The sequence below is a fragment of the Phyllobacterium sophorae genome, from assembly GCF_003010965.1.
In the GTDB taxonomy this organism is placed as follows: domain Bacteria; phylum Pseudomonadota; class Alphaproteobacteria; order Rhizobiales; family Rhizobiaceae; genus Phyllobacterium; species Phyllobacterium sophorae.
Genome location: NZ_PGGM01000001.1, coordinates 282,253 through 512,938 on the forward strand (window position 1 = coordinate 282,253; position 230,686 = coordinate 512,938).

Below are 230,686 nucleotides of genomic sequence, written 5' to 3' on the forward strand. Positions count from 1 at the left end.
AGGACATCCCGCTTGCCGAAGCGTTCCACGACACGCGCAGGATCGAACTGCAGATCGGTCCCATCGACGCGCCGGTATTGCATTCGCCCTCAGTTGCCAGCATGGGCAATCCGCACGCCATCTTCTGGGTCGATCAGGACGTGTGGACCTACGAGCTGGAGCGCTTTGGCCCCTTGCTGGAAAACCACCCGATTTTCCCGGAACGCGCCAACATCTCCATCGCCCATGTTACCAGCCGCCACGCCATCACCCTGCGCACCTGGGAACGCGGTGCCGGACTGACCCGTGCCTGCGGCTCGGCCGCCTGTGCCGCCGCAGTTTCTGCCGTTCGCACGGGCCGTGCGGAACGCACCGTTACGGTCACCGTTCCAGGCGGTCCGCTGCTGATCGAATGGCTCGAAAACGATCACGTTGTGATGACCGGACCGGCCGAGTGGGAGTTTTCAGGCACATTCGACCCGCAGACCGGTGCATGGCAGCGAGACGATACGGCACCTTCACAGGGAGCTGCCTGATGGCCGTTGACGTCGTCACCTTTGGCTGCCGGCTCAACACCTACGAGTCCGAGGTGATGAAGCGTGAAGCCGATTCGGCCGGACTCGGCACGCTGGAAAACGGCGCGATCATCTTCAACACCTGCGCCGTCACCAGCGAAGCTGTGCGCCAGGCCAGGCAGGCGATCCGCAAGGCGCGCCGCGACAACCCGCAAGCGCGCATTATTGTCACCGGTTGCGCCGCGCAGACAGGCGCCGGTGAATTTGCCGCGATGGACGAAGTCGACCTTGTGCTTGGCAACGAGGAAAAGCTCAAATCCAATTCCTACCGCATGCTGCCGGATTTCGGGGTCAACCAGTTCGAGAAGGTGCGCGTGAACGATATCATGGAGGTGCGCGAGACCGCGTCACACATGGTCGACGCCATCGAGGGCCGCGCCCGCGCCTTTGTTCAGGTGCAGAATGGCTGCGATCATCGCTGCACCTTCTGCATCATTCCCTATGGCCGCGGCAACTCGCGCTCGGTTCCAATGGGCGGCGTGATTGAGCAGGTCAAGCGGCTCGTTGGCAACGGCTACAATGAAGTGGTGCTGACCGGCGTCGACATGACCAGTTATGGTCCTGACCTGCCGGGAAACCTTCGCTTGGGCAAGCTGGTCAAGACCATCCTCAAGGAAGTGCCGGATTTACCACGGCTGCGCCTCTCCTCCATCGACTCGATCGAAGCCGATGAAGATCTGATGGACGCTCTGGCGAATGAAAAACGGCTGATGCCGCATCTGCATCTGTCACTGCAGTCGGGCGACAACATGATCCTGAAGCGAATGAAACGCCGCCATTTGCGCGAGAACTCCATCGAATTTTGCGAGAACGTCCGCCGGATTCGTCCCGATATCGTTTTTGGCGCGGATATTATCGCGGGTTTTCCCACCGAAACGGACGAGATGTTCGAGAACTCAATCCGGATCGTCGAGGAATGCGGACTGACGCATCTCCACGTTTTCCCGTTCAGCCCGCGCGAAGGAACGCCTGCCGCACGCATGCCGTTGGTTAACCGCCGGATCGTCAAGGCACGCGCTGCAAGGTTGCGGGCCGCGGGCGATGCCGCCTATACCGGCCATTTGCACGGGCTCGTCGGCACTCGCCAAAAAATTCTCATCGAACGCGAGGGGCTTGGCCGTACGGAAGGTTTCACCCTCGTCGGTATTGACGGTGGGACGCCGGGCCAAATCATCGAGCGCATGATCAACGGCCATGACAGTGACAAGCTATTGGCCCCTGACCATGGCAATCATAGCAATCGGCGCGCAGCGTAAACTTAATCAGCAAAGCAGTTTTCATGGCTCTGGGTTTCATCAAGAAGATTTTCTCCTTCGGCAAAAAGGAGGTCGAAGAGGTTCCGGTCGAAGAAACTTCGACGGTACCGGATACATCTCCGACAGTCGAACAGATCTACGAGGATACTACGGCGCAGGAAGCACTACCGGATACGGTTGAAACTGTACCTGCTGCAGCTGAACCCGTCGAAAGCCAAGCGACTTACTCAGAGCCTGAATCTGTCCTCGTTGACCTGGCACAGGAACCAGAAATTCTGCCGGAAATCGAGCCGGTCATCGTTGAGCAGGTCGAAATCGAGATTGTTCCTGCCGAATCTCCTCGCGCGGAAGAGATCCCAACGGCACCCTTGCCGGAAGCAATCGCAGAGCCGGCTGAAGCGGACGTTGCAGTTCCTGAAACTGTTCCAGAAATAGAGGCAGCAGCGCAAGAACGATCCGAGGCGGCGCCGGAGGCTCTTGAATCGCCGATGGGCGAACGGGTAGCCGAACCGGTAGCAGCACCGACCCCGAAGGCTCCAGCCGCTGACGCTGCCGGCCAGGTTGAACCTGTTCTCGTGCCGGTAAAACCCGCGTCATCGAAGGTAACGGTCACAAGAACGGTCGAAGAGAAGCCAGCCGATGAACCATTGCCCGTCGCTCCAGAGAAGCGGCTCACATGGTTCGAGCGGCTGCGCAAGGGCCTGTTCCGTTCCTCGCAACAGCTCGGCGATTCCATCGGCAGCATATTCACCAAGCGCAAGCTCGATGAAGATACGCTGCAGGATCTCGAAGATGTCCTGATTCAGGCCGATCTTGGCATGGAGACCGCTATCCGCATCACCGACGCCTTGAGCGCAACACGCTACGGCAAGGATATCAGTACGGAGGAAGTCCGTACGATCATGGCGTCGGAAATCGAAAAGGTGCTTGGCCCGGTGGCAAAGCCGCTGGAACTCGACCTTTCACACAAGCCGCACGTAATCCTGGTTGTCGGGGTTAATGGCACCGGTAAGACCACGACAATCGGCAAGCTTGCGGCCAAGCTTACAGCGGGCGGCCTGAACGTCATGCTTGCGGCAGGCGACACGTTCCGTGCCGCAGCCATCGAGCAGTTGCATATCTGGGGCAAGCGCACAGGCGCTCCTGTTGTCTCGTCAAAAATTGGAGCCGATGCCGCGGGGCTCGCCTTTGATGCCTGGAAACAGGCCAAGGAAGCGGGTAGCGATGTTCTGATCATCGACACTGCCGGCCGCCTGCAGAACCGGGCAGAACTGATGGATGAACTGGCGAAGATTGTTCGCGTGCTCGGCAAGAACGACCCTGAGGCACCGCACACGGTACTGCAGACGCTCGACGCCACCACCGGCCAGAATGCGCTGAATCAGGTTGAAATCTTCAGGAACATTGCCGGCGTCAATGGTCTGGTCATGACGAAGCTTGACGGCACCGCACGGGGTGGCATTCTTGTCGCCATCTCGGCCAAGCACAAACTGCCTGTTTATTTCATTGGCGTGGGCGAACAGGTCGACGACCTTGAACCCTTTGCCGCGAGAGATTTTGCCAAAGCCATTGCGGGAGTTGCATGATGGAAGAATCCGTATTCGAACGCGATCCGTCCGATCCGGCACATAAGGAAGTCAATCCTCTGCTGAAACTGGCTCTGGAGCTGGGCCCGCTCATGGTCTTCTTCTTTGCCAATGCGCGCGGCGAATGGCTACTCGAGCGTTTTCCTGTTCTGGCCAGTATCGGCGAGCCGATATTCATTGCGACAGCACTGTTCATGGCCGCGACATTGATCGCGCTCAGCGTTTCCTGGATCCTGCTCCGCAGCCTGCCAATCATGCCGCTGATTTCAGGAATCGTCGTTCTGGTTTTTGGCGCCCTCACCCTTTGGCTGCACAATGAAACCTTTATCAAGATGAAGCCGACCATCGTTAATACCCTGTTCGGCATGATTCTTCTCGGCGGGCTTTACTTCGGAAAATCGCTGCTCGGTTATGTGTTCGACAGTGCTTTCAAATTGAATGCCGAGGGCTGGCGGAAGCTAACCATGCGCTGGGGTGTCTTCTTCCTCGTTCTCGCGGTGTTGAACGAAGTCGTGTGGCGCAGCTTCTCGACAGACTTCTGGGTGGCGTTCAAGGTTTGGGGAACCATGCCAATCACGCTGCTTTTTACCTTTGCGCAGATGCCACTGGTGATGAAATATTCCATTGAACAAGAGGCAGTCGAAAAAGCGGCAAGCAAAGACAAGTAATTCCGTCAAACGGCCATAATTTCCACCTCATCGCGACGAAATCCCGCCGCGATCTGCGCTCAAGAATCGCGGCAACAGCAACGAATCTTCAGAAAGCGCGCTCCATGAAAACGGCTCTCATCGTGATGACCTTGATGGGTTGCGACTGCGATGCGAAAATCTGCGAATATATCAAGACCGCGGATGCCGGCTGGACCAGCATCGAGCGCTGCCGTGCCGATCTCGAAAGCCAGATTCGTCAGAACACCAAAGTCGATTATCCGTTGATCACTGCAACTTGCACGGTAAAGGCTTCACGGGGGACAGTCGTCGCCAGCAGGTCCTTTGCCGTGCCAGCGCCCGCTGCCGAACGGCCAATCGAGACGCTGGCGCTCGGCACGCCTGTTGACGCGCCGGTTACGGTCGCAACGAAGACGACATTCGGCTATCGGATGATCACCGTCCCGCTCACCCACTCCTACGACACGACGGCCACCGCCGCGACCCGCGCTGCTGGTTGGGTGAGGCACTACGCCATGCTGGAAAACTGAGACAACGTTACTTCGCCCTGAGTGCCGCCTCGACAGCGGGGATCAGATCATCGCTGATCGAAGCTTCGGTGAAAGGCCCGACATGCTTGTAGGCTATGATGCCATCACGGCCGACCAGGAAGGTCTCGGGCACACCGTAAACACCCCATTCAATAGCCGCTCGGCCACTGGTGTCTGCACCGATCACCGCATAGGGATTACCGAGTTCGTCCAGAAAACGCAGGGCGTTCTCATTCTTGTCCTTGTAGTTCAATCCCGCCAGACGAATCCGCTTGTCCTGTGCCAACTGCATCAGCAGCGGATGCTCCACCCGGCACGGCACGCACCACGAACCAAAGACATTGACGAGCGTGACTTGACCTTTGAAACTCGCGGGGTCAAGCCCGGGAACCGGTTGTCCGTCCTTCAACAGACCACTCACGGCAGGAAGCGATAATGCCGGGGCAGGCTTGCCGATCAGTGCCGAGGGAATTACGGATTCGTCGCGGCCGGATGCGAGCTGAAAAGCGAATATGGCCGCCAATACCGCAAAGAGTACAAGAGGCAGGAACGCGAACAATGAACTGCGTTTTGCCGGTGATTTCTCCAATTGATCCTGTCCGGTCACGACGCGTCGTCCGCTTTGGTGTCGGATCTGCGCCTGACACCCCGTGTTTCGAGTTCCTGCAACGCCAGGCGCTGGGTACGCTGATCGATGAATATCCATCCAATCAACCCGGCAAGGATAAGGATAGACGCGCCATAGGAGGCGACGATGAATGCGGTGTGGCTCGTCACTGCACTGGCCTCCGCTCCGCGCTGCGCGCCGCGACACGGCGCATCGCAACAACCCGGCGGCGCCAGATTTCATTGCGCATGGCCATCATGTGCAGGGTGAAAAACAGCAGGGTAAAGCCAATAGCCATGACCAGCAGTGGCCAGAGCAGCGAGGGGTCGATGGTCGAGCCTCCGATGCGGATAACCGATGCGGGTTGATGCAATGTGTTCCACCAGTCGACAGAAAACTTGATGATTGGAATGTTGATGAAACCGACCAATGTCAGGATTGCCGTGGCTTTGGCCGACTTTGCGGGATCATCCATGGCACGCGTGAGAGCGATGATCCCGAGATACATCAGGAACAATACAAAAACCGAAGTAAGGCGCGCGTCCCAAACCCACCAGGTGCCCCACATCGGCTTGCCCCAGAGCGAACCGGTGATCAGGGCAAGCGCAGTGAACACTGCGCCGATCGGTGCAGCGGCCTTGGCAGACACATCCGCCAATGGATGACGCCAGACCAGCGTGCCGAGTGCGGCAACGGTCATGATCGTGTAGCACATCATCGACAGCCAGGCGAAAGGCACGTGGATGAACATGATCTTGACGGTTGCCCCCTGCTGATAATCGTCGGGTGCCTGCATCGACATCCAGAAGCCGGCGGCAAGCACGATCATCGTCATTCCGCTGAGCCAAGGTAGTACAGCGCCGGCAAGGCTCAGAAACCTTGTCGGGTTTGCCAGGTCGATCCATCGTCCGGTTTTGGAAACTGCATCACTCATGATGTTCTCTTAGCTTTCTGATGCCCTTTTCGCAATTCACCTCTCTGTCAGTCCGCCGAGGATTTGAGCGCTGCCGCAGCTGCCAATGGTCCCAGAACCGCAAAAAACAGCGTAATCGCAGCAAGAATAAGGAAGGGTGCCAGAAAAGGTGCCGGGTCTTCAACTGCGCCATAGGACGCAGACACTCCGAAAATCAGCACCGGTATCGTCAGCGGCAGGATGATGACCGAGACCAGGAGGCCGCCACGCGGGAGCGAAACCGCGACCGCCGCACCCACCGCACCAATCAGCGTGATTGCCGGCGTACCTACCAACAGTGTCAATGTCGTCGCACCGATTGCTGCCGGTTCCATGTTCATGAACAGACCGAGCAGCGGTGAGGCGACCACCAGCGGCAGCACACTCACCGTCCAGTGCGCCAGGCATTTCACCAGCACGGTGAGCGCCAGCAAATGCCGCCCCTGCGCCATGATCAGAAGGTCGAGCGAGCCATCGTCTCGGTCTGCCTGAAACAAACGGTCGAGACCAAGCAGCGTTGCTAGCAGGGCACCGATCCACAGCATCGCGGCGCCAATGCGGGCGAGCAGTTTCAGGTCAGGACCAACGCCGAAAGGAACAACGGCGATTACCGCGAGGAAGAACAGGATGCCGACCAGCGCGCCGCCACCGGCGCGCAACCCCAACCGGATATCCCGCAGGAACAAGGCTCCCATTATACAACCGCCCCCAACGATAATTCTCTTGCACCGTCGAGGCCGAGTGGCAGATGCGTGGCGGCAATGATGATCCCGCCCTCATTGAGATGGGATTGCATCAATCGGGCAAATTGCAATTCTGATGCCTTGTCCAAGCCCGCTGTCGGTTCATCGAGCAGCCACACCGGACGATCGCTGATCAGAAGGCGAGCGATACTGGCGCGTCGTTTTTGGCCGGTGGAAAGATAGCCGAACGGCAGATGGCCGATATCGCCGAGGCTCACAAATTCGAGTGCCTCTTCAATGGAATGCTGGCCTGTCCCGTTGAACTCCTGCCAGAAGCGCAGGTTTTCGTTGATGCTCAAAACCGGTTTCATGGCGTTGAGATGGCCGAGATAATGCGAGGCTGCAACGAGACCCTCGTATGCGTCGGGCGCGCCCTCAAGGCGAAGCGTGCCGTCGGCTTGTAGCAGCAGCCCGGCGATGATTCGCAGCAGGGTGGATTTGCCGGCGCCGTTGGGCCCGGTAACAAGCAAGGCTTCACCGGGGGAGACGGTGAAATCGAGCCCGGAAAACAATCGCTCTCCGCCCCGCTCCCCGCCCAAGTTTTCAGCGATTAACCGCATCAATAATCCGCTTTTTACGTGTCCCCAAATACCGCACGATCATTTCGACGCAGCATGCATTTTTGACCAATGTCGGTCTGGCACAGATCGACGAAAAACTCTATATAGCTGTCAACCATGCCAGCGGTCGGTGTGGAAACCATTTTTGGCCGATCTCGATACCGGTGCCGTTTTGGACACCTGTTGCGGGACGGACAGCGGAAATGACTGCACCCGCACCTTAGCGCGTCCTTGAAACGCGGCAAAGGCGTTCGTCCCGGGTTAGGCCTCAGCATAAGGACGAACGCAAAATGTCACAGATTGACAGTTTTAAGTGCCGTAAAACCCTCATCGTGGGGGACAAGGAATATGTCTATTACAGTCTGACCGAAGCCGAGAAGAACGGCTTGGAAGGCATCTCCAAGCTGCCCTTCTCGATGAAAATCCTTCTCGAAAACCTGCTTCGCTTTGAAGACAACCGCTCGGTTTTCAGGAAAGACATTGAAAGCGTCGCCAGATGGCTCGTTGACCGCGGCAGTGCCGGCGCAGAAATCGCCTATCGTCCCGCCCGCGTCCTGATGCAGGATTTTACCGGTGTTCCAGCAGTCGTGGACCTCGCAGCGATGCGCGACGCCATGGTCAATCTCGGCGGCGATCCCGAGAAGATCAACCCGCTCGTTCCGGTCGACCTCGTCATAGACCATTCCGTCATCGTCGATGAGTTTGGCAATCCACAGGCATTCAAGCGCAACGTCGACCTCGAATATGAGCGCAATGGCGAGCGCTACCGCTTTCTGAAGTGGGGCCAGCAGGCATTCAAGAACTTCCGCGTCGTCCCCCCCGGCACCGGTATCTGCCATCAGGTTAATCTTGAATATCTGGCCCAGGCCGTATGGACCAAAGAAGAAGACGGCGTCACCGTCGCCTATCCAGACACCTGTGTGGGCACAGACTCGCACACGACAATGGTCAATGGACTTGGTGTTCTTGGCTGGGGCGTTGGTGGTATCGAAGCTGAGGCTTCCATGCTTGGCCAGCCCGTTTCCATGCTTCTGCCGGAAGTTATCGGTTTCCGCCTGACCGGCAAGGTCAAGGAAGGCGTGACGGCGACTGATCTGGTTCTCACCGTGGTGCAGATGCTGCGCAAGAAGGGCGTCGTCGGCAAGTTCGTGGAGTTCTTCGGCCCCGGCCTCGAAAGCATGACGCTGGCCGATCGCGCCACCATCGGCAATATGGGTCCGGAATATGGCGCGACCTGCGGCTTCTTCCCAATCGACCGCGAAACCATCAACTACATGCACATGTCCGGTCGGGACGAAGACCGCCTGGCCCTCGTCGAGGCCTATTCGAAGGCGCAAGGCATGTGGCGTGAACCAAATTCGGCCGATCCGGTTTTCACGGACACGCTGGAACTGGACCTCGGCACTGTCGTTCCGTCCATGGCCGGACCGAAGCGTCCGGAGGGCCGTATTGCTCTTGAGGGCATTGCATCGGGCTTCCATGAATCGCTGCAGAAGGAATACAAGAAGACCACGCAGCTCGACGCCCGATATGCAGTCGAAGGCGAGAACTACGATCTCGGCCATGGCGATGTCGCTATCGCCGCCATCACCTCCTGCACCAACACCTCGAACCCAAGTGTGCTTATTGCGGCCGGTCTTCTTGCCCGCAATGCCGTCGCGAAGGGTTTGAAATCCAAGCCGTGGGTCAAGACATCGCTCGCGCCCGGCTCGCAGGTTGTTGCCGCCTACCTCGAGAATGCCGGCCTGCAGAAGGAACTCGACAAGCTCGGCTTCAATCTCGTCGGTTTCGGTTGCACCACCTGCATCGGCAATTCCGGTCCTTTGCCGGCGCCGATCTCCAAGACCATCAATGACAAGGGCCTGATCGCTGCCGCCGTGCTGTCGGGCAACCGCAACTTCGAAGGCCGCGTGTCGCCCGATGTGCAGGCGAACTACCTGGCTTCACCCCCGCTCGTGGTTGCCTACGCGCTGGCCGGTACCGTCACCAAGGATTTGACCACCGAGCCACTTGGTGAAGATCAGAACGGCAACGCGGTATTCCTCAAGGATATCTGGCCGTCTTCGCATGAGATCCAGGAATTCATCACCAAGAACGTAACCCGCAAGCTGTTTTCGGCCAAATATGCGGACGTGTTCAAGGGCGACGAGAACTGGCAGGCCGTCAAAGTGCCAGCTGGTCAGACTTATGCCTGGGACGACCAATCGACCTATGTGCAGAACCCGCCCTATTTCGTTGGTATGGGCAAGACGCCCGGCAAGGTCGACGACATCAAGGGAGCCCGCATCCTTGGTCTGTTCGGCGACAAGATCACCACCGACCACATCTCGCCGGCCGGTTCAATCAAGGCGGCCTCGCCGGCTGGCAAGTACCTCACCGACCACGGCGTTGCTCCACTCGACTTCAACCAGTACGGCACGCGTCGCGGCAATCATGAAGTAATGATGCGGGGCACATTCGCCAATATCCGCATACGCAACCACATGCTCGGCGAGAATGGGCGCGAAGGCGGCTATACGTTCCACTATCCTTCCAAGGAAGAGATGCCGATCTACGACGCGGCCATGCAATACCGCACCGAGAACGTGCCCCTGGTGATCTTTGCCGGTGTGGAATACGGCAATGGCTCGTCACGCGACTGGGCAGCCAAGGGCACCAACCTGCTGGGTGTTCGCGCGGTAATTGCCCAGTCCTTTGAGCGCATCCACCGTTCGAACCTGGTCGGCATGGGTATTGTGCCATTCGTTCTCGAAGACGGCACAAGTTGGCAATCGCTGGGTCTGAAAGGTGACGAAATCGTCTCCATCGAAGGTCTTGCCGCGATCCAGCCGCGTCAGAAGACATTTGCCACGGTGACCTATGCCGATGGCAGCGTCAAAAAGGTTCCGTTGATCTGTCGCATCGATACGATCGACGAACTCGAGTATCTGAAGAACGGCGGCATTTTGCAGTACGTGCTGCGCGATCTCGCTGCATAAACGGCAAACTTTGCGAATAATCGAAGGCCGCCGGACAACCCCGGCGGCCTTTTGATTGGGCTGGCAGTAGAAACGTGATCGAATTCACCTCAAAGTGACTTCCTCTTGAAACCACCGGCTCCTATCAATCATCTCGCAATCATTTTGTCCGACAACAACCCCGTTCAAACTGGGAAGAAAATAGAACCCGTGCCCTTGCCCACTTTGTCCAGACGTATCTTGATCGGTGCTCCGCTTTTGGCGGCTGCCGTATATGTGCTGCCCGTCTGTGCCGAGGACGTTGGCAAAAAACCGGATGGTGTCGTTGAACTCTATACCTCGCAGGGTTGTGGATCGTGTCCTCCAGCTGACGCGGTGCTGAAGGAACTTGCCACGGAAGGCAAGGTCGTAGCACTCGCGTTTCACGTTGATTATTGGGACTACCGTGGCTGGACCGACAACCTTGCTCTGCCAGAAAACACCGACCGCCAGAACGCCTACCGCACGGCTCTGGGTCTAAACGGGATCTATACTCCTCAGGTAATTCTGAATGGCCGCGAACACATGAACGGTCAGGATGGACGGAAGATTCGCAGACGCATCGCGGAAATGCGGGACACTCCAAGCGGCCTGATTGTCCCTGTCTCGATAGAGAAAGCAGCGCCTGATCGCTTGCTGATAGATATTGGCTCGGGTCCCAGCGCGACAAACCCCGTTCGGGTTTTGCTCGCCTACTTCAACCGGGAAAGCATCGTTGCAATTCCGGATGGCGAGAATGTCGGGCGCAAGGTCAGTTATGCCAACAGCGTGCGAGCGATGGAAACAGTTGGCATGTGGGACGGCAAGGCCCAAAAGATCGAAATTCCTTTGAGCGAACTCGCCAGCAAAAAGGCCACGGGGTGCGCCGTGCTTCTTCAGGAGATGCTTGGCGAAGGTAAACCAGGACCGATCATCGGCGCATCGATCATGGCTGCAAAGCCTTAGTTCCGATGTGTCCGTTCCAACAAAAACAGGCCGGATAAATCCGGCCTGAGATATTGGGGCATGTTGCCTTTCAGGGAGACTGATTGGTTCGGCCCAAACAACCCGTTGGGCGGGGGGCTTGGGGTATCGGACTGTCAAGACCGAACCGTCTCAGACAACATGTGAGGATGTTGGGTTTCGAATCGGGCGGCAATGCGAACAGAAAATGGCGAGAATGTGTCAGATCATCACCATTGGAAACAGGCCGTATTGCTTCGTGAGAACGCAGAGAAAGCAGTTCGTAACCGGCCGGAGATGACCACGAAATTGACTCCGGACTTGTAAATTTACGCAGATGAGGTCACCTTTACGTCATCCAGGTGTCACACGGCAATTTTCAGAGGCGGATGATTGATGGACAGCAATGCAGGTGGCGACGAATCGCAACATCAGGCAAAACTCGTTTCACTTGTCCGCACCAGCGAACTACCCGTCACCTTCAATCGGCGCGAGCTTGATCAAATCCTGCGAATATATGGGTTTATGGTTTCTGCGGGAGAATGGCGCGATTACGCCATCGACCATTTGATGGATCGTGCAGTGTTTTCGATTTTTCGCAGAACCAGCGAAGTTCCAATGTTTCGGGTAGAGAAGAACCCAAGGCTGGCACGCAAGCAAGGGCTCTACAGCGTCATAGCCGCTAGCGGCCTCATTCTCAAACGCGGACATGAACTCGACCGCGTTCTCAAAATATTCGACAAGAGTTTAAGCGTCGTACGCAGCTAAGTGCCCGCACTCCCTTTCAAAGGTGGTCTGCCGGGCAGCGTTTGCGAACCACCGTTCATGTCGAGCTGCATCAGGACTGTATCCAGCCAGCGTCCGTGCTTGAAGCCTGAACCTTTGATGGTTCCTGAGTGTTTGAATCCGGCTCTGGCGTGCAGTCGCACAGAGGCAGAATTGTCGTGGCCATCACCGATCACGGCAATGAACTGACGAAACCCAAGGGCGGTACAGTCGACGACCAGTTGCCTCAGCAGTGCCTTGCCGAGACCCTTTCCCTTGGCTTCGGGTGCGATATAGATCGAGTCCTCAACCGTCCACCAATAGGCTGGCCTGGTCCTGAAATAACTTGCATAGGCATAGCCGATCACCGTCCCATCAAGTTCCCCAACGATATAAGGAAATCCGCCGGTCGTGATCGCGTGAAACCGCCGGGTCATCTCCTCCTGGTCAGGTGGGTCGATTTCGTAAGTCGCTGTTCCGTGGAGGACGGCATCGCGATAGATTTCGGTGATGGGGCCAAGATCGGCTGGCTGCGCCGGACGAATATGAATCTGGGACATGGAGTTTCACAAGCAGAGGATAATCTTGCCAATGTCATGCACGTCTTCGCCGCGAATTTGAAGGGGTGCCGTATCGAAAATGCCATCACTATGGCTGGGCAATTTGCCGATCAAAAGAAAAGGGCAGCGTTTCCGCTGCCCGATTCCCAGTTCACGTCACAATCGAATTATTCGCGGTTGCCCAGGAACTGCAGCAGGAACATGAACATGTTGATGAAGTCGAGGTAGAGCCGCAGCGCGCCCATGATCGCCTTGCGGCCATAGGTGTCCGAGGCATCGCCTTCGTAGTACATCTCCTTGATGTTCTGCGTGTCATAAGCGGTAAGACCCGCAAAGACCAGAACACCGATCGCGGAGATGGCGAACTGCAACGCGCTCGACGCAAGAAAAATATTGACTACAGAAGCAAGAATGATGCCGATCAGGCCCATGAACAGGAACGAGCCCATTCCGGATAGATCACGCTTTGTAGTGTAGCCATATAGCGACAACGCGCCGAACGATGCAGCCGTGATGAAGAACGTCTGAACAATGCTTCCGGATGTATAAACGAGGAAGATCGACGACAGCGAAGCACCAACAAGGGCTGCATAAACCCAGAAGGTAGTTTGAGCTGCCGATACCGACATCTTTTCGATACGAAAACTCAGGAAGAACACTGCGGCAAGCGGTGCGAGCATCACGAGCCATTTCAACGGCGATGTGTAGAAGACAACGCCGAAGCTGGTCAGCATCTTGCCGTTCGGCAGTGTCGCTGCGGCCAGAGAAGGATCATTCGTGGTCGTGAGATAAACGAGTGCAAGAGCAGCAAGACCGGTCACTGCAAGACCGATCCCCATCAGATTGTAGACTTTGAGCATGTAGCTGCGCAGACCCTGATCGATCCCCGCGTCCACACGCACTCCGGCCGATGTACGGGCCTGGATGTTGCGATAGTCAGCCATGATTAACCTCATTTGCTTCGTCCCGTCGGGTGTCGGGTTTATTCCCCAGGCGCCGCTGGCGGGACCCCAGCATGCCTTGGGACAAATTATGGGGATTCAGTGGCCTCATAACAAGACCTTATTCACTCAAGAATACGTGTATCGCGGCCAAAAGGCGATGAATTGCTCAAAAATTACACTTTTTTAACGATTTCAGAGGTTTCGCAGGACCGGAGCGGCCTTCTGACCGAGGATTCGCCATGTACCCGCAAGTCCAAATCCGACGGTCAGAACCAGAGCCACAATCACTGTCATGACCGCGACTTCCGGCTGAAAATATGGCGGCAATGTCATAACCCGTACAATCACGTACCACGCCGCGACGCCACCCGCCATGAGCGCAAATATCGCCGTCGAAAGGCCAAGGAGCATGTATTCGAGCGTGAACGCTTTGATCAGCGTGCGTCTCGTCGCGCCCAGCGTTTTCAACACGACTGCGTCATGCACACGGGCCCGATTGCCCGCTGCTAGCGCACCGCCCAGTACAAGTATTGAGGCAATCAGCGCGACCGATGCAGCCGCACGGATCGCCACGGCCAATTGACCGACAAGTTCATTGGCGATGGTGATCGCGTCCTTGACGCGAACCGTCGTTACTGCAGGGAAGGTTCGGGTCACCTCGCGCATAACAGTTGCCTCCTCTTGTGGAGTCGAAGCACTATCTGTCAAAGTCGCCAGCCAGGCATGCGGTGCCCCTGCGAACGTATTGGGGGAAAATACCATGACGAAATTGATGGCCAGCGATTCCCATTGCAGTTGGCGCAAATTGGCGATGCGTGCGGTGACGTTTCGGCCAAGCACGTTCACCGTCACCGTATCGCCAATCTTGAGACCAAGATTACCAGCCTCTTCCGCCGAGAACGATACAAGCGGCTCGCCGGTATAGTTCGCCGGCCACCAACTGCCTTGCGTCAGCGCCGAATTTTCAGGAACGCTTTTGGCGTAGGTAATGCCCCGATCGCCACGCAGCACCCACGCGCCTTCGGGAGAAATGGTCATCTTGCTGATATCGGTGCCGTTGAACGCGACTATGCGGCCGCGCAGCATCGGCGCGCTGACGATTTTGCCGTTGGGCGCCGCCTTTTGCACAAGATCGGTAAACTGGTCCACCTGCTTGCTCTGGATGTCCACGAAGAAGAAGTTCGGGGCCCGTTCGGGCAGGTTGCCGGCCAGCTGCTGGCGCAGACTGCCATCAATAAGCCCAAGCGTAACGAGGAGCGTCAACCCCAACCCGAGCGACAGCACGACTGACGGCGTGAGTGCACCGGGTCGGTGGATATTGCCAATGGCGAGCCTCAGCGCGGTCGAGCGAACCCGTGGCGCACGCCGCGCCAACCACTGAACCAGGCTCGAAACTGCGCGCAAAACCAGAAATGAAAAAATCACCGCACCGATGAAGATTGTGGCGATCCTTCGGTCATAGGCGAAAAATACCGCAAGCAGGCAAAGAATGGCGATCAGCGCGACCGCAACAACGATGTAGAAGGTCTTTGGCCACCCCCTTTGTTCAAATCCCTGTTCGCGGAAGAGCGCCGTTGCCGGGACATCCCTGGCGCGCCCGAGTGGCAGGATTGCAAAGCTCAGTGTTGTCAAAAGTCCAAACAGGGCCGCCCACGATAATGCGCCAGGGTAGAATCCGCCCTTGGCCGCAATAGGCAGGACATTTTGCAACGCATAACCCGCCGCATAAGGAATGATGGCGGCGATCACGAGGCCGAGAAGTATCCCAATCAGGGCGATGATCAAGATCTGAATCAGATAGACAGCTATGACAAACCAGCCCGGTGCCCCGAGTGATTTGAAGGTTGCTATGACGCCGCGCTTGCCATCGAGATAGGCTCTGACGGCATTGGCAACACCGACACCGCCAACGATGAGTGCGGTAAGCCCCACCAGCGTGAGGAATTGGGAGAACCGCTCGATATTGGCGCTGAGCGATGGCGCTGCATTGGTCCGGCTGCGTATCGTCCAGCCAGCTTCGGGAAACATTTGCCGGGCTTCGTCGCGGATCGCCGTGATGGTGGCTTCGCTCGCCTGTACGGGCAGCGCGATCTTGTAGCTATGGTCGACCAGACTTCCCGGTTGAACCAGTCCTGCGGCAGCAAGGCCGTCCAGCGATACCATGAAACGTGGCGCAAAGCCGAAACCATCGGACAGTAGATCCGGCTCATTGGTGATGACGGAACGCAGCTCGAACGTCGCCGAGCCCATCAGAACGCGGTCACCGAGCTTGAGATTGAGACGGTCCAGAAAAATTTGCGCCACGGCCGCGCCGAAAACACCGTCTTTTTCAGCAAATAGCGTATTGTGATCAAATGCGGGTGTTGTTTCCAGCCTGCCATAGAGCGGATAGGCATTATCCACTGCCTTCACCTCTACCAGCGACTGGTCGGAGCCATCGGCAAGTCTTGCCATCGAACGCATGTTGGCACTCACGGCGACTTTACCCTTGCCGGCCAGGAATGCTCGCTCTCCGGGTGTGACTTCACGCTGGTTCAGTTGAAAGCGGATGTCTCCCCCAAGAATACTCTGTCCTTGTGCGGAAATGCCTGCAGTAACGGCATTGGCCACGGAATTGACGCCGCCGATGGCGGCGACACCCAGAGCGATGCACGCAAGAAATACATAGAAGCCGGACAACCCGCTGCGCATTTCGCGCAACGCAAAACGCAGAGCCAATTTAAGTGATGGTGACGTCCGGGTGGAAAGCAGCTCGCTCATGCGGTTTTCGCCAGCTCTCGGGCAGCTTCGTCTGTTTCGATCAAACCTGATCGCACACGAACTTCCCGGTCGCAACGTGCTGCAAGCGTAGCATCATGCGTAACCAGGACGAGGGTAAGTCCAAGTTCCTTTTGTTTTTCGAAGAGGAGGTCGGTGATTTGACGACCCGTCGCTGTGTCAAGGTTCCCGGTTGGCTCATCAGCAATGAGGATTTTTGGCGAAGGCGCTAGCGCTCGGGCAATTGCCACCCGCTGCTGTTCGCCCCCGGAGAGTTCGCCCGGATAATGGGTCACGCGGTCAGCAAGTCCGACTGCTGCGAGTACCCGTTCAGCAATGGCAAAAGCATCCGGATTGCCCGCAAGTTCCAGCGGAACGGCAACATTTTCGAGCGCAGTCATATTGGGAATGAGGTGAAAGGACTGAAAGACGATGCCTATATTCTTGCCGCGAAACGCGGCAGCAGCATCCTCATCCATAGTCTCGAGCCTCTCGCCGGCAATCTGTACGGATCCGGAATCCACGCGCTCCAGACCGGCAAGCACCATCAGCAACGTGGATTTGCCGGAGCCAGACGGCCCCACAATACCGACGGACTGTCCGGAGTTGATGTTGAGCGAGATACCTTTCAGCACGTGTACCGAGGAAGGCCCGCTGCCCAGTGTCAACTCAATGTGATCAAGTGCGATGACAGATTTAGTCACGAGATGACTTCCTTTGCGATATGGTCGACACCAATTATGGTTGCAGCTGGTCTGATATGGGTACCCGAGAATGAGATTCAAACCATTGATACAAATACTGGTTTCACTTGGTCTTGTTGCCTTGCCGTCGCTGGCTTTGGCCAATCAAAATGCCGTGTCCGGCCACCCGCTGGCAGTGGTGGGTTTCGGTGACAGCCTGATGTCAGGCTTCGAGCTGCCCGTTCAGGACTCCTTCACTGCGCAACTTGAAAAGGCTCTGAAAGACAAGGGTGTCAATGTCACGATCGCCAATGCCGGAGTGGCCGGCGAGACGACGACTGATGGTCTTTCCCGCCTCGAATGGTCGATTCCGGATGGAACAGACCTCGTCATTCTCGAATTCGGTGCCAATGATGCGTTGCGCGGCATCTCACCGCAAATTAGCGAGAAAAACCTCGCTGACATTATTGAAAAGCTGAAACAGCGCAACGTACAGGTTATTCTCGCAGGCATGCTCGCACCGCCAAACATGGGCGGTGACTACGAAAAAAAATTCAACGCGATTTTTCCGAGACTGGCTGCAAAATATAACGTGCCGCTTTATCCGTTCTTCATGGAAGGTGTCGCTACCGAAAAGTCACTGCAGCTTGAGGATGGGATGCATCCCAACGCCAAGGGCGTCGCTAAAATGGTCGAAGGATTTATGCCTGTCATCGAAAAAGCCATCGCCGAGTCCAGCATTGCGACTGGCGCAGCGCAGTAAGCAATCATCCCGGATTGCAGCCACGCGGCTGTCCAAATACAGCCGCTATGATGCTTACGCATTAAGCGTGTCTAATTTGTCGCGCCAGAAGATAATCTGAACTAATGCCTTGCTCCCAGACTCATTCAATGATTCTCTAGAGTTACAACTCGATTCGGGGAGGATGCCTTATGCCGCGTCTCTTTACTGCCCTCGAAATCCCGAGGGACGCCGCTCTCTCACTATCGCTTTTGCGCGGTGGTTTGCCCGGTGCCCGATGGATTGATGTCGAAAACTATCACATCACATTGCGCTTTATCGGCGACGTCGAAGGCCATGTCGCCGATGAGGTAGCCAATGCGCTCGATCGTATCCGGCGGCCAGAATTCACCCTCAAGCTTTCTGGCGTCAATGCATTCGGTTCGAAAAAGCCGCACAGCATCTTTGCCGGCATCTCGCCATCGCCGGATATTCAAGCGCTGCAGTCCGAGATCGAACGTATATGTCAGCGCCTGATGCTGCCCGCAGATCCGCGCAAATTCACACCACACGTGACGTTGGCCCGGTTGCGCAACGTTCGTAATGAAGAGGTCGCGCACTATCTGTCGTCGCGTGGCAACTTCTCAACGGCACCGTTTACGATTGGACGGTTTGTGCTGATGTCGTCGCGCGATTCAATCGGTGGCGGACCTTACATCGTCGAGGAAGCCTGGCCACTGGAGGCGCCGCGCTCTTCCTATCAGAACGCCTTCGAAAGACCCGTTGAAGCTGCCAGAATCATTCGGTAGACCCGCTCGAAATCGCCATTCGTGCCGTAATAGGGATCGGGGATATCGAGGGTTGCGCCGGACGCGATCCCGTAGAAGAGCCCTATTTGAGCGCGTGCATTCAGCGGCCGGCGCGCTTCGATTGCTGCAACGTTGGTGCGGTCCATGCCGGCGATCAAATCAAAGCGCGTATAGTCGTCTGCTGTTAGTTGGCGGCAGCGTTGACTCGAAATGTCAATTCCGTACTTGCCTGCGACCGCGATTGACCGCGGATCCGGAGGTTCGTCCGTGTGATAGCCATTCGTACCAGCGGAATCGATGAGAATGCCCTCGCCCTTGCCCTCCGCTACGAGAAATGCCCTGAACACGCCTTCGGCCAACGGCGAACGGCAGATATTGCCAAGACAAACGAAGAGAACAGAGCGAAACGGGTGGTTTTTCATGAGTACAGCTTGATTGGGGACGAGCAGCGCGGGTAACCACACCATCGTATGCAACGAAATCTTTGATGGGCAATGTCACAGCAATTTGATCGAAAGTCTTGCACCCCGTCAAAGTCCTTCCCATGTTGTCACGGAATAGGTTGAAGGAATGAGAATGGACGACGTGAAGATCGGTGAAATTCTTGAGCCAGGGAGCGATGATCAGCGCCGTTCCCGCGAGGAACGCGTTCGCGCGCGTTTTTGGAAAACCGTTCGCAAGGCCGCAAAGGCCGTGCCGTTTCTGGAAGAGGTCGTAGCCGGGTATTTTTGCGCTCTTGACCCGGCAACGCCAACGAAGGTGCGGGGGATTCTCTTGGCTTCCCTCGCCTATTTCGTGGTGCCGCTGGATTTTATTCCCGACATTATCCTCGGCCTTGGCTTTACCGACGACGTCGCCGTCTTGATGGCGGCACTGACAGCAATCCGCACTAATATTACGCCAGCACATCGGGCGGCCGCCAGGAAAGCGCTCGAGGATTTGGATCGGGGTGGTTCGCTTGGCGATTGATATCGGCACCATCACAAGCTTGTGATAGCGTCAAACGTCAAAGTCTCGCCGCTTTTGGCTGGCTGGAGTTTGCGAATGAAACTTCGAGCGGAATGTGCCCCCGTCATGGCTCTGAAAATCGCTTTTTTGACCCTGTCTTCACCGTTTGGTAACCCAGATTAAGTCAAATTAAGAGAAAGCGAACTGGACAGTGCGGCATCTGGATTTTCTCCGGGCCATTGCCGGTTCACGAGTTATGAAGTGAACGAAAGAAACTGGTAGGTAATATGTTTGGAAAATCAATTGTAGCGATGTCTGTGCTCATCCTTGGGCTGACAGGAACAGCTCTTGCCCAAACCCCAAGTCAAATCAGCCAGTTCAACGCTTGGGGTGCCTACAGCTATCAGCAGGGCAAGGGGAAAGTATGCTACGTCCTCTCGGTTCCGGTGGACAAGCAGCCGGCCAAGATTGACCATGGCGATAATTTTTTCATGGTAAGCCAGAAGCCGGGTCAAAATGTCAGCTTCGAGCCACAATTCAAAGCAGGGTACGACCTGCAGGAAAATTCGAAAGTAGTCGTGACCATCGATGATCGCACTTTCTCGATGTTCACCAATGGCAGCCATGGCTGGATGGAAAATGCCGCTGAAGAACCGCAGCTTGTTGCCGCTCTCCGCTCCGGTCAAAAAATGACGATCAATGCGGTTTCGAAGCGCGGGACGAAGACGAGTTATGGCTATTCACTGAAAGGTGTATCGGCTGCATTGAAAGCAATTGCGACCTGCAAGTAGTCACATTCTGCTCTCGTGTTTGAGAAGCCGGACAGGGTGTGTCCGGCTTTTGCGCTTGTGGAGGTGACGTGCGCGCCGGAACGTGATATGAGCCGCGCTTCCGATAAGAACGTTAGAAAACCCCATGTCCGTATCGCTTGACCTGACACCTCCTGTTGCCCGGGACCAATCCCGTGACGCATTCCTCGCTTCGATGAAGGAAGTGCCTTCACTGATTGGCTTGTCGCGCGCGGAAATGGGCGAGGCCCTCATCGCCATTGGTGTACCAGAGCGGCAAGTAAAGATGCGGGTCGCTCAGCTCTGGCACTGGCTCTATGTGCGAGGTGTATCTGATTTCGCCGACATGTTGAACATTTCGCGTGACATGCGCGAACTGCTTGCCCGTCATTTTAATGTGGCGCGCCCGGAAATCGTTGAAGAACAGATTTCCAATGACGGTACGCGCAAATGGCTTTTCCGCTTTCCGCCACGCGGAGCTGGAAGGCCGGTGGAGATCGAGACTGTATACATTCCCGAGGAAGGTCGCGGTACGCTGTGTATCTCCAGCCAAGTCGGTTGCACCCTCACATGCTCCTTTTGCCATACCGGAACCCAGAAGCTGGTTCGCAATTTGACTGCGGAAGAGATTCTGTCCCAATTGCTGATTGCGCGCGATCGTCTCGGCGATTTTCCCGATAGAAATACACCTGATGGCGCCATCGTTCCGGCCGAAGGCCGTAAGGTTTCCAATATTGTCATGATGGGCATGGGCGAGCCCCTCTACAATTTCGAGAATGTGAAAAAAGCGCTGCTGATCGCCTCCGACGGCGACGGGCTCTCACTATCCAAGCGGCGGATTACGCTTTCGACTTCCGGTGTCGTACCGGAGATTTATCGTACGGGTGAGGAGATCGGCGTCATGCTGGCAATCTCGTTGCATGCGGTAAACGACGACTTGCGCGATATGCTGGTACCGATCAATAAGAAGTATCCGCTGAAGGAACTGCTCGACGCATGCCGCGCCTATCCGAGCTTATCCAACTCGAAGCGCATTACTTTTGAGTATGTAATGCTCAAAGGCGTCAACGACTCGCTCGCGGATGCGAAGGAACTGGTGCGGCTTCTGAGGGGCATCCCGGCCAAAATAAACCTGATCCCGTTTAATCCGTGGCCCGGCGTCAACTACCAATGCTCCGATTGGGAGCAAATCGAGAAATTCGCAGACTACGTCAACAATGCCGGCTATGCCTCGCCAATCCGCACACCGCGCGGTCGCGATATCCTGGCGGCTTGCGGTCAGTTGAAGTCGGAATCGGAGCGCATGAAAAAGACGGAGCGTCTGGCATTCGAAGCCGCCATGATTGCCGGGCACGGCGAAGATTGAGCCAGCTCCTGCATTATCTATTCCGGTTTGCGCTGATCATTTTTGGATTTATTTGTGCCATTGTTGCGGCCTCGATATTCCTCAATATGCTGCTCATCGGCGGCTCTGAGTGGATTGGTGATGAGGGCCCATTCCTCTATATGACCGTTCCGGCATTTGCCGTGGTCATCGGGTACAGCGTTTTCATTCCTGCCGCTGTCCTGATCCTCTATGCCGAGCTCACGAGCTGGCGTGACTGGCTGTTTTACGCCCTTGGCGGCGCGGGTACGGCTGTATTCGTTATCGTCTGGAAATGGCGGCCGCAAACGGAAGACATCAGTACCTTCGCAGCTATTCTTGCCACCGGTGTTGTCGGCGGTTTCGTCTACTGGCTAATTTCGGGACGCAGCGCGGGTCTGATCGTGCAACGTCCCGACGACCGGGAAGGCTAGGATAGGCTACTTCGCCTGTGCCATCAGGATCTTTGCCGCAAACGCCGAGAACACCCCGGCGAACAGCCAGTCGGTGATACGCGTCACGGTTGGATTCTTCTTGAGCAATTTTGAGAATGTGTCAGCTGCGATAATCATTGGCGCAACCACAGGAAGCGCCAAGGGGATGAATAGCACACCAAGGAAGAACAGCTTGCCCGGAGCATGAGGATCACTCGCCGATACGAATTGCGGCAGAAACGTCATAAAGAACAGGATGATCTTCGGATTCAGAAGGTTTATCCCGAATCCGGTCAGCCAGTTCTGCAGCAGTGTGTGCGATTGCCCTGCTTGCTTTTCCGGTGAGAACGCTGATCCATTGCGAATGGCCTGATAGGCAAGCCAGACAAGATAAGCCGCCCCCACTATCTTCAGCGCAAAAAACGCACTCGGTGAAGCCACAATGAGCGCCGATAGGCCAACGGCAACCATCGTCGTGTGCACGACAATGCCGCTACTCGCGCCCGCAAGACACGCAAAACCCGCCGCCTTTCCTTCCGACAGAGCCCTGCCGACAAAAAGCGTCATATCGGGCCCCGGCGTAATAGACAATACGAAGGTCGCGATAGCGAACTGCAGTATAATCGGCCAATCTGGGATGAAGTTCATTGTGGGCTCCGTCTGAAACTGCCGAAACCTAACGCGAAAGCTCGAACTTGGCCATCCGGTTTCAGCAAGGACAGAACACCGCAGGCAAAATCTCGCGTCCCACAAGTCGTATTCCCGGGCATAACCTGGCAGAGCGAAGTTCTTACCAGCCGATTCTATCCGGCCTAAGACGGTCCGGCGCAATTTTCAGGCCCGCCTCCACTCAATCTTGTTACAATTGCATCTTTACGTTGGGGATAGCCATTGATACGGATATGAAGCCGAACGACAGGGACAGATGCCATAGATAACTGATGTTTCAGAATGATACCGCCACGATAGCGGCCGATCATCCGGGCCTTCGATACGATAGGATATCGAGAACCAAACTGGTTGTTTTTCTTGCCTTGGCGTTCATTGTCGGCCTCTTGCCGCTTTGCTCAAGCCTCGTTCTACATTTCCCCGACGAGCGCTACTACTCCAATGGCGCAGTGATAATGATCCAAAGCGGCGATTACCTCACCCCGCACACTGCTGAGGGTGATGTGCGGCTGAAAAAGCCGCCCTTCACCTACTGGATGAGCCTCGCTGGCATGAAGATTTTTGGCATCTCCGTGCTCGGCTCACGGTTCTTCTGGCTGATCGGTGGCGCCACAATCCTTTTCGCGACATTCCATTTCACCCACATGCTGTCCCGCAGTGACCAAACGGCATTGCTCGCTGCCGCGATGCTTGCCTGCAATTTTGTTTTCCTGCGCGCAAGCATCAACGCAATTCCAGATCTACCGCTGACATTGTTCATGCTTTTGAGCTTCATCGGGTTCACTTGCCTCCTCTTCCGCCAAGATCGCCAAACCTATTACGGCCTGCTTGCATATGGCGGTACCGGGTTGGCCGTTCTCACCAAGGGCCTGCTGCCGCTGGCCATGGTGACCTATGTCGTTGCTTTTAGCGTTGGCTTACCTTCAATGCGCCAGCGTGCGCGCCGGCTTTGGGTCCCCGTGGCAATATTGCCTTCGTTCATGCTGTCCGGTGCATGGTTTGTTTATCAATCTTTCACCGCATCACGGGAACTCGCCTCGGACTTTGTCGGTGACCAGATTTCCGAAAAAGTTACCTTCGGCATAAGCAACTTTCTGGACGGTATGGGTGACAATGTCGCCGGGCTGTTTCTACCTGTTGTTCTGTGGCTTATCATGCTCCTTGTCGGCAGCAGGACGAGCGGCAAGCGTCCAAATTTGAGTTCGGTTGAAGCCGCCCCATTCATCGCCGGCTGGATCACTAGCGTTGCCATCATATTTGCCCTCGCAGAATATACGTCTCACCGCTATGTCATGCCCGTCGTACCGCTGGTATGCGTACTTCTGGCATGCGCGCTGCAAAGCGTTATGGACCAAAGGTCCGACAATCTGCTGCGGGTAGTTTTGCGTTTGTGCATAATCCTGACTGCCTGCGTGCTGGCAGTAGTTCTAATAATTGGATTGCTCCTTCTCTCACCGGTCATCATTGTTGGTCTCACGATAGCAACGTTCATGGGACTGGCTGCTCTCTGGCTCTCGAGCAGCAACGCCAGGACTGACCAACTGGTGTTGTGTTTCGCGCTTCTACTGCTTGGAGGCGTATTTATCGCCACGCCGATCCTGAGCGGCCTCCTGTTGCCGGACATTGGTGAAGCTCTGGCTGCGAAGGCAACCTCTCTCCACCTGCCTGAAAATGAAGTTTTATTCATTGGCTCTCACCTTGATGCGGCAAAAGTCCGTCTGCATACAAATCGCGAAACGCCCTTCAAGCAGACGCGCCATTTTCCTGCGGCCGGGATAGCTCCGGAAATCAAGTTGGTGATGACCAACGAGAAATCGGTCGCAGACACGCTCGGCACACAAGGATTCTCCGTCGAAGAGGTTGTCGCCGGCTGGCGTCGTGTCCAATGGCAACCCTTCATTGCTGCGCTCAAATCTCGTCAACTGATCGAGGCGCGCAAGCGGTATGGTCAGCATGGCTGGATCGGAACTCGAAAATAGCCAAGCGCGCTATCGTTCGTTGCAAGGCAAAACTTGCCAACATCGCACCAACTGCTAAAAGACCCGCAACAGATGCCTATCGCGCCTCATGGCGGTCAATATTCAGGGAAATACAATGAACAAGTGGAAAGACGTCAAGAAAGTCGTGCTGGCCTACTCGGGCGGTCTCGATACATCGATCATCCTGAAATGGCTGCAGACGGAACTCGGCGCCGAAGTCGTGACTTTCACCGCCGACCTTGGCCAGGGCGAGGAACTCGAGCCGGCGCGCAAGAAAGCTGAGATGCTTGGCATCAAGGAAATTTATATCGAGGACGTGCGCGAAGAATTCGTGCGTGACTTTGTTTTCCCGATGTTCCGCGCCAATGCTGTCTACGAGGGTGTCTATCTGCTCGGCACTTCCATCGCCCGCCCGCTGATTTCCAAGCATCTCGTGGAGATTGCTGCCCGCACTGGCGCTGATGCCATCTCCCATGGTGCGACCGGCAAGGGCAACGATCAGGTGCGCTTCGAACTATCTGCCTACGCGCTCAATCCCGATATCAAGGTAATCGCCCCTTGGCGCGACTGGACCTTCAAATCCCGCACGGATCTGCTGGAATTTGCTCGCGAGCATCAGATCCCGATCGCCAAGGACAAGCTCGGTGAAGCGCCGTTCTCGGTCGATGCCAACCTTCTGCACTCGTCGTCCGAAGGCAAGGTTCTTGAGGATCCGTGGCAGGAAGCGCCGGAATATGTGCACCAGCGCACCATCTCACCGATGGATGCGCCCGACAAGGTGACGGAAATCGAGATCGCCTTTGAGAAGGGCGATGCAGTCGCCATCGACGGCAAGCCGCTTTCACCGGCAACGCTGCTAAAGACACTCAATGATCTGGGCCGTGACAATGGCATCGGACGTCTTGATCTGGTTGAGAACCGTTTCGTCGGCATGAAATCACGCGGTGTCTATGAAACACCGGGCGGCACGATTCTCTTGGCCGCGCACCGTGCCATGGAATCAGTCACTCTCGATCGCGGTGCGGCTCATTTGAAGGATGAATTCATGCCACGTTACGCTGAGCTCATCTATAACGGCTTCTGGTTCTCGCCGGAGCGCGAAATGCTTCAGGCGATGATCGACAAGAGCCAGGAAGATGTCGAAGGCACCGTTCGTTTGAAGCTCTACAAGGGCAATGTCATGGTGTCCGGCCGCAAATCGAAGAAGTCACTCTATTCCGATGCGCTTGTAACCTTCGAGGATGACCGCGGCGCCTACGACCAAAAGGATGCAGCCGGGTTTATTCGCCTCAACGCATTGCGCTTGCGCACACTTGCTGCCCGCAAGCGCAACAGCTGATAGTTCTCAACGCAATAGAGCGGGGCCCTGCCCCGCCTTTTGTTTCGCGCCGGAGACATACTTTATCGCCCCTCCCGCTTGTGGCCATCGCATCGCCGTCCTAGATGTTAGAACCAAGCTATTCTTGCCATATGACGGAGCGCCCCATGTCCTCGACAAAACCGGCCATCAATCCCGCACTGACCGAATGGACTGGCCCTCTGGGATTGCCAGATTTCACAGCTTTCAACGACGATGATTTCGCTGACGTCTTCGACGCGGCTCTCACGTCTGATCTGGCAGATATCGAAGCGATTGTGACTCATCACGAGGCCCCGACAATCGAGAATACGCTGAAGGCATTACAACTCTCAGGCAAGGCCCTTGACCGTGTTTCGGCAATTTTCTGGCTGAGGGCCGGAGCCCACACCAATGACAAGATCCAGGCGCTGGAACGGGTCATTGCCCCCAAGATGTCACGGCATTCTTCATCGATCATGATGAATCCGCTGCTCTTCGCCCGCATCGACTCTCTCTACCAACAGCGCGACCTGCTCGGTCTCGACCCTGAAACCGACCGCGTGCTGGAGAAAACGTGGAAAGGTTTTGTGCGCAGCGGTGCAAGGCTGGATGTCCAAGGCAAGGCGCGGCTTGCCGACATCAATGAGAGACTTGCAAGTCTTGGAGCGCAATTCGGTCAGAATGTCCTGAAGGATGAGGCCGACTGGGCGCTGTTCATTACGGATGAAACGGAATTGGCCGGCCTGCCAAACTTCGTGCGCGACGCGATGCGCGGCGCGGCCGAGGAGCGCGACCGTGCTGATGCATGGGCGGTTACGCTGTCGCGTTCGATCATCGAGCCCTTTCTGTCCTTTTCCCAAAACCGCGCCTTGCGCGAGAAGGCCTTCAGGGCGTGGGCAGCGCGCGGCGAGAATGGCGGTGAAACGGACAATACCCGCATCGTTGCCGAGATGGTGAAGTTGCGCGCCGAGAAGGCCGGGCTTTTGGGTTATCAGAGTTTTGCTGCCTATAAGCTCGACGATACGATGGCCAAAACACCAAAAGCAGTCATGGACCTGCTGGAACCAGTATGGGACAAAGCGCGATCACGCGCCGCCGAAGAAGAAATCGACCTGCAACGGCTCATTGCTGGTGAAGGCCACAACCACAAGGTTGAGCCATGGGACTGGCGGTACTACGCTGAAAAGCTGCGCAATGAGCGCTTTGCCTTCGATGAGACCGAGTTGAAGCCCTATCTGCAGTTGGAGATGATCATCGAGGCCTGCTTCGATGTCGCCACACGCCTGTTCGGTATCCGTTTCGAAGAGAAAACCGGCATCCCGACTTGGCATCCTGATGTGCGCGTCTGGGAAGTCCTTAATCCGGATGGCAGCAAGCGGGGTCTCTTCCTTGGCGACTATTTCAATCGTCAATCGAAACGCTCGGGCGCCTGGATGAGCGCCTTGCAATCGCAGCACAAGCTCGACGGCGAACACAAGCCAATCATTTATAACGTCATGAATTTCGCCAAGCCACCCAAGGGCGAACCCGCTTTGCTTTCGCTCGATGGCGCGCGAACACTGTTTCACGAATTCGGCCACGCGTTGCATGGGCTTTTGTCGGACGTCACCTGGCCCGCTATTTCCGGCACGTCGGTATCGCGCGACTTTGTCGAACTGCCATCGCAGCTTTACGAGCATTGGTTGACCGTACCGGCCATCCTGGAAAAGTATGCCATCCACTACCGCACGGGCGAAGCCATGCCGAAGGCGCTACTCGACAAGGTGCTTGCAGCGAACACGTTCAATGCAGGGTTCAATACGGTGGAGTTCACCTCTTCCGCATTGGTGGACATGGCGTTCCATGCTGACGGCACACCCCCAGCCGATCCGATCAAGTTCGAAGCGGAAACATTGAAACAGTTGGGGATGCCGGATGCGATCATCATGCGTCACCGCACGCCGCATTTCACGCATGTGTTCTCCGGCGATGGTTATTCGGCCGGCTACTATTCCTATATGTGGTCGGAAGTACTCGATGCGGATGCCTTCAAGGCATTTGAGGAAACCGGCGATGTTTTCAACGCCGATCTCGCGGCAAAGCTGAAGCAGTATATCTATTCGGCGGGAGGAAGCCGTGATCCGGAAGAGCTTTACAAGGCTTTCCGCGGCAAGATGCCCACGCCCGATGCAATGATCGAGAAACGTGGGCTTGCTTGAGCCAGATCAGGCTTTGGCGAAGGCCAGCAAATCTTCGTTGAGCTGGTCCTTGTGGGTCGTCGCAAGACCATGCGGAGCGCCCGGATAGACCTTCAGTGTGGCATTCTTGACAAGCTTGACCGCTTTGCGGGCGGCATCGTCAATCGGCACGATCTGGTCGTCATCGCCGTGGATGAACAATGTCGGCACGTCAATTTTCTTGAGGTCTTCAGTGAAGTCGGTTTCCGAGAACGCCTTGATGCAGAAATAGGAAGCTGGCATCCCTGCCATCATACCCTGCAGCCAGAAGGAATCCCTGACACCTTCAGAGGCTTTTGCACCGGGCCGATTGTAGCTATAGAACGGCAATGACAGATCCTTGAAGAACTGCGAGCGGTCCGCGATGACACCGTCGCGGATGCCATTGAAGACATCGATCGGCAGGCCTTCCGGATTGGCGTCGGTCTTCAGCATCAACGGCGGGACGGCGCCGACCAGCACCGCTTTGGCGACTCGTTTCGTGCCATGACGACCGATATAGCGCGCCACTTCGCCACCGCCCGTCGAATGACCAATCATGATTGCGTTCTTCAGATCGAGCTGTTCAAACAGCTCTGCCAGATCGTCGGCGTATTGGTCCATGTCATTGCCGTTCCACGGCTGACTCGAACGCCCATGGCCGCGGCGGTCATGGGCGATTGCCCGGTAGCCATGCGACGCCAGAAAGAACATCTGGTCTTCCCAGGCATCAGCAGTGAGCGGCCAGCCATGGCTGAAGACGACCGGCTGTCCCTTGCCCCAATCCTTGTAATAGATCTCGGTTCCGTCTTTTGTCGTGATCGTGGTCATCGCATTGTGTCCTTTCACTGGTTGGCTGGATTTTGATGTCTTGGGTGTCTGCGCCGCCATTGCACCGCTCGCTGGAAAGCTGGCGGCGGCAATAAGGCCCGCGCCCGGCGGTCAGGAAGGAACGGCGTGACGTCAAATGAGAATTGCTCATGATACTGGTCCAGTTGACCCTAGCTTGACAACCCAGGGTGTCAATTAATTGAAATACGTACGTTCAGATTGTTGCGGGTTGCTTCGGAATAGGGGCAGACCACGTGTGCGCCATCGACGATTTCGCGCGCTTGTTCCGCTTCCACACCTGGCAGAGTGACAGCCAGCGCGACATCGAGGCCAAAACCCTTGCCATCGTCGCGGGGACCAATGCCGACTGTGGCGGTGACTCCTGTGTCCTCCGGCAGTTTGACCTTCTTTTGCGAGGCCACATATTTGATTGCGCCGAGGAAGCAAGCGGAATAGCCGGCCGCAAAGAGCTGCTCGGGGTTGGTCCCCTCGGCACCATTGCCGCCAAGTTCCCTGGGGGTCGAAAGCGTGACGGCCAACCGGCCATCTTCGCTGGTGGCGCGGCCATCACGGCCGCCGGTTGCTGTCGCCTTTGTCGTATAGAGAATGCTCATTGGTTTGTTTCCCTGACTGGATTTGCCTGACACACATTAGATTGCACACAATTTAATTGTGTGCAATAGAAATTTTGTTATGAGTGGCGAAAAATTAAATGATGCGCAATCTAATGCGTTTGGCTATCTTGAGCAGACAGAACCGGTGGGAGTGACCAGGATGGAAAATGCGACAGGAAATGCGCAGGAGTCGCAGCTGAAGCTGTCGAACTTTCTGTGTTTCGCCATTTACTCCACCGCAAATGCGGTAACGCGCGCCTATCAGCCGCGTCTTGCTGCGCTTGGGCTGACCTATCCGCAATATCTGGTGATGGTGGTATTGTGGGAGCAGGAAAATCAGACCGTGAAGGCCATAGGCGACAAGCTCAGCCTTGATTCAGGCACACTGACACCCCTGTTGAAACGCCTTGAAACGGCAGGTCTGATTACAAGACGGCGCAACACCGTTGACGAGCGACAGGTCCTGATTGGATTGACAAATGAGGGCCGCAAGATGCGCGAGCGTGCCGAAGCTGTGCCTGTCGCCATGGGTCAGGCATTTGGCTGTAGCATGGACGAAGCGCAGTCACTGCGGTCCGAACTGATCACGATGCGAGATAATCTCGTCGCTAGCATCGGAGAGACAAAATAAAGGGCGCGATATCCCGCGCCCTTTCTGTGCCGATTGCGCTATGCGATCAGGCTGCAATCTTCTTCGGCTGAATCAGCCCGCGTGCAACCAGAAGCTCTGCAATCTGGATCGTATTGAGCGCAGCGCCCTTGCGCAGATTGTCCGATACAATCCAGATCGAAAGACCGTTTTCGACCGTGATATCCTCACGGATACGCGAAATATAGGTCGCATCCTCGCCTGCAGCTTCGTATGGCGTTATATAGCCGCCATCTTCATGGCGATCGATGACCAGGCAGCCTGGCGCATCGCTCAGGATTTCGCGGGCTTCTCCTGCACTCATCGGGCTTTCGAATTCGATGTTGACCGCTTCCGAATGACCAATGAAAACCGGAACGCGCACGCAGGTCGCCGTGAGCTTGATCTTGGGATCGAGCATCTTCTTGGTCTCGGCGACCATCTTCCACTCTTCCTTGGTGTAGCCATCTTCCATGAACACGTCGATGTGCGGAATCACATTGAAGGCGATGCGCTTGGTGAACTTCCTCGCTGTCACCGGATCGGCAACGAACACTGCGCGGGACTGTTCGAACAGCTCGTCCATGCCTTCCTTGCCGGCACCCGACACGGATTGATAGGTCGAGACAACGACACGCTTGATCCTTGCCTTGTCATGCAAAGGCTTCAGGGCAACGACAAGCTGTGCGGTCGAGCAATTCGGATTGGCAATGATGTTCTTCTTGGTGAAACCGGAAATCGCGTCGGGATTCACTTCCGGCACGATCAGCGGTACGTTGGAATCGTAGCGCCAGGCCGAGGAATTATCGATGACGACGCAGCCTTGCGCGCCGATCTTGGGTGACCATTCCTTGGAAATATTGCCGCCTGCCGACATGAGGCAGATATCCGTATCGGAAAAGTCAAAGGTATCCAGCGCCTTGACCTTAAGCGTTTTGTCACCAAAGGACACTTCGGTCCCCTGCGACCGGCGCGACGCGAGTGCAACGACTTCACTGACGGGGAAGCCGCGCTCCTCCAGTATTGTAAGCATTTCGCGGCCCACATTGCCTGTGGCGCCAACAACTGCAACCTTGAAACTCATCTGTGTATCTCCTGTCCCTCTCAGCTGTTCAGAAACCCGCTGGCCACTGCGGGTCTTTTCCCCCGGGCCGGACCGGGAGGGGGCGAGCAGGCCAAGGGAAATCAGACCGTTTTGGTGGTCGTTTTCGCAGTCTGTTTGGCCGAAATTTTGCGGAAAAGAGCAGGCGCGCCAGCGCATCCGGCAATCCTGCCGGTATCGTTCGTCGAAAACAGCGCTTTTGATTCGCTACCCACCTGGGTGTCTCCTTGTCCGATTGTGCTTGTACGCGGTTTCCGAAAAGAGTCAATTGTCTCATCAAAAGAGAAGAATATGTCGTGTTACGCACAATTTTAGACAATTGACGTAAGATGCGGGCTTTGCTTTCAGCAATATTTGTTGAACACTCCGCGCGTGCATCAGGTGCGTGACCTTTGGGGGGAGAAAATTCCGAGGGCCGTTCACCGGCGCGTGGTTTGCCGCAACAAGCAATCGCGGCAAACGGCCATGCGCAATGTCAATGGTTGAGAACATGATCGAGGGGTAAAACTGATCGCGTTCTCGGTTTAACTGCGGTTATCTGGGAGGAATAGTAATGGCAACCACGTCTGTGGCCGACAGTTCTAGTCGGGGAATGACGAGGGAAGAAAAGAAGGTTATCTTCGCTTCTTCGCTCGGGACTGTTTTCGAGTGGTACGATTTTTATCTTTATGGTTCTCTCGCCGCCTTTATCGGCGCTGCCTTTTTTAGTGAGTATCCGGAAGCAACCCGCAATATCTTTGCGCTGCTCGCCTTTGCGGCGGGTTTTCTTGTCCGGCCCTTCGGCGCGCTTGTCTTTGGCCGCATCGGCGATCTGGTCGGCCGCAAGTATACATTCCTTGTCACCATCCTCATCATGGGTTTGTCAACCTTCCTGGTTGGTGTACTCCCGGGATCAGCCAGCTGGGGCATTGCCGCACCGATCATCCTGATCGCCCTGCGCATGCTTCAAGGTCTTGCTCTGGGCGGTGAATATGGCGGTGCGGCAACCTACGTCGCCGAACACGCGCCGAGTAACAGACGCGGCTATTACACATCATGGATTCAGACTACGGCCACCCTTGGTTTGTTCCTCTCGCTTATCGTCATCCTGATCATCCAGAATTCGCTCAGCAAGGAAGCATTTGCTGCTTGGGGCTGGCGCATTCCGTTCTTGCTTTCATTTGTTCTTCTCGGAATTTCCGTGTGGATTCGACTGTCCTTGAGTGAATCACCTGCCTTCAAGAAGATGAAGGAAGAAGGCAAGGGCTCCAAGGCTCCGCTTTCCGAGGCTTTCGGCCAATGGAAGAATGCCAGGATTGCTTTGCTCGCGCTTTTCGGGCTCACTGCAGGTCAGGCTGTCGTCTGGTATTCTGGGCAGTTCTATGCGCTGTTCTTTTTGCAGAATGTGCTGAAGGTCGACGCGCAGTCGGTCAACATCATGATTGCAATAGCACTCTTGCTCGGCACCGGTTTCTTCGTATTCTTCGGCTGGCTGTCCGACAAGATCGGCCGTAAGCCAATCATCATGGCCGGACTTGCACTTGCCATCTTCACCTACTTCCCGTTGTTCAAGGCCTTGACCTGGGCTGCAAATCCGGCACTTGCCGCCGCGCAGCAGAATGTTCGCGCGACCGTCACCGCGGCACCCGGCGACTGCAAGTTCCAGTTCAACCCGACGGGCACGGCGAAGTTCACCACGTCCTGCGACATCGCGACATCGTTCCTGACCCGCAACTCGGTTCCCTATGACGTTGTTGCCACCGCAGCACCCGGCACGGCAGCCACAGTCAAGATCGGTAATGAAACGGTCGAATCCTACGACGCCGTTGCCGCTGGAGCCGATGCAAAGGCAAAGGAAACCGCTTTTGCAAAGGGCATCAACGTAGCGCTTCAGGACGGCGGCTATCCCCTCGTCCGCGATCCAGTCAAGGTGGCCGATTCGAAGCTTGATGCATTGATCGCTGCCAATCCGAAACTAGCGCTCGACCCGGCCGCGATCCGTGGAGGTGCAAAGACCATGGTTCCTGTCGATCAGGCGATCAAGGACAAGCTCCTGACCGCAGAAGAGGCGGCCGGCGCGACCGAGGTTCCGGTCTACACGGTTCCCGGCGCTGGCGCATTTAAGATGGTTGCCGATCCGGCTGCGGTGAGCTGGCCAAAGGTCATTGCGATCCTGTTTGTGCTCGTGATCTATGTGACCATGGTCTATGGGCCGATTGCGGCGATTCTGGTCGAAATGTTCCCGACCCGCATCCGCTACACGGGCATGTCCTTGCCATATCACATCGGTAACGGCTGGTTCGGTGGTCTGCTTCCGGCAACAGTCTTCGCGATGAGCGCGGCCAAGGGCGATATTTATTATGGCCTCTGGTATCCGATCGTCATCGCGGCGATGACCCTGGTTATCGGTCTCATCTTCGTACGGGATACGAAAGACACCGATCTCGACGCAATCAAGTAGTCGGCAAACACAACAAAAGCCCGGCGCGAGTGATCGCGCCGGGCTTTTTCATAGTTCAGATTTTCCGGATCAGGCGGCCAATGCCTTGAACTTGGCCAGAATGGCATCACCCATTTCGGTGGTGCCAACTCTGGTCTTGCCTTCCGACATGATGTCTGCGGTGCGAATCCCGTCATCGAGCACGCCGGCAATCGCAGCCTCCAGCCTGTCGGCCTCGACAACCATGTTGAAGGAATAACGCAGGCACATGGCGAAGGAAGCGATCATGGCGATCGGATTGGCCGCACCAGTACCGGCAATGTCCGGCGCTGACCCATGCACCGGCTCGTAAAGTGCCTTGCGGCTGCCAGTCCTGGCGTCGGGAGCGCCCAGTGATGCCGACGGAAGCATACCAAGTGATCCTGTGAGCATCGCAGCGATATCGGAAAGCATATCGCCGAACAGGTTATCCGTAACGATCACGTCGAACTGCTTGGGCCAGCGGACGAGTTGCATGCCACCCGCATCGGCCAGCATATGTTCGAGCGTGACGTCGGCATATTTCGCCTTGTGAGTCGCCGTAACGACTTCGTTCCACAGGACGCCCGACTTCATGACGTTGCGCTTTTCCATCGACGTCACCTTGTTGCCGCGCGTGCGCGCCAGTTCGAAGGCAACGCCGGAAATCCGCTCGATCTCGTACGTGTCATAGACCTGGGTATCGATGCCACGCTTCTGGCCATTGCCCAAATCGCGGATTTCCTTCGGCTCGCCGAAGTAAACGCCCCCGGTCAATTCGCGCACAATCAGAATATCCAGACCCTCCACGATTTCCTTCTTGAGGGACGATGAATCGGCCAAAGCCGGATAGCAGATTGCCGGGCGCAGATTTGCGAATAGTTCCATATCCTTGCGCAAGCGCAGGAGTCCTGCTTCCGGGCGCAGGTCATAAGGAACGCTGTCCCACTTCGGGCCACCAACGGCACCAAACAGGACGGCATCGGAGGCCAATGCTTTGGCCATATCGGCTTCCGAAATCGCCAGGCCATGGGCGTCATAGGCAGAGCCGCCAACCAGCCCCTCGTCCAGCTCGAAGCCGCTTTCCAGCTCGGCGTTCATATATGCGATGATCTTGCGGACTTCGGCCATTGCCTCGGGTCCAATGCCGTCGCCAGGGAGAAGAAGGAGCTTTTTCGATACCATGCTGGGAAACCTCGTTGATTGAAGAGCGCTCTAGTCGGGATGGCGCGTACTTAGCGCAAGTTCAGCAAAGATGGAAAGCTTTCCACGTAATTTTCTGAATTCCGACAGCGCGTCGATTGACCGATAGATACAAAAAGGCCCGGAAAACCCGGGCCATTTCATTTTTCGAGATAAAAGCTTACGCCCAGGGATGCTTTTCCGCGTTGGCGGTTTCGAAACTGTCTATCTTTGCCGCCTTTTCCATCGTCAGACCAATGTCGTCGAGACCGTTGAGCATGCAATAGCGACGGAATTCGTCGAGCTCGAAACTGATTGTCCCGCCGTCTGGTCCCTTGATCGTCAATTCTTCGAGATCAATGGAAAGTGTCGCATTGGCGCCGCGCTGTGCATCGTCCATCAGTTTGTCCAGATTTTCCTGGCTGACACGGATGGGCAAAATGCCGTTCTTGAAGCAGTTATTGTAGAAGATGTCAGCAAAGCTCGTCGAGATCACGCAACGAATGCCGAAATCCAGCAACGCCCACGGCGCGTGTTCACGGCTGGATCCGCAACCGAAATTATCGCCAGCGACAAGAATTTGAGCCTTGCGATACGCTGGTTTGTTCAGGACAAATTCCAGGTTCTCGCTGCCATCATCATTGTAACGCATCTCGGCAAACAGACCGGTGCCAAGACCAGTCCGCTTGATGGTCTTCAGGTAATCCTTGGGGATAATCATGTCCGTGTCGACATTGATGATCGGCAGCGGGGCGGCAACGCCGGTGAGCTTGGTGAATTTGTCCATGATATCTGCCTGTAGATCCTGGGTAATGATTTTACGTTTCGCTTTACACCAGCTTGGCCGCGAATCAAAGAGTTTCGCCTGTGGCACATTAGGCAGATAGACAATCACGCATGATTGCGCTTGTCTTGGTCGCGCGATCAAGGCAAAAAGTCCAGATGAGCAAACCGTTCCGCCCCCGCCGCTCCGTCCTTTATGTTCCAGCCTCGAATGCCAAGGCTCTAGCCAAAGTCGTTTCGCTGACCGCCGATGCAGTGATCTTCGACCTGGAGGATGCCGTCGCCCCCGACGCCAAGGAACAATCCCGTGAGGCATTGCGGGATTACTTTCTCGGACACCCAACGAGCAAGGCCGAGCGGATTGTCCGGATCAACGGTCTTTCCGGCGAATGGGGCGGAGAGGACCTGCTCGCCGCCAGGGCCTGCAAGCCGGACGCGATTCTCCTGCCAAAGGTCGAGACCCCATATGACATCACCGGCGTTGCCGAAATTCTCGAGGAGACCGATGCCTCTGAGAACATTCGCCTGTGGGCGATGATCGAAACGCCGCGAGGCGTTCTTAACGCTGATGAAATCGCTGAACTTGGTCTGCGTTCGACAGCTCGTCTTGACTGCTTTGTTGTCGGAACCAACGATATCGCCAGGGAAACCGGCGCAAAGTTGATCAGGGGCCGCGCACCTTTCATCCCTTGGCTTATGCAAATACTGTTGAGCGCCAGAGCCGGGAAGCTCGACGTAATTGACGGGGTATATAACGATTTTTCCGATCCGGACGGTTTTTCTGACGAATGCACCCAAGCGGTTCAAATGGGGTTCGACGGCAAGAGTCTTATCCATCCATCGCAGATTGAACCGGCGAACGCAGCGTTTCATCCTGACGAAAATGCCATTGGCGAGGCCCGGTCCATTGTGGACGCGTTTTCCCATGCCGCCAACAAGGATAAAGGCGTCATCGCACTGGGCGGCAGGATGGTGGAGCGCCTGCATCTCGAGGCGGCTCAAAAACTACTAGCAAAAATCGAGACAATAGGCAGAAATTAGAATCTGAACCGCGGTACAACAGCATAGGCCTATTTCGGCCAAAACTTGGGAAAGAAAACCATGAAACTATACCGGCTTCTGACAGGTCCCGACGATGCGAGCTTCTGTCATAAGGTGACGGCAGCGGTGAACAAGGGCTGGCATATTTACGGATCACCGACCTATGCGTTCAACTCGGCGACCGGAGTGATGCAGTGCGGTCAGGCCGTGGTAAAAGATATAGACGGCGTGGACTACGAGCCCGGCATCAAACTGAGCGACTATTGAAGCGTTCGGCCAAGCGACGTTTGAGCGCTGATATGTTGCTCGGATGTGTCGGCCATGGCCGCCTCCGCGCGCTTGGCCGGCCTGTCCTAAAAAGGGGATCGGCCGGCCGAACTGGCTCACCGTCAGATTCCCATTTGACGCCAGCGCGGGCGAAGCAAACCGCAGCCTGATTCAGGCAAGACAGCCTCTATTCGACCGTGGCTTCAATTCGTTCCATATCCTCGTCTGACAGACCGAAATGATGGCCGATTTCGTGAATGAGCACATGGGTGACGATATCGCCCAATGCTTCTTCATATTCCGCCCAGTAATCGAGTACGGCACGGCGGTAGATTGTGATGCGATTGGCCTGCTCTCCTGTCTGCAGGGAAAAACGTTCGCCAATACCGGTTCCTTCAAAAAGACCAAGAAGATCAAAGGGTGATTCCAACCCCATGTCTTCAATGATCTGTTCGTCAGGAAACTCAGAAACCTGAATGGTAATATCGCCGCACAGGCTGCGAAAGGTTTCCGGCAAGTGCGCATATGCATTGATCGCCAGCGATTCGATCTCACCGAGCGACGGTGACAAGCGATTGCCCCAATCTGCAGTTTGATTACTTCGGGCCATCAGAACTCCTGGAAGGCTGCTTCCCGCTCCATATAGTGCGTTTGAGCGGCAGATGCGAGAGCTATGAACCTCACGCTTTCAGCTTCGCGACCGGGCCACCATGAGCAACCGCTCCATCCGTCGAAAACTCTCGGCAAGTACCGTTGGATCTCTTAGGCCGTGTGCAAGCATGATACCGCCCTGCCACTCCGTCAGCGCATTGCGTGCGATGCTCAATGCGGTCGATGGGCGGATGCCGGACCGTCCGAGTTCTCTGCCGATGAAACCAATCAGAAGGCTGAACGCTTCTGCAGCACGATTGGCCGCCTCGGGCGACTCATGGCGAAAGTCGCGGATTCCAAGGGCAATGGGACAGCCATGTTCAACACGGCTTTTCAGCGATTGGGCCAGTTTTTCAATGAGAAGTTGCAACCGCGTTCGCGGGTTCTGGTCAGCTTCGGTGATCTCCACCAGCATGCCTTCGGTTTCTGTGATAAAAATATCCGCCACGCCACGCGCGAGCTCGGCCTTGCTCTTGAAGTAGTAGTAGATATTGCCGAGTGGAACACCGGAATGTGTCGCAATGTCAGCAAGACTCGTAACGGTATATCCCTGACGCCAGAACAGACCCGCCGCAGTAGCAATCAGAACATCGCGTTTCTCATTTTGTTTCGCCATCGTTGTATCCACAGTCAGTTATGCAACTGACTCCGATTATGGCGCACGATGCCCGCGAACGAAAGAACCTGACGTCAATCCGTGATGGTTCGCGCCTCGGATGGCAACATGATGGGAATACCGTCTCGCACCGGATAGGCCAGATGCGCCAATTTGGAGATCAGTTCCGATTTACCCTGATCGTACACAAGCGGTCCTTTGGTCAGCGGGCAGACCAGGAGATCGAGCAGTTTGCGGTCAATCGCTGTATCGCGTTTCTCGTCCGTCAAGGCGCATTCCTCCTGAAACTGATCACTGCAAACTTCCCTCGAAATCATCCTGATCCTTGGCCAGCGCAATTTCGGTGATTGCGATCAATGTTTCCGCCCTGGTTTTTAGATCGGCCGCTTCCAGCAGGGCCTGCTTTTCCGCAGCACCAAAGGGCGACATCATGGCGAGCGCATTCACGAGAGTCTCGTTACCAGCCCGCGAAATGCCATCCCAATCCGCTTCTAGGCTGTTCGCATCGAGATAGGCGCGAAACACACGCAATAGCGCGGATCTGTCGACTTCGGAATCATCGGCCTCGTCGAGATCAGCGCGAAGTGGTGCGATCTTGCATTGCCGGAAAGGGGTTCTGGTGGTGATTTCCTTGATGACACGGAAACGGCATATGCCCTGAAGTGTGATCAGTAACCGACCGTCACCAGTTTCGGCAAAAGACGTGATCCGCCCGAGACAGCCCACTTCGCACAAGTCGCCGTCTTCCTGATTGTCCTGATCGAAGCGTGGCTGGATCATGCCGATGATTCGTTTGCTGCTTAGCGCCGCATCGATCATGGCAAGGTAACGGAGCTCGAAAATATTCAACGGCAATTGGCCGCCCGGAAGCAACAGTGCGCCCGATAAGGGGAAAATCGGCACAGTTTCCGGAATATCGTCCAGCGTCCGGTAGCGTACATTTCCTGCTTGCATCACTCTCTCCGCGCCAGGACCCAAGAAGATCAAGTTCGCCGGCTATAGTGCCTGATTTTTGTCAGGAAAACAGCAAGGAAGACAATCTGCGGCGTGCGGCGACAGAAGCCTCATCCCCCGGACCCCACGCGTCAAAGAACTGCAACAGCTGCTTGCGGGCACCATCATCATTCCATGCACGATCGGCCTTCATAATGGCGAGAAGATGATCGGCCGCTTCATGGCGCTGGCCCTTGGCGTTCAGGATCATCGCAAGGTCAAAACGCGCCTGGTGATCGTTTGGGTTGGCTTGCAATCGTGCCTCGAGTGCCACGGGGTCTCCAAGCTTCGCTACCTGCTCGGCCAGCGCGATTTTGGCCTCCGCTGTTCGGACTCCGGCATCCTGCCGCTTGTCGCCAGGTACGAGGTCGAGCACACCCCTCGCCTGCTCGGCGTCGCCAAGGTCGATCAGACAGTTGGCGAGACCCGCGAGCGCGGCGATGTTGTCAGGCGTTTCTTCCAGGACGGCTCTATACAGCTGCCCCGCCTGCTCGACAGCACCGGCCTCGACGGCCTGCGCCGCCGCCTCGAGCGCCGACTGAACGGCCGCTTCACGGCCACCATCAGGAGACGCAATACGGTCAATGAATTCGTTCACTTTGGATTCGGGTAAGGCGCCCATGAAACCATCAACTGGTTTGCCATCGGCAAAGGCAATAACAGCGGGAATGGACTGAATGCCAAGTTGTCCCGCAATGGCAGGATGATCGTCGATATTCATCTTGACGAGCTTGACGCGTCCGCCGGCACCGCGAACAACTTTCTCGAGAACGGGTGTGAGCTGCTTGCAGGGACCGCACCAAGGTGCCCAGAAATCCACCAGCACCGGCTGATGCTTCGATTCAGCAATCACATCAGCAGAAAATGACGCTGTCGTCGTATCCTTGATCAGGCCGGCGGCGGCTTGAGCCGGTCCGTTTGGCGCCTCAGTTCCAAACGATACAGTCGTGGCGCCAGACGTCGCGCCATAGCCTCTGCCGAACGGGTTATCTGTGCTGCTCATGAAACTCTCCCGTCATCTGCCCAACCGGCATGCTCTGCTTAATTCCTGTCGATAGTATCAGCTATCAGTTTGGGGTCGATCCGTCTATTTTCAAGATCAATGGTTCATGGCCAGTAGCCTTCAGGAAGGTTACCAGGTCCTTGCGGCCAATCGATGTCGTAGCCTCATTGGTCAGCGGGTGCACATTGATGATGTCGTGCTTCATCAGGCTTTCATCCAGCACCACTCTGACCTGATGGTGTGTGTCATTGATTGCACCAAAAAGGCTCACTGCGCCGGGGGTCAAGCCGAGATATTCCATAAGCTTCTCCGGTTTGCCGAACGACACCCGGCTCACAGCGCCAATCCTTGTGTGGATTGTCTTGAGGTCAACCTCGGCTTCTTCATCCACCGTCACGAGAAAGAAATTGTCCTTCTTGTCTTTCAAAAACAGATTTTTGGTATGGGCACCGGCGACCTGTCCTCGCAGTTCCTGCGCTTCGGCAACGGTAAACACAGGAGCATGGCGAATCGTCGACACGTTTATTTCAAGTTTGCCGAGATATCGCATCAATTCTTCGAACGTCTTGGGCATGATGGCTTTCTTGAACTCGCTTTGGTGCTGATTTGCGCTATTTCGTAATCACTCGGTAACAGGGTCTCAAGCGAAAAACCAAACTACCGCAACATCTTTTGCCAATTTTTCGAGATATCGTTCAGAAGTCGAAAATTCCCTGTTGCAATTAGCCGGCGCTTGGGTCATATAAGCCCCGCTTCGCAAGACAGACTGGCACATGCGGGAGTAGCTCAGGGGTAGAGCACAACCTTGCCAAGGTTGGGGTCGTGGGTTCGAATCCCATTTCCCGCTCCAGTTTGCTTAAACATTTGAAGCACTTAAAAAGGGCGTCTTTCGGGACGCCTTTTTGCTTTGTCGTCAAGGCATGTACTAAGCCGCAGGCCTGAAATTCATTGCTCTGCGGTGGCGCGAAGCGCCGCACCATCGAGCCGGTAAAATACCTTTTCTGGTTTTGGCAAGGCGCCTAGTCTCTCATAGAAAGCTCTAAGCCCAGGATTGTTGCGGTCGGCAGTCCAATCAACGCGATTATGTCCACGTTCGATTGCAAGGCGTGCCATCGTTTTTATCAAACGTGTTCCCGCGCCGCTGCCACGGTGGGCTCCAGAAACGAAGAGCTCTTTGAGAAACATGCCGGATTGGAGACCTGGTCCCGGGTAAACGGATGAAAAAGCGGCGAAACCGATAATCTGGTCCGTTTCAGCAACCAGAATTTCCGTCCCGCGGGGGATATTCTGAAGGCCTTCCAGGATCCTATCACGCGCTGGACACGACACTTGATAATATGCCTGCATCTCTTCAAAAAGGACCGCGAGTGCTGCATGATCCGATGGATTTGAGAGGCTCACCTTGATCACTTCGATTCCCCTTCATTGCTAAAAGGGCGGCCCGGCACCATGCCAGAACCGCCCAATGTGATAATACTTTCAGGCAGGCCTAATTGCCCTGGTTGACAGTGACCGGCGCGAGTTTGTTGGCCTTCAGGCCATATTTGTCCAGGAGCGCATCATAGGTCCCATTGGCTTGCAGCCTCTCAAGCGCGATCTTGACAGCGTCACGAAGCTGCGTTTCCGTTTTCAGAACAGGAATTCCCGCCAGGGACTGGCTAAAGGGTTCCCCTAGTGCCACATAGGTGTCCGGCTCAAGCTTCTGATTGTACGGCAATGTTTCATTGCCTTGGGCAGCTGCCTGCAAGCGCTGGCTCTTGATTTGCGTACGCGCGTCAGCTGAGCCTTCCGTGCCCATCACCATGATGGCTGGTTTGCCTTTGGCAACGCAATTGGCATCACTCCATGCAGTGATCTGTGCGGGCCAATCGGTGGAACGGCTGGCGCCGACGGACTTTCCGCAAAGATCGTCGACAGTCTTGATTTCGCCAGCAAGTGCTTTGGACGTGTAGAACTGCGCGCCAGATGTAAGGTAATCGACAAAATCGGCGGTCTCCTGGCGCGCTTTCTTGTCGCTCATACCCGCCATGGCGAGGTCCACGCGGCCAGTCTGGAGGGAGGGGAGCATTTGCGCAAAGGCGATTTCCTGCCACTCGACCTTGATGCCCAGTTCCTTGCCAATGGCCTCACCGAGCTCGATATCAAAGCCCTGCAGTTCGTTCGTCGCAGGATCCTTGTAGGTAATCGGCGGATAATTCGGCATGGTCGCAATGATGATCTTCCCGGCGTCCTTTATCCGGGCAGGAAGCTCCTGCGCCACGACAGGAAAGCTGAAGGCAATTGCCGCGCTGATCGTGGCAAGTTTGGTAATGCGTTTCATGTTTTTGTTCCTCTCTGTTTGAATTTGTTTGGTCTCAGGCCAGAACAGCTGCGATAAAGTCCCGGGTGCGTTTTTCTTGCGGGTTGTTTAGAACCTGCTGCGGCGGTCCCGTTTCAATAATACGGCCCTGATCCATGAACACGACGCGGTGGGCTACCTCGCGGGCAAAACCCAACTCATGAGTGACGACGATCATGGTCATGCCGCTGTTGGCGAGATCGCGCATCACTGCAAGAACCTCGCTCACAAGCTCCGGATCAAGCGCCGACGTCGGTTCGTCAAACAGCATAAGCTTCGGTTTCATCGCGAGCGCGCGGGCAATGGCGATGCGTTGCTGTTGTCCGCCCGAGAGTTCACTCGGATAGGCATGTTGCTTGTCTTTGAGGCCAACCCGTTCCAGCAGCGCTAGCGCCTCGGGAATAACGGCGCTCTTCGCGCGCTTCTGGACGATTACCGGTCCCTCGATGATGTTTTCGAGCACTGTCATATGTGCAAAAAGGTTGAAGCGCTGGAAGACCATGCCGCTCGATAGGCGCTGCCGTGCGATTTCCGCATCGTTCAACTCATAGAGCTTGTCGCCCTCCTGCCTGAAGCCGACCAGTTCGTCATCGATCCAGACAGCGCCGGAGTCGATACGTTCCAGCTGGTTGATGCAGCGCAGAAGCGTGCTCTTGCCCGAGCCGGACGGACCGATGATGCAAAGCACCTCCCCGTGCTGAATCTCAAGCGAGACCTCATCGAGCGCATGGAAATTTCCGAAATATTTATGCAGACCGACAGCGACGACCATGGCTGGCATATTCATGCTCCTTCCGCTGCGGCTGGTGCGACGCGCTTGGCGTTTCGGCGTCCGAGGCTCTTTGAATAGTGCTTTTCAAGCAGGTGCTGTCCGATGGAAAGGATTGTCACGACTGCCAGGTACCAGATGGCCGACACAATGAGCAGTTCCATGACGCGGTTGTTGGCATAGTAGATCGTCTGGGCATTGCGCAGAATTTCTGCATACTGGATGACGCTCGCAACCGAAGTCAGCTTCACCATGCTGATCACCTCATTGCCGACCGGAGGAATGATGACGCGCATGGCTTGCGGCAAGATAATCCGGCGCAGCATCGTGAGGCGTGTCATGCCGATCACCTTTGCCGCCTCGATCTGCCCGTTGTCGACCGAAAGGATGCCTCCTCGCACTACCTCCGCCGTATAAGCTCCCTGATTGATGCCAAGGCCGAGCAGCGTTGCCATGAAAGGTGTCATGAAATCGACCGTGCGCATCTCGAAAAGTCCCGGAATTCCAAGCGTTGGAAAAATCAACGCAAGGTTGAACCAGAGCAACAGCTGCAACAGCAATGGCGTACCGCGGAAGAACCAGATGTAGAATACCGCCACGTATTTGAGTACCGGGTTCGGTGACATGATCATGATCGCGAAAATGACCCCGAGCGCGAGGCCCAACGCCATAGCACAGACTGTCATCAGGATCGTGCTCCACAGACCGGAGAGTATTGCTGGAGCAGTAAGGAACTGGCCAACCACGGGCCAAGCGATCTGTCCATGCGCAAAAGCATTGATGATGAGCGCGAGCGCCAAGACAATCAGGGTCGCCGCGAGCCAGCGGCCGTAATGCCGGCGCGGCTGGTGGTGTAAATGCGCTACGGAATATTTTATCGGTGGAATGGAAGCTGCACTTTGGGTGTTCGCCATTGTTCTCACCTTTCGGGGGTCGCGGTATGGGGGAAACTTGAGACTAACGCTCAGCTCTGGGACCTGCATAGGACGAAAGCCACTCTTTTTGGCCATCCAGAACGCTTTTTAGCCGGGCGATCTGTTCCCTCACACGATCAGGCGCCGTGCCACCGTAGGCCTTTCGCGCTTCGATTGCCGCCTGCGGTGACAGGCTCATCTTGATCGACGGCAATAGCCGCTCGTCGACAGCGGCAAGGTCGGCGTCACTCAAATCTTCCAGACCGATTGATTTATCCTCGCAATAGCGAACGAGAGCCCCGGTGATTTCATGGGCTTCGGAGAATGGAACACCACTTTTCGCCAGCCAGTCAGCGACTTCGGTCGCAAGGGTGAAGCCTTCAACGGACTGCCGCCGCATGATATCGGCATTGACACGCATGGTGCGGATCAATCCAGCCATTGCCGGCACGACCAGCGTCAGCGCATCAATCGTATCGAAGGCTGCATGTTTGTCTTCAGCCAAGTCACGATTATAGGCGAAAGCGAGGCCTTTGAGCGCCACCAGCATGGTAGTCAGACTGCCGATTAACCGCGAGGCGCGACCGCGCGTCAGTTCGGCGATATCGCAGTTTTTTTTCTGCGGCATAATCGACGAGCCGGTCGCATAGCCATCATCCATTTCGATCCAGCGGAACTGACGTGATGACCATAGGAACAATTCCTCGGCGAGCCGCGACAGGTGGACGCCGAACATTGCCATGACGAAGAGGAATTCCGCCACGTGGTCACGGCTGCCCACCGCATCTATCGAGTTTTCGCAAGGCGCGTCGTAGCCAAGCTCCCGCGCGGAGAGTTCTGGCTGCAGGGCAATTGCCGATCCCGCCAAGGCGGCGGCCCCCAAGGGCGAGCGTGCCGCGCGCTTATCCCAATCGCGAAGGCGGTCGAGATCGCGGGCAAATGTCTGGGCGTGGGCCAGAAGCTGGTGGGCAAAGCTTACTGGTTGCGCCGGCTGCAGGTGGGTAAAGCCTGTGGTCAGTGTCGTGATGTGGGCTTCTGCTTGCTCGACAAGCGCGTTTTGAAGGTTGAGAATATCTGAACCGATGTGACGGGCGACATCGCGAAGATAAAGTTTCAGGTCATTGGCGGCCTGATCATTGCGCGACCGGCCAGCGCGCAGCTTGCCACCGAGAATACCTACGCGCTCGCCAAGAATGCGCTCGAGGAACGTGTGGATGTCTTCATCGCTTGGCGATGGCTTGATCCTCCCCGCCTCGTAGTCCGCACCAATGGTTTCAAGCGTCGCGCAAACCTCGTCTGCCTCCGCCGCCGTCAGGATGCCTGCCCGGACCAGCTCCCTGGCATGGGCCATGGACGAGGTTAGATCATAGCGAACCAGCCGGAAGTAGCTGCTCTCCGAACGGGAGAGCGCGATTAATTCTGGCGATGGACTCGTCCTGAAACGAGCCCCCCACAGACGGACGGACTGTTCGGTCATTTCGTTCGGTTCCCTTGTTTTTTGTTGTTTGAAGCTTATGGCCGCCTTTTGGGGACGACAAACGAAATGAATTCGCATATCCATTCCGAAATGGAATACCCTATCCAATGATCCGGAACCAGGATTGAGGCAATGGTATCTGCTCGCATCTATCCCTCAACCCGCGCTCTGCAGGTGGTCGTAACCATTGCTGAGCATGGCAGTACGACCGCCTGTGCCAAAGCTCTGAACATGACGCAGAGCGCCGTCAGCAAACAGTTGCTGGCGCTGGAACAACTCGCGGGCTTGCCACTTTTCATTCGGACACCCTACGGACTTTCAACGACGGAGGCGGGCCGCATCTACGTGACCGAAGCCCGTGCAGCGCTTGGTGCCATGGAAAATGCTGTGCTGAGGGTCGCGGCACTCGGCTCATCGCCAAACGCCATCAAACTCCACATTCTTCCAATCATGGGCGATCGCTGGGTGATTCCGCGATTTGCCGGCTTTGCAGAAGCACATCCGGAAATCGACGTGGAGCTATCCACCTTCGCGAACAATGAATTGATCAACCAGGCAGATGCAGCGTTCCGGTTTGGCGAGGGCGACTGGCCGGGGCAAAGCAACCATTACCTTTTCGGCCAAAACGTTGCGCTTGTCGGCGCGCCGCATTTCATTGCCCGTCTTGGTGGTGTCGACAGACCCGACGACATTCAAAAGTTTCCGCTGCTGGATCACAAGCATACCCCGTTGCGCTGGGGCGAGTTTGCAGACGCCCATGCAATTTCCGACTTCACACCAGAGCGCATCACCCATTTTGGTTTCTATGCTTTGGTTATTCGTGCCGCCATCGCGGGACAGGGACTTGCGCTGGTTCCGCGTGGTCTCATTGCCGACGAACTCGAGAGCGGAAAACTGGCGAATCCCAAAGGGTTTGGCTTCGTCAGCCGCCATGCCTATTGGCTAACATGCCCCCTCGACAGACCGCAGCGGCCAGCCATGCGGGTCTTTCTTGATTGGCTCCTTCACGAAGTGAGTTTGATGCCTGCAGAATATCGTTAGCCAACTAATTCATACATTTATATGGCCGTTATCCTTCATGTTATTTGCAATCTCCGCACAAACCAGTAAACCCGACTCCCATGGCACAGAAGAAAGCACACGAAGTTGATTCATTCCTGAAACGGTTGGACCGTGCCTATCCCATCGTCTTGCTTTATGGCCCCGATAAGGGTTTGGTGAGCGAACGAGCCGGGCTGTTCATCAGACTGACCGGGCTCGCCCAGGATGATCCGTTTGCTGTGATTCGCCTTGATGCGGACGAAATTCAAGCCGAGCCCGGCCGGCTTTCCGATGAAGCCAACACTATATCCATGTTTGGCGGGGAGCGATTGATCTGGGTGCGCAATGCAGCGGGTCAAAAAGGACTGGTGGACGCCGTCGCCTACCTTGCGAAAAGCCCGCCCGCCAGCACATACATTTTGATCGAAGCAGGGGATTTAAAAAAGGGCGCCGGGTTACGTGGAACAGTCGAGCAAAGCGCCAGCGCCATGGCCCTGCCATGCTACAGCGATGATGCTCGCGGGATCGACGCCACAATCGACGACATGCTCGCCAGGAACCGGCTGCAGATAACACTTGATGCACGCAACCTGCTCAAGGAAAGCCTCGGCGGCGACCGCCTGGCGACCCGCGCCGAGCTCGACAAGATATGCCTTTATGCGCTTGGTCGGGAGCGCATCACCATCAATGACGTGCGCGATATCATTGGCGACGTCAGCGCCACATCTTACGAAACAATTATCGATGCCGTGATGATCGGCAACATGACGGATTTTACCCACGCCTTTGATCGCGTGATCGGAACCGGATCCTCCAGCTTTCTCATCCTGAGCGCAGCGATTCGTCAGTTCCAGTCGTTACAAACGTTACGTTACGGCATGGAGGGCGAGGGAAAGAACGCGGCGTCAGCCGTTGCTACGGCACGGCCACCGATATTCTTTGGAAGGAAAAAACTGGTTGAGACCGCCCTGCAGCGCTGGACCACACAATCCTGTTCCCAGGCTATCGAGCGCCTGCAACGCACCGTACTGGAAAGCCGGCGCAACGCTGCTCTGGCAATTCCGGTCATCCGGCAATCTTTGATCGCGCTTGCAGCGGAGGCCGCACGGGCGTCCCGGAATAATCGCTGAAGGACGAACTAGCTTTGCAGCCGGCGGCAAATCTCGTCGAGCTGCTCCAGCGTCGTATAATGGATGCGAACATCCCCACCCTTGGTCTGATGGTTCACCGTCACGCGCATACCGGTAACATCCGACAATAGTTTCTCCAAAGCGCGCGTATCAGCGTCCTTGTCGTCCGCGTCCGCTTTGACCTTCGCGACCGATGGTTTGGCGCCACCGCCTTGTGCAAGTGCCTCCGCCTGGCGTACCGAGAGGCCGTCCCGAACTATCCTGTCCGCGAGGGGACCAGGATTTTCGGCCGTGATCAGTGTCCGCGCGTGCCCAGCCGACAATGCGCCATTGGTGATCATGTCGCGGACCGGCTCAGGCAGTTTCAGCAGCCGAAGCGTATTGGCAACATGGCTACGGCTCTTGCCAATCACCTGTGCCAGATCTGCCTGAGTATACTCGTGGTCATCAATAAGCTGTTGATATCCCATGCCTTCTTCGATGGGATTTAGATCTGCACGCTGGACGTTTTCGATGATCGCCAGTTCCAGCGCGACGCGGTCATTGACCTCACGGATAATAACGGGAACGGTGGTAAGTCCAGCCCGCTGGGCGGCGCGCCAGCGACGCTCACCGGCAATCAGCTCATAGTGATCTGGCGAGTCTTTGACCGGACGGACCACGACGGGCTGCACGATGCCGTGCTCCCGGATGGATTGGGTCAGATCTTCAAGATCACCCTCTGTGAACAAGCGCCGCGGATTGCGCGGGTTACGCGTGACGAACTCGATAGGAACCTGACGATCGAGAGTGGCAACGGGGGCTGCATTTTCTTCCGGCAGACGGTCCATCTCGCCGATCAGTGCCGCAAGGCCGCGACCAAGGCGCTTTTTTGACAGATCTTCATTCATTGTCACAGGCTCTCATAAATGTTTCGTATTCGAATCGATCATGCGGCGCGTAAATGCCGCTCCCGCTGGATAACTTCAGACGCCAGTTGCAGATAGGCCTGGCTTCCAGCGCATTTCAGGTCATATAGGATGGCCGGGATACCATAAGACGGAGCTTCTGAAACCCGCACATTACGCGGAATGACAGTGCGATAGACCTTGTCGCCCATAAAAGACCGCACATCGTCGACCACCTGAGTCGCCAGATTGTTGCGCCCATCATACATGGTGAGCACAATACCCTGAATGGTGAGGTTAGGGTTGAGCGCAGTCCGCACTTGGTTTACGGTTTCAAGGAGCTGGCTCAGACCCTCGAGCGCAAAAAATTCGCACTGCAAAGGAACCAGAACCGAATCCGCAGCAGCCATGGCGTTCATCGTCAACAGATTGAGAGATGGCGGACAATCAATCAGTATGTATGTAAACGGCGAAGCAGCTGGATTACCGCGAAAAGCCTTGCGCAAACGCGTTGCGCGGTCTGGCGCATTAGCAATTTCCATTTCAACACCAAGAAGATCAAGCGTTGATGGGATCAATGACAAGCTGGGGACGGCAGTCGACACGGCGGCCGCTTCAACAGAGGCGGTCTGCATCAAGACGTCATAAGAAGATATCTCGCGATCCTTCCGATCAATGCCGAGGCCCGTGCTTGCGTTGCCCTGCGGATCGAGGTCGACGATGAGGACATTTTCCCCGATCGCCGCCAGCGCTGTAGCAAGGTTGATTGCCGTCGTGGTTTTTCCGACACCGCCCTTTTGATTGGCTATGGTAATGATACGAGTCTGGCTGTTCATCACTGTTTCCTGCGCAAAACACCGTTCCTGGCAATCGGATGGGTGCAGTCATAGTCAGTTCACGTTGGCGCGCCGCAAATTGCTGATCTGCAACACGACCGAATCTCGGTCGACCACACTTGCTCGTTCTACCAGATCAAACGTCCATGCGTCACGGCTTTCCACAATTTCCCTGCGGTAATCCCGTCCTTTTTGAAAAAGGGCCGTCGCACCGGCAGTCAGCCATGGCTCCGCAAGCACAAACAGGTCGCCTAATGGTGCGAGTGCGCGGGCGGTAATGACTTCCGGGCCTCGTATTTCGGCCCAAACGGCATCGATTCGCGCGGCATGAACAATTCCGGGCGCCGAAAATTGGCCAAGGGCTGTCCGCAAAAAAGCAGCTTTCTTTCCGTTGCTTTCCACCAGATCGATTCGGCCACCTAGGCGCTCTTTCAGCAAGATCGCCAGCACTACGCCGGGAAATCCTCCGCCCGAGCCCAAATCCAGCCAACGCGTTGCCGTTGGTGCCATTTCAAAAAGCTGGGCGCTATCGATAATATGGCGTTCCCAGAGGTGATCGAGTGTGGAGGGTGAGGCCAGATTGATGGCTCTCGACCATTTACGAAAGAGTTCTTCGAAAGCGCACAGGTTATCCACTGTTTCACGTGAAACATGGACTAATACTTCTTGCAGGCGTTTTTCCCGGTCAGAACTCACGCTACGTCCCGCGCGGTGGCTCGCCGTATCTGAGTGATGATCAAAGCCAAGGCTGCAGGCGTCATGCCGTCAATACGCTGGGCCTCGGCAATGGAGCGCGGCGCTCGCAGCTTGAGCTTCTGCTTCAACTCATTCGACAGGCCCGATGTTTCGGAAAAATCGATCGACTGTGGAATAAGCAGCGATTCTTCGCGCTCCATGGCCGCCACGTCCGCTCGCTGCCGTTCGAGATAGACCGCATACTGCGCTTCGATCTCCAGCGCGTCGGCTATGCGCTTATCGATGATGCCAAGCTCCGGCCAGATGCGCTTGATCCGATCAAGGTCAATGTCCGGAAAGGCCAGCAGATCGTAGGCTGACCGCCGGATTCCATCCTGATTGAGATGAAGATCATGCGCCGCCGCAGCACTTGGTGTAATCGTCAGTTCTTTCGCCAACGCACGCGCGCGCTCGAGATCATGTGTCCTAACGCGGAAGCGATCCCTGCGCGCGGTACCGAGAATGCCGAGCCGCTCTGCCATCGGCGTCAAACGCTCATCCGCATTGTCTGCTCGCAACGACAGCCGAAACTCGGCACGGGAAGTGAACATGCGGTACGGCTCACTTACGCCACGAGACGTCAGGTCATCAACCATGACGCCTATATATGCCTCCGTCCGCTGGATAATAACCGGTTCTGCACCACCAGCGCGCCGTGCAGCATTTAGACCGGCGAGCAACCCTTGTGCCGCAGCTTCTTCATAACCGGTAGTGCCATTGATCTGGCCAGCCAGGAACAGGCCGCCGATACGCCGCGTCTGCAAACTCCGATCGAGCTCGCGCGGATCAATGAAATCATACTCGATCGCATAGCCAGGCTGCAGCATCGTTGCGCGCTCCAAGCCCGGAATCGTCTTCAGCAGATCCAGTTGCACGTCTTCGGGCAGCGAAGTTGAAATGCCGTTGGGGTAGACAGTGTGATCATCAAGACCTTCCGGTTCAAGGAATATCTGGTGACCATCACGGTCCCCAAACTTCACGATCTTGTCTTCAACCGAAGGGCAGTATCGCGGTCCAATTCCTTCGATCGAACCCGAATACATGGCGGAACGATGGAGATTGGCGCGAATGATCGCATGAGTTTCCGGCGTCGTACGCGTAATTCCGCAATCTATCTGCGGGTTCTCGATTGAATCCGTCATCAACGAGAATGGCAATGGGTCTTCATCGGCTGATTGGACTTCCAAGCTCCGCCAATCAATCGTACGGCCATCGAGCCGCGGCGGTGTACCGGTCTTCAATCGGCCAAGAGCGAACGCGTGGCGGGCCAGCGTGTCAGACAGGCCAAGGGCAGGTGCCTCGCCCATTCGCCCCGCAGGGATCTTCTGCTCGCCGATGTGGATCAGGCCGCGCAAAAACGTTCCTGTCGTCAGGACGACTGCGCCACATGTCAGCACTCGGCCGTCCATCAATTGAACGCCAGCAACCTCGCCGTCGTTCACGACGAGGTCATTCGCGCCACCTTCGACGACAGTTAGATTGGCTTGCTCAGCTATCAATTGACCCATGGCAAGGCGATATAGCTTCCTGTCCGCTTGTGTGCGCGGTCCACGGACCGCCGGTCCTTTGCGGCGATTGAGCAACCGGAACTGGATACCTGCGGCATCAGCAACACGCGCCATCAGGCCGTCCAAGGCATCAATCTCACGAACGAGGTGCCCCTTGCCAAGGCCGCCGATCGCCGGATTGCAAGACATCACGCCGATCGTATCCGCACGATGGGTCACGAGCGCTGTCTTGGCGCCAAGGCGCGCGGAAGCAGCCGCTGCTTCACAGCCGGCATGACCACCACCAATGATGATGACATCAAAAACGTCTTCCACGGGCTAACACTTTCAGAGATTCGAATCTGAGCCTTGATGGGCAAAACCGCGTCGTGAGTCAAGTATGAGTCGCTAAACAGTGTTTCACGTGAAACATTCCACGCTCAACTCGGCTCGCGACGACCCCCCCGCCACGCCCTCATTCTCTGAGTCTGGCCATCGAGTGGTTGGGGAAGACGGGCGGTCGCCGAAGCGCGTCTTGGTAGTTAAGTAATGCGATCCGAAGGCCGTCCGTCCGGCGACTTTTCATCCCGTCCGTTCCGCTTGGGAGGCTTCGGCACCGGGGAAGGCCATTTGCGGCATTCCATGCGTCACCTGCGTGCCCCTTAGAGTGCTCGTCCAGCACGCGCCGGTCCTAGTACCGGCAGGGGAACCCTTGGACAGAACGTCCCCGGACAGCGGGTCCGTTCCCCGCCATCGGAGGCGCCGGTCCTTTCCCCGCTTCGAACGGCTCCGGAAGCAGTTCCCCGTGGAAAGGACCGGCTTTAGAATAAACGAGGTTTGGAGGACGTGGATAAGTTGGCGGCATTATTTTCGTGCAAGGCAGGAACAACTGCTCCACTCCACCCCGGACCCGCAATCCGACCCCCCCGTCCAGGGGCAGGGTCGAAGCAGGGATCGCCACCTCCGCGCTCGATGGAGCAGGTCGTGCCGCAGGTGCGGGTGGGATCGGGGCACTGTATTCTGTGGCGAAGAGTTATCCATGAAATCCATGTGTTTCACGTGAATCATTTGCCAATGCAAAACTGCGAGAAAACCACATCCAATATATCCTCGACGTCTACGTCGCCCGTGATGCGCCCCAACGAATGCGACGCCCGGCGCAGGAACTCGGCCCGGACTTCAAGAGGAGCTGTCTCCTCGCAGATAGCAGCGTCGATCTCCTTGCTCGTTTCAACGAGCAGCTCCAGGTGCCGGCGCCGGGTCGGTAATGGGTCCGAGAGATCGCCAGCGGCCAACTCCGCTCGATGGGCAAGAACTCTCAGGAGATCCTCAAGCCCTGTTCCGTTCCGCGTCGAAATCGTCAGATCATAGTCTGCTGCAACTGACGCAGGAGCCAAATCCGACTTCGTACCAACCCGGAGCATGGCACCGGTCTCTATAACGTTGAGAGCAGGCGCGATTGGATCGGACAGGTCGGTGAGCGCCAGGACCACATCGGCCGAGGATGCTCGTTCAAGCGCGCGGCCGATGCCAATCTTTTCAACCTTGCCTTGGGTTTCCCTCAAACCAGCTGTATCCGTCACCAGGACTGGGAGACCAGCGAGATCAAGTTTGATCTCTATCAGATCGCGTGTCGTCCCCGGCTCGTCCGATACGATGGCAACGTCGCTTCCAGCCAATGCATTGAGCAAACTCGACTTTCCGGCGTTGGGCGCGCCGACGATAACCACGCGGAAGCCATCGCGGACGATGGCGCCGCGCTTTCCATCCGCAATGTGTTTGCCAATCCGATCAGCAAGTTCGCGCATGGAGTGCCATACCTGATCGGACACTGAGCCGGGTACGTCGGATTCATCTGCGAAATCAAGCTCCGCTTCTATCAACGCGCGAGCGCGGATCAGCTCGTTTCGCCAGGTCGAGTATAGCTCCGCCTGTGCGCCCGACGAGATCTGCAGCGCGAGCCGGCGCTGGCTATCGGTTTCAGCGGCAATGAGATCGGCTAGTCCTTCGGCAGCCGTCAGATCGAATTTTCCATTAGCATAAGCCCGGCGCGTGAATTCTCCGGCCTCTGCCATCCGGCAACCCTCGAATGCATACAACGTCGATAGCATTGCATCGACGACCGCTTTGCCGCCGTGCAGATGAAACTCACAGCTATCCTCGCCGGTGAAGCTATGTGGAGCCGGGAAATAGAGGACCAGGCCCCTGTCGATTGCCCCGCCTTCGGCGTCCTTGAACACCCGCAAAGCGGCGTGGCGCGCCTCCGGAAGGTTGCCGCAGATTGTTTCGATGGCGAATCGAGTCTTTGGTCCCGAAATCCGGACCACTGCCACCCCCGACGGCAATCTGCCGCTGGAGAGGGCGAAAATCGTCTCGGCGAAAACATGGTTCTGTTTCATTTCAATCCGTCCAGGCTTACACTGATAGCGTTGTAGACCGCCGCGTTTCATACGAAAAGGCATGAAAAATCCTATGTCTCAGCAAGCCAATCTTCTTGGTCACGAATCCAGTCCATATCTGCGTCAGCATGCGGACAATCCGGTTCACTGGCGGCCATGGGGCAAGGCGGCGCTTGAAGAGTCACGTGAGACCGGAAAGCCCATACTTCTGTCGGTCGGCTACGCCGCCTGTCATTGGTGCCATGTCATGGCACATGAATGTTTCGAGGATGCGGAAGTAGCGGCTCTCATGAATGCGCTCTATGTCAACATCAAGGTAGACCGCGAAGAGCGTCCGGACATCGATCAGATCTACATGGCTGCACTGGCGGCCATGGGTGAGCAGGGTGGCTGGCCGCTTACGATGTTCCTGACGCCGGAAGCAAAGCCATTCTGGGGCGGAACTTATTTTCCCAAGCATTCGCGCTATGGCCGGCCGGGCTTTGTCGACGTCCTCCAATCGATTGCCCGAGTCTGGAATGAGGATCGCGGCCGCGTCGAGCAGAATGTCGACGCGTTGACAACGCATGTCACTGCTCGGCTTGATGCCAAGGCGGACGCCTCGCCGCTTGACAAGCACCTGTTTGATCAATTCTCCGAAAATATCCATGGGATGGTCGATCATGTCAGAGGCGGTCTCGCGGGAGCGCCAAAATTTCCAAACGCTCCTTTCATGGATACATTGTGGCTGTCCTGGCTGCGCACCGGTGAAAAGCGCCATAGAGATGCGTTTCTGCTTAGTCTCAGGACTATGCTGCAGGGTGGAATCTATGATCATCTTGGCGGGGGACTGTCCCGTTACGCTGTGGATGATTCATGGCTAGTGCCGCATTTCGAAAAAATGCTTTACGACAATGCACAATTTATTCGCCATGCGACATTCGGCTTCGCCGAAACCGGTGATGAATTGTTCCGCTTCCGAATCGAAGAGACGGTCGCCTGGCTGCAGCGGGAAATGCTGGTTGACGGACGCTTCGCCTCCAGCCTCGATGCAGACAGCGAAGGAGAGGAAGGTCGGTTCTATGTCTGGACGGCAGGCGAAATTCCGGGAAGTTCCGAGTTCGATGCGTTTCGCCGCGTTTATGATGTGAGCGATCAGGGCAATTGGGAAGGCAAATCGATCCTTAATCGCTTGCATTCACTCGACGCTCTTGATCTTGAAAGCGAGAAACAATTGAAGCAGGCGCGTCAGGCGCTCTTTGCCCTGCGCGAGAACCGTATTCGTCCTGGCCGGGACGACAAGGCATTGACGGACTGGAATGGCCTGATGATCCGCGCCCTTGCCGAAGCCGGACGTGCGTTCGAGCGAAAGGATTGGCTTGATTGCAGCCTTATTGCATACCGTTCCATCTCCGAATCGATGGTTGATGAACGGCTCCCCCATTCGGTATTGGGCGATTCGCGCCTGTTCCCCGGACTTTCTTCGGACTACGCGGCAATGATCAACGCCGCCCTGTCGCTTTACCAAGCGACGCAGGATGAAGCGTTTGTCACGGACGCACGCCACTGGCTTGCCGCGCTGGATGAATGGCATAGGACTGAGGACGGTAATTATGCCCTCAGCGCTTCGGACAGCGCGGACGTGATTGTTCGCGTGCGAGGGGATCAGGATGAGGCAATCCCAAGCGCGACCAGCCAGATTATCGAAGCCATCAGCCGTCTGGCGATTGTCACCAGTGACGAGACATTGCGGCAGCATGCGGAACGAATTGCCGAGAATGCGCTCGGCCGGGTCCTGCAGCAACGCTATGGCCAGGCTGGCGTTCTCAACAGCGCCAGCCTATTGCTCGAGCCGGTGAAGCTCGTACTGGTTACGCCAGACAAGGAGCATTCATTGATGCAGGTGGCTAACCGTCATCCGGATCCGCGGCGCGTGGACATCTGGATTCCCTTCGACAGGGAAAAGAAGATTGTACTCGTGCCCGGCGGGGGTGAGATAACGATAAAAAAACCCGCGGCTTATTTGTGCCGCGGGCTTGTCTGTCTTGCACCAGTGGAAACAGAAGGAGCACTCGAAGCGCTTCTTCGCCCAACTTCGTAGGGTTATGTATTCATCGAGTCGAAGAACTCGCCATTGGTCTTGGTTTGCTTGAGCTTGTCGATGAGGAACTCGATCGCGTCCGTCGTACCCATCGGCGCGAGAATGCGGCGAAGAACGAAGATCTTCTGCAGATCCTGACGCGGCACGAGGAGGTCTTCCTTGCGTGTACCGGACTTGAGGATGTCCATGGCCGGAAAGATGCGCTTGTCAGCGACCTTGCGGTCGAGCACGATTTCCGAGTTGCCGGTTCCCTTGAACTCTTCAAAGATGACTTCGTCCATGCGGCTACCGGTATCGATCAGTGCCGTCGCGATAATCGTGAGCGAACCGCCTTCCTCGATATTGCGTGCGGCACCGAAGAAGCGCTTCGGGCGCTGGAGGGCGTTGGCGTCGACGCCACCAGTCAGGACCTTGCCGGATGAAGGCACAACAGTGTTGTAGGCGCGGCCGAGACGGGTGATGGAATCGAGCAGAATGACCACGTCGCGGCCATGTTCGACAAGGCGCTTGGCCTTCTCGATGACCATTTCCGCAACCTGGACGTGGCGCGACGCCGGCTCATCGAAGGTCGATGATACAACTTCGCCCTTCACCGAGCGCTGCATATCGGTCACTTCTTCGGGGCGCTCGTCGATCAGAAGCACGATGAGGTAGCATTCCGGATGGTTGGCAGTGATTGAATGCGCGATATTCTGTAGCAGAACGGTCTTACCGGTCCGTGGCGGCGCGACGATCAGCCCACGCTGGCCTTTGCCGAGCGGCGCTACCAGATCGATCACCCGCGCGGAGAGATCCTTTGTCGTCGGATTTTCCAACTCCATCTTGAAACGCTCATTCGGATAGAGCGGCGTCAGATTGTCGAAGTGGATCTTGTGCCGGATTTTTTCCGGATCTTCGAAATTGATCGTGTTGACCTTCAGAAGGGCGAAATAGCGCTCACCTTCCTTGGGTCCCCGGATGGGGCCCTCCACCGTATCGCCGGTCTTCAGCGAGAAACGCCGGATTTGCGATGGTGAAATATAGATATCATCGGGACCCGGGAGATAATTGGCATTGGCGGATCGCATGAAGCCGAAGCCGTCCTGCAAAATCTCGACCACACCTTCGCCGATGATTTCGACTTCCTGCGAAGCCAGCTTCTTCAAAATGGCAAACATCAATTCCTGTTTGCGCATGACGCTAGCGTTCTCGACTTCAAGCGACTCTGCAAAGGCAAGGAGGTCGACCGCTGTCTTGTTCTTGAGTTCTTGTAGTTTCATTTCCTGCATGTGTGCGGAACTCTTAATTCTATGTTTGAAATGGGGAAGGGAAATGACGATGCCTGAATGCAGTGCCACTGAAAATGGCTGGATATTGCTGTGGCGGTATTTCCAGAGAGGAGGCCCCTATCTAGCCAATCATGTCAGCAAGGGCAAGAGGTTTCATGAGTGGATTTGATATGAGACTGCAGTTTTTATGATAGATCAAAATGGCTTTATAATGACCATAAGGACGATGATGATCATGAGCACAGCCGGCACTTCGTTCATCATGCGCCAGAAGCGTGCCGGTTTTTCATTCCGGTCTTGCGCAAACAGCCGCACTGCCTTGGAAAAATAGCCATGCGCACCCGACAAGATCAAGACTGCCAGGAATTTTACGTGAAACCACCCATCCATATAGGCTGCCGATTGCCACGTGAGCCACAAACCCGCGAGCCAGGTTATCCCCATGGCCGGATCGATAATTGCCTTGAGCAGCCGCTGTTCCATGACTTTGAATGTCTCTGACTGGACAGAGCCGGGTTCGGCAGCACAATGATAGACGAACAGCCGCGGCAAATAGAGCATCCCTGCCATCCATGAGATAACGGCGATGACATGGATCGCCTTCACCCAGAGGTAGGATTCGGCCGGATACAGGACGGCAAGCGTTATACCACCAATCGCCACAAGAGCCGCGATGGTCCGTGGCAACACCGGAATTTTTCTGACGCTGCCCTCATCCGGTTTTGTTGTCGTCATGCGAATTTCCTTCCGTGCTATTTTCGCGGCGCGGCCTGGCGAACACGGTGAACCATCTGTTCCACGTGCGACACAGGCGCATCCGGGGTAATCCCATGACCGAGATTGAAGATTAGCGGTCCATGACCCAGAGAATCGAGAATGGCATCGACCCCCTCATCAAGTGCACGGCCACCGGCAACGACCCGCAGTGGATCAAGATTTCCCTGAACCGCACCACCGCCTTGCAGCGAAGACGCCATGGACAGCGGTACTGACCAATCCAGCCCGAGCGCGGTAATGCCGGTTCGCTCGCGGTAGTTGACGTAGAGCGCGCCTGCACCCTTCGGAAAACCGATAACAGGTACGCCCGGATGAACTGCGCGAACTTTCTTGACGATGCGTGCCACCGGTGCCACGCAAAACTGCTCGAAGCAGGTTTCATCGAGAACGCCCGCCCAGGAATCGAAAATCTGCACCGCATCCGCGCCGGCATCGATCTGCCGGATCAGATATTCAGCAGAAACATCTGCTAGCACATCCAGCAATTTCTGGAACGCCTCAGCATTGCGATAGGCGAAAAGCCGGGCAGGGGCCTGATCAGGCGTTCCATGGCCGGCAATCATATAGGTCGCCACGGTCCAGGGAGCCCCACAGAAGCCTAGCAGTGTTGTTTCCGTAGGGAGTTGCTGCCGCAGAAGCCGCACCGTCTCATAGACCGGCTCCAGGCGATCAGCAGCGCCACCGGATTCCAGCCAGAATATTCCATCAACGTCGATTGGCGTCATCAAAGGGCCGCGCCCCTCCTCAAAGCGGAGATCCCGGCCGAGCGCATGGGGGACGACAAGAATATCGGAAAAGAGAATTGCTGCGTCGAAGCCAAAACGGCGGATGGGCTGCAGTGTCACTTCCACCGCAAGATCGGGCGAGTAACAGAGGTCGAGAAAACTGCCAGCCGTTTTCCTTACCTGCCTGTACTCGGGAAGATAACGTCCAGCTTGGCGCATCATCCAGACAGGAGGAGGAAAGACAGTCTCGCCTCCAAGGACTTTCAGCACTTTGCGAACCATTGTCAGTCTCTCCACCCTTACTCTTTAAAAAAGAAATTTAGATTTCTTTGGGTTTTCTGATTCTTAGAGTCTGTTTGTATCGGGAATTACCAATTTGCCAGCATTTTCCCACAGTCCGGAGTTTCTGCCATAAATCCGGAAAACCAAAGGTTGAAATCCGGGAAGAACGTGGAAAGCTCCATAAACATAATCATTACAATGGTTTAAGATAATGCTAATTGTGAATAAATATGTGGAAAGTCGGGGAATGAAAGACGAAGAGTCGCAACAATCCCCAGTTTTCCGGAAGCGCCGGAACAACGGCCCACAATCGGGTTCGCTGTGGATGACTTGCCAATAATTCACATGGCTGCCATCAGTTGTGGATGCTTTGGCTGATTGTCCCCAGCCATCAACAGGAGTGCAAAATTTCTGTGACGAAACCAGTAAATTACTTTCATCTTCACATGATTTCTGATGCGACCGGCGAGACTCTCATCGCGGCTGGACGCGCTGCTGCGGCGCAATATGCGCATGCACGAGCGATAGAGCATGTTTATCCATTGATCCGTACGGAAAAGCAGATGAAGCGGGTGCTGGATGGCATAGATGCCGAGCCTGGCATCGTCCTCTATACAATCATCGATCAGCGGCTTGCGGCGATGATTAATGATGGCTGTGCCGCGCTGGGAGTTCCCTGCGTATCGGTTCTCGAACCAGTCCTGACCATCTTTCAATCCTATCTGGGTGCGCCGGCGGGAAGGCGTGTCGGCGCCCAGCATGTTCTCAATGCCGAATATTTCCGGCGGATCGATGCGCTCAACTTCACCATGGAACACGATGACGGCCAATTGCCGCCAGACATCGAAGAGGCGGACGTGATTCTGATTGGTATATCACGCACATCCAAAACACCAACGAGTATTTATCTCGCCAATCGCGGCATCAAGACCGTGAATGTCCCCATCGTAATCGGTGTTCCTATTCCCGACGTTTTGATAAACTCCGAAAGGCCGCTGATTGTCGGGCTGGTAGCCTCGGCGGAACGAATATCGCAGGTGCGCCAGCATCGCGTGCTCGGTGCAACGCATGGGTTTGACGCCGACCAATACCTCGACCGGGCCAATATTATCGAGGAACTCACCTATGCACGGCAGATCTGCCACCGGCACAATTGGCCGATGATCGATGTTTCCCGCCGCTCAATCGAAGAAACTGCTGCTGCTGTTCTTGCCCTGCGCGCAGAGGGACGATAACGGAATTGGGGCAAAACGATTTCAGGCAACGAAGATATGACAATGAACATCATTCTAGCCTCCAAAAGCCCGTTCCGAGCAACGTTGCTGAAGAATGCTGGCGTCGCGTTCACGGCGAATTCAGCCGGTATCGATGAGCGGGCGGTAGAGGCGCCACTCTATGACAGTGGCGCGACGCCTGAAGATGTTGCACTGGTGCTCGCGGAAGCCAAGGCGATCGACGTCAGCGAGCGAAATCCTTCAGCACTGGTGATAGGCTCGGACCAGACCCTCTCCCTTGGTGACGAAGTTTTGCACAAGCCGGATAGTATGGAAGCCGCGCGGCGGCAGTTGCTGAAACTGTCGGGCCGGACGCATCATCTCAACAGTGCGGTGGTGCTCGCCAGGGATGGTCAAACATTGTGGCGTCACGTGTCTGTCGTCCGCATGACTTTGCGCGATCTCGACCCGGGTTTCATCGGCAGGCACCTGTCGCGTGTCGGAACGGCGGCCCTGCAGAGTGTGGGCGCTTACCAATATGAGGGGGAAGGGGTGCAGCTTTTCGAAAAGGTCGAAGGCGACTACTTCACGATTGTCGGCTTGCCGCTTTTGCCACTGCTTGAAGAATTGCGCCGCGAAGGTGCCATCGATGGCTAAGGCTTTTGTTACAGGTTTCCCCATTCGCCATTCGCGCTCACCGCTGATCCACGGCCATTGGTTGAATCAATACGGGTTGAGCGGTTCCTATCAGGCTATCGAAGTCGCGCCAGAAGGTTTTGCCGATTTCGTGCAGAGCCTTCAACGAAATGGCTATGCCGGCGGCAATGTGACGATTCCGCATAAGGAAAATGCATTTGCGCTGTGCGATCAGCATGACCCGGCTGCCGAAGAGATCGGTGCGGTCAACACATTGTGGTTCGACCACGGGAAACTCTGTGGTGGCAATACGGATGCCTATGGTTTCGTTGCCAATCTCGATGCACTCCGTCCTGGCTGGGACAGGAATAAATCAGCAATGGTATTGGGCGCGGGCGGTGCAAGCCGCGCCGTGGTCTATGCGCTAAAGCAGCGTGGTTTCAACGACATTCGCATCGTTAATCGCACGGTTGACCGGGCCAAGCAGCTGGAAGACCGTTTTGGCGCAGGGATCACTGCGCATGAATGGCGCGCAATTCCAGAACTGCTGAAAGGCGCCGCATTGATTGTCAATACGACTTCGCTCGGGATGGAAGGCAACGCCGATGCCGCCGTTGATCTGTCGCGAGCCGAGCCGGATGCGCTGGTAACCGACATCGTCTATGTGCCGCTTGATACGCCGCTGCTGAGGTCGGCAGGGGAACTTGGCCTGAAAACCGCCGACGGCCTCGGTATGCTGCTGCACCAGGCAGTACCAGGGTTCGAGCGTTGGTTCGGCGTCAGGCCGGAGGTGACGCCGGCGCTGCGTCAACTGATCCTGGCCGATATGAACCAACACAGCTTAAGCAGGCGATCCAAATGATCGTCCTTGGCCTCACCGGCTCGATTGGCATGGGAAAATCCACATCGGCGCAGATGTTTGTCGATGAAGGGATACCGGTTTACTCGGCTGACGAGGCCGTTCATTCGCTCTATACGGGTGCGGCGGTTCCGCTGATTGAAGCGGCATTTCCCGGAACCACCAAGAACGGCAAAGTCGATCGCACGAAGCTCTCGATGGTAGTCGTGGGTAAGCCAAAGGCGCTGGAAAAACTTGAGGCAATTATCCATCCGCTGGTACGCGCCGAGGAAAACAGGTTTCGCGATGACGCACAGTCGCGTGACGCAAGACTGATCGTTCTCGATATTCCACTGCTGTTTGAAACCGGTGCCGATCGTCGAGTGGACAAGATACTCGTCGTTACGGCACCCGAGGATGTCCAGCGAAAGCGCGTTCTTGAACGTCCCGGCATGACGCCAGAAAAATTCGATGCGATCCTTGCCCGCCAGACACCGGATGCGGAAAAGCGCGCGCGCGCGGATTTCATCATCGACACCCGCCATGATTTCGATGTGACCCGGGCCGAGGTCCGCAAGATTATCGGCCTCCTGTCAGGATAGGCGGGGGACAGAACCCATCTCCCCTTGCCCGAATTGGCCAATTCGTGGAATTTGGGCAAAAGGATGATTCCATGCGCGAAATTATATTCGATACGGAGACGACAGGGCTTGACCGGCTGGATGACCGGGTCATCGAAATTGGCGGCGTCGAACTGGTCAACCGCTTCCCCACAGGCCGTACATTTCACGTCTATATCAATCCCGAGGGCAAGGTTGTGCATCCGGACGCGCTCGCCGTGCACGGCATCAGCAACGACCAGCTTGCCGACAAGCCGCTTTTCGCCGGGATCCTCCATGATTTCCTCGATTTCATCGATGGCGCCAAGCTGATCGCGCACAATGCGATGTTCGATATGGGCTTCATCAATGCAGAACTAAATCGCCTTGGACATCCACCGATACACAATGATCGCGTGGTTGACACATTGGCGCTCGCGCGGCGAAAGCACCCGATGGGCCCGAATTCTCTCGATGCTTTGTGCCGTCGCTATGGCATCGACAACAGCCACCGGACCATGCACGGCGCGCTGCTGGACTCGCAGCTTCTCGCGGAAGTGTATATCGAGCTGATCGGCGGCAAGCAGGCGGCATTGGGCCTCACGATTGCGGAGCAATCCAACAACCAACAGACCAGCGATGCATCGGGACCGATCGTGATATCACGCCGGCCTGTACCGCTTGCGCCACGTCTGACCGAATCGGAGAAACTGGCCCATGCCAAACTGGTGGAAAAGATTGGTGAGAAAGCCATCTGGAACGAGCGCCGCGCCGCCGTTGAACTCCAATAAAAAACCCGGGCCTGGACCCGGGTTTTCACTGTCTCGAAACAGCTGGCTTTAGCTGACTTTCGCCTTGGCCTGTTCTTCGGCCATGCGCTGCTGGAACATCTGCGCGAAATCGATCGGGTCGATCATCAGCGGCGGGAAACCGCCATTGCGCGTTGCCTCGGCAATGATCTGACGGGCGAACGGGAACAGCAGGCGCGGGCATTCGATGAACAGCAGCGGCAGCAAATGCTCCTGCGGGAAACCGACAAGACGGAAAACGCCTCCATAGACGAGTTCCGCGTTGAACAGGACTTCCTTGCCTTCACCGGCTTTGGCCGACAGCGTCAGAACTACATCAAAGTCGTTCTCCGCAATTGGATTGGCATTGACGTTGACATTGATGCTGATGCCGGGAGCCTTGTCGCGCGGCCGCAAAGACAGCGGAGCGCCGGGGCTCTCGAACGACAGATCCTTCACATACTGTGCCAGTATATTCAACGACTGCTGCTGGCCAGTTCCCTCGCCATTGGTCACTTCATTGCCGTTCCCGGCCTTTTCATCAGGCTTTTGAGCCATTGTCTGGAAACCTTCTTCTGTTACGTCCGTTATGCACGGTATCGAATGAATGATGGCTCGCTAGCATGTGTGCCTTAGCGAGGCAAGGCACGCACTCTAATCCTATCGTTTCATTCCGGCTACGGCTTGGGGTTCCATGGGGAGTCCGGGTCGGGCTTACGGGAATAATCTTCGGGATCGAGTTCGATAACCCGGTCCTTTCGACGCGATGCTCCGGGTCCAGATGTTCCATGGTTGCCGGGCCGCACCACAATCACCCGGTCGCTGACGAAGCGCCAGCCAATGTCTCGCACCGCCGGTATGAACAGCAGGAGACCGATAATGTCGGTGATGAAGCCAGGAATGATCAACAGGAATGCGGCAAAGACCAGCATCACGCCGTGAACGAGCTCGCGTTTTGGCGTTCGGCCAGCGGCTGTTTCTTCGCGAATTTTCTGAATGAGCCCAAAGCCTTGAAAACGCAGCAGGAAGACGCCGAGAAAGATCGACAGGACGATAAGACCGAGCGTTGCCAGCACGCCGATCTCGCTGCCGACCACAATAAAACCGGCGATTTCCAGAAACGGCAGCGCCAGAAAGAGCAAAGGCACGAGAGACGATCGCAAACTAATTTACCTTTCGAATGAGATATCCGGTTATTATCCATACCCGGCGTCAATTTCATGCCTATATAGGCAAGCAAGATGAGCATTTGTATGATTGCCTCTGGCAATCTATATGATTTTGGTATTTCGGCAGAAGATCGAAGGCCGTAACGAACTTTGGGATGAATGGCAGGCGACATGGAATATTTGGACTTTGGAACGATTTTTTTCTTCGTGGCGGCAGTGGTGATCTTCCTCCAGCTGCGCAAGGTCCTTGGCCGGCGCACCGGCAACGAACGCCCTCCATTCAATCCTTATACGCGTACCGCCGAAGTCGATGACAAGACAAAGCCAGGCGACAATGTCGTTTCCCTGCCGCGGCGTGGTGAAGTGAAGGAGAGCAGCTTCGAAAAAGTTGATGCGATCGCGAAGCCCGGCACGCCGCTGAATGACGGTTTGCGTGCGATTCAGAACGTCGACCCTTCGTTCGAACCCTCAAAATTCCTTGAGGGCTCGAAGATGGCCTACGAAATGATCGTCATGTCATTTGCCGACGGCGATCGCAAGACACTCAAATCCTTGCTGTCCCGCGAAGTCTTCGACGGTTTCGTCGCTGCGATTGCTGACCGGGAATCGCGCGGTGAGAAAGTGCAGTCGTCGTTTGTCGGCATCAACAAGGCGGAGATCATTGGTGCGGAGATGAAGGGCACCGAGTCCCACGTCACCGTCCGAATTATCAGCGAGCTGATTTCGGCAACGCTCGACAAGGACGGCAACGTGATCGATGGCGACAAGGAATCCGTTGCCGAGGTCAAGGATGTCTGGACCTTCGCCCGTGACACACGTTCGAAAGATCCCAATTGGAAGCTGGTCGCGACCGAAGCCGAAGATTGATCAGCGATTGAGACGTAATGGCCATGCTGTCACCCCTGTTCAAGCCGGTGGATTTCAAAGACTGTCCCGGCTGGGATGACGACAGGCAATTGGAAGCCTTCGGTGCGTTCGTTCGATCGGCGGAGCGTGTCCGCGAAAAGCCCTACAAGTCCGGCGCACTCGGTATCAGTTTCGAGGCACTCGCTCCCATTTTTGCTGATTCACGTGAAACATTGGTCGAAACCGATCAGCAGGCACGGCATTTTTTCGAGAAATGGTTTCGTCCCGCTCTCGTAACAAGTACTGAACCAAACGACGGTTTCGTCACCGGTTTCTACGAACCGCAGGTCATTGCCTCTCCCGTTCGCACCGAGCGGTTTGCGGTTCCGTTTCTCCGCCGCCCTGACGATCTCGTTGATGTCGATGACAGCAATCGACCCGATGGGCTTGATCCCTATTTTGCCTTTGCCCGGCAAACGCCAGCAGGACTTGTCGAATATTTTGACCGTCCTGCAATTGAAAGCGGCGCTCTGAACGACCGGGGCCTGGAAATCGCGTTCGTCGAAAGTCCTGTGGACGCCTTCTTTGTGCATGTTCAGGGCGCGGCTCAGTTGAAGATGACCGATGGGACCCTGTGCCGCATCACCTATGCAGCGAAGACGGGGCATCGTTTTACCGGGATTGGCAAGATCCTGCTCGACAGCGGCGAGATTGCGCTTGAAAATATGTCCATGCGGTCGATTCGCAGCTGGCTTGCCGATCATCAGGAAAAAGCCCGCGCGCTCATGTGGAACAACCGGTCCTATATTTTCTTCCGCGAAGCCGACGTGGAGGACGAGTCGCTTGGCCCGATTGCTGCGGCAAAGGTGCCGCTGACCGCCGGCCGGTCGCTCGCCGTTGATCGGCTGCTGCATACGTTCGGGACGCCATTCTACATCCACGCCCCCGATCTGAAGGCTTTTGGTGGCGACTGCTTTGCCCGTCTGATGATTGCCCAGGATACCGGATCGGCCATTGTCGGTCCCGCACGCGGCGACCTATTCGCCGGTTCCGGTGATGCTGCAGGTGAGATCGCGGGTGGTATCCGCAACAAAGCCGATTTCTATGCTCTGGTTCCGCGTTCGCTTCTGGCTCAACAGCAATGAAGAAGAAGGTGGTTCAAGACGAGTTTGCTACACTGGAAGACCGGATCCTCTGGGAAACGGTAGCAAAGACCGCGCGTCCGCTGAAGGGCAAGGAAAAGCCGACCTTCCTGATCGCCATGCCAAAGCAACCGGCGCCACTTCATCCGTCGGCCCCTGGTACCGCCAGACCCGCAGCATCGCCCGCGCCAAAGCCTGGCCTTCAACCTGCCCATCGCCTGCACCCCATCGATCGGCCGACGCACCGGAAAATAGCAAAGGGCCGCGTCGATATTGAAGCCCGGATCGATTTGCATGGTCTCACCCAAAGCGAGGCCTATGGTTTGCTTCTTGGATTCCTGCAGCGCGCGCATCTGCGAAAGTTGCGCCATGTCCTGGTGATCACCGGCAAGGGATCGTCCATGGGCAGCGACGGGGTGCTGCGTCTGGCCGTGCCCCTATGGTTCGCAACGCACGCCTTCCGCATCCTGGTCAATGGCTATGAAGATGCAGCGCGTAATCATGGCGGAACCGGCGCAATCTATGTGCGTATGCGCCGGCCAATGGAGATGCCATGACCCCGTTCGGCGAGAAACTCCGAGACCTGCGTGCCGAACGTGGCATTTCGCAAAAGGACATGGCCAAGGCAATCGGTGTATCTGCGGCATATCTTTCGGCACTGGAACACGGAAAACGTGGTCAGCCAACATGGGACAAGCTGCAGCGCATTATCCAGTATTTCAATATTATCTGGGACGAAGCAGAAGAGCTGCAACGATTGGCGATGATATCGGACCCCCGCATCACGATCGATACGGGTGGTCTTTCACCCGTAGTGACGGAACTTGCCAATCTCCTGGCGGCGAAAATCCGCGAGATTGACACAGACATGGCCAAGAGCCTGATCCAGAAGTTGAAAACCTTGCCGGAAAAACGCAGACGCTAGGTCCTTCGATCAGAAAAGCGTCTGCAACTGATTGATCTTTTCGTTGACCAGCCAGCCATAATAGTTCTCTTCCGGCAGTTGGAGCGCCTCACCGTTAGCGAGCCGGGCCGCATTGGCATTGGCCAGCGCATGCGCGCGGCTGTCCGCGCCACCGGTATTGTAAAGGGTCGCGGTGATGCCCGGATTATTGGAGATGTCGAAATCAGCGATGCGGCGATAGACGTCGATCGAATGTTTCAGTGCTGCCGCCATGTAGGGCAGCGTCAGATCCGGGTCCATGATCGTCTTGTAGACATCGGCGGCATGGTCTGCATCGAGCTTTGGCAGGCCGGAATAACGGTTGACCATGTCGGTCATTTGCAGGGCAATCAAAGGGCTGAGCTGGCCAAGGCCAAAGCTCTGTCCCGCGTAAAACGGCTGGAAGAATACGGCACTGAATCGCTTGTCGGGGAAGCCCTTGCCGTCGACAGTCTTGCCACGGAAGTCCTGTTCCCAGACATCTTCGCGGCAGGTCCAGAGCCGCAGGCTATCCTTGAACTGCGCACAAGAGGCGAATTGCGGCCGCTTGACAAACGTACCAATGCTCTCGCCCTGGTAGTCGAAGCTTAAACCCTGCTGCACGTAGGAAATTGCCTTTACATAATAGGTTTGCAAGCGGTCATAGGCGTCAACATTATAGGTGTGTTCGCCAATAAGCGCGCCGACGATATGAACGGGATCGATGCCGTAGGTGCGGGCAACGCTGGCTATCTTCGACCGCAGTTTGGAATCGCTTTTCAATAGATTGTAAATCTTCTCATACTTCGCTTCGTAGGTCGTGTTCATCTCGCGCGTCCGCTTGGCGGATGCGGCGGGAACGCCGGGCTGGCTCGCGTTGCGGTTGCCTTCCGGCACGACAGTTACGGCTGCAGCCGGTTGCATGGCGGAGAGCAAAAAACAACTTGTCGCGAAAAGGATCAGGTGGCGTTTCATCATCGGTCCAAAGTTTCGGTCAGGCGCTCCGAATAACGTCTTGCTTCTCCGAAAGCCAGAAAAACCTCACCGCCAGCATTGCTGAATCGCAAGAATGCCCCCTCGCAGCTCAAGGGGGCATTGGTCACATGCGATGCGTCACCCTAGAGGATGAAGCGCGACAAATCCGCATTTTTGGCGAGATCTCCAACGGTCTCGCGGACATATTTGGCATCGATTGTATGCTCGGCACCGGATTTATCTGGTGCATTGAACGAAATGTCGTCGAGCACACGTTCCATCACCGTCTGCAGGCGCCGCGCACCGATATTCTCCACCGTCGAATTGAGGTCGACGGCGATATCCGCCAAAGCGTCGATCGCATCATCGGTAATGTTGAGCGTAACCTCTTCGGTCGCCATCAATGCAATATATTGCTTCAGCAGGCTGGCTTCCGGCTCGGTCAGGATACGCCGCATGTCATCGCGCGTCAGGGCGCTGAGTTCGACACGGATCGGGAGACGCCCCTGCAATTCCGGCAGAAGGTCCGACGGTTTGGAAACATGAAAAGCGCCTGACGCGATAAACAGGATATGGTCGGTCTTGATCGGACCGTATTTGGTCGCGACCGTTGTTCCTTCCACCAGCGGCAGCAAGTCGCGTTGGACACCTTCACGTGACACGCCGGCTCCGACGCCGCCATCACGAGCGGCGATCTTGTCGATCTCGTCAAGGAAGACGATGCCATCATCCTCGGCCGACCGCAACGCTTCCTGAGTAATCTGTTCCTGATCGAGCAGCTTGTCCGACTCGTCATTGATCAGCACGGAATAGGATTCCTTGACGGTGGTCTTGACGGTTTTGGTTCGTCCGCCCATGGCCTTGCCCAACATGTCGCTGAGATTGAGCACACCGATGTTGGCGCCCGGCATACCCGGAAGCTCGAAATTTGGCATACCCGAACCGGTATCCGCGACTTCGACCTCGATTTCCTTGTCGTCGATAAGTCCGTCGCGCAGCTTCTTGCGGAAGCTGTCGCGTGTCGCCGGGCTCGCGGTCTTGCCAACCAGTGCATCCAGCACACGCTCTTCCGCATTCATATGCGCCTTTGCCTTCACCTCTTCGCGTTTCCTTTCACGCACAAGGCCGATAGCGACTTCTACCAGATCGCGGATGATCTGCTCGACGTCCCGGCCGACATAACCGACTTCGGTGAACTTGGTCGCTTCCACCTTGATGAAGGGTGCTCCAGCCAGCTTGGCCAGGCGGCGGGAAATTTCCGTCTTGCCGACGCCCGTCGGTCCGATCATCAGGATGTTCTTTGGCATGACCTCTTCGCGCATCTGGCCTTCCAGCTGCTGGCGGCGCCAGCGATTGCGCAATGCGATGGCGACGGCACGTTTTGCGTCATTCTGACCGATAATGTAGCGGTCGAGTTCAGAGACGATTTCGCGGGGGGAAAATGTTGTCATTGTATTCTCGTTTCATCTGGCCATAGTTCAGGATTGTCTCGCGCCATTAACAGGGCGGGACCGTAAATTGATGTGCGGGTGTCGAAAGCAATGAAGCCCGCCTTCTTGTATGCCTTGATAGCCTGCTCGTTGGCGGGATCCGGATCGACGATCACGCGAGGCACGCCTTCTTCAAACAGCAGCGATACGAACTCGTCGAGCAGCCGGGCCCCATGGCCCTTGCCGATCAAATCGGGTTCACCGATGAACTGGTCGAGGCCGAGCGTACCGGTCGGCTGATCTTGGTACGGATGATCATCTTCCAGATGTGGGTCATAGGTCTGGAGATAACCGATGGCTTCGTCGCCAAGCATGATGATAAACGGCTCGACCGAGACGCTGTCCAAATGCTCCACAATCGATGCCATCTCATCCTCGGGATCTTCGCCCCACCATTTCGCCACATGCGGTTCTGCCAGCCAATCCGAGATCATGTTCAGGTGGCGTGGCTCAACCGGTATGAAGCGATAGTGGTAGTCGGACTCATTCGGCATCGATGGTCTCGAATGTGACGCTCGTGTTCGTGTAAATGCAGATGTCGGCAGCAATCTGCATGGCGCGGCGGGCAATCTCTTCAGCGCTCAAGTCCGTATCAGCGAGCGCCCGTGCAGCCGCCAGCGCATAATTGCCGCCGGAACCGATAGCCATGATACCATGCTCAGGCTCGAGCACATCGCCGGTGCCAGTAAGAGCCAGCGTCACCGACTTGTCCGCGACAAGCATCATCGCTTCGAGACGGCGCAGATATCGATCGGTCCGCCAATCCTTGGCAAGCTCGACGCAGGCGCGCATCAGCTGATCGGGATATTGTTCGAGTTTGCTTTCAAGCCGCTCAAGCAGGGTGAAGGCATCGGCGGTTGCGCCAGCAAAACCGGCTATGACGTTTCCTTTGCCGATGCGGCGTACCTTGCGGGCATTGCCTTTCATGACGGTGTTGCCGAGACTGACCTGTCCGTCACCGGCGATGACCACCTTACCGTTCTTGCGGACGGTGACAATCGTCGTGCCATACATCGTCGAGGGATTGTGTTCTTGCATATTCAGCTCCTTCAAGCGGATTCGATTATGCTCCAATTGGCTGCAGATCGAACCCCTTATGTGACACTTATGTATGAAGCAGCCACGGAATTGCAAATGGCCATTCGAAGCTGCGCCATCAAAGCATTTGGAGATTCGCCGTTCGTGTTTTAGAAGGCCTCAATCAAGCTTCCAGAACCCAAGGGGCGGGAAACAGCAATGACCAACGTCAGCACACGCAGTGCCAGGATCGAGCGTAGTACCAAGGAAACCAGTATTGCCGTTTCGGTCAATCTGGATGGGACAGGCAGATTCGACATTTCCACCGGCGTTGGCTTCTTTGATCATATGCTGGAGCAGCTCTCGCGTCATTCGCTGATCGACATGGACATCAAGGTGAAAGGCGATCTGCATATCGATGACCACCATACGGTCGAGGACACAGGCATCGCCATCGGACAGGCTATCGCCAAGGCGTTGGCTGACCGGCGTGGTATCAACCGCTATGCTTCCCTTGATCTCGCCATGGATGAAACGTTGACACGTGCCGCGCTCGACGTCTCGGGACGGCCTTTTCTCATATGGCAGGTGGAGTTCTCAAGCCCGAAGATCGGAACATTCGATACGGAGCTGGTGCGGGAATTTTTCCAGGCACTGGCGCAGAATGCCGGTATCACCTTGCATGTGTCGACCCTCTATGGTGCCAATAATCACCATATTGCCGAGACCTGTTTCAAGGCGGTTGCGCGCGCGCTGCGCAGCGCCATCGAAACCGATCCGCGCCAGAAGGATGCCATTCCTTCAACCAAGGGCACGCTGAACGGCTGACGAGAGGGCTGAGACATGGCCAGTTTCCTTGTATTGGCACCACGGCCCCAGAATGGCCAGCGTGACGACGACAGCACTGTTTTCATACGGGATGGTTTTGCCTTCCTGGCTTTCGTGCTGCCGGTCCCTTGGCTGCTGGTGCACCGGCTATGGTTCGAGGCGGCGCTCGTGATGGGATTGACGGTCGTGATTTCAGCTGTGGGCAATTTGACCGGTCACGACAATATGGCGGCCTTCGCCACGGCGCTGCTATCGCTTTTGGTGGGGTTCGAGGCGAATAACTGGCGGGCGTCGCGGCTTGAACGGCGCGGGTTTGAACAGATAGGAATTGTTGATTCAGACAGTGCGGCGGATGCCGAAACCGCATGGTTTCTCGGGCCGAAATTCGCCCCGGCAATGATGCGGCAGGAGGCGGCTGGTCCCAAAGTGGTTATGCCGCCGCTTCGAGGCGGACCAAATCCGGTACTCGGTAGCATGGTGGGGCTGGTCAGCCACCGGGGAGACAATTGAACATGCGTGTCGCCATAATCGATTATGGTTCCGGTAATCTTCGATCGGCCACCAAGGCTTTCGAACGGGCAGCGCGGGAAAGCGGCATCAATGCGACGATTGATCTGACCGACGATGCATCTCGGGTGCGCACCGCCGATCGTATTGTCCTGCCGGGCGTTGGCGCCTACGCCGATTGCCGCCGCGGGCTTCATGCTGTCGAGGGCATGGTCGATGCCATTCACGAGGTGGCGGTGGAAAAGGCACGGCCATTCCTTGGCATCTGCGTTGGCATGCAGTTGATGTCGTCGCGCGGTCTGGAGAAGACGATCTCCACCGGATTCGACTGGATCAAGGGTGATGTCCGCGAGATGGTGCCATCAGATCCAGCGCTGAAGATTCCACAGATTGGCTGGAACACCATACGTCTCACTCGTCCGCATCCGCTGTTCGATGGGATCAAGACGGGGCCGCAGGGCCTGCACGCCTATTTCGTCCATTCCTATTTTCTTGATGCCGAGATTGAAAATGACGTGGTTGCCGTCACTGACTATGGCGGGACAGTCACCGCTGCCGTAGCCAACGACAATATGGCCGGGACGCAGTTTCATCCGGAAAAGAGCCAGGCGCTGGGCCTCGCCCTCATTGCCAATTTTCTGAGGTGGAATCCGTGATCCTTTTTCCTGCAATCGATCTGAAAGACGGTCAGTGTGTGCGCCTCAAGCTTGGCGATATGGATCAGGCCACGGTCTACAATGCCGATCCAGCTGCACAGGCCAAAGCTTTTGAGACGCAAGGCTTTGAATGGTTGCATGTGGTCGATCTGAACGGTGCCTTTGCCGGTCAGTCGGTCAACGGTGCTGCGGTTGAGGCGATTCTCAAGGCCACGAAAAATCCTGTACAACTTGGCGGCGGTATCCGCACGCTCGATCATATCGAGGACTGGCTGGCAAAGGGGCTCTCCCGTGTCATTCTTGGGACGGTCGCCGTTCGCGATCCGGCGCTCGTTATCGAGGCCTGCAAGCATTTTCCCGGCAAGGTGGCGGTTGGCATCGACGCCAAGGGCGGCAAGGTTGCCGTTGAAGGCTGGGCGGAAGCCTCGACACTCGGCGTTGTCGAGCTGGCGAAGAAGTTCGAAGGCGCTGGCGTCGCTGCGATCATCTATACGGATATCGACCGCGACGGTGTTCTCGCCGGCATCAACTGGGAATCGACGCTGCAACTGGCAGAGACAGTCGCCATTCCGGTCATCGCGTCGGGCGGCCTTGCCTCGATCGCCGATATCGTCCGCATGACCATGCCGGATGCGAAGAAGCTTGAAGGCGCGATCTCTGGCCGCGCGCTCTATGATGGCCGGATTGACCCAGCGGAAGCGCTGCAGGTCCTTCGCGAAGCACGGGAGCGCGCCGCATGACCCTCAAAGCCCGTGTTATACCCTGTCTCGACGTGAAAGACGGACGTGTCGTCAAGGGCGTCAACTTTGTCGATCTCATTGACGCCGGTGATCCTGTCGAGGCGGCGAAGGCCTACGATGCAGCAGGGGCGGATGAGCTCTGCTTTCTCGACATCACCGCTTCGTCGGATAATCGCGAGACGATTTTCGATGTTGTCGCCCGCACGGCCGAGCAATGTTTCATGCCGCTGACGGTCGGTGGTGGGGTGCGTACTGTTGGCGACATTCGCAAGCTGCTGCTCGCAGGCGCCGACAAGGTTTCGATCAACACAGCGGCAGTGAACAATCCTGAGTTTATTGCCGAAGCGGCCGACAAGTTCGGCAATCAATGCATTGTCGTTGCCATCGACGCCAAGAAAGTGTCACACGCGGGCGAGACAGACCGCTGGGAGATCTTCACCCATGGCGGACGGCAGGCGACGGGTATCGATGCAGTGGAATTTGCCCGCAAGGTGGTCGATCTCGGCGCAGGCGAAATCCTACTGACCTCGATGGACCGGGATGGCTCGAAGATCGGGTATGATATCCCGGTGACGCGCGCCATTGCCGATGCGGTTCGTGTGCCAGTAATCGCATCGGGCGGCGTCGGCAATCTCGATCATATGGTCGAAGGCATTCTCGAGGGTCACGCTTCGGCCGTGCTGGCCGCATCGATTTTCCACTTTGGCACCTATACGATCAGCGAGGCGAAAGCCCATATGGCGGCAGCGGGTATTCCGATGCGCCTCGACCCCGTCCGCTGAATGGAGAAATGCTTTCATGACCGCATTCACCCTCGCTGATCTCGAACGCATTGTGGCGGAACGCGTCGCCTCAGCGGATGTCAAATCCTATACGGCCAGTCTCTACGCCAAGGGCATTGGCAAGGCCAGCCAGAAACTGGGAGAAGAGGCGGTTGAAACCGTCATTGCAGCGGTTTCCGGCGACAGGCAGGGTGTTGTTTCGGAAAGTGCAGATTTGCTCTATCATCTCATCGTCGTTCTCGGGATTTCCGGCATAAAGCTTGAGGAAATCTTCGAGGAACTCGACCGGCGGACGGCTCAGACCGGAATCGAAGAAAAAGCCGCGCGAGGACATGACTGATCATGTTCAAAGCACCGGCATTCGTACGGCAGACGGAAGGGGAAGTCGTGGATCAGTTGGCACCCAGCGAGTTTTCGCCCTACCGGTTCTTCAGCGCCGAGCGCTGGGCAGAATTTCGTGCCGACACGCCAATGACGTTGACCTATGACGAGGTCAAGCGTCTGCGTTCTTTGGGGGACCCGATCGATCTCGATGAGGTGAGCCGGATTTATCTTTCGCTGTCGCGGTTGCTTTCCGCACATGTGGAGGCAAGTCAGCTGCTGTTCTACCAGCGCCGGCAGTTTCTCAACACCGGCGACGCCTTCAAGACGCCGTTCATCATCGGCATTGCCGGTTCGGTGGCGGTCGGTAAATCCACCACCGCGCGTGTCCTGAAAGAATTGCTGGCCCGCTGGCCATCGAGCCCGAAGGTCGATCTGGTAACCACCGACGGGTTCCTCTATCCGAACGAGGTCCTTCGCGCCAAGGGCCTGATGGAGCGCAAGGGCTTTCCGGAGAGCTATGATGTCGGCATGGTCCTGCGCTTCCTGTCGCAGATCAAGGCCGGCCAGCGCAATGTCAACGCGCCGCTCTATTCACACCTGACCTACGACGTGCTGCCGGGTGAATTTCAAACAGTGGATGCACCCGATATACTGATCTTCGAGGGCATCAACGTACTTCAGGTTCGCGATCTGCCCGAAGACGGCAAGATGGTACCGTTCGTCTCGGATTTTTTCGATTTTTCCATCTATATCGATGCGGATGAAGAGCAGATCCACAAATGGTACATCAGCCGTTTCATGCGGCTACGGGAAACGGCGTTCAAGGATCCGAGCTCATTCTTCCATCGCTATTCGACTATTTCGGATGATTCTGCCCTCGCTATCGGCGAAAGCCTGTGGGCCAACATCAATCTGAAGAATTTGAGGGAAAACATCCTTCCGACCCGGCCGCGTGCTGATCTGATCCTGTGCAAGGGCGACAATCACCTCGTCGAGGAAGTCGCGCTCAGGAAGCTGTGACGCGGCGCAAAGTGAGATTTATCCGCCCTGGGCTCTTCAGCAGCGTCGACGTGCCCGGATAAATACGATCGACACCATGGAACGCCAGACGGCCCTCGCCACCGAGAACAATCACATCGCCGCTTGATAGCCGTATCGACTGTGTCTTGTCTTTGCGATTTGCACCGCCGAAGCGGAACAGGCAGGCGTCGCCGAGCGACACGGAAACGACCGGCGCCTGAAAGTTTTGCTCGTCACGATCCTGGTGCAGGCCCATCTTTGCCGTTTCCGAATAGAAATTCACCAGGCAGGCTTCCGGCGGCAGCGGAAAGTCACCGACCGCCTGCCACAGTGCCAGCAGGCGCGGCGGAATGGCCGGCCAAGGCTTCTGCGTCACCGGATGCCGCGCTTGATAGCGGTAGCCCGACTCCTTGTCGGTGACCCAGCCAAGCGGGCCGCAATTGGTCATGCGCACGCTCATTTCCTTGCCGGTTTTCGGCATGGCTGGGACATAGAGTGGTGCTTCAGTGACGACACCTCGGATGTCCTCCACCAGCACGGCCTGTTCGGCCGGATCGAAATGATCCGGATAGTAGCGAATGCCGGGTGCAAGCAGGAGCATCGGATTGGGCGCGGCTTTCGAAAGCAACGGCCCGGCTGCAAGCAGAGCCGGGCGATTGCGTAAGGGTTAGACTCAGTCGAGCGGCGGGATACGCAGTACCTGACCCGGATAGATCTTGTCGGGATGGCTCAGCATCGGCTTGTTGGCTTCGAAGATAACCGTGTTCTTCGCGCCTTTGCCTTTGCCATATTGGGACTCGGCGATCTTCCACAGATTGTCGCCTTTCTTCACCGTGTAGAACACGGCTGCCTTGGTGACGGAACCGGTGGTTGTCTCATCAACCTTCAATCCGTCAGTCTCTACCTTGGAGATACCGAGCGAGTTACCAACGGCAATGATGGCCTTTTCAAGAATTTCCTGGTTGGTGACATTGCCTTTCAGGACTGCCTTGTCGCCTTCAACAACGACCTGGACATTGTCCGTGCCAAGCTTGTGCGAATCCAGCTCTTTCTTCAGCGCCTCTGCGTCGGGCTCGTCATCGCCGATGCCGATTTTCTTTCCTACGGATTTAACGAAATCAAATAGTCCCATGTCTGGCTCCTTGTTGATTGTTCAAACCGACAGATGCTGTTGTGGCACTCCGCGAAGAGCTTGAAAAGCCGAGAATAACGGGCGCAGTTAATATTAGGGACGCGCGCTCAATCTCCTTTGACCCTGCCACGCATTTTTTTCACATCGGCACGGCCGGATTTTGCTTTGAGGCGGCGTTCGATGGAGCCCTTCGTTGGCCGCGTCTTCTTGCGGGGCGGCGGCGGTGGTTCAGCCGCCTTCGCAACCAGCGCAATCATGCGTTCGAGCGCATCCTGACGGTTGCGTTCCTGTGTCCGAAAGCGATTGGCTTCAATGAGCACATCGCCATCCTTGGTCGCTTTCTGGCCGGCAAGCTTTATCAGCCGTGCAAACACATCATCCGGCAGCCCCGCTCGCGCGGCCAGAAACCGCAATTGCACCGCTGTGGAGACCTTGTTGACGTTTTGTCCGCCAGGACCAGCCGAGCGAATGAAATTTTCCTCCAGATCGTCCTCGTCAATCCAGATTCGATTGGTGATTTTTATTCGGCTCCGGCTCTCTTCCATGACTGGATTGGTAAACCAAACTTTGATTCGAGCAAAGCATCAGAAAATTGCCGCATATGCAAAAGGCCCCGTTGTTTGCAACGGGGCCTTTTGGATTGTCAGGATTGCCGTGGAATTACTCCGCGGCGACCGGTGTGTGCGGGGCAGCGGCCTTGATATCGCTATCGACGTGACTTTCGAACTTGCCGAAATTGCGAATGAACATATCGACCAGCTTGTTTGCCTGAACATCGTAGCCGGCCTTGTCCACCCAGGTCGAACGCGGATCTAGAATGGCCTCATCGACGCCTGGCACGGAAACCGGGACAGCAAAGCCGAAATTCGGATCCGTGCGAAACTGGACATTCTTTAGCGAACCGTCCAGCGCCGCCGTCAGCAGTGCGCGGGTGGCCTTGATTGGCATGCGCTTGCCTGTCCCGTAAGCGCCGCCGGTCCAGCCCGTATTCACGAGCCAGCAATCGACGCCGTGATCGGCAATGAGCTGGCGCAGGAGATTGCCATATTCCGAGGGGTGACGCGGCATGAACGGGGCGCCGAAGCAGGTTGAGAACGTCGCCTCTGGCTCGGTCACGCCGCGTTCGGTGCCGGCGACCTTGGCGGTATAGCCGGACAGGAAGTGGTACATGGCCTGCGCCGGGGTAAGCTTAGCGATGGGCGGCATTACGCCAAAGGCATCAGCGGTCAGCATGATGATGTTCTTTGGGTGCCCGGCCTTGCCGGACTTCGATGCATTTGGAATGAAATCGAGTGGGTAGGCGCACCGCGTGTTTTCCGTCAACGAGCCGTCATTGAAATCCGGCTGGCGGTTTTCATCGAGAACGACGTTTTCAAGTACGGTGCCGAAACGCTGGGTCGTTGCAAAGATTTCCGGCTCGGCTTCGGCGGAAAGGCGAATCGTCTTGGCATAGCAGCCGCCCTCGAAATTGAAGACGCCGTGTTCGCCCCAGCCATGCTCGTCATCGCCGATCAATGTACGGCTCGGATCGGCCGAAAGTGTCGTCTTGCCCGTGCCCGACAGGCCGAAGAAGACAGCAGTGTCGCCATCCGGGCCTTCATTGGCCGAGCAATGCATGGGCATGACGCCCTTGGCCGGCAGAGTGTAGTTAAGTGCGGTGAACACCGATTTCTTCATCTCGCCCGCATAGGCCGAGCCACCGATGAGCACGATCAAACGCTTAAGATCGACGGCGATAACCGTTTCCGTCCGTGTGCCATGTCTTGCCGGGTCAGCACGAAATGACGGCAGGTCGATAATGGTCATCTGCGGCACGAAGCTTGTGAGCGATCCCCGCTCCGGACGGATCAGCAAGTTGCGAATGAACAGCGAATGCCAGGCGAATTCGGTGATCACACGAGTGTTCAGTTTGTAATCTTCATCGGCACCGCCGACCAGATCCTGGACGAACAGTTCTTTGCCTTTTGCCTGCTCCATGAAGTCCGCGTAGAGGAGCTCGAAAGCCTCAGGCGACATGGGTGAATTGTTTTCCCACCAGACGTGATCTTCGGTTGATCCGTCGCGGACAACAAACTTATCCTTTGGCGAACGGCCGGTATGCTGGCCGGTGCGGGCAACAAGTGCACCCTGTGCCGTCAGTTCTGCCTCACCCCGGCGCAATGTCTCCTCATAAAGCTCTGCCGCTCCGAGATTATAATAGACCGCCGAAAGCCCCTTCAAGCCTGAGGTGCCGAGCGCGATCGCCGCGTTGTGAATACCGGTCTCTCTAGTCATGTGTCCGCCGTTGTTAAGATGGTTCAAGGGTCAAGTTCGGATCATGCCGCACCTCGCATCTTCCAACGGGAATGCGGTCATACTTGGTCAAAAGCAGAAAAATTGAATACTATCAAATGTTTAATCGATTTAAAGAATTTAAATTTTTTTAAATCGGTTTAAATAAGAGAAATTTCCGCGATTCTTCCGTGTGCGTAAAAGTAACCAAATGTGGTGAAGATGACATCACTCGCGAACTGTGCCACATTTTGTACCTAATTTGTCCGGCACAAGCAGCCTCAATGTAATGGCACAAGGAAAGGCAGGGCATGAGGGAAGTACCCGCAATGCAGACAATCGCGCTCGTCGATGACGATCGCAACATTCTGACCTCCGTATCGATCGCGCTTGAATCCGAAGGCTACCGGGTCGAGACTTATACCGATGGCGCGTCCGCGCTCGATGGTTTGATGGCCCGTCCGCCAAATCTTGCCATATTCGATATCAAGATGCCGCGGATGGATGGGATGGAGCTCTTGCGCCGCCTGCGCCAGAAATCCGATCTGCCGGTGATCTTCCTCACATCAAAAGATGACGAGATCGACGAACTCTTCGGCCTTAAGATGGGCGCCGATGATTTCATCACCAAACCGTTCTCACAGCGGTTGCTGGTCGAGCGGGTCAAGGCAGTCCTGCGCCGTGTCGCGGCGAGGGATACCGTGGTGAAGCCCGGCAGTCCCCAGGCAAAATCACTTGAGCGAGGCCAACTCGTTATGGATCAGGAACGTCATACCTGTACCTGGATGGGCGAGCCCGTCACTCTCACCGTAACAGAGTTCTTGATCCTGCATTCCCTGGCCCAACGACCCGGTGTCGTCAAAAGCCGTGACGCTTTGATGGATGCGGCCTATGATGAACAGGTCTACGTGGATGATCGCACCATCGACAGCCACATCAAGCGACTGCGCAAGAAGTTCAAGGTCGTCGATGACGATTTCGATATGATCGAGACCCTCTATGGCGTGGGCTATCGTTTCCGCGAAACCTGATATTGTTTGCGGGCGAATATTGCTTAATGCATGACGCGGAACCAGCCTGAGCTTTCACAGGCACGTTATCCGCGCTAAACAAGGTTGTCTCAACGCGCCGTGAATGCGATGAGGCAACGCAATTTACAAGTTTCTGAGGCAGAAATGGTAGCCGGGCTTCAAAGCGGCAATATTACGCGCAAGAGCGCCGTTATGCGCCGGAAGCGTTCGCTTGCCTTGAGGCGCTTCTTCAAGCCGCTTAATCGCGTCTTCGGCAATTACCTGTTTTCAAGCCTTACCCGGCGAATTCTCTTTCTCAATCTCGCTGGCTTGGCAGTCCTTTTGTCCGGCATAATGTATCTCAATCAGTTTCGCGACGGACTGATCGATGCGCGCGTCGAAAGCCTGATGACACAGGGAGAGATCATCGCCGGCGCAATCGCCTCGTCGGCAACGGTCGACACCAACTCCATTGCGATCGATCCCGAAAAGCTCCTGGAACTACAGGCGGGTCAAAGCCTGACCCCGTCGCCGGACGTTCTGGACAATCTCGATTTTCCGATCAATCCGGAACGTGTGGCGCCGGTCCTGCGCCGGCTGATTTCGCCGACACGCACCCGGGCCCGCATTTACGATCGTGACTCGAACCTCCTGCTCGACTCCCGCCATCTTTATTCGCGCGGCCAGGTGCTGCGCTACGAGCTTCCGCCGATCGATGGCGAGGAGCCCAGTTTCTTTGAGCGTCTGACCAACCGGATGACGCGGCTTCTCCGCCGAAGCGACTTGCCGATTTATCAGGAACAGCCGGGCGGTAACGGCTCGTCCTATCCCGAAATCGTCAAGGCCCTGACCGGCTCACCGGCCACCGTTGTGCGCATGACGGAAAAAGGCGAGCAGATCGTCTCGGTCGCCGTGCCCATCCAGCGCTTCCGCGCGGTGCTTGGTGTGCTGCTGCTTTCGACAGAAGGCGGTGACATCGACAAGATCGTTCAGGGCGAACGCTTCGCGATCATCCGCGTGTTCACGGTTGCCGCGCTGGTCATGGCTATCCTGTCGCTGTTTCTGGCTTCGACCATCGCCAATCCGCTGCGCCGTCTTGCGGCAGCTGCCGATCGGGTCCGCCATGGCGTAAAGAACCGCGAAGAAATTCCCGACTTCTCCGAGCGTCAGGACGAAATCGGCCATCTTTCCACATCGATCCGCGACATGACCAATGCGCTATACGCCCGGATCGAATCAATCGAGAGTTTTGCGGCGGATGTCAGCCACGAGTTGAAAAACCCGCTAACTTCGCTGCGCAGCGCCGTCGAAACGCTGCCGCTCGCCAAGAACGACGAGTCGCGCAAGCGGCTCATGGACGTGATTCAGCACGATGTGCGCCGCCTCGACCGTCTGATCACAGATATCTCCGATGCATCACGGCTCGATGCCGAACTCGCGCGTGAGGATTCAGAACATGTCGATCTGAAATTTCTGCTCGGCAATCTCGTCACTGCGGCGCGCGAGGTCAGGCGCAACAAAAAGGACACGCGGATCGAATTCGTGGTTGGCAAGCTTCCGAACAACAAGAAGGGCTTCTACGTTGTCGGTCATGATTTGCGCCTGGGCCAGGTCGTCTCCAACCTGATCGAGAATGCACGCTCCTTTGTTCCGGAAGAAGATGGCGTCATTACAGTCACGCTTCAGCATATGGGCGACCGTATCCGCATTCTGGTCGATGACAATGGCCCGGGCATCCGCGTTGAACAGATCGACCGGATATTTGAGCGGTTCTATACGGACCGGCCTTCTGGCGAAGCCTTTGGCCAGAATTCCGGGCTCGGCCTGTCCATCAGCCGTCAGATCATCGAGGCCCATGGCGGCACGCTAAACGCCGAGAACATTATCGATCCCAAGGATCCGGACAATTATCTCGGCGCGCGATTTATCGCTATCCTCCCGGTCGAGGTCTGATGGAAAAGCAAAGTGGTGAACTTTTGCACGCGACCGCTGTTCTGGTCGGCGACCGCGGCGTTCTGATCAGTGGGCCCTCGGGGTCGGGCAAATCGTCGATTGCGCGCGCTCTGATGGACAGGGCGTCGACCAGGGGGCTGTTTGCAGCATTGATCAGTGATGATCAATGTCAGATTTGGCGAGCGTCGGGACGCCTGATGTGCACCGCCCCCGCCGCGTTGCAAGGCGGATTGGAGGTCCGCGGTTCAGGCCTTCATTCTGTGGATTTTGAGACGGCCGCGGTCATACATCTCGTTGTTGAATTGATCGAACGAGATCATGCGGTTCGATTTGCGGATGGCGCCACGGCACAACTACAGGGTGTCGCGATCCCACACCTTCTTCTACCAAAACGGGAAATCGAGGCTGCCTGCCGTGCTGTGGAAGCGAGACTTTTTTGCCCCCAGTGGAAAAAATAGCTTAACAATCCAAATAGTTGACCTATTAAGCTGCGAGAAAATGACCCTCTGTCTTGTTAACGCCATTTTTCCACTTGCCTTCACGATTCGTCCTGCCAGAATGCGACACCTGCCAAACGGGGCATTCAAGGCGCAGACAAAAGCCCAATCCCAAGGGGCTGGCGCGACAGGAGCAGTTTCAGAATGATCGGACTCGTGCTTGTGACGCACGGAAGACTGGCTGAAGAATTTCATCATGCCGTGGAGCATGTTGTCGGCCAGCAGGAATATCTGGAAACCGTATCAATCGGTGCAGATGATGATATGGAGCAGCGCCGGCGGGATATCGTCGATGCCGTGGCCCGGGCTGACAATGGCTCGGGCGTTATCATCCTGACAGATATGTTTGGCGGAACGCCTTCCAATCTGGCGATTTCCGTGATGGAGTCAGGGCGGATCGAAGTCATCGCCGGAGTTAATCTGCCGATGCTGATCAAGCTTTCCAGTGTCCGCGTTACCAATGACATGGCGGCGTCGTTGCGGGAAGGCCAGGATGCGGGACGGAAATATATCAACGTGGCCAGCCAGGTGCTGACAGCCAAATAGGGTTATGCCCCATAGAGGTAATAAATGCGCCTGACTGCTGAAACGACCGGCACATTTGATCCGGACAATGCCCTTGTGGAGTCATTCGAGATCATCAACCGGCGCGGGCTGCATGCGCGCGCCTCGGCAAAGTTCGTCCAGCTGGTTGATGGCTATGATGCCCACGTCCGTGTCGAAAAGGATGGCATGACGGTTGGCGGCACATCTATCATGGGTCTGATGATGCTTGCAGCCTCCCCGGGCTGCTGTATCAAGATCAGCGCTTCCGGACTTCAGGCGCCTGAAGTGATGAAGGCTCTCGGCGCTTTGATAGCTGATAAATTCGGCGAAGAAGCCTGACGTCGAACCATATCTCAAGGGCAATATCGCGGCTAAATCCATCGCCACCATATGCACGCATAAGGATTTCTTTATATCCCATTGTGCGTTGATCCCTAATCTGCTAGTCAACGGCATCTCCGGTCGCCTCTAAACGCGCGGCCAAATGGAACACACAAGACGGAGCTGACTTAGATGGCCGAGAAACAGGACTACATCGTCAAGGACCTTGAACTGGCTGCTTGGGGCCGCAAGGAAATCGAAATCGCCGAAACCGAAATGCCTGGCCTGATGGCCAGCCGCGAAGAATTTGGCACGTCGCAGCCGCTTAAGGGTGCCCGCATTACCGGGTCCCTGCACATGACGATCCAGACCGCCGTCCTGATCGAAACCCTGCAGGCACTCGGCGCCAAGGTCCGGTGGGCATCGTGCAACATCTTCTCGACCCAGGATCATGCCGCTGCAGCTATTGCTGCAACCGGCACGCCGGTCTTCGCCGTCAAGGGCGAGACTCTTGAAGAGTATTGGACCTACACCGATCAGATTTTTCAATGGCCGGATGGCCAGCCTTCCAATATGATTCTCGATGATGGCGGCGACGCCACCATGTACATCCTGATTGGCGCACGCGCGGAAGCCGGGGAAGACGTCCTGTCCAACCCGGGCAGCGAAGAAGAAGAAATCCTCTTCGCGCAGATCAAGAAGCGCATGAAGGAAACCCCGGGCTTCTTCACCAAGCAGCGCGATGCGATCAAGGGCGTGACTGAAGAAACCACGACCGGCGTCAATCGTTTGTATCAGCTGCAGAAGAAGGGCCTACTGCCTTTCCCGGCGATCAACGTCAACGACAGTGTCACCAAGTCGAAATTCGACAACAAGTACGGCTGCAAGGAATCGCTGGTTGACGGTATCCGCCGCGCCACCGACGTCATGATGGCTGGCAAGGTTGCTGTTGTTTGCGGCTACGGCGACGTCGGCAAGGGTTCGGCCGCGTCGTTGCTTGGGGCCGGCGCTCGCGTCAAGGTGACGGAAGTCGATCCCATTTGCGCACTGCAGGCCGCGATGGACGGTTTCGAAGTGGTAACCCTCGAAGATGCGGCTCCAACGGCCGACATCATCATCACCACAACCGGCAATAAAGATGTCATCACCATCGATACCATGCGCAAGATGAAGGACATGGTGATCGTCGGTAATATCGGCCACTTCGACAACGAGATCCAGGTCGCCGCATTGCGCAATCTGAAGTGGAGCAACATCAAGCCTCAGGTCGATATGATTTCGTTCCCGGACGGCAAGCGCTTGCTGCTCCTTTCCGAAGGAAGGCTGCTTAACCTTGGCAATGCAACAGGTCATCCAAGCTTTGTCATGTCAGCCTCGTTCACCAACCAGGTTTTGGCTCAGATCGAGCTATACAGCCGCGGTGAACAGTACAAGAATGAGGTTTACGTCCTGCCGAAGCACCTGGACGAAAAAGTCGCCCGTTTGCATCTCGACAAGCTCGGCGCGAAATTGTCGGTTCTTTCCGAAGAACAGGCTGCCTATATCGGTGTAACGCCGAGCGGCCCGTTCAAGTCGGACCACTACAGATATTGATCTGATCAGTATATACCCACAAGATATGGAAGCCGGAGAATTGACAAATTCTCCGGCTTTCTTTTTTGCACGCAGTTCTTCCCGTCGATTCGCTCAAGGTTTATTGTAGTGATTCGGGATGGCGTTGTTTCGGATGGGCCAAGTGGTTGAAAAATCGCGAGGATCGAAGCAACCACATTCGTCAGGATGGGGCTGATATGACGATTGGTGAAGGTGATGTTCGCAGTAAACATGCAGCATACGGACGACCTGTGCTGAGAAAGTTGCGGACACTGCTTGCCAGTGCGAGTTCGGCAATGCCCATTGTTTTGGCCGCTTCATCTGCCGCGCACGCCCAGGATGCGCTGGGTAAAATCAACACGCCATTCGGTGTGGAGGTGGGCACATTCGAAGTCGTGCAATTCGCGATGTTTCTCGGCGCCATGGGCGCGGCGCTGCTCTCGGCGGGTTGGCTGATCCGTGAGCGCAGCCGCATTGCCAATGAAAATCGCCAGCTACGCGACAAGGTCGCAGATCTCAATGTCACCGTTCAGCGCAATGAGGCCATGCTCAATCTCAAGGACCAGCGCATAATCGTCTGGGAAGGCGCTTCAAGCACACCAAATCTTGTCGGCACCCTGCCGCCCGAGATCGGTGTTCCGGAGGCGCGGGCACTATTCCTGGCTTTTGGCCGTTGGCTCCAGATCGACTCGGCGACATTGCTTGATCGCTCGATCTCGGCATTGCGCGAAAAGGCGCGGCCGTTTGATATTGCGATCGAGACTTCGAAGGGCGCACCGCTGGAAGTTCAAGGTCGCACCTCCGGCGGCTATGCTATCGTCCGCTTCATCAATCTCGGGGAGGCGCGGGCGGCACAGGCGTTGCTCAAGACCGAGAATTATCAACTCAGTGAAGCCGTCGGTACGCTGCGCGGGCTCCTGGAGGCGGTTGATATGCCGGCCTGGCACCGCGATGGCGATGGCCGTCTTACCTGGGTGAACATGGCTTACGCCAAGGCGGTGGACGTTCGCGACGCGCGCACTGCAGTCAGCGATGCGCGTGAACTGTTTGGTTCGCAAGCCCGCGAGCGCATTGAGCGGGACAAAGCAGCGAACCGTCGATTCCACGATCAGCTATCGACGGTCGTCGGCGGAGACCGTCACGTCTTCCGGGTGACAGACGTTGCCGGTAGCGCCGGCTCCGCAGGGCTCGCGGCCGATATCAGCGAAATCGAATTGATTCGCGAAGAGTTCAAGCGAACCGTGCTAAATCATTCGGACACGCTGGATCAGTTGAATTCTGCCGTCGCGATGTTCGACGCCAACCGCAAGCTGCAATTCTTCAATCAGGCCTTTGCCAAGCTATGGGGGTTGGAAACAGCTTTTCTTGAGAGCAGCCCCGACAATGCCATGCTGCTCGATCGCTTCCGCAGCGACGGCATACTGCCGGAGCAACCGGACTGGCGGCGTTGGAAAGACCAGGTTCTAGCGGCCTATCACTCTGTCGAGTCGCAGGAACATGTCTGGTATCTGACTGACGGCCGCACGCTGCGTGTCATCGTCAATCCGCAGCCGAAGGGCGGTGTCACATGGGTCTTCGAGAACCTGACGGAAAAGCTCGAACTGCAGAGCCGCTATAACACACTCATCAAGGTTCAGGGCCAGACACTGGATCACCTCGCTGAAGGCGTTGCCGTATTCGGCTCCGATGGCAAGATCCGCCTCTCCAATCCCGCTTTTGCATCGTTGTGGTCGTTGAAACGCGAACAGATCGCCGAAGGCTTGCATATTTCGGCGATCCGCCGGCTGTGCGAGCCTGTCTCGGACGCTGCTCACTGGGAAACCTTCGTCACGACGGTCACCGGTTTCGATGACGAACGTCAATCGCTCTCCGGCCATATCGAACTCAGCACCGGCAAGATCCTGTTTTACGCGACAGCGCCGTTGCCGAACGGCCAAACCATGCTCACTTTCGTCGACGTTACCGACTCAGTCCAAGTTGAGCGCGCATTGAAGGAAAAGAACGAGGCGCTGGAAAGAACGGATGAACTGAAGAACGATTTCGTGCAGCACGTATCCTACGAACTGCGCTCGCCTCTGACCAACATCATTGGCTTTACCGAACTTCTGCAGACGCCGATGACCGGACCGCTCAACGATCGCCAGCGCGATTACCTCGATCACATCGGCACCTCCTCTTCGGTATTGTTGACCATCGTCAATGATATTCTGGATCTTGCCACCGTCGACGCCGGCATTATGGAGCTCGACATAAGCGATGTCTCGGTCACAGATGCCGTGACGACGGCCTCCGAAAAGGTCGCCGAGCGGTTGAAGGAGCATAATATCCTGCTGGATATTCGCATCGAGCCTGGAACAGGCTCCTTTCGTGCCGATGCCAGCCGTGTCAAACAGGTCCTGTCAAATCTGCTGAGCAATGCCGCCAATTACGCTCCGGAAGGTAGTACGGTGACGCTCGCTTGCCGGCGGGAGCAGGCCGAAATGGTCTTCAGCGTACACGACAGTGGCCCTGGCATGCCTGATTATGTCCTCGACAGCATTTTCAAACGCTTCCAGCCCTATCCCAATGGCGGGCGCAAGCGCGGCGCCGGGTTGGGACTTTCAATTGTGAAGGGATTTGTCGAGCTGCATGGCGGCACGGTCGATATCAGCAGCGCCGCCGGGATGGGTACGCAGGTTACTTGTCGCTTCCCCCTGGAGGCGCGGACATTCAGCATCGCTGCCGAATAAGGCACCTATGACCTCAATCAGCATTCAGCTCGCAACGACAGAAGAAACCGAACGCCTTGGCCAGGACTTGGCGCTTGCGTTAAGAAAAGGCGATCTCGTCACGCTTTCCGGCGACCTCGGCGCGGGTAAGTCGACGCTGGCGCGCGGTTTGATCCGTGCGATTGCCGACGATACTGACTACGAGGTGCCAAGCCCGACCTTCACCATCGTTCAGTCGTATCCGGAACTGCGCGTCCCGGTCAGCCATGTCGATCTCTACCGCCTTTCCTCTGCCGATGAAATTGATGAGCTTGGCCTGGATGAAGCATTGGAAGACGGTGTTGTCCTGGTCGAGTGGCCGGAACGGGCAGGCCAAGTCCTGCCAACAGCAAGCCTTCACCTGTCCCTGATCAGCGATGGCGACGGGCGAAAAGCATTGGTTGATGGTGAACCCGCCGCCATAGCTCGGCTGCAGCGCTCATTGGAAATTCGAAATTTCCTGACGGAAGCCGGGTTGGGAACCGCCCGGCGGCGCTATCTGCTCGGCGACGCGTCAGCACGGGGCTATGAAACAGTTTCGACCGGAGACGAGCTTCCGCTCATCCTGATGAACTCGCCATATAATCCTGGCGGACCTGTTTTGCGCGACGGCAAGACTTACATGCAGATCGCTCATCTGTCCCAGTCGGTGACGGCATTTGTTGCCCTCGATAGATTGTTGCAATCGAAGAAATTCAAGGTGCCCGCGATCCTCGCCGAAGATCTCGAGAGGGGGTTTCTGCTCCTGGAAAACCTCGGTAGTGATGGAGTGCTGGATGCCACGGGTGCACCAATTCCTGAACGCTACGAGGCGGTAGTTCGTCTGCTGGCGAAAGTGCATCAGCAATCATGGCCGCGGGATATCGAGGCGGCCGAAGGTTATTCACATCATATCCACAACTTCGATCGCGACGCGATGATGATTGAAGTGGAGCTGCTTTCGGACTGGTATGTTCCCCGCATGCGCGGGTCGCCACTTGGATCTGCGAAAAAATCGGACTATGTCGCCGCCTGGGACGAAGTATTTAGCCAATTAATCAATGCCGAGCAAAGTCTGCTGCTGCGTGACGTGCATTCGCCCAATATTCTCTGGCGCAGCAGCGCGACAGCCACCGACCGCATTGGTTTGATCGATTTTCAGGACGCGATGATCGGCCCGTCGGCCTATGACGTGGCATCGCTGGTTTTCGATGCGCGGGTGACCATTCCACCGGAGCTTCAGGATCATTTGCTCGCCGCTTATCTCGACGAGCGTCGATCGGGCAGTGAGGATTTTGATGAAGAGGGTTTCCGCAGGGCCTTTGCTATAATGGCGGCGCAGCGCAATGCCAAGATTCTCGGTATCTTTGTCCGCCTTGACGAACGGGACGGCAAACCTTTCTATCTGCAGCACCTTCCTCGCATCAAGGCCTACCTCAATCGCGTCATTGGCCACCCTGCACTGGCGCCGGTCAAGGATTGGTGCGAAAAGGCAGGTATCGTAAATTCGGAGAGTTGATTTTAATGACGAAGCCCCGTACCGCAATGGTTCTGGCAGCCGGTCTCGGCAAGCGCATGGCTCCGATTACAGACACGATCCCCAAGCCCCTGGTAAAGGTAGCCGGCAAACCATTGATCGATTGGGGGCTGGACGCGCTCGCAAATAATGGTGTCGAGCGTGCAATCGTCAATACGCACTATCTCGCTGATCAATTGGATACGCATTTGGCGAAGAGGAGCGTTCCCGAGATTCTCGTTTCAGATGAACGTACAGAGCTGCTTGATTCTGCAGGTGGCATCGTCAATGCACTGCCGCAGATAGGGACCGAGCCGTTTTATGTCATCAATGCGGACACTTTCTGGATTGACGGGGCGATACCAAATCTTGTCCTCCTGGCGGAAGGATGGGATGATGCGCGCATGGACATTCTCCTGATGATCGCGACGAAGCACCAGGCGACCGGCTATGACGGCCGCGGGGATTTCAACATGAACGCGGAGGGTAAGTTGCGCCGGCTCGCAGCGGATGAGACATCGCCCTATATCTATGCCGGTGCAGCCATCATCCACCCGCGCATCTTTGCCGAAGCATCGGCAGGCAAGGCTTCGCTGAACCATTATTTTGACGCAGCAATTGCTGCGGACCGGCTTTACGGTGTGCCAATGGAGGGTATTTGGCTGACGGTCGGGACACCCGGCGCCATCGGTGATGCGGAAGCCGCTATCGCCCGCGCCGGTCAAGGGATCCATGGCTGACCACAAACATTCACGGGTATTTTCCATCGCGCCCGGCATACCGTTCCTGCCTGCTCTCGTAGATGCGCTGGGGTCGGGAACGCTCATACCTGGCTTCCCCGACAATCCCACAGATCCGATGGCGCTGGCGCGTGTGACGATCTACGTGCCGACGCGCCGCGCTGCGCGCACTTTGCGCTCACTGCTTGTTGAAAAAAGTCCAGTCAGATCCGCGATTCTTCCCGTCATTCGCCCACTAGGTGATGTGGACGAAGATGCAGCGATGTTTGATATGGGATCGGACGCCTTCTTCGATCTCTTGCCACCGATAAGCTCCACGGAACGGCTGCTGCTGCTCGCACGGCTGGTGAGGCCGTGGCGTGAGCGCTTGCCGGACCATGTCCGGGCTCTGTTCGGCAATGAGGAAATTGCCATCCCTGCTACGACCGCCGACGCGATCTGGCTGGCGCGTGACCTTGCCGCACTGATGGATCAAGTGGAAACCGAAGCCAGCGGCTGGGCGACTCTCTCGAACATCGTGTCGGAGGAACTGCCGAACTGGTGGCAGGTGACACTTGATTTTCTAGGCATAGTCACCAGTCTCTGGCCCGATATTCTGGCCGATGTTCATCGATCGAACCCCGCGGCCCATCGCAACCGGCTGATTGAACTGGAAGCTGAGCGTCTGATGCGCAACCCTCCGGACGGCCCCGTTATCGCTGCCGGTTCCACGGGTTCCATACCTGCCACAGCCAGGCTCCTTGCATCCATCGCGTCACTGCCGCATGGTGCCGTCATCCTGCCAGGCCTTGACCGCGATATGGATGCAGCGAGCTGGGACGTCTTGGCAAATATTGACGGCAATCCGTCGATTTTCGGTCATCCGCAATATGGCCTGAGAAAACTCTTGAGCGAACTCGGCGTGCTGCGCCACGATGTCGTCCGTTTGGGAAAAGTCACGCCGCAAAAGAGAGCTCGCGAGCATTTGCTCGCCGAGGCCATGCGCCCGGCGGATACGAGCGAGGCCTGGAGCACTATCGACCGCACCAGCGGCCAATTTTCTGAAGCCGTCGCGCCGGTGGCCCTGATCGAGGCGGCCAATGAGCGCGAAGAGGCGCTCGCCGTGGCCGTCGCATTGCGTGATGCCATCGATCAGCCGGGCAAGACTGCGGCCCTGATCACAGCTGACCGCGACCTGGCACGTCGTGTGTCGACCGAACTTGCACGCTTCAACATTGCTGCAGACGATTCCGGCGGCCATGCCCTGCGCGAAACGCAACCGGCGACACTGATGCGGCTGGCGATCGAAACTGCATTCAACCCAGGTGATCCGGTTGCGCTTCTCGCGCTGCTCAAACATCCCTTGACGCGGCTTGGGCTGCAACGCCCGGCGGTGCGGCAGGCCGCCGAAACCATTGAGCTCGTATCCTTGCGCGGCGGCACTGGCCGCGCTTCGCTTTCCGGTCTTGCCGCGTTCTTCGAGCAACGTCTGGCCGAGGGTAGTAATGCGCCGTTCGAACCGGTCTGGCTGCGGCAGATTTCCGTTGCTCAGATCGAAGCAGCCCGGATAGCCTGCGCTGCTCTCAGTCATAGTATGGAACCACTCACTGTCATTGTTGACAGGACCGAGCCGGTGCAGATGGCCGAGATCATTCACGCCAGCGTATCGAGCCTGGAAAATCTGGCGCGCGACGACAAGGGTGATATCGCCGCGCTCTATTCCGGTGCGGCCGGCGAGCAGTTTGCCGGCTTTCTGCGCAATCTGGTTTCGGCCAATACCGGACTGGATTTTCTGGCCCCGGAATGGCCGGGAATGGTCGAAGCGCTGATGTCAGGCGAGGTTGTGAAGCCGAAGGCCGGCGCCCACCCCCGCCTGTTCATATGGGGGGCGCTCGAGGCGCGGCTGCAGACGGTCGATACGGTAATCATCGGCGGTCTCAATGAAGGTTCGTGGCCGGGAAAGACGCGCAACGACCCATTCATGTCGCGCCCGATGAAATCCATCATCAATCTTGAACCGCCGGAGCGGCGCACCGGTCTGGCCGCCCACGATTTCCAGATGGCGATGGGCATGGATCGCGTCATCCTTACCAGGTCGCAGCGTTCCGCCAATGCGCCGACAGTCGCCTCGCGCTGGCTGCAGCGGCTCGAGACGGTGCTTGGCAAGACCGCTGCGGCGGAATTGCGGACGCGCGGCGCAAAGTATCTGAATTGGGCACGCGAGATCGATCATGCGGCGGACGAAGATTTCGTCAGGCGGCCAGAACCCAGGCCACCGCTCGAGGCGCGGCCAAAGCATTTTTCGGTGACGGAAATAGAAACATTGAGGCGCGATCCCTATGCAATATTCGCGCGGCGTATCCTGCGGCTGCGCCCGATCGATCCGCTGATCCGCGATCCGGATGTGGCAGAACGCGGCTCGCTGTTCCACAACATTCTGGCACATTTTACCGAAGAGGGTATCGACCCGGTCCGCCCCGACGCTCCGGCCCGGCTGCTGGACATAGGCAGACAATATTTCGACGATATCGCGCTGCCCGAGGAGATCGATGCGGTTTGGTGGCCGCGGTTCCAGTCCCTGGTACCCGAATTTCTCGACTGGGAACGCGTTCGTGCTCCATTGATTGCCGAACGCCATCCCGAAATTGCCTCGAAGAAAATTTCCGTGGGGACGACAGGCGTGACGCTTTCCGGACGGGCGGATCGCCTCGACCTCAGGCGGGACGGAACGGTGGACATTATCGATTACAAGACCGGTTCAACGCCGTCGAAACGGCAGGCCCATGTGCTTCTGTCGCCGCAGCTTGCGCTGGAGGCAGCGCTTCTTGCGCGCGGAGCGTTTCATGAAGTTGGCAACCGCTACGCCTCTGACCTCCTCTATGTTCGCCTCCGGCCGAATGGCAGGGTGGACCCGGAATCGATCCTGAAAATTGGCACCGCAGCGAATGGCAGCGAGAAATCGGCGCCGGAACTCGGGGAACTTTCCTGGCAACGGCTTAATGAATTGCTCAACGCCTATCGCGATTCGCAAAAAGGCTACCTGTCACGTGCCCTGCCGTTCAAGGAAACTGATCTGACCGGGGACTATGACCATCTCGCCCGGGTGCTGGAATGGTCAGCAGGCGGTGCAGATGATGGCAGCGAGGGTGAATGAAAAAGCCTCGTGTCATTCCTTTCGAAACGATAGCGAACCAAAACAAGGCGGCAGATCCAAATGATTCGGTCTGGGTTTCGGCCAATGCCGGGTCGGGCAAGACCCATGTTCTCACCGAGCGCGTGATCCGGCTGCTGCTTGACGGAACCGATCCATCGAAAATCCTCTGCCTCACTTATACGAAGGCAGCCGCCGCGGTGATGCAAAACCGCGTTTTTGCACGGCTTTCCGAATGGGCGACCACCGATGAAGCCACGTTGTCAGAAACGATACAGCAGATTGACGGCCGGGTTCCCGATCAAAACCGCCTTGCGCAGGCGCGCCGCCTGTTTGCGCGTGCCATGGAAACCCCGGGTGGTCTCAAGATCCAGACGATCCACGCCTTCTGCGAGGCCATTCTTCATCAGTTTCCGCTGGAGGCCAACATCGCCGGCCATTTCGAATTGATGGACGATCTGATGCAAGTTGCACTCGTTGGTGAAGCGCGCCGCCAGTTGCTGCAGTCTGCGCGCTTGGACAGCAACACGGAGCTTGCCGCTGCCTTCGCCGACGTGCTCGATGCTGCCGGAGAATTTGGCTTGCAGGCACTGCTCGACGAAGCCGTGAACAAGCGGCATGACCTGACACAATTCATCCGCGATATTGGCCATGATGAGTTGCGCCGCCAGACCTTCTACGCTCATTTCGGCTTCACCGGCATGGAGACAGAAGACAGCATCCTGTCAACGCTTTGGCCGGTACGCGAATTTGATGGCGGCATTCTTGGAGAAATCCTCGACATCCCAAGAAGCGCCACCCGGGCGCAGGAGTTCGCGCTGACCTTGCGTTTTGCCAAGGTCAATGACCAGATTGACCAGCGCGAAGAGGCCTTGAAGACGGCATTTCTGAAGGCGAGCGGAGAGCCCAAGAACGGCTCATTTATTTCGTCCAAGGCGGTGACGGACCGGGTACCGGATTTCATTGATCGCTATGATCGCGCGGCGCAGCGGGTGTTCGAAGGGCTCGACAGGCTTAAGCAATTGCGCCTTGTCCGGCTGACCCTCTCTGCACTCGCGCTGGTTGATGATCTGCTCAGTCGCTATCAGCAGATGAAAAGGGCGCACGGTCTTCTCGATTTCGATGATCTGATCGTGCGGACGATGATGCTCCTCGGGCGGCAGGATGCGGGGCCCTGGGTCCAGTACAAGCTCGATAAGGGCATTGACCACATACTGGTCGACGAGGCGCAGGATACGAGCCCCAACCAATGGCGCGTCATACGTCTGTTGAGCGAGGAATTTTTCGCAGGGAAGACGGCGCGTACCGTTCGCCGCACACTTTTTGCTGTCGGCGATGAGAAGCAATCGATCTATTCATTCCAGGGCGCGGTACCGGAGGACTTTGCCGAGCATGGCAAGGCAACCGAACGGAAGACCCGTCAATCCGAGCTAAGCTTCGCCCGGGTCAATCTCAACTTCTCCTTCCGGTCTGCTCCAGATGTGCTGTCTGCCGTGGACAAGGTCTTTGCCCGGCCGGAAGCCAATCGAGGTTTCGGCGCGGATCACGGCGCGACGGTGCACACGGCGATACGCGATCATGATCCGGGCGAAGTGCAGATATGGGACATGCTTGACCCGGTCACAACGCCAGAGGAGGACGACTGGCGTACGCCCGTTGACAGCCTGCCTGCGCCGCCGGTGCGTCTCGCCGAGCAGATCGCACGAACGATCGACTTCTGGCTCAAGAATGGCGAAATCCTCGACGGGCAAGGCCGCCGGCTCGAGGCACGCGACATCATGGTTCTGGTGCGCAAGCGTGATCAGTTCATGCCGGCCCTGTCGCGCGAACTGAAGAAGCGTCATGTTCCCGTTGCTGGCGCGGACCGGTTGAGGCTAACTGATCATATCGCTGTCAAGGATCTGATGGCGCTTGGCCGGTTCATGCTGTTGTCGTCCGATGATTTGTCGCTCGCGGCAGTCCTCAAGAGCCCATTGTTCAAATTGGGCGATGATCAGTTGTTTGCCCTCGCCCATGACCGGGCGGAAAATGTAACGCTTTATCAGCGCCTGCTTGCGCAGGCCGAGGACGACCTCACGCTCTATGGTATTGCACAACGGCTGCAGGATTGGCGAAATAGCGCTGACACAGTGCCGGTGTTCGAGTTCTACGCCGATATTCTTGGGCCCGGCGGAGCAAGGCGCGACCTTCTCGCACGGCTCGGCCAGGAGGCGGGCGATGTCATCGACGAGTTCCAGAACTATGCTGTTGCGACAGAGAAGACAGGATTGCCGGGCCTGCAGGCGTTCCTCGAAACGCTGGATGCGGCGGCTCCGGAAATCAAACGCGAACTCGATCAGAGCCGCAACGAAGTACGGATCATGACGGTACATGCCTCCAAGGGACTTGAGGCGGCCGTTGTATTCCTGGTCGATTCCGGCAGCGCTGCTTCCGCGGGCGGGCGTGCGCCAAATCTGCTTTCTTTCGATATGGCAGAGGAAGAGGGATGGCGTGGCAAGGGATTTTTGTTCGCTCCGTCCAAAACCCATGCGACGGCGTTCACGGCAAATATAATCGACAACCTGAAAGTCCGCGCCGAAGAAGAGTATCGCCGCCTGCTCTATGTCGGCATGACCCGGGCCGAAGACCGCCTGATCGTTTGCGGCTACCGCGGAACGCGGCGCGCGCCCGGAACCTGGCACGATCTGGTGGAAGCGGCGCTGGCCGAAGCGAGCGAGCCGTTCCAGCATGCGGTTGAGGGAGTGGTTGCCAAGCGCTACCGCGTCACGGAGCGCGTTCCTGCAGCCATTGTCGAGCCTGACATCGCAACTGAGATCAGTGCAGCCCCTTTTCCAGCGGCGTATCGAAGGCCGATGCCGCGCGAAGCTGGTCTACCAAGACCGCTTGCGCCATCGGGTGTCTCCGTTTTGATCGAGCCCGACGACGAAGCACCTTTGGTGACCGGTTCACCGGTGCTCGTGAGGGAGAGCGGCGATCCGTCTTTTGCCATCCGGCGCGGTACGGTTATTCACGCGCTATTGCAGACGCTGCCCAATCTCCCATCCGATCAACGCGTACCGGCCGCGCGGCGCTATCTTTCGCGTGCCGCTTTCGACTGGAAGCCAGAGGAGGTCGAAAACGCCCTGCAATCGGTACTCGCCGTCATGAATGATTCAGGTTTTGCTCCCGTCTTTGCATCAGGGTCGCTGGCCGAAGTAGCGGTCATGGGGACGCTGCATCTGCGCGGCAAGGATCACGCCGTTTCAGGCGTGATCGACCGGCTGGCGGTCAGCGAAAGCCGCGTACTCATCGTGGACTACAAGACCAACCGGCCTCCTCCCCATACATTGGCAGGGGTGCCCGATACTTACGTGGCGCAGTTAGCGCTTTATCGGCAATTGCTGGAACCGCTGTATCCCGGTAAAATCGTCGAGGCAGCACTGCTTTTTACTGAAGGTCCCTATCTGATCGATATTCCCGTGAACGCGATGCAGGATGCCCTTGCCCGTCTCACCGCATCGTGAGAAGACGAAACTTGACGAGGGCGAGCCGACTCACCACATGATGTGCAACACATTCACAAACCCACAAGGAAAAGCCTATGGCTACCGTCAAGATCGACACCAGCAACTTCCAGTCCGATGTAATCCAGTCAGGCCAGCCTGTCGTTGTTGATTTCTGGGCAGAATGGTGCGGACCGTGCAAGATGATCGCACCCGCCCTTGAAGAAATCGCTTCGGAGATGGAAGGCAAGGTTACGATTGCCAAAGTCAATATCGACGAGAATCCAGAACTTGCCGCTCAGTTCGGTGTGCGTTCGATCCCGACCTTGCTGATGTTCAAGGATGGCGAACTGGCGGCCAATCTGGTTGGAGCCGCTCCCAAGAGCAAGTTGACCGACTGGATCAAGAATTCGGCGGCCTGATTTTTGGGCCTCTGAAATTAAGAAGCCCGGCTCTTTGCCGGGCTTTTTTGTTGTCCAGAACAATTATTGTGGGAGTGTGCCATTGTCCGAGAGAACATCGCCGGCAAGATAAAGCGAACCGCCAATGAGTATGCGCGGCGCCGGCTCGGATTTGTCCCAGCTGTCGCGCAGTATTTTGAGCGCGTTCTCGACGGAGTGAACGGGTTCTGCCGAAAGCCCCGCTTCGTTGGCTGCCAGCGCCAGCTCGTCGTGCGGGATGCCCGCTCCACTGGAGCGGATGGGCACCGTATAGACATGCCGCGCCATGCCGGTGAAGGCTTGGAAATAGCCTACGGGGTCTTTGGTGTTGATCATCCCGGTTATCAGGAACAGCGGCCGCTGGGTGCGATCCTCGAGTGTAGCAATAGCCTCGGCAATCACCAGGCCTGCACCGGGATTATGTCCGCCATCAAGCCAGATCTCTGATCCCGGAACCGCCAGATCCACCAGCTTGCCTTTGATGAGCCGTTGCATGCGTGCAGGCCACTCCACCGTGGTCATTGCCGTCTCGACTGCGTATTCGGGAACGGTAAATCCCGCAGTTCTGACAGCTTGGATAGCAGCGGCAGCGTTGGCAAGTTGATGGCGGCCGAGCAAAGCGGGCAAGGGGAGGTCCATCAGTCCGGTATTGTCCTGGTAGATCATGCGGCCGCGCTCCTCAAAGCTGAGGAAATCCTGTCCATAGACCGCGTATTGGCAATCGCGCCGTTCGGCGGTCTCGATCAGCACCATCCGCACGGCTTCTTCTTCCTGCGCCCCAATGACCACGGAGCAGCGCGGTTTGATAATTCCAGCTTTTTCCGCCGCGATCAGTTCGACCCGATCGCCAAGATAGGGTTGATGGTCCAGTGAAATCGGCATGATAACGCTGACGGCAGGCTCAGGAATTACATTCGTCGCATCAAAGCGGCCGCCAAGACCGACTTCGAGGATGACGGCATCGGCAGGATGTTCAGAAAACAGGACGAACGTGACGGCGGTCAAAATCTCGAAAACGGTGATGGCCTGTCCGGCATTGGCATCGGCGACCCGCTTGACCGCCTCGGCGAGTACATCATCTTCGACTATCTTGCCACCGCCGGGAGCGCCAAGCCGATAGCGTTCGTGCCAGCGTACGAGATGCGGAGAGGTGTGGACATGAACCGTGTAGCCAGCGGCTTCGAGCAGCGCACGGGAGAAGGCGACAGCGGAACCCTTGCCATTGGTTCCCGCGACATGGATTACCGGTGGTATCCTCAGGTGCGGGTTGCCGAGTGTGTCGAGAAGGCGGGTAATGCGCCCCAGCGACAGATCAAAGCCCTTGGGGTGCAAGCCCAGCAGCCGTTCTATCTCTTGTTCAGCACGCGACGGCATTGCACACCCGATCCAGCAAATAGGATGGCATCAAGATTGGGCTTCGGCCGGTACCGGCATTGTGGCCGCCAGTCCGTTTGGCAATCCTTCAGGGATCTCAGTCGCCGGTTCGCCCAGCAACATTTTCAATAAGCGTGCGATGGTTGCCTTCAATTCCGTACGCGGCACAACCATGTCAACCATCCCGTGCGTCTTCAGATATTCGGCACGCTGGAACCCTTCCGGCAGCTTTTCGCGGACGGTCTGTTCGATGACACGCTGGCCGGCAAAACCGATCATCGCCCCCGGTTCAGCGATGTGAATATCGCCGAGCATCGCGTAGGAAGCAGTTACGCCGCCTGTCGTCGGATTGGTCAAAACCACGATATAGGGCAGACCGGCTTCCTTCAGCATCTCCACTGCAACTGTTGTACGCGGCAATTGCATCAGCGAGAGGATGCCCTCCTGCATGCGGGCGCCGCCTGACGCGGCAAAGAGTACCAGGGGTTTCTTCTGGGCAATTGCGGTTTCAAAACCCTTGATGATCGCTTCTCCTGCTGCCATGCCAAGCGAACCGCCGATGAAATTGAAATCATGGATGGTGACGACGATCGGCAGGCCTTCAATCGACCCAAGAGCATTGATGATCGTGTCGTCCTGGCCAGTCTTGGCGCGATGTTCCTTCAGACGATCGACATAGCGCTTTTCATCGCGGAATTTCAGCGGATCGGTCGCAACTTTCGGCTGCTCAAGTGTTTCGAACACGCCGTCATCGAAGAAGAACCTCAACCGGTCCCTGGCCGGAATACGCATGTGATGGCCGGAAGAGGGGACGACCCATTGGTTTTTCTCCAGATCCGTGTGAAAGACCATTTCGCCGGATTCCGGATCCTTGATCCAGAGATTTTCCGGCATTTCACGGCGGCCAAGCATCGAATTGATCTTCGGCCGGACGTAATTTGTGATCCAGTTCATGATCGGTCCTGTTCTTCTGTCGTTGTTCCGGTGATTTAGGGCTTCTACTCAGCCGCGGCAAGCCTTGACGCCCGCACACCGCTGGAAAGTCCCTGCACCATGGTTGCAACTGCTTCAGCCGGATCGGCAACCAGCGAGCCGTCGGGGTTGATCGTATTGGCCACGGCATTGACGATTGCAGTGCCCACAACCACGCCGTCCGCGGCAGAGCCGATCACCTTGGCCTGTTCAGCGGTCTTGACGCCGAAGCCGACGACCACCGGCAGATCCGTGTGCTTCTTGATGCGCTCGACGGCGGCGGCAACCCTGCTCGTATCCGGCAAGGCCGAACCCGTAATGCCGTTCATGGATACGTAGTAGACGAAGCCCGACGTGTTCTGCAGCACTTTCGGCAAGCGCTTGTCATCGGTCGTCGGTGTTGCCAGCCGAATAAAGTTAATGCCGGCCTTGATCGCAGGAATGCAGAGCTCTTCGTCCATTTCCGGCGGCAGATCGACGATGATCAGTCCGTCAATGCCCGAAATGACGGCATCCTTCAGGAAGCGTTCGACACCGTAAATATAGATCGGGTTGTAATAACCCATCAGGACGATCGGCGTGGTGTTGTCACTTGTCCGAAAACGTGCGGCGAGGTCCAGCGTCTTCGTCAGCGACATACCTTTTTTCAGCGCGCGCAAACCCGCTGCCTGGATGGCCGGGCCATCGGCCATCGGATCGGAAAAGGGAACGCCAAGTTCGATAATATCGGAACCGGAGCCTGGCAGGGCCTTCATGATCTTCAGTGAAGTGTCGAAATCAGGATCGCCGCCCATGAAATAGGTGACGAGGGCTGGGCGCCCCTCTGCCTTGAGGGCTGCGAATTTTCGGTCGATACGCGTCGTCATGATCAGATATCCATTCCAAGCAGTTGACCGACCGTGTGCACATCCTTGTCGCCGCGGCCTGAAAGATTGACGATCATGATCTTGTCCTGCGCCATCCGGGGAGCAATCTTCACCGCGTGGGCAATCGCGTGGGCCGATTCCAATGCCGGGATGATACCCTCGGCCCGAGTGGTCAGCTGGAAAGCATCCAGGGCTTCATTGTCGAGGATCGGCACATAGGATACGCGGCCCGTGTCGCGCAGCCAGGAATGTTCCGGGCCGACCCCCGGATAATCGAGGCCGGCCGATACTGAATGGCCATCGAGAATCTGCCCATCGGCATTCTGCAGCAGATAGGTACGGTTGCCATGCAACACACCGGGCCGGCCGGCGCTCATCGAGGCACAATGCTCCTCGCCATCAAGGCCGCGCCCACCTGCTTCGATACCGATGATTTCGACGCTCTTGTCATCGAGGAAGGGATGGAACAGGCCGATCGCATTGGATCCACCGCCAACGGCCGCGATGATGGTATCCGGCAGGCGGCCTTCCCGCTCAAGAATCTGCTCGCGGGCTTCCGTGCCGATGACCGACTGGAAATCGCGCACCAGTTCCGGGTAGGGATGCGGGCCGGCGGCCGTGCCGATCAGGTAATAAGTGTCTTCGACATTGGAGACCCAGTCGCGCAGGGCTTCGTTCATAGCATCCTTCAGCGTGCCGTGGCCCGAGGACACCGGCTTGACTTCGGCGCCGAGCAGTTTCATGCGGAAGACGTTCGGCTTTTGCCGCTCGACATCGGTCGCGCCCATATAGACAACGCAAGGCAGTCCAAAACGTGCGGAAACCGTAGCGGATGCAACGCCGTGCTGACCAGCACCAGTCTCGGCGATGATGCGTGTCTTGCCCATTCGCTTGGCCAGCAGGATCTGGCCGAGGCAATTGTTGATCTTGTGGCTTCCCGTATGGTTCAGGTCTTCGCGCTTGAAATAGATTTTGGCGCCGCCGTCGAGACCCTGTTCCCTGGCAAGCTGGCGCACGTGCCGCGTCAGACCTTCGGCATAATAGAGCTTGGAGGGGCGGCCGGCATAATGGGTCGACAACTCCTGGAGCTCCGCCTTGAACGACGGATCGTTCTTCGCGTCGTCATAGGCCTGCTGCAATTCAAGGATCAGCGGCATCAGGGTCTCTGCGACAAAACGGCCGCCGAAAATGCCGAACATGCCCTCTTCGTCTGGACCTGTCTTGAATGAATTGGGCTCAACCACCTTGTTCACTACTTCGCTCCGTTGTTGGCGGTCCGTATCGTTTTTTCCGAAACGCCCGCCCTGTTCTTAAGGGTCCCCGTCACTTTCTCGAAATGACTGCCTCTATGGTTCAGGCTGCGCCGGTGCTCCCGGCAGCGCGCACAGCCCGGAAGAATTCTCCGATCAGCCTGACATCCTTTACGCCTGGATCAGACTCGACGCCCGACGAAACATCGATGCCGCCTGGCAATCTCGCCGCCAGGGCTTCACGGACATTGCCAGCATTGAGACCACCGGAAAGCATGTAATCGATAGAGGCGTCAAGCTCGCTCAGCACCTGCCAGTCGAAAGATACGCCATTTCCGCCAGGAAGTTCGGATCCCCTCGGCGGTTTGGCATCAAAAAGGAAGCGGTCAGCAACACCGATAAAGGGCTTGATCTGGTCGAGGTCGCTGCGTTCACACAGTGAAAACGCCTTCATGACCGGCAATCCGAAGCGCGCCTTGACGTCTTTGACCCGCTGGACGCTCTCCTTGCCGTGCAGTTGCAGCATGTCCGGCCGCATCGCCGTGACGATTGTGTCGAGCGTCGCATCATCAGCATCGACCGTTACGGCAACGGCCTTGGCGCGGCCCTCGGCAGCGCGGCGCAGGCGGCCAGCCAAGGCGGGATCGATATTGCGGGGACTCTTCGGGAAGAAGATAAAGCCCACATGCGATGCACCGCCGTCCAGCGCTGCCGCAACTGCTTCGTCGGTTTTCAACCCGCAAATCTTGATATCAAGGCTCATAAGCCGCCACTCGCACGAAAATGCGTCAAAGTCGAGGATTTTGCGCATGGATCAACTATTAGAGATGGTGGTGATAGCCCTCTTTGACAAGGAAATCGAACGCATCCGCGACAGATGCAGGGACGGATTGCGCTATCTGGAAGCCTTTGGCCGGATAGTCGATCATCCGTTGCACGTCACCGACCATTTCATGGATGAACATATCGAGCGGATAGGCTGCAGTTGGCTGGTCCTCGAAACGGGTCGGCGGTGCGGTAATCATAGGTTCAATCCCGGGCCATTGGGCCCGTACGGTTGCAAAGGCGCGGCGCTGGGTCTGCGGCTTGGTCACGAGGATGACACGGCGAACGGTATCGTCCGCCATTGCCTTCGCAAACCTTATATTCTCGCCGATGTTGGTGGCTTGCGGCTCAATCAGAATGGCGTCGTCAGGAACACCCAAATCATTGGCACGCGCTGCAAATGCTTCCGCTTCGGTTCCGGGATAAAGTGCGCCTGTCCAGTTGCCGGATTTGCCGGTGAAGATGATCCGCTTGGCCAGACCCTGATGGAACAATTCTGCACAGCGGTCCGCGACACGCAGATCATAGCTGCCAAGCCCAATGATCACGTCGGCGCACGACAATTGGTCGTGGATGCGATGAAAGTCCCACAGGGTTCGGGCCGCCTGCAGGACGGCAGGAGAAATGGCCGCTCGCATCAGGTGAAATCGATGGCCTGTAGCGCGCCACCATTGCGCTTGAGCCAGGCCTTGCAACGTTCGGTATCCGGGCACAGCTCGCCGCACAGCTTCCAGAATTTCGGACCGTGGTTCATTTCTTTCAAGTGCGCAACTTCATGCGCGACAAGATAGTCGATTATCGGCGGGGGAGCCATCATGATGCGCCAGGAAAAGGACAGCGTGCCATCCGATGTGCAAGAACCCCAGCGGCTCTTCGTATCCTTGAGGCGAATGACCTTGGCGCGCCGCCCGACCGCTACTGTGTGACGCGCCACCAGCGTTTCGAGGTCACGCCGGGCCTCGCGCTTCAGGAAATCGCCCACCCGCCGCGCCAGATGCGGGCGGTCGCCATAGACAATCAGTCTTGGGCCCTCTGCTCCGTTCTCCTGCCGGACAGTTCCGCGCTTGGCCGGCTCGTGGACGATGAGGTGCGGTACGCCGCGTATGGGGATCTTCACCCCCGGGCGCACCTTCGGCTGGTCGGGCATCTTGGCAATACGTGTTTCGATCCAGCCTTCATGCCGCGTCAGAAACTTGTCGATCTCGCGGGCAGGCATGCCCGGAGGGACGGTCATGCGAAGGCCCTTGCCGCCTGCATCGATGCGCAAGGTCAGACGCGTCGCGCGCGGATTCTCCATCACGCGCAAGGGCAGGACACGGCCCGCAACCTCGTAGCTCCGCTCGGCTTTAAGCGTTGCGGATTTTTTCGGCGGACTCCGGAAGAGGGACAGGACCATGGGACCACATTAATTGATTCGAACAAAAGCGGTGAGACAAAACAGAAGCGGCGCCGGAAGGCGCCGCCATGGAACTACATTTCGCAATTAGGACTGGTGGAACTGACTGCAACCAGCCGCTATTCTCCGTCAGTATCGTTTACGCCGGGAACAGAACCGGAAGGCTTCTTTGGCGCAGCGTTCCGCTCGGCCATGAAGCGGTCGAATTCTTCGCGGTCCTTGGCGCGGCGCAGTTCACTCGCATACTCTTCAAACTCGCTACGCATTTCTTCAAGCTTGCGGCGCTCTTCGTCGAGGCGCTCCAGCTCTTTTTCACGCCATTCATCAAAGGCAACGTTACCGGTACCAAACGGACCTCTGCCGAAGTGATGATTGCGCCGGTGACGACGGAACGCACCGCAGACATTGTCGGTTGCGTTGCTCATTTCGTGCCTGAAGCCACCGAAACGGTTGCCCCAGACAATATAGGCGAGCATGGCTAAACCAAGTGGCCAGAACAGCATGAAACCGAGAATCATCAAAGCGATGGTCGCCGGGGTCCAGCCTGGCCGGATCAATGCAGCATTGTTCATCTAAAGCCCTTCCCTATCAAGAAAGTCCCGACCCTGATTGGTCGATTGATAACGACATGGGAAAGATATTTGGGCTTTTCAAGAAAGTGTGATCCCAAATGCGGCAAGGCCTTGGATTCAGAACCTTTTCTTTGCGTGATCGACGAAAACAACAGCCAGCCCGGCAACGAGTGCCCAGAATGCTGCGCCGATCCCGCCGATCGTGATGCCTGAAGCCGTAACCGCAAAAGTGACGATCGCTGCCAGGCGTTCAGGTTCGGTCTTGAGCGCGAGTGCCAGCGCATTGGTAAATGCCCCGATCAGCGCAAGTCCTGCCACAAGCGCGATCAGAGGCGGGGGCAAGACTGCGAACAAGGCAACGAGCGATGCACCGAAAATCGCAAATATCAAATAGGACAGCGCATAGAATGGGCCCGTCAACCAGCGCTTTCCGGGGTCGGGATGGGCGTCGGGTCCGGTGCAGATTGCAGCGGAGATTGCCGCCATGTTGCTGGTGTGGGCACCGAACGGCGCGCTTATCAACGAGACGAGACCTGTAACGAGAAGCGCAGCGGACGTCGGGGGCTCATAACCTGCCGCACGCAGGACTGCGAAGCCTGGCAGGTTCTGCGAGGCCATTGTGACGAGGTAAAGCGGCAGCGCGAGACCGATCATGGCGCGCACATCGAAGACCGGCATGATCACCGTCACAGTCGAAAGTTCGATGTGGGGTATGCTCGCAACGCGTCCGCTGAGAATGGCAAAGATGACACCGCCGAATAGCACGGCAAGCACGGCCATGGCCGGATTGAACAGGCGGATGATGAAGAACAGCGCGACGAGCGGCAATACGAAAAGCGGGTCTACGGGGATCGTCCGTGCGGCGCCGGTAAGGAAGGCAAAAAGGACGCCAGCCAGCATGCCCGAGGCAATGGATGCGGGGATCCTTGAAACAAACGCCGAAATTGGCTTGATCAGCCCGGTGATGATGATCGCGATGGCTGTCACGATGAAGGCACCAACCGCCTGCTGCATGCTGAAGCCGATTGATCCGCCTATCAGCGCCAGTCCGGGCGTCGACCATGCGCTGATGATCGGCATTTTGTAGCGCCAGCTCAGATAACCCGTGGCGGCGAACATTGCGAGACAGATCGCGGTTACCCAACTGGCAGTCTCCGCCTGCGTCGCACTAAGCGCCTGCGCCGCCGCGATGATGAGTGCAAGCGTCCCGCCAAATCCGACGACGGCAGCGACGACGGCTGAAGCAATCACGGAGAAGCGCATGCTGAAAACCTGATGTTGGGGATTTATTGGATGGAATAGCGGGTTCTGGTGCGATCCACCATTGAAGACACGGTTCGGGAAAGAAGTTCAAGATCTTGCTGGCGGGAAAGACGATGATCGCCATCGCGCACCAGCGTAATCGTCACATCATCGACGGGCAGATGATCCACCAGCCGCAACGCATGGGTATAGGGTACGTCCTCGTCTTCCATGCCCTGGAGAATATGAACTGGACAATCAGTCTGGATCACGCCCTTCAGAACCTGGTTCGCCTTGCCATCTTCGAGGAGCGCCTTCGTATAGATATAGGGCTCGGGCGAATAGTCAGACGGCTCTTCCATAAAGCCGCGCTCCGCTATCTGCCGGCGCTGGTCGTTTGTCAGTTGCGGCTCGACCAGTTCCGAGGTGAAGTCTGGCGCCGGGGCAATGAGTACGAGACCGGCGGCACGTTCACTTTCGCCTGACTTTTGCAGCTCCTGGATCAGGCGCAGTGCGATCCAGCCGCCCATGGATGAGCCCACGAGAATCTGCGGACCGGATGAGAATTGCCTGAAGACTGCCAGACTCTGTTCGAGCCACAGCGAAATTGTACCGTCACGGAATTCGCCGCTCGATTCGCCATGGCCGGAATAATCAAACCGGAGAAAAGCCACACCTTTCTCGGATGCGTATCGATCCAGCCAATCGGCCTTGGTGCCCAGCATGTCCGAGCGGTAGCCTCCGAGCCAGACAATACCAGGTTCACGCCCGGCACGGAGGCGCAGAGCAATATTCGTACCGTTAACGTCAAGAAACTGCGGTGGTGATGTAATCATAAGCCGAACTCCTAACCGGTGTACTGCCTTTTGCCACGGCCAATTGCACCGATAAAGTCTGCAACATTGCATAAAACTGAAATAATCCTATGTTGGATTGGAGTGATTTATCCTGAAAATAGTGATATTGGCTTGAGCCAGCGTATTCAAAGCATTGCGGCTACGGTCTGACGGTGCTATTTGCGTGACCGAAATAATTCAAGGAGACTACTGCCATTCGCCGACCCTTTAGAGCACAGGTGGTCCAGAAAGATGGACCTCGTTCCAACCGTGATATCCGGGTACCCCAGGTACAGCTCATTGATGCCGAAGGTGAAAACCACGGCATTGTCACCATACAAGCAGCACTGGCCATGGCTGATGAGGCTGGTCTCGATCTCGTCGAGATCGTGCCCAATGCCGAGCCGCCGGTGTGCAAGATCGTTGACCTTGGGAAATTGAAGTACCAGGGCCAAAAGAAGGCTGCCGAAGCGCGTAAGAAGCAGAAGACGGTCGAAATCAAAGAAATCAAGATGCGCCCGAACATCGATACGCATGACTACGATGTGAAGATGAAGGCCATCAAGCGTTTCTTCGACGAGGGTGACAAGGTCAAAGTGACATTGCGCTTCCGCGGCCGTGAAATGGCTCACCAGGAGCTCGGCATGCGGTTGCTGGATCGGGTCAAGGAGGACACGGTCGAGATTTCCAAGGTCGAAGCCGAACCAAGGCTCGAGGGGCGCCAGATGATGATGGTTCTGGCGCCGCGCTGAATTCAGCCGTTCGTGAAGACAAAGCCGCCTACGGGCGGCTTTTCTCTTGAGTGATACAGATGTGAGTCCGTAATGGCACTGAATTCTCCCACCGAAATGGCTCGGTATCAGCAGCGCAGACGCCTCGCGATTGCAGTCGTCATCGGATTGATTCTCGTTGCGTTGCTGACGATTCGCTCCGCATGGAGTAATGACTGGGTCCATGAATACATCGAGGACTTCGGAATAGGCGCAATTGTGCTCGCCATCCTCGGCCGGATGTGGTGCACGCTCTATATCGGCGGACGCAAGAGCGCGGAGATTGTTCGGCTCGGACCTTACTCCATGAGTCGCAATCCGCTTTACGTATTCAGCACTTTGGGTGCAGCCGGCATCGGCATGCTGACGGGCAGCCTGACCGTTGCATTGGTCCTTGCCATCCTTTGTTACGTAGCCTTCCGGTTCGTCATTGCCGCGGAAGAGGGCTATCTCGAGAACGTATTCGGTGAGCCCTACCGCGCATACAAGCGCGAGGTGCCGCGCTTCTTCCCGAAGATTTCACTGTACAGGGAAGCTGACGTGCTCAGCGTCAGGTCGTCGGTGCTCTACAAGACGCTATTTGATGGACTCGTGTTCTTCGTTTCATATCCGTTGCTTGAGTTCGTGGAGTATCTGCAAACGACGGGCGCTTTGCCGGTTCTGTTGCGGCTCTATTGAGCTTTTCGCCGGTCAAGGCGATTCAACAGTTGCGCTTTTCCTGACTTCTGCTAATAAGCACCCGTTCAAACCGCCCGGCAGGGCATGCCGTGGCGGTTTTGTATGCTTTCAGGCTTTGGTCGGCCTGAAATTAAAACAAAAGCCCCAAAACTCCAAAGAGCGAAGCGGGGCTCATAAGATTAGGAGTAGCAAAATGCCCAAGATGAAGACCAAATCTGCTGCCAAGAAACGGTTCAAGATCACCGGGACTGGCAAAGTCAAAGCCGCCGCCGCTGGCAAACGCCATGGCATGATCAAACGTTCGAACAAATTCATTCGTGACGCACGTGGCACAATGGTTCTCGCCGATGCCGATGCGAAAATCGTGAAGAAGTTCCTGCCCAACGGCCTCTGAGCCGGGCGCGTTATTTAGTCCTTAAGACAAGGAGATCATATCATGGCACGTGTAAAACGGGGCGTTACGTCTCACGCCAAGCATAAAAAAGTTCTGAAGCAGGCCGAGGGTTTCCGTGGCCGCCGCAAGAATACAATCAAGACCGCCAAGGCCGCTGTCGATCGCTCGAAGCAGTACGCTTACCGCGACCGCAAGAACAAGAAGCGCACGTTCCGCGCGCTTTGGACCCAGCGCATCAACGCCGCTGTGCGCGAGCATGGCCTGACCTACAGCCGTTTCATCGATGGCCTGTCGAAGTCGGGTATCGAGGTTGACCGCAAGGTTCTGTCGGATCTCGCGATCCACGAGCCGGAAGCATTCGGTGCACTCGTGGCTTCTGCCAAGAAGGCGCTCGAATACTTGAAGAACACCACTCCGAACGCTTTTGAAGGCGCTGTCCACTAAGCCAGCCGCCGCTCCCAAAGCATTTCGGAAATTAAGACTTGGGAAACCCGCGCTGGCTCGGCTAGCGCGGGTTTTTCAATTTTCTGCACTGTTACGATCAGTCGCAAACCGCGAAACGGGTGAAGAACCATGGACGATCTGGTACAATTGGAAAGCGTGCTTGCCGCGCAGATTGAGGCAGCGAATGATGAAGCGGCCATCGAAGCCGTCCGCGTCGCAGCTCTCGGCAAGAAGGGCTCGATTTCGGAAAAGCTGAAATTGCTGGGCTCGATGTCGCCGGAAGAGCGCCAGTTCCAGGGCCCCGCCATCAACGGGCTAAAGAATCGCATTGCCGAAGCGCTGACCGCGCGCAAGAATGCACTCAAGGATGTTGCAATCAGCTTGCGCCTTGAAAAGGAAAAGGTCGACGTTACGCTTCCCGTCCGCGCTGCTCCGGCCGAGCGCGGCCGCATCCATCCGATCAGCCAGGTCGTGGACGAAATTACCGCCATCTTCGCCGATATGGGATTTTCCATTGCCGAAGGTCCAGATGTCGAGACGGACTATTACAACTTCACAGCGTTGAATTTCCCCGAAGGACATCCGGCACGCGAGATGCACGACACGTTCTTCTTCAACCCGGACGAGAATGGCGAGCGGCGGGTATTGCGCACCCATACGAGCCCCGTGCAGATCCGTACCATGGAAAGCCAGAAACCGCCGATCCGCATCGTCATTCCGGGCAAGACCTATCGCATGGATAGCGACGCCACCCACTCGCCGATGTTTCATCAGGTTGAAGGCCTCGTCATCGACAAGACCGCCAACGTCGCCAATATGAAGTGGGTGCTGGAAGAGTTCTGCAAGGCGTTCTTCGAAGTGCCGTCGCTCAAGATGCGCTTTCGTCCGTCCTACTTTCCATTCACCGAGCCGTCGCTGGAAGTCGATATCCAATGCGACCGCTCCGGCAAGGAAGTGAAATTCGGCGAAGGTACGGACTGGATGGAGATCCTCGGCTGCGGCATGGTGCACCCGAATGTGCTGCGTGCCGGCGGGCTCGATCCGGATGAATATCAGGGCTTTGCCTGGGGCATGGGCATCGATCGCATCGCCATGCTGAAGTATGGCATGCCCGATCTGCGCGCCTTTTTCGATGCCGATGTCCGCTGGTTGCAGCACTACGGCTTCCGCCCGCTCGACATGCCCACGCTGTTCGGAGGCCTGAGCGCGTGAGCGGATTGCCTGATCCGTACCGGGATGCGGTGACGTTCGCGTTCGGCGATTCTCCCGCTCTTGCCGACGAATTGTTGGCGCTTGTGCTTGCCGGCAAGAAGACGGCGACCTGTTCGGCGCTGCGTGACTATGCTTCGGACAGCGCCGGCAAGCCTGTCGTGGGCCGGCGTGATGTGGTGCTCGACGGCGCGGGCAAGCCAGCGGCGGTCATCGAGACCGTCGAGGTCAGCTATCGCCGGTTCGACGAGGTCGATCCAGCCTTTGCCCGCGACGAGGGTGAAGGCGATGGCACGCTCGAACAGTGGCGGCACGGCCACGAGAGCTATTTTCGTCGCAATGGCGGTTTTTCGCCGGATATGGACCTTCTGTGTGAGCGGTTTCGCCTCGTCGAAATCCTCAAACGCTAAAATTGAGAAACGAGTGAAATCATGAAATTCACACTCTCCTGGCTGAAAGATCATCTTGAGACCGAGGCTTCGCTCGACAAGATCGTCGAGACCTTGACCATGATCGGTCTGGAGGTCGAGCAGCTTGACGACAAGGCCGCGTTGAAGCCCTTCGTTATTGCGAAGGTGCTGACCGCTTCCCGGCATCCGGATGCCGACAAGCTGCAGGTCCTCACCGTCGATACGGGCGACGGCAAGCCGCTGCAGGTTGTCTGCGGCGCGCCCAACGCACGTGCCGGACTCATTGGCGCCTTCGCTGCGCCAGGTGCCTATGTCCCGGGCATCGATCTGACCTTGTCAGTCGGCAAGATTCGCGGCGTCGAGAGCCATGGCATGATGTGCTCTGAGCGCGAATTGCAGATGTCGGACGAGCACAACGGCATCATCGACCTGCCGGCGGATGCACCGGTCGGCACCAGCTTTGCCGCTTATGCGGGTCTGGACGATCCTGTCATCGAGATCAACTTGACGCCGAACCGCCCGGACTGCACCAGTGTATACGGCATTGCCCGCGATCTTGCCGCGGCCGGTCTCGGCACGCTCAAGGGCCAGCCGGTCGAACCTGTAAAAGGTGCCGGCCCGGCGCAGGTCAATGTCTCGCTCGATCTTGGCGACGATAAGCATCTTTGCCCGGGTTTCGCCTGGCGCACGATCAGGGGCGTAAAGAATGGTCACAGCCCGAAATGGCTGCAGCAGCGGCTGATCGCCATTGGCCTGCGTCCGATCAATGCGTTGGTCGATATCACCAATTACCTGACCTTCGATCGCGGCCGTCCGCTGCACGTTTTCGATGCGGACAAGGTCGAGGGCGGTCTCACGGTGCGCCGCGCCAGGGCAGGGGAGCAAATTCTCGGTCTCAATGGCAAGGAATACACGCTGGGGCCGGACAATGTCGTCATCGCCGACGCTGATGGCGTTGAATCGATTGGCGGCATCATGGGCGGCGAACATTCCGGCTGCGACGAGAATACCACCAATGTCGTGGTTGAATCGGCGCTTTGGGATGCGATGAACATTGCCCGCACGGGCCGGACACTCGGTATTATCACCGATGCCCGTTACCGGTTCGAGCGCGGCGTCGATCCTGAGTTCATGGTCCCGGGGCTCGAACTTGCCACGCAATTGGTGCTGAAATTCTGCGGCGGAACGCCCTCCGGGACGCAGCTTGTTGGCTATACCGGCCATACGCCGAAAGCCGTGCAGTTCCCGGCATCGGAGGTCAAGCGCCTCACCGGCATCGACGTTACCGCCGAAACAAGCCTCGATATCCTGTCGCGTCTCGGCTTCGTGCCGCAGGGTACCGGCGAGGTGGTGGATGTCGTGGTGCCGTCATGGCGCCCGGACATCGATGGCAAAGCCGATCTGGTCGAGGAAGTGATGCGCATCCATGGCGTAGATCGCATCGATCCGCAGCCGCTGCTCAGCCACGCGGCAGTGAACGGCAAGATCCTGACCACCTTGCAAATCCGCACCCGCAATGCCCGCAGGGCGCTGGCCTCGCGTGGCATGATGGAGGCGGTCACCTGGTCGTTCATTTCCGAAGAGTCCGCCAGGGCTTTTGGCGGCGGCCAGAGCGAACTCAAGCTTGCCAACCCTATCGCGGCCGACATGTCCGACATGCGTCCGTCGCTGCTGCCAGGTTTGCTTGCCGCTGCCCAGCGCAATGCCGATCGCGGGTTCAACGATCTGGCGCTGTTCGAGGTTTCCGGCACCTATGAAGGCAACACGCCGGAAGCCCAGCGCCGCGTTGCTGCCGGCGTTCGCCGCGGCACGGCCAAACTTGAAGGCCCGGGCCGTCACTGGGCGGGCAATGCCGCTCCGGTTAGTGTTTTCGACGCAAAAGCGGATGCGCTGGCGGTGCTCGAAGCCTCCGGCGCACCGGTGGACAAGCTGCAGATCGAAAGCGGCGGACCGGCCTGGTATCATCCCGGTCGCTCTGGCACGATTAAGCTCGGACCCAAGGTCATTCTCGGAACCTTTGGCGAGTTTCATCCGAAGACACTGGAAACACTCGACGTGGCAGGCATTCTCTGCGGCTTCGAAGTCTTCATCGACGCCATCCCTGAGCCGAAGCAGAAGGCAACCCGTACCAAGCCGGCGCTCAACCTTTCGGATTTCCAGGCGGTGCGCCGCGATTTCGCGTTCATCGTCGACAAGTCCGTGGAAGCAGCCGCCATTGTCCGGGCGGCACTCGCCAGCGACAGGAAGCTGATCACCGGCGTTCAGGTCTTCGATCTGTTTGAAGGCGCATCGCTTGGCGACGGCAAGAAATCCGTGGCAATCGAAGTCGCGATCCAGCCGCAGGAACGCACGTTGAACGACGAGGACCTGGAAGCGCTGACCAGACGCGTTGTCGAGAGCGTCAGCAAGCAAACCGGCGGTGTGTTGCGGGGCTAACGCTGCCATCCGAAAATCTCAGATACAAAAAGGGGCGCGTTGCGCCCCTTTTCTCTTGATTTGCCCGGACCTATTTCTGGATGACTTTCCAGTTTTTGTAGAAAATCGAATTGCTGCCCTTCAAAATCACACCCATGAACGAGACGATGGCCGCGAACAACGCCGGCATATGGGACGGACGCAGGATATCCACGAACAGGCAGTAGCGCGTCTGGTCGGTCTGGTTGACCGACTGGTGCATCAGTGTGTCATCGAAGATGAAAAGCTTGTCGTCTTTCCAGTAGCTCGTTGTATCGCCGCACCAGATATAGGCGGTGCGGTCATTCATGTCGTTGATGTTGTAGAGCACGCGGATCGTCGCGCGTACCGGTCCGAAATGCTTCGATGTCGAATTCTTCTTGTTGAAGACCGACACGCCGATCGTCTTGACGAAATTATACTTCTCATAGAAGGACGGCACATTGGCGAAGCTAGGCTGGTCCTTGCCATACCACTTGAAGAAAAACATGCTCCGCGCTTGCTGCTCCGCACGCGCCTGCAGTTGGCCTACGATATTTTCCTTTTGCGTCGCCGTAATCAGCCGCTTCACTTCTGCCTGATAATCGGATGGCAGATCCTGCAACTTGTAAACGCCCTTGTTGACATAGGGCAGCGACAGGATGTCGAGAACGATGTTCAGCGGCGACAGAAGCCAGGTGAACATGCCGTTACCAAAGAAATATTGCTCGACCACATCACGGTTCAAATTCTTGTTGCGCGACAGATCATAGATGCCGCAGATCACGTAGAAAATCACCAGATACGGGACAAAATAGGCGATGACGCCCAAAAGAACCAATCCGACGGCCCAACGGCGAAGGGACTTTTTCGTTGCTTTTTCCATGGTATTCCAGGTTCAGCGCCAGCGATGCGAGACCGTTGGCGCGGCTTGTTGAGACAAATCGATCTTGCGCGATAAAGGGTCAGGACCTGTTGATCTGGTCGAAATGGTATGAGGCTTTTCGTTCGGATACGAGGAGCAAAGGCGATGGAAATGTCTATCCATTTTCGAGCCTTTGCGACAAAGTAGCCGGGCGAAAAGACCATATCCTGCGGGCGCCGAATCGTCTGCGAGCTGCAGTGTAGAACCGTTCGGCCGGGGGAAGGCCCCGCCCTTCACGTTTCTCCTCGCATCTTCTTGCCGTTTCAGGCGCCATTTCGATCATATTAACAGGTCCTGACCCTAGAGCCACCGGCGGGTTTTTTTAAAGTCGCCAATGGCGGTCAGGAATAGGCCTTACCGCAATTCGTCTGTCAAGAGCACGCGAAAGGAGGCCCGGGGGCCGCCCTTTAGCTTGCATGCGTCAGATCAAGCTGGTTCACTGGAACCAATTGCCTTCAGGCCTTGCCATTCGACAAGGGCAAAGCAGCCAACGGCAGCCGTTACGGCAAGACTGGCAATAACGCCAAGAGCTGTAAATGCCGATGGCATCAGCATCAGGATCGCCGGGACGCCAACGACCCAGAGCAGATCCGCGGCGAAGACAAAGCCGACGAGCAACGCGGATGCGGATTTCCACCGGGCGATGAGGCCGACATCCACTGCGAACAGAATGAGCGCAACGCCGAGCGTGGCAATGAGCCAGACCGGTGCCCCAGGCATCAAATAAATCGCTGAAAGTTCGGCAAATAGCACAAGACCGAGCCCGGTTATGCCTGTCAGGACCGCATTGATCATCAGGCCAGTTTTCAGATTGATATTGATCATGTTCATTCTCCTTTGTTCGTGTTGATGACCGCACATTGCGAGAAAGAGGTAGGCGAAACAATTACCTCTGAAGTAATGGATACACTGCAGGTTGAATGGCATCCTGTTCGAAAATGGGAAGCATCCATGGAATTTGGTGATCAACTGAAGCAATGGCGTTCGCACAGGCATCTAAGCCAGCTGGATCTGGCCCTCGATGCCGGCATTTCGGCTCGGCATTTGTCCTTTCTCGAAACCGGCCGCGCCCGTCCTTCCGAAGGCATGATCGTCCGCATCTGCGAGACGCTCGAATTGCCATTCAAGATTCGCAACGAGCTGTTCACTGCCGCCGGATTTGCGCCGCGTTATCTTTCCGCCGAGCGCGAGGGTATTGCTGGTCTGCCGCCGTTGCTACGCGATACGTTGCTTATGATTCTTGCGCGCCATGCGCCGTGGCCGGCGGTCGCCTTCGACGCAGATCACAACATCCTTGCTGCCAATGACGGTTTCACGGGACTTGCCGATGCGCTCGGCATTGGCATTGCGCCGGGCATCAACATGTTGGCGCTGGTGCTGGAAAATGGGCCAGTACGTTCAGCGATAGCCAACTGGCCTGAGGTCGCCGTTTTGTTTCTCAAGCGTGCACGCAACGAGGCGCGGCTTTACGGTCCGCGGAGCGAACTCGCCAGACGCATCGCCATCTATGAAAATGATGCGGAGTTTGCAGCGCTGTTGCGCAACGACGAGAGCGAACGCAACCCGCCTCCGGTGATTACGGTGCAACTGCGCCTGGGTGAAGCGGTCACCAACTGGATCACCACCCTCACGGCTTTTGGTTCGGCCCAAGAGGTTTTGACGGAAGGGATTTTCATCGAGCAATATTTTCCGGCGGATGACGCAACGCCGGCCATTGCAGACAGTGCGGGGTGCTGATTGCTCAGCGCCCCGCGTTTTGAAATCAGCCGTTGACAAGAGCGAGCGAGGCATCCGTGTAACGCTTGCCCGCGACGCGGGTCGGGGAAAGCGCGTCGCCGATCTTTGCAAGGTCGGCTGCGGAGAGGGAAATATCTGCCGCGGCCGCATTCTCTTCCAGATGCTTGATCTTGCGCGCACCGGGGATCGGCACGATGAAATCGCCCTGATGCAAGACCCAGGCGAGGGCAAGTTGTGCCGGCGTGACACCCTTGTCCGCCGCCAGGCCTTTCAGCGTGGCGATCAGTACGGCATTGGCGTCCATGTTTTCCGCCTGGAAGCGCGGCAGGGTCTTGCGCCAGTCATCGGCGCCGAGTTCATCGGGCTTGTTGATCGTGCCGGTTAGAAGACCGCGTCCTAGCGGGCTATAGGGCACGAAGCCGATGCCAAGTTCGCGGCAGACGGCGAGGACCTCGTCTTCCGGCTCGCGGCTCCACAGCGAGTATTCGCTTTGGACGGCGGCGATCGGATGGACTTTGTGGGCACGGCGGATCGTGGCGGCACTGGCTTCGGAAAGCCCAAGCGCCTTCACCTTCCCCTGCTTGACGAGGTCGGCCATGGCGCCAACCGTATCCTCGATTGGCACGTTCGGGTCGACGCGGTGCTGGTAGAACAGGTCGATCTGTTCGATGCCGAGCCGCCCAAGCGAAGACTCCGCGACAGCTTTCAGATGTTCCGGACGGCTGTCCACGCCGACCATGCGCGAGAGACCTTCGCCCTCGTCGGCAATCTTGAAGCCGAATTTGGTGGCGATTACAACCTTATCGCGGCGGCCTTTCATCGCCTTGCCGACGAGGATTTCATTGTCGAACGGCCCATAAACTTCGGCCGTATCGAAAAAGGTAACCCCAATATCCACCGCACGATGCAGCGTCCGGATCGCATCGGCTTCGTCCTGGCCGCCATAGGCGAACGTCATGCCCATGCATCCAAGTCCGATAGCCGGGACGCTGAGTTCCGTTCCGAGTTTGCGTTTTTCCATCACTGAGCTCCTTCTGGTGTGGTGAGGCGAAGGTAAGCGGGTAAACGTTGTTCGATAATTGCCTTAATATTTTACAGCTTGTTCTATATGATAGATCAATGGATCGATCCCGGCTTCCTCAACTGGCAATATTTGCCACCGTTGCTGCCTCCGGCGGCTTTCGTGGCGCGGCAAAGGAGCTGGGCATTGCGCCCTCTGCCGTCAGTCATGCCATCTCCAGTCTCGAGCAAAGTCTCGGCGTGCGGCTTCTGGCCCGCACCACGCGCAGCGTCGCCGTTACAGAGGAGGGCGCGCTGCTGCTCAAGCGGCTTCGCCCGGCCCTGGGGGAGATCGACCTGGCGCTCGATGCGGTAAAGGAAGCGAACAACCGCGTTGCCGGCAATCTGCGCCTGAGTGTTCCGCCCTTTGCCGCCCACTGGCTGCTTGCGCCGCGTCTGGCGGCCTTCAGCGAGGTCTACCCCGGGGTCACGCTGGAATTGCGGGTCGAAGAGCCCTTCAAGGACATCGTCGCGGCGGGCGTCGATGCCGGCATGCGGCTTGGTGAAAGCCTGGAGCCGGACATGATCGCCGTGCCGATGAGCCGTCCGATCCGGGCCAGCATTGTTGCGGCCCCTGCGTATTTCGAAAAGTATCGCGTGCCTTTGCATCCCCGCGACCTCGCGGAGCACCTGTGCATCCGCCGGCGTTTTTCCAGCGGCCAGATCTATCGCTGGGAATTCGAAAAGGATGGCGAGGAAATCGTCCTCGAAGTGAATGGCCCATTGATCCTCGGTGATGACCGGCTGGTTGTGGAGGCCGCGCTGGGCGGTGCCGGAATTGCGTTCCTTTTGCAATACATGGCGCCGGAAGCGATTGCAGAGGGCAGGCTGCGCCGCGTGCTCGAAGATTGGTGTGCGCCTTTTCCGGGTGTCTACCTTTATTATCCGAGTCGCCGGCAGATGCGACCGGCCCTTCGCGCCTTCATTGATTTCTTCAGGTTTACGACCTAGGTTGCCGCCGGCGAGAAGGAGAAAACATCATGTTCCGTTGGGGTGTATTATCGACAGCAAAAATCGGGGTAACGGCGGTCATTCCCGCTATTTGTGACGCGGAGAATTCCGTACTGTCCGGCATCGCCAGCCGCGATCTCATGAAAGCGCGTGCAGTTGCCGAACGTTTCGGAGCACCGCATGCTTTCGGCTCATATGAGGCCATGCTGGCATCGAAAGATATTGACGGCGTCTATATCCCGCTACCCACTTCGCAGCACGTCGAATGGTCGTTGAAGGCGGCTGAAGCGGGCAAACATGTCCTGTGTGAAAAGCCGATCTCCTTGCATGCCAGTGAAATTGCGGCCTTGCAGCGCGCCCGCGATACCAATGGCGTGCTGATCTCGGAAGCCTTCATGGTCACCTATCATCCGCAATGGCTGAAAGTGCGTGAACTTATCGCGCAGGGCGCGATCGGCAAACTGCGCCGGGTGCAGGCGGCCTTCACCTATTTCAACAAGGATGCCGGCAATATGCGCAACCAGCTTTCGCTGGGTGGCGGGGCCTTGCCCGATATCGGCGTCTACCCGACCGTCGTCACCCGCTTCGTCACCGGCAAGGAGCCGGTCCGGGTCACAGCCACGGTGGAACGCGATCCCGACTTCGGCACGGATCGCTATGCCAGCGTTCGCGCGGATTTTGACGGGTTCGAGCTGACCTTTTACGTTGCGACGCAGCTCGCCGCGCGTCAATCGATCGTGTTCCATGGTGATGAAGGCTATATTGACGTGCTCGCGCCATTCAACACCGGCAAATACGATCATGCAAAGATAACGCTCCACAACAGCAATCACAGCAGCGCCACCGAGTATAATTTCAGTGACGTCAATCACTACCGTCTGGAGGTTGAAGCCTTTGCCCGTGCGGCAAAAGGCGAGGATGTACCGGTCTTCACGCTGGAAAATTCAGTCCTCAACCAGAAGCTGATCGACGCCATCTACCGGGCCGACGAAACCGGCAACTGGGAAACGGTCTGACGGGGCCTTACCAATAAACGCCGCCGCGGGTGACATGCACGCGCGGCTTGCCGTTGGGGGCATAGAGGCTCTGGGCACAAGCCTCGCAATCCGCATCGGCATCCGGCACGACCGGATGGATTGCCTGGGTGTTGATCAGCGACAGGATTTCCAGATTGTTGGAATTCCAGCGCCCATACTGCTGGCCGATCTGCGGCACCGATCTTGGCCGCGTGCGGATGTGCTCCTGCGGCTTGAGCGAAAGGCGGACGAGAATATCGTCCGGCATCTTGTCGCCGCGCGCCACAACCGCACATGCCTCTTTCAATGCATTCAGCCGGGCGACACGTGCATCAGTCAGAGGATGTGTACGAAGAATTGAGGGATCGGGAATGCGCCCTCCCGGCAGGATGAGATTTTCCCAGACCTTTCCCTGCGCCTTTTCGAGCTTTACCAATGCATGGGAAAGCCCGTCCGGATCACCTGTCAGCATCGCCGCGCCGAGATCGGCGTCGAATTCGCGGGTACGTGACAGCGCCATTTGCAAAAGACCGCCAATTGTCGGCGCGAACAGCAGCACGATGACGCCAAGCCATGGAACCTGCGCAACGGAACCACTGGCAAGCCAGGTGATATTGAACAATAGCGAGACAATGCCGATCGTCGACATCAACGAAGTGAAGCGTGACACCGTATCGGCAAGCGCCATTACCTTGAGATCTTCGTTGCGGATATGGCTGATCTCATGCGCCAGCACCCCCGTGAGCTCGCGTGCCGTCAGAGCCCGAATCAGCTGGTCAGTGACCGCGACGACCGAATCGTCCTTCCGCCCGACGGCAAAGGCATTCATCATCCGCGAAGGGATCACATGCAACTTTGGCGCCTTGGGCAGCCCCGCACGCCGGGCAAGCTCTTCGACGATTGCCAATCCTTGCGGGAATTCGCCGCGCGTGACGGGCCTTGCCTTATACATCGTCAGCACCATTTGAGGACTGATGCGCCTTATCGCAAAAAGGCTTATTCCGCCAAAAACAAAGGCGTAGGCGATGCCGGCGGGACCTGCCAGTGTCCAGGCGCAGACGATGAGCAGGACAAGACTGCCTGTCAGGAGCAGCCAGGTATGCAATGTATTGATCAGCCGGCTTCGCCGGTGTCCGGGGGCGTGGAGGTGAAGGCTGCTATCGGTCATGGACGATATATGGGGCTAAAAAGGCCGTTTGCCGAGTCTTTTAAGGTGATTAAGCATGCAAATGCTGCAGCTTCTGACTTGCATGGTAATTTCCCCCTTCTTATATAGCCCCCAACACTGTAAGTACCGTTCGCCTCGGCGGTCCTGAATTGTTGAAACCCCCTAGGGGCTGCTGAATGGAATGCTCGGCAGAGGTCCCAGCAGCCTGCTGAATGGAGATAGAGTAATGGCTAAAGTTATCGGTATTGATTTGGGAACGACCAATTCCTGCGTCTCTGTCATGGATGGCAAGAACGCGAAGGTCATTGAAAATGCGGAAGGTGCACGGACGACGCCTTCGATCATCGCGTTTACGGATAGCGATGAGCGCCTTGCGGGCCAGCCGGCCAAGCGTCAGGCCGTCACCAATCCAGAAGGAACCGTCTTCGCGGTCAAGCGCCTTATCGGCCGCCGCTTTGACGACCCGACCGTCGAAAAGGACAAGAAGCTTGTTCCCTACCACATCGTCAAAGGCGATAATGGCGATGCTTGGGTAGAAGTACACGGCAAGAAGTATTCGCCTTCGCAGATTTCTGCAATGATCCTGCAGAAGATGAAGGAAACAGCGGAAGCCTATCTCGGTGAAAAGGTCGAAAAGGCTGTCATCACCGTTCCGGCTTACTTCAATGACGCCCAGCGTCAGGCAACCAAGGACGCCGGCAAGATCGCTGGCCTTGAAGTACTCCGCATCATCAACGAGCCGACCGCTGCGGCGCTTGCCTATGGCCTCGACAAGAAGGAAGGCAAGACAATCGCCGTATACGATCTGGGCGGTGGTACGTTCGACGTATCGATCCTCGAGATCGGCGACGGCGTTTTCGAAGTGAAGTCGACCAATGGCGATACGTTCCTTGGCGGCGAGGACTTCGACATGCGTCTGGTTGAATATTTTGCAGCCGAGTTCAAGAAGGAACAGGGCATCGATCTGAAGAACGACAAGCTCGCCCTGCAGCGCCTGAAGGAAGCTGCTGAAAAGGCAAAGATCGAACTGTCGTCGGCTCAACAGACCGAAATCAACCTGCCGTTTATCACTGCCGACGCTTCTGGTCCGAAGCATTTGACGATGAAGCTGTCGCGCGCCAAGTTCGAGAGCCTCGTTGATGACCTGGTTCAGCGTACCGTTGATCCTTGCAAGTCGGCGCTCAAGGATGCCGGCCTCAAGGCTGGCGAGATCGATGAAGTGGTTCTCGTCGGCGGTATGACCCGCATGCCGAAGATCCAGGAAATCGTGAAGGCCTTTTTCGGCAAGGAACCACACAAGGGTGTAAACCCGGACGAAGTGGTTGCCATGGGTGCCGCCATTCAGGCCGGCGTTCTGCAGGGCGACGTCAAGGATGTTCTTCTGCTCGACGTTACCCCGCTGTCACTCGGCATCGAAACACTGGGCGGTGTCTTCACGCGTCTGATCGAGCGTAACACCACGATCCCGACAAAGAAGTCGCAGACCTTCTCCACGGCCGAAGACAATCAGTCCGCCGTGACGATCCGCGTCTTCCAGGGCGAGCGCGAAATGGCCGCCGACAACAAGGCGCTTGGCCAGTTCGATCTCGTCGGCATTCCGCCTGCACCGCGCGGCGTTCCGCAGATTGAGGTCACGTTCGATATCGATGCCAACGGTATCGTCAATGTCTCGGCCAAGGACAAAGGTACGGGCAAGGAGCATCAGATCCGCATCCAGGCATCCGGTGGTCTGTCCGACGCCGATATCGAGAAGATGGTCAAGGACGCCGAGGCCAATGCCGAGAGCGACAAGAAGCGCCGTGAGGCTGTCGAGTCGAAAAATCAGGCTGAAGCTCTGATCCATTCGACCGAGAAATCGCTGAAGGATTATGGCGACAAGGTCTCGGCCGAAGACAAGCAGGCGATCGAAACTGCTCTTGCCGAGTTGAAGACAGCCGCGGAAGGCGACGACGCCGAGGTCATCAAGGCAAAGACGCAGACGCTGGCCGAAGTTTCGATGAAGCTTGGTCAGGCCATGTATGAAGCTTCTCAGGCGGCGGAAGCGGCCGAAGGCGGCGAGGCCGATGCGACTGCCAAGGCGGATGATGATGTCGTTGATGCCGATTTCGAAGAAATCGACGAAGACGGCAAGAAGAAGTCCGCCTGATCTCTGCCATATACCCAGCGAAAGCCCGGCCACAGTGCCGGGCTTTTTGTTTTTGCGCCTGGCTTTGGCTGCCAGCATCCCACGCGGGAACTCTATCCGCTTTCGATGGTTACTTTGTGGTTGCTGACAACCAACAGGGAGAGATCACATGGCAGATAAAACGCTCCAGACATTGTTTCATGAAACGCTAAAGGACATTTACTACGCCGAACGCAAAATTCTCAAAGCCTTGCCGAAGATGGCGAAGGGTGCAAACTCCTTGGAGCTGAAAGCAGCCTTCGAAAAGCATCGTGACCAGACGGAAGTGCATGTCGAACGTCTTCAGCAGGTGTTCGAACTATTCGGCAAGCGTGCGCAGGGCAAGACATGCGAAGCCATTGAGGGCCTCATAGCAGAGGGTGAAGAAATCCTGGAGGACTTCAAAGGCCAGCCGGCAATCGACGCAGGGCTTGCGTCGGCGGCTCAAGCGGTCGAGCACTACGAGATGGCCCGCTATGGAACTCTGGCCAGGTGGGCAGGGGAGCTTGGTATGAAGGACGCTCAAAAGTTGCTTGCGGCAACCTTGCAGGAAGAGACCGCAACTGACAAAGCGCTGACTGCGCTTGCGGAAGGTTCGCTCAACCAGACCGCGAAAGCCGCCTGAACGTCAGGGCGTGCCGTCGCAACACATGGCGGCGCGCCCCTGATCCAAAATCCATGACGGAGAATGAGCTGTGGCGACAGGCTTGCGGTTTGGCCACCTCGGCCCATGCACAAAGCACTTGTGCGTTGACATGCAAGGCATTTTTACCGGGAACAGCCCTTGGGCAATGCCTTGGTTCGATCGCGTTCTTCCAAATATCCATAAACTGGTTTCATTTTTGCCATCCGGCACAATCTTTACCCGATTTATCCCTGCAGATACGCCGGCATCGGCTGGCGGAAGTTGGAGTCGCTACTACAGAACCTGGTATGCCATGACGCTGGAGCATCTGGAACCGGGCCAGATTGATCTCGTCCCCGAACTCGCAAAATATGTTCCGCCTGCTGCAGTGGTCGACAAGCGGGTGTATTCACCTTGGTATTCCGGCGAACTGCAGGCGGTCTTGGCACGATCCAATACCGACACGCTGATTGTTTCAGGTGGAGAAACGGATGTGTGCGTTCTGGCTTCCGTGCTGGGTGCCATCGATGTGGGATACCGGGTAATAGTGGCGACAGATGCAGTATGCAGTTCGTCGGACGAGACACACGACGCTATACAGGTATTTTTTGGTCAGCGGCTATCGCAACAAGTGGAAACGGCCGAAACGGCGGAGATTGTCGAGGCGTGGCAAAGCCCACTATTGAGGACTGTCCGAAACGGATAAGGTGCGGCGTTCGACGGGAAATTCGCGTCGATGGGAGCGGTAGGGTTTGTTTCCGCGCACCCAAAATCGTGGAAGACTTGCCACATAATTGCAATAATGCGCAAATATGCGCCATTTGGGGCGAATCAATATAAGTTGGCTATGGCATTCATGGCGGTGAACACCTAAATACCGGCTTTAAAAGGCTTCTGAAGAAGCATCTGCGATTTTCTAGGAACGAGTGTCTGGATGAAGGCTGACTATTACGAAACCCTCGGCGTAGCGAGAAGCGCTGATGAGAAAGAGCTCAAGAGCGCTTTCCGTAAACTGGCAATGCAATTTCACCCTGACAAGAATCCGGGCGATGCCGATGCCGAGCACCGGTTCAAGGAAATTGGCGAAGCCTACGAAACGCTGAAGGACCCGCAGAAGCGTGCGGCCTATGACCGGTTCGGTCATGCTGCCTTCGAGAACGGCGGCATGAATGGCGGCGGTGGTGGATTTGGCGGTGCCGGCGGGTTTGCCGATATTTTCGAAGACATTTTTGGCGAGATGATGGGTGGCGGCCGCCAGCGGCGGTCGAGTGGTCGTGAACGTGGTGCAGACCTGCGCTACAATATGGAAATTACACTCGAAGAAGCCTATACCGGCAAGACGGCGCAGATCAGGGTTCCGACTTCGATCACCTGCGACGAATGTTCGGGTAGCGGGGCCAAACCCGGCACTCAGCCCGTCACATGCAGTATGTGTAGCGGCTCAGGGCGCGTTCGCGCAGCCCAGGGATTCTTTTCCATCGAGCGCACCTGCCCGACCTGTCACGGCCGCGGCCAGATCATCAAGGATCCCTGCCCGAAATGCAGCGGCCAGGGACGCATGACCGAGGAGCGCGCGCTTTCTGTCAATATTCCGGCAGGTATTGAAGACGGCACGCGCATTCGTCTGACCGGTGAAGGCGAGGCTGGCTTGCGTGGCGGCCCGTCCGGCGATCTTTATATTTTCCTGTCTTTGAAACCGCATGAATTCTTCCAGCGGGATGGCGCGGACCTCTATTGCAAGGTTCCCATCTCGATGACGACGGCGGCATTGGGCGGGCAGTTCGAGGTGGCGACGCTCGATGGCACGCAGACCCGGGTCAAGATCCCCGACGGCACGCAGAATGCCAAACAGTTCCGCCTGAAGGGCAAGGGCATGCCGGTCCTGCGCCAGCCTGCCATGGGCGACCTCTATATCCAGATCGCAATAGAGACCCCGCAGAACCTCAACAAGCGGCAGCGTGAGCTTCTGGAAGAGTTCGATCGGATCTCTTCGCAAGACAACAGCCCTCAATCTTCAGGTTTCTTTGCTCGCATGAAGGAGTTCTTTGAGGGCCTAAGCGAATAATTTTATTGCTACTTCTCGTTGGAGCGGCCTTGCTTCCGCCACGAGTTGCGTCATAAACTTTTCTGGCTGCGACGGAGGATGAGCATGTCACGACCTTTGGGTAAAAAACTGGCCGAGAAATTCGGCGAGGAAATCCGTTTCTTCAAGGGATGGATGCATGGCCCTAAGGCTGTCGGCTCGATCCTGCCGACGAGTTCCATCACGGCACGCCGCATGGCCAGTGTCGTCAATCCCCATTCAGGCCTCCCCGTACTTGAGCTTGGACCTGGAACCGGTGTCATCACCCGTGCGATTCTCAACCGCGGTGTTGAGCCTTCAAATCTCTATAGTGTCGAGTACTCGCCGGATTTTGCTGAACACCTGCGCGAAGATTTCCCCGGCGTGAACATCGTCGAGGGCGATGCTTTCAACCTGGATGTGACACTCGGCGACAAACGCGATCAAAAGTTTGATTCGGTGGTCTCTGCGGTGCCGCTTCTGAATTTTCCTGTCGGCGATCGGGTCAAGATAATCGAGGATCTGTTGCGCCGGATTCCGCATGGACGCCCCATTGTGCAGATCACCTATGGGCCCATGTCGCCTGTCCCTGCCGGACGCGGCAATTACAAGATCGAGCACCTCGATTTCATCATTCGCAATGTTCCGCCGGCCCGGCTTTGGGTCTACCGCCGGGTCGACTGAAAATCTATAGTCCCTTTTCCGACATATCGTACACAGTAGCGAGGGGCTTTGATGCTGCCTAAAATTCTGGTCTTTGCCGGCTCCAACCGTACGGGTGCCTATAGCAAACAGGTGGCCAATGTGGCCGCGAGAACCTTGGTGGAGCTCGGGGCCGAGGTGACGCGCATTGCGCTGATCGACTATCCGCTGCCCATCATGGACCAGGATCTGGAAAAGGAAAAAGGCATTCCGGAAAACGCGATGAAGCTTGGCCGGCTGTTTGCCGCGCATGACGGCATCCTCATCGCTTCACCCGAGTACAATTCCTCGATCCCGCCGCTCCTGAAGAACACGATCGATTGGGTAAGCCGGATTTCCAAGGATGGCGAAAAGCCTTTCAAACCCTATGCAGGCAAGATTGTAGGGCTCTGCTCCTCTTCCGAAGGAAATTTCGGCGGTGCCCGTGGCCTCTATCATTTGCGCTCCGTTCTGATGAATGTCGGTACGCAGATCATCACCGAACAGTGCTCAGTTATTCGGGCGCATCAGGCTTTCGCCGAAGATGGTTCCTTCCTTGATGACCATACTGCCAAGTCGATGCAGCGGGTCTGCCAATCGCTGATCGACCATACGAGATTCGCCGTTTCCCGCCGGTAACCGCGATTTCATTGCCGGTTATGCTCATGACGTATTTCCTCGAGGGCTCTTCTGTGCGATGGGGGAGCGATCAACAACATAAGGTGGTTTGTCATGACGGATGCGGCTTTGCGCGAGCGCCTGATCGTAGGCCTTGATGTGCCGACACTTAACGTAGCCGAGCAGATCGTCAGCGAACTCGGCGATGCGGTGTCGTTCTACAAGATCGGCTATCAGCTGGCATTTGCGGGCGGGCTTGGCTTTGCCAGCGAGCTTGCAGGCTCGGGCAAGAAAGTCTTTCTCGACATGAAGCTGCTCGACATCGACAATACTGTTGCCAAGGGTGTCGAGAACATTGTCAAGATGGGGGTCTCGATGCTGACGCTCCATGCCTATCCCAAAGCCATGAAGGCGGCGGTCGCGGCTGCCCGCGGATCGGACATCTGCCTCCTTGGGGTCACGGTCCTGACCTCGATGGACCAGCAGGATATAGTCGATGCAGGCTATGAGCATGATCCGCATACACTGGTCCTGATCCGGGCTGAACAGGCGCTTCGTGCAGGGATGGGCGGGGTAGTCTGTGCGGCGACGGAAGCTGCCGCGGTGCGCAAGATCGTCGGGCAGGACCTTGCTGTCGTCACGCCTGGCATCCGGCCAGTTGGCGCCGATGCCGGCGATCAGAAGCGCGTTATGACGCCCGCCGATGCGCTCCGTTCCGGTGCGAGCCATCTGGTCGTTGGACGGCCGATCGTCGGGGCGCCGGACCGCAAGGCGGCGGCTGAGGCGATCCTTGCGGAAATGTCGGATGCTTGAGGCAGCACCACTGGCGAGAATTGCATGAGGTTTGAGCAAGATCCGCTCAAGAATCATTGAATCTTGCCCAGGAATTGGCTGGAATGGCTTAAATTTCTCAACTCTACCGGGCAATCCGGTTGTGAAAGGATGAATAGAATGGCCAAGGGATACTGGATTGCGCGGGTCGACGTGAGGGATACGGAACGCTACAAGGACTATGTATCGACGGCAAAACCCGCCTTCGAAAAGTACGGCGCCAACTTTCTGGCGCGTGGCGGTGACTATCACGTGCTGGAAGGTCAGGCACGCGCCCGCAACGTGGTCATCGAGTTCCCGTCACTGCAGGCTGCAGTCGATTGCTACAATTCGCCGGAATATCAAGCCGCAAAGGCAATCCGCATCACCGTCGCCGACGCCGAAATGCTGGTTGTCGAAGGGGTCTGAAGGGACTGACGTTCCATTCAACCGCAATGCAACTGTAGATAGCGAACATTTTTCTGTTCCCTTATTCTTTTGTTGCATTGCAATATCGGTGGAACCCGGTAGGGTCACTGACCAATCAAGATTATTTTTACCTGTAAGGGTGACGTAGCCTGGATTGCCGTTGTGTCGATCGATCGGAAAATGGAATGTTCTACCAGCTTTATGAACTCAACCATGCCGCGCTCCAGCCCTACCGGGCTTTCGCCGATGCAACCAAGTTATTCTACGATAACCCATTGAATCCATTGTCTCAAACGGTGGTGGGGCGCTCCATAACCGCGATGTGCGAACTGTTCGAACGCACCACGCGTGCCTATGGCAAGCCTGTCTTCGACCTGCCGACGACCTTGATTGATGGAATCGAAACCGATGTGAAGGAAAAGATCGTTTGGTCAAAGCCCTTCTGCAACGTCATTCATTTCAGGCGCTCCCTCGCGGCCACGCGCCCTGGCGATCCGAAGATTCTCGTGGTCGCGCCCATGTCGGGACATTATGCAACGCTACTGCGGGGGACGGTTGAAGCACTGCTCCCGCATGCTGAAGTCTATATCACCGATTGGGTCGATGCGCGCACTGTTCCGCTTAGCGACGGCAATTTCGATCTCGATGACTACATCGATTATGTCATTGAAATGTTTCATGCATTGGGTGAAGATACCCATGTTGTGGCTGTCTGCCAGCCCTCGGTCCCGGTTCTCGCCGCCGTTTCCATCATGGAAGCAAATGACGATCGTTACTCACCCTCCAGTATGACATTGATGGGGGGCCCGATCGATACCCGCAAGAATCCGACGGCCGTCAACAAGCTGGCTGAGGAAAAAGGCATCAACTGGTTCCGCGACAATGTGATCATGTCGGTTCCTTGGCCGCATGCCGGATTCATGCGTGACGTTTATCCTGGCTTCCTGCAGCTGTCCGGCTTCATGAGCATGAACCTGGACCGCCATATTACAGCGCATAAGGAATTCTTCATGCATCTGGTCGAGGAAGACGGAGATTCCGCTGACAAGCATCGGGAATTCTACGATGAATACCTGGCGGTCATGGATCTGACGGCGGAATTTTACTTGCAGACGGTTGATACGGTGTTCGTGCGCCAAGCGTTGCCGAAAGGCGAAATGACCCATCGCGGAGTGCCGGTTGACCCCGCCGCCATTCGAACTGTCGCGCTTCTCACCGTTGAGGGTGAGAATGACGATATATCTGGTGTTGGTCAGACCAAGGCAGCGCAGACCCTTTGCGTCAATATTCCGAAAGAGATGCGGATGCATTATCTTCAACCGAAAGTTGGCCACTATGGTGTATTCAACGGGTCGCGTTTCCGTGCCGAAATTGCACCACGTATCGTCCAGTTTGTTAACGATCACGCACAGGTGAACCGCAATAGCAATGTGACGCCGATAGGAAAACGCGCACGAGCCTAACCCGTTTGATGTAGCCGGCATGAAACACGAACGAATTTCACACTTGGCAAGCCGCTAACCCCCGGTCCAGCCAGCAGTTTTTAAAAAAGAAATTAAAACAATGACATAGTAATGGGTTTGCGGCGCAATGGGTCGCCGAAATTTCGTGCACGACACTCGGTTCTAATTCTCAATAATATTCGGAACATGCAAAACCTCCAATTTTAACCATATATTAACAATGGCGGGACCGTGGCGCCATTGTGATTGACTCATGTCCCCTCCCGCCGTTAACGTTTTGTTAACGATGGCTGATCGGGTTTGGAGTGGGGCATGTTCGGAGCGGCAAGGGTTATGAAGTGCATGGGGATTGCAGTAGCACTCCTTATGGTGTCGCTTGGTGCAAACCCCGCTTCGGCATCCGAGGCATTCATGACCACAGGTGGTCTGACATCGCAACCAATCGGCCACTATGAATTCTGCAAGCGCACGCCGGACGAGTGCTCCATCCGCAGCCGCAATGTGATGCCCGAAAAGATGAACCATGATTTCTGGCAGCTGATCGTCAGCATCAACAGCAGTGACAACCAGAAGATAAAGCCATTGACTGACATGGAGATCTATGGCGTCGAGGAATATTGGGCCTATCCCGACAAGGTCGGCGATTGCGAAGACTACGTCCTGCTTAAGCGGCGTGATCTGATGCAGGCGGGGATATCTCCAGCCAATCTTCTGATTACCGTGGTTCGCAAGCCCGATGGCGAGGGCCATGCGGTTCTGACCGTGCGCACCGACAAGGGGGATTTCGTCCTTGATAATCTGGTCGATGGCGTGAAGAACTGGTCAGAGACCGAGTACACGTATCTCAAGCGGCAGGCGACCAATAATACTGGCCGCTGGGTCAGCATCGAAGCGCCTACCAACATTCTGGTCGGTTCGGTTCAGTAGAAAATCAATATTGGAGGGCGTGCCGGATCGAAAGGTCCGGCACTTTCGCTTGGTCATGCCGCTTGGTTAACGGTGTCGGCGGCGATACGGTAGGAAATTGCTTCGGCAAGGTGAATGCGTCCGACGGTCTCTTGGCCGTCGAGATCGGCCAATGTTCGCGCTACTTTCAACACGCGATGGTAGGCGCGGGCAGAAAATCGCATCTGCTCGCTGGCCTGCTGCAGCAGCGAAATGCCCTGACCATCGGGTTGTGCGACTTGTTCAATCAAGGCAGCCGAACATTGCGCGTTGGTTGTGATGGAGGGAACGCCTAATTCTTCGTAGCGCCGCTTCTGTATAACGCGCGCTCGTGCAACCCGCGCGGCGACAACGGCGCTGCTTTCTGAAGCGGAAGGGCGGATGAGATCGGTAGCGCTGACGGATGGAACGTCGACCCTTATATCGATGCGGTCCAGCAACGGACCGGAAATCCGCGCCTGATAATCCTGTCGGCAACGTGGTCCACGGGCGCATTGATGACCCGGCTCGCCTGCCATACCGCAGCGGCAGGGATTCATGGCGGCAACAAGCTGGATTTGCGCCGGATAGGAAATGCGGTGATTGGCCCGCGCGATCATGCACTCTCCCGTTTCCAGTGGTTGACGAAGCGAATCAAGCACCTGCGGTGTGAATTCGGGAAACTCATCCAGGAAAAGCACACCGCGATGGGCTAAGGAGACTTCACCCGGACGGGCCCGAATGCCGCCACCGACCATTGCCGCCATGGAAGCGGAATGATGTGGCGCGCGAAATGGCCGTCTGTCCGTCAGCTTTCCACCCATGAGCTCGCCCGCAATCGAGGCGATCATTGATACATCGAGCAGCTCCCTCGGCAGGAGGGGTGGCAAGATTGAGGGCAACCGCTGTGCCAGCATGGATTTGCCCGATCCTGGCGGCCCCATCATGAGCAAATTGTGACCTCCGGCTGCCGCGACCTCGAGCGCACGGCGTGCGCTTTCCTGTCCTCTTATTTCGGCAAGATCCGGCAAGCCGGTCGCACTGGCCTGCATGGCTGGCTCGGGTCGGGACAGAACCTGTGTGCCGCGAAAGTGGTTGGCAAGCCCGATCAAGCTCAGAGGCGCCAGAATATCTATATCGGAACCGGCCCAAGCTGCTTCCGGACCGCATGAAGCGGGGCAAATCAATCCCCTTTCCTGCCGGTTGGCGGCGATTGCGGCGGGCAGAACGCCAGCCACGTGGGTTATCGTCCCGTCGAGAGACAGTTCGCCGAGCACGACATAATTTTGCAGCGCATCGGCCGGCATGGCACCAAGCCCCGCCATAAGCCCCACGGCAATAGGAAGATCATAATGACTGCCTTCCTTCGGCAGGTCGGCAGGCGCGAGATTGACCGTGACCTTCTTCACTGGCATCGATAGCCCGGATGCATGCAGGGCTGCCTGGACCCGTTCGCGGCTTTCCGCCACTGCCTTGTCTGGAAGCCCGACGATGTGCATTCCCATTTTTCCGGGGGCGATCATCACCTGCACATCTACAGGCTTCGCTTCAATACCCTGAAAGGCGACCGTACGGACGCGGGTGACCATGAAATCTTCCTTGAAAATACAAACGCTTAAAACGAAATAGTGCCAATGACGCTACATCAGCACACTTCACGCTGCATGACAAGAACATTAAGAGAACAGATTGATTCGGTTCGCGTTACCTGCGTTTGGCTTCGACAGCGTCCCAGAACAACGCGGCAATATCCGCTCCGCCAAAACGCTTGACTTCCCGAATGCCCGTTGGTGACGTCACATTGATTTCGGTCATGTAGTCACCGATCACATCAATACCGACGAGAATAAAACCGCGCTCGCGCAAGGACGGTCCGATGCGCGTGCAAATTTCGCGCTCGCGCTCGGTGAGTTCAGTCTTCTCGGCGCGCCCGCCGACATGCATATTGGAACGGGCATCGGTTTCTGATGGCACGCGGTTGATGGCGCCGACCGGCTCGCCATCGATCAGGATGATCCGCTTGTCGCCAGCGCGCACATCCTTCAGATAACGTTGGGCGATGAAGGGTTCACGGAACATCTGCCCGAACATCTCCAGCAGCGATGTGAGATTGCGATCACCATCGGCCAGATGAAAGACACCCGCACCGCCATTGCCGTATAGCGGCTTTAGAATGATGTCGCCGAACTCCTTGCGAAAGGCCGCGATTTCCTGGCTGTCCTTGGTAATCAGCGTTTCCGGCATCAGATCCGGAAATTCGGTGACGAAGATCTTCTCCGGGCTGTTGCGCACCCATGCCGGATCGTTCACGACCAGCGTCTTCGGGTGGATCCGCTCCAGAATATGCGTTGTCGTAATGTAGTTCATGTCGAAGGGCGGATCCTGGCGCAGCAACACCACGTCCATCTCCGACAAATCGCGCGAGAGAGGTTCGCCCAGCGTGTAGTGATCGCCTTCGATGTCACGAACGGTAAGCTCTTCGACGCGCGCCGAAACCACGCCGTCGCGCATGCTCAGCCGGTCCGGCGTATAATGATAGAGACTGTGGCCGCGCTTCTGCGCTTCGAGGCAAAGCGCGAAGGTGGTGTCGCCACCAATGCGGATCGAATTGATGTGGTCCATCTGGACCGCGACTTTCAGTGCCATGGAACGCTCCCCGACAGGATTAGGAATGCTCACATGGCGATGTCACGTTCATCGGTCAAGGTCAATGCCATGACCTTCAAGATCGGGTCAGAGGCGGGCCATGCATATGTTGGTGTGACCGGCGCCAACAAAGCCGAGACGGTTGGCTGCGCCCTTCGAGAGGTCAATCACCCGGCCCTTGATGAATGGTCCGCGATCATTGATGCGCACGACGATTGACTTGCCGTTGCGCTGGTTGGTGACTTTGACCTTGGAGCCGAAGGGCAGGGTGCGATGTGCAGCGGTCAGAGCGGATGGGTTCATTCTCTCACCTGATGCCGTCTTCGAATGCAAAGCATACCACGAAGCACCGCCACAGGCTGATCCAGCATTAGCTGATGCTGCACCAAACATCACAATAAGAATGGATGCAGAAAGTACCGTACGGATACTTGCAAAAGAGACCATGTTGAAATTCGCACTTTTTATGGCCCGTGGCAGAACTGCCGGACTGAAGACACACGCGTGAAGATTGACCCCCGGGCAAGTAGATCGTAGCGTGAGCGAGTAGCTCCTTCTATTTTAGAGAAATGTGGCGTTGAGGTGTCTTGTGCTGGAAACACTGCCTAGATCAGCGAGCAAGATGAGCCAAGTTACTCAAAAAACTTGTCTTAATATGATTCAAAACGTGATCGGATTTGCTTCGAAAGGCGCGGGACATGCCGTGCCACGTTCTCGAACTATGGCGATAATGTGGTCAATATTGACAGAATTATTGGACGGTATAGGGCGCGGCCGCTAGATCGGCAGGATATAGTTAATATGAGTTAATACTTTTGGTGCAGAAAACCCCGGATCGCAGGGAACCGGGGTTCGTTATTTTGAAAATGTGATCGGGATTATGCCAGTGCGTTCGCATCCAGGGCATGGATGATGCCGCGCAGCTCCGCCAAGCCACGCAGACGGCCGATCGCAGGGTAGCCGGGCGTAACATCCTTGTTCAGATCATCGAGCATGCGTTGGCCATGATCTGAGCGGAACAGAATGCTGTTTGCCTTGTCACGCTTGCGATCTTCAGCAAGAAGCTCGCGCAGGACGGCGACCATATCAACATCGCCTTCCAGATGCGCTGCCTCGTGAAAGCTGCGGCCATCACCCTCGCGCGTCGTCGCGCGCAGGTGCGAAAAGTGGATCCGCGTAGCAAACCTCCGGGCAATCTTCGGCAGGTCGTTGTCGGCACGCACACCGAGGCTGCCCGTGCAGAAGCACATGCCATTGGCGGGCGATGGTACGGCCTCGAACAATACTGCGTAATCCGACTCGGTCGAGGCAATGCGTGGCAGTCCAAAAAGCGATCGCGGCGGATCGTCCGGGTGCAGGGTCAGCTTTACGCCAAGATCGTCGGCGACAGGGGTCACGGCCTCGAGGAATTCGATCAGATGCTGACGCAGCCGGTTTGCGTCGATGCCGGAATAGGCATCGAGCTTGTCGCGGAACGCTGGGATGGTCAGCGGTTCTGTCGTTGAGCCGGGCAGGGCGCTGGCGATGTTGCGGGTAAGATCGGCGATTTCCTGCGCACCCATAGCCTCATAAAGATCGCTGGCGATATCCCTGTCCGCTTCGGAATAGTCGTACTCGGCGCCCTTGCGTTGCAGAATGTGCAGATCGAACACAGCGAATGTATTGTGATCGAAGCGCATGGCTGTCGAGCCGGTTGGCGTGACATAGTCAAGGTCGGTGCGGCACCAGTCGACGACCGGCATGAAATTGTAGCAGATCACTTTTATGTCGTTGGCAGCGAGTGCTTCCATGCTGGCGATCCAGGCGGCAATCTCGTGTTTTGCTGCCCCTCCAAGGCGTTTGACTGCATCCGGTATCGGGATGCTCTCGACAACGGACCATGTCAGCGGCGTGCGGCCCGCAGGTGTCGTTTCGATCAGGGATTTGCGTTCCCGCACCTGTGCTTCGGTCCAGGCTGCTCCGATAGGCACCTCATGCAGGGCCGATACAATATCGGTAGCCCCCGCCTGTCGTACATTATCGAGTGACACACCGGCTTTCGGGCCAAACCATCGCCACGCCTGACGCATTCATTCCTCCGTCAATTCTTGAATTTCATCCCACATTCAGACAAATGACTTGGGATTGCTCTTTCTCAGTTCGTCAATATCGGGAATGACGGCATTCAGATGCTGTTTCATCGCTGCACAGGCGGCAGGAACGTCATGGGCTTCAATGGCATTGCGAATGATCTTGTGCTCGGACAGTACATGCTCCATTCGCCCGAGCGCCGGCAACGTCATGCGGCGGGCGCGGTCGATCTGCACCTTCACCGGTTTCAGATAATTCCAGATGCCGGGATGGCCGGAAATTCCTGCAATCGCTTCGTGGAACGCTTCATCGGCTTCGTGAAACGCACTCATATTCTGCCGGTCGGCCAAGAACTGTTGCCGGGCCAGGATTTCATCCAGAAGTTCGATGTCTTTCGCGGTGGCTTTTATTGCAGCACGCTCGACCGTTGCGCCCTCGAGTGCCTGGCGGATCACGACCGCTTCCGGAATGAGCGCGACTGGAATGCGGGCGACAAAGGTTCCCGATTGCGGAAAGACATCGACAAGGCCATCTTCGACCAATCGAATAAGTGCCTCGCGCACCGGGGTGCGACTGACGCCAAAGCGTTCGGTGAGGACTTTTTCATTAAGCGGAGTGCCGGGAGTCATTTCCATGGACACGATCGCCGCATGCAGTTCGCGGTAGATAGCCGTGGCGGTGGTCACGCGTACAACCGCAGCGCCACGGCTTCCGGATGCGCGTACGTCGCTGGCAACTACTGCCGGTCCCTCGGCGGCCACGCTTTTTTCTCCCCGGTTTTGTGCTGTCATTCCAGCGCTCCATTTCCTCATGTCGGATGTTAACATCCTGAATGATGGAATTCCGTTCAAATTCATAGTCCAAAGCCCGTGCTGTGCGATGATTTCAAACGCGACGGTGACTGTTGACATACTAATATATTATTATTTACTCTTCGCCAAGATCATCGATGCTCAATGTTCACATGCGGCGTAAACTGGATTGCCAGAAACTTCGCCACACACGCGGCCGAGCAGACAATCAATGACGCAGCAGGGACGCAGAATGATGCTTCATCCGGACCGACTTTTTCCAATCGAAGCCGACGCTCGCGGGATAGCCCGGCGCCTGTTCAGCACGGTCGAGCATCTGCCTATTGTTTCGCCGCATGGCCATACAGATCCACTTTGGTATGCCAATGACGAGGCTTTTCCCGATCCTGCCAGCCTGTTCGTGAAGCCTGACCATTATATTTTCCGCATGCTTTACTCGCAGGGTGTGAAGCTGGAAGATCTTGGCGTGCCGCGCCGGGATGGTGGACCGGTCGAGACGGATGGGCGCAAGATCTGGCGGCTTTTCGCCAAGCACTGGCATCTGTTTCGTGGCACGCCATCACGCCTGTGGTTCGAACATGCGCTCCAGACCGTGTTTGGCGTTGAGGAGCGGCTGAGCGAGAAGAATGCGGACGCTATCTACGACCGTATCGCGGAGAGCTTGACAAGTCCGTCGATGCGCCCGCGTGCTCTCTACAAGCAGTTTGGAATTGAAGTCGTTTCCACGACGGATGCGGCAACGGACGATCTCGCCGCGCATGACGCAATTCTGAAGTCCGGGTGGAGCGGACGCGTCGTGCCCGCCTATCGTCCGGATGCCGTGGTTGACGCCTCGCGTGCGGATTTCAGCACAAATATCGAACAGTTCGTGGCGCTCGCCGGAACCAAGCTCGATTATCAAGGCTATCTTGAAGCACATCGCGTGCGCCGGGCTTATTTCAAGGCGCGGGGCGCGACCTCCACCGATCACGGCCATCCCAATGCACGCACTGCCAATCTCTCCGCCGCGGAGGCATCGGCGCTGTTCGAGCGTATACTGAAAGGGGCTTCGGCTGGCGATGCAGACCTGTTTCGTGCACAGATGCTCACGGAAATGGCGCGCATGAGCATTGAAGATGGTCTGGTCATGCAGATTCATCCTGGTTCATTCCGCAATCATAATCCTGCGCTTCTCGACCGGTTCGGCACCGACAAGGGTGCCGATATTCCGCAGGCGACGAGCTATGTCGAAGAATTGAAGCCTTTGCTTGATGCTTTCGGCAACAATCCTCGTCTGACCCTTATTCTCTTCACACTTGACGAGACGAGCTATAGCCGCGAACTGGCGCCGCTAGCGGGGCACTACCCTGCCTTGCGTCTTGGTCCTGCATGGTGGTTCCATGACAGTCCGGAAGGTATGCGCCGGTTTCGTGAGCTCACCACGGAGACCGCCGGTTTCTATAATACAGTGGGCTTCAATGACGATACGCGTGCTTATCTTTCGATACCGGCGCGTCATGATATGGCCCGGCGCGTCGATTGCGCATTCCTGGCGCGGCTCGTCGCCGACTATAGGCTGGACGAGGACGAGGCGCACGAAATTGCGCATGATCTAGCTTACGGGCTGGCAAAAGAAGCCTACAAACTTTGATAACAATCGCAGGCGTAAAGAATGACACCGACCGAACACGACCGTCTATCAACCAGCACACTCCATCGTCTCGCAAAGGATGTGAATCGGCCGGAATACAGTAGGGGCCAGGTCCGGACCGGCATCGTCCATATGGGTATTGGCGCATTCCACCGCGCGCACCAGGCAGTCTATACGGACAGTGTTCTTGCCAGCGGCGACAATAAATGGGGCATTCTCGGCGTTTCATTGCGTAGCGGTGATACGCGCGATGCATTGGCGCCGCAGGACGGTCTCTACACTGTTGCGACGCGCGACGGCAGCGGCGACAGCTTCCGTGTGATCGGCAGCATCGAAAAGGTGCTGGTAGCACCGGAAAACCCGGAAGCGGTGCTTGCCGCGATGGTTGATCCCGAAATCAGGATCGTCTCGCTGACGGTAACCGAAAAGGGCTATTGTTATTCTCCTGCTTCCGCATCGCTGGACGAGAGACACGAAGATATCGTCCACGATCTGGCCGACCCCGCCACGCCGCGCTCGGCTATCGGCTTCATCGTCGAAGCCCTCGCCCGTCGCCGCGATAATGGCACGGAACCGTTCACACTGCTTTCCTGTGACAATCTTCCGGCCAATGGTGAAACCCTGAAAAGAGTTGTTATCCGTTTTGCCGAGCTGCGCGATTCCGGGTTAGGGAAATTCATTCGCGACAAGGTAGCCTTTCCCTCAACAATGGTCGACCGCATCGTCCCAGCGACAACCGATGTCGATCGTACGATTGTGGCCGAGGCGACTGGTCTTTCGGATGCGTGGCCGATCATGACTGAGCCCTTTACGCAATGGGTGGTGGAGGATCACTTTCCTACCGGCCGGCCGGCGTGGGATAAGTTCGGTGTGGCGTTCGTTGACAATGTCGATGCCTTCGAGCTGATGAAACTGCGGTTGCTTAACGGCAGTCACTCGACGTTGGCCTATCTTGGCTACCTTGCCGGCCATGAGACCGTTTCCGACGTAATGAAAGCCGAGGGCTTCAATGCGCTTATCGAAGCGATGATGGACGACGAAATATCGCCGACACTTCCGCCGCTCCCGGGCTTCGATCTCGATGCATACAAGGCCCAACTGCGTGCACGTTTTTGCAATCCGGCACTGCGCCATCGCACCTGGCAGATTGCCATGGATGGCTCACAAAAGCTGCCGCAGCGCCTGTTGAACACGATCCGCAAGCGGTTGGAGCAGAAACAACCCTTCGACCGTCTTGCTCTCGGTGTTGCCGGCTGGATGCGTTACGCAACGGGTTTCGATGAATCCGGAAAGGCAATTGATGTGCGCGATCCGCTCGCCAATGAATTCAAACAGCGCACCGCCGGAAAAACATCCAGTGCCGACCTTCTCGATGCCTATCTCGGTCTTGAGCAGATTTTCGGACAGGACCTTCCCGGGAACCTCGAATTCCGCCGGACCGTCGGCGATGCCCTGGCGAGGCTTTTACGGGAAGGTGCGGCACGAACCGTCGCGGGGAAAGCGCTCTAGGCGAAAGCCCTTGCTATCTCCATCTGATAGATTAATATATTAAATCTCGATAACGACCGGATATGGGAACCCGGTCATGCCTGAAAACGGGATATTGGGAATCAACAGGGAGGAAATCATGATCCGCATTACACGCAGACAAGCCATTGGCGGTCTGGCAGCTGTCGCAACGCTACCGGCGACGCGTCTTTTCGCTCAATCCAAGCTGGCGCTGCCAACGTCACCCGTCGCGCTGAATGTCGCCGACGTGGCTGGCAATCTCGCGCTCACCCAGACGGCTATCGAAAACTACGCCAAGGCGAAACCTGAGCTCGTGTCCAAGATCACCTTTACCAAGGCGCCGGCGCCGGAACTTCCGGGCAAATTGAAAGCCCAGCAGGCAGCGAACAGACTCGATATCGACCTTGTCCTCACCGGCACCGACGCACTATCCGCCGGCCTTGAGCAGGACCTTTGGGTCAAGCTGCTGCCCGATCATTCCGCATCATTACCAGATCTAGCTGCGATCTATCTTGAGCCTGCGCATCGCATGCTGGCGCTTGGCAAGGATCATGGCGTCATCGTCACCTATTACCCGTCCGGTCCGCTCCTCGAATACATGCCTGATCGTGTGAAAAAGGTCCCGGCCACGGCGGAAGAGCTTCTCGCCTGGGCCAAGGAAAATCCGAACAAGTTCCTCTATGCGCGCCCGGCCAATTCCGGCCCTGGACGTACCTTCCTGATGGGCCTGCCCTATCTTCTTGGTGACGCCGATCCGCATGACCCTGTGAAGGGCTGGGACAAGACTTGGGCCTATCTCAAGGAGTTGCACAAATATATCGAATACTATCCGACCGGTACCGGCGCATTGATGAAGGAACTCGGCGAGGGGACGCGCGACATGACCGTCTCCACGACTGGATGGGACATCAACCCGCGTGTACTCGGCGTGGTCCCGAAGGAAGCGGCTGTAGCAACGCTCAAAGGTTTCCATTGGGTGGCTGACGCACACTACATGTGCGTGCCGAAAGGCATTGCCGACGAGAAGCTTGCCGTGCTTCTCGACCTGATGAGCTTCCTGCTCACACCGGAACAGCAGGCCTTTACCTATGACAAGGGCTATTTCTATCCGGGTCCGGCGGTAAAGGACGTGCCGCTTTCCATGGCACCGCAGGAAAGCCAGGATGCGATTGCCGAGTTCGGCCGCAAGGAATATGCCGACTGGATCGCCAACAATCCGGTGGAAATTCCGCTCGATCCGTCTGCGATGGTCGTCGCGTTCCGGCGTTGGGACGAAGAAGTCGCGGGCAAGAAGTCCTGATTGATGCTTGATTTGGTGCTGTCCGGGGGTTGCCCCGGATGGCATCCAGCTATGAGGTTGCCGGATGCTGCTTGCGTCATCGCCATTCCATGAAATCCGCCTTGACCGCTTGAGCCGTGCTTTCGGCGCTCATAATGCGCTGAAGGACGTATCGCTCAATATTCGCAAGGGCGAGTTCATAGCTCTGCTCGGGCCGTCGGGGTGCGGCAAGTCCACGGCACTCAACTGCATTGCCGGACTGCTCTCGACAACGGGTGGTGGTATCTTCATCGATGACAAGCGCATCGACACGCTGAAGCCGGAGGACCGTGGCTTTGGCATGGTCTTTCAGAATTATGCGCTGTTCCCGCATATGACGGTGCGCCAGAACATCGGCTTTGGCCTGAAAATGCGCAAGGTCGCCAAGGCGGAGATCGAAAAACGCGTCGAAGAAGCTTTGAATCTTGTGCGACTCCAGGGGCAGGGTCACAAGCTGCCGGGTCAACTGTCAGGTGGCCAACAGCAACGCGTGGCCATCGCCCGTGCCATCGTGATCGAGCCGCCGCTGGTGCTCATGGATGAACCGCTTTCCAACCTGGATGCCAAGTTGCGTCTGGAAATGCGCGCCGAAATACGCCGTATCCATAACCAGCTCGGCGCAACCACTGTCTACGTTACCCATGATCAGGATGAGGCCTTGTCTCTGGCCGATCGCGTCGTCGTGCTGCGTGATGGCGAAATCCGTCAGGTAGGCAAGCCCAGCGATCTTTACGAACGCCCTGACCATTTGGACGTGGCTGAATTCATGGGCTATCGCAATCGCCTGACTGGCAAGGTTATTGCCAAAGATGGCGATCGAATGAGCGTTGCGGTCGGCAATGCGACATTGACTGGAACAGCACGTGCCTCACTGAAGGTCGGCGACACGGCCGTTATCGCTGCTCGCGCGGACGATGTCGTTGCCGGCACACGCTCTGATCAGGCAGTGGAAGCTGTCGTCGAAACCATTGAATATCGCGGCCGCGAATTTGTTGGAACCGCGCGCACGCCGCAGGGCCTCGAACTTGTGTTTCATGCCCCGCAAACCGCTGAGCTCGGCAGTGCGATCTGGCTCACCATCGATCCGGCGCGTGCGCTGGCTTTTGCAGCGTAATAGCAATGACGAGCGCATCCTCCAATTCCCTCGACCACCGGATTTCGCTGCGCCAGCGCCTGGCGCTGCGCGGCATCGACGGTGTCACGCTTTTGGTGCTGCCAGCGGTGCTCTTTCTGCTGGCCGTGTTCATCTATCCCTTCATCTACGGCTTGATCCTGTCCTTCAAGCCCAAGGAGGGCGGCACCTTTGCCAATTACCGGACGTTCTTCTCCGATCCGTTTTTGTACGACACGATTCTGACAACGCTCTGGTTGGCGGTCCCAGTAACGATCATCAGCATCGCCATAGCCCTGCCGGTCGCTTTCCGGGTGCGTCTGATGACGCATCAAAGACTGCTGACGACCATCCTTGTCCTGCCGGTAACACTGGGGACTGTGCTGGTTGCGGAAGGGCTGCTGAACTATCTCGGACCGCAGGGCTGGTTTAGCCGAACCCTCATGCTGCTCGGCATGATCGACCGGCCGGTCAAGCTGACCAATAACTATTGGGGTGTTTTTTCTTCACTGATCATCACGGGCTTCCCATTCACCTTCCTGCTGACCCTGTCTTACGTTTCAGGGGTTGACCCGGCACTTGAGCAGGCCGCCGCGACCCATGGCGCCGGAAGCTGGCAGCGCTTCCGCCATGTAATGCTGCCTCTGCTGGTTCCGGGCCTCGCCATCGCCTTCTGTTTGTCCTTCGTCCAAGCCTTTGCCGTATTCCCCTCGGCAGTTCTGCTCGGCGCGCCCGCGGGACCAACGCGTGTCATTTCGATTGCTGCCTATCAGGCGGCGTTCGAGCAGTATGACTACTCGATGGCGTCGGCAATTGCGATGATCATGGCGGTTGTTCAACTGCTTATCGTGGTAGCGGTGCTCGGCATACGCAACATGTTCTATCGCGGCTCGACCGCAGGCGGAAAGGGCTGACCATGATCCGCGATACCACTATTGGCGCAAAACTCTGGATCACTGCCGTATGGGTCGTGGTTGCCTTTTTTGTCATCAATCTCCTGGCCATGATCGCTACGGTGATCATGTCCTCTTTCGCCACGCGCTGGCTCGGCACATGGTTGCCGGCGGGCTGGACAACAAATTGGTATTTCACGGCCTGGTCGGAATTCCAGCTCAGCGACGTTCTCATCGTCACCTTCCAGATAGCTTTCACCGTGGTGGCGCTTTCCGGGCTTCTGGGCGTGACCGCCGCCTATGCTCTTGCGCGGCGTGACTTTCCCGGCAAGAAGCTGGTCATGCTGCTTTTCCTTCTGCCCCTGCTGGTACCGCCGATCACCTTCGGTATTCCGCTAGCGACAGTGCTGTATCAGGCGGGCGTCGGCGGTACGTTTTGGGGCGTCGTTCTTGCCAATCTGGTGCCAACGGTTCCCTTCGTGATCCTTGTCATGATTCCGTTCATCGAACAGATCGATCCCAAGATCGAAGCGGCGGCACGAGTGTTCGGTGCGGGCACATTCCAGCTGTTCGTGCATGTGCTGCTGCCCATGCTGTTACCGGGCATCCTCGCGGCCTTGCTGCTCGTTCTGGTGCGCACTGTCGCGATGTTCGAGCTGACCTTCCTGACCGCAGGGCCGACCAGCCAGACACTTGTCGTTGCGCTCTACTACTCGGTGTTCGCCGCTGGTGTCCGTGCCGTGCAATCGATCGACGCCATGGCGGTGGTCTACATGGTGACCACCCTCATATGGCTGCTGATAGCACTTCGCTTCGTCAATCCCACGCAGATCGTCGCGAGAGCCAAGCAACAGCAGACCACGGCTTGACGCTCGCCAAACGGCGAAAGCAAACGGGAGCCAATGGCTCCCGTTTTTTCAAGTGCAGCAGCTGACAATCTGACCTACATGGTTGCGCCGATCTGCCAAGGCACGAATTCTGCATCGCCATAGCCGAGCTCTTCCGATTTGCTGCGTTCGCCCGATGCGACTTTCAGGATGTGCTCGAAGATCTCGCGGCCCTTGTCTTCGATCGACACGCCATCGAGAACATCGCCGCAATTGATATCCATGTCCTCGATCATCTGATTATACATGGGCGTATTCGTCGCGAGCTTGATTGAAGGTGTCGGCTTGCAGCCATAGGCCGAGCCGCGCCCGGTGGTGAAGGCAAGAACGTTGGCTCCGCCGGCAACCTGCCCTGTCGCCGAAACCGGGTCGTAGCCAGGCGTATCCATGAAGACGAGACCATGCGCAGTGACCGGCTCCGCATAGCCATAGACTGCTTCCAGCGGGGTCGTGCCGGATTTGGCGACAGCGCCCAGCGACTTTTCCAGGATGGTGGTCAAGCCGCCGGCCTTGTTGCCCGGTGAGGGATTGTTGTTCATTTCCATCTTGTTGCGGGCAGTATAATCCTCCCACCAGCTGATGATCGATTGCAGACGGTGTACCGCCTCAGGATTGGACGCACGTTCAATAAGAAGGTGTTCTGCACCATAGATTTCCGGCGTTTCGGAGAGAATAGCCGTGCCACCCTGCTGCACGAGAAGATCAACGGCAGCGCCCAGCGCTGGATTGGCAGTAATGCCGGAATAGCCATCAGAACCGCCGCACTGCAATGCCAGCATCAATTCTGATGCGGGGATGGTCTCGCGCCTGACATTCGCCGCGGTCGGCAGCATGTCGCGCACAGCGGCGACGCCCGCTTCCATCGTCTTGCGCGTACCACCCACCTCCTGGATTGTCAGGCTGCGGAATGTGTCGCTCTCGACAATGTTGTACGCTTCTTTCCAACGTCCGATCTGGAACCCTTCGCAACCGAGACCGACCATCAGCACTGCGGCGATGTTCGGATTGGTCGCATAGCCCCACTGGGTACGCTTCAGTACTTCGTAGCCCTCGCCCTTCACGTCAAGCGCGCAGCCGCCGCCATGGACGAGCGGGATGATACCGTCGACCATAGGGTAGTCATCGAGCAAGCCCGATTTCTGCACGGCTTCCGCAATGAAGCGCGCAACGGAGGCAGAACAGTTCACCGAGGTCAGAACGCCGATATAGTTGCGGGTTCCGGCGCGGCCATTGGCCCGGCGGAACCCCTCAAAGGTCGCACGCTGCTCGGCTGGCACAATGCCGCTCGCGTTGACTGCGTGTGCCGCATCGGGCTCGCGAACGAAATCGCTGTAGTTAAGATTGTGCTCATGCACCCATTCGCCGGGTTCAATCCGTTTCGAGGCCGAACCGATGATCTGGCCAAACTTGCGGACGGGCTCGCCCGCGGCAATCAACCGGGATGCGAGCTTATGCCCGCGCGGCACGCGGTCTGTGACCGCCACCCCCTCAATGCTCTGGCCAATTTGAAATGTGTCGACTGCGACAACGACATTGTCGCTGGCGTGGAGGCGCAGATGCCTCGGTGCGTTAAGGGTGTCCATGATGTCTCCAATTCAATTAATATATTAGTTGACCGGAGCGAGGGTTGCAACGACGAACTACCACCTCGTCTGTGATAAGCGCTACGCAGAACGTCTTAAAACCAACTGACGAAACAGCCTTTTCTGGAAATAAATTCATGTGATTACAATCTAAAATTGCATAGTTGCAAATATTGCTGAAAATTATACAACTAAAGTTGCGGATTGACTACAACTTATAAGTTAATATATTCAAATTGATAGCGTTAGTTGCAGTTGTGCCAGTGCTCTCTTTTCGTTTTTCAATTTTGATCGCTTCATATTGTCCAAATAACTACCTGAAGTTGTAATTTCTCGATTTTCAATGATCAATTTTCAGATTGGGTATTTTCAAATTGAAGACACATTGCGCGCGACCTGAAAGCACAGGTATATCCCGTCTCCAGATTTTGTCCGCTTTGCTCCTTGTGCTGCTTCTGTCGATCTTGGATGTTGCGCCGGCGGCGGCTGGTCAGCTTGTTCTGGTGGATTTGCCGGATACCACAGAAACGACAACGGTTGGCACCGGACAGGGAAAACGTGCCATCTACAAGAATGCGGGCTCCGTAGATGGGGTTGGCATCGATCTCGTCGCCAAACTCGTGATCGCAAAACTGGACCATACGTTCGGTGTCAGAAACGGCAAACCCAGCGAATTCGCCGCCGATCAGGACACGGCCTGGATCGATTGGTATATTTACAAGGCCGGCACCTATAACATCAACTTGGATTCGGGCGGCGTTGCTGTCGTCGCCGATGTTCATGTTCTGTACAATGATCTCGACGGCCCAAACAATGAAAGCCTGTTTGTGCCCCTGTGCCAGGCGCCTGTTCTCTTCACCCGCGTCGCCCGTGCTGCGACACTGAAACGTGACTTTGGCACAGTCGCGGGCGTCTCCGAAGTCTTCAGCCTTATTGGTGACAAGAACTATGAGGACGAGTCGGTATCAGGCGGCGAGGTAGCATATTCCTCTACAAGCGTATTCCGTATGGGGCATACGGGAAACAAAGGGTACAAGGTCTCGGTAGACAATCCGTCCTATGTCGCTGCTGATTCCTTCGATATCAAATGCTCGGATTTTCGCGCGCCTGTGGCCACGCCTGATAATCACGAGGCGGAACTCGGTGCGCCGTCGACGATCCAGATTCTCGATAATGATGGGGTGAAGGATAAGGCTGGGGCCTTTTCCGCAGTGACGCCGCCAACGGATTTTGCCAAGGCATCGGTCAGTCTTGTGGCGCCACCTGGAGCAACAGGTATCAAGACGGACAAAAACGGCGATACGGTTGGCTTTACGGTTCCGGGCGAGGGCACTTGGACCTATGATGATCTGAACGGCAAGTTGACCTTTGTGCCGCTTGCAGGGTTCACAGGCTCGCCGGCACCCATTGAATATACCTTCAGGAATGCTGTTGGAACGCTCTCCAACAAGGCTATGGTAACCATTGGTTATCCGCGCCTGGAGATTGTGAAGACTGCCATTGCTCCGGCGAAATTCGTCGCTGGCGAGATCATCAATTACACCTTCAAGGTCTCCAATCCAGGTGCCATTGCCTTGACCGGAGTCACTGTCACGGACACCCTTCCCGGCATCGTCGTCAAAGGCGGACCGGTTTCCCTTGCAGCCGGTGTCATCGACACGACGACCTTCACGGCGGCCTACACGCTGACGCAGAAAGATATCGATGCGGGTCAAGTGGTCAACATTGCGACCGGAACAGGGGCCCAGCCGTCAGGTAAGCCGTTCACCAGCCCGCCTGCAGTAGTCACGACGACTATTCCCAAAATATCTGAACTGTCAGTTGTCAAGACGGCGGGTAAGCCGTCGGGCACCACGGTCGGTTCGACCATCGCCTATACGTTCACGCTGACCAATACCGGCAATGTGACGCTGACCGATGTGTCAGTGGCCGACACTTTGCCGGGCATCGTCCTGGAGGGCGGGCCGCTTGCCGCGCTGGCTCCGGGGGCTGTGGATACAACGACCTTCACCGCGCTCTATAGGCTGACGCAGAAGGATATCGATGCGGGCGAGGTGAAGAATTCGGCCACCGCCAGGGCGACGCCGCCCGGTCCCGCCGGCACCCCGCCGCTGACCAGTCCGCCGAGCGATGTGACGACGCCGGTCGAGAGCGCGCCGAAGCTGGAACTTGTCAAATCCTCCGACAAGGCAAGCATTGCCAAGGCCGGCGAAGTGCTGACCTATACGTTCAAGGTGAGTAATACCGGCAATGTCACGGTCAAGGATATCGCCGTAAAGGATGACAAGTTGGTTCCGGCGCAGATATGCACGGTGCCCGAGCTTGCGCCGGCAAAGGATGCAAGCTGCACGCGATCCTATGAGGTGACGCAGGCCGATATCGATGCGGGCGGCGTGCGCAACACGGCCGTAGTCAGCGGCAATCCCCCATCCGGACTGCCGTTGAATGTTAGCTCGAACCCGGTGGTCACGCCCACCGCCGCCGCGCCGAAACTGAACGTGATCAAGACGGCAGGCAAACCGTCAAGCAGCACGGTCGACGCTACAATCAACTATACCTTCACGGTTACCAATGAGGGGAATGTCACGCTCAGCAATATCGCTGTCTCCGACGCTCTTGCAGGCGTTGTGCTGAAGGGTGGGCCGATTGCCAGCCTCGCACCGGGTGAAAGGGATACCACGACCTTTACCGCGACCTATTCGCTTACGCAGGCCGATATCGATGCCGGCAAGGTCAACAATACGGCCACGGCCAAAGGGACATTCAAGCGGGGCATGGAAGGAACGCCGGTCATTGGCGGGCCAGTGGCGCCGCAGACCATCGAGGAAATCAAGAGTCCTGAAAGCCAAGCCCAGGCCCTGCTTGCCGCATCGCCCAAGCTCAGTCTTGTCAAGACCGCAGCCGAGCCATCGAAAAAGGCTCCCGGTGAGATCATCAAGTATAACTTCGCGGTGACAAATACCGGCAATGTGACGTTAACGAATGTGTACATCATTGACGTTCTCCCGGGAATTGTGCTGGAGGGCGGACCGGTCGCCAGCCTCGCACCTGGCGAGAGCGATACAACGACCTTCACCGCGACCTACACGCTGTCGCAGAAGGATATCGACGCCGGCAAGGTCAACAATGCCGCAACGGCAAAAGGGACCCCGCCTGGCGGCGGCCGGGAGATCAGCAGTGGGCTTTACAGTGTCATAGTCGATATTGCGCCCGCACCTGAAATGACGCTCATAAAGAAAGCTGACAAGCCGTCGGTCTCCAGCGTCGGCGAAACGGTCACCTATGACTTCACGGTTGCCAATACTGGCAATGTGACATTGAAGAACCTTGTCGTCACAGACAAGAACCTTGTCCCTGCCACGGTATGCACCGTTGCGGAACTGCTTCCGTCAAGCGTGGAGCAGTGCACCGGAACCTACAAGGTAACGCAGGCCGATCTCGATGCGGGCGGAGTGACGAACACCGCCAGCGTCACGGGCAATCCACCGACCGGTCCACCCGTCACGCGCGACTCAAACCCGGTCACAACCGGTGTCGATGCGACGCCAAAACTGACCGTGGTTAAAACCGCAAGCAAGCCATCCGCCAATCAGGCCGGTGCCACGATCGACTACACGTTCATGGTAAAAAACGAGGGCAATGTAACCCTCTCGGATATCAAGATATCCGATGCATTGCCTGGCATTGTCCTTAAGGGAGGGCCGATCGTCAGCCTTGTCCCCGGTGCAAGTGACGCGAAAACCTTCACCGCCACATATATCCTGACACAGAAAGACGTCGATGCCGGTAAAGTGTCGAATATCGCCACGGCAAGCGGCGTCTACAGGAAGATGGACCGTCTGGCCATAGGGTCGGTCGACCCGTCGAGTGACAAGCCGGTTACCAGTCCCGAAAGCGAGGCTGTAGCGGCTGTAGAAGCTGGGCCTGCCCTAAGCATCGTGAAAACCGCCGGTACACCATCCGGCAACGTACCCGGCGCGACCATCCCGTACTCCTTTGCCGTAACCAACACCGGCAATGTGACGCTGGCTAATGTGTCTGTCTCCGACACGCTGCCTGGGGTCAAGCTGATGGGCGGACCGATTGCCAGCCTTGCGCCGGGTGCAGTCGATACCACGACCTTCACGGCGCTCTATACGCTGACCCAAGCGGATGTCGATGCAGGGCAAGTGGTGAATACCGCGAGTGCGACAGGCACTCCTCCCGCCGGTCAGCCTGTGACAAGTCCGCCTCAAACGGTCAAGACGGTCATTGTCTCCGCGCCCAAGCTCGATCTCCTCAAGCAGATCGGCAAGCCGAACGGCAACAAGCCTGGCGCTGTCGTTCCTTATACGTTCAAGATAACGAACAATGGCAATGTGACGCTCGTCAACATCACGCTTACCGACATCCTGCCTGGCATAATCATAAAAGGCGGCCCGATTCCCCGTCTGGCACCGGGTCAGGTCGACACGACGACCTTTACCGCGACCTACGTGCTGACCCAGGCGGATTTCACTGCCGGCAAGGTCTTGAACAAAGCGCAAGCCCACGGCAACCTGTTACCCAAACCGACCATGTCGGCTTCGCTTGCGGGGATCGAGCCGAAAACTGAAAAATTGCTGATCGCAAAAAACGTGCCGGCCTCCGGTGACGTGCTGGCCGCCGCCGCTCCGCCCGCCGCAGCGCCTGGCGATGGGGGTGTGGACAGCGATGTGGACAGCGGCGAGAGTGCCGCACTGATTGAACTCGCTGCGGCAAGCCCGGAATTGGCTCTCGTCAAGACGGGCCATTTCAACGATGAGAACGGCAATACCTATGCCGATCCCGACGAAACGGTCACCTACACATTTGTGGTGACCAATGAGGGCGGCACTGTCCTTGAAGATGTACACGTGGCCGATGATGGCCCGGTATTCAACGGACGCCGTGGGACCGGCAAGCTATCGGCATTCAGCCCGGCACCGTCCCCGGTTGAACCCGGCGCGGCGCAGAAATTCACTGCAACCTACAAGCTCACCCAGGCCGATATCGATGCGGGGGCGGCCGTAAAAGGCGGAACCGTCAACAAGGCTCTGGCGCTGGGGTATAGCGGCGACGGCGTGACGAGCACACTGTTCGAATCCGCGGAAAGCCGTTCGGTGCTCGATCTCCCGGCGGCCTATGGCGACCACGAAGTGACGATCACCAAGCAGGCCGGACTGCGCCAGATCAGGCGTGGCGAAAAGGCACCTTTCACCATCAAGGTGACCAATAATAATACCGACAATGTCGGACGGATAGTCGTCACCGACATGCTGCCGTCAGGCTTCCGCTACGTCGACGGTTCGGCCACGATCAATGGCGTGGCGGCTATACCCGTTATCAATGGGCGCAACGCCCGGTTCCAGCCCGTCATGCTTGGGCCGAAAGCCGAAGTAACGATCCGCCTGCAATTGCTTGCATTGAGCACAGCCGAACCGGGCAAGCATATCAACCGGGCGAAGGCCGCCGAGGAAGACGGCGAAATTCTCGCGCCGGAAGCGACGGCGGCGATCGAGATCATGGTCGATCCGGTGTTCGATTGCGGCGATGTCGTCGGCAAGGTCTTCGACGATTCGAACGGCAACGGTTACCAGGACGATGGCGAACGGGGCCTGCCAGGTGTTCGTGTCGCGACGGTTAAGGGCTTTCTGGTCACGACGGACAAGCACGGCCGCTTCCACGTGGCTTGCGCCGAGCTTCCCGACAAGCGCATCGGTTCGAACTTCATCATGAAGCTCGACACGCGCACGCTGCCGGCGGGTTACAGCATGACAACGGAAAACCCGAAGGTGATCCGGCTGACGGCCGGCAAGATGTCGAAGCTCTCCTTCGGTGCCTCGATTGGCCATCTTGTGACGCTCGATTTGAACGACGCGGCTTTCGAGGATCGCAAGACGGTGCTGTTGAAGGAGTGGAGCGACGGACTCGGCAAGCTTATCGCGATCCTCAAAGAACAGCTTTCGACATTGCGCATCAACTACCGGGCCACAGCAGAAAAGCCCTTGGTCGACAAGCGAGCCGGCGCCATCGAAGAGGAGATACGGGAACGCTGGAAAGCGGGTGGAGATGCCTATGAGTTGAACATCGAGACACGTGTGGAGGCAGGCCAATGACCAGGAACCTCGTCCGTATTGCCCGCCGTTTTTCATGTCCACATGGCATTCTCGTTTCACGTGAATCGCTGCGGGCAGGATGCGCCTTTCTGGCAATGACCTGCCTTCCGGTGTCCGCTCAGGAGGTGGACCGGACAAAAACCGTTCCATTTGCCATCAGTGTTGACGGAGAGCCGGTCGTCAAGAGTAAGCAGGATGGCCCGACGCGCGCTGCAGCGAAGCAGTTGGGCCAGTCCCCTGAGCCTTCGACGCGTAAGACCGGCGCCGGATTGAATACCGTCGATGTTCAGGTGAAGTTCGACGGGCTCGATGCCAAAACCCTGTTGAATATCTCGACCATGCCGGTGCGCCGTGCCTATAAGGCCGGGGAATACGTGAATTTCCTCGCGACGTCCAATTATCCTGCCTTCATCAAGCGTGCCGAAGTGCGCATCCTCAACGCCGAGGATGAGGTCACGGAAAAGCCTTTCGATATCATTCCCGTTGCCATCAACCGGGAGGCCAGGTGGATCATGCCCGAAACCAGGGATGAGACGAAGCGCTTCAAATATATCCTTCGCGTCTATGATGACGAGGGCCGTTTTGACGAGACGCTGGCACGGACCCTGGCACGCTCCGACTGGGAATTACCGGCCGAAATCAATACAAGACATGTCGTTTCGGGCGAAGGCGAAGCGACAGCGCCGGGCATGGGCGAGGACAACACTGCCCGGCGCAATATTCCGGTCTATGGCGGCGCGGTGACCGTCTATGGCCGCAACGTGCCGGAAGGCTACCAGGTCAAGGCTCTGGGCGACACAATCCCGCTCGACCCTGACCATGCGTTTGTGATGCAGCGCATCTTGCCTCCTGGCGATCACGATATCGATGTCGCGGTGCTGGGATTGCTCAAGGACAGTGCGCTTGATTTTACGAGGCGCATCAACATTCCGAAAAATGACTGGTTCTATGTGGCGCTTGCCGATCTCACAGTCGGAAAACGCTTTGGTGACAATGACATAGAGGCGGTGCGTCCGGGTGAGTACGATGACATTTACAGCAAGGGGCGCCTCGCCTTCTATGTGAAAGGTAAAATCAAGGGAAAATATCTCCTGACTGCAGCGGCCGATACCAGCGAAGACGATCTCGATCATATCTTCCGCGGTCTTGATGCCAAGGATCCGCGGCAGCTGTTGCGCCGCCTCGATCCCAATGACTATTATCCCATCTATGGCGACGATTCGACCGCCATTGACGATGCGCCCACCGACGGCAAGTTCTATGTGCGGCTGGAGCGCGGCGACAGTCATGTCATGTGGGGACGGTACAAAGCCAGTATCACAGGCACGGAATTCATGCGCTCCGACCGCGCGCTCTATGGCGCGAGCGGCATCTACAAATCGGAAAAAACCACGAGTTTCGGTGAAAGGCAAACGGAAACAACGCTTTACGCGGCGCAACCCGATACGCTTCCGCAGCGCGACGAATTCCTCGGCACCGGCGGGTCGGCTTATTTCATGAAGCGTCAGGACATTTCCATAGGTTCCGAAACGATCGCGGTCGAAGTGCGTGATCAGATAACCGGGCAGGTTCTCGAAAGGCAAACGCTGCGCTACGGCGAGGATTACAGCTTCGACTATCTGCAGGGGATGCTGATACTCAAGCGCCCGCTCTCTTCATCGACGGGCACCGATGCACCGGTACGCGACGGGGCGCTTGGCGGCAACAGGGTCTACCTCATCGCGCAGTATGAGTTCACACCGGTCGCTGGCACGCTCGATGGCTACGTTTATGGCGGTAGGGCCCAGCATTGGTTCGCCGACAAGGTGCGCGTCGGAGTTACCGGCATGGATGAAAATACCGGCCTCGCCAATCAACAGGCCTATGGAGCCGATATCCAGCTGCGCCATTCGGAGAAGACCTTCATCGAGGCGGAAATTGCCCGCTCCAAGGGCCCGGGCTTTGGCACGTCTCGCTCCACCGATGGCGGGCTGACACTCAGCGATGTTGCCACAACCGGCACGCGCAATCGCGTCGCGACGTCATGGCGCACCAGAGCACAGCTCGACCTTGAAGACATCAGCAAGAGCGGCGTCAAAGGCATGCTTGGTGGCTACTATGAGGAGAAACAGGCGGGATTCTCGACGCTTTCCGAGCAGATATCCGTCGACGAGCGCATATGGGGTGCCTTTGCCGATATCGATCTGAACAAGGCTATAGGCCTCGAACTCAACTATGACGATTATCAGGAAGGCCGAGGGGAAAGCGTCTTCGATGGCCGCGACATTGGCGGCCGGTCGAAACGCAAGGGCGCGTCGGCGATCAGCTGGCAGATCGATGAGTACTGGAAAGCCTCGTTTGGACTTACCTACACCGAGCTGCAATCCCCCATTGCGCGCGCCTCGGGCAAGTCCGGTTATAATGGCTCGCGCCTCGACAGCGGGGCGCGGCTTGAATACGCGCCGGATGGCGATCATAGCTATTATGTCTTCGGCCAGGGCACACTCTCGCGCTCTGGTGACATCAAGGACAACAATCGTGTCGGCGCCGGGACGGAATATCAACTGACGGAAAAGATCAGTCTGGACGGCGAGATTTCCTATGGAAATCAAGGCTTTGGTGCATTGGCAGCCATAAATTACGAACCCACTGCAAAGGACAGCTATTATGTCGGTTACCGGCTCGATCCGGATCGCGCCTTCGATCTGGACCGCAGTTACGATCTCTCGGGTACGGATGGTGGTACCATCGTCATTGGCGCCAAACGCAAGATCGACGACGAAATCTCCGCCTACGCCGAGCACAATTACGATCTGTTCGGGACGCGCAATTCGCTGACGAAGACTTATGGCGTAGTCTATACACCCGACAGTTCCTGGACCGTGGATGGCGGCTTCGAAGCCGGTACGATCGAGGACGATACGATCGATCCTGATGACGGGTTCGAACGCTCCGATTTCGATCGCAAGGCGGTCTCGCTGGCCATCGGCTACAAGGACGAGGAACGCATCAGCGCCCGCATTCGCGGTGAGGCGCGCTACGAGGACAGCGATGACGACAGCCGTGACGCCAACACCTATCTGATCGCGACTGGCTTCAGCTGGAAGACGTCGGAAGACTGGCGCCTGCTCGCCAATGTGGATGCGGTGCTGTCGGATCAGGACAGCGAAGCTTCGTTTCGTGACGGAGATTATATAGAAATGTCAGTTGGTTACGCTTATCGGCCCGTTGAAAACGACCGGCTCAATGCGTTGGCCAAATACGCCTGGCTGCGCGACACACCGGGCGAAAATCAGGTCAGCGCCATTAGCGGCGACGAATTTGGACCGGCCCAGCGCAGCCATATTATCTCGGCTGATGTCAATTACGATGTCTTCCCATGGCTGGTGCTCGGCGCGAAATATGGCATGCGCTTTGGCGAGGTACGCCAGCGGCAAGGGGATGATCCCAATACGTTTTCCGCTTGGGAATCGTCTTCGGCGCATCTCGGAATCATCCGGGCGGATGTCAGTTTCATCAAGAGCTGGGACGCGCTTATCGAAGGCCGGGTTCTTGCCATGCCCCAAGCCGATACCACCGATTACGGTGCCCTGGTCGCTCTCTACCGCCATGTCGGCGACAATTTCAAGGTGGGCGTCGGTTACAATTTCGGCTGCTTCTCCGACGATCTGCGCGACCTTACCCTTAATGACGAGGGTGTGTTCCTCAACGTCATTGGAAAGTTTTGAAACGGAGCAGACAACCGCCTACGCCTGAATTTCACGTCCAAGTGGAGAATCTTCGGCCATTTTTGCCGATTCACGGGCGGAATTCGACGAAGCTCAGGTCATTTCCAGCCGTTTTGGGAAATGCACGGGCGCGGTGCCAATGGAGACGGGTGAAAATCATTCAAAGTTTGACCTCGCCCTGCCGGCGGCCCTCTTGCCGCTACGATACGTCGAGGGACTGGTTGCGATTGCGGCGTGCCACGTTCATCTCTGCCCGCTCTCGCGCCATATTGCTGACGGCCATGCGCAACGCCGGATGTCGCGACATGAAGACGTGGAAGTCCCGTCGTTCAAGCACGAGAAACTGGCAAAAATCCACGGCGATAACGTCGGCCGTGCGGCGCCCGCCACTGAGCAGGGCCATCTCCCCGAAAAACGCTCCGGCGTCGAGACGAACCGGGTCGCTTTCCAGTTGTACCTCGACGGCACCCGCCGAGATGAAGTACATGCCATCGCCCCGATCACCGATGCGGACGACGCGTTCGCCAGGCGAGGCGGATTTCGGCCGGAACAACAATAGCAGCTCCTCCTGGGAGTTTTCGTCAACCTCCGAGAACAGAGGGAAAGTCTCGATCAATTGCTGCATCTCCAATTGATGCTGTCTGTTCCGCTCTTCGTTCAGCGCCCTGATCTTGTCGAGGTCGCGGCAAAGCCTTTCATGTTTTGATTTGCCGTACTGTGCGGCCAATGAGGGCCATAGCGAGCGGATGCCCTTGTGCAATTCTTCGCCCGCCAGCAGAACGAGAGGGTTGAGGGTGATCGACAGGATGGCGCCTGCGAGGATGAGATCCTGACCTTCGCGCGGCAGCAGGCCAAGTGAAACGCCGAGGCCAGCCAGGATGAAGGAGAATTCCCCGATCTGGGCGAGACCGGTGGCCACACTGATGCCCATTGCGACGGGATAGCGCAGCAGCAGGACGATGCCGAATGCGATGAGCGACTTGCCGAAGATGATCAAGGCGAGAACGCCGATCACCGCCAAGGGTTCGCGGACCAGAATGGAGGGGTCGAAAAGCATGCCGACCGAAACGAAGAACAACACCGCAAAGGCATTTTGCAAGGGAAGGGAGTCGGCCGCCGCCCGGCGGCTCAAATGCGACTCGCTCATGACAACGCCGGCGAAGAAGGCGCCGAGCGCGAAGGAGACGCCGAAGATCGCGGCTGATCCGAAAGCAATACCCAGGGCAATGGCGAGAACGGAAAGGGTAAACAATTCCGGCGAGCCGGTGCGCGCCACCAGCGTGAGGATCCATGGAACGACTTTCGGCCCGAAGTATATGGCCATCACTGTGAAGGCCGCGACCTTGAGCAGCGTCACCGCAATCGTCAAAGTGATCGGAAGACTGTCGGCAGCCGGTGCAGCTTCAGCTGTCCCATGAGCACCGAGAATCTCGGCAAGTGTTGGCAGCAGCACCAGTGCCAGCACCATCGCGAGGTCCTCGACGATGAGCCAGCCGACGGCCACACGGCCATTTACCGAGTCGATCTGATTGCGTTCTTCGAGTGCCTTGAGCAGGACCACCGTGCTGGCAACAGAAAGGCTGAGGCCGAAGACCAGGCCGGCGCCCAAACTCCACCCCAGCAAAGAGCTGAGACCGACGCCGAGAAGCGTCGCGAGCACGATCCGCCCGAGCGCTCCAGGAACGGCGACGCCGCGGACAGCCAGCAGATCCGAGGCCGAGAAGTGCAGCCCCACGCCAAACATCAAAAGGATCACACCCATTTCGGCGAGCTGCCCGGCCAGAGCCCTGTCGGCAATGGTGTCCGGCAAATAGGAACCCATCAGGATACCCGCGACGAGATAACCCACCAGCGGCGGCAGGCGCAGCCGGTCGGCGAGATATCCGAAAATGGCAGCGAACACGAAGCCGACGGCAACCGTTGCTATCAATGCGACTTCCTGATGCACATTCGTCCCTTGATGTTATTGGTGTTCCTACCCTGCCGGTAAGCTGGCAACAATCGCCCGATCGCACCAAAGTAACCGCGCAAATCGAATGCTGCCATAGAAAATTTGAGGTTGACCAACCTTCGCCACGTCGCGGTTTCGTCCGGAACAGCATGATTTTTTTCAAATGATGGGATGCGAGTCGTGACGGCGATATCTCAGGGGAAAGCGATGAGCAGCAGGTATGCAATGAAAACGACGAGATGAACCAGTCCGGTCAGCACCGTTGTCCGCCCCGTTCCGAAGCTGTGAATGCTGATTGCCAATATCAGGGCCAGGAGCACCGAGTCGCCTGACGACAAGCCGAGCGTCAGCTCCCGGCCCGCCAGCAGGCTGGCTATTCCAACCGCAGGAATGGTCAGCCCGATGGTCGCGAGCGCCGATCCGAGGGCGATGTTGAGACTGCGTTGCAGTTCGTTGCGCCAAGCGGCCCGGATGGCGGAAAGCGCTTCCGGCAGAAGAACGAGCAGGGCAATGAAAGCGCCCACGATCTCGTCGCGTTGTCCTACATGGAGGGCCGCAAGGCCGTCTTCAACACCAATCGCCACCTGTTCTGCGAGGAGGACGACACCGACGAGACCGGTCAGGAGCAGGACCGCGTTTACCCAGGTGGCACGCCTGGGGGCATGGTCCAGCGTCGCATGGTGCCCCAGGCCATCGTCGAGAAAATCGTCACGATGCCGCCCGGTCTGTGCGAAAACGAAACTGCCATAGAGCAGGACAGAGCAGAAGCTGACGAAGATCAGTTGGACCGGTGCAAAACTTCCCGGTGTCGTCGCCATCGTCGTGAAGTTCGGAAGGACAAGGGTAATGATCGTCAGTGCGGTGAGGACGGAAAGGAACGCACTCGTCCCCTGCCGTTTCAATCCCTGCTGATGATGTTGCCACCCGCCAAGTGTGAGGCACAACCCGACAACTCCGGCGCAAGTGATCATGACGGTTGAAAACACGGATTGACGGGCCAGCGTCGGATTGTTCTCGCCATGCAGCATCATCGACACGATGATCGAAACTTCGACCGTCGTTACCGCAAATGTAAGAAGAAGTGTTCCATAGGGCTGGCCGAGGCGAACCGCGAGGATTTCTGCATGCTGGAGCACGACGAAAACGGTTGCGAGCAGCACGCCAATGGCGAGAGTCGAAGCCACCCAAGGATGGGCGCTGCCAAGTTGCCCGCCGGAATACCGGATGCCGATAGCAAGCGCCAACGACCCTATCGGCAATAGCCAGGACAGGATCGGCAGGTCGCGAATGGTCATGGGAACGCATCCAAGGCTAGAGCTCCAGGTCAGGATTTCTCAATATACACGGCCGTTGATGGCGAATGTAGGCCGTAAACGCATCAAATGGCGAGGACCATCTGTCCGCAGTGGCGATGCTATTGTTGCGCCTCCATTTCGACAAATCTCGCATTAGACTGCTCGCAATGCCCTCGCGTTTCCGGCGTTGATTTTTGGAATGCGTTGTTCCGTTGCGAAGAGGATAGGCAAATGCACGACTTTACCCTGGTTCTGGCGTTCGTTGCTGTCGTCCTGCTTGCCTATCAGGGCGAGATCGATGACCGGCCGGACGTACAGGACGATGAATGGCTTCATATCGACTCCGCCGATTAGCCAGCTAATTAGATCCCCATGGAGCCGGTGAGCGCGTTTGCTATTCGCCACTCTATTGAACTAATGCCCAATCTGTTGCAGTTTCCGGACGATTTTCGTCCTCGTGCAAACAGTCCGGAACAATGAACATTGAACGCCAAGTCTTCATAACGGGCGCCGGCGGTTTCGTCGGCCGCGCCACGGTCAAGCGGTTCCTCACAGAGGGCTGGCGGGTTCGCGCGGCGGTGCGGACTGTTCAGGGCTGCGGTCTCGATCACGGTGATCGCCTGTCGATAATACCGGCTGGGGACATCACCGCGATCACCGACTGGGTGCCGCTGCTGTCCGGCTGTGACGCCGTGGTCCATGTGGCCGCCCGTGCCCATATGACGGGCGAGGCACAGGATGCATCCGCGCAGTTGTTCCGGCGTGTCAATGTCGATGCAAGCGTGAACCTCGCGCGCGGCGCGGCTACGGCTGGTGTGAAGCGCTTCGTGTTCATCAGCTCTGCCGGAGTCATGGGCGATTACTCGGAGCGGCCCTTCACGGAGACCGACCAGCCGCGGCCCATGAGCGAATATGCGAAGAGCAAATGGCAAGCCGAACAGGCGGTGGCAAAAATCGCGCGGGAAGCCGGTCTGGAGCTGGTGATCCTTCGTCCGGTCCTGGTTTACGGACCGGGCAATCCGGGCAATCTCGAGCGGCTCTTACAACTCATCCGCACCGGCCTGCCGCTGCCGCTGGCTGCGGTCGGCAACAGGCGCAGTTTTCTGGACGTCGGCCATCTTGCGGCCATCATTTGCAGCGCTGCACAGCTTCCGGAGGCCGCCGGCAAGACCGTGCTGCTGGCGGATGGCAACGACCTCTCGACTCCGGAGCTTGTGCGCGCGCTGGCTGAGGGCATGGGCGTCCGGGTCAGGCTTTTTTCCGTACCGCCGCCGCTCTTGCGGCTTGGCGCACGATTGCTGGGCAGATCGCGAGACGCAGAGCGGCTGCTTGGATCCCTGCAGGTCGATGTTGCGCTGAAGACATCGCTCTTCGGACCCTATCCGCGTGCGCAAACCATTCGGGGACTGGGCGAGGCCGGCCAGCGCCGCACCACGTGATCACGCACGACTTGACATCCGGGTGCGGGGAATGGTGTCTGAGACGCTGACTCATCGCGATTTATCCTGGAGGGGGTTATGACACATCTGACAATTTTGGCATTTGCGCTCGTGGCATTCATCGGCATTGCCACGCCCGGGCCGACGGTGCTGCTGGCGCTCACCAATGGCTCGCGGTTTGGCATCAGGACCGCATCCTACGGCATGGCGGGTGCGGTGCTCTCCGACTTTGTCCTGATCGGCGCCGTGGCGCTTGGCCTTGGCGCGCTGCTGGCGGCGTCGGAATTCTGGTTCTCGGTCGTGAAGTGGATCGGTGTCGGCTATCTCACCTTTCTCGGTATCATGCTGCTGCGTTCGAAGGGGACGCTCGAGGTCCGTTCCGGATCCGGCACGGATACGCCTGCGTCTCCGCGTACTGTCTTCCTGAAGAGCTTTTTCGTCGCCATCACCAACCCCAAGGGATATCTGTTCTTCTCGGCTTTCCTTCCCCAGTTCATCGATCCGGCGTTGCCGCAATTCCCGCAATATGCAGCGCTGGCGATAACCTTCGCACTGATCGATTTCGGTGTGATGTTCGGCTACGCGATACTGGGCTCCCGTGCAGTGCGCCTCTTGAGGAAATCCGGCGCGCTATGGCTGGACCGGATCTGCGGCGGCGCCTTGCTCGCCCTTGCCGGGTCGCTGGCGTTTTATCGAAGGGCGAGCGCGTGACAAGGCACGTGCGCTCCTGGCAGAGTCATCGTCTTGTCTAGGAAGCCGCGTTGTGGTTTGCTCTGAGAAAGCGAAGCAAGAGAAAACCCATGCCTGATTTGACCATGTGGGGATTGTTCGTCGGGGCATCCGTCGTGCTGCTGCTGACACCTGGCCCGGCAGTGCTTTATATCGTTGCCCGCTCGGTCGAGCAGGGACGGGCAGCGGGGCTGGTCTCGGTACTTGGTATTCATCTGGGCACTATCGTGCATATCACGGCTGCGGCGGTCGGCCTGTCGGCACTGATTGTGTCGTCGGCACTCGCCTTCGCGATCGTCAAATATGTTGGCGCCGTCTATCTTGTCTGGATCGGCATACGGACCTTGATGGCCAGCGATTTCGATCCCCACGCACCGGAGGTACCGGCCGAGCCGCTGCGACGCGTCTTCCGCGACGGCTTCGTCGTTAACCTGTTCAATCCGAAGACGGCTATCTTCTTCCTCGCCTTCCTGCCGCAATTTGCCGACCCCGCCCGTGGCGCCCTCCATTGGCAGATCCTCATACTGGGGCTGACTTTTATGGGTCTCGGCATCATCAGCGACGGGATTTTCGCACTGGCAGCTGGCGCTGCAGGCGACTTCCTCCGCCGCAACAGGCGGTTCCTGCGCTTGCAGCGCTGGTTCGCGGGCACTTCGTTTATTGGGCTCGGGATCACCGCCGCGCTGGCGACGCGCAAATAGTCCGCCCCGGTCTGGACGAATTGTTGAACGCAACCGGGAATACGATTTCACGATCGGACGCCAGAAAACAAAAAAGCCCGGAAAACCGGGCTTCTTGTCTTGTTTCAAGACCGTCTTGGACGGTGTAAAACGGGAATTTGGTGCCCAGAAGAGGACTCGAACCTCCACGCCTTGCGGCACACGGACCTGAACCGTGCGCGTCTACCAATTCCGCCATCTGGGCAGCGGGGTTTCATGTAAGGGGCGCATCTGAGTCTGTCAATCCATTTGTCGGGGAATTGTCACACAACTGATTTGCCGCCCTTGCGGCCCGCTCTCAGCCCTCGAGCACTTCCTTCGAAGCCACGGTCGAGTCGGCATTGAGCTTGTAGACGATCGGAACACCCGTCGCGAGTTCCTGAGCGACGATCTCCTCGCCGGTCAGGCCATCGAGCGCCATGATCAGCGCGCGCAGGGAATTGCCATGCGCCGCCACCAGCACCGTTTCGCCGCGCAGCACATGCGGCTGCACCTCGTGCAGATAATACGGCCAGACGCGTGCGCCCGTGTCGCGCAGGCTCTCGCCGCCGGGCGGCGAAACATCGTAGGAACGGCGCCAGATATGCACCTGTTCCTCGCCCCATTTGGCCCGGGCATCGTCCTTGTTAAGGCCGGAAAGGTCACCATAGTCGCGCTCGTTCAGCGCCTGGTCGCGGATCGTCTCAAGGCTGGTCTGACCAATCTCTTCGAGAATATGCTGCAGCGTCGCCTCGGCGCGTGAGAGGACGGACGTATAGGCGATGTCGAATTTGAGACCCCTTGCCCTCAGCCGCTTCCCCGCATCGATGGCTTCCTTGTGACCGAGCTCCGTCAGTCCCGGATCGCGCCAGCCGGTGAAAAGGTTCTTCAAATTCCATTCGCTCTGGCCGTGGCGGACAAGGACGAGGGTTCCGGACATTGAGAATACTCCTGTTTGGATCAAGCTTATTGATTGAGGCCGAGCACGTCGAGCATGGAATAGAGGCCGGGTTTGCGGCCCTTGCCCCAGAGCGCGGCCCTGACTGCGCCGCGGGCGAAGATCGTACGGTCTTCCGCATGGTGGGAGAGGGTGATGCGCTCGCCCTGGCCCGCGAGAATGACCGAATGGTCGCCGACGACCGAACCGCCGCGCAGGGTGGCAAAGCCGATCGTGCCATCCTCGCGCGGCCCCGTATGGCCATCGCGCACGCGGACGCTGTGCTGTCCAAGTCCGATGTCGCGGCCGGCGGCCGCGGCCTCGCCGAGCAGCAGCGCAGTGCCCGAGGGCGCATCGACCTTGTGCTTGTGGTGCATTTCCAGAATCTCGATATCGAAATCGCCGAGCGCCCTGGCTGCCTGCTTGACCAGAACGCCAAGCAGATTGACGCCCAGGCTCATATTGCCGGATTTGATAACCACCGCATGGCGCGCCGCGGCGTGGATCTTTGCGTCATCCTCCGCCGAGCAGCCCGTGGTTCCGATGACATGGACGATACGCGCCTGCGCGGCGAGTTCGGAAAACTCCACCGTCGCGGCCGGAGCCGTGAAGTCGAGGACGCCTTCAACGCCTGTGAAGACCGAAAGCGCGTCACTGGTAATGGAAACGTCGAGGCGGCCGACACCGGCGAGTTCGCCTGCGTCACGGCCGATATGCGGCGAGCCAGGCCGTTCAATGGCCCCGGCCAGCACTGCGCCCGGCGTGTCGCGGATGACACGGATCAACGTCTGGCCCATGCGGCCCGCGGCACCGACGACGGCAAGTTTCATCGGCGTTGCTGGCTGTTCGGCACTCATACGGCTGGTCCTGTCACTGCTGTTGACTGTAATTCGGTGTCATCGATGATGGGCGACTCTTCCCTGCCTTGCAACTGGTAGAAGCGCGCATAGACGCCGTTGGGCCGGGCAAGCAGGGTATCGTGGACGCCTTCCTCCACCACCCGTCCGGCTTCCATGACGACGATATGTTCGGCGTTGACAATAGTCGACAGGCGGTGGGCGATGACGATGGTTGTCCGTCCCTGCATCACGCGTTCGAGCGCCTGCTGCACCCGCTTTTCCGATTCATTGTCGAGGGCGGAGGTCGCCTCGTCGAGCAACAGGATAGCGGCGTTGCGAACGATCGCGCGGGCAATGGAAAGGCGCTGGCGCTGCCCGCCGGACAGCGTGACGCCGTTCTCGCCGACCTCCGTGCCATAGCTCTGCGGCTGCTGGCGGATGAACTCGTCTGCATTGGCAAGCTTTGCCGCCTCGATGACCTCCTCGTCGGTGGCGTCGGGCCGGCCATAGCGGATATTGTCGGCGATGGTGCCTTCGAAGAGATAGGGCTGCTGCGAGACATAGGCGATCGACTGGCGCAGCGAGCGCTTGCTGACATAGGCGATGTCTTGCCCGTCGATAAGGATGCGCCCGGCGTCGATGTCGTAGAAGCGCTGGACGAGCCCGATCAGCGTCGATTTCCCCGCGCCGGAAGCACCGACAATGGCGGTGGTCTTCCCGGCCTTGGCGACGAAGCTGATGCCGTGCAGCACCGGCACACCGTTACCGTAGCTGAAGCGAACCTTGTCGAACTCGACTTCGCCGGTCGGCACAGTGATCGGCACCGAGCCGATGCTGTCGGCCTGGCGCGGCTCGACATCGAGGATCTCGAAGAACATGCGGGCATTGACGAGCGAGCGCTCCAGCCCAACCTGTACGCGCGCCAGCCGGCGCACGGGATCGTAGGCAAGCAGAACGGCGGTCATGAAGCCGAACATGGCGCCAGGCGGCTCCACATTGTAGACGGCACGATAGCCCGTATAGATGATCATCGATGCGATGGCGACGCCGGCAATCAATTCGGTGATCGGTGTCGTGCGCTCCGAAACCCTGGCGATCTTGTTGGCGCGTTCCTCGGCGCGGTGGATCAGCGCGCTGATCTTGGCGCGCAACTGATCTTCCATGGTGAAGGCCTTGACGATGGCGATGCCCTGCGTCGCTTCCTGCATCGCGCCGAGCAGGTGCGAGTTCAACGTGACGGATTCACGGTGGATACTGCGCAGGCGCCTCGCCAGATAGCGCACCGTCAGAATGACAGGTGGCCCGATGAGCAGGGCAAAAAGCGACAGGATGGGGTCGAGGAGGACCATCGTCACAATCAGAGCAACGAGCGTCGGAATATCCTTGCCGATGGTCGTGATGGTAATGTCCATGAGTTCGCGAACCCCGGCGACATTCTGGTTGATCCGCGCCGCGAGCTGCGCCGAACGCGTATCGGTGTAGAAATCGAGGCCGAGTTTCATCAGGTGATCGAAGATGCGATGCTGGTAGCGCGCAACGATATTGTTGCCGATCTTCGCCATCATCACAGATTGCACATAGGTGGCGACGCCGCGGATGACGAAAGCCGCAAGGATGCCCAGGCTGATTGGCACGATCAGATCTTCGCGGCGCTGGTAGTAGATCTTGTTGATCACATCCTTGAAGATATAGGCAACGAACGCGGTTGTGCAGGCAACGGCCAGCATGGCGGCAAGGGCGATGGCATAGGACGAGCGGTATTCGCGCAGGTTCTCGCCCATGACCCTGCCGATGACACGCCTTGCCTCCGTCGTATCGATCTTTTTCTTCCTGGGTACACCATTCATGACAGGCGGCAACTCGCTGGTACAAGAGCAACGGGGCAAGGAGTCATCCTTGCCACTCGAATTGTCCCTATAACCTTATTGATCCTGCTTGCCTATGGGTTTCAGCCACAGACCCTGCACGCAGTGCCTGACTGTTGCGCTGGTGCCCTAGTCCCGGCGCCAGCGGCGGCCTTCCGTCGAAACGCCGAAACGGGTCGGGGTGCGGGAGAAGGCCGAAAGGCCGCTCAGCGCCGCAAGCGGGTGGGTGATGATATAGACCGGCGTCTCACGCAGGATTTCACCGTGCGGCGCCTTGTCCTCGAATGCCTGGCGGAAGGAAGGGTCCTTCAGCGGAGCGACGATTTTCTGAACAATGCCACCAGCGAGATAAACGCCGCCGCGCGCCATGAAGGTCAGGGCAAAGTCGCCGGCCAGCCGGCCGAGATAAACGACGAAAAGCGCCAGAGTTTCCTTCGCCTCGGGAGACTCGCCGGAAAGTCCGGCTGCGGTGATGTCTGCAGGCGTCTGCAGGCTGGCTTCGGTGCCGTTCACCTTGCAGATTGCCCGGTAGATATTCTGCAGGCCCCGGCCGCAGAGCAGCTGTTCGCCGGAGATGCGGCCCTCGATATGTTCGAGATGCGGGAAGATTTCGAGATCACGGGCAGTGCGCGGCCCCATGTCGACATGGCCGCCTTCGCCGGGAACAGGCACCCAACTGTTGCGCGCACGCACCATTCCGGCGACCCCAAGCCCAGTACCGGGTCCAAGGACGGCGCGGCTGCCATGCGGATCCCCGGCGGCGCCGCCGAGCTTTTCCAGATGCTTCGGCTCGAGGGATACGACGGCGAGCGCCTGCGCCTCGAAATCGTTGAGCACGGTAATATCGGAAAGGCCAAGCGTTTCCATCATCTGGCGCGGCTTGACCACCCAGGCGCAGTTGGTCAGGTCAATCTCGTCGCCTTCGACCGGGCCGGCTATGGCCAGTACGGCCGAACGCGGCTGAATGGATGTATGGTCGAGAATGGCGTTCTGAATCGCCTCGTCGATGGTCGGAAAATCCGCCGTCTGGATAATGGGAAATTCCTTTGGCTCCGCATAGGCGTCGACCAGAATGGCGAAGCGCGCATTGGTGCCGCCGATATCACCGACCAGAATCGGAAATTTCATGATGTGGTCGGTATCTGCTTGTGTCACCATAGTCGCTTCCCCATTTTACCTGCTACTGCGTCCTTGCGCGTCCTAGCGGGCGCGCGGTGCAATAAGTGTACCTTCGACTGCGTCATCGCGCAGCAAACCTCGCTTTTGCACCAGAACCTCGGCGGTCGCGCGATTCAGTGCCATCGGAATATCGTAGACGCTTGCGAGCCGCGTCAGCGCCTTGACGTCCACATCATGCGGCATGGGCGACAGCGGGTCGACAAAGAAAATCAGCCCGTCGATCCTGCCTTCGGCAATCAGTGCACCAATCTGCTGGTCGCCGCCGAGCGGGCCGCTCTTGACGCGGGCGATCTTCAGCGAAGGACATGCCGCCTGGATAAGTCCGCCAGTCGTGCCTGTCGCGACGATCTCGCAGGGTGCCAGCAGGTTTTCATAATTGCGCGCAAATGCCACCATGTCGTCTTTTTTCTGGTCATGGGCGATCAACGCGAGGCGAAATGGCTGTGTCATAAAAACTCTGTTTCGGGGTTCGTCCCTAAATCGATTGAATCCCTATACTCAATTCATGACGGCATGAAAAGGCCGCAGGCAAAAAAGAGCCTGGCCGGCATCCTTTGAAACAAACCGGATAGAATTGCACCATGATTTCTTGCAACCGGGGTATAGCTACGGCTTCTGCCCGGGGATCGGAACATCCTCGGGAACATCGTCGTCTTCCGGAGCATAGGCCGCTGCCGGAACGCCGCTGGCGGCGGCTGGCTGTGCGACCTTCGTACCAGCGCCATACGTCACCTCATCGACCGATTTCGGTCCCGGTGCATTCAGAATCTGCGCACAGAGCTTCGGCAGATCGGAAAGCATCATGACCTTGGGCTTCACCGGCTTGGCGGGTTCCGGAGCCTTTTTCCACGGCTCGTCGGTAAACCACCAGGCCAGGGATTTGCCGCAACCGTCGCCGGTTCCAACAGATTCCTGCGGCTTGCAATTGGGCGAACCCGGCTGGCATTTGATCCGCACGTGGAAATGGTAAAAATGGCCCCAATAGGGACGAATTTTCGCCATCCAGCTGCGGTCGCCCTGGACGCTGTCGCACAATTTCTTCTTGATGCCGGGATGGACGAAGATGCGTTCCACCTCGGGGTAGCTGGCTGCGCGCTTCAACAGCGCCGTGCGTGCCGGCGACCATTTGTCGGGGTCGACATAGAGCGTATCGCCCTTGAGCATGGATGTGGCAGAAACATTCTCGCGTTCCTCATCGGTAAAGCGGCGTTTCGGCATGGGAGTCAGCCATATATCCGCATCGAGCCCTACCTGGTGCGAGGCGTGGCCCGTGAGCATCGGACCACCGCGCGGCTGCGAAATGTCGCCGACCAGCAAGCCGGGCCAGCCATCCTTGGTGGCTGCGTCCCGCGCCAGTCTTTCCAGAAGCGCGATCATGCGCGGGTGGCCCCAACGGCGGTTGCGCGAAAGCCGCATCACTTGCCATGCGGGTCCATCGACGGGGAGGGCAACGCCGCCCGCAAGGCAGCCTTTGGAATAAAACCCGGATGACTGCGGTGCGCTGACCGTCGGCAATGTCTGGGCGCCGAACAATTGCTTGGCCGGCCCATTTTCGGCAATGGCGTCAACGGCGCTCGTGAACGCAATTAGTGCGCCGAGCGCGACACGCAAAAGGATTTTCGCTTTCATGATCGCTGTCCCACAAGTGATCGCGGCAATTTGCAGCGCTGATCCGGGCTTTATGATGGCCAGATTCGCGGGAAAGTCGCAATATATGAAGAGATCGCATTGTTCTGATTCTAGGGGACCACGGCCATGAAAGCAGTTATCTTCGAGCAATTCGGCCAGCCGCCGCACGTTGCGGCCGTAGCCGATCCGACGCCCGCCGCGACCGGCGTGGTCATCAAGGTCGAGGCGACGGGGCTTTGCCGCAGCGACTGGCATGGCTGGATGGGGCATGATCCGGATATTATCCTGCCGCATGTTCCGGGCCATGAGCTGGCCGGAACCATCCTCGCCATCGGCAGGCAGGTCACGCAGTGGAAGATCGGCCAGCGCGTCACCGTGCCCTTCGTCGGCGGCTGCGGTAATTGTTTCGAGTGCAATTCCGGCAATCATCAAGTTTGCGAACATCAGTTCCAGCCGGGCTTCACCGCGTGGGGTTCCTTCGCGGAATATGTCGCGGTCGATTTCGCCGACACCAATCTCGTCGCCCTGCCGGATTCGCTGGATTTCGCCACGGCGGCAAGCCTTGGCTGCCGCTTCGTCACCTCGTTCCGGGCCATCGTCGATCAGGCGAAGGTCAAGCCCGGCGAATGGGTGGCGGTGCATGGCTGCGGCGGTGTCGGCCTGTCAGCGATCATGATCGCCACGGCGATGGGTGCCAATGTCATCGCCATCGACCTGACGCAGGAGAAGCTCGCCTTTGCCCGCGAACTTGGCGCGGTGGCGACAGTCAATGGCGGCCAGACCAGGGACATTGTCGGCGCGGTCCGGGAGATCACCAAAGGCGGCGCGCATGTCTCGATCGATGCGCTCGGCCATCCTTCGACCTGCTTCAATTCGATTGCCAACTTGCGCCGGCGCGGCCGCCATGTGCAGGTGGGGCTGATGCTGGGCGATCACGCCCACGCGCCTGTCCCGATGGACAAGGTTATCGCGCATGAGCTGGAGATCTATGGCAGCCACGGCATGCAGGCCTTCCGCTACAAGGCGCTGATGGACATGCTGGAAACCGGCAAGCTCAAGCCGCAACAGCTGGTCGGCAAGCAGATCTCGCTGGACGACGCACCTGCGGCTCTGATGGCGATGGACCGGTTCGAAGGGACGGGGATCAATGTGATTACGCGGTTTTAAAGGTTGGTCTTTTGAGAGCTTGTACAATGCTTTACATCCGCAGGTAGAACTGATGCTTTTTATGTGAACTTCTACCATCGCAAAGAATTTATCCGCTTGACTCTGTTATAAGTTTTTTGATTGCATCATCTGATGGTCCAATCTTTTGTCGCCTATATCGATGAATCCGGCGACGAAGGCTTCGGAAAGCTTCGTCAGGAAGGAAAAACTGGACAATCCCGCTGGCTTTCACTCGGATCGGCCATCGTTTCGGCAGAGAATGATCGGTTTGTTCCCTCTTGGCGGAATGAAATTATGGAACTCTTTCCCAAGAAGCAGAATCGCGACTTGCACTTCAGGTACTTGAACCATGATCAACGTGTTGCTGCATGTTCCGTATTGGCAGCCAAGCCAGTGGGTATCTGTGTCGTTGCATCAAACAAAGAGACGCTTATTGATAGTCCAAAATTCGAAATTTTTAAGAGAAAGCAACATCTGTATAACTATCTGGTTCGGTTCCTCTTGGAACGTATTACAGACGCATGTGCAAAGGCGGCTGCACGTGATGGAGACTCTGCGAAACTATCAATCGTATTCTCGCGACGCAGCGGCACGGATTACCAGTCAATGCGCGAGTATCTTTGTCTCATGCGTGATGGCAAGGAAGTATTGAGGCCAGTGCGTTCCATCAACTGGAATGTCTTGGATCCCGATAACATTCGAGTGGAAAATCATTCGATTCGGGCGGGTTTACAGATCGCCGACATTTTCACGAGCGCAACATCTAGTGCGCTAGACCCCAATGAGTTTGGGCATATTGAGCCAAGGTACGCGCTTACATTGCGAAATCGTTATATCCGCCGAAACAAGCGCATACTCGATTGCGGGCTGACCCTGATTCCCGCTATTGGCAGATGCCCTCTCAGTAATGAACAATTGGCATTTATCGAAGAGATCAATAAAAAATGACAGGCCCCCAGCCCCTGATGCACATCGCTTTGGATGCTGCTGCTGCGGGAGCAACTCGGGGTTTGCCTGGCGCTTGCCTGCCGTTCATAATATGACATCATTCCTATTTGGAATCAATACTATTTTAGAAAAATATCGTGGAATCAATTAGTTAATGCTGAAATTTGCTAACCCTTTGTTCTGAATCAGTATTTCTCTATTTGGCTTCACTCACATGCCTGCTGCTATTGGATAGCGACAACTTCTTGCATGCAACCACATTTTAGCGCCAGCTCCCATCGCGCCACATGGTTGCAAAAGCCGTTCCGTAGTCCGGGTAGCGGAACGAAAAGCCAAGCGCCTTTATGCGTTTGTTGGAAACGCGCTTGTTCTCGCCATAGAAGGAGCGCGCCATCGGTGTGAGCGGCGCCGTGTCAAAATCGGATTCCTCCGGGGGTTCCATCCCCATCAACTCTGCGGCATAGGCGACGACGTCCTGCGGCGGCGCGGGCTCATCGTCGGTAATGTTGAAAATACCGGCTTCGTTGCGGGTTGAAAGAAAGTGCAACGCGCCCGCAATATCATCGACATGGATACGGTTGAAGACTTGCCCGGCCTTGTTCAGCCGGCGGGCCGTGCCATTGGAGAGATTGACGAAGGCGTTGCGGCCCGGCCCATAGATGCCCGCGAGCCTGAGGATGGCGAGGGGAACGTCACGCTCATTCGCCAGTTTCTGCCAGCCCTGTTCTGCCTCGACGCGCTCTACCGAGCGAGCCGATACCGGATGGCATGGAGTCGTCTCATCCACCCAGGCGCCTGCATGATTGCCATAGACGCCGACGGTAGACAGGTAACCGATCCATTGCAGTTTCGGCATGGCGTGGCGGATGGTCTCGCCGAATTGCGCCAGCACCGGATCGCCGGACTGTCCGGGCGAGGTCGAGATGACCAGGTGGGTGACGCGGGCAAGTTCGTCGACGATCTCCTGCGAGGCATGCGTCCCATGGAAAAGGAACGGCGTGATTCCATCCTTCTTGAGGGCAGGAAACTTGGCGCTGTCGCGCGTCGTCCCGCCGATGAAGTCTGCTTGACCGGCGATGAGTTTGGCAAAGGCGCGTGCCGAATAGCCGGCACCGAAGAGAAAAACGTTCATGAATGATTCTTCACAGCAATGCGCCATTCGGTCAAGACATCAGCGTCACTCTCCTGTGCGGCACGGCGCATCTGCAGGACAGAGAACCGGTCTTGGTCCATTAATTCGCTCAGCGCCCAAACGGCAGCGCCGCGTACCAGCGGCGAAGGATCGGAGAGATGCGGCTCCACGGCTTCGACAAGGCCTGGCTCACCGGAATTGCCGCAGGCGATCAGCACATTGCGCATGAAGCGGTCGCGGCCGATGCGCTTGATCGGGGAACCCGAAAAGAGCGCGCGGAATGCGGCGTCGTCAAGGATCAGCAGTGATGCGAGGGATGGCGATCGAAGATCGTCGCGCGCCTGCAGTTTTGCCTCCCGCGCTGTTTCGGCAAACTTGTTCCACGGGCAGACGGCAAGGCAATCATCGCAGCCATAGATGCGATTGCCCATGGCCTTGCGGAATTCATGGGCGATCGGCTCCTTGTGCTCGATGGTCAGGTACGAGATGCAGCGCCGCGCATCGAGTTGATAGGGTGCAGGGAAGGCGCTGGTCGGGCAGATGTCGAGACAGGCGCGGCACGAGCCGCAGTGGTCCACCTCCGGGCTGTCGGCAGGCATTTCGGCCGTGGTGAAAATCGTGCCCAGAAACAGCCACGAGCCATGACTGCGGCTGACGAGATTGGTGTGCTTGCCCTGCCAGCCAAGCCCTGCGGCTTCCGCCAGCGGTTTCTCCATGACCGGCGCCGTATCGACGAAGACTTTCAGATCTTCGCCCGCGGCGCGGGCGGCGAAGCGGCTGGCAACGCCCTTCAGCTTGCCCTTGATGATGTCGTGATAGTCGCGGTTCTGCGCATAGACCGAAATTGCCGCCTTGTCTTTTTGCGCAAGGATATCCAGGGGATCGCTATCGGGTCCGTAGTTCATGGCGAGCACGATGATCGAGCGCACCTGTGGCCACAGTGCTTGCGGATTGGCGCGGCGCTGCTCCGTCTCCTGCATCCATTGCATGCTGGCGTGGCGCCCGAGCGCCAGATATTTGCGCAGCCGTGCTTCTGCCAGCGGAATGGCATCCGGCCTGGTGATCGCGACCAGATCGAAACCCGCAGCCCGCGATTCCTCAAGGATGAACTGCTTCAGCCGTTGTTGTTGTGACTGCTTGATGGACTGAGTTTTCGATTGTCCAGTCATCCGCATGAGCCTTATGCGTGGCGAGCCTGCCGAACCACGCACCCAAATCAAAAATCCAGATCGCCGTAATGCGATGATGGCGGCAGGCCGCGCACCCGGTCCGAGAGCAGCGGGCGGAACGAGGGGCGCGACTTCATCCGCGTGTACCAGTCGCGTGCGGCTTTATATTCGGCCCATTTGATCTCGCCGAGATAATCGAGGATCGAAATCGAAGCGGCCGCCGCCATGTCGGCATAACTCGGCGTTGGCCCGGCCAGCCAGTTGCGCGTTGCCGTCAGCCAGTCGATATATTTCATGTGCTGGGTGATATTGGCCCGCGCGGCGCGAATGGCGGTGGAATCCGGCGCGCCGCCGCCCTGTTCGGCGGTCATGTGCAACTTGAAGATGCGCTCGCGCGCCATATGCCGCGTCACTTCGTTTTCGAATTTGGCGAGAAACCAGTCGATCAGGCGGCGCACTTCGGCGCGGCTGAGCGAATCTTCCGGGAAGAGCCGGCGGCTGCGTTTCAGCGCGCCGCGTGTCTCGTCGATATATTCGGCAATCACCGTCGAACCCGAGATAGGCACATCGCCCTCGGCCAGAAGCACCGGGAGTGTTCCGGCAGGGTTGAGCGCCAGAAACTCCTTGCGCCGCGCCCAGCTGTTCTCCTCGATAAGCTCCACCTCGATATCGTATTCATTGAGGATGAGCCGCGCATAGCGCGAACCGGTGGACATGGGGTGGTGGAAGAGCGTCAACATGGCAGGTGTATCTAATTCTTTCAAACTGGCATTTTCCAGGGCGTCAGCGTATTGCTCGATAGCCTTTGAGTCTGCGCCAAACCTATAGGCGCAACCGCGGCATGAGACAAGAACCACACGTCATTGCCCGGTCCGGCATCACCATCGCGAGCTATAATCATGGAATTACAGACGATTGTCGAAGCCCTTTTTCTCGGATTGCTGGAAGGGTTAACAGAGTTTATACCGGTCTCGTCTACCGGCCATCTGCTGCTCGCCGGGCATTTTCTCGGTTTTGAATCCAACGGCAAAACCTTCGAGGTCCTGATCCAGCTCGGTGCGATCCTGGCCATCCTCACGGTGTATTTCGGCCGTCTCCTCAAGATTGCCCGTGACTTGCCAAATGACCCGAAGACACGCCGTTTCGTCATCGGAGTGCTCGTCGCTTTCCTGCCGGCCGTGGTCATCGGCGTACTCGCCCACAATGTGATCAAGACCGTACTGTTCGAATCGCCCATGCTGATCTGCGTGATGCTGATCATTGGCGGGCTGATCCTGCTCTGGGTCGACCGGCTGGAGCTGAAGCCGCGCTATACCAGCGTCATGGACTACCCGCTGTCGTTGTGCCTGAAGATCGGCCTGATCCAGTGTTTTGCCATGATACCCGGCACATCGCGCTCGGGCGCGACGATTGTCGGCGCGCTTTTGCTCGGTACGGACAAGCGTTCGGCCGCTGAGTTCTCGTTCTTCCTGGCGATGCCGACCATGGCCGGCGCCTTTGGCTATGACCTGATCAAGAATCGCCACATCCTGACCCTCAACGACGCGTCGCTGATTGCCGTCGGCTTCATCGCTGCCTTCATTGCCGGTGTTTTTGTCGTGCGCTATCTGCTCGACTACGTATCGCGCCACGGCTTCGGCCTCTTCGCCTGGTGGCGGCTGGTGGTGGGGACGCTGGGGCTGATCGCGCTGATACTGATGCGGTGATGATCATCACGCCACGACGGCCTGCAAATCGCGCTTTTCTGCACTTCCGGTGCTCATGAACCCAAAAGTTCATGGCGCTCCGTTCTCGAAAACCACTATTTTTGGCGCGTCCCAAGCTGAATCTCAACGCACCGTGGTCGAGACTCAAACAGGCGTCTGGCTGGAATATTGCCCGTGAACGCGGAAGCGCCAGAGATAGGATGGCAGGATCGTTTCGATCGTCTGCGGATGGATACCGAGACCCTCAAGTGTCCGATTTTCTGATTTGGCCGCTTCGGAAACCACATTGTCGCGCTGCAGGAGAATGACCTGATCCTTGGTCAGAAGCGGCTTTGGCAGGTAGCTGAGTATCGTGCCCTGGATTCTGGCGACCCAGAACGGGATTGGCATGAACAGGCGCTTGCGGCCGATAACACGCAGCATAGCTTCGAGGCATTGCTTGAAAGTGAGCACTTCGCCGCCGCCGAGCTCATAAATCTGGCCGCTCTTCAACGTACCGTCGACGGACCGCGCAAACACTTCGGCAACGTCGCCGACATAGACCGGCTGAAATTTGGTCGTGCCGCCGCCAATCAGCGGCAGAAACGGCGAAACGCGTGCCATTCCGGCGAATTTGTTGAAGAAATTGTCTTCCGGGCCGAAAACGATCGACGGCCGGATAATGACGGCATCGGGCAGGATGCTGCGCACAGCGGCCTCGGCGCGGCCCTTGGTGCTGGCATAGGCCGAACGGGAATGGGGATCAGCGCCGAGGGCCGACATGTGGGTTAAAGGCACACCGGCTGCGCGGGCTGCTTCGGCGACGGCGCGCGCACCGAAATCATGCACGGTGCCGAATTTCTGTTTGCCGCTCTCGAACAGCAGTCCGACGAGGTTGATGACGTGGTCGGAACCGGCGACAGCGCGATCCACCGAGTCGCGATAGCGAAGGTTTGCCTGAACGGCCTGGATCTGGCCGACACCGCCCAGCGGCTGCAGATGGAAGGCGAGATCCGGACGGCGCACGGCAACGCGAACGCGGTAACCGCGCTTGGTCAGCGCACGAACCACATGACGACCAATGAAACCGGAGCCTCCGAAAACGGTGACGAGTTTTGGCTTTGTGATTGTCATCGAGCTCTCCTGTGGCATCCATCCGGCATCCGCATGTTCCCATGCTGTTTAATGCCTTTTGCTGCTGGCGCAAAGGGTTGTCAAAGCCCAAATTTCGCGGCGCGTTGCCGCGCTGCCCGCCATCCGGTCAGGCAGACATGCGCAGCTTGATTTCGGCGTTCAGGAGAATGCGCGAATTCGCCGGCAGTTCGGTTTTCGAATCCTGGTTTTCGCCAAGTTTGTCGAACAGCAGCTCGATCGCCAGCCGCCCGATCTCGTTGTAGTTTTGTGCGACAGTCGTTAGCGGAGGGCACATGTAGCGTGACAGCGGCTGGTCATCATGGCCTGCAATCCGGATATCGCAACCCTCTCCCCTGCCGACCTTCAGCCCGGCCTGGTAAACGGCCGATAAAACGCCATAGGCGAGGCGGTCATTGGCGCAGAGCACGGTCCTGGTGGGGAAGCCGCCTTCCCGCAGTATCTGCACGGTTGCGTCGAAGGCGAATTTCTCGAATTCCCAGTTGGCATGAGCTTCGGGGACCAGGAAGCGCGGCTCCAGGTTGAGGTCCTCCATGGCCTCACTATAGGCTTCGCGGCGCTCGAGCGCGTTGCTGTTGACCGGTGTCATGCCAAAATAGCAGGGTTCGTCGCCGGACCGGGTCAGGTAATCGATAATGAGCTTGAAACTTTGCCGGTTGTTGGTGCCGACGAATGGCGATGTCGCATCAAGCGGTGAATCGACATAGATGACCGGGATCGCCTCGCCAAGCTTGGCGAGTTTTTCATGTAACGATTGTACGCCAAGCGGCGCGATGATGGCGCCGGCGATGTTCATGGACTTGAACGTCTCGAGTGCGCGTTCCTCAAGCTCGGGCTTGCCATCGGAACTGAGCACAAAAGCCAGATACCCGGCCTGTTCGGCAATGCCCTCAATGCGCCGTGTCAGTGCCATGTAGAACGGGTCGGTGGAATTCGGAACGATCAGTCCCAGGATATTGCTGCGGCGGCGATTGAGGTTGACGGCGAAGATATTCGGGCGGAAGCCAGACTGCTTGACGGCCGCCTCGATGATCTCACGCGTCGTCTTGCGCACCGAATTGGGATCGTTGAAATACTTCGATACTGTCGGGCGGGACAGTCCGACAAATACGGAGAAATCCTCCATTGTCTTGATCGGCTTTTTCACCGTTGCATTCCCTTTACGATCGATTTGCAGTTTTCATTTAACGCCGTGCGACCCCGAATATGCGGGCAAACCAAACTGTCATCATTGCTGAAAAATGTGACGGCGCAATACATCTCCTGATTGACATGTGTCGCCCCCTCTTGGTTGAAAATTTGCAGAGTCCCTCACATGCGTCAAGATTTTAGTTCGTCTGGACAAACTCTATAAGTCATTGGTCGTGGACGCGATTTATCCTGCGGAAATACCGTACGTCCTATTGATTAGCAAAATCGGCACGATAGTTCCGGGCCGCCCCATCCGGTCCCGCCAGAATCAACGGGCCGTCAATTCTACCCGTTAAGCCATTTCTACGTATTTTGACACAATTTTACACACGTAAACGTGTGCTGGCTTGTGAGGCACCGATGGATAAACATCGGCCTCGCCACACTCCGCGTGGATTGTTCCGCCATCCGGGAAACAGAACTGCTATCCAAACAAGAATGGCTCAAATAGCATGACCGCGTCCTGATTGCCGCCGCCCGGCAACAACGATGAGGAGTGCGCAATGGAAGGCGGTATTCCAAACCCCGAAGTTTTCACCCATGTCCGGGTGATCATCGGTATTATTCTGGGCCTGAGCGTTTCGCGCCTGCTCACCGGCATCGCCCGAATAATCCAGCATCCCCAGCGTAAGAATATCTATGCGGTGCATCTTGGCTGGGTGTTGTTCACGTTTCTCACGGTCGTGCATTTCTGGTGGTTCGAATTCTATCTTCACGAGCTGGTTCTGTGGAAATTCGAGGTCTATCTCTTCGTCATTTTCTTCGCCAGTCTGCACTTTCTCGCCTGCGGAATGCTGTTTCCGGACAGTATGGAAGGCTATTCCGGTTATGAAGACTATTTCATGTCGCGAAGAGCCTGGTTCTTCGGGATCATCATAACGATCTTCGTCATTGATTTCCTCGACACGGCAATGAAGGGCATGGAGCATTTCCGCTCTCTGGGGGCGGAGTATCCCTCGCGCAACCTGTTCCTGATCGCGCTTTGCGGGTTGGGCATCTATGTTCGCCGGCCAAGGACACAGCTTGTGCTCGTTGCCCTCGCGCTGGTCACACAGATTGCATTCATACTGATCCAGTTCGACACGATCTGAGCGACCCTCGATAGCTGCTGTAAATCGTCAAAAGTCCCTAAAGAAAAAACCCGCCGGTTTGCACCGGCGGGTTTCAGGTATTCGAAGGCCGGAAAGAACTTAGTTCTTTTCCTGCTTCTTCAGAGCGGCACCCAGGATGTCGCCGAGCGAAGCGCCGCTGTCGGTCGAACCGTACTGGGCAACAGCTTCCTTCTCTTCGGCGATTTCCAGCGCCTTGATCGAGACCTGCAGCTTGCGGGTCTTCTTGTCGAAGGCGATGACGCGGGCGTCCACCTTCTGACCGACCGTGAAGCGCTCCGGACGCTGTTCGTCGCGATCGCGTGACAGGTCAGCACGGCGGATGAAGGTGTCGAGGTCGTGATCGACCAGACGCACTTCGAGGCCGCCATCGGTGATTGCCGTGACTTCAACGGTCACAACGGCGTTCTTGCGCAGTTCACCAGAAGTTGCGGCTTCACCGACCTTGTCGCCGGTCAGCTGCTTGATGCCGAGCGAGATGCGTTCCTTCTCGACGTCAACATCGAGAACCTGCGCCTTCACGACGTCACCCTTGTTGTACTCTTCGATGACCTGTTCGCCTGGACGGTTCCAGTCGAGGTCGGAGAGGTGAACCATGCCGTCCACATCGCCATCGAGACCAATGAACAGGCCGAATTCGGTCTTGTTCTTGACTTCGCCTTCGACGATCGTGCCGACAGGGAACTTGTCTGCGAAGGTCGTCCATGGGTTGTCGAGCGTCTGCTTGAGACCGAGGGAGATACGGCGCTTGACCGGATCCACTTCGAGAACAACGACTTCGACTTCCTGCGTGGTCGAGAGCAGCTTGCCGGGATGCACGTTCTTCTTTGTCCAGGACATTTCGGAAACGTGGATCAGGCCTTCGATGCCTGGCTCGATCTCGACGAATGCACCATAGTCGGTGATGTTCGTGACGGTACCGCTGATCTTTTTGCCGATCGGGTACTTCGCACCGATACCATCCCACGGATCGCTTTCGAGCTGCTTCATGCCGAGCGAAATACGATGTGTTTCCTGGTTGATGCGGATGATCTGAACCTTGACCGTCTGGCCAATGGACAGGATTTCCGACGGATGGTTGACGCGGCGCCATGCCATGTCGGTCACGTGCAGAAGACCATCGATGCCGCCGAGATCAACGAACGCACCGTAATCGGTGATGTTCTTGACGACGCCTTCAACGACCTGACCCTCTTCGAGGTTCTGGACGATTTCAGAGCGCTGTTCAGCACGGCTCTCTTCAAGAACGGTACGGCGCGAGACAACGATGTTGCCGCGACGCTTGTCCATCTTGAGGATTTCGAAAGGCTGCGGGTTGTGCATCAGCGGGGTTACGTCGCGGATCGGACGGATGTCGACCTGCGAACGCGGCAGGAAGGCTACGGCGCCGTCGAGATCGACGGTGAAGCCACCCTTGACCTGATTGAAGATGACACCATCGACGCGTTCGCCGCGGTTGAACTTCTCTTCAAGACGGACCCAGCTCTCTTCGCGGCGCGCTTTTTCACGTGACAGAACGGCTTCGCCGAGGGCGTTTTCGATGCGCTCGACATAGACTTCAACGAGATCGCCCGGCTTGAGCGAACCGTCCTTGGCTTTCGCGCCGAATTCCTTCAGCGGAACGCGGCCTTCAACCTTGAGGCCGGCGTCGATGATCGCCATGTCTTTTTCGATGGCGACGATACGGCCCTTGACGACATAACCTTCAGCAAGGTCATTGGTGGCGAAGGACTCGGCGAGAAGAGCTTCAAAATCTTCGCGCGTTGGATTGGCTTGAGACATACATACTCCTGGCGTGTCCGGATAGGGCATCGGACACAGCACCGGTGGTTCGTGTTTCGGATCATCTGCATGCCAACCCGCCCTTTGAAGGGCAATCCGGTGCATGGGCTGGCGGCAAATGTTTATTGCTTGCTAGTCTAATGCGTGTTCTTGGCCAATGCCTGGTCAATCAGGGTTTTGGCATTAAGAAACGCGGTCTCTATATCCATTTCCGTCGTATCTAGCAAGTGCGCGTCGGCGGCGGGCTTCAGGGGCGAGTCCGTGCGGCCCATGTCGCGGGCGTCGCGACGGGTCAGATCCTGCAGAATCTCTTCATAATTGGCGCCGCCGCCATTGGACTTGATCTCTTCGTAGCGCCGCCTGGCGCGGGCCTCGGGCGAGGCAGTAATATAGAGCTTCACCGGCGCATCGGGACAGACGACGGTTCCGATGTCGCGGCCATCGAGTACGGCGCCGGGCGGGCGCGTGGCAAATCCCTGCTGCGCGGCGACCAGTGCGCGGCGCACCGCCGGCATGACTGCAACCCTCGAAGCCGCCTCACCGACATCATGGGCGGAAAGCACCGTCCGGTCGAGTTTGGACAGGTCGACGGACCGCGCCGCCTTCTCGGCGAGAAATTCATCGTCGAGCGGCATGTTCTGGTCCATCAGCGCCTTGGCGACAGCGCGGTAGGTCAGCCCGGTATCAAGATGATGATAACCGTAGGCTTCCGCAATGCGGCGGGCGAGTGTGCCCTTGCCGGAGGCCGCAGGACCATCGATGGCAATGGTAAAGTGGGTCTGCGGCGTCGGTTGATCCTTCTCGTCCCGGTCGAAGAGCCACTGTCCGAGCGCGAACAGAAGATAGGCAGCGGCCAGGACCAATGTGATGACCGGCGTGATGCCAATGCTGACGAAGGCGAAGCCGCCGAGTGTCGTGAGGATCGATTCCAGCCAGCCGGGCAGGACAGTGGCAAGGTTTTGCAGCAGAGAATCGATGGCAAAAATCAGCACGAACTGGAAGACGAACAGCCAGAACAGCAGTGCAAACAGACCGAAGCGGACTCTGAGCCCAAAACGTTCGATCGCATAGGGAACGGCAACGACGACAAACGATGTCAGCAGAAAAAACATCAGTCCCTAGCCCTCTCGCTCATGAACCCTGGCCCTCTTGCCCATGATAAAGCCTATGCCGTACCCGGCAATCGACCCGAACGCCGGCGGCAGCAGCAGAAACTGATAGGGCATCCATGCGCTGGTGCCCACCGCCTCTGCATTCAGTGCACCGGATTTTGCGCTTTCAGAGACGTTCCACGCATAGAGGAAGATCAGCAGCAAAGGAAGCAGCACCCGCATGATCGTGCTGGTTTTGCCCGGCCATGGCCGTGGTGCCTTGCTGGCGATGGTTCCCGTATAGGCGCTCCGTCCTGCCCAGACGATGAATGGCACGCTGGACATCGTATACAGGAAATACACGGTGAGAACCGGAACCAGCGCGCTCATGATATGCTATCAGCTTGCCGCGCCGTGTTCGGAAATCTCCGCGCCCATCCCCGCCATCATGTCCATGAACTCTGGAAAGCTGGTGGCGATCATGGTCGAATCGTCGACGCTGACAGGCTTTTCCGCCGCCAGGCCCATGACGAGAAAGCTCATGGCAATGCGATGGTCGAGATGGGTCTCGACAGTACCGCCGCCAATGCCCTTGCCATCCGGGCGGCCGCGAACGCTCAGGGTCTCCGGACCTTCCGTGCAATCGACGCCATTGGCCTTCAATCCATCGGCAACGGCGGACAGGCGGTCCGATTCCTTGACGCGCAGCTCTCCGAGCCCGTTCATCACCGTTTCGCCCGTGGCAAAGCTCGCGGCCACGGCCAAGACCGGATACTCGTCGATCATCGATGGCGCGCGATCTGCAGGCACATTGACGCCCTTGAGCTCCGACGCACGGACGCGCAGATCGGCCACATCCTCGCCGCCGGCAAGACGGGCATTGAGGATCCCGATACTGGCGCCCATTTCCTGCAATGTCAGGATCAGGCCGGTGCGCGTCGGGTTCATCAGCACATTGCGAATGGTGATATCGGAGCCAGGCACCAGCAATGCCGCCACCAGCGGGAATGCTGTGGAAGAGGGATCGCCCGGCACGTCGATCGTCTGGCCCGTGAGCCTGCCCTGTCCTTCGATGCGGATATGGCGGACATTATCCTTGTCCGTTTCGACGGAAAGATTGGCGCCAAAGCCCTGCAGCATCTTTTCGGTATGGTCGCGCGTCATTACCGGTTCGATGACCGTCGTGATGCCCGGCGCATTGAGGCCGGCGAGCAACACGGCGGACTTGACCTGCGCCGAGGCCATGGGCACACGGTAGGTAATGGGGGCGGCAACCTTCGGCCCGCGCAGTGTCAATGGCATGCGGTCACCCTCGGCGGCCGTAACCTGGACGCCCATTTCGCGCAAGGGATCGAGCACGCGGCCCATGGGCCGCTTCGACAGCGACGCATCGCCAACGAACGTGGTTTCCATGGCATAGGTCCCGACAAGGCCCATGGTCAGGCGTGCGCCGGTGCCGGCATTGCCGAAATCGAGCGGCGCCTCCGGCTGCAGCAGGCAGCCATTGCCGGTTCCCTGGATGATCCAGACATTGCCGTCCTTGCTGATTCTGGCGCCCATCGCCTGCATGGCGCGGCCGGTATTGATCACGTCCTCGCCCTCGAGCAGGCCCGTGATGCGCGTCTCGCCGGAAGCAAGGCCGCCAAACATGAAGGAGCGATGCGAAATCGATTTATCGCCGGGAATGCGGATATCGCCGGAGAGCGCCCTGGAACGGCGGGCGGTGGCGGGTTTTGGCAGCGCTGAGTGGGACATGGGCAGGGTCAATCGCATTAAAAGGTGGTCATCGGGATGCGGGGGCGTTGGTAACACAGCTTGCCGGTGCGGTCATCTTGCAATTGCAAGCTTTTTCGCTTTGACAAATGCGCTGAATTGCGTTTATGGGACCTCAAATCCATTTGATGAGTACTTGCATAAACGGCTGGTCGATGAGAGACCTGAATGTTAGCCGAATGCAGGCGCAGCCAAAAGACGAGGCAAAACGTGGCAAATCCAAAACTTGGCACCAAGCGAGTTGACCCGGAAACCGGGCAGAAATTCTACGATCTGAACCGCGATCCGATCGTTTCACCCTATACGGGCAAGAGCTATCCGCTCAGCTACTTCGATTCGACTGCCGGCTCGGCGCGCGAAGAAGAGGAAGAGGTCGAGACCGAAGAGCTGGACGTTGCTCTGGAGAAGCCCGAATTCGTCGCACTTGAGGATGCCGATGGCGACGTCGACAGCGACGTGCCGGATATTGGTGACGATGATGTCGAGGTCGATGACGCCGACGACGATGACACCTTCCTCGCCACTGACGAAGAAGACGAAGACGACGACGTCACCGACATTCTCGGCGGCGGTATCGGCGACGACGACGAGAATTGAGCCTGAACGGCGCGTGGTCCCCGGATCGTGCGCCGAATAATCCTGTTCGCTGAAAATAACCCGCGAACGGGACTTGATCTTCACGGCGGCGGGAGATATGTACCCGCCAACTTCGGATAAGCGGGGCAAGGTTCCAGACCTTGCCGCACAGTTTGCCGGTTTACCCGGTCCGGCCATTTCGGCCGATTGGAATGGGGCCATAGCTCAGCTGGGAGAGCGCTTGCATGGCATGCAAGAGGTCAGCGGTTCGATCCCGCTTGGCTCCACCAACCTACAAAAATCAATCGCCTGGAAAAGAAAAATCCGTGTCTCGGCCGGGTTCACACCTTATACCGTTCATGCCGCTCAAACCCCAAAGGCCGGGCAGTACCTGTTGCCTTGTATAGGCCATTCCCTTCATGGTCGCTTCCAATGAGCACCCGAAGCGATTTTCCGTCATCTATGCTGTCGATGACGTCATCGATCGCCAGTTTGATCGCTCTCAGCGTCTTTTTGACGTTGCGCCGAAAGTCGGGCTGGCTCCTGTCGCGCGCGTAGAGATCGATTGTGACGCTATCGTCTGACACGCCAATATCGCGGATGAGGACCACGGTTTCCAAAGTTGCGTCCGCGGCGAAGGCAGTCCAGGGGTTTTCATCGAGTTGCATGGCCGTTCCTCCTTCCTGAAAAGCTACTCCCGGGAAGAACGAGCCGCAACTGGGCTATGCGGCCGCCCTCGCGCAGGAACCCGGGATCGAAGTATCGCATCAAGCGGACGTGTGGACAGAACAGGACGTCTCCTACCTCAACAACGATCTCGCTGTCGGCGCCAACCGCGCAATGACCGGCGGGGCGACGAGATAGTGCGAAAGCTGCTCCTTGGCGGAGAGCCAAGCGGAATTGCCGGCGAGGGCGCTGGTGAAATCGGCATGGGCGGCGGCGTTGTCGAATCGCGAGAAGACAACAACGACATTCTCTCCGAGGCGAACAGGCAGGCGCGGGAAGGTGTTTTCACCATGCTCGGAGGCGAAGAGGCCGATGCGGTCCTCGCCCGCTGCCTGAAGAACCGGCCACAGCGTTTCGCCATAAAAGGCCAGGAAGCCCGCTTCGGCGGCCAACGCGAGCTTGTAGGTCACCGCCTGGAAGATCGCGGGCGACTGATGGTTGGCGTTGCGGCCCGGCCGTTCGGCCGGAAGCATGAAGCCGTCCGCCTCTTCCGCTGGATGCAGCAGCAGGACATCGTCCGAATCGATCATCGTGGCGTTGGCGGTATTTCGGTGCACGCCCCAGACTGGGCCGTCATAGAAGGCGGTCAGCGCGGCGCGGCGGGCATGCATGTCATCGAACCCGCGCAACCAGACAAAGGCGTCAGGATCGTCCATATCGCGGAACTGGCCGATGATCTTCATGCCGCAGGATTCCTGGCCTTCCAGAAAATACGCGTCGAACACCGCGATCAGACCGTCACGGCGCCCGGGGTGCAGCGTGTAACGGCGCAATTCCGCAATCGGGCTGTAGCGGCGGGTTTCGCTGGCTGGCGCAATGCCGGTCTGCGGGGCGGTTACATGCATCATATCCTCCATATGAAAAACAAACGGGTCGTCCTGTTTTAAATAAGACCGGTTGTCCTGTTTTGTCAATTTGATATTCTGTGGCGAGGCGAGGTGAACGATGACTGACGACAACCATCCGGTTAAGCCCAAACGCATCAACAATCCGCAGGCCATGCGCTCGCGGATTCTCGATGTGGCTGCGGATCTGTTCCAGCGGTATGGCTACAACGCGACGAGCGTGCACGACGTTGTGCGCGGCGCGGCGGCAACCGGGGGTGCATTGCATCACCACTTCGCCACCAAGAAAGCACTTGGCCTTGCCGTCATTGCCGAAAGAGTGGCGCCTGAAGTCGATGCGACGGCAATACGGCCCATAGCCACCGCTTCCTCGGCAGCGGCGGGTATTCGCAATGTATTCAACGGCGTGGCCGATACGCTGGAGCGCAATCGCGCTGTAACGGGCTGTCCTCTCAACAATCTTGCCCTGGAACTGTCGCTGGCGGATGCGGATTTTCGCGAAGCCGTGAATGGCGTCTTCGAGCGGTGGCGGCTGGCCCTTTCGCTTCGCTTGCACTCCGACAGGCCGGAGATGGATTTATCGCGGGCCCACGATCTCGCCACGCTGATCGTCGCAAGCTATTCCGGTGCCATGGCGATGGCCAAAGCCAGCCAGAGCGCCGAGCCGCTGCGGGCATGCGCTGTGCAGCTTGAAACACTGTTGGGCTAAGTTGCCACCCGCCCCTGAGCCTGCGCAAAAATCCCGGTGAGCCAATCGGCGAAAACGCGCACGCGGGATGAGAGCTGGCGGTTTTGCGGGTAGAGCACCGAGACACTCATCGGCGGAGGCGGGCAATCCGGCAATATGACGCGCAGCTTGCCTTCCGCCAGCTCGGCCGCGATGCGGTAGCGCGGCACCTGGATGAAGCCAAGGCCGGCGACCGCCGAGGCCGTATAGACATCGGCGCCTGTTATCGCGACGAGTCCCGGCAGCGTCACCAGTTTCAGGCCTTCACTGGTGTTGAATTCGAGCGGGTAGGGCCGGCCGGTCGTGCTCGACACATAGTTGACCGCGAGATGTCCGGAAAAATCTTTCCAGTGCTTCGGTTCGCCGTTTCGTGCGAGATATTCGGGACTGGCGCAGGTGACCTGCTCCATCTGCGCAACCCGGCGTCCGACCATGGATGAATCCTGCAGATCACCGGCGCGCAGCACGCAGTCTATGCCTTCACGCACGAGATCAACCAGACGGTCGCCCTCGCCAATGCTGAGTTCAAGTGCCGGATAGCGCGCAAGGAAGGCGGGAAGTGCAGGAATGACGAAATGCCGGGCAAGGGTGCCCTGCAGGTTGACGCGCAGCAGGCCCTTCGGCGCAACATCGCGAAACGAGCCCTCCGCCTCGTCCAGATCGGCAAGGAGCCGCAGACAGCGATTGTAATAGGCTTCGCCGTCAAGCGTCGGGTTAACCTGACGCGTCGTCCGGTCGAGTAGCCGCGCGCCCAGGCGCTCTTCCATACGCTGCATCGCATTGGTGACGGTGGCGCGGGGTATGCGCAGATCTCCGGCGGCTTTGGTGAAGCTGCGCCGCTCGACGATCCGCACAAAGATCTGCATCTCCTGAAAGCGATCCATCGGTCAAACCCGCCTGATCGATTGTTAGCAAAAATCGAATAGTCATGCCGGGAATTGGATAATTATCCGCAATTTTGTTTGGAGCATAGTGCGGTCATTGTCAACACGGACACGGAGTTCAGAACAATGACACAGGCTCAACAGCAAGTTGCCATCGTAACCGGCGCTGCTCGCGGCATAGGTGCCGCCATCGCACGGCGCCTTGCCTCAGACGGTTTTGCCGTCGTGATCAACTATGCCAGCAGCTCGGCGGAGGCCGACGTGCTGGCCGGAGAACTCGAGAGCGCCGGCCACAGGGCCATAGCAGTCAAGGCGGATGTATCGAGGCCGGACGATGTCCGCGCCATGATCGAAACCGCGGAAGCCACACTCGGCAAGATCGACGTTCTCGTCAACAATGCCGGCATCATGAAGGTCATGCCGCTGGCGGAGACGAGTGACGCGGTCTTCGCACAGACATTCGCAATCAACGTGCAGGGCACGTTCAACACATTGCGCGAAGCTGCAACGCGCATGAACAATGGCGGGCGGATCGTCAATTTCTCCACGTCGGTCGTTGGCACCAACCTGCCCGGCTATGCGATCTATGCCGGTACCAAGGCGGCGGTCGAGACCTTCACCCGCGTCTTCGCGAAGGAACTGCGCGGCCGCAATATCACCGTCAATGCGGTGGCTCCCGGCCCGATTGCCACGGAGCTTTTCCTCACTGGCAAGAGCGATGAGTTGATCCAGCAGTTCAGCAAGGCCGCGCCGCTCGAACGTCTCGGCCAGCCTGAAGACATCGCCAATGTCATCTCGTTCCTCGCCGGTCCGGACGGCGGCTGGGTCAACGGCCAGATCCTGCGGGCCAATGGCGGCCTCGTCTGAAAACCCTCCTCGAACCGCAAAAGTTCAAAGAAGGAACAGGATCATGAAATCAGTTGTTCTCGTTACCGGCGCCGGAACCGGCATTGGCAAGCTCACCGCCGAGGCCCTCGCTGAAGCCGGTCATGCCGTTTACGCCAGCATGCGAGACCTGGATGGCCGCAATGAGCAGCGTGCCGGCGAGATGCGCGCTTGGGCCAAGGCCAGGAATGCCGATCTCCGCCCGCTCGAACTCGACGTCCTGTCGCAAGAATCTGCGGACGCTGCAGTCGCAACCATCGTCAGCGAGCAGGGTCGTCTCGATGTCGTCATGCAGAATGCTGGCCATCTGGTCATCGGCCCGACCGAAGCCTTCACGCCGGAGGAAATCGCCAGGGTTTTCGATATCAATGTCCTTGGTGCACAGCGGGTCAACCGGGCAGCCCTGCCGCAGTTGCGGGCGCAGGAATCCGGCCTCATGCTTTGGATCAGCAGCACGACAACCAAGGGGGGCTTTCCTCCCTTCATGGGTCCCTATGCTGCAGCAAAGGCGGCGATGGATTCGCTCGCCATTACCTTGTCCTACGAACTTGCGCGCTTCGGCATCGAGACCTCGATAGTGGTTCCGGGTGCCTTCACCAGGGGAACATCGCATTTCCCGACAGCCGGCAAACCCGCCGACGAGGGGCGCGCCGCGGCCTATGATCGCTATGACGGGATCATGGACCAGGTGGGCGAACGGCTGAGCGCGCTGACACCTGACGACGCGGATCCGAAGGCTGTGGCGGATGAAATTGTGCGTATCGTCGGTCTGCCAGCGGGTTCGCGCCCGGCCCGCTCGATCGTCGACTTCGTCGGCGATGGCGCCAGCGAGGTCATTGAGCTTGCCGAAGAAGTGAGGATTGATTTTGCCCGCCGCATCGGTATCGCCGATCTGCTACAGGCGAAAGTGATGCGCAAGGCGTAGAGCAACAACAGAACCTGTCGTTGAAGAACAATACCGGCGGCTCCTGCCTGAGCCGCCGGTATCGCCATTGATTGGTTACATGCCGCTGGTGGGGTTGAACTTGGCGATCTGCATGAATGTGACGGCCTTGCCGCTGAATTTGTTGGCATTCGCCACCGGCAGCACCGGCTGGAATCCTGCCGTGTAGACAGTCGTCGGCGCCTTGCGCATCGAGCTGTTACGCAGGACCGCGGGTACCACAGCAGGCGCCGTCTCCGCGACCTGCTCGGAAGAAAGGGCCCGATCCGGAATTTCGGAGGCCGCCTGGATGACTTTGGGGCTCTGGCCCTGCACGACCTGACGGTGCGGCTTTGCTTTCTTCGCCGTCGTCATTACGCCGCTGTCGAGCATGGCAGCCGGATCGCCCTTGGCTTCGAGCATGGTCCGGCGCAAGGATGGCTGCGGCCCGGTCGAAGCTACCTGCACGTGCTGTTCGGGTTGTAGACGTCCTCCGGACGTTCCAGTCACGGTCGGCAGCGGTTCCGCGGCGGCGACAGCTTCGCCGTGCTCGGCATCCGACTGTGCGATGATCGCTTCCGGCGTCAGGCTCTCGTCTGGAACCGCAATGACGTCCCCGACCTCGGTTGCTGGGTCAGGTGCGGCAACGGGGCGTTGGCTGGGGACAACCGATGCAACCATCATGTCGTTGCGCTTGGGCTTGTCGAAGGGGACGGGCACGAGCGCATTGGCCATCTCAGGCTGTGACTGGGAAGGCGCGGTATTCGGATCGTCGACATTGGCGGCGATCAGATCGCGGATCGCACCGGCACTATCCTGCGGACGGGGAGCGGGCACGGCTACCGCCGCATCGTTCTGGGCCAGCGCATTGAGCGTGGGCGCATCAAGTGCGGATGGCGCATCCGGGGCCGGTGTCGGCGTGTAGTCAGGACGGCGCAGAGGTACGGGTATGGCGAAGGCGAGCGCTGCATTGTCTTCAGCGGTAAGCTCGACCGGGGCCTCAGGGCGTGGCGCGGTCAGGAGTTCAGGGGCATTACGCGCCGGAAGTTCGGGCGCGATCGTTTGCGGTTGCGCACGCGCTGTGGTTGGCGCTGGTGCTTGCACAGGAGCCGGTGCTGGCGCGGGCAACGCCGCTGCCGGGGCGGCCCCTTCGCCGGATTCCTCCGCTACCGGCGCAGGTCTCGCGGCAACACTGCGCGACGGCTTCGCGGCGGATGCTACAGCAACTGAGCTTTCGCTGGTATCTTCTTCTTCATCGGCGCCGCCACCAAAGAGAATACCGAAGAGTGTCTTGCCGCTGCGTCCCGAACGCGAGGACGAACTGGCGATCTGGATCGAGCCGCCACTGCGTTTGCGCGATTCGTATGCGGCGACCGCCTGCTCATAGCCAGGCAATGGCTTGCCGTCGGACGGAACGTGAATTGTCTTGCCGTCCGGGAACACGGTCAGCAATTCCCTGCGGCTCAAGCGCGGCCAGTGACGGACATTGCCGACATCGGTATGGATGAACGGCGAACCGGACCGTGGATAGTAGCCGACGCCGCCCGCCTCGAAGCGTAAAGCCGTGTTGCGAAGTGTCGCAAGTTTCACGCCCGGCAGATACCAGTCCATCGCCTTGCCGAGCATGTGCTGGCTTTTCCGGGCGACCCCGCGCGAACGCGAACGCAGCATGGAATTCGTGGCGGGGGAACGATAGGCGGAAACGACGTGAATATAATCCCGGCCGCCAGCCTTGGTATAGACTTGCCAGACCAGATCGAACAGGCGGGGATCCATCTTGGTTGGTTCATTGCGGCGCCAATCGCGCAGGAAGCGGTTAAGCTTGTTCAAACCGTCCTGCTGGTAGCGGCCATTCCTCTTGAAGGTGATTTCAGCACGTTCGTTGGTATGAACAAAATAGAGTCTCAGTGTCCGGGTTTCGGCGAAAGCGCCGGCGGAGGAAAACAACATCGATACAAAGATCATGAGGGGACCCAACCAGCGGGCACTTAGAAGGGAAATCCCTTTCAATCTGCCGCTCTGCGCATGACTCATGTTTGACAATGTCGTTCCAATCCTGACCGTTTTCCAACCCCCGAATAGCCGGACTATCCGATTTATTGGTTAATGACCACTTTATCGATGCGCAAAAGCATCAGGTTTGAATGTCAATGAATGCGTCCCCAACGACGGCAATCTACCTAAAAGGACAATTTCAAGTCGAGATTATGGCTGAAATTGCAGATAGTTGAGCAGGAAAAGCGATTTATGAACTGTTTTTGCTGTTCTTTGCATTTTTCGACTGGATCGGGACAAGAAAATACCTCAAAGCAAACCCAAAGCAGCCTGCTCCAGGAAACGCCCGATGACCGCCATTCCGGCAAGCATTTCGAATACCGCCGCAGCATCGGCGGCGCGTAACGGTGTGTTGCTGATGCTGCTCGGCATGCTGATGTTCGCGTTGAATGACGTGATGGGCAAATGGCTGGTGTCGACCTATTCGGTCGGACAGGTGGTTTTCATTCGCAGTGTCGCGGCATTGATCGTGCTGGCGCCCTTCATCTGGTTCAATGGGCCGGAAAAGATCGTGCAAGTGGACCGGCCCCAGCTGCAGGCGATCCGCGTCATCCTTTCCACAGCGGAAGTCTTCGCTTTCTATTTCGCGGTCGTCTATCTGCCGCTTGCCGATGTCATGACCTACTGGCTGGCCGCCCCGATCTATGTCGCTGCGATCTCGCCGTTCTTGTTGAAGGAACCGGTTGGCTGGCGGCGCTGGAGTGCGATCGTCGCCGGTTTTGCCGGCGTCGTCATCGCCCTGGAACCGTCTTCGCAGGCTCTGACGCCGCAAGCTGTCATTTCCATCCTCGGGAGCATGGCCTTTGCTTTCATGCTCGTGCTGGGCCGGACGCTGCGCGGCACGCCGGATACGACGCTGGTGTTCTGGCAGATCGTTGGCGCCGGACTTGCCGGTCTGGTTTGGGTGGGTTTCGAATGGACGCCAGTGAGCCCGCGCGATCTTATTCTGTTGGGCCTGCTCGGGGTTGTGGCGATGCTCGCGCATGTGCTGGTCAACAGGGCGTTGAAGCTGGCGGATGCCGCGACGGTGGCGCCGCTGCAATATACGCTGCTCTTCTGGGCAATCCTGTTCGGCTGGCTGGTCTTCGGCGACGTGCCGCGCCTGTCGATGCTGGCCGGCTCCGGCTTCATCGTCGCATCGGGTCTCTTCATCTTCTTCCGCGAACAGCAGCTGAAGCGTCAGGGCCGTATCAAAACGCCCGCAGAGACGGTCGTTGCGGGCTCAGGCGACAGCGTCTGAACCCCGCAGCGCATCTGCTCAGGCGTTGACCGGCGCGCCGGTCAGGGATGCACCCAGTGCGTCGAGCAGGTCTTCTGTCCCTCTCCTGCGCTGTGAGGGATCGTCGAATTCGTCGAGATAGGCGCCTTGCTCGGTGAGTTTGAACCTTGTGCCGCTGCCTTCCGGCGTCAGCTCGATCGTTGCCAGCGAAACGGAGATCCGCTTGTCGCCAATATGCATGTCGTAGCTGTAGACGATACGTTCGTTCTCGATAATGTCTTGATAGATCGCGTCAAACCGGTGGCTTGGGCCTTCGGCCGGCGCGACGCTGTTGGTCTCGCGTCCGCCGACGCGAAAATCCATCTCATGATGGTTGGTTCCCCATTCCGGAGGTCCAACGAACCATTTTTCCTTGGCCTGCTTGTCGCTCAACGCAAAGAAGACCCGCGCAGGTGCCGCCGGATAGCTGCGTTCGATGACGAACGTGTCGTGCACAACAGATCTTTTGGTCATTGGTCTACCCTTTTTTCTGTTCGGCGAGAAAGTCGCCCAGCCTGTCAAGGCGCAGCTCCCAATTCTTCCGCCGGTCCATGATCCAATCCTCGGCCGTTTGCAACGCTGCCCAATCGATATGGCAGGTACGCACACGTCCGACCTTCTCCGATCGCACAAGGCCGCTCGCTTCCAGAACCTGCAGATGCTGCACCACCGCCGGAAGGGACATGGTCAGCGGCTTGGCAAGTTCACTGACCGAAGCCGGTCCGCGACTCAACCTTTCCACCATGGTCCGCCGTGAAGGATCCGCGAGGGCCTGGAACATCAGATCAAGTGGAGTTTGTTGGTTAAGCATGTACTTAAGTATATTTATCCGAGGGAATTGTCAATCGCCTTGGCACCGTGTGCCACCAGCGCCTAAACCGCTTCGTGCCGGGTGTGTGCAAGCGCGGCCTCGAAGTGGCTGACAGCCTTCTCGAATTTATCGCGGCAGCCGGGATTGCAGAAGCCGACGACTGCGCCGTTGTAGAGGGTGAGGCTATCCTCCCTGATGGGGTCGCCTGACCACGGACACGTGGTGTTGACCGCATCGCTTAGCTTGAGTTCAGACATTTCGTTTCCTCCTTATCCGGTTGGTTCAAACCGCCTCCACCGTGATTTCAGTAAGAACGGAATTGGCGATGAAACACTGTTCATGCGCGTCATGGTGCATGTGTTCTTCGGTCATGCGATCGGGCGCAGCGCCGGCATAGGTCACTTGCGGTTTCAGGGTTACCCGGCTGACATAGAGTTTGCCGCTGTCATTCTTGGCCAGTTCGCCTTCGGCCGCGTCCCGGTATTCGTCGATCACAAAACCTTTCTTCGCCGCACCGGACAGAAAGAACAGCATATGGCAGCTTGAGATCGAAGCGACGTAGGCCTCTTCCGGATCGACATTCTCCGGGGTGGAAAATGGCACGCGGACAATATGCGGGGAAGAGGAGGCCGGTACTTCGGCACCGCCGTCGAACTGCCAGATATGCGCGCGGCTGTATTTGTTGTCGATGAAGGCTGTGCCTTCCGGCCGCGTCCACAGGACCGTCGCTCCGAATGTCGTCATGTTGCTCATTCCCGACTCTATTGTGCTGATTTGATCAACCGGAGCTTGTCAAAGCGTAGTGGAATTGTCGATAACAGAGCTCGACAAAAGAATCGGCGAGGACATCATGGATCTGGGTATCAAGGGTAAGCGGGCCATCGTCTGCGCGAGTTCAAAAGGGCTTGGCCGCGGTGTTGCGGAGAAACTGGCGGAAGCCGGCGTTGATCTCACGCTCAACGCACGCACCGAGGAGACGCTGCGCGAGACCGCGAGTGAGATTGCCGGCAAATACGGGGTCAGGGTGCAGATCGTCGCCGAAGATGTGACCACGGAAGCCGGACGCCAGGCACTTCTCATGGCAGAGCCCCAGCCGGACATCCTGATCAACAATGCAGGCGGTCCGCCTGCCGGTTTCTGGTCGGATTGGGGCGAGGAAGAATGGCTGAAAGCGATCAACAATAATATGCTGACACCGATCCTTTTGATGAACGCCATCTTGCCGGGCATGATCGAACGCAAATGGGGACGCGTGGTCAATATCACGTCGGGTTCGGTCAAATCACCGATCGCCCAGCTAGGGCTCTCCAATGCTGCTCGCAGCGGGCTGACCGGCTTTGTCGCCGGAACCGCGCGGCAGGTGGCGAAACACGGTGTGATCATCAACAATCTTTTGCCGGGATCGCACGATACGGATCGCACCAAGGGCTTCATCGAACGGACCGCGACAGCAAAGGGCATTTCGATCGCGGAGGCACGGGCCGACGCCCATGCGGAAAATCCGACCGGACGTTATGGGACGGCGGAAGAGTTCGGCGCGGCCGCGGCATTCCTGTGCAGTCAGTATTCGGGCTTTATTGTCGGCCAGAACCTGTTGCTCGACGGCGGGGCGTTCAACTCGACGCTGGGGTAGGCGGGTCGTTGACAACTTATACTTAGTTCTCAATTGACGTTACTCGACCAACCCGACAGTTTATTGGGATGGGTATCAGCGAGCATCCAATACAAGGCAGCATAGTGAGAGTCCATTACGGCGCTTTACCAGATGAGTTGTTCAAACTCGTTAGGCGATGTGCGCTTCGTGGTTTGGGGTTCTCAGCCTTGACAAGCATCTGTGAGGGCCCATTTTTGTGGAGTTTGCGGCTCTGCTCATGTCATCCGCGTCTAAGACCCTACCAAGGGCCACCGGTCAGCATAGACGAAACCAAGTCTGATGGTCGGTGCCGAGTTAAACAAGGCCCCGCTTCGGCGGGGTTTTTGTTTACGCAACACTCCTCACTCCGCGATAAAACGATAGCCGACGCCAGCTTCGGTGCGGATGAATTGCGGATTGTTCGCGTCGTCCTCGATCTTGGCGCGAAGCTGACCGACGAAGACCCGCAAATATTGCAGATCTTCCACATGCGCACCGCCCCAGACCGAGGCAAGAAGCTGGCGATGCGTCACGACCATGCCAGCGTGGAGGACGAGATGCACCAGTAACTGGTATTCCTTGCGGGTGAGGTGCACTTCCTCGCCGTTCCGCGTGACAATGCGCTTGGCCATGTCCACGACAAGTCCATTGGCTTCGAAGCGCGACGGCACGCTCGTACCGGCTGCCTTCTGGCGAAGCGCGCTGCGGACACGCGCCAGCAGCTCACCGATGCCGAATGGCTTCTCGACATAATCATTGGCGCCAAGATCGAGTGAGACAATCTTTTCCGTCTCGCGGTCCCGCGCCGACAGGACGATGATGGGCACTTCGGAAAATGCCCGCACAGTCTCGATGACGTCCTTGCCGTCCTTGTCGGGGAGGCCAAGGTCGAGAATGACCAGATCGGGCGCGCTGGTAGCGATCAAACGCTCCGCTTCGGCACCGGTGGATGCCAGGATGACCTCATAACCCGAGGCGGTGAGTGCCGGGTTGAGAAAGCGCTGGATCTGCGGTTCGTCATCGACGACGAGGATACGATGTTGGTTCATGCCGCCTCGCCCGTGGGGTTGGCACGCGGGAGCCGGACGATAAACCGGGTTCCGCGCTTGCGGATGGCAGGGCTTTCCGCCTTGATTGTCCCGCCCATGGACTCGACGAAACCACGGGCAATCGAGAGCCCCAGTCCCGTACCGGCCGCGCGGCCGTCACCTTTGACACGCCGGTAGAATTTGTCGAAAATCTTGTCGAGATCCTTGGGTGGAATACCCTTGCCCTGGTCGGTCACGCTGATCGCTACTTCCGTATCTTCCTGCCTTGCATAGATGGCAATTGGACCATCTCCAGCATATTTCGCGGCGTTGTCGAGCAGGTTGAACAGGACCTGGCCGAGCAGGGACGGATCGCCATTGACGGCCGGAAGATCGGGAGCGATGCTGATCTCGATGGCAATTTCCGGCTTCAGTTTCTTCATGCGCTCGATCGACGAGACGATGACCTCAGCGGCATCAATCGGAACGTTCTTGACCTTGAGTGTTCCGGCTTCGATGCGGGTCATATCGAAGAGATTGGCAACAAAACGGGTGAGGCGCCCTGCCTCTTCCTCTATGGAAAGCAGCAGATCGTCGCGGCCGTCCGGTTTGATGCGATCACCGAGCTGACGCAAGGTGGTGACGGCACCTGTAATCGATGCAAGCGGCGTCCTCAGATCGTGCGACAGGGAAGAGAACAGCGCCGTGTGGAGTTTCTCGCTTTCCTGCAGGGCTGTAGTCTTGGCATTTTCACGCACGAGCTGCGCGCGGTCGATGGCAATGGCTGTCTGATCAAGGATCGCGATAAGCATCCGATCTTCGTTCTCGGTCAGCGGCGGACGATCCTGCATGAACAGGCCCAGGACGCCTGCCACACCATGCGATGTGAGAATGGGCAGAAACTGCCAGTCGATCAGCGGCAATGTCGCCGTATCGTGGCCCGCGCGTTCATTCTTTTCGAACGCCCAGCGAACGGCCGTCATATCCGTGCCATCGAGTGTCAGGTCTGGCGGCCAGGCAGTCTGCGTCGACAGGTCTCCATCGCCGGGCAACAGGATGGTAACGCCCGTGCCAAAGGTCGAATGCAGCTGTGTAGCGGTCGAAAACAGGACGTCGTCGAGCCGGGCCGTACCGGAGAGCTTGCGCGAGAATTCATAAAGCGCCTGCGTATTCTTCGCCTGATTGCGCGAACGGGCAACCTGATCGCGCAAGCGGCCGGCAAGATCGCCGATCATCAGGGCAACAGCAAGAAATATCACCAGGGAGAACAGCTGATGTGGCTTGGCGATGCTTAAGTCGTGCAGCGGTTCGAGGAAAAAGAAATTGTAAAAAACAAAAGACAGGCCCGCGGCAATGACGGCAGAAAGCCGGCCGCTGATCATCGCCGAGAGGATCACGGCGACAAGGAACAGCATGGAAAGATTCTGGGTGTGAACGATATCGCTGACGCCGAGGCCGAGCAGTGTCGTCATACCAGTGGTTATGACGGGGATCGCAATTGCCGCCGCAAGCTCACGCCGCGACCGCTTGCGCATGGAAGGCGGCTTATAGGCGCCACCCTGTTCTTCACCCGTGACGATATGAACGCCGATATCGGTAAAGCGCTTGATGATCTCGTCGGGCAGGGAACGCCGGAAGGGATTGGCAAATCGCCGGGATTTGGGGCGCCCGACAACAATCTGGGTGACGTTCTCCCGCCGTGCGATACGGAAGATTTCCTCGACAAAGTCTTGCGCGATCACACGGCGCGTTTCCGCGCCGAGACGCTCGGCGAGATCAAGCAGTTCGTCGATGCGTTTGCTGGTCTCCGCACCGGCGTCACTGGTCTGCGTGAGCGAAACCACCAGCCAGCGGGCATTCAGCCCTGAAGCCAGGCGGCTTGCGGTGCGAACGACCTTGTCGGACAGACTGTCGGGACCAACGCAAACCAGCAGGCGCTCGCCCGTCGCCCAAGGCCCCTCTATCGCACTCTGCCGCAACAGATCGATCATCTGGTCATCGACACGATCGGCGGTGCGCCGCAACGCCAGTTCGCGCAGAGCAGTCAGATTGGCCGGCTTGAAGAAGCCTTCGGCCGCCCGCTCGGCGTTGCCGGGCAAATAGACCTTGCCCTCTTTCAACCGTTCAATGAGTTCCGCCGGCGGGAGATCGACAAGCAGGACCTCATCTGCCCGCTTGAGGACCGTGTCCGGCACGATCTCGCGCACGGTGACGCCGGTAATGCTGGTGACGAGATCGCTCAGGCTTTCCAGATGCTGGACGTTCATCGCGGTCCAGACGTCGATGCCCTGCCAAAGCAATTCCTCGATATCCTGATAGCGCTTGGGATGACGACTGCCGGGTACATTGGTGTGGGCGAGCTCGTCGACGACGAGCGTTTTCGGTTTGCGGGCTATTGCCGCATCGATATCGAATTCTTCCAGCGCCCGGTCACGGTAGGTGACCCGCCTGCGGGGCACCACTTCGAGCCCGTCGAGCAACTTCGCCGTCTCGGCGCGGCCATGGGTTTCCGCGATGCCGATGACGATATCCTCGCCATCCTCTTTCAGGCGGCGTGCGCGCAACAGCATCGCATAGGTCTTGCCGACGCCGGGCGCCGCACCCAGAAATACAGTCAGCTTGCCGCGCGTTTCACGGGCGGTAAGTTCGAGCAATTTATCGGGATCTGGTCGATTTCTTTGACCGTGATCGGCCATGGACGCCTCAAGTTGTTCATACCGCCGGCCGATATCCGGCCGGGCGAGAACGTTTAGCCCAGCTTGGCCGCAAATGCCAAGGGCGGATCGGTATCGTTGCCGAATTCACCGCTCGCATCAAGCTGCGACAGCGCATCTATTGACGGAAGGGGGCTTCCTATGAAAAGTCCAGCACGATTGTCGCGCCGCGCATCCTTCGGGACGCGCAAAGGGCGCCGTACACACTCTAATATGTGCCAAATCAGCAGGATGTCAGAACGTGATCCGTCATATTGTATTCTTCAGTGCCCGCAACAAGGAAGATGTCGAGGCGATCGCCTCTGGCCTGAAACGGCTTGGCGAAATTCCGCATTCGACAGTTTTCGAGGTCATGCAGAATACCAAGACCGATCCGATTTCCGGCGAAATCGACGTGGTCGTGTATGGTGAATTCAAGGATGCCGAGGCACTGGCCGCCTACAAGGCGCATCCCATCTACAGCGAGACGACCGCGGTGGTCCGCCCCTTGCGCGAGCTGCGTATTTCCGCCGACGTGGTTTCGACGCTGAGCTAGAGACACGAACAGCCCGGCAAATTGCCGGGCTGTTCAAGATCGTGCTCGGGAAGACGCGGTGCGGCGTCAGCCCGCTTGGCTTATCTCCGCCCCCGCGCTCAACTGACCTGCTTCCCAGCCGAGAATTGCCCGCTTGCGGGTCAAACCCCAGTGGTATCCGGTCAGCGCGCCGGACTTGCCGACTGCGCGATGACACGGCACGACAAAGGACACGGGATTGGCACCGACCGCGGCACCGACCGCGCGCGAAGCATTGGGCGAGCCGATATCCGCGGCAATATCCGAATAAGCGACGCATTTGCCCATGGGGATCTTGAGCAGGGCTTCCCAGACGCGCAGCTGGAAGTCCGTGCCGATTGTGACGACCTTCAGGGGCCGGTCCGCACGCCACTCTGCCGGGTTGAAAACGCGGGCCGCATAGGGGGCGGTTGCGGCGAGATCTTCCACATAGGTAGCGTTCGGCCAGCGCGACGTCATATCGGCAAGCGCTTCACGCTCTTTCCCGGCATCGGCAAAGGCAAGGCCAGCCAGCCCGCGGTCCGTCACCATGATCAGAGCCAATCCGAATGGCGAGATGAGGAAGCCATAGCGAATGGTAAGGCCCGCGCCGCGTGTCTTGTAGTCGCCTGGCGACATGCCCTCGTGGGTGACGAAAAGGTCGTGCAGGCGGCTTGGTCCGGAAAGGCCTGTCTCGTATGCGGTTTCGAGCAGCGGCATGCCCTCATCCAGCAGACGGCGCGCGTGGTCGATTGTCACCGCCTGGAGAAAACCTTTCGGTGAAAGACCCGCCCAGCGGGTGAAGAGCTTTTGCAGCGCCGTCGGCGACAGTCCGGTATCGCGGGCTAGCGTCTCGAGCGACGGCTGATCGCGATAATCCTTGCTGATGCGCTCGATGATATGGCTGACGATCGCATAGTCGTTGCCGGTCGGGGTTATGTCTTTCTGAAGTATGGCCTGTGGTTTCATGGGTTTTACCTCACTGTTGAGGGTATATGACCACTCCAGAGGTTCCTTCGCCACCCGATTCTTGCCGGTGCCGAAATTACCGGCCTTTGGCCGTTGCCAGCGCCACCTGAAAGGCCGAAGCGAAGCTTTCGCGGTCGTCGGGATTGAGAAAGGAGCCGATGGTTACGGCCTTGCCCTGTCCCTCGACGCGCATCGACGTGATGCCGATTTCCGCATGGCGGGCGACACTGAACCGAGTCCAGAACGGGTTGAATTCATGGAGTTTTGTCCGGCCGGACGCGCCCACCTGGCGGATTTGCAGGGCTATGCGCGACACGGTCACCTCTTCATGAATCTTTCCCGAAGCGTAGTTCAGGCGGAAGGCAATGTAGACGATCAGGACATCGAGGCCGAAAAAGCCGAAGACCGGCCAGGCGCCGATCGACAGAAAAAACAGGCCGGTGAAGAAGCTGCTGACGCCGAGCGCACCCATCAGAATGAGGAAACCCTTCTGGCCCAGCGACCGGTGTGGCACAAGAAGCGCGCGGAAGATTTCTTCCTCGTTTATGGCCGCCGGGTCGATCGGGTTCATTGTTTGGCTCATGGCGTTTGAGTATAGAGGGAGCATGGAAAATCCCAAGCCCAAAATTGATCAGGTCAAAGCAATTTCAGGAAAGGCGGAAGCTCGTTTTTCGTCCGGAATTGCGGAAACACAAGGTGTGGCCATTGCCAGGCCCGCGAAAGCGCGCAACGTTGGCGGTACACGCTATACGGCGGCAGAAATCCATGAAATTTTCCGTCGGTTTTCGGTTCAGCGTCCGGAACCGAAAGGGGAACTCGAGCATGTAAACCCTTTTACCTTGCTCGTTGCGGTCGTCCTTTCCGCCCAGGCAACCGACGCCGGTGTCAACAAGGCGACGCGGGCTTTGTTCAGGGTGGCCGACACGCCGGAAAAGATGCTGGCATTGGGCGAGGCCAAGGTCGGCGACTATATCCGCACGATAGGCCTCTGGCGCAACAAGGCGAAGAATGTCATCGCTCTGTCAGAGGCGCTGATCGATCGATATGACAGCGTCGTTCCGGATGATCGCGACGAGCTGGTCAAGCTGCCGGGAGTTGGCCGCAAGACGGCCAATGTGGTGCTCTCCATGGCGTTCGGCCAGTCGACCATGGCGGTCGACACCCATATTTTCCGTATCGGCAACCGGCTCGGGCTGGCACCGGGCAAGACGCCGGAAGAGGTGGAAGCGCGTCTGATGAAGGTCGTTCCATCCGAGTACCTTTACCACGCGCACCATTGGCTGATCCTGCACGGCCGCTATGTCTGCAAGGCGCGCAAGCCCGATTGCCCCGCCTGTGTCATTGCCGATATCTGCAAGGCCGCGGAGAAAACGTCGGAAATCCCCGCACCGCTCGTGCCGCTGCCGCCGCAGGTCATTGACCTAGGGTAGCGCTGCCGGGGGCTCTGACCGCGTCACGGCCTTGTGCAGGTGCACCATCATGGCGGCAGCGAACAAAGGCGTGAGCAGGTTGAGGAGCGGGATCGCCATGAAGGCGGCGATAATCAGCCCGGCCAGGAATACCATCGTCGAATGTTTGGAGCGGAGCGCCTTGGCCTCGAGTTCCGGGCGAAAGCGCATCGCGGCAAATTCGAAGAATTCCCGGCCGAGCAGATAGCCGTTGACGACAAAGAAGGCGATGATGTTTACGCCGGGAATGAGCAATAACAGCAATGCCACGATATTCCCGATGATGACGACGCCCATGAACTTGACTGAAAGAATGAAAGAGCGCACGGCGGGAAGGGGAGCGCCCTTCGGATCGAGGGGATAGTCCTCCTTTTCCACCAGTTCGGCCACATCGTCGAGAAACAATCCGGCGACGATCGCCGTAACCGGCGCAATCAGCAGTGCCAGGCCGAGGGCAAGGCCCAAACTGGCAAGAATACCGGCGATCAGGCCGAGCCACCCCGTCCAGGAAGGCAGGTCCGGCATCATCTGGTCGAAAAAGGGCAACGCCAAAATTTCGAACAGTTCGCGCAGACCGAACCAAACGCCGATCAGCAGCAGAATGGTCATTCCGAGTGATTTCCACAGAACCGCGCGGAACTCCGGACGGAACAGATGACTGGCCGCAGCGCGGGCACTTTCAATAACCATTTGTACGCTCGATCTCCAGGGCTACGAAGTACCGGACATAGGGGCGCTCGTCCCCAGGGACAAGCGGATGCACGAAAGAAGGGGTAGTCAATTGATCGCTTACGCGCTAGAGCAAAGGCAAAACAACCGCCAAAAGGTACGGCCAATTCAATCCCGGAGTTTTCATGTCCAGCTATGACGTGCTTTGCATCGGCAACGCCATTGTCGATATCATTGCCCGCACCGATGACGATTTCATCGTCAAGAACGGCATCATCAAAAATGCAATGAACCTGATCGATGCCGACCGGGCGGAATTTCTCTATGAACGCATGGGACCGGCGATCGAAGCCTCAGGCGGCAGTGCCGGCAACACCGCAGCGGGCGTCGCCAGCCTTGGTGGACGCGCTGCCTATTTTGGCAAGGTGGCGGACGATCAGCTGGGACATGTCTTCACCCACGATATTCGTTCGCAAGGTGTCGCCTTCGACACACGCGTACTCGCTTCGCCGCCGCCAACCGCTCGCTCGATGATCTTCGTGACGCCGGACGGCGAGCGTTCGATGAACACCTATCTCGGCGCCTGTGTCGAACTTGGACCGGAAGATGTGGAAAGTTCCAAGGTTTCCGAAGCCAAGGTGACTTATTTCGAAGGCTACCTCTGGGATCCGCCGCGCGCCAAGGAAGCAATCCGCCTATCGGCGAAAATCGCGCATGAGCACAAGCGCGAAGTCTCGATGACGCTGTCCGACCCGTTCTGCGTCGACCGCTATCGCGAAGAATTCCTCGACCTGATGCGCTCGGGCACTGTCGATATCGTCTTTGCCAATGAGGCTGAGCTGAAGTCGCTCTATCAGACGCACGATTTCGAAAAGGGACTCGATCTGATCCGCAAGGATTGCAAACTGGCTGCAATCACGCGTTCGGAAAAGGGCTCGGTCGTTGTATCGAAGGACGAGATGGTTGCCGTGCCGGCAATAGAGATTGCCGAACTGGTCGATACGACCGGCGCAGGCGACCTCTATGCCGCCGGATTCCTGTTCGGTTATACGAATGGCCGCACGTTGACCGATTGCGCCAGGATTGGTTCGTTGACGGCGGGTCTGGTTATCCAGCAGATCGGTCCGCGTCCGCAGCTCAATCTGAAGCTCGCGGCGGAACAGGCCGGATTGCTATAGCAAGGTTCACTTGATTTTGACCGCCATTGGATGGGCGACCAGCGCACGATCAATCGTGACAAGGCGCAAGTCTTCCACCTGACATTGCGCCAGCAAGAGGCGGTCAAAAGGATCCCGTGTTAACGGTTCGGGCTCAACTGCGATCAGGGTGTGGTGCTCGTTGATCGGAACAAGTTCTACTCCCATGTCCGTTAGCAGACCAGGCAACGTCTTGAGACCGGGAGTAAGCTGAAGCTTTCCCAAGCGCCATTTGATCGCGATTTCCCAAAGACTGGCCACGCTCGCATGGAACTCCCCTGCCGGGTCTGCGAGCAAGCTCCGAATGCCGGGCGTAAACTTCTCCAGCTGCTGCTCGAGAATGGCCAACAGAATATGAGTATCCAGCAACACTCTCATGCGTCTGGCGGCAGCGGGTAAAGGAGAAAATCTTCCGGTAATGGGTCGTCGAAGTCGTCCGCGATAAAGGGGACGATCGTCGTGATCCCGTGTATTTTCTTGAATTCGTCAATCGCCTCCAGCTGCAGCCCCTTTCCGGGCTTGTGCGGAACAAGATCAAAAGCCGGACGACCATTGCGTGTCACCACAATGGTTTCGCCTTTTTCCACCTGGCGGGCGAGTTCCGTGAGGCGGTTCTTTGCGTCTCGGATCGATACAGTTGTCATGTGAGAATAGTGGCCACATGCAGCCATTTTGTCAAGTTGCGATGCTTCACCCAAGCACAGATGGTGCCCGGCAAGTCTACTCCGACCGGATATAGCCCTCGCGCTTGAGTTCCTCGGGCGTGCGGCCGGGCCTGTGATAGGTGGGCAGCGCCCAGCCGAAATAAAGCGCGCCGCCACGCACCGCAAATGCGGTGAGTGCAGCGGCGAGTGCCGACAGTTCCAGTCCAAGAGACAGAGCGTGCAGAATAATGTAGACGACCGACCCGGCCAGGGCGGCCGTCACATAGATTTCGCGGCGCATCAGCACCGATGGCTCACCGGAAATGATATCCCGAAGGATGCCGCCGAAGGTAGCGGTCATGATGCCGGTGACGACGGCAATGCTTGAATCGAAGCCCAACGCCAGGCTTTTGGCTGCACCCATGACACTATAGGCGGCGAGGCCGACCGCATCGAGCCATAGCAGCACGCGGTAGCGTGACTCCAGCAGATTGGCGGAGAAATAGACGACGATTGCGGCCGCGGCACAGACCAGAAGGTTCCCCGGATCCTTGACCCAGAATATCGGAACTCCAAGGATCAGGTCGCGCAACGTACCGCCGCCGACGCCCGTCACCGCCGCAAGAAAGATGAACGCGATGATATCGAGCTGGCGGCGTGATGCCGCCAGGGCGCCTGTCGCGGCAAAGACGAATATCCCGGCATAGTTGAACAGCTGGATCGTGGTCATCGGCAATTCCCCCTGCGCCCGGATAATGGGCACGATAGAGCATCACCCGCCAAAATGAAAAGAGCCGCATTCCCGGTTAAGGAACGCGGCTCTCAAATTCGACTTGCAGGCCGGATCAGGCGTCTTTTTCCGCCTGCGGATTGATCGGGCCAGGTTCCGGCTGGCCTTCGCCTGCCCCTTGCTTGGGGCCACCCTTGGATACGCCGACCAGGGCCGGGCGCAACATGCGGTCGCCAATGACGAAGCCTGACTGTGCGACCTGCAACACGGTGTTGTGTGGTACGTCAGCATTTGGAATCTCGAACATCGCCTGATGGAAGTTTGGATCGAACTTCTGGCCCAGCGGCTCGATTTTCTTGACTCCGTGGCGTTCCATCGCAGTCATCAGCGAACGTTCGGTCATCTCAACGCCTTCGGCAAGCGATTTGAAACCAGCGTCGCCTTGAGCCAGCGCATCGGCAGGAATTGCTTCGAGCGCGCGCTTCAGATTGTCCGAAACGGAAAGAACGTCGCGGGCGAAATTGGCGACCGAATAGGCGCGCGCATCGTGAACGTCGCGTGCGGTCCGTTTGCGCAGGTTTTCCATGTCGGCGGCAAGCCGCAGCAGCTGGTCCTTCAGGTCGCCGTTTTCGGCGCGCAGCCTGTCGAGCTCGGCCCAATTGTTGGCCTGAGCTTCAATTTCGTCATCCTGGGCCATCGCGTATTCTTCAGCCTTGCGCGATTTGAGAAAATCATCGGCAGCGCGCTTCAGCGCATCTCGATCGCGCGGATTCTTCAGGTCGCGCTGGTCGAGATCGGGTGTGTCGTGATTTTTCTTGTCTTCAGCCATCTATCCTGTCCGTTCATTATTCGTAAGTTGCGCTGGATATCGAGCTTTAGGCCATAAAAATCAAGTGCAAATGACTATCGAAGCAGGCGCGACACAAGCTGGGCCGTATAATCCACCATCGGCACGATGCGCGCATAGTTGAGCCGCGTTGGACCGATGACACCCAGCGCGCCGATCACCCGCTGTTCCGAATCGCGGTATGGCGCGATGACCAGCGACGAACCGGAAAGCGAAAACAGTTTGTTCTCCGAACCGATGAAAATACGCACGCCCGGTCCGGCCTCCGCCAGATCAAGCAACTGCAGTGTACCTTCCTTGGTCTCGAGATCGTCGAACAGATGACGCAGGCGCTCGAGATCGGCCTCGGCATTGACCGATTCGAGCAGATTGCCGCGCCCGCGAACGATCAACCGTGCGGGCTGGCCGCCACCAGCCCCGCCCCAGATGGCAAGGCCCTGTTCAACCAGATGTTGCGACAATGCGTCCAGCGCCTGCTGTGTTTCCTCCTTGAGCCGGGCGACTTCCTGCCGCGCCTCGGTGATGGTGCGTCCCTGAATATGCGCGTTGAGAAAATTCGACGCCTCGATCAATTGCGATGGCGTGACGCCGAGCGGCAGATCGATGACGCGGTTTTCGATATCGCCGCTCTGGGTGACGAGTACTGCCAATGCCTTTGTCGGCTCGAGACGAACGAATTCGATATGCTTCAGCGCACCTTCCGCCTTGCTGGCGAGAACCAGCCCGGCACCCCGCGACATGCCGGAAAGGATCTGGCTTGCCTGGGTGAGCACGCTTTCCGCCGACTGGGATTCACCGGAAGCCCGCACCTGAGCCTCGATGGAATTACGCTCAGCGGAGGAGAGGTCGCCGACTTCCATGAAGGCGTCGACGAAAAAACGCAGTCCAAGCTGCGTCGGCAGCCGCCCGGCCGAGATATGCGGCGCATAGACGAGACCGAGATGTTCCAGATCGCTCATCACATTGCGGATTGTGGCGGGGGAAAGGGACACAGGCAGGATGCGCGACAGGTTGCGCGATCCAACCGGTTCGCCGTCGCCCAGATAGCTCTCGACAATCCGCCGGAAAATATCCCGCGACCGCTGATCAAGCGATTGCAATGTCTCCGGAACCACGGCGTTGTTCATCCTGCCTCATACTTCTGTTCGTTGCCGGCCTGATATAAGCATTATCGGGTCAATCATCAAAGCCTTTGCTTCATTCACCCATCGCGGTTAAAAGGCCGGGAAACAGATCAACAAGAGGTTAGCCCATGCGTCCTTCCAAACGAGCCCCCGACGAAATGCGCGCCATTTCCTTTGAGCGCGGCATTTCCAAACATGCCGAGGGCTCGTGCCTGGTCAAATTCGGCGATACCCACGTGCTGTGCACCGCTAGCCTGGAGGAAAAAGTGCCGGGCTGGATGCGCAACACCGGCAAGGGATGGGTCACGGCCGAATATGGCATGCTGCCGCGCTCGACCGGCGATCGCATGCGCCGCGAAGCCTCTTCCGGCAAGCAGGGTGGCCGTACCCTGGAAATCCAGCGGCTGATTGCGCGCTCGCTCCGTGCTGTGGTGGATTTGCAGGCACTCGGCGAAGTACAGATCACCGTCGACTGCGATGTCATCCAGGCCGACGGCGGCACCCGCACCGCAGCGATCACTGGCGGCTGGGTGGCCCTGCACGAATGTCTGAGCTGGATGGAAGCGCGGCAGATGCTCAAGGTCGAAAAAGTCCTGAAGGACCATGTCGCTGCCATTTCCTGCGGTATTTCCGATGGCACCCCGGTCATCGATCTCGACTATCAGGAAGATTCGACGGCCCAGACCGATGCCAATTTCGTCATGACCGGCAAGGGTGGTATTGTTGAAGTACAGGGAACCGCCGAGGGCGATCCTTTCTCCGAAGACGAATTGCTGGCACTGATGGGGCTTGCCCGCAACGGCATCAACCGTTTGGTTTCGCTGCAGAAAATGGCCGTCGGCTAGAAGACAGGAACCATGCAGCCATCAGGAATACTGGAAACAGCGCTTTATGTGACCGATGTCGAAGTGGCTGCGCGGTTCTATGCTGGTGTGCTCGGGATGGAAGTCATCCTGCGTGCCGGCAATGAATCGGTATTCTTCCGTTGCGGGCCCGGCGTGCTTATTCTTTTCAACGTTGAAAAGTTGAAGGAAAGGCCAAAAGGCGGTCTGCCGATACCGTCCCATGGCGCGGATGGGCCGGGTCATGTGTGTTTTCGCGCGACGCGGGATGAAATTGCGGAGTGGAAATCCCATCTGGAGGCCAACGGTATCGTCATCGAGAGCGAGTTCGATTGGCCGAACGGCGCGCACTCCCTGTATTTCCGCGATCCGTCGGGAAATTCGATTGAATTTGCCGAACCACAATTATGGAATCTGAAATGAGAACGCTTCAAAAAGGCAAGTTGCTCGTCGCCAGCCACAACCAGGGCAAGATCAGGGAAATGATCGACCTGCTCGGGCCGTTCGGCTTCGAAGTGGTGTCTGCCGCTGACATGGGCCTGCCTGAACCCGAGGAGACGGGCACGACCTTCGAGGAGAACGCCTACATCAAGGCCGCTGCTGCCGCCAAGGCGACGGGTCTTGTCGCGCTTTCCGACGATTCAGGCCTATGCGTTGATGCGCTGGGCGGCAATCCGGGTGTCTACACCGCCAATTGGGCCGAACTTCCGGACGGCAAGCGTGACTTCGCTCACGGCATGCGGAAGGTCGAGAAGGCATTGCAGGAAAAGGGTGCGAGCGCACCCGGGGATCGCAGCGGCCGGTTCGTTTCGGTTATCTGCCTTGCCTGGCCCGATGGCGAAGCCAATTACTATCGCGGCGAAGTGGAAGGCGAGATCGTCTGGCCGCCACGCGGCACCGCAGGATTCGGCTACGACCCCGTATTCAGGCCGGAAGGCTACAATACAACCTTCGGCGAAATGACTGCGGAACAGAAACACGGCTGGAAGCCGGGCGACACCGATGCGCTGTCGCATCGCGCTCGTGCCTTCCAGCGCTTTGCCAAAGATTGTCTGGATGCGCATGAACCATCCCGATAAAGGCGAGTCCGGCTTTGGCGTCTACGTTCATTGGCCCTTCTGCATGGCCAAATGCCCTTACTGCGATTTCAACTCGCATGTCCGGCATCAGCCGGTGGACCAGCCGCGCTTTGCCGCAGCCTTTGCCCGCGAAATGGCGACGATGCGCGAGCGTACGGGTCAGCGCACGGTTTCCAGCATCTTCCTTGGCGGCGGTACGCCGTCACTGATGCAACCGGAGACGGTGGCTTCCATCCTCGATGAAATCGCCCGCAACTGGCACGTGCCGGATGATATCGAGATCACGCTGGAAGCCAATCCGACCAGCGTCGAGGCAGATCGTTTTCGCGGTTATCGCGCCGCGGGCGTCAACCGGGTGTCGCTTGGCGTGCAGGCGCTCAATGATCCGGATCTGCGCCGGCTCGGCCGCATGCACAGCGTCGATGAGGCACTCATTGCGATCGGACTGGCGCGCGAGATTTTCCCGCGGCTTTCCTTCGACCTTATTTATGCGCGGCCGGACCAGACCATTGAAGGCTGGCGCGATGAACTTGCCCGCGCGATCTCCTATGCCGCCGATCATTTGTCGCTGTACCAGCTGACGATCGAGGAAGGCACGCCTTTCTACAATCTGTGGAAGGCGGGGAAACTGGTGACACCCGACGGTGATCACGCGGCAGCGCTTTATGCGGAAACGCAGGATGTAACGGCGAGCCATGGCCTGCCAGCCTATGAAATTTCCAATCATGCCGCACCCGGCGCGGAGTCGCAGCACAATCTCGTTTACTGGCGCTATGGCGAATATGTCGGTGTCGGTCCGGGCGCGCACGGACGCTTCATTGAAAATGGGACGCGCGCAGTAACCATCACCGAGCGTCATCCCGAATCCTGGTTGCGGCAAGTCGAAGCCGGCGGCCACGGGGTTGTCGAGGAAGAGTTCCTGAATAGAGAGCAGGAAGGCGACGAATTCCTGTTGATGGGATTGCGGCTGGCAGAGGGAATTGATCTCGCCCGCTACGAACGTCTGACTGGACACAGCGTCAAGGAAGGTAAAGTGATTTCCTTGGCGGAGCAGGGCCTTATCGAATATATCGGCAATAGCCGTATTCGCACGACGCCCGAGGGCGCCATCGTGCTCAATGCGGTCATCGCCGATCTGGCAGCATAAGGGAAAAGTTTTGTCCGAGGGAGAAGCCCCAAAAACTGCCGACAAGGAGCGGGACTATCAGATCGGCAGCGCTTCCTACCGCGCCCGCCCACTGGAGCCGGCCCTCTATATCGTGGCGACGCCGATCGGAAATCTCGGCGACATGACCCTACGCGGCATCGAAACGCTGGCAGCGGCAGACATTATCGCCTGCGAGGATACGCGTGTGAGCCGCGTTCTGCTCGACCGCTACGGCATTTCCCGCCGCCCCTACGCCTACCACGAACACAATGCCGAAATGGCCGGCCCCAAACTGATCGATGCGCTTTTGGCGGGCAAGAGCGTCGCACTGGTTTCAGATGCGGGTACGCCGCTGATTTCTGATCCGGGAGGCCGCCTGGTGCCTGAAGCCAAAGCCGCCGGCATAAGGGTCGTGCCCATCCCCGGCGCATCATCGGTGCTGGCCGCCCTTACAGCTTCAGGATTATTCAAGGATTCGTTTTATTTTGCCGGCTTCCTATCGTCGAAACAGGGCCAGCGCCGGGCGAAGCTCGAGCAATTGAAAACCCTTGATGCGGCGCTGGTATTCTTCGAATCGCCAAATCGCGCGGCGGCAACGCTGGCAGACATGGTCGAAATCTTCGGCCCTGAACGCCAGGCGTCGCTGTGCCGTGAACTGACGAAGACATATGAGACTGTCGTCACCCTGCCTCTGAAGGACCTGGCAGCGGAATTCGACGGCGAGGACCGTATCCGCGGCGAAGTGGTGCTCGTTGTTGGCCCACCGCAAGAACATGAGAATGTGCCGCGCTCCGACGACGACATCGATGCGCTGCTGCGCGCCCTCGTTCTCGAAATGGCACCGGCCAAGGCAGCGGGTGAGGCCTCGCGCATGACCGGCCGGCCCAAGGGAGAACTTTATCAACGGCTTCTGGCGTTGAAATAGGCGCGAGATGAGCGAATTGGGCAAGCGCCGCAAGGCTTACCGTCGCGGCCACTCCGCAGAACATCTCGCTGCCCTTGCCCTCATACTGAAAGGCTACCGCATCGTCGGCCGCCGCTATCGCACCAAACTCGGCGAGATCGACCTGATCGCACGGCGCGGCGACACCGTTCTCATCGTCGAGGTGAAGGCGCGGGCAACGCTTGAGCAGGCGATGGACTCGGTCAATGCACTGACCATGCGCCGGATCGAGGCAGCTGCGGATCATTGGCTTGCGCGTCAGAGTGACCATACCCGTCTCTCCCTGCGCTTTGATCTCGTCGCTATCCTGCCCTGGCGCTGGCCCGTGCATGTGCAGGCGGTTTTTACCGTCTAGACAAAACTTGCACTAGGATATGGTTGAGATCCGGTCGCATTCTACAAGCGGCTTCCTTGTGCAGCATTTTGACCTGACCCTGCGCGAAATGCGCGGCGCTCCTCGACGAGCAGCATGGCATAAATGTTCTCGTCAATGATCATGCAGGCAGTCTTGTCGTCGGAGAAACCCGGATTGAAGCTGAAACCGAGAGCGGTGAAGAAGCCTTTCGACGCTTGCAGATTCTTGACCGGAAGATCTACGAGATCATGCGCATCAGGTGTCTCCGCTCCTTGTGACGGAGCCGTCCATACCGGATCGAGCGTGTCTTCGCCACGGCCAGCAACAAAGGGGCTTGCATTTTCTTGTTAACCCGATAAAAGTAGTCGTGTATTGATTTGGCTGGATGGCCGGCCAGATGCGGATGATCGAGCATGTCTCGCTTTGCCTCAAGGGGTGATGGCAAGGCGTGTGTCTCTTTGTATACGATAGAAAGAGAATCCGCTTGTTTCGGCTTTTTCAGAAATTCCATGCTCTTGACCGGGATTCGGCGCACTTCTGTTCCTTATAAACAGCTGCCGGATCATGGATAATCCCCTGAACCATCGGGATTGTCTTATTCATGTCCATCCATGCCAACCAGCTATCTGTCTTTCCAGCCTTTTTCCGCGTGCGGAATGAAGTGCTTGTGGTTGTTGGCAATGGCGAGGAAGCGCTCAACAAGGCGCGGCTCCTGGCGCAGACGAACGCGACGATACGCGTTGTTGCTGAGGAGCCCGAACCGGAATTGGCCGATTTTCTCCGTGAAGGCGGTCACGAACATCTCGTAGAAAAATTTGCTCCCAAGCATCTGACCGGCGCAAAACTGGTCTTCGTCGCCACCGGCGATGAAGACCAGGACGGGGCGGTCGCGGCTGAGGCACGCCGTCAGGGAATTCCGGTCAATGTCGTTGACCGGCCCGACCTCTGCGATTTCTTCACGCCCGCTATCGTCAATCGTGCGCCACTCGCCATCGCCATTGGTTCGGAGGGTACAGGCCCTGTCCTTACCCAGATGATCCGCGCACGCATCGACGCGGCGTTTTCGCCGCGTCTCGGTGATCTGGCGCGTCTCGCCAATGCCTATCGGCCAGTGGTCGAGAAGCTGGTGAAAAAGGGTTTGCCGCGCCGCCTGTTCTGGCGCTCGTTTTTTTCCGGCGACGTCGCAAGCAATGTCTATAACAATGACTTGACTGGCGCCCATCAGGCTGCCGCCGGTCTGCTCGAAAGCCAGGACGAGCCAGAGGGCTATGTCTGGCTGGTTGGTGCCGGTCCCGGTGCCGAAGATCTTTTGACCCTGCGTGCCCACCGCGTGCTCATGGAAGCCGACGTCATCGTCTATGACGCGCTGGTCCCGGAGGCCGTCGTTGCCATGGGCCGCCGCGACGCGACCCGCCTTTCCGTCGGCAAGCGCAAGGGCTGCCATTCCAAGAGCCAGAGCGAGATCAACGATTTGCTCGTTGCTCTCGGCCGCGAGGGCAAGCGCGTTGTTCGCCTGAAGTCCGGCGATCCGCTGGTTTATGGCCGCGCCGGCGAGGAAATGGCCGCGCTGCGCAACGCCGGCATTGCCTTCGAGATCGTACCGGGCATCACCTCGGCCTTTGCCGCGGCTGCCGATATGCAATTGCCTCTGACTTTGCGCGGCGTGGCATCCTCCCTCGTGTTCACCACGGGTCATGACATGGCCGGTGAAGTACTGCCCGACTGGGCGCGCCTTGCCATTTCAGGCGCAACGATCGCCGTATATATGGGCCGCAGCGTTGCCGCTTCCGTCGCCGAGCGGCTGATGCAGGCCGGGCTTCATGCCGATACCGGCGTTGCGGTCATCGAAAACGCAGGCCGCCCCGAACGGCGCATGTTCCATGGCACGCTCAACGATTTGCCGGCGCTGGAGCAGCGCAACGATCTCGACGGTCCGGTCATGGTCGTCATCGGCGATGCTGTTGCAGGTGCCGCCATCGACAAGGCCGAGCCGCTTGCCGCACAGAACAAGAATCCCGTGGCGACCCGCCACCTTGAAACCAATGCTGCCTGAACGCGAAGGATCACGATCATGAGTGTCAAAGTTCTCACCGCAAACCGCCTGACCGATGGTGAAGCCGTATGGCTCGGCGCCAATGGCGAGTGGCTGGAACAGATCGACGGTGCGCTGATCGCCCGTCACGCCGAAGCGGTAAGCGCTCTTGAAGAGGCCGGGAAGGCAGCGATCAAGTCTAACCTCGTTATCGACGTCAATGTGATCGATGTTGAAGAGCGCGGCACAAACCTTTATCCGCTGCGCCTGCGCGAGCGCATCCGCCAGCTCGGCCCCACCATCCGTCTTGATCTCGGCAAGCAGGCTGAAAAGCCCAAAGCAACCGCCGCTTAACAGCTAAAGGCCCGCACAGAATGTATCGTTACGATGAGTTTGATCACGCGTTTGTTTCGGCCCGCGTTGAGCAGTTCAAGGATCAGGTTGAGCGCCGTCTTGCCGGCGAATTGACGGAAGACCAGTTCCGGCCGCTGCGGTTGATGAACGGCGTCTATCTACAGTTGCATGCCTATATGCTGCGCGTCGCCATCCCCTATGGCACGCTCTCCAGCCGCCAGATGCGCAAGCTCGCCCATATTGCCCGCCATTATGATCGCGGCTACGGGCATTTCACCACGCGCCAGAACCTGCAGTATAACTGGCCGGCGCTGAAGGACATGCCCAAGGTTCTTGATGAATTGGCGTCGGTCGAGATGCACGCGCTGCAGACCTCGGGCAATTGCATCCGCAATGTCACTGCCGATCACTTTGCCGGGGCTGCTGCCGACGAGGTCGCCGATCCGCGCCCCTATGCGGAAATCCTGCGTCAGTGGTCGTCGATGCATCCGGAATTTTCCTACCTGCCGCGCAAGTTCAAGATTGCCGTCACCGGCGCCGAGCGTGATCGTGCTGCGATCCAGGTGCACGATATCGGCCTGCATCTGAAGAAGAACGATGCGGGCGAACTCGGTTTCGCGGTGTATGTCGGTGGCGGTCAGGGCCGCACCCCCATGGTTGCCAAGAAGATCCGCGATTTCCTCCCCGTCGAGGATCTGCTTTCCTACACGACAGCGATCATGCGCGTTTACAATCTGAATGGCCGCCGCGACAACAAGTACAAGGCGCGTATCAAGATTCTCGTGCACGAAACCGGCACGGAAGAACTGACACGTCAGGTCGAAGCCGAATGGCAGGTGCTGAAGGAAACCGACCTGAAGCTGCCGCAGAAGGACGTCGATGCCATCGACAGCTATTTCGCGCCGCCAAGCCTGCCCGTACGTCCGGAAGGCTGGTCGGGCCTTGCGGCCGCGCGCAAGGCCGATCATTCATTCTCCACCTGGGTCGATCAGAATGTGACGCCGCACAAGAATCCAGACTACGGCGTCGTGACCATTTCTCTGAAGCCCATCGGCGGCATCCCCGGTGATGCAACCGACGCACAGATGGACCTGGTTGCCGATATCGCCGAGAAATTCTCGCAGGACGAGATCCGCGTCAGCCATGAGCAGAACCTGGTTCTGCCGCATGTGGCGATCGCCGATCTGCGAATCGTCTATGACCTTTTGCTGACCGATGGTCTTGCGACCGCCAATGCCGGGCTGATCACAGACATTATCGCTTGCCCTGGGCTCGACTATTGCGCCCTTGCCAATGCACGGTCGATTCCCGTCGCCCAGCGCATCTCGGAACGGTTCGGCAAGCCGGAGCGTCAGGCGGACATCGGCGAACTGAAGATCAAGATTTCCGGCTGCATCAATGCCTGCGGTCATCACCATGTCGGCCATATCGGCATTCTCGGTGTCGAGAAGAAGGGCGAGGAGCTGTACCAGATCTCGCTCGGCGGTTCCGGGGATGAAATCTGCACCATCGGTGACATCACAGGACGTGGTTTCTCCTCGGAAGAAATCGTCGATGCGGTTGAAACCATTGTTGACCGTTATCTCGATATCCGCACCGACAAGGAAGAGAACTTCCTTGCCACCTACCGGCGTGTGGGCGCTGCACCGTTCAAGGATGCGCTCTATAGCGAGGCTGCAAATGCTGCTTGAATTCAACGAGAAAACCGTAGCGGATGAAGCGCGCGCGCTTGAAGCCCGTTACGGCAATCTCGAACCGATGGATGTGATCGAGCTTGCCATCGATCATCTGTTCAACGAGGAAATCGCCGTGGTTTCCTCGTTCGGAGCGGAGTCGTCGGTGTTGCTGCACATGATCGCACAGATAGATCGGGCGACGCCGGTGCTTTTTCTTGAAACGGGCAAGCATTTTCCGGCAACCCTGCGCTATCGCGACCAGCTGGTCGGCGATCTCGGCCTGACGGATGTGCATGACATTCATCCGCTGAAACAGAGCCTGAAGGACGAGGACCCGTTTGGCGCCTTGTCGATGACCAACAAGGACCGCTGCTGCTACATCCGCAAGGTCGAGCCGATGGCGCGTGCCGTGGCCCCGTACCGGGCGTGGATGACCGGGCGCAAGCAGTTCCAGGCCTCGACCCGTACAGCGTTGCCGGTTTTCGAGTCGGTTGGCGAGCGTGTTCGCATCAATCCGCTGGCCCACTGGACGTCGGCCGATCTGAAGGCCTATATGACCGCGCACGAACTTCCGCCGCATCCGCTGGTTGCCGAAGGCTACCGTTCGATCGGCTGCATGCCCTGCACGCAGCCGATCAAGGATGGCGAGGACGATCGCGCCGGCCGCTGGGCTGGCACGGACAAGACCGAATGCGGTATTCATCTGACCGGTCTTACCGATCAATTGAGCAATATTTCTCTGACGGATTCTAATTTATGAGTGACATTTCCGAAAAGCCTGCAGGAGAGCTCTGGGGCCGCGAAGGCTTCCGCGAGGATCCCTATATTGCAGCTGCGACGCTGGACGAGGCTGGCGATGCGCCGGCGGTCATTCTGCCACTGGCCGTGTGGCTCGGCCTCGAAGACGACGTGCGCAACGCCACCAATCGCAAGATTGGCGTTTCGGTGGCCCCGGGTGAAAGCATTGATCCGCTTTTGCCATTGCTCGATACCATTCCGGTGATTGCGCTGCAGTTTCCGGCCTTCAATGACGGCCGGTCCTATTCGAAAGCGGAAATGCTGAAGAGCCAGCATCAGTTCAAGGGTGAGCTGCGCGCGGTGGGCGATGTGCTGATCGACCAGGTGGCCTATATGCTGCGCACTGGCTTCGACACGCTGAAGGTTACCCATGCGGTGACGCTGACGCGCCTCGCTGATCATAATCTGCACGATACGCCGGTCTACTACCAGCCGGGCAGGGGCTCCCACTCGGCGCCCGGAACCTATAGCTGGCGCCGCGTTCCCGGCGCCTGATCCTCGATTGAATTTCACGACATTTACTGGAAAGCACCATATGTCCGACATTATTGAAACAGATGTGGTTATTGTTGGCGCGGGCCCTGTCGGCCTCTTTGCCGTTTTTGAACTCGGCTTGCTCGATCTGCGCGCGCATGTGATCGATATTCTCGACCGTCCGGGTGGCCAGTGCGCCGAACTCTATCCGGAAAAGCCGATCTACGACATTCCGGGACTTCCAGAGGTCACAGGTCAGGCGTTGACGGACAACCTCCTGAAGCAGATTGCGCCATTCGAACCGCAGTTTCATTTCTCGACGATGGTCACCGCGCTGGAGAAGCTTGAAGATGGCCGTTTCCGCGTCGAGACCGACGCGGATGAAGCGTTCATCACCAAGGTTATTGTCATTGCGGCCGGTGGCGGTTCCTTCCAGCCGAAGCGTCCGCCAGTGCCGGAAATCGAACTCTATGAAGGCACCAGCGTTCACTACGCCGTGCGCAAGATCGAAGCGTTCCGCGGGCACGATGTGGTGATTGTCGGCGGCGGCGATTCCGCACTCGACTGGACGCTCAATCTGGAGCCCGTGGCAAAGTCCGTCACCCTCGTGCACCGCCGCCCGGAATTCCGTGCCGCACCCGATAGCGTCAACAAGATGTGGGCGCTTGAAAAGGAGGGCCGTGTCAAGTTTCGCATGGGCCAGGTTGGCAGTCTCGAAGGTGCCGGCGGGCAATTGTCCAAGGTCATCCTCAAGGGTGCCGAAGGCGAGGAGGTTCTTGAAGCCGGCCGGCTGCTGCCGTTCTTCGGCCTGACCATGAAGCTCGGACCGATCGCCGATTGGGGCCTCAATCTCGATCAGAACCTGATTGCCGTCGATACCGAAAAGTTCGAAACGTCGGAGCCCGGTATATTCGCCATCGGCGATATCAACACCTATCCGGGCAAGCTGAAGCTGATTCTTTCCGGCTTCCATGAGGCCGCGCTGATGTCCCAGGCCGCAAAACGCATCGTGGCCCCTGGCGAACGCATCATTTTCCAGTATACGACGTCCTCCACCTCCCTGCAGAAGAAGCTGAAGGCGGCATAGGTAAAACCTGATGAGCTCAGAATCCCTCTACATCCACGTCACCGATCAGCACGGCAAGCGCCATACGCTGGAAGCCCTCGAGGGTTTCCGCGTCATGGAGGTCATTCGCGATTGGGGTCTCGACATCAAGGCAGAATGCGGCGGCGCCTGCGCCTGCGGCACCTGCCATGTCTATGTCGATCAGGATTGGGCGGAAAAGCTCTACGAGCCGCAGGACGAGGAAATCGACCAGCTCGACGTGACCTTTCACGTCGAGGACAATTCCCGGCTCTCCTGCCAGCTGATCATGAGCGAGGAGCTGAACGGCCTGGAAATAACCCTGGCTCCCGACACGCAAAAGGAAAGCGTAGCGGCCTAGATCCCCACTGGCATCAGCAATGTGCGTGTCGAACCACGCACAGCAGCAATGCGGTAAAACTATTCAGCCGTCAGATCACCACGACACGTGCGCCGACCGGTACACGCGCGTACAAATCCATCACATGTTCGTTGACCATGCGGATACAGCCATTGGATACGGCGCGTCCGATAGTCCAGGGTTCGGTTGTTCCGTGGATGCGGTAATAGGTATCGCGGCCGTTCCGGTAGAGATAGAGCGCGCGGGCACCGAGAGGATTGTTTCGCCCGCCCGCTACGCCTCCGGCGTACCGCGCATATTTCTCCGGCTGGCGCCGGATCATGTTCTTGGTTGGCATCCAGCGCGGCCATTTTTCCTTGCGGCCAACTCTGGCAACGCCGTGGAAGGCGCGGCCAGCCCGCCCGACGCCTATACCGTAGCGGCGCGCGGTGAATTCGTCTTCAATCAGGTAAAGAAACCGGCCGCGCGGGTCGATTACCACTGTCCCCGGCCTATAGGATGAATCGAAGAAAACATATTGCGGCCGGTACTCCGGATCGAGGACGAAAATCTTCCGCTTGGGCCTTGCCAGCGCGGCCTTTGGTGCCAGAGCTGTTGCAAAAAGACCCATCAGAACACCGCGCCGTGTCAGCATAGCAAACCTCAAGTTTCCTGCTGTCCGCCTGCCGGACATTACTCGCCCGGGCGAATTTTGTCCGGAATTTGCTGACCGATGGTTTACGTGGGCTCAACTTTTCGTGACTTGCCCGAGCGGGTAGGTGATCCGGCGATGGCGGTTTCGGAGGGGTTCACCTCACGGCAGGCGCGATATCCGCTCGATCAGCAGATCGAAGAATTCCTCATCATTCACATCGCGAATGTAGAAGGCGTTGCTCGGACGGTCCGTCACGCCCCACCAGTCGACCACCGTCATGCCGAGCGTTAGTTCGTTGGTGGCATCGACCATTACATTGCAGCGCCTGCCGCCATAAAGCTCAGGCTTCAGCAGGTAAGCAATCACGTTCGGGTCGTGCAGCGGGCCGCCATCCCTGCCATATTTCTCCTCGTCGAACCGTTCGAAAAACTCGAGCAGAGCTACGCAGGCATCGCCCGACCTTGTTCCCATGGCGCGGAAACGGTCGACGCGCCGGGCGGTCGTCAATGCCTTGTGCGTCACGTCCAGCGGCAGGATAGCCACCGGAACACCGGACTGCAATACGATCTGTGCCGCCTGCGGATCGACATAGATATTGAACTCCGCCGTTGGCGTAATATTGCCGCCTTCGAAGAACCCGCCGCCCATCAGGACGATCTCGCGGATATGAGAGGCCAATTCCGGTGCGCGGATCAGCACATGGGCAATGTTCGTGAGAGGCCCGAGCGCGCAGAGAGTGACACTTCCTGCCTCCTCATTGCGCAGCGTCTCGATAATGAAATCGACGGCGTGCTGCGTCTGCAATGGCATTGCCGGTTCAGGCAAGTCAGGACCATCAAGCCCGGTCTTGCCATGCACATGTTCAGCCGTGATCAGGGGGCGCATCAGCGGGCGGTCCGCACCGGCAAAGACTTTGGCGTCAGAACGGCCGGCCAGCTCGCAGATTTTCCGCGCATTCAACTCGGTCAAGGCCAGCGGCACATTGCCCGCAACGGCGGTGATGCCGAGTACATCCAGTTCCGGACTGGCAAAGGCAAGAAGAATCGCCAGTGCATCATCCTGTCCCGGATCGGTATCGATTATGATTTTACGCGTCATTTCTTACTTTCTATCACCGGAAAACCGGCACTCTCTTGAACTCTGAGATTCTATCGACCATATCAAAGGACAGAAGTGAAATGCCATCAACGATCGGACAAGATCACGGGTTTTGCTTTTAGGTCGCTTCTCTCAAGGACTGCACAAATGACACGAATGACACCATTTTCAAGCCCCTTGCTGCTTGGTTTCGACTCGATGGAAAAGACGCTGGAGCGCATTGCCAAATCCGGCGACGGCTATCCGCCTTACAATATCGAGCGTATCCGCGGCAAGAATGACTGTGAACAGCTTCGAATTGTTCTCGCCGTTGCGGGTTTCTCGAACGACGATCTCGAAGTGACCACGGAAGACAATCAACTGGTCATTCGCGGCAGGCAGGCCGATGAAGGCGAGCGTGAATATTTGCATCGTGGCATAGCCGCACGTCAGTTCCAGCGCATTTTCGTTCTTGCTGATGGAATGCGTGTCAGCGCCGCCACTTTGAAGAATGGGCTTCTGTCGATCGATCTCGACCGTCCGGAACCCGAACGATTGGTCAAGCGCATCAACATCGCGGTACAGGACTGATCGTAGCTCTAACAGGACAGGGCTTGGAAAAAGACTGTCCGAACACGGAGGCTAATATGCAAAACTCTGTTCACAAGAATCTCCTGAGCGAACTCGAATTCGCGCGCCTTGGCGCCGGACAGGTCGCCTACATGCGCAAGGTCAAAACCGATGACCTCGCCCACAGTTTTCCGGCTCTTCCGCCAATGACCCCCGGTGTCGAGCTCTGGGCGCTCTTTGCCGCCAATGGCGACCCGATTGTGCTTTCGGATGAACGCGACAACGTTCTTGTCGGCGCGCAGGAACACGAACTGCGCACCGTTATGCTGCAGTAGTAAACGATCTAGACGCGGAAGATGGCAGGGCCGATGCATCCATATCGGCCTTGCCAAACCCCTTGACCTTGTCCGCGAATGCCCCGGCAGAACGGACCTATTCGGCCGGAAATTGCTTCTAGACCTTGACGGCCTGTTCCACGCGGTCCACCGCTCCAAACAACTCCAGATAACGTTTGATTTCCGCCGGATCGCCCGTGGCCTTTTTCGGATTGTCGGAAAGCTTGACAGCCGGACGGCCATTGGCCTCACTGACCTTGCAGACAAGTGAGATCGCATTCAGGCGGTCGTTGTAACGGGGCGCGCAATCTTCGAAATCATTGGTGAGATTGGTTCCCCAACCAAAACTCATGCGCACCTTGCCTCTGAAGTGATGATAGGTCTCCTCGATCGTATCGACGTCGAGCCCATCGGAAAACACCAGAAGCTTCTGGCGCGGGTCCTTGCCCCTCGCCCGCCACCAGGCAAGAATTTTCTCTCCGCCTTCGATCGGTGGTGCGCTGTCGGGTCGAAAACCGGTCCAGTCCGCCACCCAGTCCGGGGCATCGCGCAGAAATGCGGCTGTGCCGAACGCGTCCGGCAATACGATGAGCAAATTGCCGCCATAGTAACGATTCCAGTCCTGCAGCACCTTGTAGGGTGATTTCAGCAGTTCTGCCTTTGTGGTGCTCAAGGCAGCAAGCACCATCGGCAGTTCATGCGCATTGGTGCCGAGGGCTTCCAGGTCGTTGTCCATCGCCATCAGCACATTGCTCGTGCCGGTAAAGGCTTCGCCGATGCCTTCCTTCAACGCTTCGACGCACCAGCGCTGCCAGAGGAAGGAATGGCGGCGGCGCGTGCCGAAATCGGAAATCCGGATATCGGGGAGCGCGCGCAGGCGTTCCACCTTCGCCCACATCTTGGCCTTGGCACGGGCATAGAGAACATCAAGCTCGAAGCGTCCCATCTTTTTCATGGCGGCGCGCGAGCGCAATTCGTTGATAATGGTCAGCGCCGGAATCTCCCACATGGTGGTATACATCCACGGGCCGTAGAAATTCAGCTCATACTGGCCGTCACGCCGGGTGAGCTCATATTCCGGCAGCTGGAAATTCGACAGCCATTCGAGAAAATCCGGTTCGAAAATCTGCCGCTTGCCATAGAACGTGTTACCGCCGAGCCAGATCATCTCCTTCTTGGAAAACCGGACCGTCCGGGCATGATCGAGCTGCTCGCGCAACTCCTGTTCATCGATTTCATCGGAAAGACGCACCTTGGTCGTGCGGTTGATCAGCGTGAAAGTCGCATCCACCTTCGGATAGACGCCCCATATCATCTGCAGCATCAGCAATTTGTAGAAATCCGTGTCGAGCAGGCTACGGACGATCGGATCGAGTTTCCACGTGTGGTTGAACACACGCCGTGCAATATCGGTCTTCGTCGCCATCGACTGCTTTCCTTACGAATTCTTCATCCATCATCTTGCACGGCAGAAACGCACCATCAAGCAGAGACCAGCGAATCCGGCCAAATTTGGCGATCCGTTCACCTGCGCTCACTTCCATTAAATCTTTGTAACCTCACCGAATTGTCATTAACGGAGGCATCAAAGCTCTTTATCCTGCAACCAGCACGTGTTCGCGCTGTAGCGCGCGTTAGGGTATAATCAATGTCACGCTGGCTCTGCTTTTGTTGCGGGACCGGCGTTTTGGAGTGGTATATGAAGGTTTGGAAGCAATTGGCTTTGGCGTTGGTGATTCTGGTTGCCGCTGGAGCTGGCTGGCTGTTCCTGTTTCCCGGTGCGAATGACCTTTTGAAAAAGGCGGGTATAGATCGCAATGCAACGGCAGCGACAGAACCAGCCAAGGGCCGTCAGGGGCAAAGGCGCAGCGGACAGGCGCTACCGCTGGTTGTCGTGCGCACTGCAGCGGAGTCCAAGATCAACGACCGGCTGACGGCGATCGGTACCGGTAAGGCGAAGAGTTCGGTAGCAGTCACCCCGTTCACAGCCGGCCGCTTGACCGAGATTCTCGTGGCATCCGGGACCAAAGTGAAAGACGGCGATGTGATTGCCCGCCTTGATTCCGAAGCAGAAGCCATCCTCGTCGATAAGGCGCGGGTTGCCCTGAAAGACGCACAGACCAAGCTCAGCCGCGCGGAAAGCCTGCGCTTGAGTAACACAGTATCTGCCGTTCAGCTTTCGGAAGCTGAACTGGCCGTCGACAATGCCGCTCTCAACGTTCGCGAGGCCGAACTCGCGCTGGATCGCCGTGCCATCAAAGCCCCAATCGGCGGTATTGTCGGCATCCTGCCGATCAATGCGGGTAACTACATCACGACAACGACCACGGTCGCGATGATTGATGACCGATCCGACCTCCTGGTCGATTTCTGGGTTCCGGAACGTTTTGCGCCGGCCATCACCATCGATCTGCCGGTAACGGCGACATCGATCGCCCGTCCGGGTGAAACCTTCAAGGGCGCGATCAGCGCCATCGACAACCGTGTCGATCCGGCAAGCCGCACGCTGCACGTTCAGGCCAAGATCACCAATCCGAACGATGCCTTGCGCGAAGGCATGGCATTTCAGATATCGATCGGTTTTCCCGGCGACACCTATCCTACCGTTGATCCTCTGGCCATCCAGTGGGGCACCGACGGTGCCTATGTCTGGAAGATCACCGACAATAAGGCGGCGCGCGTGCCGGTGCGTGTCGTGCAGCGCAATACTGCCTCGGTGCTGGTCGATGCGGCCATCGAGCCCGGCGATCAGATCGTTGCCGAGGGTGTGCAGTCGGTCCGGCAGGGGGAGCTTGTCCAGATTCAGGGGCAGCCAGCTCCCAAGGACAGCAGCACGAACGAAGGACCGTTGGCTTCCGCCGGCGAGCAGGGGTGACTTCCCGTGAACACGTCCCAGAGCCAGGCTGACTTCACAGCGCTTTTTATTCGCCGTCCGGTCATGGCGCTGGTGCTCAACGCCCTGATCGTCGTTGCCGGCCTTGCCGCCTATTACGGTGTCGATGTGCGCGAGCTGCCCGATGTCGATCGTCCGGTCGTCACCGTTTCGACGGATTTCGAATCAGCTGCGGCCGAGACCGTGGATCGCGAGCTGACGTCGGCCATCGAAGGCGCGGTTTCGCGTGTCTCCGGGGTCAAATCCATCTCGTCCAGCTCCTCGTTCGGCAATAGCCGCGTCACCGTCGAATTCAACGATGATGTGGATCTCAATGTCGCTGCCGCCGACATGCGCGATGCGATCAGCCGTATCAGCAACACACTGCCGGACGACGCCGATCCTCCGCGCATCGTCAAGGCGGACGCGAACTCGGATGCTGTCATGCGTCTTGCTGTCACCTCCAACATCATGGCGGTGGAGGACATGACGGTTCTTGTCGAGGATCAGATCGAGGATGTGCTTGCTTCGGTACCGGGCGTCGCCGATGTCCAGATCAATGGCAATCGCAGCAAGATTTTTCGGATCGACATCAATCAGGGCAAAGTCGCCAGCCTTGGTATGAATATTGCAGACATTCGCAACGCTCTGAACACGATGGCCTTCGATACACCGGCGGGACAGCTCAACAGCAACGATCAAAGCATCGTGGTGCGGGCACAGGCGCCGGTGCAGACGCCGGAGGATTTCGAAAACATCATCATCAAGGGGCAGACCAAGATCCGCGATGTGGCAACGGTGACGATGGGTCCCGATATTGGCACCTCGACCTTGCGCGCCAATGGCAAGGCCGGCATCGGCCTTGGTATTATCCGCCAGGCGCAGTCGAATACGCTCGACATATCCACAGGGGTTCGCGCTGCCGTCGCGCAGCTCCAGAAGACCTTGCCCGAAGGCGTAGACATTCGCGTGACCAGCGACGATGCCGATTTCGTCAACGGCGCGGTACACGAGGTGGAGATCGCGCTCGGGGTGTCGGTCATCATCATCATCCTGATCATCTATCTGTTCCTGTGGGATATTCGCGCCACCCTGATCCCGGCTGTCGCCCTGCCGGTCGCGCTGATCGGCACGATCTCGGCCATTTATCTCGCCGGGTTTTCGATCAATATTCTGACATTGCTCGCGCTCGTTCTGGCCACGGGCCTTGTGGTCGACGATGCGATCGTCGTGCTTGAGAATATTGTGCGCCGGCGCAATCAGGGGATGGGCCCGCGCGCCGCAGCGGTCCTTGGCACGCAAGAGGTGTTCTTTGCGGTCGTGGCAACCACTGTGACGCTTGCAGCCGTCTTTGTGCCACTCTCCTTCCTGCCGGGGCAGACTGGCGGCCTCTTCCGCGAGTTCGGCTTCGTGCTTGCAATCTGCGTGCTTCTGTCCGCGGTGGTTGCGCTGACCCTTTGCCCCATGCTTGCCTCACGGCTGCTGAGCGTGAGCGAAGCCAAGCATGAGGACGTTACGCGCGCGCCGGGGCTGGTGGCCCGTATCGGCGGATGGCTGGGCGGACTCTATCGCCGCCTGCTGCATGCCTGCCTGGCGGGTCCATGGATTGTCGTCGTGATATCGCTGCTGTTTGCCGGCGGTGCATTTGGCGCCTTTTCCTTGCTCAAGCAGGAATTGACGCCGCCCGAAGACCGCGCGTCCGCCTTCCTGCGCATTACTGCTCCGCAGGGCGTCAGCCTTGAATATCTTGGTGACGAGATGCGGAAGATCGAGACCCTGATCCAGCCGTTGCGCGATTCCGGCGAGATCCAGAACACTTTCTCCATAGCCGGCCAGAACGGCAATACCAACCGCGGCTTCATGGTGCTCAGTCTCGCCACGTGGAAAGACCGGGCGAGAAGCCAGCAGGAAATCATCACCGACGTTTCGAGGCGCGTGCGTAACGTTCCCGGCATCCAGGTTTTCGCGGCTCAGCCGAATTCGCTTGGCATTCGCGGGGCGGGCAATGGGCTGCAATTTGCCGTTGTCGGTACCAGCTATTCTGAGCTGGGCACGACGGCTGCAAAGCTGGTGTCAGAGCTGGAAAAGGACAGCCGCTTCGATCGCCCGCGGCTTACCAACGAGCCGACGCAGCCACAATTGGCTGTGTCGATCGACCGCGAGCGTGCCTCCGATCTGGGGATTGATATCACGGGCCTTGCTCAGGCGTTGCAGTCGGTACTCGACGGCTACAAGATCGGCTCCGTCTACATTGAAGACCGCAGTTTCGACGTGAAGCTCGTCTCGACGACCAATCCGATCAACGATCCGACTGATCTGGAAAATGTCTTCCTGCGGACCGGAGACGGACGTTTTGTCCCGATGTCGACGATTGCAAAGCTCGCCGAAGTTGCCGTCCCCCCGGCGCTGACGCGTGAACAGCAGATGCGCTCCGTCGCCATAACGTCGGGTCTGCGCTCCGACTTCGCGCTCGGCGATGCCTACAGGGTCGCGCAGGAAGTCGCAGCCCCGTTGCTGCCACCCGGATACCGTCTCATCCCGCTCGCCGAAGCGGCGACGCTGGGTGAAAACTCTTCCAGCATGGCGATCACGTTCGGGTTCGCCCTCCTCATTATCCTCCTGGTTCTGGCTGCCCAGTTCGAGAGCTTCATCAGTGCCGTCATCGTCATGGCAACAGTGCCGCTCGGCCTTGCCTGCGCGGTGTACGCAATGCTGCTGACGGGCACGAGCATGAATGTCTACAGCCAGATCGGGCTGGTTCTGCTTGTCGGTATCATGGCCAAGAATGGCATTCTGATCGTTGAATTCGCCAATCATCTGCGCGATCAGGGCAGAAGTGTTCGGCAGGCGATCGAGGAGGCGTCGAATATTCGCCTGCGGCCCGTCGTGATGACCATGCTCTGCGCCATTCTTGGCGGTGTCCCGCTGGTGCTCGCCAGCGGCGCAGGTGCCGAAGCCCGTATTGCACTCGGCTGGGTCATCGTGGGCGGCCTTGGCATGGCAACCGCCTCGACATTGTTCCTGACCCCGGTCGCCTATCTGCTGCTGGCAGGGTTCTCCAAGCCCAAGGCCGAAGAGGAAGCGCGGCTCAACCGCGAGCTGCTCGAAGTCATCTCGCAGCCGCCGCTCGCTGCTGAGTAAGGGCCAGCCAAGACAACCCGAACCACGGAGACTGCGCCGTCATCGTCTTGGGTCAGACGGTCATATACCTTGGTCTCATTGACGCAAGGGCGCAAAAACAGCTATCAAATCGATTGAATTTTGCCTGGGAGACTAGAACCGTATTTTTATATACCGAGTGCTTTCACTCGATTTGCCCGGTGCGGTGACCCTATTTTATTGCCTGTCCTCGGGTGTTGAACCCCAGGGCACACATTTTCATAAGAACGATACTTTATTGATTTCGGGAGGAATTCATGCCGTTGAACAGGTTTGCGCTTGCCGCTTTGCTCGGCTGTATCATGCTTGCTGGTTGCAACGAATCAGACAATTCGGTGAAGCAAAACAACCCATCCGGCACGTTTGCCGCCTGTGAGCAGGGTACCTTCGTCGACGGCAAGTGCGTGGTGACGCCGGACGTCACCGTCAAGGAATGCCCTGCGGGGAGCGCCCTGGACGGCAGCCAGTGCATAGTGACGCCGGACGTGGTCACCAAGGCGTGCGTTCAAGGTACACTCGTGGATGGCAAGTGCGTGGTGACGCCAGAAGTCAAGTGTACGGCGGGTACACTGGTGGACGGAGAATGCGTAGCGACTTCTGCTCTACAGGTTGATCCGGTCAATCCGGACGATGGACAAGCAGGGGTCACCTTGGGGCAACAATCGGCAACTATAATGGCTGGCCCTGCGACAAGTGAGCAGCGCAGCTACCAGTTGACCAGTACTCAGGAACAGCGCAGCGGCAAGAGCAAGTCGCTTGCCATCACGGAACAAGCCGGCCGGCCGGTGATCCGCACTGGCAGCAAATTGTTCGACGGCCTGTTTGCCCTGGCGATCCAGGAAGCCGGGGACCTGACCGTGCGCAAGATCAGGGATGGCGCTTACAATGGCAACGAGCCTATCGACTGTGGCGGCACTGCGGGCTGTTTCCAGACCGGAGCGTCGTGGACCTATGTCTGGACGCGGGACACATCCTGTGCGATCGACCTCGGGCTTGCGCAGATCGATCCGCAAGTTGCCAAGAACAGCCTGCTTTTCAAAATATCGGCGCATCGCAATACGACAGGTCCCGGAGCCGGTACGACCGAAATTGTCCAGGACACCGGCAGTGGTGGAAGCTGGCCAATCAGTACCGACCGTGTCGTCTGGGCGCGCGCCGCCTTCGAACTGCTCAAATACCTGGATGGTGAGGACCGGATAGCATTCCTAAACACCGCCTATGCGGCAATTGCCAGCACCATCGAAAGCGACCGTCCCGCCGCTTATGACGGTCGCGACGGACTCTATCGCGGCGAGACCTCGTTCCTCGATTGGCGCGAACAAACCTATCCTTCGTGGACGAAAGACACCGTCGTGCATATTGCCATGTCGAAAGCGCTTTCGACCAATATGAACCACTGGAAAATCCTCGACGTCGCAGCGAGCATGGCCGCCGAACTGGGTATCGCCGAGGCAGCCCAAAAATATGCGGCGTGGGCCACTGAGCTAAAAGTGGCAATCAACAAGGAGCTCTGGCTCGAAGATGCCGGTCTCTACAGCATCATGAAACCCACCGAGCTCGATCAGGCGCCGGTACGCCGCTATGAGCTGCTGGGTGAAGCGCTGGCCATTGGCGACGGTATTGCCGATGATAAAAGGACAGCGAGCATCCTGCAAAATTACCGCATACGGCTGTTGGCGCTGCCGTCGTCTGGCCGCAAACAGCAGACGCCGGCGTCTATCATAACAGGGCGATCTGGCCGTTTGTTTCCAGCTATCTGATCAAGACCGCCGCCAAGGGGCGCAATGCCGATGTGGTCAACCGCAATTTCGCAACGCTGGTCAATGGCGCGGCGTTGAACCTGTCGAACATGGAGAACTTCCAGTTCGACAATCTGTCGCCTGTCACCCCCGCAATCAATTCGGACAAGCAACTATGGTCCGCCGGCGGCTATATCGGCGCGGTCTTGGATGTTGTGTTTGGGCGGGATACCGATCAGACCGGCATTCGTTTTGCGCCCTTTATCACCAAGCAGATGCACAAGGATGTTTTCAATGGCGCCAGGCAGTTGCAGCTCAGAAATCTCGACTACCGGGGGAAGAAAATCACGGTCAAGGTGAATTTGCCCGCACTGGGCGCGAGCCTGGATGGCGCCTACACAATCAAGACCATGAGCGTTGACGGCGAGCAGCAGTTCGATCTGACGAAACATACGCTCGCCGCGCAACTGAAGAGCGAGGGGCCGAACATCTTTGAGATCGGCCTGATCGACAACACCGAAAATGGCGGAACGGCAAAGGTAACCTTAGACTCCGACTATTACGGTCCGGCTATGGTCAGTCTCAACATGACGCCAGGCAATTGGGCGGCGACAAAAGGGGCCGACGGCTTGGTCAATCTGTCCTGGACCGACGGGACGCCGGAGGGAACCACCATCAGCGTCTATCGTAATGGTACGCGCGTTGCGACCGGCGTCACCGGCAGCAATTGGAGCGACCCGGACAGCAATGCCGCCAACCCCGGCACCAGCAATCAGGCATTGTGCTATTCGCTGGAACGGCAATATGACAGGGGGTTGAGGAACGTGTCGCAGCGGACCAATCCCGCGTGCTACTGGGGTGACAGCAGATTGACATTCCTCGGTGCCTTTAATGCGACCAACAACTCGGTTCCTGGTTCTGTCACGCGACGCGCAGACGATGAGCACGGTCGGAATTCCTGGGCCGATTGGGGAACGCCTGGCGAGGTGCTGACTTTCACATTCACGCCAACCATCAGCGGCACCTATGATATCTTGTTGCCCTACGGCAACAACTTCAACAACCCCACGACGGGCATAACAGCGGGGGTGAAGCAGATGGAGGTCGTCCAGGGTACCGATACGGTGGCCAAGTCCGTCCTCGTCATGCCACATCTGTTGAACTGGACGATCTGGGGCGAATCAACACCCCTTCAGGTCAAACTCGTCGAGGGTAGGAGCTATACGATCAGGGTCAGCGACTATTACAATATGTCATATCTCGCATCCAACGCGCTCTATGGTGGCAGCGGCGGCGCGGCGCCACTCAACCGCGTCAATATTGGCGGTATTACATTGCGGCGCAGATTTGACTGATGTCCCTCTGCATGTTCTGGCTCTGTTTTTACCGAGCCAATTTTTCTTGACCGTTTGATAAAAAATTTGACCTTTTATGAAAATCTGCCATTCTTCGCATGAGAGGTGCCGGACGAACCGGCCCATCATGAAAATGACTGCGATCCACAGGGAACCGGACGCAAGTCAATAGAGGAGATGCGATTTCATGGGATCGATCGATTCTGGAATCCGTGACGTCAGAGCCGGGCGACTCGCTTCCGACGCCTACGCAGACGTGTTTTCCGATCTTCACCCGCCACTCACCCGGCATGAAGCCTTTGTCGAATCGGACCGGTGCTATTTCTGCTATGACGCGCCATGCATGAATGCCTGCCCGACGGGCATCGACATTCCGCTGTTTATTCGCGAGATCAATGCGGACAATCCCACCGGATCGGCCAAGACCATTCTTTCGGAAAACATCCTTGGCGGCATGTGTGCCCGCGTCTGTCCGACGGAAACCCTGTGCGAACAGGCCTGTGTTCGCGAAGTCGCCGAAGGCAAGCCGGTAAAGATCGGCCTGTTGCAGCGCTATGCCACCGACCACCTGATGACAAATGGCCAGCATCCTTTCAAGCGCGCCGAATCGACAGGCAAGTCCGTTGCCATTGTCGGCGCCGGACCGGCAGGGCTGTCCGCCGCGCACCGCCTGGCGATGCATGGCCACGACGTGACGATTTTCGAGGCGCGGCCCAAGGCTGGCGGCCTCAATGAATATGGCATCGCCTCCTATAAGAGCGTCGACAATTTTGCCCAGAAGGAAGTCGACTTCATTCTCGAGATCGGCGGCATCACGATCCAGAACGACAAGGCCCTGGGCCGCGATATCAGCCTCGACGCATTGCGAGCGGGCTTTGATGCGGTGTTCCTCGGCATGGGCCTTCCCGGCGTCAATGAGCTCGGACTGGAAGGCGACGACGCTGCCGGTTGCATCGATGCGGTGGACTACATCTCGGTTCTGCGCCAGAGCGACGACCTTTCGCAAATCCCGGTTGGCCGTGATGTCGTTGTCATTGGCGGCGGCATGACCGCCATCGACGTTGCCGTCCAGACGAAACTGCTCGGCGCCGAAAATGTCATTATCGCCTATCGCCGCGGTCCGGAACACATGAATGCCAGCGCATATGAGCAGGAACTTGCACTGAAAAACGGCGTGATCATCCGCCATTGGCTGCAACCGCGCGCATTGACCCGCAACGCGCATGGCGAAGTCTGTGGCATTACGCTGGACTACACCGTCATGGCCGACGGCCGGCTCAGCACCTCGGGCGAGAGCATTACGCTGGCCAGCGACCAGATATTCAAGGCGATCGGCCAGACGCCGGCTCAAACCGTTCTGACGGAAGCAGGTATTGCACTGTCCAAGGGGCGTATCAGCGTTGATGACGAGGGTCGAACCTCGATCCCCGGTATCTGGGCGGGCGGCGATTGCATCGCCGGCGGCGAGGACCTGACAGTCGCGGCGGTGCAAGACGGCAAGCTTGCGGCCGAATCCATTCATCGCACCCTGATGCAGCAGCCGGACAAGGTCAGCGGTTTCGTCGAAGCCGTCATGGCCGGGAATTCCGAGGGAGCATCCACACCGGGGCAGAACCCCAATCATCCAAGCCACGTCACCGGCTAAAGGAAACGACCATGGCCGATCTTTCATCGAACTTTCTTGGCATCAAATCTCCAAACCCATTTTGGCTGGCTTCGGCACCGCCGACTGACAAGGCCTATAATGTCGAGCGCGCCTTCAAGGCCGGCTGGGGCGGCGTTGTCTGGAAGACCCTCGGCGAAGAGGGGCCGCCGGTCGTCAATGTCAACGGTCCGCGCTACGGCGCGATCCACGGTCCGGACCGGCGCTTGCTCGGCTTCAACAATATCGAACTCATCACCGACCGACCGCTCGAAGTAAACCTGCGGGAAATGACCGAGGTGAAGAAGAAGTGGCCGGATCGCGCCCTCATCGCCTCGATCATGGTGCCTTGCGAGGAGGAATCCTGGAAAGCCATCCTGCCGCTGGTCGAGGCCACCGGCTCCGACGGCATCGAGTTGAATTTCGGCTGCCCGCACGGCATGTCCGAGCGCGGCATGGGTGCCGCCGTCGGCCAAGTGCCGGAATATATCGAAATGGTCGTGCGCTGGTGCAAGCAATATACCCGCATGCCGGTTATCACCAAGCTGACCCCGAACATCACCGACATCCGCAAGCCGGCGCGCGCGGCAAAATCTGGCGGAACGGACGCAGTCTCGCTGATCAATACCATCAACTCGATCGTCTCCGTCGACCTCGACAATTTTGCTCCGGTGCCTTCCATTGACGGCCGCGGCTCCCATGGCGGCTATTGCGGCCCGGCCGTGAAGCCGATTGCGCTCAATATGGTGGCGGAAATTGCCCGTGATGCCGAAACGCGGGGCCTGCCAATCTCGGGCATTGGCGGCATTACTACCTGGCGCGATGCGGCGGAATTCATCGCGCTCGGCTGCGGCAATGTGCAGGTCTGCACCGCGGCAATGACCTATGGCTTCAAGATCGTTCAGGAGATGATTTCCGGCCTATCCGACTGGATGGATTCGCGCGGTTTCCGGACGATCGAGGATTTCCAGGGACTTGCCGTGCCGAATGTCTCGGATTGGCAGTATCTCAACCTCAATTACATTACCAAGGCGCAGATCGATCAGGACCTTTGCATCAAATGCGGCCGCTGCCACATTGCCTGTGAGGATACCTCTCACCAGGCGATCACTTCCATGGTCGACGGTGCGCGTCACTTCGAGGTGATCGACGAGGAGTGCGTCGGCTGCAATCTCTGCGTCAATGTCTGTCCGGTCGACAATTGCATCAGCATGGTGCCGATGACGTCCGGTGTCGATCCGCGCACCAAGCTGCCGATCCAGCCGGAATATGCCAACTGGACGACGCACCCGAACAATCCGATGGCAAAGGTGGCGGCGGAGTAGGATTTCTTGTTTAAACAGCGCGCGGGCGGATGCCGTTGAGAATAATGCTCAACACCGCTTGCGCCGTCTGTTCACGAAAACCGGGACGCCCAACCTGGTTGCCCATGATCGCGCGTACCTGCACGTCGAAATCCGCATAATGCTGGGTCGTTGCCCAGATCATGAAGATAAGATGGTAGGGATCGATCGGCGCGAGTTTGCCTTCGCCGACCCAGCGGCGAATGACGGTGGCCTTCTCGTCCACAAGCGGCTTCAGGTGTTTGGAGAGAAAATCGCTGATCGCCGGCGCGCCATGCAACACTTCGTTGGCGAAAAGGCGCGATGCTTCGGGATGGCTCTCCGACATGTTGATCTTCAGCGTGATGTATTTGCGCAATTGTTCGATCGGATCACCCTCCGGATCGATCTCGGCGAGCGGCGCCAGCCATTCCGCCAGAGTCTCCTCCAGCAGGGTCACGTAGATGTTTTGCTTGCGCGGAAAGTAATAGAGGAGGTTCGGTTTGGACATGCCGGCTTTCTCCGCGATCTGGTCGATCGTGGTGCCGCGAAACCCGTAAGTGGAGAAAACGTCCAGCGCAGCATCAAGAATAAGACGGCGATTGATCTCTTGTATGCGGGTCGTCTTTTCCGGGGTCTCGTTCGCCTTTTTCTTTGCGGCCCTCGCCATGCCTCTCATCCCTTTTTGATTCTGGCCCGACCGGCCCTTTCGTCGCATCCCGGAACTGCTCTAAAACCCCACAAAGCGCTTGACCGCTTTCTTATGCTCTTCTAGCC

At 57.7% G+C, this 230,686-nt stretch carries 223 protein-coding genes and 3 tRNA genes (1 of these 226 cut by a window edge); 120 read left to right on the forward strand and 106 right to left on the reverse strand.

The window, feature by feature from the left end:
- From dapF to CU103_RS01430, 5 genes are all read left to right on the forward strand, one after another.
- Positions 1-515: the 3' portion of a diaminopimelate epimerase gene (gene dapF / locus CU103_RS01410; protein WP_106662599.1), read on the forward strand. The gene continues 379 nt to the left of window position 1, outside the view; the window shows 515 of its 894 coding nt (coding positions 380-894); the start codon falls outside the window, past its left edge; the stop codon is at positions 513-515.
- Positions 515-1,810, forward strand: a complete 1,296-nt coding sequence (mtaB, locus tag CU103_RS01415; RefSeq protein ID WP_106662132.1) for a tRNA (N(6)-L-threonylcarbamoyladenosine(37)-C(2))-methylthiotransferase MtaB — start codon at positions 515-517, stop codon at positions 1,808-1,810. Before dapF ends, mtaB begins: the two co-directional genes overlap by 1 nt.
- Before the next feature lie 23 nt (positions 1,811-1,833).
- Positions 1,834-3,396, forward strand: coding sequence for a signal recognition particle-docking protein FtsY (gene ftsY / locus CU103_RS01420; RefSeq protein WP_106662133.1), 1,563 nt, complete (start codon positions 1,834-1,836; stop codon positions 3,394-3,396).
- Positions 3,396-4,064 carry a septation protein A gene (locus tag CU103_RS01425; protein ID WP_106662134.1) on the forward strand — a complete coding sequence of 223 codons (669 nt, stop codon included), beginning with the start codon at positions 3,396-3,398 and terminating at the stop codon, positions 4,062-4,064. The genes ftsY and CU103_RS01425 overlap by 1 nt, the downstream gene beginning before the upstream one ends.
- A 104-nt stretch (positions 4,065-4,168) precedes the next feature.
- The gene (locus CU103_RS01430) at positions 4,169-4,594 is read left to right on the forward strand and encodes a hypothetical protein (RefSeq protein WP_106662135.1); all 426 of its coding nucleotides are present in this window, start codon (positions 4,169-4,171) and stop codon (positions 4,592-4,594) included.
- 7 nt (positions 4,595-4,601) lie between these two features.
- On the opposite strand, the gene CU103_RS01435 is transcribed toward CU103_RS01430, so the two are convergent.
- Genes CU103_RS01435 through ccmA form a run of 5 tightly spaced genes read right to left on the reverse strand, consistent with a single transcriptional unit; the run spans position 4,602 to position 7,456 of the window.
- Positions 4,602-5,201, reverse strand: coding sequence for a DsbE family thiol:disulfide interchange protein (locus CU103_RS01435; RefSeq protein ID WP_170116975.1), 600 nt, complete (start codon positions 5,199-5,201; stop codon positions 4,602-4,604).
- Entirely contained in the window at positions 5,198-5,371 is a 174-nt protein-coding gene (gene ccmD, locus CU103_RS01440; protein ID WP_106662137.1) for a heme exporter protein CcmD, read from the reverse strand. The genes CU103_RS01435 and ccmD overlap by 4 nt, the downstream gene beginning before the upstream one ends.
- Positions 5,368-6,135 carry a heme ABC transporter permease gene (locus CU103_RS01445; RefSeq protein WP_106662138.1) on the reverse strand — a complete coding sequence of 256 codons (768 nt, stop codon included), beginning with the start codon at positions 6,133-6,135 and terminating at the stop codon, positions 5,368-5,370. The genes ccmD and CU103_RS01445 overlap by 4 nt, the downstream gene beginning before the upstream one ends.
- Positions 6,136-6,182: 47 nt before the next feature.
- The gene (gene ccmB / locus CU103_RS01450; protein ID WP_106662139.1) at positions 6,183-6,848 is read right to left on the reverse strand and encodes a heme exporter protein CcmB; all 666 of its coding nucleotides are present in this window, start codon (positions 6,846-6,848) and stop codon (positions 6,183-6,185) included.
- Positions 6,848-7,456 carry a heme ABC exporter ATP-binding protein CcmA gene (gene ccmA, locus CU103_RS01455; RefSeq protein ID WP_106662140.1) on the reverse strand — a complete coding sequence of 203 codons (609 nt, stop codon included), beginning with the start codon at positions 7,454-7,456 and terminating at the stop codon, positions 6,848-6,850. Before ccmA ends, ccmB begins: the two co-directional genes overlap by 1 nt.
- 290 nt (positions 7,457-7,746) lie before the next feature.
- Between ccmA and acnA the strand changes: the two genes are divergently transcribed.
- The 3 genes from acnA (at position 7,747) to CU103_RS01475 (ending at position 12,162) form a co-directional block, all read left to right on the forward strand.
- A complete protein-coding gene (acnA, locus tag CU103_RS01465; protein ID WP_106662141.1) occupies positions 7,747-10,434 on the forward strand; it encodes an aconitate hydratase AcnA in 2,688 nt (895 codons plus the stop codon).
- Between the two features lie 189 nt (positions 10,435-10,623).
- Complete coding sequence (locus CU103_RS01470; protein ID WP_245448534.1) at positions 10,624-11,397, forward strand: DUF1223 domain-containing protein; 774 nt, start codon at positions 10,624-10,626, stop codon at positions 11,395-11,397.
- Positions 11,398-11,790: 393 nt separating this feature from the next.
- Positions 11,791-12,162 (forward strand): DUF2794 domain-containing protein, encoded by a 372-nt coding sequence (locus CU103_RS01475; RefSeq protein WP_106662142.1) that lies wholly within the window; start codon positions 11,791-11,793, stop codon positions 12,160-12,162.
- Here the strand turns inward: CU103_RS01475 and CU103_RS01480 are convergent.
- From CU103_RS01480 to CU103_RS01500, 4 genes are all read right to left on the reverse strand, one after another.
- Positions 12,159-12,719, reverse strand: coding sequence for a GNAT family N-acetyltransferase (locus CU103_RS01480; protein ID WP_106662143.1), 561 nt, complete (start codon positions 12,717-12,719; stop codon positions 12,159-12,161). The two genes, CU103_RS01475 and CU103_RS01480, sit on opposite strands and share 4 nt — an antisense overlap.
- A 167-nt stretch (positions 12,720-12,886) precedes the next feature.
- Positions 12,887-13,663 (reverse strand): Bax inhibitor-1/YccA family protein, encoded by a 777-nt coding sequence (locus CU103_RS01485; RefSeq protein ID WP_106662144.1) that lies wholly within the window; start codon positions 13,661-13,663, stop codon positions 12,887-12,889.
- Positions 13,664-13,855: 192 nt separating this feature from the next.
- The gene (locus CU103_RS01495; protein WP_106662146.1) at positions 13,856-16,423 is read right to left on the reverse strand and encodes an ABC transporter permease; all 2,568 of its coding nucleotides are present in this window, start codon (positions 16,421-16,423) and stop codon (positions 13,856-13,858) included.
- On the reverse strand, positions 16,420-17,124 hold the full coding sequence (locus CU103_RS01500) for an ABC transporter ATP-binding protein (protein WP_106662147.1): 705 nt from the start codon (positions 17,122-17,124) through the stop codon (positions 16,420-16,422). The genes CU103_RS01495 and CU103_RS01500 overlap by 4 nt, the downstream gene beginning before the upstream one ends.
- Positions 17,125-17,194: 70 nt before the next feature.
- On the opposite strand from CU103_RS01500, the gene CU103_RS01505 reads away from it, so the two are divergent.
- On the forward strand, positions 17,195-17,866 hold the full coding sequence (locus CU103_RS01505; RefSeq protein ID WP_106662148.1) for an arylesterase: 672 nt from the start codon (positions 17,195-17,197) through the stop codon (positions 17,864-17,866).
- Between the two features lie 170 nt (positions 17,867-18,036).
- Complete coding sequence (thpR, locus tag CU103_RS01510; protein WP_106662149.1) at positions 18,037-18,633, forward strand: RNA 2',3'-cyclic phosphodiesterase; 597 nt, start codon at positions 18,037-18,039, stop codon at positions 18,631-18,633.
- Here the strand turns inward: thpR and CU103_RS01515 are convergent.
- On the reverse strand, positions 18,585-19,055 hold the full coding sequence (locus CU103_RS01515; protein ID WP_106662150.1) for a low molecular weight protein-tyrosine-phosphatase: 471 nt from the start codon (positions 19,053-19,055) through the stop codon (positions 18,585-18,587). The genes thpR and CU103_RS01515 overlap by 49 nt on opposite strands.
- A gap of 154 nt (positions 19,056-19,209) precedes the next feature.
- On the opposite strand from CU103_RS01515, the gene CU103_RS01520 reads away from it, so the two are divergent.
- The 4 genes from CU103_RS01520 to CU103_RS01535 all read left to right on the forward strand — a co-directional run bounded on the left by CU103_RS01520 (position 19,210) and on the right by CU103_RS01535 (position 22,166).
- Positions 19,210-19,602, forward strand: coding sequence for a YkvA family protein (locus CU103_RS01520; protein ID WP_106662151.1), 393 nt, complete (start codon positions 19,210-19,212; stop codon positions 19,600-19,602).
- Positions 19,603-19,868: 266 nt separating this feature from the next.
- Positions 19,869-20,372: an invasion associated locus B family protein gene (locus CU103_RS01525; protein ID WP_106662152.1), complete on the forward strand. Its 504-nt coding sequence runs from the start codon at positions 19,869-19,871 to the stop codon at positions 20,370-20,372.
- A gap of 124 nt (positions 20,373-20,496) precedes the next feature.
- Positions 20,497-21,735 carry a dual-specificity RNA methyltransferase RlmN gene (gene rlmN, locus CU103_RS01530; protein ID WP_106662153.1) on the forward strand — a complete coding sequence of 413 codons (1,239 nt, stop codon included), beginning with the start codon at positions 20,497-20,499 and terminating at the stop codon, positions 21,733-21,735.
- Positions 21,732-22,166, forward strand: a complete 435-nt coding sequence (locus CU103_RS01535; RefSeq protein ID WP_106662154.1) for a hypothetical protein — start codon at positions 21,732-21,734, stop codon at positions 22,164-22,166. The genes rlmN and CU103_RS01535 overlap by 4 nt, the downstream gene beginning before the upstream one ends.
- Positions 22,167-22,172: 6 nt before the next feature.
- On the opposite strand, the gene CU103_RS01540 is transcribed toward CU103_RS01535, so the two are convergent.
- Positions 22,173-22,814 (reverse strand): LysE family translocator, encoded by a 642-nt coding sequence (locus CU103_RS01540; RefSeq protein ID WP_106662155.1) that lies wholly within the window; start codon positions 22,812-22,814, stop codon positions 22,173-22,175.
- Between the two features lie 293 nt (positions 22,815-23,107).
- Between CU103_RS01540 and CU103_RS01545 the strand changes: the two genes are divergently transcribed.
- From CU103_RS01545 to CU103_RS01555, 3 genes are all read left to right on the forward strand, one after another.
- Positions 23,108-24,814, forward strand: coding sequence for an ArnT family glycosyltransferase (locus tag CU103_RS01545; protein WP_106662156.1), 1,707 nt, complete (start codon positions 23,108-23,110; stop codon positions 24,812-24,814).
- Between the two features lie 115 nt (positions 24,815-24,929).
- Positions 24,930-26,153 carry an argininosuccinate synthase gene (locus tag CU103_RS01550; RefSeq protein WP_106662157.1) on the forward strand — a complete coding sequence of 408 codons (1,224 nt, stop codon included), beginning with the start codon at positions 24,930-24,932 and terminating at the stop codon, positions 26,151-26,153.
- 146 nt (positions 26,154-26,299) lie between these two features.
- On the forward strand, positions 26,300-28,351 hold the full coding sequence (locus CU103_RS01555) for a M3 family metallopeptidase (protein WP_106662158.1): 2,052 nt from the start codon (positions 26,300-26,302) through the stop codon (positions 28,349-28,351).
- Positions 28,352-28,357: 6 nt separating this feature from the next.
- Here the strand turns inward: CU103_RS01555 and CU103_RS01560 are convergent, their stop codons facing one another.
- Both CU103_RS01560 and CU103_RS01565 read right to left on the reverse strand, forming a co-directional pair.
- Complete coding sequence (locus tag CU103_RS01560) at positions 28,358-29,179, reverse strand: alpha/beta fold hydrolase (protein WP_106662159.1); 822 nt, start codon at positions 29,177-29,179, stop codon at positions 28,358-28,360.
- Between the two features lie 191 nt (positions 29,180-29,370).
- On the reverse strand, positions 29,371-29,793 hold the full coding sequence (locus CU103_RS01565) for an organic hydroperoxide resistance protein (RefSeq protein ID WP_106662160.1): 423 nt from the start codon (positions 29,791-29,793) through the stop codon (positions 29,371-29,373).
- Positions 29,794-29,953: 160 nt separating this feature from the next.
- Between CU103_RS01565 and CU103_RS01570 the strand changes: the two genes are divergently transcribed.
- Positions 29,954-30,424, forward strand: a complete 471-nt coding sequence (locus CU103_RS01570) for a MarR family winged helix-turn-helix transcriptional regulator (RefSeq protein WP_106662601.1) — start codon at positions 29,954-29,956, stop codon at positions 30,422-30,424.
- A gap of 46 nt (positions 30,425-30,470) precedes the next feature.
- Here the strand turns inward: CU103_RS01570 and CU103_RS01575 are convergent, their stop codons facing one another.
- On the reverse strand, positions 30,471-31,505 hold the full coding sequence (locus tag CU103_RS01575) for an aspartate-semialdehyde dehydrogenase (RefSeq protein WP_106662161.1): 1,035 nt from the start codon (positions 31,503-31,505) through the stop codon (positions 30,471-30,473).
- A gap of 571 nt (positions 31,506-32,076) precedes the next feature.
- Here CU103_RS01575 and CU103_RS01580 point away from each other — a divergent pair.
- Entirely contained in the window at positions 32,077-33,963 is a 1,887-nt protein-coding gene (locus CU103_RS01580) for an MFS transporter (RefSeq protein WP_106662162.1), read from the forward strand.
- A 69-nt stretch (positions 33,964-34,032) separates the two neighbouring features.
- Here the strand turns inward: CU103_RS01580 and leuB are convergent, their stop codons facing one another.
- The gene (leuB, locus tag CU103_RS01585) at positions 34,033-35,145 is read right to left on the reverse strand and encodes a 3-isopropylmalate dehydrogenase (protein ID WP_106662163.1); all 1,113 of its coding nucleotides are present in this window, start codon (positions 35,143-35,145) and stop codon (positions 34,033-34,035) included.
- A 178-nt stretch (positions 35,146-35,323) separates the two neighbouring features.
- Complete coding sequence (gene leuD / locus CU103_RS01590; RefSeq protein WP_106662164.1) at positions 35,324-35,929, reverse strand: 3-isopropylmalate dehydratase small subunit; 606 nt, start codon at positions 35,927-35,929, stop codon at positions 35,324-35,326.
- Positions 35,930-36,084: 155 nt separating this feature from the next.
- Between leuD and CU103_RS01595 the strand changes: the two genes are divergently transcribed.
- Both CU103_RS01595 and CU103_RS01600 read left to right on the forward strand, forming a co-directional pair.
- On the forward strand, positions 36,085-36,966 hold the full coding sequence (locus tag CU103_RS01595; protein WP_106662602.1) for an HpcH/HpaI aldolase/citrate lyase family protein: 882 nt from the start codon (positions 36,085-36,087) through the stop codon (positions 36,964-36,966).
- 60 nt (positions 36,967-37,026) lie between these two features.
- Positions 37,027-37,233 (forward strand): DUF1737 domain-containing protein, encoded by a 207-nt coding sequence (locus CU103_RS01600; RefSeq protein ID WP_106662165.1) that lies wholly within the window; start codon positions 37,027-37,029, stop codon positions 37,231-37,233.
- Positions 37,234-37,420: 187 nt separating this feature from the next.
- Here CU103_RS01600 and CU103_RS01605 read toward each other — a convergent pair whose 3' ends face one another.
- The 6 genes from CU103_RS01605 to CU103_RS01630 form a co-directional block, all read right to left on the reverse strand.
- Positions 37,421-37,843 carry a metallopeptidase family protein gene (locus CU103_RS01605; RefSeq protein WP_106662166.1) on the reverse strand — a complete coding sequence of 141 codons (423 nt, stop codon included), beginning with the start codon at positions 37,841-37,843 and terminating at the stop codon, positions 37,421-37,423.
- 78 nt (positions 37,844-37,921) lie between these two features.
- A complete protein-coding gene (locus CU103_RS01610; RefSeq protein WP_106662167.1) occupies positions 37,922-38,500 on the reverse strand; it encodes a TetR/AcrR family transcriptional regulator in 579 nt (192 codons plus the stop codon).
- A gap of 74 nt (positions 38,501-38,574) precedes the next feature.
- Positions 38,575-38,769 (reverse strand): Trm112 family protein, encoded by a 195-nt coding sequence (locus CU103_RS01615; protein WP_245448536.1) that lies wholly within the window; start codon positions 38,767-38,769, stop codon positions 38,575-38,577.
- A 22-nt stretch (positions 38,770-38,791) separates the two neighbouring features.
- Positions 38,792-39,454, reverse strand: a complete 663-nt coding sequence (locus tag CU103_RS01620; protein WP_106662169.1) for an LON peptidase substrate-binding domain-containing protein — start codon at positions 39,452-39,454, stop codon at positions 38,792-38,794.
- 61 nt (positions 39,455-39,515) lie between these two features.
- Complete coding sequence (gene trxA / locus CU103_RS01625; RefSeq protein WP_106662170.1) at positions 39,516-40,496, reverse strand: thioredoxin; 981 nt, start codon at positions 40,494-40,496, stop codon at positions 39,516-39,518.
- A gap of 64 nt (positions 40,497-40,560) precedes the next feature.
- Positions 40,561-41,070, reverse strand: coding sequence for a prolyl-tRNA synthetase associated domain-containing protein (locus CU103_RS01630; RefSeq protein ID WP_106662171.1), 510 nt, complete (start codon positions 41,068-41,070; stop codon positions 40,561-40,563).
- A 201-nt stretch (positions 41,071-41,271) separates the two neighbouring features.
- Between CU103_RS01630 and CU103_RS01635 the strand changes: the two genes are divergently transcribed.
- Positions 41,272-41,346 (forward strand) — tRNA-Gly (locus tag CU103_RS01635).
- A gap of 95 nt (positions 41,347-41,441) precedes the next feature.
- Here CU103_RS01635 and CU103_RS01640 read toward each other — a convergent pair.
- From CU103_RS01640 to argH, 5 genes are all read right to left on the reverse strand, one after another.
- Positions 41,442-41,912 carry a GNAT family N-acetyltransferase gene (locus CU103_RS01640; RefSeq protein WP_410010359.1) on the reverse strand — a complete coding sequence of 157 codons (471 nt, stop codon included), beginning with the start codon at positions 41,910-41,912 and terminating at the stop codon, positions 41,442-41,444.
- Between the two features lie 73 nt (positions 41,913-41,985).
- Complete coding sequence (locus CU103_RS01645) at positions 41,986-42,816, reverse strand: ABC transporter substrate-binding protein (RefSeq protein ID WP_106662172.1); 831 nt, start codon at positions 42,814-42,816, stop codon at positions 41,986-41,988.
- Between the two features lie 34 nt (positions 42,817-42,850).
- A complete protein-coding gene (locus CU103_RS01650; RefSeq protein WP_280954573.1) occupies positions 42,851-43,621 on the reverse strand; it encodes an amino acid ABC transporter ATP-binding protein in 771 nt (256 codons plus the stop codon).
- Positions 43,618-44,517, reverse strand: a complete 900-nt coding sequence (locus CU103_RS01655) for an amino acid ABC transporter permease (protein ID WP_106662173.1) — start codon at positions 44,515-44,517, stop codon at positions 43,618-43,620. The genes CU103_RS01650 and CU103_RS01655 overlap by 4 nt, the downstream gene beginning before the upstream one ends.
- A 43-nt stretch (positions 44,518-44,560) precedes the next feature.
- Positions 44,561-45,994: an argininosuccinate lyase gene (gene argH, locus CU103_RS01660; protein ID WP_106662174.1), complete on the reverse strand. Its 1,434-nt coding sequence runs from the start codon at positions 45,992-45,994 to the stop codon at positions 44,561-44,563.
- Positions 45,995-46,126: 132 nt separating this feature from the next.
- On the opposite strand from argH, the gene CU103_RS01665 reads away from it, so the two are divergent.
- Positions 46,127-47,035, forward strand: a complete 909-nt coding sequence (locus tag CU103_RS01665) for a LysR substrate-binding domain-containing protein (protein ID WP_106662175.1) — start codon at positions 46,127-46,129, stop codon at positions 47,033-47,035.
- 80 nt (positions 47,036-47,115) lie between these two features.
- A complete protein-coding gene (gene holA / locus CU103_RS01670; RefSeq protein WP_106662176.1) occupies positions 47,116-48,165 on the forward strand; it encodes a DNA polymerase III subunit delta in 1,050 nt (349 codons plus the stop codon).
- 8 nt (positions 48,166-48,173) lie between these two features.
- Here the strand turns inward: holA and CU103_RS01675 are convergent, their stop codons facing one another.
- The 5 genes from CU103_RS01675 to mnmE form a co-directional block, all read right to left on the reverse strand.
- Complete coding sequence (locus tag CU103_RS01675) at positions 48,174-49,055, reverse strand: ParB/RepB/Spo0J family partition protein (protein ID WP_106662177.1); 882 nt, start codon at positions 49,053-49,055, stop codon at positions 48,174-48,176.
- Between the two features lie 38 nt (positions 49,056-49,093).
- Positions 49,094-49,888, reverse strand: a complete 795-nt coding sequence (locus tag CU103_RS01680) for a ParA family protein (RefSeq protein ID WP_210203695.1) — start codon at positions 49,886-49,888, stop codon at positions 49,094-49,096.
- Between the two features lie 54 nt (positions 49,889-49,942).
- The gene (rsmG, locus tag CU103_RS01685; RefSeq protein ID WP_106662179.1) at positions 49,943-50,584 is read right to left on the reverse strand and encodes a 16S rRNA (guanine(527)-N(7))-methyltransferase RsmG; all 642 of its coding nucleotides are present in this window, start codon (positions 50,582-50,584) and stop codon (positions 49,943-49,945) included.
- Positions 50,581-52,446: a tRNA uridine-5-carboxymethylaminomethyl(34) synthesis enzyme MnmG gene (mnmG, locus tag CU103_RS01690; RefSeq protein WP_106662180.1), complete on the reverse strand. Its 1,866-nt coding sequence runs from the start codon at positions 52,444-52,446 to the stop codon at positions 50,581-50,583. The genes rsmG and mnmG overlap by 4 nt, the downstream gene beginning before the upstream one ends.
- Before the next feature lie 728 nt (positions 52,447-53,174).
- Positions 53,175-54,509 carry a tRNA uridine-5-carboxymethylaminomethyl(34) synthesis GTPase MnmE gene (gene mnmE, locus CU103_RS01695; protein WP_106662181.1) on the reverse strand — a complete coding sequence of 445 codons (1,335 nt, stop codon included), beginning with the start codon at positions 54,507-54,509 and terminating at the stop codon, positions 53,175-53,177.
- 73 nt (positions 54,510-54,582) lie between these two features.
- Here mnmE and CU103_RS01700 point away from each other — a divergent pair, with 73 nt between their 5' ends.
- On the forward strand, positions 54,583-56,589 hold the full coding sequence (locus tag CU103_RS01700; protein ID WP_106662182.1) for a thioredoxin domain-containing protein: 2,007 nt from the start codon (positions 54,583-54,585) through the stop codon (positions 56,587-56,589).
- A gap of 2 nt (positions 56,590-56,591) precedes the next feature.
- Here the strand turns inward: CU103_RS01700 and rho are convergent, their stop codons facing one another.
- The 3 genes from rho to hemE form a co-directional block, all read right to left on the reverse strand.
- Positions 56,592-57,857, reverse strand: coding sequence for a transcription termination factor Rho (gene rho, locus CU103_RS01705; RefSeq protein WP_027230937.1), 1,266 nt, complete (start codon positions 57,855-57,857; stop codon positions 56,592-56,594).
- Between the two features lie 195 nt (positions 57,858-58,052).
- Positions 58,053-58,592 carry a protoporphyrinogen oxidase HemJ gene (gene hemJ, locus CU103_RS01710; RefSeq protein WP_106662183.1) on the reverse strand — a complete coding sequence of 180 codons (540 nt, stop codon included), beginning with the start codon at positions 58,590-58,592 and terminating at the stop codon, positions 58,053-58,055.
- Between the two features lie 17 nt (positions 58,593-58,609).
- Positions 58,610-59,641 (reverse strand): uroporphyrinogen decarboxylase, encoded by a 1,032-nt coding sequence (gene hemE / locus CU103_RS01715; RefSeq protein WP_106662184.1) that lies wholly within the window; start codon positions 59,639-59,641, stop codon positions 58,610-58,612.
- A 413-nt stretch (positions 59,642-60,054) separates the two neighbouring features.
- Between hemE and CU103_RS01720 the strand changes: the two genes are divergently transcribed.
- The 5 genes from CU103_RS01720 (at position 60,055) to dnaQ (ending at position 63,719) form a co-directional block, all read left to right on the forward strand.
- Complete coding sequence (locus CU103_RS01720; protein ID WP_106662605.1) at positions 60,055-60,876, forward strand: pyruvate, water dikinase regulatory protein; 822 nt, start codon at positions 60,055-60,057, stop codon at positions 60,874-60,876.
- Between the two features lie 36 nt (positions 60,877-60,912).
- The gene (locus tag CU103_RS01725; RefSeq protein ID WP_106662185.1) at positions 60,913-61,512 is read left to right on the forward strand and encodes a Maf-like protein; all 600 of its coding nucleotides are present in this window, start codon (positions 60,913-60,915) and stop codon (positions 61,510-61,512) included.
- A complete protein-coding gene (locus CU103_RS01730) occupies positions 61,505-62,353 on the forward strand; it encodes a shikimate dehydrogenase (RefSeq protein ID WP_106662186.1) in 849 nt (282 codons plus the stop codon). Before CU103_RS01725 ends, CU103_RS01730 begins: the two co-directional genes overlap by 8 nt.
- Positions 62,350-62,931, forward strand: coding sequence for a dephospho-CoA kinase (gene coaE, locus CU103_RS01735; RefSeq protein ID WP_106662187.1), 582 nt, complete (start codon positions 62,350-62,352; stop codon positions 62,929-62,931). Before CU103_RS01730 ends, coaE begins: the two co-directional genes overlap by 4 nt.
- Before the next feature lie 71 nt (positions 62,932-63,002).
- Positions 63,003-63,719: a DNA polymerase III subunit epsilon gene (dnaQ, locus tag CU103_RS01740; protein WP_106662188.1), complete on the forward strand. Its 717-nt coding sequence runs from the start codon at positions 63,003-63,005 to the stop codon at positions 63,717-63,719.
- 48 nt (positions 63,720-63,767) lie between these two features.
- On the opposite strand, the gene secB is transcribed toward dnaQ, so the two are convergent.
- On the reverse strand, positions 63,768-64,274 hold the full coding sequence (gene secB / locus CU103_RS01745; RefSeq protein ID WP_245448538.1) for a protein-export chaperone SecB: 507 nt from the start codon (positions 64,272-64,274) through the stop codon (positions 63,768-63,770).
- 119 nt (positions 64,275-64,393) lie between these two features.
- Positions 64,394-64,879, reverse strand: coding sequence for an FxsA family protein (locus CU103_RS01750; protein ID WP_106662189.1), 486 nt, complete (start codon positions 64,877-64,879; stop codon positions 64,394-64,396).
- A gap of 177 nt (positions 64,880-65,056) precedes the next feature.
- Here CU103_RS01750 and CU103_RS01755 point away from each other — a divergent pair, with 177 nt between their 5' ends.
- From CU103_RS01755 to CU103_RS01770, 4 genes are read left to right on the forward strand one after another with little or no spacing between them, the layout of a single operon-like run.
- Positions 65,057-65,752, forward strand: coding sequence for a Tim44/TimA family putative adaptor protein (locus CU103_RS01755; RefSeq protein ID WP_106662607.1), 696 nt, complete (start codon positions 65,057-65,059; stop codon positions 65,750-65,752).
- Between the two features lie 23 nt (positions 65,753-65,775).
- Entirely contained in the window at positions 65,776-66,876 is a 1,101-nt protein-coding gene (mltA, locus tag CU103_RS01760) for a murein transglycosylase A (RefSeq protein ID WP_106662608.1), read from the forward strand.
- Positions 66,873-67,430, forward strand: a complete 558-nt coding sequence (locus CU103_RS01765) for a Smr/MutS family protein (RefSeq protein WP_106662190.1) — start codon at positions 66,873-66,875, stop codon at positions 67,428-67,430. Before mltA ends, CU103_RS01765 begins: the two co-directional genes overlap by 4 nt.
- Positions 67,427-67,798 (forward strand): helix-turn-helix domain-containing protein, encoded by a 372-nt coding sequence (locus CU103_RS01770; protein WP_106662191.1) that lies wholly within the window; start codon positions 67,427-67,429, stop codon positions 67,796-67,798. The genes CU103_RS01765 and CU103_RS01770 overlap by 4 nt, the downstream gene beginning before the upstream one ends.
- A gap of 9 nt (positions 67,799-67,807) precedes the next feature.
- On the opposite strand, the gene CU103_RS01775 is transcribed toward CU103_RS01770, so the two are convergent.
- The 4 genes from CU103_RS01775 to hslV form a co-directional block, all read right to left on the reverse strand.
- Complete coding sequence (locus CU103_RS01775) at positions 67,808-68,770, reverse strand: DUF1402 family protein (RefSeq protein ID WP_106662609.1); 963 nt, start codon at positions 68,768-68,770, stop codon at positions 67,808-67,810.
- A 143-nt stretch (positions 68,771-68,913) separates the two neighbouring features.
- Positions 68,914-70,221 carry an ATP-dependent protease ATPase subunit HslU gene (hslU, locus tag CU103_RS01780; RefSeq protein WP_106662192.1) on the reverse strand — a complete coding sequence of 436 codons (1,308 nt, stop codon included), beginning with the start codon at positions 70,219-70,221 and terminating at the stop codon, positions 68,914-68,916.
- A complete protein-coding gene (locus CU103_RS01785; RefSeq protein WP_106662193.1) occupies positions 70,218-70,754 on the reverse strand; it encodes a GNAT family N-acetyltransferase in 537 nt (178 codons plus the stop codon). The genes hslU and CU103_RS01785 overlap by 4 nt, the downstream gene beginning before the upstream one ends.
- Complete coding sequence (hslV, locus tag CU103_RS01790) at positions 70,744-71,298, reverse strand: ATP-dependent protease subunit HslV (protein WP_106662610.1); 555 nt, start codon at positions 71,296-71,298, stop codon at positions 70,744-70,746. The genes CU103_RS01785 and hslV overlap by 11 nt, the downstream gene beginning before the upstream one ends.
- Positions 71,299-71,496: 198 nt before the next feature.
- Here hslV and hisB point away from each other — a divergent pair, with 198 nt between their 5' ends.
- From hisB to coaA, 7 genes are read left to right on the forward strand one after another with little or no spacing between them, the layout of a single operon-like run.
- Positions 71,497-72,105 (forward strand): imidazoleglycerol-phosphate dehydratase HisB, encoded by a 609-nt coding sequence (gene hisB, locus CU103_RS01795; protein WP_106662194.1) that lies wholly within the window; start codon positions 71,497-71,499, stop codon positions 72,103-72,105.
- Positions 72,106-72,120: 15 nt separating this feature from the next.
- The gene (locus CU103_RS01800; protein WP_106662195.1) at positions 72,121-72,615 is read left to right on the forward strand and encodes a DUF2628 domain-containing protein; all 495 of its coding nucleotides are present in this window, start codon (positions 72,121-72,123) and stop codon (positions 72,613-72,615) included.
- A 2-nt stretch (positions 72,616-72,617) separates the two neighbouring features.
- Positions 72,618-73,268, forward strand: coding sequence for an imidazole glycerol phosphate synthase subunit HisH (gene hisH / locus CU103_RS01805; RefSeq protein WP_106662196.1), 651 nt, complete (start codon positions 72,618-72,620; stop codon positions 73,266-73,268).
- On the forward strand, positions 73,265-74,008 hold the full coding sequence (gene hisA / locus CU103_RS01810; protein ID WP_106662197.1) for a 1-(5-phosphoribosyl)-5-[(5-phosphoribosylamino)methylideneamino]imidazole-4-carboxamide isomerase: 744 nt from the start codon (positions 73,265-73,267) through the stop codon (positions 74,006-74,008). Before hisH ends, hisA begins: the two co-directional genes overlap by 4 nt.
- The gene (gene hisF, locus CU103_RS01815) at positions 74,005-74,790 is read left to right on the forward strand and encodes an imidazole glycerol phosphate synthase subunit HisF (RefSeq protein ID WP_106662198.1); all 786 of its coding nucleotides are present in this window, start codon (positions 74,005-74,007) and stop codon (positions 74,788-74,790) included. The genes hisA and hisF overlap by 4 nt, the downstream gene beginning before the upstream one ends.
- Before the next feature lie 16 nt (positions 74,791-74,806).
- Positions 74,807-75,130 (forward strand): phosphoribosyl-ATP diphosphatase, encoded by a 324-nt coding sequence (locus tag CU103_RS01820; protein WP_106662199.1) that lies wholly within the window; start codon positions 74,807-74,809, stop codon positions 75,128-75,130.
- 2 nt (positions 75,131-75,132) lie between these two features.
- On the forward strand, positions 75,133-76,134 hold the full coding sequence (coaA, locus tag CU103_RS01825) for a type I pantothenate kinase (protein WP_210203696.1): 1,002 nt from the start codon (positions 75,133-75,135) through the stop codon (positions 76,132-76,134).
- Here the strand turns inward: coaA and CU103_RS01830 are convergent.
- The 4 genes from CU103_RS01830 to CU103_RS01845 form a co-directional block, all read right to left on the reverse strand.
- Positions 76,121-76,735: an alpha-ketoglutarate-dependent dioxygenase AlkB family protein gene (locus CU103_RS01830; protein ID WP_106662612.1), complete on the reverse strand. Its 615-nt coding sequence runs from the start codon at positions 76,733-76,735 to the stop codon at positions 76,121-76,123. The two genes, coaA and CU103_RS01830, sit on opposite strands and share 14 nt — an antisense overlap.
- A 72-nt stretch (positions 76,736-76,807) precedes the next feature.
- Positions 76,808-77,266 carry a peptidoglycan-binding protein LysM gene (gene lysM, locus CU103_RS01835; RefSeq protein ID WP_106662200.1) on the reverse strand — a complete coding sequence of 153 codons (459 nt, stop codon included), beginning with the start codon at positions 77,264-77,266 and terminating at the stop codon, positions 76,808-76,810.
- Between the two features lie 107 nt (positions 77,267-77,373).
- Positions 77,374-77,811, reverse strand: coding sequence for an alternative ribosome rescue aminoacyl-tRNA hydrolase ArfB (arfB, locus tag CU103_RS01840; RefSeq protein WP_106662201.1), 438 nt, complete (start codon positions 77,809-77,811; stop codon positions 77,374-77,376).
- Positions 77,812-77,926: 115 nt separating this feature from the next.
- Positions 77,927-79,540 carry a phosphoenolpyruvate carboxykinase gene (locus tag CU103_RS01845; RefSeq protein WP_106662202.1) on the reverse strand — a complete coding sequence of 538 codons (1,614 nt, stop codon included), beginning with the start codon at positions 79,538-79,540 and terminating at the stop codon, positions 77,927-77,929.
- Between the two features lie 308 nt (positions 79,541-79,848).
- Here CU103_RS01845 and CU103_RS01850 point away from each other — a divergent pair, with 308 nt between their 5' ends.
- The 12 genes from CU103_RS01850 to trxA (CU103_RS01905) all read left to right on the forward strand — a co-directional run bounded on the left by CU103_RS01850 (position 79,849) and on the right by trxA (CU103_RS01905) (position 97,473).
- Positions 79,849-80,568 carry a response regulator transcription factor gene (locus tag CU103_RS01850; protein WP_162707175.1) on the forward strand — a complete coding sequence of 240 codons (720 nt, stop codon included), beginning with the start codon at positions 79,849-79,851 and terminating at the stop codon, positions 80,566-80,568.
- 144 nt (positions 80,569-80,712) lie between these two features.
- Positions 80,713-82,500 (forward strand): sensor histidine kinase, encoded by a 1,788-nt coding sequence (locus tag CU103_RS01855; RefSeq protein ID WP_106662204.1) that lies wholly within the window; start codon positions 80,713-80,715, stop codon positions 82,498-82,500.
- Entirely contained in the window at positions 82,500-82,958 is a 459-nt protein-coding gene (locus CU103_RS32710; RefSeq protein ID WP_106662205.1) for an HPr kinase/phosphorylase, read from the forward strand. The genes CU103_RS01855 and CU103_RS32710 overlap by 1 nt, the downstream gene beginning before the upstream one ends.
- 183 nt (positions 82,959-83,141) lie before the next feature.
- The gene (locus tag CU103_RS01865; protein WP_100000814.1) at positions 83,142-83,543 is read left to right on the forward strand and encodes a PTS sugar transporter subunit IIA; all 402 of its coding nucleotides are present in this window, start codon (positions 83,142-83,144) and stop codon (positions 83,541-83,543) included.
- A gap of 24 nt (positions 83,544-83,567) precedes the next feature.
- Positions 83,568-83,882, forward strand: coding sequence for an HPr family phosphocarrier protein (locus CU103_RS01870; protein ID WP_106662206.1), 315 nt, complete (start codon positions 83,568-83,570; stop codon positions 83,880-83,882).
- A 174-nt stretch (positions 83,883-84,056) separates the two neighbouring features.
- Positions 84,057-85,457 carry an adenosylhomocysteinase gene (gene ahcY, locus CU103_RS01875; RefSeq protein ID WP_106662207.1) on the forward strand — a complete coding sequence of 467 codons (1,401 nt, stop codon included), beginning with the start codon at positions 84,057-84,059 and terminating at the stop codon, positions 85,455-85,457.
- Positions 85,458-85,654: 197 nt separating this feature from the next.
- Positions 85,655-88,186, forward strand: a complete 2,532-nt coding sequence (locus CU103_RS01880; protein WP_106662613.1) for a sensor histidine kinase — start codon at positions 85,655-85,657, stop codon at positions 88,184-88,186.
- Between the two features lie 7 nt (positions 88,187-88,193).
- Complete coding sequence (tsaE, locus tag CU103_RS01885) at positions 88,194-89,702, forward strand: tRNA (adenosine(37)-N6)-threonylcarbamoyltransferase complex ATPase subunit type 1 TsaE (RefSeq protein WP_106662208.1); 1,509 nt, start codon at positions 88,194-88,196, stop codon at positions 89,700-89,702.
- Between the two features lie 5 nt (positions 89,703-89,707).
- Positions 89,708-90,439, forward strand: a complete 732-nt coding sequence (locus CU103_RS01890; protein WP_106662209.1) for a nucleotidyltransferase family protein — start codon at positions 89,708-89,710, stop codon at positions 90,437-90,439.
- Entirely contained in the window at positions 90,432-93,572 is a 3,141-nt protein-coding gene (gene addB / locus CU103_RS01895) for a double-strand break repair protein AddB (protein WP_106662210.1), read from the forward strand. The genes CU103_RS01890 and addB overlap by 8 nt, the downstream gene beginning before the upstream one ends.
- Positions 93,569-97,072, forward strand: coding sequence for a double-strand break repair helicase AddA (gene addA / locus CU103_RS01900; protein ID WP_106662211.1), 3,504 nt, complete (start codon positions 93,569-93,571; stop codon positions 97,070-97,072). Before addB ends, addA begins: the two co-directional genes overlap by 4 nt.
- Positions 97,073-97,149: 77 nt before the next feature.
- Positions 97,150-97,473 (forward strand): thioredoxin, encoded by a 324-nt coding sequence (trxA, locus tag CU103_RS01905; protein ID WP_106662212.1) that lies wholly within the window; start codon positions 97,150-97,152, stop codon positions 97,471-97,473.
- 63 nt (positions 97,474-97,536) lie between these two features.
- Here the strand turns inward: trxA (CU103_RS01905) and CU103_RS01910 are convergent, their stop codons facing one another.
- The 10 genes from CU103_RS01910 to CU103_RS01955 all read right to left on the reverse strand — a co-directional run bounded on the left by CU103_RS01910 (position 97,537) and on the right by CU103_RS01955 (position 106,824).
- Positions 97,537-98,865: a bifunctional folylpolyglutamate synthase/dihydrofolate synthase gene (locus tag CU103_RS01910; protein ID WP_106662213.1), complete on the reverse strand. Its 1,329-nt coding sequence runs from the start codon at positions 98,863-98,865 to the stop codon at positions 97,537-97,539.
- A gap of 30 nt (positions 98,866-98,895) precedes the next feature.
- Entirely contained in the window at positions 98,896-99,819 is a 924-nt protein-coding gene (accD, locus tag CU103_RS01915) for an acetyl-CoA carboxylase, carboxyltransferase subunit beta (RefSeq protein WP_106662214.1), read from the reverse strand.
- Between the two features lie 44 nt (positions 99,820-99,863).
- Positions 99,864-100,703, reverse strand: coding sequence for a tryptophan synthase subunit alpha (trpA, locus tag CU103_RS01920; RefSeq protein WP_106662215.1), 840 nt, complete (start codon positions 100,701-100,703; stop codon positions 99,864-99,866).
- 2 nt (positions 100,704-100,705) lie between these two features.
- Complete coding sequence (gene trpB, locus CU103_RS01925) at positions 100,706-101,956, reverse strand: tryptophan synthase subunit beta (RefSeq protein ID WP_106662216.1); 1,251 nt, start codon at positions 101,954-101,956, stop codon at positions 100,706-100,708.
- Positions 101,957-102,056: 100 nt separating this feature from the next.
- Positions 102,057-102,716, reverse strand: a complete 660-nt coding sequence (locus CU103_RS01930) for a phosphoribosylanthranilate isomerase (RefSeq protein WP_106662614.1) — start codon at positions 102,714-102,716, stop codon at positions 102,057-102,059.
- Positions 102,717-102,774: 58 nt separating this feature from the next.
- On the reverse strand, positions 102,775-103,404 hold the full coding sequence (locus tag CU103_RS01935; protein WP_106662615.1) for a YdcF family protein: 630 nt from the start codon (positions 103,402-103,404) through the stop codon (positions 102,775-102,777).
- 11 nt (positions 103,405-103,415) lie between these two features.
- Complete coding sequence (locus CU103_RS01940) at positions 103,416-104,174, reverse strand: M48 family metallopeptidase (RefSeq protein WP_106662217.1); 759 nt, start codon at positions 104,172-104,174, stop codon at positions 103,416-103,418.
- Positions 104,175-104,293: 119 nt separating this feature from the next.
- Positions 104,294-104,746, reverse strand: coding sequence for a DUF2852 domain-containing protein (locus CU103_RS01945; protein WP_106662218.1), 453 nt, complete (start codon positions 104,744-104,746; stop codon positions 104,294-104,296).
- A 117-nt stretch (positions 104,747-104,863) separates the two neighbouring features.
- The gene (locus CU103_RS01950; RefSeq protein ID WP_106662219.1) at positions 104,864-106,009 is read right to left on the reverse strand and encodes a benzoate/H(+) symporter BenE family transporter; all 1,146 of its coding nucleotides are present in this window, start codon (positions 106,007-106,009) and stop codon (positions 104,864-104,866) included.
- A 23-nt stretch (positions 106,010-106,032) separates the two neighbouring features.
- Positions 106,033-106,824 (reverse strand): alpha/beta hydrolase, encoded by a 792-nt coding sequence (locus CU103_RS01955; RefSeq protein WP_106662220.1) that lies wholly within the window; start codon positions 106,822-106,824, stop codon positions 106,033-106,035.
- 215 nt (positions 106,825-107,039) lie between these two features.
- Here CU103_RS01955 and infC point away from each other — a divergent pair, with 215 nt between their 5' ends.
- The 7 genes from infC (at position 107,040) to pheT (ending at position 113,165) form a co-directional block, all read left to right on the forward strand.
- Positions 107,040-107,576: a translation initiation factor IF-3 gene (gene infC, locus CU103_RS01960; protein ID WP_100000798.1), complete on the forward strand. Its 537-nt coding sequence runs from the start codon at positions 107,040-107,042 to the stop codon at positions 107,574-107,576.
- Between the two features lie 78 nt (positions 107,577-107,654).
- Positions 107,655-108,272, forward strand: coding sequence for a methyltransferase family protein (locus CU103_RS01965; RefSeq protein WP_106662616.1), 618 nt, complete (start codon positions 107,655-107,657; stop codon positions 108,270-108,272).
- A gap of 193 nt (positions 108,273-108,465) precedes the next feature.
- Positions 108,466-108,666 carry a 50S ribosomal protein L35 gene (gene rpmI / locus CU103_RS01970; RefSeq protein WP_106662221.1) on the forward strand — a complete coding sequence of 67 codons (201 nt, stop codon included), beginning with the start codon at positions 108,466-108,468 and terminating at the stop codon, positions 108,664-108,666.
- Between the two features lie 42 nt (positions 108,667-108,708).
- Positions 108,709-109,110: a 50S ribosomal protein L20 gene (gene rplT / locus CU103_RS01975; protein WP_106662222.1), complete on the forward strand. Its 402-nt coding sequence runs from the start codon at positions 108,709-108,711 to the stop codon at positions 109,108-109,110.
- A 129-nt stretch (positions 109,111-109,239) separates the two neighbouring features.
- Positions 109,240-110,322 (forward strand): phenylalanine--tRNA ligase subunit alpha, encoded by a 1,083-nt coding sequence (gene pheS / locus CU103_RS01980; protein ID WP_106662223.1) that lies wholly within the window; start codon positions 109,240-109,242, stop codon positions 110,320-110,322.
- A complete protein-coding gene (locus tag CU103_RS01985; RefSeq protein WP_106662224.1) occupies positions 110,319-110,729 on the forward strand; it encodes an ASCH domain-containing protein in 411 nt (136 codons plus the stop codon). Before pheS ends, CU103_RS01985 begins: the two co-directional genes overlap by 4 nt.
- Before the next feature lie 21 nt (positions 110,730-110,750).
- On the forward strand, positions 110,751-113,165 hold the full coding sequence (gene pheT / locus CU103_RS01990) for a phenylalanine--tRNA ligase subunit beta (RefSeq protein ID WP_106662225.1): 2,415 nt from the start codon (positions 110,751-110,753) through the stop codon (positions 113,163-113,165).
- Positions 113,166-113,235: 70 nt separating this feature from the next.
- On the opposite strand, the gene CU103_RS01995 is transcribed toward pheT, so the two are convergent.
- Both CU103_RS01995 and CU103_RS02005 read right to left on the reverse strand, forming a co-directional pair.
- On the reverse strand, positions 113,236-114,048 hold the full coding sequence (locus tag CU103_RS01995) for an aspartyl/asparaginyl beta-hydroxylase domain-containing protein (RefSeq protein ID WP_106662226.1): 813 nt from the start codon (positions 114,046-114,048) through the stop codon (positions 113,236-113,238).
- Positions 114,049-114,513: 465 nt separating this feature from the next.
- Positions 114,514-114,912 (reverse strand): hypothetical protein, encoded by a 399-nt coding sequence (locus CU103_RS02005; protein WP_106662227.1) that lies wholly within the window; start codon positions 114,910-114,912, stop codon positions 114,514-114,516.
- Between the two features lie 126 nt (positions 114,913-115,038).
- Here CU103_RS02005 and CU103_RS02010 point away from each other — a divergent pair, with 126 nt between their 5' ends.
- Positions 115,039-115,824: a helix-turn-helix domain-containing protein gene (locus CU103_RS02010; RefSeq protein WP_162707176.1), complete on the forward strand. Its 786-nt coding sequence runs from the start codon at positions 115,039-115,041 to the stop codon at positions 115,822-115,824.
- A gap of 25 nt (positions 115,825-115,849) precedes the next feature.
- Here the strand turns inward: CU103_RS02010 and CU103_RS02015 are convergent, their stop codons facing one another.
- Positions 115,850-116,845: an aldo/keto reductase gene (locus tag CU103_RS02015; RefSeq protein WP_106662229.1), complete on the reverse strand. Its 996-nt coding sequence runs from the start codon at positions 116,843-116,845 to the stop codon at positions 115,850-115,852.
- 98 nt (positions 116,846-116,943) lie between these two features.
- Between CU103_RS02015 and CU103_RS02020 the strand changes: the two genes are divergently transcribed.
- Together CU103_RS02020 and CU103_RS02025 are read left to right on the forward strand one after the other, a co-directional pair.
- On the forward strand, positions 116,944-117,834 hold the full coding sequence (locus CU103_RS02020; protein ID WP_106662230.1) for a LysR family transcriptional regulator: 891 nt from the start codon (positions 116,944-116,946) through the stop codon (positions 117,832-117,834).
- Between the two features lie 29 nt (positions 117,835-117,863).
- Positions 117,864-118,850: a Gfo/Idh/MocA family protein gene (locus CU103_RS02025; protein WP_106662231.1), complete on the forward strand. Its 987-nt coding sequence runs from the start codon at positions 117,864-117,866 to the stop codon at positions 118,848-118,850.
- 7 nt (positions 118,851-118,857) lie between these two features.
- Here the strand turns inward: CU103_RS02025 and CU103_RS02030 are convergent, their stop codons facing one another.
- Positions 118,858-120,018, reverse strand: a complete 1,161-nt coding sequence (locus CU103_RS02030; RefSeq protein WP_106662232.1) for a zinc metalloprotease HtpX — start codon at positions 120,016-120,018, stop codon at positions 118,858-118,860.
- Positions 120,019-120,244: 226 nt separating this feature from the next.
- Here CU103_RS02030 and dnaK point away from each other — a divergent pair, with 226 nt between their 5' ends.
- The 10 genes from dnaK to CU103_RS02080 all read left to right on the forward strand — a co-directional run bounded on the left by dnaK (position 120,245) and on the right by CU103_RS02080 (position 129,797).
- Positions 120,245-122,164 (forward strand): molecular chaperone DnaK, encoded by a 1,920-nt coding sequence (gene dnaK, locus CU103_RS02035; protein WP_106662233.1) that lies wholly within the window; start codon positions 120,245-120,247, stop codon positions 122,162-122,164.
- 148 nt (positions 122,165-122,312) lie between these two features.
- A complete protein-coding gene (locus tag CU103_RS02040) occupies positions 122,313-122,807 on the forward strand; it encodes a YciE/YciF ferroxidase family protein (RefSeq protein WP_106662234.1) in 495 nt (164 codons plus the stop codon).
- A gap of 70 nt (positions 122,808-122,877) precedes the next feature.
- Positions 122,878-123,513, forward strand: coding sequence for a cysteine hydrolase family protein (locus CU103_RS02045; RefSeq protein ID WP_280954576.1), 636 nt, complete (start codon positions 122,878-122,880; stop codon positions 123,511-123,513).
- A 228-nt stretch (positions 123,514-123,741) separates the two neighbouring features.
- Entirely contained in the window at positions 123,742-124,872 is a 1,131-nt protein-coding gene (dnaJ, locus tag CU103_RS02050) for a molecular chaperone DnaJ (protein ID WP_106662235.1), read from the forward strand.
- 84 nt (positions 124,873-124,956) lie between these two features.
- Positions 124,957-125,553, forward strand: a complete 597-nt coding sequence (pmtA, locus tag CU103_RS02055) for a phospholipid N-methyltransferase PmtA (protein WP_106662236.1) — start codon at positions 124,957-124,959, stop codon at positions 125,551-125,553.
- A gap of 51 nt (positions 125,554-125,604) precedes the next feature.
- Positions 125,605-126,189 (forward strand): NADPH-dependent FMN reductase, encoded by a 585-nt coding sequence (locus CU103_RS02060; RefSeq protein ID WP_106662237.1) that lies wholly within the window; start codon positions 125,605-125,607, stop codon positions 126,187-126,189.
- A 93-nt stretch (positions 126,190-126,282) separates the two neighbouring features.
- Entirely contained in the window at positions 126,283-126,981 is a 699-nt protein-coding gene (gene pyrF / locus CU103_RS02065; protein WP_106662238.1) for an orotidine-5'-phosphate decarboxylase, read from the forward strand.
- Between the two features lie 138 nt (positions 126,982-127,119).
- Entirely contained in the window at positions 127,120-127,407 is a 288-nt protein-coding gene (locus CU103_RS02070) for a DUF1330 domain-containing protein (protein ID WP_106662239.1), read from the forward strand.
- 185 nt (positions 127,408-127,592) lie between these two features.
- The gene (locus CU103_RS02075; RefSeq protein WP_106662240.1) at positions 127,593-128,870 is read left to right on the forward strand and encodes a polyhydroxyalkanoate depolymerase; all 1,278 of its coding nucleotides are present in this window, start codon (positions 127,593-127,595) and stop codon (positions 128,868-128,870) included.
- Between the two features lie 312 nt (positions 128,871-129,182).
- Positions 129,183-129,797 carry a transglutaminase-like cysteine peptidase gene (locus CU103_RS02080; protein ID WP_106662241.1) on the forward strand — a complete coding sequence of 205 codons (615 nt, stop codon included), beginning with the start codon at positions 129,183-129,185 and terminating at the stop codon, positions 129,795-129,797.
- Positions 129,798-129,850: 53 nt separating this feature from the next.
- Here CU103_RS02080 and CU103_RS02085 read toward each other — a convergent pair whose 3' ends face one another.
- From CU103_RS02085 to CU103_RS02105, 5 genes are all read right to left on the reverse strand, one after another.
- Positions 129,851-131,383 carry a YifB family Mg chelatase-like AAA ATPase gene (locus CU103_RS02085; RefSeq protein WP_106662242.1) on the reverse strand — a complete coding sequence of 511 codons (1,533 nt, stop codon included), beginning with the start codon at positions 131,381-131,383 and terminating at the stop codon, positions 129,851-129,853.
- Positions 131,384-131,498: 115 nt separating this feature from the next.
- The gene (gene gshB / locus CU103_RS02090) at positions 131,499-132,440 is read right to left on the reverse strand and encodes a glutathione synthase (RefSeq protein ID WP_106662243.1); all 942 of its coding nucleotides are present in this window, start codon (positions 132,438-132,440) and stop codon (positions 131,499-131,501) included.
- Between the two features lie 87 nt (positions 132,441-132,527).
- Positions 132,528-132,833, reverse strand: coding sequence for a septal ring lytic transglycosylase RlpA family protein (locus CU103_RS02095; RefSeq protein ID WP_245448574.1), 306 nt, complete (start codon positions 132,831-132,833; stop codon positions 132,528-132,530).
- Positions 132,834-133,318: 485 nt separating this feature from the next.
- A complete protein-coding gene (gene uxuA, locus CU103_RS02100) occupies positions 133,319-134,509 on the reverse strand; it encodes a mannonate dehydratase (protein WP_106662245.1) in 1,191 nt (396 codons plus the stop codon).
- 36 nt (positions 134,510-134,545) lie between these two features.
- Positions 134,546-135,301, reverse strand: a complete 756-nt coding sequence (locus tag CU103_RS02105; RefSeq protein ID WP_245448542.1) for a GntR family transcriptional regulator — start codon at positions 135,299-135,301, stop codon at positions 134,546-134,548.
- A gap of 253 nt (positions 135,302-135,554) precedes the next feature.
- On the opposite strand from CU103_RS02105, the gene uxaC reads away from it, so the two are divergent.
- From uxaC to CU103_RS02135, 6 genes are all read left to right on the forward strand, one after another.
- Positions 135,555-136,952 carry a glucuronate isomerase gene (uxaC, locus tag CU103_RS02110; protein WP_106662619.1) on the forward strand — a complete coding sequence of 466 codons (1,398 nt, stop codon included), beginning with the start codon at positions 135,555-135,557 and terminating at the stop codon, positions 136,950-136,952.
- Between the two features lie 21 nt (positions 136,953-136,973).
- Positions 136,974-138,461, forward strand: coding sequence for a mannitol dehydrogenase family protein (locus tag CU103_RS02115; protein ID WP_106662246.1), 1,488 nt, complete (start codon positions 136,974-136,976; stop codon positions 138,459-138,461).
- A gap of 121 nt (positions 138,462-138,582) precedes the next feature.
- Complete coding sequence (locus CU103_RS02120; RefSeq protein WP_106662620.1) at positions 138,583-139,761, forward strand: ABC transporter substrate-binding protein; 1,179 nt, start codon at positions 138,583-138,585, stop codon at positions 139,759-139,761.
- Positions 139,762-139,825: 64 nt separating this feature from the next.
- Positions 139,826-140,893, forward strand: coding sequence for an ABC transporter ATP-binding protein (locus CU103_RS02125; RefSeq protein ID WP_106662247.1), 1,068 nt, complete (start codon positions 139,826-139,828; stop codon positions 140,891-140,893).
- Positions 140,894-140,898: 5 nt separating this feature from the next.
- A complete protein-coding gene (locus CU103_RS02130) occupies positions 140,899-141,804 on the forward strand; it encodes an ABC transporter permease (protein WP_106662248.1) in 906 nt (301 codons plus the stop codon).
- A 2-nt stretch (positions 141,805-141,806) separates the two neighbouring features.
- Positions 141,807-142,652, forward strand: coding sequence for an ABC transporter permease (locus tag CU103_RS02135; RefSeq protein ID WP_106662249.1), 846 nt, complete (start codon positions 141,807-141,809; stop codon positions 142,650-142,652).
- Between the two features lie 74 nt (positions 142,653-142,726).
- Here the strand turns inward: CU103_RS02135 and CU103_RS02140 are convergent, their stop codons facing one another.
- Entirely contained in the window at positions 142,727-144,253 is a 1,527-nt protein-coding gene (locus tag CU103_RS02140; RefSeq protein WP_106662250.1) for a UxaA family hydrolase, read from the reverse strand.
- A gap of 374 nt (positions 144,254-144,627) precedes the next feature.
- Between CU103_RS02140 and CU103_RS02145 the strand changes: the two genes are divergently transcribed.
- Together CU103_RS02145 and CU103_RS02150 are read left to right on the forward strand one after the other, a co-directional pair.
- Positions 144,628-150,369, forward strand: coding sequence for a DUF7507 domain-containing protein (locus CU103_RS02145; protein ID WP_146147741.1), 5,742 nt, complete (start codon positions 144,628-144,630; stop codon positions 150,367-150,369).
- Positions 150,366-154,076 carry a TonB-dependent receptor gene (locus CU103_RS02150; RefSeq protein ID WP_106662252.1) on the forward strand — a complete coding sequence of 1,237 codons (3,711 nt, stop codon included), beginning with the start codon at positions 150,366-150,368 and terminating at the stop codon, positions 154,074-154,076. Before CU103_RS02145 ends, CU103_RS02150 begins: the two co-directional genes overlap by 4 nt.
- 199 nt (positions 154,077-154,275) lie before the next feature.
- On the opposite strand, the gene CU103_RS02155 is transcribed toward CU103_RS02150, so the two are convergent.
- Together CU103_RS02155 and CU103_RS02160 are read right to left on the reverse strand one after the other, a co-directional pair.
- Positions 154,276-156,024, reverse strand: coding sequence for a cation:proton antiporter domain-containing protein (locus CU103_RS02155; RefSeq protein WP_106662253.1), 1,749 nt, complete (start codon positions 156,022-156,024; stop codon positions 154,276-154,278).
- Positions 156,025-156,221: 197 nt separating this feature from the next.
- Positions 156,222-157,322 carry a calcium:cation antiporter gene (locus CU103_RS02160; RefSeq protein WP_106662254.1) on the reverse strand — a complete coding sequence of 367 codons (1,101 nt, stop codon included), beginning with the start codon at positions 157,320-157,322 and terminating at the stop codon, positions 156,222-156,224.
- 231 nt (positions 157,323-157,553) lie between these two features.
- Here CU103_RS02160 and CU103_RS32455 point away from each other — a divergent pair, with 231 nt between their 5' ends.
- The 4 genes from CU103_RS32455 to CU103_RS02175 all read left to right on the forward strand — a co-directional run bounded on the left by CU103_RS32455 (position 157,554) and on the right by CU103_RS02175 (position 160,191).
- Complete coding sequence (locus tag CU103_RS32455) at positions 157,554-157,676, forward strand: hypothetical protein (protein ID WP_280954577.1); 123 nt, start codon at positions 157,554-157,556, stop codon at positions 157,674-157,676.
- Between the two features lie 122 nt (positions 157,677-157,798).
- The gene (locus CU103_RS02165; RefSeq protein WP_106662255.1) at positions 157,799-158,761 is read left to right on the forward strand and encodes an NAD-dependent epimerase/dehydratase family protein; all 963 of its coding nucleotides are present in this window, start codon (positions 157,799-157,801) and stop codon (positions 158,759-158,761) included.
- 78 nt (positions 158,762-158,839) lie between these two features.
- Positions 158,840-159,472, forward strand: coding sequence for a LysE family translocator (locus CU103_RS02170; protein ID WP_106662256.1), 633 nt, complete (start codon positions 158,840-158,842; stop codon positions 159,470-159,472).
- Positions 159,473-159,561: 89 nt separating this feature from the next.
- Positions 159,562-160,191, forward strand: a complete 630-nt coding sequence (locus CU103_RS02175; protein ID WP_106662257.1) for a LysE family translocator — start codon at positions 159,562-159,564, stop codon at positions 160,189-160,191.
- A 138-nt stretch (positions 160,192-160,329) separates the two neighbouring features.
- Here CU103_RS02175 and CU103_RS02180 read toward each other — a convergent pair.
- The 7 genes from CU103_RS02180 to mepA form a co-directional block, all read right to left on the reverse strand.
- A tRNA-Leu gene (locus tag CU103_RS02180) sits at positions 160,330-160,414 on the reverse strand.
- A gap of 93 nt (positions 160,415-160,507) precedes the next feature.
- The gene (locus tag CU103_RS02185) at positions 160,508-161,128 is read right to left on the reverse strand and encodes a 2,3-bisphosphoglycerate-dependent phosphoglycerate mutase (protein WP_106662258.1); all 621 of its coding nucleotides are present in this window, start codon (positions 161,126-161,128) and stop codon (positions 160,508-160,510) included.
- A 26-nt stretch (positions 161,129-161,154) separates the two neighbouring features.
- Positions 161,155-161,982: a 4-hydroxy-tetrahydrodipicolinate reductase gene (gene dapB, locus CU103_RS02190; protein WP_106662259.1), complete on the reverse strand. Its 828-nt coding sequence runs from the start codon at positions 161,980-161,982 to the stop codon at positions 161,155-161,157.
- On the reverse strand, positions 161,979-163,811 hold the full coding sequence (locus CU103_RS02195) for an ABC transporter ATP-binding protein (RefSeq protein WP_106662621.1): 1,833 nt from the start codon (positions 163,809-163,811) through the stop codon (positions 161,979-161,981). Before CU103_RS02195 ends, dapB begins: the two co-directional genes overlap by 4 nt.
- A 147-nt stretch (positions 163,812-163,958) precedes the next feature.
- The gene (locus tag CU103_RS02200; protein ID WP_106662260.1) at positions 163,959-164,987 is read right to left on the reverse strand and encodes a glucokinase; all 1,029 of its coding nucleotides are present in this window, start codon (positions 164,985-164,987) and stop codon (positions 163,959-163,961) included.
- A gap of 42 nt (positions 164,988-165,029) precedes the next feature.
- On the reverse strand, positions 165,030-165,458 hold the full coding sequence (locus tag CU103_RS02205; protein ID WP_106662261.1) for a methylglyoxal synthase: 429 nt from the start codon (positions 165,456-165,458) through the stop codon (positions 165,030-165,032).
- Positions 165,459-165,614: 156 nt separating this feature from the next.
- Complete coding sequence (mepA, locus tag CU103_RS02210; protein ID WP_106662262.1) at positions 165,615-166,637, reverse strand: penicillin-insensitive murein endopeptidase; 1,023 nt, start codon at positions 166,635-166,637, stop codon at positions 165,615-165,617.
- Between the two features lie 126 nt (positions 166,638-166,763).
- Here mepA and CU103_RS02215 point away from each other — a divergent pair, with 126 nt between their 5' ends.
- Together CU103_RS02215 and CU103_RS02220 are read left to right on the forward strand one after the other, a co-directional pair.
- Positions 166,764-167,804, forward strand: a complete 1,041-nt coding sequence (locus CU103_RS02215; RefSeq protein WP_106662263.1) for a zinc-dependent alcohol dehydrogenase family protein — start codon at positions 166,764-166,766, stop codon at positions 167,802-167,804.
- Positions 167,805-167,936: 132 nt separating this feature from the next.
- Positions 167,937-168,752, forward strand: a complete 816-nt coding sequence (locus CU103_RS02220; RefSeq protein WP_106662264.1) for a DUF3800 domain-containing protein — start codon at positions 167,937-167,939, stop codon at positions 168,750-168,752.
- Positions 168,753-169,014: 262 nt separating this feature from the next.
- On the opposite strand, the gene CU103_RS02225 is transcribed toward CU103_RS02220, so the two are convergent.
- The 3 genes from CU103_RS02225 to CU103_RS02235 are packed head-to-tail and all read right to left on the reverse strand — an operon-like array spanning position 169,015 to position 171,793.
- A complete protein-coding gene (locus tag CU103_RS02225) occupies positions 169,015-169,884 on the reverse strand; it encodes an SDR family oxidoreductase (RefSeq protein ID WP_106662265.1) in 870 nt (289 codons plus the stop codon).
- The gene (gene queG / locus CU103_RS02230) at positions 169,881-171,059 is read right to left on the reverse strand and encodes a tRNA epoxyqueuosine(34) reductase QueG (protein ID WP_106662266.1); all 1,179 of its coding nucleotides are present in this window, start codon (positions 171,057-171,059) and stop codon (positions 169,881-169,883) included. The genes CU103_RS02225 and queG overlap by 4 nt, the downstream gene beginning before the upstream one ends.
- A 41-nt stretch (positions 171,060-171,100) precedes the next feature.
- On the reverse strand, positions 171,101-171,793 hold the full coding sequence (locus tag CU103_RS02235) for a glutathione S-transferase family protein (RefSeq protein WP_106662267.1): 693 nt from the start codon (positions 171,791-171,793) through the stop codon (positions 171,101-171,103).
- Between the two features lie 159 nt (positions 171,794-171,952).
- Here CU103_RS02235 and CU103_RS02240 point away from each other — a divergent pair, with 159 nt between their 5' ends.
- A complete protein-coding gene (locus tag CU103_RS02240) occupies positions 171,953-172,759 on the forward strand; it encodes an undecaprenyl-diphosphate phosphatase (protein WP_106662268.1) in 807 nt (268 codons plus the stop codon).
- Positions 172,760-172,903: 144 nt separating this feature from the next.
- On the opposite strand, the gene CU103_RS02245 is transcribed toward CU103_RS02240, so the two are convergent.
- Positions 172,904-173,872: a complex I NDUFA9 subunit family protein gene (locus CU103_RS02245; RefSeq protein WP_106662269.1), complete on the reverse strand. Its 969-nt coding sequence runs from the start codon at positions 173,870-173,872 to the stop codon at positions 172,904-172,906.
- 127 nt (positions 173,873-173,999) lie between these two features.
- Positions 174,000-175,016, reverse strand: a complete 1,017-nt coding sequence (locus CU103_RS02250; protein ID WP_106662622.1) for a LacI family DNA-binding transcriptional regulator — start codon at positions 175,014-175,016, stop codon at positions 174,000-174,002.
- Between the two features lie 568 nt (positions 175,017-175,584).
- Here CU103_RS02250 and CU103_RS02255 point away from each other — a divergent pair.
- A complete protein-coding gene (locus CU103_RS02255) occupies positions 175,585-176,172 on the forward strand; it encodes a hypothetical protein (protein ID WP_106662270.1) in 588 nt (195 codons plus the stop codon).
- Between the two features lie 99 nt (positions 176,173-176,271).
- On the opposite strand, the gene rpsA is transcribed toward CU103_RS02255, so the two are convergent.
- From rpsA to aroA, 4 genes are all read right to left on the reverse strand, one after another.
- A complete protein-coding gene (rpsA, locus tag CU103_RS02260; RefSeq protein WP_106662271.1) occupies positions 176,272-177,972 on the reverse strand; it encodes a 30S ribosomal protein S1 in 1,701 nt (566 codons plus the stop codon).
- A gap of 137 nt (positions 177,973-178,109) precedes the next feature.
- The gene (cmk, locus tag CU103_RS31920) at positions 178,110-178,739 is read right to left on the reverse strand and encodes a (d)CMP kinase (RefSeq protein WP_245448576.1); all 630 of its coding nucleotides are present in this window, start codon (positions 178,737-178,739) and stop codon (positions 178,110-178,112) included.
- 351 nt (positions 178,740-179,090) lie between these two features.
- Entirely contained in the window at positions 179,091-179,453 is a 363-nt protein-coding gene (locus CU103_RS02270; RefSeq protein ID WP_106662273.1) for a hypothetical protein, read from the reverse strand.
- 9 nt (positions 179,454-179,462) lie between these two features.
- Entirely contained in the window at positions 179,463-180,818 is a 1,356-nt protein-coding gene (gene aroA / locus CU103_RS02275) for a 3-phosphoshikimate 1-carboxyvinyltransferase (protein ID WP_106662274.1), read from the reverse strand.
- 228 nt (positions 180,819-181,046) lie between these two features.
- Between aroA and CU103_RS02280 the strand changes: the two genes are divergently transcribed.
- Positions 181,047-181,433, forward strand: coding sequence for a TIGR02300 family protein (locus tag CU103_RS02280; protein WP_106662623.1), 387 nt, complete (start codon positions 181,047-181,049; stop codon positions 181,431-181,433).
- A gap of 193 nt (positions 181,434-181,626) precedes the next feature.
- Positions 181,627-181,702 (forward strand) — tRNA-Ala (locus tag CU103_RS02285).
- Between the two features lie 51 nt (positions 181,703-181,753).
- Here the strand turns inward: CU103_RS02285 and CU103_RS02290 are convergent.
- Together CU103_RS02290 and CU103_RS02295 are read right to left on the reverse strand one after the other, a co-directional pair.
- Positions 181,754-182,080 carry a hypothetical protein gene (locus CU103_RS02290; RefSeq protein ID WP_106662275.1) on the reverse strand — a complete coding sequence of 109 codons (327 nt, stop codon included), beginning with the start codon at positions 182,078-182,080 and terminating at the stop codon, positions 181,754-181,756.
- Positions 182,081-182,212: 132 nt separating this feature from the next.
- Positions 182,213-182,986 (reverse strand): NIPSNAP family protein, encoded by a 774-nt coding sequence (locus tag CU103_RS02295; protein WP_245448548.1) that lies wholly within the window; start codon positions 182,984-182,986, stop codon positions 182,213-182,215.
- A gap of 97 nt (positions 182,987-183,083) precedes the next feature.
- Here CU103_RS02295 and CU103_RS02300 point away from each other — a divergent pair, with 97 nt between their 5' ends.
- The gene (locus tag CU103_RS02300) at positions 183,084-183,692 is read left to right on the forward strand and encodes a TetR/AcrR family transcriptional regulator (protein ID WP_106662277.1); all 609 of its coding nucleotides are present in this window, start codon (positions 183,084-183,086) and stop codon (positions 183,690-183,692) included.
- Here CU103_RS02300 and CU103_RS02305 read toward each other — a convergent pair.
- On the reverse strand, positions 183,689-184,594 hold the full coding sequence (locus CU103_RS02305; protein WP_106662278.1) for a LysR family transcriptional regulator: 906 nt from the start codon (positions 184,592-184,594) through the stop codon (positions 183,689-183,691). The genes CU103_RS02300 and CU103_RS02305 overlap by 4 nt on opposite strands.
- A 126-nt stretch (positions 184,595-184,720) precedes the next feature.
- On the opposite strand from CU103_RS02305, the gene CU103_RS02310 reads away from it, so the two are divergent.
- Together CU103_RS02310 and CU103_RS02315 are read left to right on the forward strand one after the other, a co-directional pair.
- Complete coding sequence (locus CU103_RS02310) at positions 184,721-185,461, forward strand: SDR family oxidoreductase (protein WP_106662279.1); 741 nt, start codon at positions 184,721-184,723, stop codon at positions 185,459-185,461.
- Positions 185,462-185,501: 40 nt separating this feature from the next.
- A complete protein-coding gene (locus tag CU103_RS02315) occupies positions 185,502-186,404 on the forward strand; it encodes an SDR family oxidoreductase (RefSeq protein WP_210203703.1) in 903 nt (300 codons plus the stop codon).
- 75 nt (positions 186,405-186,479) lie between these two features.
- Here CU103_RS02315 and CU103_RS02320 read toward each other — a convergent pair whose 3' ends face one another.
- Entirely contained in the window at positions 186,480-188,366 is a 1,887-nt protein-coding gene (locus CU103_RS02320; protein ID WP_245448550.1) for a peptidoglycan L,D-endopeptidase MepK, read from the reverse strand.
- Between the two features lie 379 nt (positions 188,367-188,745).
- On the opposite strand from CU103_RS02320, the gene CU103_RS02325 reads away from it, so the two are divergent.
- A complete protein-coding gene (locus CU103_RS02325; protein ID WP_106662281.1) occupies positions 188,746-189,696 on the forward strand; it encodes a DMT family transporter in 951 nt (316 codons plus the stop codon).
- Between the two features lie 18 nt (positions 189,697-189,714).
- On the opposite strand, the gene CU103_RS02330 is transcribed toward CU103_RS02325, so the two are convergent.
- From CU103_RS02330 to CU103_RS02345, 4 genes are all read right to left on the reverse strand, one after another.
- A complete protein-coding gene (locus tag CU103_RS02330; RefSeq protein WP_106662282.1) occupies positions 189,715-190,188 on the reverse strand; it encodes an SRPBCC family protein in 474 nt (157 codons plus the stop codon).
- 4 nt (positions 190,189-190,192) lie between these two features.
- Positions 190,193-190,525, reverse strand: coding sequence for an ArsR/SmtB family transcription factor (locus tag CU103_RS02335; protein ID WP_106662283.1), 333 nt, complete (start codon positions 190,523-190,525; stop codon positions 190,193-190,195).
- Positions 190,526-190,587: 62 nt separating this feature from the next.
- Positions 190,588-190,782: a glutathione S-transferase gene (locus CU103_RS02340; RefSeq protein ID WP_106662284.1), complete on the reverse strand. Its 195-nt coding sequence runs from the start codon at positions 190,780-190,782 to the stop codon at positions 190,588-190,590.
- 25 nt (positions 190,783-190,807) lie between these two features.
- Complete coding sequence (locus tag CU103_RS02345; protein WP_106662285.1) at positions 190,808-191,269, reverse strand: OsmC family protein; 462 nt, start codon at positions 191,267-191,269, stop codon at positions 190,808-190,810.
- 106 nt (positions 191,270-191,375) lie between these two features.
- Here CU103_RS02345 and CU103_RS02350 point away from each other — a divergent pair, with 106 nt between their 5' ends.
- Positions 191,376-192,158 (forward strand): SDR family oxidoreductase, encoded by a 783-nt coding sequence (locus CU103_RS02350; RefSeq protein ID WP_106662625.1) that lies wholly within the window; start codon positions 191,376-191,378, stop codon positions 192,156-192,158.
- Positions 192,159-192,520: 362 nt separating this feature from the next.
- Here the strand turns inward: CU103_RS02350 and CU103_RS02355 are convergent, their stop codons facing one another.
- Both CU103_RS02355 and CU103_RS02360 read right to left on the reverse strand, forming a co-directional pair.
- Positions 192,521-193,207 carry a response regulator gene (locus CU103_RS02355; RefSeq protein WP_106662286.1) on the reverse strand — a complete coding sequence of 229 codons (687 nt, stop codon included), beginning with the start codon at positions 193,205-193,207 and terminating at the stop codon, positions 192,521-192,523.
- Positions 193,204-195,882 (reverse strand): sensor histidine kinase, encoded by a 2,679-nt coding sequence (locus tag CU103_RS02360; RefSeq protein ID WP_106662287.1) that lies wholly within the window; start codon positions 195,880-195,882, stop codon positions 193,204-193,206. The genes CU103_RS02355 and CU103_RS02360 overlap by 4 nt, the downstream gene beginning before the upstream one ends.
- A 259-nt stretch (positions 195,883-196,141) precedes the next feature.
- On the opposite strand from CU103_RS02360, the gene CU103_RS02365 reads away from it, so the two are divergent.
- Positions 196,142-196,435: a Dabb family protein gene (locus tag CU103_RS02365; RefSeq protein WP_106662288.1), complete on the forward strand. Its 294-nt coding sequence runs from the start codon at positions 196,142-196,144 to the stop codon at positions 196,433-196,435.
- 66 nt (positions 196,436-196,501) lie between these two features.
- Here CU103_RS02365 and CU103_RS02370 read toward each other — a convergent pair whose 3' ends face one another.
- Together CU103_RS02370 and CU103_RS02375 are read right to left on the reverse strand one after the other, a co-directional pair.
- Positions 196,502-197,401, reverse strand: coding sequence for a methylated-DNA--[protein]-cysteine S-methyltransferase (locus CU103_RS02370; protein WP_106662289.1), 900 nt, complete (start codon positions 197,399-197,401; stop codon positions 196,502-196,504).
- 76 nt (positions 197,402-197,477) lie between these two features.
- Complete coding sequence (locus tag CU103_RS02375; protein WP_162707177.1) at positions 197,478-197,972, reverse strand: DUF2244 domain-containing protein; 495 nt, start codon at positions 197,970-197,972, stop codon at positions 197,478-197,480.
- Between the two features lie 34 nt (positions 197,973-198,006).
- Between CU103_RS02375 and nth the strand changes: the two genes are divergently transcribed.
- Complete coding sequence (gene nth / locus CU103_RS02380; protein WP_425350548.1) at positions 198,007-198,831, forward strand: endonuclease III; 825 nt, start codon at positions 198,007-198,009, stop codon at positions 198,829-198,831.
- On the opposite strand, the gene CU103_RS02385 is transcribed toward nth, so the two are convergent.
- A complete protein-coding gene (locus CU103_RS02385; protein WP_106662292.1) occupies positions 198,823-199,539 on the reverse strand; it encodes a sulfate transporter family protein in 717 nt (238 codons plus the stop codon). The two genes, nth and CU103_RS02385, sit on opposite strands and share 9 nt — an antisense overlap.
- 164 nt (positions 199,540-199,703) lie before the next feature.
- On the opposite strand from CU103_RS02385, the gene CU103_RS02390 reads away from it, so the two are divergent.
- Positions 199,704-200,696, forward strand: coding sequence for an adenosine kinase (locus CU103_RS02390; protein ID WP_106662293.1), 993 nt, complete (start codon positions 199,704-199,706; stop codon positions 200,694-200,696).
- Positions 200,697-200,702: 6 nt separating this feature from the next.
- On the opposite strand, the gene CU103_RS02395 is transcribed toward CU103_RS02390, so the two are convergent.
- From CU103_RS02395 to hrcA, 5 genes are all read right to left on the reverse strand, one after another.
- Positions 200,703-201,092 (reverse strand): type II toxin-antitoxin system VapC family toxin, encoded by a 390-nt coding sequence (locus tag CU103_RS02395; RefSeq protein ID WP_106662294.1) that lies wholly within the window; start codon positions 201,090-201,092, stop codon positions 200,703-200,705.
- A complete protein-coding gene (locus tag CU103_RS02400; protein WP_106662626.1) occupies positions 201,089-201,358 on the reverse strand; it encodes a type II toxin-antitoxin system Phd/YefM family antitoxin in 270 nt (89 codons plus the stop codon). Before CU103_RS02400 ends, CU103_RS02395 begins: the two co-directional genes overlap by 4 nt.
- A gap of 76 nt (positions 201,359-201,434) precedes the next feature.
- Positions 201,435-202,088 (reverse strand): trimeric intracellular cation channel family protein, encoded by a 654-nt coding sequence (locus tag CU103_RS02405; protein ID WP_106662295.1) that lies wholly within the window; start codon positions 202,086-202,088, stop codon positions 201,435-201,437.
- Positions 202,089-202,203: 115 nt separating this feature from the next.
- On the reverse strand, positions 202,204-202,917 hold the full coding sequence (gene grpE / locus CU103_RS02410) for a nucleotide exchange factor GrpE (RefSeq protein ID WP_106662296.1): 714 nt from the start codon (positions 202,915-202,917) through the stop codon (positions 202,204-202,206).
- Between the two features lie 74 nt (positions 202,918-202,991).
- Complete coding sequence (hrcA, locus tag CU103_RS02415; protein ID WP_106662297.1) at positions 202,992-204,062, reverse strand: heat-inducible transcriptional repressor HrcA; 1,071 nt, start codon at positions 204,060-204,062, stop codon at positions 202,992-202,994.
- A 125-nt stretch (positions 204,063-204,187) separates the two neighbouring features.
- Between hrcA and rph the strand changes: the two genes are divergently transcribed.
- The 6 genes from rph to CU103_RS02445 are packed head-to-tail and all read left to right on the forward strand — an operon-like array spanning position 204,188 to position 208,425.
- Entirely contained in the window at positions 204,188-204,904 is a 717-nt protein-coding gene (gene rph, locus CU103_RS02420) for a ribonuclease PH (RefSeq protein ID WP_106662298.1), read from the forward strand.
- 12 nt (positions 204,905-204,916) lie between these two features.
- On the forward strand, positions 204,917-205,324 hold the full coding sequence (locus CU103_RS02425; protein WP_106662299.1) for a VOC family protein: 408 nt from the start codon (positions 204,917-204,919) through the stop codon (positions 205,322-205,324).
- Positions 205,321-205,980: an RdgB/HAM1 family non-canonical purine NTP pyrophosphatase gene (gene rdgB / locus CU103_RS02430; RefSeq protein ID WP_106662300.1), complete on the forward strand. Its 660-nt coding sequence runs from the start codon at positions 205,321-205,323 to the stop codon at positions 205,978-205,980. Before CU103_RS02425 ends, rdgB begins: the two co-directional genes overlap by 4 nt.
- A complete protein-coding gene (gene hemW, locus CU103_RS02435) occupies positions 205,964-207,127 on the forward strand; it encodes a radical SAM family heme chaperone HemW (protein WP_106662627.1) in 1,164 nt (387 codons plus the stop codon). The genes rdgB and hemW overlap by 17 nt, the downstream gene beginning before the upstream one ends.
- 10 nt (positions 207,128-207,137) lie before the next feature.
- Positions 207,138-208,052 carry a 16S rRNA (cytidine(1402)-2'-O)-methyltransferase gene (rsmI, locus tag CU103_RS02440; protein ID WP_425350549.1) on the forward strand — a complete coding sequence of 305 codons (915 nt, stop codon included), beginning with the start codon at positions 207,138-207,140 and terminating at the stop codon, positions 208,050-208,052.
- A gap of 7 nt (positions 208,053-208,059) precedes the next feature.
- Positions 208,060-208,425, forward strand: coding sequence for a YraN family protein (locus CU103_RS02445; RefSeq protein WP_106662302.1), 366 nt, complete (start codon positions 208,060-208,062; stop codon positions 208,423-208,425).
- 238 nt (positions 208,426-208,663) lie between these two features.
- Here the strand turns inward: CU103_RS02445 and CU103_RS02455 are convergent, their stop codons facing one another.
- On the reverse strand, positions 208,664-208,936 hold the full coding sequence (locus CU103_RS02455; RefSeq protein ID WP_106662303.1) for a hypothetical protein: 273 nt from the start codon (positions 208,934-208,936) through the stop codon (positions 208,664-208,666).
- 90 nt (positions 208,937-209,026) lie between these two features.
- Here CU103_RS02455 and cysG point away from each other — a divergent pair, with 90 nt between their 5' ends.
- The 7 genes from cysG to CU103_RS02490 are packed head-to-tail and all read left to right on the forward strand — an operon-like array spanning position 209,027 to position 215,204.
- Positions 209,027-210,478, forward strand: a complete 1,452-nt coding sequence (gene cysG, locus CU103_RS02460) for a siroheme synthase CysG (RefSeq protein ID WP_106662304.1) — start codon at positions 209,027-209,029, stop codon at positions 210,476-210,478.
- A gap of 18 nt (positions 210,479-210,496) precedes the next feature.
- Positions 210,497-210,811, forward strand: a complete 315-nt coding sequence (locus CU103_RS02465) for a DUF2849 domain-containing protein (protein ID WP_106662305.1) — start codon at positions 210,497-210,499, stop codon at positions 210,809-210,811.
- Between the two features lie 20 nt (positions 210,812-210,831).
- The gene (locus CU103_RS02470; protein WP_106662306.1) at positions 210,832-212,502 is read left to right on the forward strand and encodes a nitrite/sulfite reductase; all 1,671 of its coding nucleotides are present in this window, start codon (positions 210,832-210,834) and stop codon (positions 212,500-212,502) included.
- Positions 212,492-213,247, forward strand: coding sequence for a phosphoadenylyl-sulfate reductase (locus CU103_RS02475; protein WP_106662307.1), 756 nt, complete (start codon positions 212,492-212,494; stop codon positions 213,245-213,247). The genes CU103_RS02470 and CU103_RS02475 overlap by 11 nt, the downstream gene beginning before the upstream one ends.
- A 5-nt stretch (positions 213,248-213,252) precedes the next feature.
- The gene (locus CU103_RS02480) at positions 213,253-213,780 is read left to right on the forward strand and encodes a DUF934 domain-containing protein (RefSeq protein ID WP_425350557.1); all 528 of its coding nucleotides are present in this window, start codon (positions 213,253-213,255) and stop codon (positions 213,778-213,780) included.
- Between the two features lie 40 nt (positions 213,781-213,820).
- A complete protein-coding gene (locus CU103_RS02485) occupies positions 213,821-214,846 on the forward strand; it encodes an NAD(P)/FAD-dependent oxidoreductase (RefSeq protein ID WP_106662309.1) in 1,026 nt (341 codons plus the stop codon).
- 10 nt (positions 214,847-214,856) lie between these two features.
- Positions 214,857-215,204, forward strand: a complete 348-nt coding sequence (locus tag CU103_RS02490; RefSeq protein ID WP_106662310.1) for a 2Fe-2S iron-sulfur cluster-binding protein — start codon at positions 214,857-214,859, stop codon at positions 215,202-215,204.
- Positions 215,205-215,274: 70 nt separating this feature from the next.
- Here CU103_RS02490 and CU103_RS02495 read toward each other — a convergent pair whose 3' ends face one another.
- Together CU103_RS02495 and CU103_RS02500 are read right to left on the reverse strand one after the other, a co-directional pair.
- Positions 215,275-215,838, reverse strand: coding sequence for a L,D-transpeptidase (locus tag CU103_RS02495; RefSeq protein ID WP_106662311.1), 564 nt, complete (start codon positions 215,836-215,838; stop codon positions 215,275-215,277).
- Positions 215,839-215,997: 159 nt separating this feature from the next.
- Positions 215,998-216,936: a nucleoside hydrolase gene (locus CU103_RS02500; protein ID WP_106662312.1), complete on the reverse strand. Its 939-nt coding sequence runs from the start codon at positions 216,934-216,936 to the stop codon at positions 215,998-216,000.
- A gap of 147 nt (positions 216,937-217,083) precedes the next feature.
- Here CU103_RS02500 and CU103_RS02505 point away from each other — a divergent pair, with 147 nt between their 5' ends.
- On the forward strand, positions 217,084-217,506 hold the full coding sequence (locus CU103_RS02505; protein WP_106662313.1) for an Hsp20 family protein: 423 nt from the start codon (positions 217,084-217,086) through the stop codon (positions 217,504-217,506).
- A gap of 56 nt (positions 217,507-217,562) precedes the next feature.
- Entirely contained in the window at positions 217,563-217,820 is a 258-nt protein-coding gene (locus tag CU103_RS02510; RefSeq protein WP_100000676.1) for a BQ00720 family protein, read from the forward strand.
- A 118-nt stretch (positions 217,821-217,938) separates the two neighbouring features.
- On the opposite strand, the gene pncB is transcribed toward CU103_RS02510, so the two are convergent.
- On the reverse strand, positions 217,939-219,246 hold the full coding sequence (gene pncB, locus CU103_RS02515; RefSeq protein WP_106662314.1) for a nicotinate phosphoribosyltransferase: 1,308 nt from the start codon (positions 219,244-219,246) through the stop codon (positions 217,939-217,941).
- 273 nt (positions 219,247-219,519) lie between these two features.
- On the opposite strand from pncB, the gene CU103_RS02520 reads away from it, so the two are divergent.
- The 6 genes from CU103_RS02520 to preA all read left to right on the forward strand — a co-directional run bounded on the left by CU103_RS02520 (position 219,520) and on the right by preA (position 229,912).
- Positions 219,520-220,695 (forward strand): efflux RND transporter periplasmic adaptor subunit, encoded by a 1,176-nt coding sequence (locus CU103_RS02520; protein ID WP_106662315.1) that lies wholly within the window; start codon positions 219,520-219,522, stop codon positions 220,693-220,695.
- A gap of 6 nt (positions 220,696-220,701) precedes the next feature.
- Positions 220,702-223,833, forward strand: coding sequence for an efflux RND transporter permease subunit (locus CU103_RS02525; RefSeq protein ID WP_106662316.1), 3,132 nt, complete (start codon positions 220,702-220,704; stop codon positions 223,831-223,833).
- A 275-nt stretch (positions 223,834-224,108) separates the two neighbouring features.
- Entirely contained in the window at positions 224,109-225,611 is a 1,503-nt protein-coding gene (locus tag CU103_RS02530) for an alpha-L-rhamnosidase-related protein (protein ID WP_106662317.1), read from the forward strand.
- A gap of 32 nt (positions 225,612-225,643) precedes the next feature.
- Positions 225,644-226,945, forward strand: coding sequence for a hypothetical protein (locus CU103_RS02535; protein WP_106662318.1), 1,302 nt, complete (start codon positions 225,644-225,646; stop codon positions 226,943-226,945).
- 187 nt (positions 226,946-227,132) lie between these two features.
- Entirely contained in the window at positions 227,133-228,590 is a 1,458-nt protein-coding gene (locus CU103_RS02540) for an NAD(P)-dependent oxidoreductase (RefSeq protein WP_106662319.1), read from the forward strand.
- Positions 228,591-228,601: 11 nt separating this feature from the next.
- A complete protein-coding gene (gene preA / locus CU103_RS02545; protein WP_106662320.1) occupies positions 228,602-229,912 on the forward strand; it encodes an NAD-dependent dihydropyrimidine dehydrogenase subunit PreA in 1,311 nt (436 codons plus the stop codon).
- Between the two features lie 10 nt (positions 229,913-229,922).
- On the opposite strand, the gene rutR is transcribed toward preA, so the two are convergent.
- Positions 229,923-230,579: an HTH-type transcriptional regulator RutR gene (rutR, locus tag CU103_RS02550; RefSeq protein ID WP_106662321.1), complete on the reverse strand. Its 657-nt coding sequence runs from the start codon at positions 230,577-230,579 to the stop codon at positions 229,923-229,925.
- Positions 230,580-230,686: the final 107 nt, after the last annotated feature.

Coding starts and splice junctions, on each gene's coding strand:
- dnaJ (WP_106662235.1), top strand. CDS start 123,742: ATGAAGGCTGACTATTACGAAACCCTCGGCGTAGCGAGAAGCGCTGAT.
- CU103_RS02075 (WP_106662240.1), top strand. CDS start 127,593: ATGTTCTACCAGCTTTATGAACTCAACCATGCCGCGCTCCAGCCCTAC.
- CU103_RS02220 (WP_106662264.1), top strand. CDS start 167,937: ATGGTCCAATCTTTTGTCGCCTATATCGATGAATCCGGCGACGAAGGC.
- CU103_RS02030 (WP_106662232.1), bottom strand. CDS start 120,018: ATGACCGATAGCAGCCTTCACCTCCACGCCCCCGGACACCGGCGAAGC.
- CU103_RS01930 (WP_106662614.1), bottom strand. CDS start 102,716: ATGAGCCTTGATATCAAGATTTGCGGGTTGAAAACCGACGAAGCAGTT.
- CU103_RS02140 (WP_106662250.1), bottom strand. CDS start 144,253: ATGGACACCCTTAACGCACCGAGGCATCTGCGCCTCCACGCCAGCGAC.
- CU103_RS02270 (WP_106662273.1), bottom strand. CDS start 179,453: ATGAGCGCGCTGGTTCCGGTTCTCACCGTGTATTTCCTGTATACGATG.
- mnmE (WP_106662181.1), bottom strand. CDS start 54,509: ATGAAACAGAACCATGTTTTCGCCGAGACGATTTTCGCCCTCTCCAGC.
- CU103_RS01700 (WP_106662182.1), top strand. CDS start 54,583: ATGTCTCAGCAAGCCAATCTTCTTGGTCACGAATCCAGTCCATATCTG.
- CU103_RS01765 (WP_106662190.1), top strand. CDS start 66,873: ATGAAGAAGAAGGTGGTTCAAGACGAGTTTGCTACACTGGAAGACCGG.
- secB (WP_245448538.1), bottom strand. CDS start 64,274: ATGGCTCAAAAGCCTGATGAAAAGGCCGGGAACGGCAATGAAGTGACC.
- CU103_RS02330 (WP_106662282.1), bottom strand. CDS start 190,188: ATGACCAAAAGATCTGTTGTGCACGACACGTTCGTCATCGAACGCAGC.
- CU103_RS02040 (WP_106662234.1), top strand. CDS start 122,313: ATGGCAGATAAAACGCTCCAGACATTGTTTCATGAAACGCTAAAGGAC.
- CU103_RS02085 (WP_106662242.1), bottom strand. CDS start 131,383: ATGGTCACCCGCGTCCGTACGGTCGCCTTTCAGGGTATTGAAGCGAAG.
- dapB (WP_106662259.1), bottom strand. CDS start 161,982: ATGAGTGCCGAACAGCCAGCAACGCCGATGAAACTTGCCGTCGTCGGT.
- CU103_RS01445 (WP_106662138.1), bottom strand. CDS start 6,135: ATGAGTGATGCAGTTTCCAAAACCGGACGATGGATCGACCTGGCAAAC.
- CU103_RS02235 (WP_106662267.1), bottom strand. CDS start 171,793: ATGTTGACGCTCTTCCACCACCCCATGTCCACCGGTTCGCGCTATGCG.
- CU103_RS01515 (WP_106662150.1), bottom strand. CDS start 19,055: ATGAAAAACCACCCGTTTCGCTCTGTTCTCTTCGTTTGTCTTGGCAAT.
- CU103_RS02305 (WP_106662278.1), bottom strand. CDS start 184,594: ATGGATCGCTTTCAGGAGATGCAGATCTTTGTGCGGATCGTCGAGCGG.
- CU103_RS01800 (WP_106662195.1), top strand. CDS start 72,121: ATGGCCAGTTTCCTTGTATTGGCACCACGGCCCCAGAATGGCCAGCGT.
- thpR (WP_106662149.1), top strand. CDS start 18,037: ATGCCGCGTCTCTTTACTGCCCTCGAAATCCCGAGGGACGCCGCTCTC.
- CU103_RS02345 (WP_106662285.1), bottom strand. CDS start 191,269: ATGACGACATTCGGAGCGACGGTCCTGTGGACGCGGCCGGAAGGCACA.
- uxuA (WP_106662245.1), bottom strand. CDS start 134,509: ATGCGTCAGGCGTGGCGATGGTTTGGCCCGAAAGCCGGTGTGTCACTC.
- CU103_RS02165 (WP_106662255.1), top strand. CDS start 157,799: ATGAACATTGAACGCCAAGTCTTCATAACGGGCGCCGGCGGTTTCGTC.
- CU103_RS01525 (WP_106662152.1), top strand. CDS start 19,869: ATGTTTGGAAAATCAATTGTAGCGATGTCTGTGCTCATCCTTGGGCTG.
- CU103_RS02405 (WP_106662295.1), bottom strand. CDS start 202,088: ATGACCACGATCCAGCTGTTCAACTATGCCGGGATATTCGTCTTTGCC.
- CU103_RS02195 (WP_106662621.1), bottom strand. CDS start 163,811: ATGAATGGTGTACCCAGGAAGAAAAAGATCGATACGACGGAGGCAAGG.
- cysG (WP_106662304.1), top strand. CDS start 209,027: ATGTCCATCCATGCCAACCAGCTATCTGTCTTTCCAGCCTTTTTCCGC.
- CU103_RS02510 (WP_100000676.1), top strand. CDS start 217,563: ATGCAAAACTCTGTTCACAAGAATCTCCTGAGCGAACTCGAATTCGCG.
- preA (WP_106662320.1), top strand. CDS start 228,602: ATGGCCGATCTTTCATCGAACTTTCTTGGCATCAAATCTCCAAACCCA.
- CU103_RS02485 (WP_106662309.1), top strand. CDS start 213,821: ATGTCCGACATTATTGAAACAGATGTGGTTATTGTTGGCGCGGGCCCT.
- CU103_RS02445 (WP_106662302.1), top strand. CDS start 208,060: ATGAGCGAATTGGGCAAGCGCCGCAAGGCTTACCGTCGCGGCCACTCC.
- CU103_RS01610 (WP_106662167.1), bottom strand. CDS start 38,500: ATGGCGAAACAAAATGAGAAACGCGATGTTCTGATTGCTACTGCGGCG.
- CU103_RS01545 (WP_106662156.1), top strand. CDS start 23,108: ATGTTTCAGAATGATACCGCCACGATAGCGGCCGATCATCCGGGCCTT.
- CU103_RS01650 (WP_280954573.1), bottom strand. CDS start 43,621: ATGAATATGCCAGCCATGGTCGTCGCTGTCGGTCTGCATAAATATTTC.
- leuD (WP_106662164.1), bottom strand. CDS start 35,929: ATGGACAAATTCACCAAGCTCACCGGCGTTGCCGCCCCGCTGCCGATC.
- hslU (WP_106662192.1), bottom strand. CDS start 70,221: ATGACAACATTTTCCCCCCGCGAAATCGTCTCTGAACTCGACCGCTAC.
- CU103_RS01630 (WP_106662171.1), bottom strand. CDS start 41,070: ATGCCCAAGACGTTCGAAGAATTGATGCGATATCTCGGCAAACTTGAA.
- coaE (WP_106662187.1), top strand. CDS start 62,350: ATGATCGTCCTTGGCCTCACCGGCTCGATTGGCATGGGAAAATCCACA.
- CU103_RS01850 (WP_162707175.1), top strand. CDS start 79,849: ATGAGGGAAGTACCCGCAATGCAGACAATCGCGCTCGTCGATGACGAT.
- CU103_RS02505 (WP_106662313.1), top strand. CDS start 217,084: ATGACACGAATGACACCATTTTCAAGCCCCTTGCTGCTTGGTTTCGAC.
- pncB (WP_106662314.1), bottom strand. CDS start 219,246: ATGGCGACGAAGACCGATATTGCACGGCGTGTGTTCAACCACACGTGG.
- CU103_RS02320 (WP_245448550.1), bottom strand. CDS start 188,366: ATGATCTTTGTATCGATGTTGTTTTCCTCCGCCGGCGCTTTCGCCGAA.
- CU103_RS01955 (WP_106662220.1), bottom strand. CDS start 106,824: ATGATTACATCACCACCGCAGTTTCTTGACGTTAACGGTACGAATATT.
- CU103_RS01425 (WP_106662134.1), top strand. CDS start 3,396: ATGGAAGAATCCGTATTCGAACGCGATCCGTCCGATCCGGCACATAAG.
- tsaE (WP_106662208.1), top strand. CDS start 88,194: ATGACCTCAATCAGCATTCAGCTCGCAACGACAGAAGAAACCGAACGC.
- addA (WP_106662211.1), top strand. CDS start 93,569: ATGAAAAAGCCTCGTGTCATTCCTTTCGAAACGATAGCGAACCAAAAC.
- coaA (WP_210203696.1), top strand. CDS start 75,133: ATGTTCAAAGCACCGGCATTCGTACGGCAGACGGAAGGGGAAGTCGTG.
- CU103_RS01680 (WP_210203695.1), bottom strand. CDS start 49,888: ATGAACAGCCAGACTCGTATCATTACCATAGCCAATCAAAAGGGCGGT.
- mltA (WP_106662608.1), top strand. CDS start 65,776: ATGCTGTCACCCCTGTTCAAGCCGGTGGATTTCAAAGACTGTCCCGGC.
- CU103_RS32710 (WP_106662205.1), top strand. CDS start 82,500: ATGGAAAAGCAAAGTGGTGAACTTTTGCACGCGACCGCTGTTCTGGTC.
- grpE (WP_106662296.1), bottom strand. CDS start 202,917: ATGGCTGAAGACAAGAAAAATCACGACACACCCGATCTCGACCAGCGC.
- CU103_RS01505 (WP_106662148.1), top strand. CDS start 17,195: ATGAGATTCAAACCATTGATACAAATACTGGTTTCACTTGGTCTTGTT.
- gshB (WP_106662243.1), bottom strand. CDS start 132,440: ATGGCACTGAAAGTCGCGGTCCAGATGGACCACATCAATTCGATCCGC.
- CU103_RS02455 (WP_106662303.1), bottom strand. CDS start 208,936: ATGGAATTTCTGAAAAAGCCGAAACAAGCGGATTCTCTTTCTATCGTA.
- CU103_RS02470 (WP_106662306.1), top strand. CDS start 210,832: ATGTATCGTTACGATGAGTTTGATCACGCGTTTGTTTCGGCCCGCGTT.
- rutR (WP_106662321.1), bottom strand. CDS start 230,579: ATGGCGAGGGCCGCAAAGAAAAAGGCGAACGAGACCCCGGAAAAGACG.
- CU103_RS02465 (WP_106662305.1), top strand. CDS start 210,497: ATGAGTGTCAAAGTTCTCACCGCAAACCGCCTGACCGATGGTGAAGCC.
- CU103_RS01775 (WP_106662609.1), bottom strand. CDS start 68,770: ATGAAACGCCACCTGATCCTTTTCGCGACAAGTTGTTTTTTGCTCTCC.
- CU103_RS01665 (WP_106662175.1), top strand. CDS start 46,127: ATGGTATCTGCTCGCATCTATCCCTCAACCCGCGCTCTGCAGGTGGTC.
- CU103_RS02175 (WP_106662257.1), top strand. CDS start 159,562: ATGCCTGATTTGACCATGTGGGGATTGTTCGTCGGGGCATCCGTCGTG.
- CU103_RS01495 (WP_106662146.1), bottom strand. CDS start 16,423: ATGAGCGAGCTGCTTTCCACCCGGACGTCACCATCACTTAAATTGGCT.
- CU103_RS02170 (WP_106662256.1), top strand. CDS start 158,840: ATGACACATCTGACAATTTTGGCATTTGCGCTCGTGGCATTCATCGGC.
- accD (WP_106662214.1), bottom strand. CDS start 99,819: ATGAACTGGATCACAAATTACGTCCGGCCGAAGATCAATTCGATGCTT.
- CU103_RS01555 (WP_106662158.1), top strand. CDS start 26,300: ATGTCCTCGACAAAACCGGCCATCAATCCCGCACTGACCGAATGGACT.
- CU103_RS01560 (WP_106662159.1), bottom strand. CDS start 29,179: ATGACCACGATCACGACAAAAGACGGAACCGAGATCTATTACAAGGAT.
- pmtA (WP_106662236.1), top strand. CDS start 124,957: ATGTCACGACCTTTGGGTAAAAAACTGGCCGAGAAATTCGGCGAGGAA.
- CU103_RS02200 (WP_106662260.1), bottom strand. CDS start 164,987: ATGGTGACACAAGCAGATACCGACCACATCATGAAATTTCCGATTCTG.
- CU103_RS01605 (WP_106662166.1), bottom strand. CDS start 37,843: ATGGCCCGAAGTAATCAAACTGCAGATTGGGGCAATCGCTTGTCACCG.
- CU103_RS02005 (WP_106662227.1), bottom strand. CDS start 114,912: ATGATCAATATCAATCTGAAAACTGGCCTGATGATCAATGCGGTCCTG.
- CU103_RS01520 (WP_106662151.1), top strand. CDS start 19,210: ATGGACGACGTGAAGATCGGTGAAATTCTTGAGCCAGGGAGCGATGAT.
- CU103_RS01675 (WP_106662177.1), bottom strand. CDS start 49,055: ATGAATGAAGATCTGTCAAAAAAGCGCCTTGGTCGCGGCCTTGCGGCA.
- CU103_RS02425 (WP_106662299.1), top strand. CDS start 204,917: ATGCAGCCATCAGGAATACTGGAAACAGCGCTTTATGTGACCGATGTC.
- hrcA (WP_106662297.1), bottom strand. CDS start 204,062: ATGAACAACGCCGTGGTTCCGGAGACATTGCAATCGCTTGATCAGCGG.
- CU103_RS01575 (WP_106662161.1), bottom strand. CDS start 31,505: ATGAGTTTCAAGGTTGCAGTTGTTGGCGCCACAGGCAATGTGGGCCGC.
- CU103_RS01830 (WP_106662612.1), bottom strand. CDS start 76,735: ATGCTCCTGCTTGCACCCGGCATTCGCTACTATCCGGATCATTTCGAT.
- hemW (WP_106662627.1), top strand. CDS start 205,964: ATGAACCATCCCGATAAAGGCGAGTCCGGCTTTGGCGTCTACGTTCAT.
- hisH (WP_106662196.1), top strand. CDS start 72,618: ATGCGTGTCGCCATAATCGATTATGGTTCCGGTAATCTTCGATCGGCC.
- CU103_RS01730 (WP_106662186.1), top strand. CDS start 61,505: ATGGCTAAGGCTTTTGTTACAGGTTTCCCCATTCGCCATTCGCGCTCA.
- CU103_RS02060 (WP_106662237.1), top strand. CDS start 125,605: ATGCTGCCTAAAATTCTGGTCTTTGCCGGCTCCAACCGTACGGGTGCC.
- hslV (WP_106662610.1), bottom strand. CDS start 71,298: ATGCAAGAACACAATCCCTCGACGATGTATGGCACGACGATTGTCACC.
- uxaC (WP_106662619.1), top strand. CDS start 135,555: ATGATGCTTCATCCGGACCGACTTTTTCCAATCGAAGCCGACGCTCGC.
- addB (WP_106662210.1), top strand. CDS start 90,432: ATGGCTGACCACAAACATTCACGGGTATTTTCCATCGCGCCCGGCATA.
- ahcY (WP_106662207.1), top strand. CDS start 84,057: ATGGCCGAGAAACAGGACTACATCGTCAAGGACCTTGAACTGGCTGCT.
- CU103_RS02015 (WP_106662229.1), bottom strand. CDS start 116,845: ATGGAAAAACGCAAACTCGGAACGGAACTCAGCGTCCCGGCTATCGGA.
- CU103_RS02010 (WP_162707176.1), top strand. CDS start 115,039: ATGGAATTTGGTGATCAACTGAAGCAATGGCGTTCGCACAGGCATCTA.
- CU103_RS02290 (WP_106662275.1), bottom strand. CDS start 182,080: ATGCAACTCGATGAAAACCCCTGGACTGCCTTCGCCGCGGACGCAACT.
- CU103_RS01890 (WP_106662209.1), top strand. CDS start 89,708: ATGACGAAGCCCCGTACCGCAATGGTTCTGGCAGCCGGTCTCGGCAAG.
- CU103_RS02520 (WP_106662315.1), top strand. CDS start 219,520: ATGAAGGTTTGGAAGCAATTGGCTTTGGCGTTGGTGATTCTGGTTGCC.
- CU103_RS02295 (WP_245448548.1), bottom strand. CDS start 182,986: ATGATGCATGTAACCGCCCCGCAGACCGGCATTGCGCCAGCCAGCGAA.
- CU103_RS01600 (WP_106662165.1), top strand. CDS start 37,027: ATGAAACTATACCGGCTTCTGACAGGTCCCGACGATGCGAGCTTCTGT.
- acnA (WP_106662141.1), top strand. CDS start 7,747: ATGTCACAGATTGACAGTTTTAAGTGCCGTAAAACCCTCATCGTGGGG.
- pyrF (WP_106662238.1), top strand. CDS start 126,283: ATGACGGATGCGGCTTTGCGCGAGCGCCTGATCGTAGGCCTTGATGTG.
- CU103_RS01565 (WP_106662160.1), bottom strand. CDS start 29,793: ATGAGCATTCTCTATACGACAAAGGCGACAGCAACCGGCGGCCGTGAT.
- hemE (WP_106662184.1), bottom strand. CDS start 59,641: ATGGTTCGCAAAGTGCTGAAAGTCCTTGGAGGCGAGACTGTCTTTCCT.
- CU103_RS01945 (WP_106662218.1), bottom strand. CDS start 104,746: ATGAACAATGCTGCATTGATCCGGCCAGGCTGGACCCCGGCGACCATC.
- CU103_RS02495 (WP_106662311.1), bottom strand. CDS start 215,838: ATGCTGACACGGCGCGGTGTTCTGATGGGTCTTTTTGCAACAGCTCTG.
- CU103_RS02350 (WP_106662625.1), top strand. CDS start 191,376: ATGGATCTGGGTATCAAGGGTAAGCGGGCCATCGTCTGCGCGAGTTCA.
- trxA (WP_106662212.1), top strand. CDS start 97,150: ATGGCTACCGTCAAGATCGACACCAGCAACTTCCAGTCCGATGTAATC.
- CU103_RS02105 (WP_245448542.1), bottom strand. CDS start 135,301: ATGACAGCACAAAACCGGGGAGAAAAAAGCGTGGCCGCCGAGGGACCG.
- CU103_RS01620 (WP_106662169.1), bottom strand. CDS start 39,454: ATGCAAGCAGGAAATGTACGCTACCGGACGCTGGACGATATTCCGGAA.
- CU103_RS02500 (WP_106662312.1), bottom strand. CDS start 216,936: ATGACGCGTAAAATCATAATCGATACCGATCCGGGACAGGATGATGCA.
- lysM (WP_106662200.1), bottom strand. CDS start 77,266: ATGGGACTATTTGATTTCGTTAAATCCGTAGGAAAGAAAATCGGCATC.
- trpA (WP_106662215.1), bottom strand. CDS start 100,703: ATGACGACGCGTATCGACCGAAAATTCGCAGCCCTCAAGGCAGAGGGG.
- CU103_RS02205 (WP_106662261.1), bottom strand. CDS start 165,458: ATGACACAGCCATTTCGCCTCGCGTTGATCGCCCATGACCAGAAAAAA.
- CU103_RS01910 (WP_106662213.1), bottom strand. CDS start 98,865: ATGCCGTCGCGTGCTGAACAAGAGATAGAACGGCTGCTGGGCTTGCAC.
- CU103_RS01655 (WP_106662173.1), bottom strand. CDS start 44,517: ATGGCGAACACCCAAAGTGCAGCTTCCATTCCACCGATAAAATATTCC.
- CU103_RS02250 (WP_106662622.1), bottom strand. CDS start 175,016: ATGGAGGATTTCTCCGTATTTGTCGGACTGTCCCGCCCGACAGTATCG.
- CU103_RS02530 (WP_106662317.1), top strand. CDS start 224,109: ATGCCGTTGAACAGGTTTGCGCTTGCCGCTTTGCTCGGCTGTATCATG.
- CU103_RS01855 (WP_106662204.1), top strand. CDS start 80,713: ATGGTAGCCGGGCTTCAAAGCGGCAATATTACGCGCAAGAGCGCCGTT.
- CU103_RS02355 (WP_106662286.1), bottom strand. CDS start 193,207: ATGAACCAACATCGTATCCTCGTCGTCGATGACGAACCGCAGATCCAG.
- CU103_RS02310 (WP_106662279.1), top strand. CDS start 184,721: ATGACACAGGCTCAACAGCAAGTTGCCATCGTAACCGGCGCTGCTCGC.
- CU103_RS02025 (WP_106662231.1), top strand. CDS start 117,864: ATGTTCCGTTGGGGTGTATTATCGACAGCAAAAATCGGGGTAACGGCG.
- CU103_RS02540 (WP_106662319.1), top strand. CDS start 227,133: ATGGGATCGATCGATTCTGGAATCCGTGACGTCAGAGCCGGGCGACTC.
- CU103_RS02340 (WP_106662284.1), bottom strand. CDS start 190,782: ATGTCTGAACTCAAGCTAAGCGATGCGGTCAACACCACGTGTCCGTGG.
- CU103_RS02225 (WP_106662265.1), bottom strand. CDS start 169,884: ATGAACGTTTTTCTCTTCGGTGCCGGCTATTCGGCACGCGCCTTTGCC.
- CU103_RS02475 (WP_106662307.1), top strand. CDS start 212,492: ATGCTGCTTGAATTCAACGAGAAAACCGTAGCGGATGAAGCGCGCGCG.
- rpsA (WP_106662271.1), bottom strand. CDS start 177,972: ATGTCTCAAGCCAATCCAACGCGCGAAGATTTTGAAGCTCTTCTCGCC.
- CU103_RS02335 (WP_106662283.1), bottom strand. CDS start 190,525: ATGCTTAACCAACAAACTCCACTTGATCTGATGTTCCAGGCCCTCGCG.
- leuB (WP_106662163.1), bottom strand. CDS start 35,145: ATGGTATCGAAAAAGCTCCTTCTTCTCCCTGGCGACGGCATTGGACCC.
- rlmN (WP_106662153.1), top strand. CDS start 20,497: ATGTCCGTATCGCTTGACCTGACACCTCCTGTTGCCCGGGACCAATCC.
- CU103_RS01725 (WP_106662185.1), top strand. CDS start 60,913: ATGACAATGAACATCATTCTAGCCTCCAAAAGCCCGTTCCGAGCAACG.
- CU103_RS01475 (WP_106662142.1), top strand. CDS start 11,791: ATGGACAGCAATGCAGGTGGCGACGAATCGCAACATCAGGCAAAACTC.
- CU103_RS02390 (WP_106662293.1), top strand. CDS start 199,704: ATGTCCAGCTATGACGTGCTTTGCATCGGCAACGCCATTGTCGATATC.
- mtaB (WP_106662132.1), top strand. CDS start 515: ATGGCCGTTGACGTCGTCACCTTTGGCTGCCGGCTCAACACCTACGAG.
- CU103_RS01865 (WP_100000814.1), top strand. CDS start 83,142: ATGATCGGACTCGTGCTTGTGACGCACGGAAGACTGGCTGAAGAATTT.
- CU103_RS02020 (WP_106662230.1), top strand. CDS start 116,944: ATGGATCGATCCCGGCTTCCTCAACTGGCAATATTTGCCACCGTTGCT.
- CU103_RS02255 (WP_106662270.1), top strand. CDS start 175,585: ATGGAAGGCGGTATTCCAAACCCCGAAGTTTTCACCCATGTCCGGGTG.
- CU103_RS02130 (WP_106662248.1), top strand. CDS start 140,899: ATGACGAGCGCATCCTCCAATTCCCTCGACCACCGGATTTCGCTGCGC.
- CU103_RS02385 (WP_106662292.1), bottom strand. CDS start 199,539: ATGGTTATTGAAAGTGCCCGCGCTGCGGCCAGTCATCTGTTCCGTCCG.
- CU103_RS01595 (WP_106662602.1), top strand. CDS start 36,085: ATGAGCAAACCGTTCCGCCCCCGCCGCTCCGTCCTTTATGTTCCAGCC.
- CU103_RS01785 (WP_106662193.1), bottom strand. CDS start 70,754: ATGCCGAATGAGTCCGACTACCACTATCGCTTCATACCGGTTGAGCCA.
- mepA (WP_106662262.1), bottom strand. CDS start 166,637: ATGAAAGCGAAAATCCTTTTGCGTGTCGCGCTCGGCGCACTAATTGCG.
- queG (WP_106662266.1), bottom strand. CDS start 171,059: ATGCGGATGACTGGACAATCGAAAACTCAGTCCATCAAGCAGTCACAA.
- CU103_RS01540 (WP_106662155.1), bottom strand. CDS start 22,814: ATGAACTTCATCCCAGATTGGCCGATTATACTGCAGTTCGCTATCGCG.
- CU103_RS01645 (WP_106662172.1), bottom strand. CDS start 42,816: ATGAAACGCATTACCAAACTTGCCACGATCAGCGCGGCAATTGCCTTC.
- CU103_RS32455 (WP_280954577.1), top strand. CDS start 157,554: ATGCACGACTTTACCCTGGTTCTGGCGTTCGTTGCTGTCGTCCTGCTT.
- CU103_RS01845 (WP_106662202.1), bottom strand. CDS start 79,540: ATGACTAGAGAGACCGGTATTCACAACGCGGCGATCGCGCTCGGCACC.
- CU103_RS02215 (WP_106662263.1), top strand. CDS start 166,764: ATGAAAGCAGTTATCTTCGAGCAATTCGGCCAGCCGCCGCACGTTGCG.
- hisF (WP_106662198.1), top strand. CDS start 74,005: ATGACCCTCAAAGCCCGTGTTATACCCTGTCTCGACGTGAAAGACGGA.
- CU103_RS02375 (WP_162707177.1), bottom strand. CDS start 197,972: ATGAACCCGATCGACCCGGCGGCCATAAACGAGGAAGAAATCTTCCGC.
- CU103_RS02135 (WP_106662249.1), top strand. CDS start 141,807: ATGATCCGCGATACCACTATTGGCGCAAAACTCTGGATCACTGCCGTA.
- CU103_RS02240 (WP_106662268.1), top strand. CDS start 171,953: ATGGAATTACAGACGATTGTCGAAGCCCTTTTTCTCGGATTGCTGGAA.
- CU103_RS01480 (WP_106662143.1), bottom strand. CDS start 12,719: ATGTCCCAGATTCATATTCGTCCGGCGCAGCCAGCCGATCTTGGCCCC.
- holA (WP_106662176.1), top strand. CDS start 47,116: ATGGCACAGAAGAAAGCACACGAAGTTGATTCATTCCTGAAACGGTTG.
- CU103_RS02080 (WP_106662241.1), top strand. CDS start 129,183: ATGTTCGGAGCGGCAAGGGTTATGAAGTGCATGGGGATTGCAGTAGCA.
- CU103_RS02115 (WP_106662246.1), top strand. CDS start 136,974: ATGACACCGACCGAACACGACCGTCTATCAACCAGCACACTCCATCGT.
- rpmI (WP_106662221.1), top strand. CDS start 108,466: ATGCCCAAGATGAAGACCAAATCTGCTGCCAAGAAACGGTTCAAGATC.
- pheT (WP_106662225.1), top strand. CDS start 110,751: ATGAAATTCACACTCTCCTGGCTGAAAGATCATCTTGAGACCGAGGCT.
- rdgB (WP_106662300.1), top strand. CDS start 205,321: ATGAGAACGCTTCAAAAAGGCAAGTTGCTCGTCGCCAGCCACAACCAG.
- rho (WP_027230937.1), bottom strand. CDS start 57,857: ATGCAGGAAATGAAACTACAAGAACTCAAGAACAAGACAGCGGTCGAC.
- hisB (WP_106662194.1), top strand. CDS start 71,497: ATGACCAACGTCAGCACACGCAGTGCCAGGATCGAGCGTAGTACCAAG.
- CU103_RS01580 (WP_106662162.1), top strand. CDS start 32,077: ATGGCAACCACGTCTGTGGCCGACAGTTCTAGTCGGGGAATGACGAGG.
- arfB (WP_106662201.1), bottom strand. CDS start 77,811: ATGGAAGAGAGCCGGAGCCGAATAAAAATCACCAATCGAATCTGGATT.
- CU103_RS01820 (WP_106662199.1), top strand. CDS start 74,807: ATGACCGCATTCACCCTCGCTGATCTCGAACGCATTGTGGCGGAACGC.
- CU103_RS02300 (WP_106662277.1), top strand. CDS start 183,084: ATGACTGACGACAACCATCCGGTTAAGCCCAAACGCATCAACAATCCG.
- CU103_RS01995 (WP_106662226.1), bottom strand. CDS start 114,048: ATGGAAAAAGCAACGAAAAAGTCCCTTCGCCGTTGGGCCGTCGGATTG.
- ftsY (WP_106662133.1), top strand. CDS start 1,834: ATGGCTCTGGGTTTCATCAAGAAGATTTTCTCCTTCGGCAAAAAGGAG.
- CU103_RS01940 (WP_106662217.1), bottom strand. CDS start 104,174: ATGGTCCTGTCCCTCTTCCGGAGTCCGCCGAAAAAATCCGCAACGCTT.
- CU103_RS01485 (WP_106662144.1), bottom strand. CDS start 13,663: ATGGCTGACTATCGCAACATCCAGGCCCGTACATCGGCCGGAGTGCGT.
- rplT (WP_106662222.1), top strand. CDS start 108,709: ATGGCACGTGTAAAACGGGGCGTTACGTCTCACGCCAAGCATAAAAAA.
- CU103_RS02070 (WP_106662239.1), top strand. CDS start 127,120: ATGGCCAAGGGATACTGGATTGCGCGGGTCGACGTGAGGGATACGGAA.
- CU103_RS02490 (WP_106662310.1), top strand. CDS start 214,857: ATGAGCTCAGAATCCCTCTACATCCACGTCACCGATCAGCACGGCAAG.
- CU103_RS02400 (WP_106662626.1), bottom strand. CDS start 201,358: ATGACAACTGTATCGATCCGAGACGCAAAGAACCGCCTCACGGAACTC.
- CU103_RS01755 (WP_106662607.1), top strand. CDS start 65,057: ATGGAATATTTGGACTTTGGAACGATTTTTTTCTTCGTGGCGGCAGTG.
- trxA (WP_106662170.1), bottom strand. CDS start 40,496: ATGAGCAGCACAGATAACCCGTTCGGCAGAGGCTATGGCGCGACGTCT.
- CU103_RS01430 (WP_106662135.1), top strand. CDS start 4,169: ATGAAAACGGCTCTCATCGTGATGACCTTGATGGGTTGCGACTGCGAT.
- CU103_RS02395 (WP_106662294.1), bottom strand. CDS start 201,092: ATGAGAGTGTTGCTGGATACTCATATTCTGTTGGCCATTCTCGAGCAG.
- CU103_RS01880 (WP_106662613.1), top strand. CDS start 85,655: ATGACGATTGGTGAAGGTGATGTTCGCAGTAAACATGCAGCATACGGA.
- CU103_RS02245 (WP_106662269.1), bottom strand. CDS start 173,872: ATGACAATCACAAAGCCAAAACTCGTCACCGTTTTCGGAGGCTCCGGT.
- pheS (WP_106662223.1), top strand. CDS start 109,240: ATGGACGATCTGGTACAATTGGAAAGCGTGCTTGCCGCGCAGATTGAG.
- hemJ (WP_106662183.1), bottom strand. CDS start 58,592: ATGACGACAACAAAACCGGATGAGGGCAGCGTCAGAAAAATTCCGGTG.
- aroA (WP_106662274.1), bottom strand. CDS start 180,818: ATGTCCCACTCAGCGCTGCCAAAACCCGCCACCGCCCGCCGTTCCAGG.
- dnaQ (WP_106662188.1), top strand. CDS start 63,003: ATGCGCGAAATTATATTCGATACGGAGACGACAGGGCTTGACCGGCTG.
- CU103_RS01570 (WP_106662601.1), top strand. CDS start 29,954: ATGGAAAATGCGACAGGAAATGCGCAGGAGTCGCAGCTGAAGCTGTCG.
- CU103_RS02185 (WP_106662258.1), bottom strand. CDS start 161,128: ATGTCCGGAACCCTCGTCCTTGTCCGCCACGGCCAGAGCGAATGGAAT.
- ccmB (WP_106662139.1), bottom strand. CDS start 6,848: ATGGGAGCCTTGTTCCTGCGGGATATCCGGTTGGGGTTGCGCGCCGGT.
- dnaK (WP_106662233.1), top strand. CDS start 120,245: ATGGCTAAAGTTATCGGTATTGATTTGGGAACGACCAATTCCTGCGTC.
- CU103_RS01870 (WP_106662206.1), top strand. CDS start 83,568: ATGCGCCTGACTGCTGAAACGACCGGCACATTTGATCCGGACAATGCC.
- CU103_RS02160 (WP_106662254.1), bottom strand. CDS start 157,322: ATGACCATTCGCGACCTGCCGATCCTGTCCTGGCTATTGCCGATAGGG.
- CU103_RS01550 (WP_106662157.1), top strand. CDS start 24,930: ATGAACAAGTGGAAAGACGTCAAGAAAGTCGTGCTGGCCTACTCGGGC.
- nth (WP_425350548.1), top strand. CDS start 198,007: ATGGAAAATCCCAAGCCCAAAATTGATCAGGTCAAAGCAATTTCAGGA.
- CU103_RS02125 (WP_106662247.1), top strand. CDS start 139,826: ATGCTGCTTGCGTCATCGCCATTCCATGAAATCCGCCTTGACCGCTTG.
- CU103_RS01950 (WP_106662219.1), bottom strand. CDS start 106,009: ATGCGCTTCTCCGTGATTGCTTCAGCCGTCGTCGCTGCCGTCGTCGGA.
- CU103_RS02370 (WP_106662289.1), bottom strand. CDS start 197,401: ATGAAACCACAGGCCATACTTCAGAAAGACATAACCCCGACCGGCAAC.
- CU103_RS02150 (WP_106662252.1), top strand. CDS start 150,366: ATGACCAGGAACCTCGTCCGTATTGCCCGCCGTTTTTCATGTCCACAT.
- CU103_RS02095 (WP_245448574.1), bottom strand. CDS start 132,833: ATGTTTGGTGCAGCATCAGCTAATGCTGGATCAGCCTGTGGCGGTGCT.
- CU103_RS02325 (WP_106662281.1), top strand. CDS start 188,746: ATGACCGCCATTCCGGCAAGCATTTCGAATACCGCCGCAGCATCGGCG.
- ccmA (WP_106662140.1), bottom strand. CDS start 7,456: ATGCGGTTAATCGCTGAAAACTTGGGCGGGGAGCGGGGCGGAGAGCGA.
- CU103_RS01770 (WP_106662191.1), top strand. CDS start 67,427: ATGACCCCGTTCGGCGAGAAACTCCGAGACCTGCGTGCCGAACGTGGC.
- argH (WP_106662174.1), bottom strand. CDS start 45,994: ATGACCGAACAGTCCGTCCGTCTGTGGGGGGCTCGTTTCAGGACGAGT.
- CU103_RS02360 (WP_106662287.1), bottom strand. CDS start 195,882: ATGGCCGATCACGGTCAAAGAAATCGACCAGATCCCGATAAATTGCTC.
- rph (WP_106662298.1), top strand. CDS start 204,188: ATGCGTCCTTCCAAACGAGCCCCCGACGAAATGCGCGCCATTTCCTTT.